The sequence below is a fragment of the Pseudomonas sp. Nvir genome (assembly GCF_963778085.1).
Taxonomy (GTDB): Bacteria; Pseudomonadota; Gammaproteobacteria; order Pseudomonadales; family Pseudomonadaceae; genus Aquipseudomonas; species Aquipseudomonas juntendi.
Window position 1 is genome coordinate 1 of sequence record NZ_OY970405.1, and the last position, 230,686, is coordinate 230,686.

The 230,686-nt window shown below is 59.5% G+C and carries 186 protein-coding genes, 7 rRNA genes and 1 pseudogene (1 of these 194 cut by a window edge); 101 read left to right on the plus strand and 93 right to left on the minus strand.

Annotated features, from left to right (window positions below):
• From dnaA to AACG97_RS00370, 10 genes are all read left to right on the plus strand, one after another.
• Positions 1-1,545, plus strand: a 1,545-nt coding sequence (gene dnaA / locus AACG97_RS00325) for a chromosomal replication initiator protein DnaA (protein WP_445261810.1), incomplete at its 5' end; no start/stop codon positions are given.
• Positions 1,546-1,585: 40 nt separating this feature from the next.
• On the plus strand, positions 1,586-2,689 hold the full coding sequence (gene dnaN / locus AACG97_RS00330; protein WP_029886848.1) for a DNA polymerase III subunit beta: 1,104 nt from the start codon (positions 1,586-1,588) through the stop codon (positions 2,687-2,689).
• A 15-nt stretch (positions 2,690-2,704) separates the two neighbouring features.
• Entirely contained in the window at positions 2,705-3,808 is a 1,104-nt protein-coding gene (gene recF / locus AACG97_RS00335) for a DNA replication/repair protein RecF (protein ID WP_054914199.1), read from the plus strand.
• 4 nt (positions 3,809-3,812) lie between these two features.
• Positions 3,813-6,233 (plus strand): DNA topoisomerase (ATP-hydrolyzing) subunit B, encoded by a 2,421-nt coding sequence (gyrB, locus tag AACG97_RS00340; protein ID WP_338463255.1) that lies wholly within the window; start codon positions 3,813-3,815, stop codon positions 6,231-6,233.
• Positions 6,234-7,069: 836 nt separating this feature from the next.
• Positions 7,070-7,708, plus strand: coding sequence for a TnsA endonuclease N-terminal domain-containing protein (locus tag AACG97_RS00345; protein ID WP_011953077.1), 639 nt, complete (start codon positions 7,070-7,072; stop codon positions 7,706-7,708).
• Positions 7,689-9,647 (plus strand): DDE-type integrase/transposase/recombinase, encoded by a 1,959-nt coding sequence (locus tag AACG97_RS00350; RefSeq protein ID WP_011953078.1) that lies wholly within the window; start codon positions 7,689-7,691, stop codon positions 9,645-9,647. The genes AACG97_RS00345 and AACG97_RS00350 overlap by 20 nt, the downstream gene beginning before the upstream one ends.
• Positions 9,644-10,603, plus strand: a complete 960-nt coding sequence (locus tag AACG97_RS00355) for a TniB family NTP-binding protein (protein WP_010951429.1) — start codon at positions 9,644-9,646, stop codon at positions 10,601-10,603. The genes AACG97_RS00350 and AACG97_RS00355 overlap by 4 nt, the downstream gene beginning before the upstream one ends.
• 75 nt (positions 10,604-10,678) lie before the next feature.
• Entirely contained in the window at positions 10,679-12,595 is a 1,917-nt protein-coding gene (locus AACG97_RS00360; protein WP_010951430.1) for a TniQ family protein, read from the plus strand.
• Positions 12,596-12,651: 56 nt separating this feature from the next.
• Positions 12,652-13,011 (plus strand): histone-like nucleoid-structuring protein, MvaT/MvaU family, encoded by a 360-nt coding sequence (locus AACG97_RS00365; RefSeq protein WP_010951431.1) that lies wholly within the window; start codon positions 12,652-12,654, stop codon positions 13,009-13,011.
• Positions 13,012-13,382: 371 nt separating this feature from the next.
• Positions 13,383-13,715, plus strand: coding sequence for a DUF2790 domain-containing protein (locus tag AACG97_RS00370; protein WP_011953079.1), 333 nt, complete (start codon positions 13,383-13,385; stop codon positions 13,713-13,715).
• A 97-nt stretch (positions 13,716-13,812) separates the two neighbouring features.
• On the opposite strand, the gene AACG97_RS00375 is transcribed toward AACG97_RS00370, so the two are convergent.
• The 6 genes from AACG97_RS00375 to AACG97_RS00400 form a co-directional block, all read right to left on the minus strand.
• Positions 13,813-14,268: a DUF411 domain-containing protein gene (locus tag AACG97_RS00375; protein ID WP_011953080.1), complete on the minus strand. Its 456-nt coding sequence runs from the start codon at positions 14,266-14,268 to the stop codon at positions 13,813-13,815.
• Positions 14,258-15,037, minus strand: a complete 780-nt coding sequence (locus AACG97_RS00380; protein WP_011953081.1) for a c-type cytochrome — start codon at positions 15,035-15,037, stop codon at positions 14,258-14,260. The genes AACG97_RS00375 and AACG97_RS00380 overlap by 11 nt, the downstream gene beginning before the upstream one ends.
• Positions 15,038-15,046: 9 nt before the next feature.
• Positions 15,047-16,162: a copper resistance protein B gene (locus tag AACG97_RS00385; RefSeq protein ID WP_011953082.1), complete on the minus strand. Its 1,116-nt coding sequence runs from the start codon at positions 16,160-16,162 to the stop codon at positions 15,047-15,049.
• On the minus strand, positions 16,152-16,475 hold the full coding sequence (locus AACG97_RS00390) for a hypothetical protein (RefSeq protein WP_012269845.1): 324 nt from the start codon (positions 16,473-16,475) through the stop codon (positions 16,152-16,154). The genes AACG97_RS00385 and AACG97_RS00390 overlap by 11 nt, the downstream gene beginning before the upstream one ends.
• 14 nt (positions 16,476-16,489) lie before the next feature.
• Positions 16,490-18,352, minus strand: coding sequence for a copper resistance system multicopper oxidase (locus AACG97_RS00395; RefSeq protein WP_031314465.1), 1,863 nt, complete (start codon positions 18,350-18,352; stop codon positions 16,490-16,492).
• Positions 18,353-18,534: 182 nt separating this feature from the next.
• A complete protein-coding gene (locus AACG97_RS00400; RefSeq protein ID WP_011953085.1) occupies positions 18,535-18,741 on the minus strand; it encodes a co-regulatory protein PtrA N-terminal domain-containing protein in 207 nt (68 codons plus the stop codon).
• 166 nt (positions 18,742-18,907) lie between these two features.
• Here AACG97_RS00400 and AACG97_RS00405 point away from each other — a divergent pair, with 166 nt between their 5' ends.
• The 6 genes from AACG97_RS00405 (at position 18,908) to AACG97_RS00430 (ending at position 27,677) form a co-directional block, all read left to right on the plus strand.
• Positions 18,908-19,585, plus strand: a complete 678-nt coding sequence (locus tag AACG97_RS00405; RefSeq protein WP_011953086.1) for a heavy metal response regulator transcription factor — start codon at positions 18,908-18,910, stop codon at positions 19,583-19,585.
• The gene (locus tag AACG97_RS00410) at positions 19,585-20,991 is read left to right on the plus strand and encodes a heavy metal sensor histidine kinase (RefSeq protein ID WP_011953087.1); all 1,407 of its coding nucleotides are present in this window, start codon (positions 19,585-19,587) and stop codon (positions 20,989-20,991) included. The genes AACG97_RS00405 and AACG97_RS00410 overlap by 1 nt, the downstream gene beginning before the upstream one ends.
• Before the next feature lie 470 nt (positions 20,992-21,461).
• Positions 21,462-22,715 carry a TolC family protein gene (locus tag AACG97_RS00415; protein WP_011953089.1) on the plus strand — a complete coding sequence of 418 codons (1,254 nt, stop codon included), beginning with the start codon at positions 21,462-21,464 and terminating at the stop codon, positions 22,713-22,715.
• Entirely contained in the window at positions 22,712-24,178 is a 1,467-nt protein-coding gene (locus AACG97_RS00420) for an efflux RND transporter periplasmic adaptor subunit (protein WP_011953090.1), read from the plus strand. The genes AACG97_RS00415 and AACG97_RS00420 overlap by 4 nt, the downstream gene beginning before the upstream one ends.
• Positions 24,175-27,333: an efflux RND transporter permease subunit gene (locus AACG97_RS00425; RefSeq protein ID WP_011953091.1), complete on the plus strand. Its 3,159-nt coding sequence runs from the start codon at positions 24,175-24,177 to the stop codon at positions 27,331-27,333. The genes AACG97_RS00420 and AACG97_RS00425 overlap by 4 nt, the downstream gene beginning before the upstream one ends.
• Entirely contained in the window at positions 27,330-27,677 is a 348-nt protein-coding gene (locus tag AACG97_RS00430; RefSeq protein WP_011953092.1) for a copper-binding protein, read from the plus strand. The genes AACG97_RS00425 and AACG97_RS00430 overlap by 4 nt, the downstream gene beginning before the upstream one ends.
• Positions 27,678-28,091: 414 nt before the next feature.
• Here AACG97_RS00430 and AACG97_RS00440 read toward each other — a convergent pair whose 3' ends face one another.
• From AACG97_RS00440 to AACG97_RS00470, 7 genes are all read right to left on the minus strand, one after another.
• The gene (locus tag AACG97_RS00440) at positions 28,092-28,751 is read right to left on the minus strand and encodes a methyltransferase family protein (protein WP_011953093.1); all 660 of its coding nucleotides are present in this window, start codon (positions 28,749-28,751) and stop codon (positions 28,092-28,094) included.
• On the minus strand, positions 28,748-29,023 hold the full coding sequence (locus AACG97_RS00445; RefSeq protein ID WP_011953094.1) for a DUF2933 domain-containing protein: 276 nt from the start codon (positions 29,021-29,023) through the stop codon (positions 28,748-28,750). The genes AACG97_RS00440 and AACG97_RS00445 overlap by 4 nt, the downstream gene beginning before the upstream one ends.
• 25 nt (positions 29,024-29,048) lie before the next feature.
• Positions 29,049-29,504, minus strand: coding sequence for a hypothetical protein (locus AACG97_RS00450; protein ID WP_011953095.1), 456 nt, complete (start codon positions 29,502-29,504; stop codon positions 29,049-29,051).
• A gap of 138 nt (positions 29,505-29,642) precedes the next feature.
• Entirely contained in the window at positions 29,643-30,665 is a 1,023-nt protein-coding gene (locus AACG97_RS00455; protein WP_011953096.1) for a YVTN family beta-propeller repeat protein, read from the minus strand.
• Positions 30,666-30,930: 265 nt separating this feature from the next.
• A complete protein-coding gene (locus tag AACG97_RS00460) occupies positions 30,931-31,131 on the minus strand; it encodes a heavy-metal-associated domain-containing protein (protein ID WP_004575963.1) in 201 nt (66 codons plus the stop codon).
• Between the two features lie 337 nt (positions 31,132-31,468).
• Positions 31,469-33,985: a heavy metal translocating P-type ATPase gene (locus tag AACG97_RS00465; protein ID WP_012269848.1), complete on the minus strand. Its 2,517-nt coding sequence runs from the start codon at positions 33,983-33,985 to the stop codon at positions 31,469-31,471.
• Positions 33,986-34,028: 43 nt separating this feature from the next.
• Positions 34,029-34,187 carry a hypothetical protein gene (locus AACG97_RS00470; RefSeq protein WP_011953098.1) on the minus strand — a complete coding sequence of 53 codons (159 nt, stop codon included), beginning with the start codon at positions 34,185-34,187 and terminating at the stop codon, positions 34,029-34,031.
• A gap of 47 nt (positions 34,188-34,234) precedes the next feature.
• Here AACG97_RS00470 and AACG97_RS00475 point away from each other — a divergent pair.
• The 8 genes and pseudogenes from AACG97_RS00475 to AACG97_RS00510 form a co-directional block, all read left to right on the plus strand.
• Positions 34,235-34,570 (plus strand): annotated as a pseudogene (locus tag AACG97_RS00475) (helix-turn-helix transcriptional regulator); the annotation flags it as partial.
• Positions 34,571-34,993: 423 nt separating this feature from the next.
• Positions 34,994-36,013: an ATP-binding protein gene (locus AACG97_RS00480; protein WP_015268415.1), complete on the plus strand. Its 1,020-nt coding sequence runs from the start codon at positions 34,994-34,996 to the stop codon at positions 36,011-36,013.
• Positions 36,014-36,187: 174 nt separating this feature from the next.
• Positions 36,188-36,442 (plus strand): STAS-like domain-containing protein, encoded by a 255-nt coding sequence (locus tag AACG97_RS27920; RefSeq protein WP_128337688.1) that lies wholly within the window; start codon positions 36,188-36,190, stop codon positions 36,440-36,442.
• 417 nt (positions 36,443-36,859) lie between these two features.
• Complete coding sequence (locus AACG97_RS00490) at positions 36,860-37,093, plus strand: hypothetical protein (protein WP_156867445.1); 234 nt, start codon at positions 36,860-36,862, stop codon at positions 37,091-37,093.
• Between the two features lie 310 nt (positions 37,094-37,403).
• Positions 37,404-38,291, plus strand: a complete 888-nt coding sequence (locus tag AACG97_RS00495) for a hypothetical protein (protein ID WP_232555023.1) — start codon at positions 37,404-37,406, stop codon at positions 38,289-38,291.
• A 22-nt stretch (positions 38,292-38,313) separates the two neighbouring features.
• A protein-coding gene (locus AACG97_RS00500; RefSeq protein WP_182275479.1) for an IS3 family transposase occupies positions 38,314-39,464 on the plus strand; the annotation gives its coding sequence in 2 pieces (ribosomal slippage) (positions 38,314-38,548 and positions 38,548-39,464; 1,152 coding nt in all).
• Positions 39,465-39,782: 318 nt separating this feature from the next.
• Complete coding sequence (locus AACG97_RS00505; RefSeq protein ID WP_015268418.1) at positions 39,783-39,992, plus strand: hypothetical protein; 210 nt, start codon at positions 39,783-39,785, stop codon at positions 39,990-39,992.
• Positions 39,993-40,006: 14 nt separating this feature from the next.
• Positions 40,007-40,213, plus strand: a complete 207-nt coding sequence (locus AACG97_RS00510; RefSeq protein ID WP_011953104.1) for a hypothetical protein — start codon at positions 40,007-40,009, stop codon at positions 40,211-40,213.
• Positions 40,214-40,356: 143 nt separating this feature from the next.
• Here AACG97_RS00510 and AACG97_RS00515 read toward each other — a convergent pair whose 3' ends face one another.
• Positions 40,357-40,485 carry a hypothetical protein gene (locus AACG97_RS00515; protein WP_003253468.1) on the minus strand — a complete coding sequence of 43 codons (129 nt, stop codon included), beginning with the start codon at positions 40,483-40,485 and terminating at the stop codon, positions 40,357-40,359.
• A gap of 122 nt (positions 40,486-40,607) precedes the next feature.
• Complete coding sequence (locus tag AACG97_RS00520) at positions 40,608-42,305, minus strand: phosphoethanolamine transferase (protein WP_003298414.1); 1,698 nt, start codon at positions 42,303-42,305, stop codon at positions 40,608-40,610.
• A 490-nt stretch (positions 42,306-42,795) separates the two neighbouring features.
• On the opposite strand from AACG97_RS00520, the gene AACG97_RS00525 reads away from it, so the two are divergent.
• From AACG97_RS00525 to AACG97_RS00535, 3 genes are all read left to right on the plus strand, one after another.
• Complete coding sequence (locus AACG97_RS00525) at positions 42,796-43,134, plus strand: zinc ribbon domain-containing protein (protein WP_071890582.1); 339 nt, start codon at positions 42,796-42,798, stop codon at positions 43,132-43,134.
• Between the two features lie 54 nt (positions 43,135-43,188).
• Entirely contained in the window at positions 43,189-44,094 is a 906-nt protein-coding gene (locus tag AACG97_RS00530; RefSeq protein WP_010951438.1) for a cation diffusion facilitator family transporter, read from the plus strand.
• 157 nt (positions 44,095-44,251) lie between these two features.
• The gene (locus AACG97_RS00535; RefSeq protein WP_011953105.1) at positions 44,252-44,602 is read left to right on the plus strand and encodes a DUF3147 family protein; all 351 of its coding nucleotides are present in this window, start codon (positions 44,252-44,254) and stop codon (positions 44,600-44,602) included.
• Positions 44,603-44,634: 32 nt separating this feature from the next.
• Here AACG97_RS00535 and AACG97_RS00540 read toward each other — a convergent pair whose 3' ends face one another.
• Positions 44,635-44,961: a DUF2790 domain-containing protein gene (locus tag AACG97_RS00540; protein WP_011953106.1), complete on the minus strand. Its 327-nt coding sequence runs from the start codon at positions 44,959-44,961 to the stop codon at positions 44,635-44,637.
• Positions 44,962-45,650: 689 nt separating this feature from the next.
• On the opposite strand from AACG97_RS00540, the gene AACG97_RS00545 reads away from it, so the two are divergent.
• Positions 45,651-46,325 (plus strand): heavy metal response regulator transcription factor, encoded by a 675-nt coding sequence (locus AACG97_RS00545; protein WP_003253457.1) that lies wholly within the window; start codon positions 45,651-45,653, stop codon positions 46,323-46,325.
• Complete coding sequence (locus AACG97_RS00550) at positions 46,322-47,740, plus strand: heavy metal sensor histidine kinase (RefSeq protein ID WP_011953107.1); 1,419 nt, start codon at positions 46,322-46,324, stop codon at positions 47,738-47,740. Before AACG97_RS00545 ends, AACG97_RS00550 begins: the two co-directional genes overlap by 4 nt.
• A 57-nt stretch (positions 47,741-47,797) precedes the next feature.
• Here AACG97_RS00550 and AACG97_RS00555 read toward each other — a convergent pair whose 3' ends face one another.
• The gene (locus AACG97_RS00555) at positions 47,798-48,385 is read right to left on the minus strand and encodes a hypothetical protein (protein WP_010951442.1); all 588 of its coding nucleotides are present in this window, start codon (positions 48,383-48,385) and stop codon (positions 47,798-47,800) included.
• A gap of 266 nt (positions 48,386-48,651) precedes the next feature.
• On the opposite strand from AACG97_RS00555, the gene AACG97_RS00560 reads away from it, so the two are divergent.
• The gene (locus AACG97_RS00560) at positions 48,652-48,873 is read left to right on the plus strand and encodes a hypothetical protein (protein ID WP_010951443.1); all 222 of its coding nucleotides are present in this window, start codon (positions 48,652-48,654) and stop codon (positions 48,871-48,873) included.
• An 82-nt stretch (positions 48,874-48,955) separates the two neighbouring features.
• On the opposite strand, the gene AACG97_RS00565 is transcribed toward AACG97_RS00560, so the two are convergent.
• From AACG97_RS00565 to AACG97_RS00575, 3 genes are read right to left on the minus strand one after another with little or no spacing between them, the layout of a single operon-like run.
• Positions 48,956-50,410, minus strand: coding sequence for a phospholipid carrier-dependent glycosyltransferase (locus AACG97_RS00565; RefSeq protein ID WP_010951444.1), 1,455 nt, complete (start codon positions 50,408-50,410; stop codon positions 48,956-48,958).
• On the minus strand, positions 50,404-51,387 hold the full coding sequence (locus AACG97_RS00570) for a glycosyltransferase family 2 protein (protein ID WP_010951445.1): 984 nt from the start codon (positions 51,385-51,387) through the stop codon (positions 50,404-50,406). The genes AACG97_RS00565 and AACG97_RS00570 overlap by 7 nt, the downstream gene beginning before the upstream one ends.
• Positions 51,353-51,772 (minus strand): GtrA family protein, encoded by a 420-nt coding sequence (locus AACG97_RS00575; protein ID WP_010951446.1) that lies wholly within the window; start codon positions 51,770-51,772, stop codon positions 51,353-51,355. The genes AACG97_RS00570 and AACG97_RS00575 overlap by 35 nt, the downstream gene beginning before the upstream one ends.
• Before the next feature lie 257 nt (positions 51,773-52,029).
• Here AACG97_RS00575 and AACG97_RS00580 point away from each other — a divergent pair, with 257 nt between their 5' ends.
• The 4 genes from AACG97_RS00580 (at position 52,030) to AACG97_RS00595 (ending at position 56,192) form a co-directional block, all read left to right on the plus strand.
• Positions 52,030-52,998, plus strand: coding sequence for a LysR family transcriptional regulator (locus AACG97_RS00580; protein ID WP_011953108.1), 969 nt, complete (start codon positions 52,030-52,032; stop codon positions 52,996-52,998).
• A 210-nt stretch (positions 52,999-53,208) separates the two neighbouring features.
• A complete protein-coding gene (locus tag AACG97_RS00585; protein ID WP_197884919.1) occupies positions 53,209-54,516 on the plus strand; it encodes an OprO/OprP family phosphate-selective porin in 1,308 nt (435 codons plus the stop codon).
• Between the two features lie 298 nt (positions 54,517-54,814).
• Complete coding sequence (locus AACG97_RS00590) at positions 54,815-55,840, plus strand: hypothetical protein (RefSeq protein ID WP_011953109.1); 1,026 nt, start codon at positions 54,815-54,817, stop codon at positions 55,838-55,840.
• A gap of 127 nt (positions 55,841-55,967) precedes the next feature.
• Positions 55,968-56,192: a hypothetical protein gene (locus AACG97_RS00595; protein WP_010951451.1), complete on the plus strand. Its 225-nt coding sequence runs from the start codon at positions 55,968-55,970 to the stop codon at positions 56,190-56,192.
• Positions 56,193-56,284: 92 nt separating this feature from the next.
• On the opposite strand, the gene AACG97_RS00600 is transcribed toward AACG97_RS00595, so the two are convergent.
• From AACG97_RS00600 to AACG97_RS00620, 5 genes are all read right to left on the minus strand, one after another.
• A complete protein-coding gene (locus AACG97_RS00600; protein WP_010951452.1) occupies positions 56,285-58,282 on the minus strand; it encodes a heavy metal translocating P-type ATPase in 1,998 nt (665 codons plus the stop codon).
• 202 nt (positions 58,283-58,484) lie between these two features.
• Positions 58,485-58,808, minus strand: a complete 324-nt coding sequence (locus AACG97_RS00605) for a DUF2790 domain-containing protein (RefSeq protein ID WP_003253432.1) — start codon at positions 58,806-58,808, stop codon at positions 58,485-58,487.
• A 162-nt stretch (positions 58,809-58,970) separates the two neighbouring features.
• Positions 58,971-62,132 (minus strand): CusA/CzcA family heavy metal efflux RND transporter, encoded by a 3,162-nt coding sequence (locus AACG97_RS00610; protein ID WP_010951454.1) that lies wholly within the window; start codon positions 62,130-62,132, stop codon positions 58,971-58,973.
• Between the two features lie 24 nt (positions 62,133-62,156).
• Positions 62,157-63,407 (minus strand): efflux RND transporter periplasmic adaptor subunit, encoded by a 1,251-nt coding sequence (locus AACG97_RS00615; RefSeq protein ID WP_012269854.1) that lies wholly within the window; start codon positions 63,405-63,407, stop codon positions 62,157-62,159.
• Positions 63,408-63,475: 68 nt separating this feature from the next.
• On the minus strand, positions 63,476-64,747 hold the full coding sequence (locus AACG97_RS00620) for a TolC family protein (protein ID WP_010951456.1): 1,272 nt from the start codon (positions 64,745-64,747) through the stop codon (positions 63,476-63,478).
• Positions 64,748-65,150: 403 nt separating this feature from the next.
• Between AACG97_RS00620 and AACG97_RS00625 the strand changes: the two genes are divergently transcribed.
• From AACG97_RS00625 to AACG97_RS00635, 3 genes are all read left to right on the plus strand, one after another.
• Positions 65,151-66,494: an OprD family porin gene (locus AACG97_RS00625; protein ID WP_003253422.1), complete on the plus strand. Its 1,344-nt coding sequence runs from the start codon at positions 65,151-65,153 to the stop codon at positions 66,492-66,494.
• A gap of 489 nt (positions 66,495-66,983) precedes the next feature.
• Positions 66,984-67,658 carry a heavy metal response regulator transcription factor gene (locus tag AACG97_RS00630; protein ID WP_003253420.1) on the plus strand — a complete coding sequence of 225 codons (675 nt, stop codon included), beginning with the start codon at positions 66,984-66,986 and terminating at the stop codon, positions 67,656-67,658.
• 117 nt (positions 67,659-67,775) lie between these two features.
• Entirely contained in the window at positions 67,776-68,099 is a 324-nt protein-coding gene (locus AACG97_RS00635; RefSeq protein WP_010951457.1) for a hypothetical protein, read from the plus strand.
• A 101-nt stretch (positions 68,100-68,200) separates the two neighbouring features.
• Here the strand turns inward: AACG97_RS00635 and AACG97_RS00640 are convergent, their stop codons facing one another.
• The 5 genes from AACG97_RS00640 to AACG97_RS00660 form a co-directional block, all read right to left on the minus strand.
• A complete protein-coding gene (locus AACG97_RS00640; RefSeq protein ID WP_012269855.1) occupies positions 68,201-68,728 on the minus strand; it encodes a hypothetical protein in 528 nt (175 codons plus the stop codon).
• A gap of 189 nt (positions 68,729-68,917) precedes the next feature.
• On the minus strand, positions 68,918-70,315 hold the full coding sequence (locus tag AACG97_RS00645) for a hypothetical protein (RefSeq protein ID WP_223296393.1): 1,398 nt from the start codon (positions 70,313-70,315) through the stop codon (positions 68,918-68,920).
• A gap of 81 nt (positions 70,316-70,396) precedes the next feature.
• Positions 70,397-70,798 (minus strand): hypothetical protein, encoded by a 402-nt coding sequence (locus tag AACG97_RS00650; protein WP_012269857.1) that lies wholly within the window; start codon positions 70,796-70,798, stop codon positions 70,397-70,399.
• 1,067 nt (positions 70,799-71,865) lie between these two features.
• Positions 71,866-72,267, minus strand: a complete 402-nt coding sequence (locus AACG97_RS00655; protein WP_064314242.1) for an RcnB family protein — start codon at positions 72,265-72,267, stop codon at positions 71,866-71,868.
• Between the two features lie 141 nt (positions 72,268-72,408).
• Positions 72,409-73,701, minus strand: a complete 1,293-nt coding sequence (locus AACG97_RS00660; RefSeq protein ID WP_009684680.1) for a sigma-54 interaction domain-containing protein — start codon at positions 73,699-73,701, stop codon at positions 72,409-72,411.
• A 221-nt stretch (positions 73,702-73,922) separates the two neighbouring features.
• Between AACG97_RS00660 and AACG97_RS00665 the strand changes: the two genes are divergently transcribed.
• From AACG97_RS00665 to AACG97_RS00675, 3 genes are read left to right on the plus strand one after another with little or no spacing between them, the layout of a single operon-like run.
• A complete protein-coding gene (locus AACG97_RS00665; RefSeq protein WP_197885086.1) occupies positions 73,923-74,807 on the plus strand; it encodes an MBL fold metallo-hydrolase in 885 nt (294 codons plus the stop codon).
• Positions 74,808-74,846: 39 nt separating this feature from the next.
• Positions 74,847-76,118, plus strand: a complete 1,272-nt coding sequence (locus AACG97_RS00670) for an NAD(P)/FAD-dependent oxidoreductase (protein WP_197885085.1) — start codon at positions 74,847-74,849, stop codon at positions 76,116-76,118.
• Positions 76,115-76,933, plus strand: coding sequence for a sulfite exporter TauE/SafE family protein (locus tag AACG97_RS00675; RefSeq protein ID WP_009684683.1), 819 nt, complete (start codon positions 76,115-76,117; stop codon positions 76,931-76,933). Before AACG97_RS00670 ends, AACG97_RS00675 begins: the two co-directional genes overlap by 4 nt.
• Here AACG97_RS00675 and AACG97_RS00680 read toward each other — a convergent pair.
• Positions 76,922-77,809 (minus strand): LysR family transcriptional regulator, encoded by an 888-nt coding sequence (locus tag AACG97_RS00680; RefSeq protein ID WP_029886432.1) that lies wholly within the window; start codon positions 77,807-77,809, stop codon positions 76,922-76,924. The two genes, AACG97_RS00675 and AACG97_RS00680, sit on opposite strands and share 12 nt — an antisense overlap.
• Positions 77,810-77,985: 176 nt before the next feature.
• Here AACG97_RS00680 and AACG97_RS00685 point away from each other — a divergent pair, with 176 nt between their 5' ends.
• Both AACG97_RS00685 and AACG97_RS00690 read left to right on the plus strand, forming a co-directional pair.
• On the plus strand, positions 77,986-79,632 hold the full coding sequence (locus tag AACG97_RS00685) for a GMC family oxidoreductase (RefSeq protein WP_125854597.1): 1,647 nt from the start codon (positions 77,986-77,988) through the stop codon (positions 79,630-79,632).
• Positions 79,633-79,729: 97 nt separating this feature from the next.
• Positions 79,730-81,349 (plus strand): MFS transporter, encoded by a 1,620-nt coding sequence (locus AACG97_RS00690; RefSeq protein WP_115293186.1) that lies wholly within the window; start codon positions 79,730-79,732, stop codon positions 81,347-81,349.
• Between the two features lie 321 nt (positions 81,350-81,670).
• Here the strand turns inward: AACG97_RS00690 and AACG97_RS00695 are convergent, their stop codons facing one another.
• From AACG97_RS00695 to glyQ, 4 genes are read right to left on the minus strand one after another with little or no spacing between them, the layout of a single operon-like run.
• Positions 81,671-82,456, minus strand: a complete 786-nt coding sequence (locus tag AACG97_RS00695; RefSeq protein ID WP_029886430.1) for a lysophospholipid acyltransferase family protein — start codon at positions 82,454-82,456, stop codon at positions 81,671-81,673.
• A gap of 46 nt (positions 82,457-82,502) precedes the next feature.
• A complete protein-coding gene (gmhB, locus tag AACG97_RS00700) occupies positions 82,503-83,030 on the minus strand; it encodes a D-glycero-beta-D-manno-heptose 1,7-bisphosphate 7-phosphatase (protein WP_009684688.1) in 528 nt (175 codons plus the stop codon).
• 3 nt (positions 83,031-83,033) lie between these two features.
• Complete coding sequence (glyS, locus tag AACG97_RS00705; protein ID WP_232555028.1) at positions 83,034-85,085, minus strand: glycine--tRNA ligase subunit beta; 2,052 nt, start codon at positions 85,083-85,085, stop codon at positions 83,034-83,036.
• Positions 85,082-86,029, minus strand: a complete 948-nt coding sequence (gene glyQ, locus AACG97_RS00710) for a glycine--tRNA ligase subunit alpha (RefSeq protein ID WP_003253126.1) — start codon at positions 86,027-86,029, stop codon at positions 85,082-85,084. The genes glyS and glyQ overlap by 4 nt, the downstream gene beginning before the upstream one ends.
• An 83-nt stretch (positions 86,030-86,112) precedes the next feature.
• On the opposite strand from glyQ, the gene AACG97_RS00715 reads away from it, so the two are divergent.
• Both AACG97_RS00715 and AACG97_RS00720 read left to right on the plus strand, forming a co-directional pair.
• Positions 86,113-86,664 carry a DNA-3-methyladenine glycosylase I gene (locus AACG97_RS00715; protein WP_009684690.1) on the plus strand — a complete coding sequence of 184 codons (552 nt, stop codon included), beginning with the start codon at positions 86,113-86,115 and terminating at the stop codon, positions 86,662-86,664.
• A 41-nt stretch (positions 86,665-86,705) separates the two neighbouring features.
• Positions 86,706-87,593 (plus strand): lysophospholipid acyltransferase, encoded by an 888-nt coding sequence (locus tag AACG97_RS00720; protein ID WP_125855735.1) that lies wholly within the window; start codon positions 86,706-86,708, stop codon positions 87,591-87,593.
• A gap of 504 nt (positions 87,594-88,097) precedes the next feature.
• Here the strand turns inward: AACG97_RS00720 and AACG97_RS00725 are convergent.
• From AACG97_RS00725 to def, 5 genes are read right to left on the minus strand one after another with little or no spacing between them, the layout of a single operon-like run.
• Positions 88,098-88,406 (minus strand): tetratricopeptide repeat protein, encoded by a 309-nt coding sequence (locus tag AACG97_RS00725; RefSeq protein WP_009682348.1) that lies wholly within the window; start codon positions 88,404-88,406, stop codon positions 88,098-88,100.
• An 11-nt stretch (positions 88,407-88,417) separates the two neighbouring features.
• Positions 88,418-89,791, minus strand: coding sequence for a Trk system potassium transporter TrkA (trkA, locus tag AACG97_RS00730; RefSeq protein ID WP_009682347.1), 1,374 nt, complete (start codon positions 89,789-89,791; stop codon positions 88,418-88,420).
• A 23-nt stretch (positions 89,792-89,814) separates the two neighbouring features.
• Entirely contained in the window at positions 89,815-91,125 is a 1,311-nt protein-coding gene (gene rsmB, locus AACG97_RS00735; protein WP_125855490.1) for a 16S rRNA (cytosine(967)-C(5))-methyltransferase RsmB, read from the minus strand.
• Entirely contained in the window at positions 91,122-92,054 is a 933-nt protein-coding gene (fmt, locus tag AACG97_RS00740) for a methionyl-tRNA formyltransferase (protein WP_125855491.1), read from the minus strand. The genes rsmB and fmt overlap by 4 nt, the downstream gene beginning before the upstream one ends.
• Before the next feature lie 60 nt (positions 92,055-92,114).
• Positions 92,115-92,621 (minus strand): peptide deformylase, encoded by a 507-nt coding sequence (gene def / locus AACG97_RS00745; protein WP_009682343.1) that lies wholly within the window; start codon positions 92,619-92,621, stop codon positions 92,115-92,117.
• A gap of 208 nt (positions 92,622-92,829) precedes the next feature.
• Between def and dprA the strand changes: the two genes are divergently transcribed.
• The 3 genes from dprA to AACG97_RS00760 all read left to right on the plus strand — a co-directional run bounded on the left by dprA (position 92,830) and on the right by AACG97_RS00760 (position 95,516).
• The gene (gene dprA / locus AACG97_RS00750; RefSeq protein WP_047150050.1) at positions 92,830-93,927 is read left to right on the plus strand and encodes a DNA-processing protein DprA; all 1,098 of its coding nucleotides are present in this window, start codon (positions 92,830-92,832) and stop codon (positions 93,925-93,927) included.
• A gap of 41 nt (positions 93,928-93,968) precedes the next feature.
• Complete coding sequence (locus AACG97_RS00755; protein ID WP_015268440.1) at positions 93,969-94,526, plus strand: L-threonylcarbamoyladenylate synthase; 558 nt, start codon at positions 93,969-93,971, stop codon at positions 94,524-94,526.
• 675 nt (positions 94,527-95,201) lie between these two features.
• Complete coding sequence (locus AACG97_RS00760; RefSeq protein ID WP_144187314.1) at positions 95,202-95,516, plus strand: hypothetical protein; 315 nt, start codon at positions 95,202-95,204, stop codon at positions 95,514-95,516.
• Between the two features lie 127 nt (positions 95,517-95,643).
• Here AACG97_RS00760 and AACG97_RS00765 read toward each other — a convergent pair whose 3' ends face one another.
• Positions 95,644-96,621 (minus strand): NADPH:quinone reductase, encoded by a 978-nt coding sequence (locus AACG97_RS00765; RefSeq protein ID WP_115293192.1) that lies wholly within the window; start codon positions 96,619-96,621, stop codon positions 95,644-95,646.
• Between the two features lie 134 nt (positions 96,622-96,755).
• Here AACG97_RS00765 and hemF point away from each other — a divergent pair, with 134 nt between their 5' ends.
• Positions 96,756-97,667, plus strand: coding sequence for an oxygen-dependent coproporphyrinogen oxidase (gene hemF, locus AACG97_RS00770; protein WP_009682336.1), 912 nt, complete (start codon positions 96,756-96,758; stop codon positions 97,665-97,667).
• Between the two features lie 25 nt (positions 97,668-97,692).
• Complete coding sequence (gene aroE, locus AACG97_RS00775; protein ID WP_009682335.1) at positions 97,693-98,517, plus strand: shikimate dehydrogenase; 825 nt, start codon at positions 97,693-97,695, stop codon at positions 98,515-98,517.
• A gap of 99 nt (positions 98,518-98,616) precedes the next feature.
• Here the strand turns inward: aroE and AACG97_RS00780 are convergent, their stop codons facing one another.
• The 3 genes from AACG97_RS00780 to betC form a co-directional block, all read right to left on the minus strand.
• Entirely contained in the window at positions 98,617-100,182 is a 1,566-nt protein-coding gene (locus AACG97_RS00780; protein ID WP_115293193.1) for a SulP family inorganic anion transporter, read from the minus strand.
• Between the two features lie 144 nt (positions 100,183-100,326).
• A complete protein-coding gene (gene choX / locus AACG97_RS00785) occupies positions 100,327-101,256 on the minus strand; it encodes a choline ABC transporter substrate-binding protein (RefSeq protein ID WP_197886523.1) in 930 nt (309 codons plus the stop codon).
• A gap of 12 nt (positions 101,257-101,268) precedes the next feature.
• Entirely contained in the window at positions 101,269-102,786 is a 1,518-nt protein-coding gene (gene betC / locus AACG97_RS00790) for a choline-sulfatase (RefSeq protein WP_009682332.1), read from the minus strand.
• A 108-nt stretch (positions 102,787-102,894) separates the two neighbouring features.
• On the opposite strand from betC, the gene AACG97_RS00795 reads away from it, so the two are divergent.
• Both AACG97_RS00795 and AACG97_RS00800 read left to right on the plus strand, forming a co-directional pair.
• Positions 102,895-103,794, plus strand: coding sequence for a choline sulfate utilization transcriptional regulator (locus tag AACG97_RS00795; protein ID WP_197886522.1), 900 nt, complete (start codon positions 102,895-102,897; stop codon positions 103,792-103,794).
• Between the two features lie 48 nt (positions 103,795-103,842).
• Positions 103,843-104,175: a DOPA 4,5-dioxygenase family protein gene (locus tag AACG97_RS00800; RefSeq protein ID WP_009682330.1), complete on the plus strand. Its 333-nt coding sequence runs from the start codon at positions 103,843-103,845 to the stop codon at positions 104,173-104,175.
• A gap of 453 nt (positions 104,176-104,628) precedes the next feature.
• Here AACG97_RS00800 and trpA read toward each other — a convergent pair whose 3' ends face one another.
• Both trpA and trpB read right to left on the minus strand, forming a co-directional pair.
• Positions 104,629-105,438: a tryptophan synthase subunit alpha gene (gene trpA / locus AACG97_RS00805; RefSeq protein ID WP_009682176.1), complete on the minus strand. Its 810-nt coding sequence runs from the start codon at positions 105,436-105,438 to the stop codon at positions 104,629-104,631.
• Complete coding sequence (gene trpB / locus AACG97_RS00810) at positions 105,435-106,652, minus strand: tryptophan synthase subunit beta (RefSeq protein ID WP_110680017.1); 1,218 nt, start codon at positions 106,650-106,652, stop codon at positions 105,435-105,437. The genes trpA and trpB overlap by 4 nt, the downstream gene beginning before the upstream one ends.
• Positions 106,653-106,760: 108 nt before the next feature.
• Here trpB and AACG97_RS00815 point away from each other — a divergent pair, with 108 nt between their 5' ends.
• Positions 106,761-107,657: a LysR family transcriptional regulator gene (locus tag AACG97_RS00815; protein ID WP_115293195.1), complete on the plus strand. Its 897-nt coding sequence runs from the start codon at positions 106,761-106,763 to the stop codon at positions 107,655-107,657.
• Here AACG97_RS00815 and AACG97_RS00820 read toward each other — a convergent pair.
• Positions 107,654-107,977: a DUF883 family protein gene (locus AACG97_RS00820; protein ID WP_009682179.1), complete on the minus strand. Its 324-nt coding sequence runs from the start codon at positions 107,975-107,977 to the stop codon at positions 107,654-107,656. The genes AACG97_RS00815 and AACG97_RS00820 overlap by 4 nt on opposite strands.
• 150 nt (positions 107,978-108,127) lie before the next feature.
• Here AACG97_RS00820 and AACG97_RS00825 point away from each other — a divergent pair, with 150 nt between their 5' ends.
• Together AACG97_RS00825 and AACG97_RS00830 are read left to right on the plus strand one after the other, a co-directional pair.
• Positions 108,128-108,343, plus strand: a complete 216-nt coding sequence (locus tag AACG97_RS00825) for a dodecin (RefSeq protein ID WP_009682180.1) — start codon at positions 108,128-108,130, stop codon at positions 108,341-108,343.
• A gap of 101 nt (positions 108,344-108,444) precedes the next feature.
• Positions 108,445-108,666 carry a DUF1161 domain-containing protein gene (locus AACG97_RS00830; protein ID WP_009682181.1) on the plus strand — a complete coding sequence of 74 codons (222 nt, stop codon included), beginning with the start codon at positions 108,445-108,447 and terminating at the stop codon, positions 108,664-108,666.
• Positions 108,667-108,703: 37 nt separating this feature from the next.
• On the opposite strand, the gene AACG97_RS00835 is transcribed toward AACG97_RS00830, so the two are convergent.
• A complete protein-coding gene (locus tag AACG97_RS00835; RefSeq protein WP_009682182.1) occupies positions 108,704-109,708 on the minus strand; it encodes an LLM class flavin-dependent oxidoreductase in 1,005 nt (334 codons plus the stop codon).
• 152 nt (positions 109,709-109,860) lie between these two features.
• On the opposite strand from AACG97_RS00835, the gene AACG97_RS00840 reads away from it, so the two are divergent.
• Positions 109,861-110,286 (plus strand): OsmC family protein, encoded by a 426-nt coding sequence (locus AACG97_RS00840; RefSeq protein WP_009682183.1) that lies wholly within the window; start codon positions 109,861-109,863, stop codon positions 110,284-110,286.
• A 74-nt stretch (positions 110,287-110,360) separates the two neighbouring features.
• Complete coding sequence (locus AACG97_RS00845) at positions 110,361-110,594, plus strand: DUF1161 domain-containing protein (RefSeq protein WP_009682184.1); 234 nt, start codon at positions 110,361-110,363, stop codon at positions 110,592-110,594.
• 158 nt (positions 110,595-110,752) lie between these two features.
• On the opposite strand, the gene AACG97_RS00850 is transcribed toward AACG97_RS00845, so the two are convergent.
• Both AACG97_RS00850 and AACG97_RS00855 read right to left on the minus strand, forming a co-directional pair.
• Positions 110,753-111,166, minus strand: coding sequence for a PA0061/PA0062 family lipoprotein (locus tag AACG97_RS00850; protein ID WP_054906239.1), 414 nt, complete (start codon positions 111,164-111,166; stop codon positions 110,753-110,755).
• Positions 111,167-111,220: 54 nt separating this feature from the next.
• Positions 111,221-111,634 (minus strand): PA0061/PA0062 family lipoprotein, encoded by a 414-nt coding sequence (locus AACG97_RS00855; protein WP_009682186.1) that lies wholly within the window; start codon positions 111,632-111,634, stop codon positions 111,221-111,223.
• Between the two features lie 84 nt (positions 111,635-111,718).
• On the opposite strand from AACG97_RS00855, the gene AACG97_RS00860 reads away from it, so the two are divergent.
• Positions 111,719-112,792, plus strand: a complete 1,074-nt coding sequence (locus AACG97_RS00860) for an aminopeptidase (protein ID WP_033690278.1) — start codon at positions 111,719-111,721, stop codon at positions 112,790-112,792.
• Between the two features lie 417 nt (positions 112,793-113,209).
• Here the strand turns inward: AACG97_RS00860 and AACG97_RS00865 are convergent, their stop codons facing one another.
• Together AACG97_RS00865 and AACG97_RS00870 are read right to left on the minus strand one after the other, a co-directional pair.
• Positions 113,210-113,860: an HAD family hydrolase gene (locus AACG97_RS00865; protein WP_009683618.1), complete on the minus strand. Its 651-nt coding sequence runs from the start codon at positions 113,858-113,860 to the stop codon at positions 113,210-113,212.
• Positions 113,861-113,884: 24 nt separating this feature from the next.
• Positions 113,885-114,433, minus strand: a complete 549-nt coding sequence (locus AACG97_RS00870; RefSeq protein WP_115293197.1) for a gamma carbonic anhydrase family protein — start codon at positions 114,431-114,433, stop codon at positions 113,885-113,887.
• Positions 114,434-114,499: 66 nt separating this feature from the next.
• Here AACG97_RS00870 and prlC point away from each other — a divergent pair, with 66 nt between their 5' ends.
• Both prlC and AACG97_RS00880 read left to right on the plus strand, forming a co-directional pair.
• Positions 114,500-116,587: an oligopeptidase A gene (prlC, locus tag AACG97_RS00875; protein WP_232555168.1), complete on the plus strand. Its 2,088-nt coding sequence runs from the start codon at positions 114,500-114,502 to the stop codon at positions 116,585-116,587.
• A complete protein-coding gene (locus AACG97_RS00880) occupies positions 116,584-116,865 on the plus strand; it encodes a YheV family putative zinc ribbon protein (protein WP_197886086.1) in 282 nt (93 codons plus the stop codon). The genes prlC and AACG97_RS00880 overlap by 4 nt, the downstream gene beginning before the upstream one ends.
• Before the next feature lie 136 nt (positions 116,866-117,001).
• Here AACG97_RS00880 and AACG97_RS00885 read toward each other — a convergent pair whose 3' ends face one another.
• Positions 117,002-117,253: a hypothetical protein gene (locus AACG97_RS00885; RefSeq protein WP_225786169.1), complete on the minus strand. Its 252-nt coding sequence runs from the start codon at positions 117,251-117,253 to the stop codon at positions 117,002-117,004.
• A 6-nt stretch (positions 117,254-117,259) separates the two neighbouring features.
• Positions 117,260-117,391 carry a hypothetical protein gene (locus AACG97_RS00890; protein ID WP_263975069.1) on the minus strand — a complete coding sequence of 44 codons (132 nt, stop codon included), beginning with the start codon at positions 117,389-117,391 and terminating at the stop codon, positions 117,260-117,262.
• 61 nt (positions 117,392-117,452) lie between these two features.
• Between AACG97_RS00890 and AACG97_RS00895 the strand changes: the two genes are divergently transcribed.
• The 4 genes from AACG97_RS00895 (at position 117,453) to AACG97_RS00910 (ending at position 122,149) form a co-directional block, all read left to right on the plus strand.
• A complete protein-coding gene (locus tag AACG97_RS00895) occupies positions 117,453-118,298 on the plus strand; it encodes a M3 family metallopeptidase (RefSeq protein ID WP_232109486.1) in 846 nt (281 codons plus the stop codon).
• Between the two features lie 62 nt (positions 118,299-118,360).
• Positions 118,361-119,410: a PA0069 family radical SAM protein gene (locus AACG97_RS00900; RefSeq protein ID WP_009683613.1), complete on the plus strand. Its 1,050-nt coding sequence runs from the start codon at positions 118,361-118,363 to the stop codon at positions 119,408-119,410.
• A gap of 293 nt (positions 119,411-119,703) precedes the next feature.
• Positions 119,704-120,423: a carbonic anhydrase gene (locus AACG97_RS00905; protein WP_009683612.1), complete on the plus strand. Its 720-nt coding sequence runs from the start codon at positions 119,704-119,706 to the stop codon at positions 120,421-120,423.
• Between the two features lie 190 nt (positions 120,424-120,613).
• Positions 120,614-122,149 (plus strand): SulP family inorganic anion transporter, encoded by a 1,536-nt coding sequence (locus tag AACG97_RS00910; RefSeq protein ID WP_232109487.1) that lies wholly within the window; start codon positions 120,614-120,616, stop codon positions 122,147-122,149.
• A gap of 70 nt (positions 122,150-122,219) precedes the next feature.
• On the opposite strand, the gene AACG97_RS00915 is transcribed toward AACG97_RS00910, so the two are convergent.
• On the minus strand, positions 122,220-122,861 hold the full coding sequence (locus AACG97_RS00915; RefSeq protein ID WP_029886289.1) for a hypothetical protein: 642 nt from the start codon (positions 122,859-122,861) through the stop codon (positions 122,220-122,222).
• Positions 122,862-123,230: 369 nt separating this feature from the next.
• Between AACG97_RS00915 and coxB the strand changes: the two genes are divergently transcribed.
• From coxB to AACG97_RS00935, 4 genes are read left to right on the plus strand one after another with little or no spacing between them, the layout of a single operon-like run.
• A complete protein-coding gene (coxB, locus tag AACG97_RS00920) occupies positions 123,231-124,358 on the plus strand; it encodes a cytochrome c oxidase subunit II (RefSeq protein ID WP_054911457.1) in 1,128 nt (375 codons plus the stop codon).
• 43 nt (positions 124,359-124,401) lie between these two features.
• On the plus strand, positions 124,402-125,991 hold the full coding sequence (ctaD, locus tag AACG97_RS00925) for a cytochrome c oxidase subunit I (RefSeq protein WP_009683607.1): 1,590 nt from the start codon (positions 124,402-124,404) through the stop codon (positions 125,989-125,991).
• Between the two features lie 10 nt (positions 125,992-126,001).
• Positions 126,002-126,568, plus strand: a complete 567-nt coding sequence (locus AACG97_RS00930) for a cytochrome c oxidase assembly protein (protein ID WP_029886291.1) — start codon at positions 126,002-126,004, stop codon at positions 126,566-126,568.
• A gap of 16 nt (positions 126,569-126,584) precedes the next feature.
• Positions 126,585-127,472, plus strand: coding sequence for a cytochrome c oxidase subunit 3 (locus AACG97_RS00935; protein WP_029886292.1), 888 nt, complete (start codon positions 126,585-126,587; stop codon positions 127,470-127,472).
• A 99-nt stretch (positions 127,473-127,571) separates the two neighbouring features.
• Here AACG97_RS00935 and AACG97_RS00940 read toward each other — a convergent pair whose 3' ends face one another.
• Positions 127,572-127,775: a twin transmembrane helix small protein gene (locus AACG97_RS00940; protein ID WP_115293201.1), complete on the minus strand. Its 204-nt coding sequence runs from the start codon at positions 127,773-127,775 to the stop codon at positions 127,572-127,574.
• 52 nt (positions 127,776-127,827) lie between these two features.
• Here AACG97_RS00940 and AACG97_RS00945 point away from each other — a divergent pair, with 52 nt between their 5' ends.
• From AACG97_RS00945 to AACG97_RS00965, 5 genes are read left to right on the plus strand one after another with little or no spacing between them, the layout of a single operon-like run.
• A complete protein-coding gene (locus tag AACG97_RS00945; RefSeq protein ID WP_115293202.1) occupies positions 127,828-128,565 on the plus strand; it encodes an SURF1 family protein in 738 nt (245 codons plus the stop codon).
• On the plus strand, positions 128,534-129,115 hold the full coding sequence (locus tag AACG97_RS00950) for a hypothetical protein (RefSeq protein ID WP_009683603.1): 582 nt from the start codon (positions 128,534-128,536) through the stop codon (positions 129,113-129,115). The genes AACG97_RS00945 and AACG97_RS00950 overlap by 32 nt, the downstream gene beginning before the upstream one ends.
• Positions 129,116-129,124: 9 nt before the next feature.
• Positions 129,125-130,204, plus strand: a complete 1,080-nt coding sequence (locus AACG97_RS00955; RefSeq protein WP_115293203.1) for a COX15/CtaA family protein — start codon at positions 129,125-129,127, stop codon at positions 130,202-130,204.
• Positions 130,189-131,082 (plus strand): heme o synthase, encoded by an 894-nt coding sequence (gene cyoE, locus AACG97_RS00960; RefSeq protein WP_009683601.1) that lies wholly within the window; start codon positions 130,189-130,191, stop codon positions 131,080-131,082. The genes AACG97_RS00955 and cyoE overlap by 16 nt, the downstream gene beginning before the upstream one ends.
• On the plus strand, positions 131,079-131,711 hold the full coding sequence (locus AACG97_RS00965) for an SCO family protein (RefSeq protein WP_054904495.1): 633 nt from the start codon (positions 131,079-131,081) through the stop codon (positions 131,709-131,711). Before cyoE ends, AACG97_RS00965 begins: the two co-directional genes overlap by 4 nt.
• Before the next feature lie 119 nt (positions 131,712-131,830).
• Here AACG97_RS00965 and AACG97_RS00970 read toward each other — a convergent pair whose 3' ends face one another.
• From AACG97_RS00970 to AACG97_RS00980, 3 genes are all read right to left on the minus strand, one after another.
• Positions 131,831-132,604, minus strand: coding sequence for a MetQ/NlpA family ABC transporter substrate-binding protein (locus AACG97_RS00970; RefSeq protein WP_009683599.1), 774 nt, complete (start codon positions 132,602-132,604; stop codon positions 131,831-131,833).
• Between the two features lie 64 nt (positions 132,605-132,668).
• The gene (locus tag AACG97_RS00975) at positions 132,669-133,340 is read right to left on the minus strand and encodes a methionine ABC transporter permease (protein ID WP_009683598.1); all 672 of its coding nucleotides are present in this window, start codon (positions 133,338-133,340) and stop codon (positions 132,669-132,671) included.
• Complete coding sequence (locus AACG97_RS00980; RefSeq protein WP_054911451.1) at positions 133,340-134,347, minus strand: methionine ABC transporter ATP-binding protein; 1,008 nt, start codon at positions 134,345-134,347, stop codon at positions 133,340-133,342. The genes AACG97_RS00975 and AACG97_RS00980 overlap by 1 nt, the downstream gene beginning before the upstream one ends.
• 49 nt (positions 134,348-134,396) lie before the next feature.
• On the opposite strand from AACG97_RS00980, the gene katE reads away from it, so the two are divergent.
• On the plus strand, positions 134,397-136,709 hold the full coding sequence (gene katE, locus AACG97_RS00985; protein WP_225786166.1) for a catalase HPII: 2,313 nt from the start codon (positions 134,397-134,399) through the stop codon (positions 136,707-136,709).
• A 163-nt stretch (positions 136,710-136,872) separates the two neighbouring features.
• Here katE and AACG97_RS00990 read toward each other — a convergent pair whose 3' ends face one another.
• From AACG97_RS00990 to zur, 4 genes are all read right to left on the minus strand, one after another.
• Positions 136,873-137,580 (minus strand): PA5502 family lipoprotein, encoded by a 708-nt coding sequence (locus tag AACG97_RS00990; protein WP_115293205.1) that lies wholly within the window; start codon positions 137,578-137,580, stop codon positions 136,873-136,875.
• A gap of 126 nt (positions 137,581-137,706) precedes the next feature.
• The gene (gene znuB, locus AACG97_RS00995; protein ID WP_009683594.1) at positions 137,707-138,489 is read right to left on the minus strand and encodes a zinc ABC transporter permease subunit ZnuB; all 783 of its coding nucleotides are present in this window, start codon (positions 138,487-138,489) and stop codon (positions 137,707-137,709) included.
• Complete coding sequence (znuC, locus tag AACG97_RS01000; protein ID WP_197885803.1) at positions 138,482-139,255, minus strand: zinc ABC transporter ATP-binding protein ZnuC; 774 nt, start codon at positions 139,253-139,255, stop codon at positions 138,482-138,484. Before znuC ends, znuB begins: the two co-directional genes overlap by 8 nt.
• Positions 139,252-139,737 (minus strand): zinc uptake transcriptional repressor Zur, encoded by a 486-nt coding sequence (gene zur, locus AACG97_RS01005; protein ID WP_115293206.1) that lies wholly within the window; start codon positions 139,735-139,737, stop codon positions 139,252-139,254. Before zur ends, znuC begins: the two co-directional genes overlap by 4 nt.
• A gap of 18 nt (positions 139,738-139,755) precedes the next feature.
• Here zur and AACG97_RS01010 point away from each other — a divergent pair, with 18 nt between their 5' ends.
• Positions 139,756-140,712, plus strand: a complete 957-nt coding sequence (locus AACG97_RS01010) for a zinc ABC transporter substrate-binding protein (protein ID WP_115293207.1) — start codon at positions 139,756-139,758, stop codon at positions 140,710-140,712.
• Positions 140,713-140,777: 65 nt separating this feature from the next.
• On the opposite strand, the gene AACG97_RS01015 is transcribed toward AACG97_RS01010, so the two are convergent.
• Both AACG97_RS01015 and AACG97_RS01020 read right to left on the minus strand, forming a co-directional pair.
• Complete coding sequence (locus AACG97_RS01015) at positions 140,778-141,728, minus strand: homoserine kinase (protein ID WP_009683590.1); 951 nt, start codon at positions 141,726-141,728, stop codon at positions 140,778-140,780.
• Between the two features lie 69 nt (positions 141,729-141,797).
• Positions 141,798-142,085 (minus strand): DUF2782 domain-containing protein, encoded by a 288-nt coding sequence (locus AACG97_RS01020; protein ID WP_009683589.1) that lies wholly within the window; start codon positions 142,083-142,085, stop codon positions 141,798-141,800.
• Positions 142,086-142,160: 75 nt separating this feature from the next.
• Between AACG97_RS01020 and polA the strand changes: the two genes are divergently transcribed.
• A complete protein-coding gene (polA, locus tag AACG97_RS01025; protein ID WP_054911448.1) occupies positions 142,161-144,908 on the plus strand; it encodes a DNA polymerase I in 2,748 nt (915 codons plus the stop codon).
• A gap of 335 nt (positions 144,909-145,243) precedes the next feature.
• On the opposite strand, the gene yihA is transcribed toward polA, so the two are convergent.
• Positions 145,244-145,876, minus strand: coding sequence for a ribosome biogenesis GTP-binding protein YihA/YsxC (gene yihA / locus AACG97_RS01030; RefSeq protein ID WP_009683587.1), 633 nt, complete (start codon positions 145,874-145,876; stop codon positions 145,244-145,246).
• 193 nt (positions 145,877-146,069) lie between these two features.
• On the opposite strand from yihA, the gene AACG97_RS01035 reads away from it, so the two are divergent.
• The 7 genes from AACG97_RS01035 (at position 146,070) to AACG97_RS01065 (ending at position 153,370) form a co-directional block, all read left to right on the plus strand.
• Entirely contained in the window at positions 146,070-146,372 is a 303-nt protein-coding gene (locus tag AACG97_RS01035) for a c-type cytochrome (protein WP_029886304.1), read from the plus strand.
• A 31-nt stretch (positions 146,373-146,403) separates the two neighbouring features.
• Positions 146,404-147,021, plus strand: a complete 618-nt coding sequence (locus AACG97_RS01040) for a c-type cytochrome (RefSeq protein WP_009683585.1) — start codon at positions 146,404-146,406, stop codon at positions 147,019-147,021.
• A gap of 204 nt (positions 147,022-147,225) precedes the next feature.
• On the plus strand, positions 147,226-147,861 hold the full coding sequence (gene dsbA, locus AACG97_RS01045) for a thiol:disulfide interchange protein DsbA (protein ID WP_009683584.1): 636 nt from the start codon (positions 147,226-147,228) through the stop codon (positions 147,859-147,861).
• Between the two features lie 12 nt (positions 147,862-147,873).
• Positions 147,874-148,728 carry an endonuclease/exonuclease/phosphatase family protein gene (locus AACG97_RS01050; RefSeq protein WP_054904504.1) on the plus strand — a complete coding sequence of 285 codons (855 nt, stop codon included), beginning with the start codon at positions 147,874-147,876 and terminating at the stop codon, positions 148,726-148,728.
• Between the two features lie 97 nt (positions 148,729-148,825).
• A complete protein-coding gene (locus tag AACG97_RS01055) occupies positions 148,826-150,763 on the plus strand; it encodes a GGDEF domain-containing protein (protein ID WP_197885805.1) in 1,938 nt (645 codons plus the stop codon).
• 80 nt (positions 150,764-150,843) lie between these two features.
• Positions 150,844-151,632: an N-acetylmuramoyl-L-alanine amidase gene (locus AACG97_RS01060; RefSeq protein WP_029886308.1), complete on the plus strand. Its 789-nt coding sequence runs from the start codon at positions 150,844-150,846 to the stop codon at positions 151,630-151,632.
• A gap of 136 nt (positions 151,633-151,768) precedes the next feature.
• Positions 151,769-153,370, plus strand: a complete 1,602-nt coding sequence (locus AACG97_RS01065; protein WP_054911445.1) for an EAL domain-containing protein — start codon at positions 151,769-151,771, stop codon at positions 153,368-153,370.
• Between the two features lie 18 nt (positions 153,371-153,388).
• Here AACG97_RS01065 and AACG97_RS01070 read toward each other — a convergent pair whose 3' ends face one another.
• Both AACG97_RS01070 and algB read right to left on the minus strand, forming a co-directional pair.
• Positions 153,389-155,170 carry a KinB sensor domain-containing domain gene (locus AACG97_RS01070; protein WP_009683579.1) on the minus strand — a complete coding sequence of 594 codons (1,782 nt, stop codon included), beginning with the start codon at positions 155,168-155,170 and terminating at the stop codon, positions 153,389-153,391.
• The gene (gene algB, locus AACG97_RS01075; RefSeq protein WP_009683578.1) at positions 155,167-156,513 is read right to left on the minus strand and encodes a sigma-54-dependent response regulator transcription factor AlgB; all 1,347 of its coding nucleotides are present in this window, start codon (positions 156,511-156,513) and stop codon (positions 155,167-155,169) included. Before algB ends, AACG97_RS01070 begins: the two co-directional genes overlap by 4 nt.
• Positions 156,514-156,723: 210 nt before the next feature.
• On the opposite strand from algB, the gene AACG97_RS01080 reads away from it, so the two are divergent.
• The 6 genes from AACG97_RS01080 to AACG97_RS01105 all read left to right on the plus strand — a co-directional run bounded on the left by AACG97_RS01080 (position 156,724) and on the right by AACG97_RS01105 (position 162,123).
• The gene (locus tag AACG97_RS01080; protein WP_197885806.1) at positions 156,724-157,545 is read left to right on the plus strand and encodes a BON domain-containing protein; all 822 of its coding nucleotides are present in this window, start codon (positions 156,724-156,726) and stop codon (positions 157,543-157,545) included.
• A gap of 174 nt (positions 157,546-157,719) precedes the next feature.
• A complete protein-coding gene (locus AACG97_RS01085; protein ID WP_029885352.1) occupies positions 157,720-158,010 on the plus strand; it encodes a hypothetical protein in 291 nt (96 codons plus the stop codon).
• Between the two features lie 41 nt (positions 158,011-158,051).
• Positions 158,052-158,213, plus strand: a complete 162-nt coding sequence (locus AACG97_RS01090) for a DUF1328 domain-containing protein (RefSeq protein ID WP_003252966.1) — start codon at positions 158,052-158,054, stop codon at positions 158,211-158,213.
• A 2-nt stretch (positions 158,214-158,215) separates the two neighbouring features.
• Positions 158,216-158,686, plus strand: a complete 471-nt coding sequence (locus AACG97_RS01095; RefSeq protein ID WP_009683575.1) for an inhibitor of vertebrate lysozyme family protein — start codon at positions 158,216-158,218, stop codon at positions 158,684-158,686.
• Positions 158,687-159,432: 746 nt separating this feature from the next.
• Positions 159,433-160,761 (plus strand): glutamate/aspartate:proton symporter GltP, encoded by a 1,329-nt coding sequence (gene gltP, locus AACG97_RS01100; protein ID WP_009683574.1) that lies wholly within the window; start codon positions 159,433-159,435, stop codon positions 160,759-160,761.
• 132 nt (positions 160,762-160,893) lie between these two features.
• On the plus strand, positions 160,894-162,123 hold the full coding sequence (locus tag AACG97_RS01105) for a nucleoside recognition domain-containing protein (protein ID WP_125854552.1): 1,230 nt from the start codon (positions 160,894-160,896) through the stop codon (positions 162,121-162,123).
• Positions 162,124-162,160: 37 nt separating this feature from the next.
• Here the strand turns inward: AACG97_RS01105 and AACG97_RS01110 are convergent, their stop codons facing one another.
• The 9 genes from AACG97_RS01110 to AACG97_RS01150 all read right to left on the minus strand — a co-directional run bounded on the left by AACG97_RS01110 (position 162,161) and on the right by AACG97_RS01150 (position 172,394).
• Positions 162,161-162,778, minus strand: coding sequence for an ABC-type transport auxiliary lipoprotein family protein (locus AACG97_RS01110; RefSeq protein ID WP_125854551.1), 618 nt, complete (start codon positions 162,776-162,778; stop codon positions 162,161-162,163).
• The gene (locus tag AACG97_RS01115) at positions 162,775-163,713 is read right to left on the minus strand and encodes an MlaD family protein (RefSeq protein ID WP_009683571.1); all 939 of its coding nucleotides are present in this window, start codon (positions 163,711-163,713) and stop codon (positions 162,775-162,777) included. Before AACG97_RS01115 ends, AACG97_RS01110 begins: the two co-directional genes overlap by 4 nt.
• A 3-nt stretch (positions 163,714-163,716) precedes the next feature.
• Positions 163,717-164,508, minus strand: coding sequence for an ABC transporter ATP-binding protein (locus AACG97_RS01120; RefSeq protein ID WP_115293211.1), 792 nt, complete (start codon positions 164,506-164,508; stop codon positions 163,717-163,719).
• Positions 164,505-165,638, minus strand: coding sequence for an ABC transporter permease (locus AACG97_RS01125; protein WP_115293212.1), 1,134 nt, complete (start codon positions 165,636-165,638; stop codon positions 164,505-164,507). Before AACG97_RS01125 ends, AACG97_RS01120 begins: the two co-directional genes overlap by 4 nt.
• Positions 165,639-165,731: 93 nt before the next feature.
• Positions 165,732-166,754, minus strand: a complete 1,023-nt coding sequence (locus AACG97_RS01130; protein WP_115293213.1) for a DUF5924 family protein — start codon at positions 166,752-166,754, stop codon at positions 165,732-165,734.
• 155 nt (positions 166,755-166,909) lie between these two features.
• Positions 166,910-168,316 carry a M16 family metallopeptidase gene (locus AACG97_RS01135; RefSeq protein WP_009683567.1) on the minus strand — a complete coding sequence of 469 codons (1,407 nt, stop codon included), beginning with the start codon at positions 168,314-168,316 and terminating at the stop codon, positions 166,910-166,912.
• Between the two features lie 20 nt (positions 168,317-168,336).
• Positions 168,337-170,001, minus strand: a complete 1,665-nt coding sequence (locus AACG97_RS01140; RefSeq protein ID WP_009683566.1) for a Na/Pi cotransporter family protein — start codon at positions 169,999-170,001, stop codon at positions 168,337-168,339.
• A gap of 245 nt (positions 170,002-170,246) precedes the next feature.
• A complete protein-coding gene (locus tag AACG97_RS01145) occupies positions 170,247-171,017 on the minus strand; it encodes a TerC family protein (protein ID WP_029885361.1) in 771 nt (256 codons plus the stop codon).
• Positions 171,018-171,086: 69 nt separating this feature from the next.
• Positions 171,087-172,394 (minus strand): CitMHS family transporter, encoded by a 1,308-nt coding sequence (locus AACG97_RS01150; RefSeq protein WP_009683564.1) that lies wholly within the window; start codon positions 172,392-172,394, stop codon positions 171,087-171,089.
• Between the two features lie 266 nt (positions 172,395-172,660).
• Between AACG97_RS01150 and AACG97_RS01155 the strand changes: the two genes are divergently transcribed.
• Positions 172,661-173,062 carry a GFA family protein gene (locus AACG97_RS01155; protein ID WP_029885362.1) on the plus strand — a complete coding sequence of 134 codons (402 nt, stop codon included), beginning with the start codon at positions 172,661-172,663 and terminating at the stop codon, positions 173,060-173,062.
• 82 nt (positions 173,063-173,144) lie between these two features.
• Here the strand turns inward: AACG97_RS01155 and AACG97_RS01160 are convergent, their stop codons facing one another.
• From AACG97_RS01160 to AACG97_RS01205, 10 genes are all read right to left on the minus strand, one after another.
• The gene (locus AACG97_RS01160; protein WP_009683562.1) at positions 173,145-175,100 is read right to left on the minus strand and encodes a DUF7844 domain-containing protein; all 1,956 of its coding nucleotides are present in this window, start codon (positions 175,098-175,100) and stop codon (positions 173,145-173,147) included.
• Positions 175,097-175,417, minus strand: a complete 321-nt coding sequence (locus AACG97_RS01165) for a DUF2388 domain-containing protein (RefSeq protein ID WP_009683561.1) — start codon at positions 175,415-175,417, stop codon at positions 175,097-175,099. The genes AACG97_RS01160 and AACG97_RS01165 overlap by 4 nt, the downstream gene beginning before the upstream one ends.
• Positions 175,418-175,454: 37 nt before the next feature.
• Positions 175,455-175,748 (minus strand): DUF2388 domain-containing protein, encoded by a 294-nt coding sequence (locus tag AACG97_RS01170; protein WP_009683560.1) that lies wholly within the window; start codon positions 175,746-175,748, stop codon positions 175,455-175,457.
• Positions 175,749-175,834: 86 nt separating this feature from the next.
• Entirely contained in the window at positions 175,835-176,152 is a 318-nt protein-coding gene (locus AACG97_RS01175) for a DUF2388 domain-containing protein (RefSeq protein ID WP_009683559.1), read from the minus strand.
• Positions 176,153-176,453: 301 nt separating this feature from the next.
• The gene (locus tag AACG97_RS01180) at positions 176,454-176,669 is read right to left on the minus strand and encodes a DUF1127 domain-containing protein (protein ID WP_003256968.1); all 216 of its coding nucleotides are present in this window, start codon (positions 176,667-176,669) and stop codon (positions 176,454-176,456) included.
• A 330-nt stretch (positions 176,670-176,999) separates the two neighbouring features.
• On the minus strand, positions 177,000-178,493 hold the full coding sequence (locus AACG97_RS01185; protein WP_029885367.1) for an acetyl-CoA hydrolase/transferase family protein: 1,494 nt from the start codon (positions 178,491-178,493) through the stop codon (positions 177,000-177,002).
• 184 nt (positions 178,494-178,677) lie between these two features.
• Positions 178,678-180,129 (minus strand): NAD(P)(+) transhydrogenase (Re/Si-specific) subunit beta, encoded by a 1,452-nt coding sequence (locus tag AACG97_RS01190; protein ID WP_009683557.1) that lies wholly within the window; start codon positions 180,127-180,129, stop codon positions 178,678-178,680.
• A gap of 2 nt (positions 180,130-180,131) precedes the next feature.
• Positions 180,132-180,446, minus strand: coding sequence for an NAD(P) transhydrogenase subunit alpha (locus AACG97_RS01195; protein ID WP_003256966.1), 315 nt, complete (start codon positions 180,444-180,446; stop codon positions 180,132-180,134).
• Positions 180,447-180,457: 11 nt separating this feature from the next.
• Positions 180,458-181,579: a Re/Si-specific NAD(P)(+) transhydrogenase subunit alpha gene (locus AACG97_RS01200; RefSeq protein WP_009683556.1), complete on the minus strand. Its 1,122-nt coding sequence runs from the start codon at positions 181,577-181,579 to the stop codon at positions 180,458-180,460.
• A 408-nt stretch (positions 181,580-181,987) separates the two neighbouring features.
• Positions 181,988-182,902, minus strand: coding sequence for a LysR family transcriptional regulator (locus AACG97_RS01205; protein ID WP_054904518.1), 915 nt, complete (start codon positions 182,900-182,902; stop codon positions 181,988-181,990).
• Positions 182,903-183,065: 163 nt separating this feature from the next.
• Between AACG97_RS01205 and AACG97_RS01210 the strand changes: the two genes are divergently transcribed.
• From AACG97_RS01210 to rrf (AACG97_RS01250), 9 genes are all read left to right on the plus strand, one after another.
• Positions 183,066-184,247 (plus strand): acyl-CoA dehydrogenase, encoded by a 1,182-nt coding sequence (locus AACG97_RS01210; protein ID WP_054904519.1) that lies wholly within the window; start codon positions 183,066-183,068, stop codon positions 184,245-184,247.
• Positions 184,248-184,261: 14 nt separating this feature from the next.
• The gene (locus tag AACG97_RS01215) at positions 184,262-185,482 is read left to right on the plus strand and encodes a CaiB/BaiF CoA transferase family protein (RefSeq protein WP_197886366.1); all 1,221 of its coding nucleotides are present in this window, start codon (positions 184,262-184,264) and stop codon (positions 185,480-185,482) included.
• 569 nt (positions 185,483-186,051) lie between these two features.
• Positions 186,052-187,588: ribosomal RNA gene (locus AACG97_RS01220) — 16S ribosomal RNA — on the plus strand.
• A gap of 281 nt (positions 187,589-187,869) precedes the next feature.
• Positions 187,870-190,762: ribosomal RNA gene (locus tag AACG97_RS01225) — 23S ribosomal RNA — on the plus strand.
• 134 nt (positions 190,763-190,896) lie between these two features.
• Positions 190,897-191,012: ribosomal RNA gene (gene rrf / locus AACG97_RS01230) — 5S ribosomal RNA — on the plus strand.
• Between the two features lie 445 nt (positions 191,013-191,457).
• A 16S ribosomal RNA gene (locus tag AACG97_RS01235) occupies positions 191,458-192,994 on the plus strand.
• Positions 192,995-193,275: 281 nt separating this feature from the next.
• Positions 193,276-196,168, plus strand: a 23S ribosomal RNA gene (locus AACG97_RS01240).
• A 134-nt stretch (positions 196,169-196,302) separates the two neighbouring features.
• A 5S ribosomal RNA gene (gene rrf / locus AACG97_RS01245) occupies positions 196,303-196,418 on the plus strand.
• Between the two features lie 109 nt (positions 196,419-196,527).
• A 5S ribosomal RNA gene (gene rrf, locus AACG97_RS01250) occupies positions 196,528-196,643 on the plus strand.
• Together the 16S, 23S and 5S rRNA genes form the textbook arrangement of a ribosomal RNA operon.
• A 97-nt stretch (positions 196,644-196,740) precedes the next feature.
• On the opposite strand, the gene AACG97_RS01255 is transcribed toward rrf (AACG97_RS01250), so the two are convergent.
• From AACG97_RS01255 to AACG97_RS01270, 4 genes are all read right to left on the minus strand, one after another.
• Positions 196,741-199,227: a TonB-dependent siderophore receptor gene (locus AACG97_RS01255; protein WP_225786165.1), complete on the minus strand. Its 2,487-nt coding sequence runs from the start codon at positions 199,225-199,227 to the stop codon at positions 196,741-196,743.
• A 122-nt stretch (positions 199,228-199,349) separates the two neighbouring features.
• Entirely contained in the window at positions 199,350-200,318 is a 969-nt protein-coding gene (locus AACG97_RS01260) for a FecR domain-containing protein (RefSeq protein ID WP_115293217.1), read from the minus strand.
• Positions 200,319-200,322: 4 nt separating this feature from the next.
• Positions 200,323-200,826 carry a sigma-70 family RNA polymerase sigma factor gene (locus AACG97_RS01265; protein ID WP_029886245.1) on the minus strand — a complete coding sequence of 168 codons (504 nt, stop codon included), beginning with the start codon at positions 200,824-200,826 and terminating at the stop codon, positions 200,323-200,325.
• 107 nt (positions 200,827-200,933) lie between these two features.
• A complete protein-coding gene (locus AACG97_RS01270) occupies positions 200,934-201,623 on the minus strand; it encodes a GntR family transcriptional regulator (protein WP_338463288.1) in 690 nt (229 codons plus the stop codon).
• Positions 201,624-201,827: 204 nt separating this feature from the next.
• Between AACG97_RS01270 and lapG the strand changes: the two genes are divergently transcribed.
• Together lapG and lapD are read left to right on the plus strand one after the other, a co-directional pair.
• Positions 201,828-202,589: a cysteine protease LapG gene (gene lapG / locus AACG97_RS01275; RefSeq protein ID WP_172828432.1), complete on the plus strand. Its 762-nt coding sequence runs from the start codon at positions 201,828-201,830 to the stop codon at positions 202,587-202,589.
• 10 nt (positions 202,590-202,599) lie between these two features.
• Positions 202,600-204,546, plus strand: a complete 1,947-nt coding sequence (lapD, locus tag AACG97_RS01280; protein ID WP_009685657.1) for a cyclic di-GMP receptor LapD — start codon at positions 202,600-202,602, stop codon at positions 204,544-204,546.
• A 100-nt stretch (positions 204,547-204,646) separates the two neighbouring features.
• Here lapD and AACG97_RS01285 read toward each other — a convergent pair whose 3' ends face one another.
• The gene (locus tag AACG97_RS01285) at positions 204,647-206,023 is read right to left on the minus strand and encodes an HlyD family type I secretion periplasmic adaptor subunit (protein ID WP_009685658.1); all 1,377 of its coding nucleotides are present in this window, start codon (positions 206,021-206,023) and stop codon (positions 204,647-204,649) included.
• The gene (locus tag AACG97_RS01290) at positions 206,013-208,169 is read right to left on the minus strand and encodes a type I secretion system permease/ATPase (protein WP_029886243.1); all 2,157 of its coding nucleotides are present in this window, start codon (positions 208,167-208,169) and stop codon (positions 206,013-206,015) included. The genes AACG97_RS01285 and AACG97_RS01290 overlap by 11 nt, the downstream gene beginning before the upstream one ends.
• 956 nt (positions 208,170-209,125) lie before the next feature.
• Between AACG97_RS01290 and AACG97_RS01295 the strand changes: the two genes are divergently transcribed.
• Positions 209,126-230,686 carry the 5' portion of a retention module-containing protein gene (locus tag AACG97_RS01295; RefSeq protein WP_338463290.1) on the plus strand. 951 nt of this gene lie beyond the right edge of the window, so the window shows 21,561 of its 22,512 coding nt (coding positions 1-21,561); it begins with the start codon at positions 209,126-209,128; its stop codon lies off the right edge, out of view.

Here is a 230,686-nt window from a genome sequence, read left to right on the forward strand (position 1 = left end):
GTGTCAGTGGAACTTTGGCAGCAGTGCGTGGAGCTTCTGCGCGATGAACTGCCTGCCCAGCAATTCAACACCTGGATCCGTCCGCTACAGGTCGAAGCCGAAGGCGACGAGTTGCGCGTCTATGCGCCTAACCGTTTCGTTCTCGATTGGGTCAATGAAAAGTACCTGGGCCGCTTGCTCGAATTGTTGGGCGAGAACGGCAGCGGCATAGCACCTGCCCTTTCCTTATTAATAGGCAGCCGCCGCAGCTCGGCCCCGCGCGCCGCGCCCAACGCGCCGGTCAGTGCTGCGGTCGCCGCTTCACAGGCGCAGACCCAGGCCAAAAGCCAGACCCTCAAGGCTGCGCCTGCTGCGGCCACACTCGAACCTGCAGCAGTAACGGTTACCGAATCTGTGCCGATGGATGAAATGGCCGAGCCGTCTTCGCGCGACAGCTTCGATGCCATGGCTGAGCCGGCCGCTGCGCCAGCCACCGGTGGCAGGGCCGAACAGCGCACCGTACAGGTTGAAGGTGCGCTCAAGCACACCAGCTATCTGAACCGAACCTTCACCTTCGATACCTTTGTCGAGGGTAAGTCGAACCAGCTGGCGCGCGCAGCGGCCTGGCAGGTCGCAGACAACCCCAAGCATGGCTACAACCCGTTGTTCCTTTATGGCGGTGTGGGTCTGGGTAAAACCCACCTTATGCATGCTGTGGGTAACCACCTGCTGAAGAAGAACCCGAACGCCAAGGTTGTGTACCTGCATTCGGAGCGCTTCGTCGCAGACATGGTCAAGGCGCTGCAGCTCAATGCCATCAACGAATTCAAGCGTTTCTACCGTTCGGTAGATGCGCTGCTGATTGACGATATCCAGTTCTTTGCCCGCAAGGAGCGCTCCCAGGAAGAATTCTTCCACACCTTCAACGCGCTGCTTGAGGGTGGCCAGCAGGTGATCCTGACCTCCGACCGCTACCCCAAAGAGATCGAAGGCCTGGAAGAGCGCTTGAAGTCACGCTTTGGCTGGGGCCTCACGGTTGCCGTAGAGCCGCCAGAGCTGGAGACGCGTGTAGCCATCCTCATGAAGAAGGCTGACCAGGCCAAGGTCGAACTGCCGCATGATGCAGCGTTCTTCATCGCCCAGCGTATCCGTTCCAACGTTCGCGAACTGGAAGGTGCGCTGAAGCGGGTGATCGCTCACTCGCATTTCATGGGGCGCGATATCACCATCGAGCTGATCCGCGAATCGCTGAAGGACCTTCTGGCCCTGCAGGACAAGCTGGTCAGTGTGGATAACATTCAGCGTACCGTCGCCGAATACTACAAGATCAAGATCTCCGATTTGCTGTCCAAGCGACGCTCGCGTTCCGTGGCGCGCCCTCGCCAGGTGGCCATGGCGCTGTCCAAAGAGCTGACCAACCATAGCTTGCCGGAAATCGGCGACATGTTTGGCGGGCGCGACCATACGACCGTGCTGCACGCCTGCCGCAAGATCAACGAATTGAAGGAATCCGACGCGGATATCCGCGAGGACTACAAGAACCTGCTGCGAACGCTGACGACCTGATGGCCGTGTGCGCAGCTAATTGAAGGCAAGGGACTAGACCATGCATTTCACCATTCAACGCGAAGCCCTGTTGAAACCCCTGCAACTGGTCGCCGGTGTCGTCGAGCGCCGTCAGACCTTGCCGGTCCTGTCCAACGTGTTGCTGGTCGTGCAAGGCCAGCAACTGTCGTTGACCGGTACCGACCTGGAAGTCGAACTGGTAGGCCGCGTGCAACTGGAAGAGCCGGCTGAGCCTGGCGAGATCACTGTCCCGGCGCGCAAGCTGATGGACATCTGCAAAAGCCTGCCCAATGACGCCCTGATCGATATCAAGGTTGACGAGCAGAAACTGTTGCTCAAGGCCGGCCGTAGCCGTTTCACCTTGTCCACCCTGCCTGCCAACGACTTCCCCACAGTGGAAGAAGGCCCGGGTTCGCTGACCTGCAACCTGGAGCAGAGCAAGCTGCGCCGTTTGATCGAGCGCACCAGCTTCGCCATGGCTCAGCAGGATGTGCGCTACTACCTCAACGGCATGCTGCTTGAGGTTTCCCGCAACACCCTGCGTGCAGTGTCTACCGACGGTCACCGCTTGGCCCTGTGCTCCATGACGGCGCCCATCGAGCAAGACGACCGTCACCAGGTCATCGTGCCCCGCAAAGGTATCCTGGAGTTGGCGCGCTTGCTGACCGACCCAGAAGGCATGGTCAGCATCGTGCTCGGCCAGCACCACATTCGCGCGACCACTGGCGAGTTCACCTTTACCTCCAAGCTGGTAGACGGCAAGTTCCCCGACTATGAGCGCGTATTGCCCAAAGGCGGCGACAAGGTGGTGGTTGGCGATCGTCAGGCGTTGCGTGAGGCATTCAGCCGTACCGCGATTCTTTCCAACGAGAAGTACCGCGGTATTCGCCTGCAGCTGGCTGCTGGCCAATTGAAGATTCAGGCCAATAACCCCGAGCAGGAAGAGGCGGAAGAAGAAATCAGTGTGGACTACGATGGTAGCTCGCTGGAAATCGGCTTCAACGTCAGCTACCTGCTGGATGTGCTGGGCGTGATGACCACTGAGCAAGTTCGTCTGATCCTGTCTGACTCCAACAGCAGTGCGCTGCTGCAGGAAGCCGGGAATGATGATTCTTCCTACGTTGTCATGCCGATGCGCCTGTAACCTGTAGCAGGCGACATGTCCCTTCGACGTATCATGGTCACCGCGGTGCGCAACCTGCACCCGGTGACGCTCTCACCCTCCCCCCGCATCAATATCCTTTACGGCGCCAACGGCAGTGGCAAGACCAGTGTGCTGGAAGCCGTGCACTTGCTTGGATTAGCGCGCTCATTCCGCAGCACCCGCTTGAACCCGGTCATACAGTACGAACAGGCTGCCTGTACCGTGTTTGGTGAGGTGCAATTGACGGAGGGCGGCACCAGTAACCTCGGTGTGTCCCGCGAGCGCCAGGGGGACTTTACCATTCGCATCGATGGGCAGAACGCCCGTAGTGCTGCGCAGTTGGCAGAGCTGCTGCCGTTGCAGCTCATCAACCCGGACAGCTTTCGGCTGCTAGAGGGCGCACCAAAAATTCGTCGCCAGTTCCTGGATTGGGGAGTGTTCCACGTGGAACCTCGCTTCCTACCCGCTTGGCAACGGCTGCAGAAGGCGCTGCGGCAGCGGAACTCATGGTTGCGGCATGGTACACTTGACCCAGCTTCGCAAGCCGCCTGGGACCGGGAACTGTGCCTGGCCAGTGCGGAAATAGATGAATACCGTCGCAACTATATCAAGGCCTTGAAGCCCGTCTTCGAGCGAACCCTGAGCGAACTGGTCGAACTGGACGGGTTGACCCTGAGCTACTATCGAGGCTGGGACAAGGACCGGGAACTGCAAGAAGTACTCGCCTCCTCTCTCCTTCGCGATCAGCAAATGGGCCATACCCAAGCCGGTCCGCAGCGCGCTGATCTGCGTCTTCGTCTGGCTGCCAATAATGCAGCCGACATTTTGTCGCGTGGTCAGCAAAAGCTGGTGGTGTGCGCACTGCGCATTGCCCAAGGCCACCTCGTCAGCCAGGCTCGCCGCGGTCACTGTATTTATCTCGTGGATGACTTGCCGTCCGAACTCGACGACCAGCACCGCCGCGCTCTGTGCCGCTTGCTTGAAGAATTACGCTGCCAGGTGTTCATCACCTGTGTAGATCACGAATTACTGAGGGAAGGCTGGCAGACGGAAACGCCAGTTGCTTTGTTCCACGTGGAACAAGGCCGTATCACCCAGACCCACGACCATCGGGAGTGAAGGCATGAGCGAAAATCAAACGTACGACTCCTCCAGCATCAAGGTGCTGAAAGGTTTGGATGCCGTACGCAAGCGTCCCGGCATGTACATTGGCGACACCGATGATGGTAGCGGCCTGCACCACATGGTCTTCGAAGTGGTCGACAACTCGATCGACGAAGCCCTCGCCGGTCACTGCGATGACATCACTGTCATTATTCACCCGGACGAATCCATCAGTGTCCGCGACAACGGTCGCGGCATTCCGGTCGATGTGCATAAAGAAGAAGGTGTTTCCGCCGCTGAGGTCATCATGACCGTCCTGCACGCCGGCGGTAAGTTTGACGATAACTCCTACAAGGTCTCCGGCGGTTTGCACGGTGTTGGGGTTTCGGTCGTAAACGCCCTCTCCGAGAAGCTGGTATTGACCGTTCGCCGCAGCGGCAAAATCTGGGAACAGACCTACGTTCACGGTGTTCCACAAGCGCCGATGGCGGTTGTGGGTGACAGCGAAACCACGGGCACCCATATCCATTTCAAGCCTTCGGCTGAAACCTTCAAGAACATCCATTTCAGCTGGGACATCCTGGCCAAGCGGATTCGCGAACTGTCGTTCCTCAACTCGGGCGTCGGCATTCTGCTGAAGGATGAGCGCAGTGGTAAGGAAGAGTTCTTCAAATACGAAGGTGGCCTGCGAGCGTTTGTTGAGTACCTGAACACCAACAAGACACCGGTCAACAACCAGGTGTTCCACTTCAATGTGCAGCGCGAGGATGGCGTAGGTGTTGAAGTTGCCCTGCAATGGAACGACAGCTTCAACGAAAACCTGCTGTGCTTCACCAACAACATTCCGCAGCGTGATGGTGGTACCCACCTGGTGGGCTTCCGTTCCTCGCTGACCCGTAGCCTTAACAACTACATCGAGCAGGAAGGTCTGGCGAAGAAGAACAAGGTAGCCACCACTGGCGACGATGCCCGTGAAGGCCTGACCGCGATCATTTCGGTCAAGGTCCCGGACCCTAAGTTCAGCTCACAGACCAAAGACAAGTTGGTTTCCTCGGAGGTGAAAACCGCCGTTGAGCAGGAAATGAACAAGTACTTTGCCGACTTCCTGCTGGAGAACCCCAACGAGGCCAAGGCCGTCGTTGGCAAGATGATCGACGCTGCGCGTGCTCGGGAAGCGGCCCGTAAAGCCCGTGAGATGACCCGTCGCAAGGGCGCGTTGGACATTGCTGGCTTGCCGGGCAAATTGGCGGACTGCCAGGAAAAGGACCCTGCCCTTTCTGAGCTGTACTTGGTGGAGGGTGACTCCGCAGGTGGCTCCGCCAAACAGGGCCGTAACCGCCGTACCCAGGCGATCCTGCCGCTGAAGGGTAAGATCCTCAACGTCGAGAAGGCGCGCTTCGACAAGATGCTCTCGTCCCAGGAAGTGGCGACGCTGATCACGGCGCTGGGGTGTGGCATTGGCCGCGAAGAGTACAACATCGATAAATTGCGTTATCACAACATCATCATCATGACCGATGCTGACGTTGACGGTTCGCACATCCGTACCTTGTTGCTGACCTTCTTCTTCCGCCAGTTGCCGGAGCTTGTCGAGCGCGGCTACATCTACATTGCTCAGCCGCCGCTGTACAAGGTCAAGCGAGGTAAGCAGGAGCAGTACATCAAAGACGACGAGGCCATGGAAGAGTACATGACCCAGTCGGCCCTGGAAGATGCCAGCCTGCACCTGGACGAGTCGGCGCCAGCGGTTGCCGGTGTACAACTGGAAAACCTGGTCAACGAATTCCGCGGCGTGATGAAAACGCTCAAGCGTCTGTCGCGCCTGTACCCAGAAGACATCACCGAGCATTTCATCTACCTGCCGGAAGTGACCGTCGAGCAACTGGGCGATCACGCTGCGATGCAAGCCTGGCTGGTGAAGTTCCAGGCGCGCCTGAGCAACAGCCAGAAGTCCGGTCTTGCTTATCAGGCCAGCCTGCGCGAAGACAAAGAGCGCAATGTGTGGCTGCCGGAAGTGGAAGTGACCTCCCACGGCCTGGCCAGCTACGTCACGTTCAACCGCGACTTCTTTGGCAGCAACGACTACCGTACGGTGGTGAAGCTGGGGGCCAACCTTTCTACCCTGCTGGGCGAAGGTGCTTATGTGCAGCGCGGCGAGCGCCGCAAGGCGGTCAGCGAGTTCAAGGAAGCGCTGGACTGGCTGATGAACGAAAGCACCAAGCGGCATACTATCCAGCGATACAAAGGGCTGGGTGAGATGAACCCTGAGCAGCTGTGGGAAACCACCATGGACCCAACCGTGCGCCGTATGCTCAAGGTCACCATCGAAGATGCAATCGCTGCCGACCAGATCTTCAACACCCTGATGGGTGATGCGGTCGAACCACGCCGTGACTTCATCGAGAGCAATGCCCTGTCGGTTTCTAACCTGGACTTCTGATCGGGTGTAGGTTCACAGAAAAGCTGCACGCTTTCACAAATAGATGACCGGCCGGGCTTCAACCATGGCCCCTGTCGGTCACCATCAAGCCCGCCTTCGCGGGCTTTTTTTTGCCTGGAATTCCTGCCGGGGCGCCCTACTCCGCTCATTGGAAAATGATGCAGATGGGGGGATTTGAGGAAGTGATTTGATGGGGCGCTGGAAGTGCTGAGAGGGTCGGCGGGCGGATCTGAGCAGCAGAGAGATTGAGAGGACTTTAAAACTAATATTTGAACACCTTAATAGTTAATTAAGCGTACGTGTTAAGTATTAATTTGAACAATTTAGTATGGAAATGGAATTTGGTGGAAGTTGCCATTTTGGATTTTTTGTAGATTTCGAAGGGATGTTGGAATAAGATCTATGACCAACTTTTCCGCTTTGCACTGAAGATTTTCAGCCAAATCAGCTGTTTGAAGCGAGAGCTTCAGACCTGATCCAAATTGCTCCAGCGATCACGAAGTGGCCGTTTAGAAATAAAGAGAGCAAGCCGATTGCTTTAGATTCTGATCAGTCATGAGAGTCATGACCAATGAGAGAAAAGGAGACCTGAAAATGTAGAAAAACGCGATCAATCCCGAGAGGACTGACCGCGCTTAGCGAAGCAGACTTGCGTCCTCAGAACCCGCAATGTCTGCTTTTTCGAAGCGACTGTCAATCCTCTCCCATTTTTTCGACCTTAGCGAGGTTACTCGACGGCACAGTGTTGCCTGTCGAAAGGCCTCACTTCGCCCGCCCTGCGCCTTGATTTTTTGGCGCAGCGTCGGCGCTCGTTTCGAGATTTTCGGAGGTGTTTCATGACAGTACGAAAGGTGGTCACGCGGCGGTCCAACCATTACCGCGGCTACTTCCCATCGCTCAAAAATAAAAAGCCTGTGCCCTGGGAGTCCCAGCTCGAAGGCGCTCTTTTTCGGCTTCTTGAGCTGTCTCCTGCGGTCATCGGCTACGTCCCGCAGCCCAGTGAGGAACGTGTTCCATCGCTCCAGGGCTACTTCAAATATTACCCAGACGTACAGGTTTTCCTCGCGGATGGGCGCGAGTGGTGGTTTGAAGTGAAGCCTCACGACCGACTGAAGATTGCCAGCGTCAGGCAGCGACTGGATGCCGCTGAGCGCTACTTCAACGCCACTGCCCGTAACTTTTCGGTGATCACTGAAAAGTTAATTGAAGCTGAACCCCTGGCTACCAATCTTAGAAGGCTGATGTATCACCGGCGCGGTCCAGAGCTTTCGCATCAGGCGTTGGAGGAGGTAATGGCGACCTTCAACGAATGGCCGCCTATGACCGTTGCAGATCTGCTCTACGTGGTTGGTGAGGGGAAAGCCTGGCGCTTGTTAGGCCTTGGGGTGGTGGGCATTGACCTTGATAGGTCAATTGACACTGACTCCCCGGTCTTCCTGCAAGGGGGGCACCGTCATGCAAACCTTTTCCCTTAGGGTGAAATTGGTCGTCATCGTTCGTGGCGTACTGATGGTGCTTGAGAAGAGGCTTATTGACCGGAAGCTGCTCTTTTTCGATGAGCTTGGTGAGCCCACGAAGCTATCCGAGAAGGAGTTCTATGAGGCCTACGAGAAGCGCGAGATCGAGATCTCCGCTGATCAGCCATACCTTGGGAGGGTTCCGTATGTGCGGAACGTCCCTCCAGATATTTCATGCTTCCCCAAAAAACATGGAGATGAGGCATTGCGTCGACGCAAGTATCTGGACGACCTAACTAAGCGCGGTAAATACAAGCTACCGGGTGACGAAGACATGATCAAGAAGCTTAGAGATATCGCCAAAAAGATTGGGGATGCGTGCGCACCCTCGGTTTCCACTATTCGACGTTGGGCAGCCAAATACATTGGCCAGAACGTAGTAAAGCTTATCCCTCAGCATGCCAAAAAGGGTCGGGCTGCCGCGATACAGGGAGAGCTCGAAGTTATTCTTGAAGGGGTGATTAATAAAACCTACCTGCAGGATACGATTCCAGCGGTCAGCGTGGTCGTTTCAGAATTCGAGGATCAGATAAAAGAGAGGAACAAAAGTCGTTTGCCTTCGGATCAGCTCAAGATCCCAAGCGGAATGACTGTCCGAAGGTACATCGCCAAGCTGGATCCGTACCTTGTGGATAAGGAGAGGCTCGGAAAACACGCAGCAGACAAGAAGCACCGTGTTGCGGCGGGTGTCCTACGTGTCCATGAGATTTTGGAACGTTGGGAAATTGATCACACCTTGTTGGACGTCCAGCTTGTGGATGAAACCTCGGGGCTGTGCATTGGGCGCCCCTATCTGACGATCGTCCTCGACCGCTTCTCTCGAATGGTGATGGGATATTTGCTCCACCTGTCGGCGCCAAATACGGAAACCGTGCTTCGTGTGATCGAACGCTCAATCCGTCCAAAAGCCGAATTGCTGAAGCGCTTTCCGAAAGTGAGAAATGAATGGTGGGCACGTGGGCTGCCGGCTCGAATAGTCCCAGACAACGCAGCGGAATTTCACGCGGGCGATCTCATCATGGGATTCAACGAGTTGGGTATCGAGATCATGTATCCCGCTTCAAGGGCCCCTCAAAGGAAAGGTGCCGTCGAACGCTTTTTCAGCACACAGAACCTGGGGCTTATCCACAACCTCCCGGGTACCACCTTCTCGAATATCCAGCAGCGTGGCGATTACGACTCGGAGAAGAATGCATGTTTCACGCTCCCTCAATTGGAGGCGGTGGTAGTGAAATGGATCGTCGATGGTTACCACCAGACTCCTCATCGGGGGCTGGACAACAGAACACCGGCTCAAGTCTGGGGGACTAGCGAGGCGAACCATGTCATCAGCCTTCCCGTCGACCTGGACTCGTTGGAGTGCATTCTGGCCAAGCGGGCCTCGGTGAAGGTTCACCATTACGGCATCGAGGTTGCCAAAGTGGGCTACCACTCTACGGAACTTGCTGAGCTCCGTATGCGTTTGGCAGACGGAGAAAAGGTAAACGTCCGCTATCGAGACGAAGCCGGGCACGTTTGGGTTCACGACCGCTTCAGAAACTTGTTCTTCAAAGTGCCCGCCAAAGATGAGCGAATGGCCGGTAAGAGCAGGGAGGTGTGGAAGGCTGCCGAGAAAGCGCTGCGAGAAAAATATAATGAGCAGCCTAGCTTCGAGGCTACGCACAGGTGCTACCAGGAAATTATGGAAGATGCAGACGAGGCCCGCCGTTCGCAGACGCTCAGAAAACGACGCGCAGCTGCCATAGCGAAAATCGACAAGGAGGGTCGAGTGACCGAAAGCACGCCTCCACCCAAGGTACTCGCTGAAGTGGAATGGACCGGTGACTCTATTCCTAACATTCCGCCAGCAGCCTTCAAGGTCTCGGTTCGTCGCCCTGCTGGGAGTTCTAAGCCATGAACGCCATCAATCTGTACGAATGCTACGAGCATGGTGAATACAGCTTTACGCTCCGCGATCGTTTTATTCACAGCCCTCAAGTCGAGCGAGCGTTGACGCGACTAGGCGATATCCACGGCGATAGTCGGCGTACCAGAGCAAGTAAAGGGTTGCTGATCCAAGGTCCAAGCGGAGTGGGCAAGAGCACATTGGTCAAGGAGTACATTCGGTCATTGGAGGAATTGGAGAGCCATGACCCACAGAAGCGGACAGTTCTGTTCGTCGAGATGCCTTCGTCTCCAACCAAAAAGAACCTGGCAGCAGCCATTTTGGCAGAGCTGAAGGATCCCTTCGCAGAGGCACGAGGACATTCGGCAGAGGTTAAATTTGCGCGAGTAGTCCTGCTGCTGAAGAACCTTGGCGTGGAGATGTTGGTCCTCGATGAGGCGCAGCACCTGGTCGATTATCGTCGTAATGGTGCGTATGAGGCAGCAGACTGGATCAAGAGTCTGATGAATGAAACCAGTATCGCGTTTGTTCTGATTGGGCTGAAGCGCACCGAAAATCTCCTGCTAGCAAACGAGCAACTGCGACGCAGGTTTTCGGCCACGGTGGCATACGATCGCTTCACCTTCTCCGCTAATACGTCTCTTCATTTCGTGATGTTGTTGCAGGCAATCGAGGGCGAACTGCCTGTTCAAACCATCAGCTTTGTAGAGCCAGCGATGATTAAACGCTTCTACCTGGCTTCCTATGGATTGATCGACTACCTCATCAAGATTGTGGACAGGGCTGTTTGGCTGGTTCAAGTCCAGGACCTTGTCGGGATTGAACTTCCTGTGCTGGCCCAGGCTTTTGAAGACGAGGTTTGGAGCTACGCCACCGAGGATCGAAACCCCTTCAGTGCGAGCTTCAATTTCCAGCCTCTGTTCGGGAAGCGGGAGCCGTTTGAGACGTTCGAAGAGAGCAGTACCTGACGGCCAAGGGCCGGGCTTATCGGCCCGGCTCTACTCCCCTGATTTTTATGTCTTCGATTTCATGGATGTGTAGGAATGTTTGGTCTTTTAATCAACCCACGACCACACCAAGACGAAAGTCTTTTGGGGTACCTGCAGCGCCTGGCGAAAGCCAACGGATTACCCAGAAAGGAACTGCTCACCGCCTTTGCACGAGCCGACGAGACCGATGTTGCGGACTGGCTGCAGATGATGGAAGGACCACTGAGCTGGCCTGCGGTATCTGCTGAGTTTCGTGATCCAAGGCCCAAGGGGGTCAAGTTATGGACGACTCATCACGCTCGTTACTGTCCGATCTGTTTGGGCGAAGCCGGTTATTGGAGAGAAAGCTGGGGCTTGACCCTGGTTACGACGTGTTCTGTCCACGGCACTGAACTCCACGGGCGGTGCCCCAACTGTCTGAAGGAAACCGATCCAAGCGCAATGAGTGCGAATAGTTGCCAAGCGTGTGGCACCTCATTGAGTGGGACCAATTTTGAGATCGCGCCGGCGAGTGATACGGCCGCCTGGCTCACCTCTGGCTTTGAAGATAGGTTTTACGCCGACTCGTTGCCAGCTGACGCGGGATTGGCGGCCCTCACCTACGAACAGTTTCACGAGTTGTCATCGCGTCTCGCTGTCAGAAGTTTGCCTACGGAAAGAACCCAGCCGCTGAAGGTTGCTGATTCGGGTTCGCTAGAGATATCGCGGCTTATGGCAAACGCGGCGGGCGTGGTTCTCATGAACTGGCCTCTCGCATTCAGAGAACTGCTGAGTGGCCTCAAGGCAGTCCATTCCGATAACGAACATTGGACGCTCAGCAGATCGTTCGGCCCGATATACCACGACATCCACCGTGATCTGGATGACTCTTGTTTTGACTTTCTTCGTCGAGAGTTCGAATCATTTCTGCAGCATGCGTGGGAAGCACCGTTAGCGAAGCGAAATCGCAATTTGAGTGAGGAGACGATTGAGAGACATCGTTGGGTGTCGTTCGATTCTGCTGCTGAAGCTTGTGGTCTCGGGGTATCAGTCATAAAACGCCTTCATCAGGAGGGACAAATCGCCTATCGGGAGAAGGTCCATGAAGATCGAGTCTTTACGGTCGTGGACCTGGATCATTTGAAGGCAATCTCGCAGCATCTCCAGGGCGTGGCTGATATGAAAGAAACCTCGACTTTGCTAAGCCTCTGTCGCAATCGGGTTAGGCAGCTGCTAGCTGGTGGTACCCTCCAGTTCTTTGGTGGAGAACCGCGCCCAGGCGAAAGGTGGCTGATTGACTGCCGCTCGATCAACGAATTGATTGATGAGAAGCTGCCTACCAGCTCTGACCAGAGCCTGGTGTCGATCAACTACTTGGCCAAGCATTCTCTGCCCAAGGGGGGTGGGTTGGTCGAGTTGGTTCAGGCAATACGTGCAGGTGAACTTCGCGCTTACGGCCCAGCTGAGAATGGCTCGGTTGCGGTAGGGGCGTGGTTACTCAAGCCGCAAGATTTTGCAGCGTGGCAACAAGCCCGAGCTGAGAACAAGAGTCCGGTCTTTCCCGGCCTGTCGGTAGTCAAGGCTGCTGCGCTGTTAGGCGTCAAAGAACAATGCGCATACGCGTTCGTTCGACTGGGTCTGCTATGGAGCACTGCTGTCGAACGAGGCCGGCGTACGCAATTGATGGTTAAGCCTCAAGCCATCGACAGATTCAGGCGTGGCTATATCTTGGGACCGGAGATTGCGGTGTATTTGGGGAAGTCGACCAGGGAGGCGTTCAAGCACCTTTGGGAGGCCAGGTTTCGCCCCGTTGCGGGGCCATCCATTCCAAACGCGGCTTGCCGGCAGTACGTTTGGGTAAGAAGCAAAAAGCTGATCGATTACCTCGCAAGTGAAGCCGCCCAGATCGACGATCCTGAAGCCATCACGTTTTTATCCACACCGATCGCTCAGCCTCGTGATTGCCGATTCAGGCATGTGGGATCAAGATAGTTAGCACGCTTTCTTTCTTGATTGCTAAAATCATCGAACCCATTTTGGAGAATCTTATGTCCCGTCTCGCTGAATTCCGCCTGCTCGAACAACAGCTCGCAGCCCAACTGGCGGAGCTGGAAGCGCTGAAAAATGACTCTGCCCTGAAGCAGGAAATGGAATTTGAAACGAAGCTGCGCAGTTTGCTCAACGAGTATGGCTACGGCCTGCGCCAAGTGGTGCTGATCCTCGATCCGCAAGCGGTGGCTTCCACTGATATGGCCCCAAAAACCTCTCGGAAACCACGCGAAGTGAAGGTCTACAAGAATCCACACAGCGGAGAGGTTGTTGAGACCAAGGGTGGTAATCAGCGTACGCTTAAGGCTTGGAAAAACGAGTATGGCGCTGAGGTAGTCGAGTCTTGGCTCGCCAATTGATTGCACTGCAGGCGGCTTCTGGCACGAGATGAATCGTGGTGCGCCCCGAATGCAAATTCCCATTCTGGGGCGTGACGAAATTTTCTGCGGGTGGTGGATTTAGAGAATTAAAACTGTCGCTAGAGGGTCCCGTCTTTCGCGGCCTGCAGCCATTTGGAGAGGAAACGCAAAACTGTCGCAATCACCCAAAACGCCGGTTCAGACTGATTCGCTAGAGAATTAAAACTGTCGCAGCCTGAAACGACGCGGCTTTCACGTGTATTCAGAGCCATCATTATCGATAGCCTGCTTACAAACATGTAATTCCTGGATCACGTGGATGACAGCTCCCAGTCGGTAAGCTTCACTCATGTCTTCATGGAGTAACAGAAATGAACACCGCTAAAAGCATTGCCGCCCTCATGCTCGTAATCGCCTCCTCATCCGCTTTAGCTGAAGGAGGATCTGATCGCTTACACGGAAAGATGATTCAGGCAAATGAGCAAGCAATGCGTGCCTACGCCGCTGCCAATGGAAAAAAACCACCTGAAGTGATCCATTATCGCTACGGAATGAAACTGGATGTGGCGAGAGTTATCAGTATGACTTCGCTCAAAGGTAGCTGCGACGTGATGCCGACACAGATGAATTACGAGGACTCAACAGGTGAGTTGAAAATCCTCGAATATCGCTCTGCTGGAATTAACTGTAGAGGTCAAAACTGACCGAAGGGACAGGGTAAGTCTTGGAGTAAGCTGACCACGACCAGCGCTGCAGCTGGTCGGCTGGCCGGCAGAAGCCCTTCCCCCGGGGCATCTTGCATTACGTGTCAGGATAACTGGCAACTACTTGATCGTCCCCACTCTTGGTGAGGCCGATGACTTGATAGGCGTGTTTCATGCCATCAACCTCCATACCTGGTGAGCCAGCGGGCATGCCAGGTACCGCGACGCCTGCCAGGTCGTTGCGCTTTATGAGCTCCTGCACCTGGGCTGCGGGGACGTGACCTTCCACAAACTTGCCATCGATAACCGCGGTGTGACACGAAGCCAGCCTCGGAGCTACTCCTAGCTCTTGCTTCACCGCCCTCATGTCCGTTTCAACGTGGTCGACGACCTTGAAGCCGTTTGCCTCCAAGTGCGCTATCCATTTCTTACAGCAACCGCAATTAGCGTCCCGGTGCACATCGATAGTCAGGGGCTCCGCAGCAAAGGCGGCTGAGGCGATTAGAAGTGACGCTGCGGTACTTAAACCGAGGAAGCGGCGCTTACTTGTCATGAGTGTGCTCCTTCCCGTCTTTGTGCACATGGGTTTTGGGAGTAGAACCTGTGTGGTGGTCCGAGTGCGCCTCGCCGGACTCGTGTTCACCGTGGTGCTCCGCTACTGATGAAGACTCCGAATGCGAACTGCCATGATCATGACTTTCCTCAGCCACGCCGTTTGCTGCGGAATCATCATGATTTCCATGACCTGATTTCGCACCACCGTGTTGGCCTTCATGGTTATGCATATCGCTTTCGCCACCGCCATGTTGGTGACCACCACTGGAAGCGACCATCATCTGGTACTGCTCAGCATTGAGTTGCGGTAGCTGGTCCAGGAACGCGACGATTCCCCAGATGTACTGGTCGTCCATGCTCTTACCCCAGGCTGGCATGCCTGTCGCTTTGATACCGTGCTTGATGGTCCAAAACGCAGCAGCAGGGTCACCGCTTACACCTATCTCGGTGAGGTTTGGTGGGGATGGGTATAGGGCTTGGCTGAGTTCAGTTTTCTCCACCCCTGGCGCGAGGTGGCAACCGATACACATGGCGTTGTAGTTGCCTGCCCCTGCTTGGATGAGAGCAGGATCTTTAAGGTTTGGCACCTCAATGTCGCTTGCTCGGACTTCAATCGAGCGATCCCGCGCCATGGCCAAAAACGCATGCACAGCGGGGAAGTGTGGGTCGTCCGCACCAACGTTCACGAGACCGAAGTAAGCAGCACCTAGCACTGCTGCGCTAGTAACAGCACCTGCCGCCACCAGCGTTGTAATTGTTTTTTTCATGTTGAGTTCTCAAAACCACATCCGAATACCGGCCACAAAACGAGCTTCGTCCACGTCCCCGCCTTCATCCCGAATGAAATCGGCGGTTTTGCCGTAGGAACGGCTCCAGGTGACACCTATGTATGGCGCGAACTGGCGAACAATCTCGTACCGTAACCGCAGCCCGACTTCGGTGTTTGCCAGGCCAGAGCCGACGCCGCGTTCCGGGTCGTTCTTGCCATAAAAGTTGGCCTCAGCGGTTGGCTGAAGAATTAAACGATTGGTTAGCAAGATGTCGTACTCGCCCTCCAGACGGGCAGCGGTTTGACCGTTCTCGCCGATAAAGGCGGTGGCTTCAGCTTCGAAGTCATACAGGGCCAGGCCCTGAATACCGAACGCAGCCCAGGTCTGCGGATCCTCCGGTTTGAAATCCTGCCGGACGCCGGCGACAACATCCCACCACGGGCTTACCGAGCGGCCATAGAGGAGCTGCAGCTCAGCATCTTCAGTCACACCATTGGTTCGTTCACCTTCCGAGCGAATCCAGAGCCTATTGATATCGCCGCCCACCCAGCCGGATGCATCCCAAGCAAGCGTGCTACCTTCATCGGCATCTTGGTATTCCAGTTGGTCTAGCAAGAAAAAGCTGTTGAACCCGCTGTCATCCATTTTGTGCCCGTCAAGCGGGGGGAAGGCAGCCTGCCGGTCGGCATCAGTCAGCACCGGGATTGGCGTACGGCTGGTCGGGGTCGGCGAATCAGCGTTCCCGTTTCCCATCGTGGAATGACCCATCGCGCCATGATCCATGCCTTCCATGGACCCGTGATCCATGCCTTTCATGCTTCCATGGTCCATCTTGCTGTGGTCCATCGAGGCGGGTTTCGCTTTGGGCTGGCCATGGCCCATTTTGCTGTGATCAACGGGTGCAGGTTGCGTGGGTTGCTTGCTCGCGCCCATCTGGCTGTGGTCCATGCCCGGCATCGCAGCCTGTGATGAGGCGTGGTCCATCTGCATGGCACCGTGGCCCATTGCCGAGTGGTCCATTCCGGAATGATCCATTTCAGCGGCGAAGCTGGGCGAAACGCCCAGCACACCTAAAGAAACGGCGAATGCCAGCAGCGATGGTCGTGCAACGCTATTGGCCATTTTTCCCTGCCTTAGCTTTGTCGCTGCCATGCGATTCCATCATTTTGCTGTGATCCATTCCTTCCATGGAACCATGATCCATGCCCTCCATAGAGCCATGATCCATGCCTTTCATGGAGCCGTGATCCATGCCTTCATGGTTCATGCCCTGGGCTTGCTTGCTCTTCGAGCCGTTCGATTGCGCCGCGTTGGACGACTTTTGAGAGTGCTGATCATGGTTGTCACTGGACCAGGAAGACGGGGCGTACACCGCGAGCAGGCCAACCATCGCGGCAGAGAGGAAAAAGGCGCTTCGTTTCATTGGTTTGCTCATCTCGTATCTCCAGTTCATTCGTCCACGCGGACTTCTCGGAACATGCCCATCTCCATGTGGTACATGAGGTGACAGTGATAGGCCCAGCGCCCGAGTGCATCTGCGGTTACGCGATAGCTTCGTTTCGAGCCAGGCGGCATATCGATCGTGTGTTTTCGCACCATGAAATTGCCGTCCTCATCCTCCAGGTCACTCCACATGCCGTGCAGATGGATGGGGTGAGTCATCATGGTGTCGTTGACCAAGGTAATACGCAGGCGCTCGCCGTACTTGAGCCGCAGCGGCTCTGCGTCAGAAAACTTGATCCCATCGAAGGACCAAGCGAACTTTTCCATATGCCCGGTAAGGTGCAGTTCGATTGTCCGGCCAGGTTCCCGGCCGTCAGGGTCGATGAAGGTGCTACGCAAATCCGAATACGTGAGAACCCGACGCCCGTTATCGCGAAGCCCGATCCCCGGATCGCTCAGCTTTGGCGTAGGGGTCATGGTCTGCATATCGACCAGAGGGTTGTTTGTTTCGGAGGCGGGATGGTTCTGCATGGCACCGCTGGCGGCCATATTGCTTTGGTCCATACCGGTCATGTTGCCGTGGTCCATGCCAGCCATCTTGCTATGGTCCATACCGGCCATGCTGCCGTGGTCCATGCCAGCCATCTTGCTATGGTCCATACCGGCCATGCTGCCGTGGTCCATGCCAGCCATCTTGCTATGGTCCATACCGGCCATGCTGCCGTGATCCATGCCACCCATGCTGCCGTGGTCCATCCCCATATCACTCATGGAGATGAGAGGCCTTGGATCTACAGCCGGCACCGGTGCCTGCAGGCCCTCACGGACAGCCAAGGTACCCCTTGAATAGCCGGTGCGATCCATGGATTGAGCAAAGATGGTGTAAGCCTGCTCGTTTTCAGGCTCGACAATGACATCGTAGGTTTCAGCAACGGCAATCCGGAATTCATCGATCGACACTGGCTTAACGTACTGACCGTCGGCTGCGACAACCGTCATTTTCAAGCCGGGGATCCGCACGTCGAAATAGGTCATCGCCGAGCCATTGATAAAGCGAAGCCGGATTTTCTCCCCTGGCTTGAAGATTCCCGTCCAGTTCCCATTTGGCGCCTGGCCGTTCATGAGGTAGGTGTAGGTGTGCCCGCTCACGTCAGCGAGATCGGTTGGGCTCATCTTCATCTCGGCCCACATCTTTCGATCGGCCACAGCAGCAGACCAACCTTTCTCGCTCACGTCGTCGACGAAGTCGCCAACGGTGCGCTTGTGGAAGTTGTAATAGTCCGACTGTTTTTTGAGCTTGGACATAACCCGCGCCGGGTCTTCGTCGGTCCAATCACTCAGCATGACGACATAGTCACGATCGTAGGTGAAAGGCTCTGGATCCTTGGCATCAATCACCAGCGCACCGTAAACACCGACCTGCTCCTGGAAGCCCGAATGGCTGTGGTACCAGTAGGTGCCGTTCTGGTGGACCTTGAACTTGTACTCGTACATGCCGTCGGGAGCGATGCCATGGAAGCTTAGACCCGGCACGCCGTCCATATTCGCCGGCAGGATGATGCCGTGCCAGTGGATGGACGTGTCCTGCTTCAAGCGGTTGCGAACCCGTAGCGTGACCGTGTCGCCTTCGCGCCAACGGAGTATTGGTCCTGGCAGCGAACCGTTGATGGCCATCGCCGTTCGAGCTGCCCCGGTAATGTTCACCGGGAGCTCCCCGATGTACAGGTCAAAATCGGTGCCGGTCAGTACGTTAGGCTGGCCAGGGCTGGTTACGGCCCAGACCGGCGCGCGCCACATGCCCAGCCCACCCAGTAGTCCGGTAGCAGCCAGGCCTTTGACGAATGAACGTCTCGTGGTTTTGCTTTGCATGCCGTTGCGTCCAATCAGGTAGATCGCTGATATCCAGACTGCGGGATCCGCAGCCATCTGGTTTCAATTGAGCTCCCCCAAGCCTCGTAGACTTTCGCCAAAGCACAAGGATTGCGGGAGGCAATACCCCGAAAGCTGACATAGTTCAGATTCCGGGGTGATTACATTTCTGTAAGCTAAGCTCAGCAGCTCTCGTGGCCGGGGTGCTTTTGGCTTTGGGCGGTAACAGGAGCCTCTGCTTTTTTCTCCTGAGCAACCTGGTAAGCCTGCATGGAAGATGCACGTGCAGCTTCCATCCTGGCGAAGGTGCGATCCGCGCCGCCTTCAGCCAGGGCGAGGCTCGCCATGCCGAAGGTGACTACCATCACAATCGCTTTGATCATGTTCATTTGCGTTTCCTCTAAGGGTCAGTTTCGCCTGATTGGCGCCGTTCACAGTGCTCAAGCTAGCTACCCGGCACTGTCAGCAAGCTGAGCCCGACATTACTTTTCCGTCAGCTTCTGGTTGGGTGCCTTTTTTGCTGCACACTGAAGGGCATCCAAGGGGGCGCAGCAGATGAAATTACTCGTAGCCGAAGATGAGCCAAAAATCGGGGCCTACCTGCAGCAAGGGCTGACGGAGGCAGGCTTTACCGTCGATCGTGTGGTCACAGGGACCGACGCGCTGCAATACGCTTTGAGCGAGGCGTATGACCTGCTGATTCTTGATGTAATGATGCCGGGGCTAGACGGCTGGGAGGTGCTGCGGATGGTACGTGCGGCAGGGAAAGAGGTCCCAGTCTTGTTTTTGACGGCCCGTGATGGCGTGGACGATCGCGTGAAAGGGTTAGAACTCGGGGCTGACGATTACCTGGTCAAACCCTTTGCATTCTCGGAACTGCTAGCGCGTGTGCGCACTTTGCTGCGAAGAGGCAGCAGTGGCTATGCTCAGACCACTATGAAGATGGCTGACCTGGAGGTAGACCTGCTTAAGCGCCGGGCCACCCGAAATGGCAAGCGGATCGACCTCACAGCCAAGGAGTTCTCCTTACTGGAACTACTCATGCGCCGACGCGGCGAGGTACTGCCGAAGTCCCTGATCGCATCGCAGGTGTGGGATATGAACTTCGACAGCGACACTAACGTGATCGAGGTTGCTGTTCGTAGGTTGCGGGCCAAGATTGATGACGATTTCGCCCCCAAGCTCATACATACAGTTCGTGGCATGGGCTATCTGATGGATGTTCCCGAGTAATGCGCGCCCAATCGTCGCTCGTTAAACGCCTTACCCTCATGTTCATGTTCGCGGTCATCGCCGTATTGGTCGTTGCCGGCGTGAGCTTCTACATGCTCAGTCAGCACCATTTCCAGATGCTGGATGAGCAAGCCCTGGCCGAGAAACTCGAATCCACCCGGCACATCCTTTCACTTTCAGCAGCACGTGATGAACTTGAGGATCAGGAGCCTCAACTGCGTGCTTTGTTGGGGGCTCATCAGGACCTTTCTGCGGAGATTCTTGATGCTGACGGTACTGTCCTGTTCTCGGACTCCAAGGCATCCCGCATCCCTGAGCGCTTTAAGCAGGCCTCTTCTGGCGCCGTTTGGGACTGGCAAATCGACTCGCGGAACTTCCGGGGGATTACCTCTCAACTGGCTATAGCGCAGGCGCAGGCGCCGGTAACAGTCATGTTGATGCTGGATGTCACCAGCCATGCCCACTTTTTCAAGACGCTGCAATGGTGGTTCGGCATTGGCTTGGTCATCAGCGCTCTGGTTAGTGCAGGATTGGGGTGGATCGTGGCCAAGAGCGGTCTTCGGCCGGTTGGGCAGATCACCAAGGTGGCGACATCCATGTCTGCCCGGTCCCTTCGCGAGCGAATTCCATTGGAGCCCGTGCCGCTTGAATTGCAGGAGCTGATCCTCTCCTTCAACGGAATGCTTGCACGCCTGGAAGACGCGTTCGTCCGGCTATCAAACTTCTCAGCCGACATCGCACATGAGCTGCGGACTCCGGTAAGTAATCTTCTGACGCATACCGAAGTCGTTCTGACCAAAAAACGCGACCTCGATGCCTACGAAGACAACCTCTACTCCAATCTTGAAGACCTCAAGCGCATGTCGCGCATGATCGATGACATGCTGTTCCTGGCAAAAGCTGATAACGGCTTGATCATCCCCGAGCAGGTTGATATCGATCTGGTCGGGCTAGTGTCCAGACTGATTGAGTACTACCAGCTTGCAGCCGAAGACCGAAGCATTCGGCTTGCCCTTCAAGGCGAAGGTACGATCCGTGGTGACCGGCTAATGATTGACCGGGCGGTTTCCAACATTCTATCCAACGCTTTGCGCTATACCCCCGAAGGCCACGATATCGCCGTCCGGATTGTCGAGGCGGCTGATCAAGTGAACCTGTCCGTCCAGAACAATGGGGCCACGATTGATCCGGAACATATCAACAAAATCTTCGACCGGTTCTATCGCGCTGACCCTGCAAGGCGGGAAGGAAGCCCAAGCAACGCCGGCTTGGGTCTGGCCATAACGCGTTCGATCATCGAGGCTCATGGTGGGCGAATTTGGTGTACCTCCGCTGACGGCGTGACGAGTTTTCACATCGCTCTGCCGCACGCCAAACAATCCACTTCCAAGCCTCAAACGGCTTAATGCTCATTTCATGCGTGTAACCTATACTCGGCCATCATGAACCGGCTCCTACGACTGTTCACCATCCTGCTTCTAATCGCATCGCTTCCTCTCAACGGCATGGCGGGAGTCGACTCAGCCATTGAACCATGCCCCATGCAAACCATGGGGATGGAGATGATGGCGGGGATGGATCACGATTGTTGCCAGGATACTGATCCAGGATCAGCTGCCGACCACTCCAAAGCCTGCAAAGTGGGCCAGGAGTGTAGAACCGCGAGCACAGTTCAGGTCGAAATAATTAACCCCACGCTCACCTATTCTGCGCCTAGGCCAGTAGATACCTATGCGGTGAGCCTCGTAAACAGGGCGCCTCCTGACCCTTGGCGGCCACCCCGCGCCTGATTACCTCTTAAATTCACCCCATCGTCCTGTTTTGCAGCCGGATGATGGCATGCGCTTGCGCGCTGATTTTTTGAGGAATCATTTCCATGACTCCCCCACGTTACCGATTAGGGATGGCATGTCTGGCCGCTCTGATCAGCCTGTTGTCGACGTTACCGGCTCAGGCTACACCGTTGTCTCTGGAGGAAGCGCTTCAACTTGCCGAACGCAATGCCCCCATCCTCCAGGCCAGGCAAGAGCAAATGACGGCCGCTCGACACGCTGTGATCCCAGCAGGCGAGCTGCCTGATCCACGTCTCAACCTAGGAGTGCAGAACCTTCCTGTTGACGGCAGTGATCGTTGGAGCATGAACCGCGATTTCATGACGATGCAGGTTGTCGGCCTCTCCCAGGAAGTACCAAACCGGGACAAGCGGGAGGCACGAGTTGAGACGGCACGAGCGAGCGTTGAGCGAGCCGATGCAGAGGCGGTGTTCGAGCGCTTAAAAGTGCGTGCTGCCACAGCCCAAGCTTGGGTCGCGGCGTACACCGTTCAACGGAAACTGCAGCAGTTTGAGGACTTCTACAAAGAAAACCGTCTGTTGGCCGCAGCAATCCGCGCACGCCTGGCCGGCGGTACCGGCGCGACGGCCGACGCACTTGCTCCTGACCAGGAAGCTGCGCAACTCGATGAGCAAAAAGATGTTCTGCTCACACAGGCCGCTCAGGCACGGGCTGCACTCAAGCGATGGATTGGAGAGGATGCTGATCCGCAAGCTCAAGCATTTCCGCGCTGGCCAGTGAGCGCGCCGGACTATCTACACGCTATACATGCACATCCAGAATTGGCGACCTACAACGCCCTTACGCGGGAAGCACAAGCTCAAGTGCACCAAGCCTTGGCAGAAAAGAAGTCGGACTGGGGGTGGCAGGTGGATTACCAGCGGCGCGGGCCTGAATTCAGCAATATGGTGAGCCTGCAGGTAAGTTTCCAACTGCCCTTGTTCGCTGGCTCACGGCAGGACCCGATGATCGCGGCACGTCGCGCACAAGTCCGGCAACTGGAGGACGAACAGGAAGCGGCATTGCGTGAGCATAAAGCGCAGCTGGAGACAGATCTTGCGGATTACCAGCGATTGCAGCGAGCAGTGCAGCGCAGCCGTGAAACATTGTTACCGCTAGCGGAGGATCGAGTCCGCCTCGCCCTTGCTGACTATCGAGCCGGTAAATCACCCTTAAGTGAGGTTCTCACCGCTCGACGTCAGCGGGTTGAAACACGACTGCAAGACATCGATCTGCAAGGACAGTTGGCCGCGACAGCTGCACGGCTGCACTTCGCGTATGGAGAGGTGCGCGCATGAGAAATTCAACTATCAGCCTTGTGGTATTGGCCGCGTTGGCTATCGGCGGTGGCGTTGGCTATCAGCTAGCAAAGCGTGGGCAGGTGTCCACTGCCTCCCCTGAAACGCTACAGAAGGTGCTGTATTGGTATGACCCGATGTACCCCCAGCAGCACTTTCCAGCACCGGGCAAGTCGCCCTTCATGGACATGCCACTGGTGCCGAAGTACCAGGAAAGCACCGCTGCTGAGGTGAGCCCCGCAGTTCAAGTTTCACAGGGGCTCCAACAAAACCTGGGGGTCCGTCTGGCTACCGTAGCGAAAGGGCAGCTTGCTCGAACCCTCCAGGTGAGCGGCGTGCTTACCTTCGATGAGCGGGATTTTAGCGTTCTGCAGGCTCGTACCGGTGGCTACGTCGAACGCACCTATGGCCGCGCTACAGGCGACGTGGTTGCCAAGGGCGCCCCATTGGCAGATGTGTTGACGCCTGAATGGGCGGGCTTGCAGGAAGAGTACCTGGCGCTTCAGCGATCTGGGGACAATGAATTGCGCGCTGCAGCTCGGCAACGACTACTGCTGGCGGGTATGCCTGCCGATCTTATCAACCGGATTGACCGTACGGGAAGGGTCCAGAATTCGGTAACGCTCTTGGCCCCAACAGCAGGCGTCCTTCAGGCTCTGGAATTGCGGCCAGGCATGACAATGACACCGGGTGCAACGTTGGCGAAGATCAATGGTATCGCGAACGTCTGGCTTGAGGCCGCAGTACCTGAAGCGCAAGCCCAAGGCCTACAGGAAGGACAGGCAGTGCAGGCGAATCTGGCAGCGTTCCCAGGCGAACCTGTTCCCGGCAAGCTGACCGCATTGCTGGCTGATGCGGATCTGCAAAGCCGCACCTTGCGGCTTCGTATAGAACTGCCCAACCCCGGCGGCCGGTTGCGCCCAGGCATGACCGCGCAGGTTTCCCTCCATCCGTCCGGGCAACAGGATGACAGCCTACTGGTGCCAGCCGAGGCGATCATTCGGACGGGGAAACGCGATCTCGTAATGGTGTCAGAAGACGGAGGTCGATTCCGGCCGGTGGAAGTAGTGCTCGGCCAGGAAAGTGCTGGCCAGGTGGTCGTGCTGCGAGGCCTTCAGGCGGGCCAGCGCGTTGTGGCGTCCGGGCAGTTTCTGCTGGACTCCGAAGCGAGCTTGAAAGGTATCGAGGCCGTTACTGCTGGCGATGCTCCACTTGCGCAACCTGTACAGCCGGCTCTACATCAGGCCAATGGGCGCATCGTTCAAATAGAAGGTAATCAGCTGACCATCGCTCATGGACCGTTCGTGACGCTGGGCATGCCTGGTATGACGATGACTTTCCCTGTGGCAGATCCCCGCTTGATTGCCGGACTCAAGGTTGGCGAACGCATCCGGTTTGGAGTGCGCGAGCGCGATGAAGGCATGGTCATCGAGCAAATAACCCAGCAGGAGAACCAGCCATGATCGCGAACCTGATTCGTTGGTCGGTTGGCAACCGCGTCCTGGTCCTGCTGGCAACACTGTTTGCCGTAGCTTGGGGCGTTTTCTCTCTGCGCAGTTTGCCGATCGACGCGTTGCCTGACCTGTCAGATGTGCAGGTGATTATCCGCACCTCCTACCCAGGGCAGGCACCGCAGATCGTGGAAAATCAGGTGACATATCCCCTGACCACCACAATGCTTTCCGTACCCGGAGCCAAGACAGTGCGGGGCTTTTCAGCATTTGGAGACAGCTTCGTATATGTGTTGTTTGAGGACGGCACAGATCTCTATTGGGCGCGGTCCAGGGTGCTCGAATACCTAAGCCAGGTTCAGTCTCGATTACCGGCGTCCGCTAAGCCAGTGCTCGGACCCGATGCCACTGGTGTAGGCTGGATCTACCAGTATGCGCTGGTGGACCGCAGTGGTACCCATGACCTGGCACAGCTGCGCAGCCTTCAGGACTGGTTCCTGCGCTTCGAGTTGAAAACTCTTCCGGACGTTGCCGAAGTGGCGACGATAGGCGGGATGGTCAAGCAGTACCAGGTAGTGCTCGATCCGCTGCGCATGGCCAGCTTGGGAATCACTCAAGTTGAGGTTTCGGACGCCATCGCCAAGGCCAATCAGGAAACCGGTGGCGGCGTGCTCGAACAAGGCGAAGCTGAGTTCATGGTAAGGGCTTCCGGCTATCTGAAGTCACTCGATGATTTCCGAGCCATTCCCCTGCGCCTGGCTGCGAAGGGTATACCCGTAACACTGGGCGATGTAGCCACTGTACAGCTGGGCCCTGAGGCACGTCGCGGCATCGGCGAGCTTGATGGACAGGGCGAAGCGGTGGGCGGCGTAGTAATTCTGCGCAGTGGCAAGAATGCGAAAGATGCCATCGCTCACGTCAAATCCAAGCTTGAATCGCTGGAAAAAAGCCTGCCTGCCGGGGTCGAGCTGGTCACTACCTACGACCGTAGCCAGTTGATCGATCGTGCTGTGGAAAATCTGAGCCAGAAGCTGATTGAAGAGTTCATCGTGGTCGCACTGGTGTGCGCTGCATTTCTTTGGCATCTGCGCTCATCGTTGGTCGCCATCGTCTCGCTTCCGGTTGGTGTCCTCATTGCCCTGATCGTCATGCGCCACCAGGGCATCAACGCCAACATCATGTCGCTTGGGGGCATAGCCATTGCAATCGGTGCGATGGTGGACGCCGCTGTGGTGATGATTGAGAACGCGCACAAACGGGTTGAGGCTTGGCATACGTGGCACCCTGGAAAGTCGTTGCGTGGCGAAGATCATTGGAAAGTGATGACTGAGGCAGCAGTCGAGGTCGGGCCTGCGCTGTTCTTCAGCCTCATGATCATTACGCTGTCCTTCATACCGGTATTCACCTTGCAGGCTCAGGAGGGAAGGCTGTTTGCGCCCCTCGCATTCACCAAGACTTATGCAATGGCAGCAGCAGCGGGCCTTTCGGTTACCCTGGTACCCGTGCTGATGGGGTACTGGATTCGGGGTCGTTTACCGGCAGAAGAGCGCAACCCACTCAATCGAACCCTGATACGGCTCTATCGCCCAGCATTGGAGATCGTTCTACGCCGGCCAAAGCTCACGTTGGCGGGTGCACTGTTGATTTTGCTCAGCAGTGTCTGGCCCCTGAGCCAGCTCGGCGGCGAATTCTTGCCGCCACTGGATGAAGGCGATTTGCTGTACATGCCGACTGCCCTGCCAGGTCTTTCGGCGCAGAAAGCCTCTGAGCTTTTGCAACGTACGGACCGGCTGATCCGAACGGTACCGGAGGTCGCCAGTGTCTTCGGTAAAGCGGGCCGGGCTGAATCAGCGACCGACCCGGCCCCGCTGGAGATGTTCGAGACGACTGTCCGACTTAAACCGAAGGATCAGTGGCGAGCAGGGATGACCACTGAGAAGCTGATCGAAGAGCTGGACCGTACCGTGCAGGTACCTGGGCTAACCAATATCTGGATCCCACCGATTCGAAACCGTATCGACATGCTCGCAACCGGTATCAAAAGCCCGATCGGCGTAAAGGTTGCCGGCAGCAATTTGAATGAGATCGACCGGGTGACTCTGGCTATCGAGAAGGTGGCCAAAACGGTTCCAGGGGTGACTTCCGCCCTCGCCGAGCGATTAACCGGTGGACGCTACATCGATCTGGATATCGACCGCCAATTCGCAGCGCGTTACGGCCTGAACATTGCTGATGTCCAAGCGATTGTTGCCGGCGCCGTTGGGGGCGAAAACATCGGCGAAACCGTAGAAGGCCTGGCGCGATATCCCATCAGTGTTCGGTACCCACGGGAGTGGCGTGACTCTGTTGATGCCCTGCGGCAGCTACCGATTTACACCAGCCAAGGGGGGCGAATCACACTGGGAACCGTGGCACGGGTGCGTATTGCGGACGGTCCACCCATGCTCAAGAGTGAAAACGCGCGCCCCTCGGGCTGGGTGTATATCGACGTGCGGAGACGGGACCTGTCCTCCGTCGTTGCCGACCTGCGCCGGCTAGTCGATCAGCAGGTGAAGCTCGATCCTGGCATAAGCTTGAGCTATTCCGGGCAGTTCGAATACCTGGAGCGCGCCAATGCGCGCTTAGCATGGGTAGTACCGGCGACGCTGGCCATTATTTTCGTCCTTCTCTACCTCACGTTTGGCCGCCTCGGTGAAGCGCTGCTGATCATGGCTACCTTGCCATTTGCGCTAACCGGCGGCGTATGGCTGCTGTACATGATGGGCTACAACCTGTCGGTGGCCACGGGTGTCGGTTTTATCGCCTTGGCTGGGGTCGCAGCAGAGTTTGGAGTCATCATGCTGATCTACCTCAACAATGCCTGGACTGAACGAAACGGCAACGGTACGCAGGGGCAACCTGCGCTTCTGGATGCTATCCGCGAAGGGGCCGTGCAGCGCATCCGCCCCAAAGCCATGACCGTAGCAGTGATCGTCGCAGGCTTGATGCCAATCCTCTGGAGTAGCGGTACCGGCAGCGAAGTCATGAGCCGGATCGCTGTACCCATGGTCGGCGGCATGCTCACCGCGCCTTTGCTCTCACTATTTGTAATCCCTGCGGCTTACTGGCTCGTCAGGCGCCGCGGACTCGCTGTACACGATAACCCCCAAACAGGAGTAACCCGATGAAGAAGCTACTGATCAGCGCTGGCCTGGTGTTCGCCGTTGCGGCGGCGGTGCAGGCCCAAGACATGTATGGCACGGATATGAAGAATATGCCCATGGAAGGCAACGAGACCCAAGGCAGCCAGGCGGCTCCGACTGCATCGGCTGAGGGAACCATCAAAGCTTTGGAACCAGGTAAAGTTACCTTGGCGCATGGACCAGTATCAGCCCTGAAATGGCCGGCAATGACCATGGGCTTCAGCGCTACCGAGCAGCAACTCAAGGGACTCAAGGTAGGCGACAAGGTCAGCTTCGATTTCCGAATGAATGGGGGCACAGCGACGATCGTAGGCATTCGCAAGCAGTGACGGATTGACTTCTAACCCTGCCTATTAGAGCTGATAGGCAGGGTCATTTAGCCAAACTTTGGAAAAAGTGCTGCCGCAATTCCTGACCGCGCCGCCTTCAGCTCTGTGCCTCGGGACGCTAGTTGGTCTTTGCGCTCTGTAGCCGGGATGCATTCAGATCAGAGTAGTAGCTGACGTTTGAGCAGAGATCTTCGTGCATCACGATCTATATGGGTCGAAAGCGGACAGGGCATCGCAAAGTCATCCAACTGCCTGAGTTATCCGAACGCCAACAAGGATTCCACCGAGCTTGTCGACAAGAAAACCCGCGACAACTCAGAGTGTTATCCGAGCAAACAGACTTTGGATACCCTATTCCCGCTAGAAACACTGCCGCTGAAACCCTCCTGGCATGTAGCTCCTTCGTCCTACGCTTCAGCCTCTATGACCCCCACCCAACCTTTCGCGCAGGTGCGGAACGAACCTAGGCGTAACGCGGGTATAAGCTTCGTAGGCAGCGCCAAACTGCTTGTGCATTTCCCGCTCTTCGGAAACCGCCAAACGCCCGTACATCACCAGCAACACCGGGAACATTGCCAGCGTCAGCAGCGTCGGCCACTGAAGGAGAAAGCCCAGAAGAATCAGCACAAATGCCACGTACTGCGGATGTCTGATCCAGCCATAGGGCCCGACCGTTGCAAGTGAACGGCGGCGTTGCGCGTGATATAGCACGTTCCAGGCGGCAGAAAGCAAATAGAAGCCGAAACCCAGGAATAGGTAACTGGCAATGTGCAAAACACTGAAGTGTGGGTTGCCCTGGTCACCGAGCAACGTCGACCACAGATGGCCGGATTCGTGGGAAAGCAGATCGAGGTTGGGGAACCTGGCCTGCAACCAGCCTGACAACAGATAGATCGTCAGGGGGAAGCCATACATTTCCACAAACAGGGCAACGATGAAGGCCGAGAATGCACCGAAGCTCCTCCAGTCTCTCGCCGTTGCCGGCTTGAAGAAACTGAAGGCAAACATGATGAAGATCGCGGAGTTGATGAAAACCAGCGACCAGAGGCCATACGCGCTTTCACCATGATTCATGATGGATCTCCCGGCTTATGGATATCAGCCTTATCGGAGGGGGCCGGTTTGCTCTGGCCCTGGTGATGGTGTCCCCCATGTCCTCGATGCATGAAGACATGCATCAGCGGACAGGCGAGCAACAACAGATAAGGCAGGGCTCCAACGACATGGGCAAGGTGCTCGGTGAGCAGGAAGTAGACGGCGATCCCACCGATTACCACCAGGCCGATTGCATAGCGTGAACGCCAGAAACTGTGTGGTGAGCCGTTTTCATCGAAGTGAGGGTTCATAGCGACTCCTGGGAAAGGAGATGGGTTACTTCGATGCAGCAGATGGCATGCGGTCCATCATCATCTGCATCATCGACTCCATCATGTCCATGCGCTTTTCCATCATCTGGTGGCGGGCGGCCATATCCCCGCCCATGCCGCCATGCATGCCCCCCATTTCAGGCATGCCACCCTCCATGGACTTCATCATGGCCATGCCATTTTTCATCAGCGCCATATGCTCGGCCATCAACGCCTGACGGGCTTCCGGCGTTTTGGCTGCAGCCATCTTTTCGTGCATGGCTTGCATGGCCTTCATTTGCTGGTCCATCGCCGCCATTTGCCCTTTGTCCATTGGCTGAGAAGGCGTCTTCTCGGTAGCCGCCGCGCTTGGCGCATCGGCCGGGTGATGTGTCGAGTGTTCATCGGTGTTTTGCGCCATGGCGCCCACGGACGCTGCGGCCAAACAAAGTCCGATCAGTAAATTTCGAACGTTGTTCATCATCATCTCCTTAGCACTGTTTTAAAGCCGGATGCCTTGGTCTGGGCGCTAGGCCTCACCTGGCACGACAAGCAAATTACTGCGCCGGCGTGAATGCTCATTTTTCGCGTCGTGCTCGGGTTGTACACCGACGGGCTATTATTGGGCACTCGGCGGCTCGAAGCTGATCCCGTTTGGCCCGGCGCCAACCTTATGGGTAGCAACGACCTTTCGGCTGCTCGTATCGATGACAGATACGGTGCCCGCTTCAATATTGCTGACAAACACATAAGCGCCGTCGCTGCTGATGGCCACACCATGGGCACCCTTGCCGGTGGTCACGGTGCCCAGGCTGCTACGCGTCTGGAGATCTACGATGGAGACTCGGTCGTCCGGATTCTGGCCACTGCCCTGATTCGCGACATAGACCTGGCGACCGTCAACGGTGGCCATCATCTGGATTGGCGTGCGGCCGACATCAACCTTGCTGATCACCTTGCGTCTGGCCGTGTCGATGATGCCAAGCTGATTTGTCGCACTGAGCGAGACGAATGCCAGGCGACCGTCAGGGGCAAAGCCGACCTGGACAGGGCCTTTGCCCACGGGAATCTGCGCGGTTTCTTTGAGTGTGACGACATCGATAAGCGATACGCTGTCGCTCTTCATGTTCGCGATATAGAGTGTCCGGCCATCAGGGCTCAAGCGCAGCCCATGGGGATAACGCCCAGTTGGAATACCGGGCAACTCGATTCGCTGCTCAAGGTCAAATACTCGCACCTGGTTGGCAGCGGAATCGGTCACAAAAGCTCGCAGCCCGGTGACGTCGGTGACCACATGAGCCGGGTGATCGCCTGCCGGGAAGCTGAACGGTGGCCTGTCCAGCGCGCTGGTACTGAACACCAGCAACTGCCCACCGGGCTTTTCACCGCTCGAATGCCCCGCATGTCCAGCCACTCCAACAACCAGAAGCAAGCTGCCGTCGGGCGAAACCTGTAGGTTGTGGGGTGCGATCGGCAAGGCGACCGTGCTCACATCACCTGTCGCAAGATTTACCTGGCTAATGGAAGCGGACCGTTCATTGGCCGTGTAGACGTTACCCGTAGGGTTTGCCATGACCAGCCCCAGAGGGATGAGCAGGGATATCCCCAAGGCCATAGAACTAAACCGCTTGGCAGTCATCATTGTGAATGAGCTCCAACGAGGGGCCGGGGTATGTGAGCCAGGCTGGCCTATACATTTACTCAAGATAAACACCAATCGCGAAGCATTTTCTTGATCAGCGTCAACGTCCACAGCTTGACTCGGCACTGGGTGATCGAAGGCCGTCCATTTCTTGGGGAGTATTGCTGGCTATCCCGACCCGGAGTCAGTCGACATCAGGCTGTATATGAAGAAACCGCGCCATGAAACATGGCACGGCGGCTTGCCATCTGAGCGGTAACGAGACTTAGCGACTGACTTTGGTTGGGTAACCAAGCGCCTGGACCAGTGCACCGACGCGTTCCGCCTCGATGTTGCTTTGGACACTCACTGTACCGGCAGCACGATCAACGATCACCTTCGCGTCGCCATCGGCAGCCTGGATGGCCTTGGTGATCTTGTTGACACAACTGCCACATCCCATACCGGAAACTTCCAAAACGAACATAGCGGGCCTCTCATGCTGGTACGGCTTTTCTCGCCGCATTTACAGCTTCAACCTTGACACGATGACAAGGTCAAGGCCCGGTCAAAGGATTTATCTTCGCCCTGAAATCTTGTCCAACTCCTCTGGCGGCGGCCCCTGCTGCATCACAATTGTCCCTTACGATCTTGGCAGAAGATGGCGGACGTCGCAGTTGCCCGATGTCCTCCATCAGGACCAGATTGGCGCCGAACTCGCGGACATACCCGCTAAGGCCAAAGCCCTAGACAGTCAGTCATATGGATCAGGCGTTGAAACGCTGATGGCGGAACTTCCTCTCATAGGTTGCGGTGTGCCCATTTCAGTCTGTGACTACGCGCTTCAGCCGCAGTGCGTTGAATACCACGGAAGCCGAACTTACGCTCATGGCCAATGCCGCAATCATCGGTGACAATAGATGGCCGGTAAGCGGGTAGAACAAACCTGCCGCCAGCGGTATGCCCATAGCGTTGTAGAAGAATGCGAAGCCCAAGTTTTGACGCATGTTCTTCACCGTGGCCACGGATAGTGTTCTGGCCCGCAGGATGCCCATCAGGTCGCCCTTGACCAGCGTCAACTGGGAGCTGTTCATGGCAACATCGGTGCCAGTTCCCATGGCGATCCCGACATCAGCCCGGGCCAGCGCAGGGGCATCGTTGATCCCATCTCCTGCCATGGCAACCCGGCGCTTATCGCCCTGCAGGAGCGCCACCAGTTGCTCCTTGTCCTCGGGTTTCACTTCTCCGTGGACTTCCTCGATGCCGAGTTGTTTCGCGACCGCACGTGCCGTAGTCAGGCCGTCGCCGGTGGCCATGATGACCTTCACATCTTCTGCCTGTAGCCGGGTTACCGCCTCCTTGGAGGTGGGTTTGACCGGATCGGACACCGCTAGCAGGCCAGCGAGCACGCCATCGACGGCCAAGTACATGATACTCATGCCTTCCAGACGCAGCTGCTCGGCGCGGTCTCGCAACGGACTGGTGTCGAGGCCAGCCTCTTCCATCAAGGTCGTGTTGCCAAGCTGCAGCCGTTTGCCGTTCACCTGGCCACGTACACCGATCCCAGAGCCCGACTCAAACGCCTCTGGCTTGGACAAGCTGTGTCCATGCGCTCGCGCATGATCGACAATCGCATGTGCCAGCGGATGCTCGCTGCCTTGGTCCAGGCTGGCGGCAAGGCGCAAGACTTCGGGTGGCATGAACTGCCCGGTACCGACCACGCTATGAAACACTGGCCGGCCCTCGGTGAGGGTCCCGGTCTTGTCGACGATCAGCGTGTCGATCTTGCAGAGGTTCTCGATAGCACTGGCGTCTCGGAAGAGCACGCCACTGCTGGCAGCCTTCCCGGTAGCGACCATGATCGACATGGGAGTGGCTAGGCCGAGCGCGCAGGGGCAGGCAATGATCAGGACCGCGACCGCATTGATCAGGCCGAAGACCCAGCCAGGCTCCGGTCCGAAAAGCCCCCAGCCGAAGAGCGTGACCAGCGCGACCAGAATCACCCCCATGACGAAATAGCCGGCCACGGTGTCCGCCATCCGCTGCATCGGGGCTTTCGAGCGCTGAGCCCGCGCGACCATCTGCACGATTTGCGAGAGCACTGTCTCGGCGCCGACCTTCTGCGCCGCCATCACAAGGCTGCCGTGGGTATTCAGCGTGGCACCGATGAGTGCATCCCCAGCTTTCTTCATCACTGGCACGGGCTCGCCTGTCAGCATGGATTCATCGATAGCACTTTCGCCTTCCAGGACCACCCCGTCGACCGGCACCTTCTCGCCAGGGCGAACGCGCAGGTGGTCGCCCGTATGCACGTGGGTGAGCGGAATATCTTCCTCCTGACCATCGGCCCCGATGCGACGGGCCGTCTTGGGGGCAAGACCCAGGAGCGACTTGATGGCGGCGGAGGTTTGTGAGCGCGCCTTGAGCTCGAGCATTTGGCCGAGCAACGTTAATGAGATGATGACTGCAGCCGCTTCGAAGTAGACACCGATGCGGCCATCCTGCATGAAAGTCGTCGGGAAAACCTGCGGGAACACTGTGGCCGCAACGCTGTATAGGTACGCCGCAGCCGTTCCCAAACCTATCAGGGTCCACATATTCGGGCTGCGATTACGAATCGATGCGACCCCACGCACGAAAAACGGCCAGCCAGCCCATAGTGTCACGGGAGTGGCCAGAATCAACTCCACCCAATTCTGTGTGGCACCATGCAGCAATTGGAGTTGGTGGGCAGTCATGGCCAACACGGTCACGATGACCGTCAGGGGCAAGGTCCACCAGAAGCGGCGGGAGAAGTCCTTGAGTTCCGGGTTCTCGTCTTCCTCAAGCTCCGGTATTACCGGCTCTAGGGCCATGCCACAGATTGGGCAACTGCCCGGCCCACGCTGGCGGATTTGGGGATGCATCGGGCAAGTGTATTCGGCGTCCGCCGCGTTGCTTGGCTGCGGGGCAGCCGAGTGGAGATGGCCCGCGTGTTCTTGGTCCTGGGGAGGGCTAAGATAATGCACAGGCGCTGCGCGGAATTTCGTCAGGCACTTTTCACTGCAGAAGCGGTATGTCCTTCCCTCGTATAGCTCGAAGTAGCGACTATCCGGTGGCACCGTCATACCGCATACCAAATCGCGCTGACTACCATCCGGTTGCTCATACGGGTGCGAGTGGTCATGGTCATGGTCATGCTGGCACGATTCGGTGTGCATGAAGTAGTTCCCTTTGTTGTCCGGTTTGGACGAGTTTTCACCCTTCTGGTGAGAATACCCGCCATGGTTGTGCCCGAAGAGTTGCGTCAGCGGACAGAGCAACAAAATTAAATAACTGTAGTGCCTGTGACAGGTGGCCATAGTGCACGAGCCACATAAAACAGGCCAAATATGGCCAGCATGATCAGTGCAATACCGCCTTTAGTCCGCCAAAAAGGTATTGCCAGATCTGTACCACGGCGATGGGCTCCATCATGATCAACTCCCAAGCTGGGTGGGAAATATCGGCCGCTGCCGTATTGTCCAGCCTAGACAACATCTCCTTGAACAGCTGTGACGCCAATCAATGCTCCTGTAAGCGTGTCGATTATTGTTGTGGTGTAGCGTCATGGCATAGATCATTTCTGGAGGTTGCTGATCCTGCTGCTGCACCAGTGGTTGCCCTTCGACAATGCGCTGGCTGCCTTGTACCCCGGCGAGGGAGTGCCCAAGCCGCTGGAGGAGTACGACGCCGGCTCCCGGTGGGGAACGCCGTCCATGCTTTCCTGCCTGGACGGCCTATACTTGCTCGACCCCTTCTACCAGGCCTGTCAGGAAGGCCTGCCCAGTGGGCTGTAACGCCTGGAGGAGATCGCTTCTGACCAGTTCCGTCAAAGCGAGTACTTCCTCAGTTACTTCCACGCCAACGCATTGGAAGACGAGGAGCAGTTCGTTCTCCAGTTGCCGGCCAAGGTAGCCTTATGCGATCTAACAGCTCAAGCCCCAGACCTGATACATGCGGTGCGGTACAGCGCTGATCGGGTCACTCTTCGCTGTTCCCCTTCCAGCTTTGCCTTTGCCCACAGCAGACGTCGGAGATGAAACTGCTCGGCGGACTCACAAACCTGCTCCAGTGCTCTCGCACAAGGCTTTGATCTGGCCATCTTTGCTTGAATGGCTGACCCGTGGCAGGGCGTTGGCCGTGTTTTCTTCGTGCGTGTTGAGCCCAAGGCGAGCGCGATCCACCATCCACAGGCCGCTACTGCCGCGCGCCAATTCTATGCCGGCACTACTCGTCAAAAAATAGGTGAGTGCTTACCCGGCAGGCAATGGGCTACTATCGAGCCCTATATCTATCCGAAAGGGTTAGCTCCGTTGCCAGGGAATTGCATGCAGGCCATCGATATTGAAAACGCGATCGTTCTTCCTTGGGGGCTTGGCTCAAGATCGCCCCATGACCTGTTTTCTGTGTGCGCAGAAATCATTAACTGCCCTGGTGACATCGTTTTAGACGCTAGCAACCTCTCGTATATCGATCCGTTAGGGATGGCCACGCTGCGAGCGTTGTTTGAAAACCAGTTGGTCCAGAAGCGAGTTTCGATGCAGTTTTTGAGCAGAGACCTGACCTCCTACCTGGCCAGGATGGATTTTTTCAAGGACATTGATGTAGAGGGTGTAGATCTATCGGGGGTAGGACGTCGAAACGACCGAAGCACCTCGTTGGTGGAAATCACCAAAATCAGCGAACACCATCAAGCAGAGGCTGCAGCCTCTCGCCTCGCTAGAGCTATTACGGGAAGGTTGACTCAATCGGACCCGGATGCCCCAGTCGACGAGCACACGGGACGGAATGAGTTTGACTCCTACCGGGGCCCTCTGGAGTATTCGCTCAAGGAGCTATTGGAAAACTCGCTTACTCACGCCCGCAGAGAGGGACGTGGTGACGCCGCCGTTTGGCTGACCTGTCAGTTTTATCCAAAATTGAACCTTGTACGCATGGCCATCGTCGATAATGGGTGTGGGTTTCTCGCGACACTGAGGAATCACCCTGAGCTTCATGACCGCACGCATTTGCACGCGATCGAGGCGGCACTCAAACCGCGAGTGAGCTGCAACCGGGGTGCGATGGCCCAGATCCTGGGTAGCGAGAACCAAGGTATCGGGTTAACAACTACCGCAAAAATTGCAGACGCGGCGGGCGGTGGTTTGATCATCGTGAGCGGCAATGGCATACATGACACAAAGCGTCGGCAGTCTCAGGAGCTGCATGATGCGCTGTGGAATGGTGTATCGATCGCGTTTAGCTGTACCCGTGAGCTGCTGCCCACCATTTCGATCAGTGACTTGCTGCCGAAGGACGATGCAGGACAGGTTGACGACGATCTCGACCTAGATCTGAATTTCCGCTAGCTCTGGCTTTTTGATAGCTCGAGGGCTAGAGTCGATCATGCAAGGAGCGGTAAATGGGAGATTCAGCGTCAACTGAAACTCTCGGGCTGCAAAAAAGGATTATGCAATACAAGGGGTTACGACATGCAAACTCAAATTCGATTAAGTAGGGATAGTTCTATCCGAACGTACGGAATGCGAGCTTCAGCGATCCCCTACCGTACCGAAATCGAACGCTCGCTCAGCAGTGGTGAGAGCGTTGTCATAGATTTCGCTGGGAACGATGTCACTCAGTCCTTCGTCGACGAGTTGATCGGGGCGCTGATTCTGAAGGAGGGTCGCCAGGTGGTATCGCGCCTTGCCTTTGAAAACTGCACCAACGATGTCAAAGGAATCATTAAATTTGTGGTCCATGATCGAGTTCGACAGCTGCAAAAAATGCCCGCGTGACGGATCCGCATTGAATTTAAGGCCCTCAATATTGAGGGCCTTTTCATTGGTGCCAGGCAAAAGATAGCCGTCTTGAGTGGCCCCCATAGCTCGCCCTGAAAAGCGAATGTCAGGGGACACACCGCAGAAAAGCGTTCTGTAGCGGAGGAATACGTGGAAAACGGAGCTTAGGTTTCCTCATTGAGATGTGTAGAAATCCATCGCGACTCACCTATGCAAAGGCTGCGAAAAGCCTGAATCTACTGGGGTATCGTGGCGTGAGATATGTGCAAAAAAATGTGCACAGCATCTGCGGATTGGAGAGCTGGCTTGGCTCCTTAAGTAAAACCATCAAGCTGCAACGGACCTGCAACTCCTGCGGCTTGAAGCAAAGCGGGTAATACCACCCCTGAGCCCTACGAGGTGGTGTTCCGGTTTTTGACCAAACGAGAGCACGCCAGGCGCGCAAATGAGCTGCACGACCAGCTGAATGAAGTGCTCGGGGTGGCCAGAAATCTCAACGATGGGCTGTACTTCGGTGGAGCAGACGTCACGGTGCTACAAGACTTTACCATGCTCGATGCGGAAGACTTCGTGCGGTACAACCTTCACGACTGGCTCAGTGTTGGGGATACCGATGAAGATGAAGAAGGTGCCGATGATGCTGACTGAGCTGCTATCGGCCTCCCCTTTAGGATCTGGGTTTGACCTTAGCTGACCGGCTGCTCTACAAACCAATTGATTTTCTCCGGAGCCGGTGTCACTGTCGCTCCAAGAATAGCCCCCACGCCTCGGGCAGGTCCCAGACCTGTACTGCGCATCAGGGGGTTAGTTGTTTCTAGGGCCCGCCCAGGTCGATCAGGCATGCTTTGGGCTGGCCTCAAACCAGTGGGTGACCACCAAAAGGGTCAGTTAGGCCTACTGCTGCCTATCCTCGCTCGTTACCATCCAGAAACCCTCTATTGATACGGTTTCAGCAAAGATGGATGTCTATAAGCTCCGCATCGAAGACACAGAAAGCAAGATCATCGACAAGGAAGGTTTCGAGGCCGAGACCTTCCGCAGAGATCCGTGGTACCAGCCTGGAAGTGCGGGCAAGCTAGCTCAGTTTGCTGTATGCCCGGCATGCGACAACCCTGTCCAGCTGGTTGGGCTGTATGAGCTACCGCCTAACGTGAAGAACCCATTCGGGAAACATGCTACTAAGAGCATTCGCGGCATCGCTCCATTTGATAGTGAGGCCCGTAACGATTGCCCGTACTTCAAGCCTCGCCAGCATAAGAAAACAGAACGAAAAACCAGGTTTGACGGCGTCCCGCGGAAGATTCTCAAGCTATTGATCGAACAGTTCGATCGCGTGGTTTACATCCTGGAGAAAGAGACCCAACTGGTCCTTTCCGAGAACGCGTTGAGAGGCATGCTGCAGCGTTACAAGGGAGAGCGTGGCTACCTCTATACCGGCGCGACGCTTCGCAATGTGCCATGGATCTTTGCTTACATGTCGGACGCCACCCGCCTGTTTGGCCAGAAGGTCAGTGGAAATGCTGAGCTGGTGAAAGCTATTGCCGCTGAGGTGCCGGGGGCGGAAATCAGCAGCACTGGTCGGCTGGAATCGAAGAAGGTGCCTGGTTCGAAGGCGGCATATTTTGATCTCAAAATGAGTTTCATCCGCCATCGAATCGTCAAAGACAGTGAAGCGTCTGGCTTGGTTGAAAGCATGGAGTTTGTAGTGTCACAGCCTCGCGGAGGTGAGCTTGAGCACATTCACAAGGAAGTCATCAAATTCGATTCGGCTTGGTTCGAATCTCTTATCCGGATGCCGGTTGATCTGAATCGCCCCTGGTTTCGTAGACACCTCCAAGCCTCATAATGAGGCCCAAATAGGAGGTGCCATGAGTCGTCAGCGTTACCCCGAAGAATTCAAGATCGAAGCGGTCAAGCAAGTGACCGAGAAAGGCAAACCCGTCGCCGATGTCGCCCAGCGCCTGGGCGTGTCCGTGCATAGCCTTTACGCCTGGATCAAGGTCTACAGCAAGCCCCAAGAGCAGCGTCAGCAAGACGACGATCAGCAGGCCGAACTGCGCAAGCTGCGCGCTGAACTCAAGCGCGTGACGGAAGAGCGAGACATCTTAAAAAAGGCCGCCGCGTACTTTGCCAAGGAGTGCGGCTGAAGTACGCCTTCATCAAGAAGCACTCGACTGATTACCCGGTGCGGCGCCTTTGCCAAACCCTCAAGGTGCACCCCAGCGGCTACTACGCCTGGCTGGCCGAGCCTCAATCTGCCCGAGCAAAAGAAGATCAACGTCTGCTTGGCTTGATCAAACACGCTTGGCTAGAAAGCGGAGGTGTATACGGCTACCGCAAAATTCACGATGACCTACGTGAGCTGGGAGAGGAATGCGGACGAAATCGAGTCGGGCGCTTGATGCAGGCGGAGGGGCTGCGTTCGCAAACGGGCTATCGGCGGCGTCCAGGGTTTTACGGTGGAAAACCAACAGTGGCCTCGCCCAACCACCTCGCGCGGCAGTTCAAGGTCAGTGAGCCGAACAAGGTCTGGGTGACAGATATCACTTACATCCGCACCTATGAAGGATGGCTCTATCTGGCGGTAGTGCTGGATCTGTTCTCACGCCAAGTAATTGGTTGGTCAATGAAGCCAAGGATGTGCAGCGACCTGGCTATCGACGCAATGTTGATGGCTGTGTGGCGACGCAAGCCACAGCAGCAAGTGATGATTCACTCAGATCAAGGTAGTCAGTTCAGTAGCTCAGATTGGCAAAGCTTCTTGAAGGCTAACAATGTAATCAGCAGCATGAGCCGGCGGGGAAACTGCCACGACAATGCCGTAGCCGAGAGCTTTTTCCAGCTTTTGAAGCGGGAGCGAATCCGACGAAAGATCTACACAACCCGTGAAGAAGCCCGAAGTGATATTTTCGATTACATCGAAATGTTCTATAACCCTAAACGCCGACACAGCAGTGCTATGCAGCTGTCTCCAATAGAATATGAGAAACGCTATTTCCTGAGCTTGGAGAGTGTCTAGGAAACCAGGGGCGATTCAATCATCCTTATCGCAGAATGGATAGAGTGAAGATGGCCCGGGAGGAACTGGGCGATCTGCTGGAGCTGACTCAGGCCTGAGGAGGCCTGCTGTAAACCACTTTTTTTCACTGTAAACCACAGTGGTTTACAGTGAAAAAAGTGGTTTACAACGTAGCTATGACACGCGCCCTGGCCACTCCCCAGGCCAGCGCGCTCCTCATTGGTTCGTTCAGCCGGACGTCGAACACCTGTGCTGCTCGGGGCCTTGCCACGCCGCGGTGTCCTATAATTCATCTTCAGCTGAGTGGAGCAAAATGTTGTGAAGCGCACATTCATTGGAATGGTCGAGGCTGGTGAGCCACTGATGAGGCAAGCGCTTGAAGCTATCCGACAGGCCCACGAAGCGGAGGCTGCTGGATTGCCAGACCTTGAGGTACAGCGTCTTCACCTATTGGCAGATTCGCTCTATCAGGCGGTCATTGATTTTCAGCTCCTCAAAGCAGGTAAACCACCGTCGACTATCCAGTGAGGACCTGCCGCTACATGACGAAAAAGATACCAGCTCTTCTCCCCGACCACCCCATGTATACCGACGCAGTGGATGCGATGAAGCAATACCACGAGGCGCAGGCTTCTGGCTCATCTGCCGAAGAGGTTGAGCGCCTGCGTCAAATCGCAGAATCACAATTTCGGGCTGTCAGCGAGTATCAGCTCAACGCTCTGGGATATCAGTCTCGTCGTCCGCACTGAAGGGATAACCGATCCGGAGGTAGCTTCAGAATCCATCAAGCCAAGCGGAAGACTCACGACGCGGTCCGATTGATCAGCGAGACGGTCGGGAGGGTTTGCACACAGCCCCAAAAAAAAAGCAGCTCCCGAGAGCTGCTTTTTTCTTACTCCCCCTTTTTGTGCTTGTGGGGTTTCAGGTCCGGATGGTCCTTCTGCTTTTCAGGGGTGACTCGCTGCCTTTTGTCCGGAGTGCCATCTTCATTGGTGCGCTTTGGGCCTGGCTTGATGCTCATGCAAAACTTCCTTTTCCGCTTGGGTTGTTGAATGCAGCTATGTAATTAGTCCAGCTTCTCTCAGCTGTCAAAGCAGGCTGGTGCAGAACCGCCTGGCCGATGATCCGGTCCACATCGAACATTCAGAGGCCAGAATAAGAGCCTCCGACAAAGGGCTTACAAGGGGCAGTGAAATCCAGCGCTGAGCGATACGAAGACGTCTGGACGTTCATCATGCCGAGCACGGTGTGGAACAGGTTGTCGTGGCTCAGCGGTGACGTGGTTTGAGCTTTCAAACAACCCACGTTGACCTTTTCGCTCTTCGCGAGCGAGTCAGACATCCAAAGTACCAACGGCACCTTTGTTTGCTCGTCAGGAGCCATCGCGTAAGGCAGCCCGTGTAGATAGAGCCCACCCTCCCCCAGCGATTCGCCGTGGTCCGAAACGTACATCAGCGCAGTGTCGAACTTGGTGTTGGCCGCCAGGATATCGATGAGATTTGCAGTCACATAATCGGTGTAGAGGATTGAGTTGTCGTAGGCATTGACCACCTCCTCCTGCTTACATTTGTCGAGCTCGTTGGTCTCGCACACCGGTGCGAATTTCTTGAATTGCGAGGGGTAGCGCTTGTAGTAGGCCGGGCCGTGACTGCCTTTGTAGTGGAGCACCAGGACAGCATCGCCTTCCTGGCGCTTGATGAAGTCTTGCATCTCCGTGAGCAGCACCCCGTCCTTACACTCCTCGCTGGTGCACAGTTGGGAATCCGCGTGAGAGGCAGCCTTGTGGTTGGGAACCCTGTCGCAGACCCCTTTGCACCCCGAGTTGTTGTCAGTCCACATGACACTGATGCCAGCGCGTTGAAGCACGTCGAGCAGCCCTTCTCGGCTCTTGGCCAAGCCATCTTTGTACTGGGCCTTACCCACGTCCAGGAACATGCATGGCAGCGAGACCGCGGTAGCGGTACCGCAGGAGCTCACGTTCGTGAAGCTAATGACATTTCGCTTTTCTAGTTCCGGATTCGTTTCACGGGAGTAGCCGTTGAGGGAGAAGTTGGCGGAGCGAGCGGTCTCTCCTACTGCCAGTACCAGCAGCCTGGGTTTACGAGCCGCACCCTGTCGATTAACTACCGCATCAGTACCAATGGCCGTCAGCGTTTTAGGTGAGGCCAGCTGACGCTTCAGGTACCCATGGCCAGCCGCAAACAAGTTGGTAGGTACCAGAATCAGCCGGATCTCCCGATTGTTGCGCAGCAAGGAGGCATACGACTGGTACTGACTCAACGCGATGCCAGATAAGGTCAACAGAGCGAGCGACAGAGCAATGAACCTGCTGACCAAAGCTTTGGCCCAAGGCTTGCGCCGGAGGGGAACCCGGGCAATCAGGTAGACGGGCAACACCCCAACCATTGCGACCCAAAGACCGAGCTTCCAATTCAGCAGCTCGGTTGCCTCAGCGACGTCGGTCTCCACAACGTTGGTGAACATTGTGTAATCGATCACGATGCCGTAGGCATTCATGAAGTAACTCGCAAAAGACGCGCTGATCAGTACCAGGCACAGTATGGGTTTGGCCAGCCGCCCCCATGACAGCAAGCTCAGAACGGTAAACACCCATGCGAATACTATGACTGGGAGGCTAGCCGCTAGCTGCCAGTTCACTTCATCGGTTTTGAATACCAGCTTCCAGAGCACGTTCCAGAGCTCAGCGTTCGCGAATAGCAGTAACCAAAAAGTCACCAGGCCGATTAGCAAATTAGTACTGATGCCTTTCTGCCGCGCATTGCGAATAGCAAAGATCCATTTGCTTAACAGGGTGTGAACAATGGATTTGGAAGGTGTCATTATCAAACTCTGGAAGCTGCTTATCCATGGCGGTAGCTATGGAGTTAGCGGGAGCTACAAGGCAAACCGTCGACAGATGCTGAGCGATTGCGCAATGTGCGGAGCGTCAGAGGCCTTAGGCCCCTAGGCGTTGGGGACGCTTAGTATGTGTGAGGCATAGGGATAAAAAGAGAAATGAATCTCGCTGAGCGCATTATTTCCGGGACCTGATAACGACACGATGACCTCGGGATTACAATGCTGACAGAAATCCAATTACTGCTGTTTTGATTGTCATTGATCACGCTATGATCAAAATTAGGGGGATACTACCCACCAAAAGCAATGCTCCGCTCAGCTAGATAAATTTAATTTCACAAACAAAACGGTTTCGTTTTGTCGTAGGCTAATTTTGAACTTTCAATTCAACTTACAAGTCTTTCTCGCGAGCAGAATATTATTTTCAACTTTTGCTCGTTAATATGTCACCCATCAATGAGGGGCGAATACCATGAGCTTTTTCAAAAACATCCTGGGCGGGCACCATGGCCGTGGAAACCACGGTGGAGGCAAGCACCACAGCGGGGGACATGGGGCCGAGCAATATGATCGCCATGGCCGGCAGCAGGGCTGCGACGGCGGTAATCAGGTGTATGACGGCGGGCGCCCTCCCACTCCTGCCCCCATCAAAGATCTGCAGGGCTGCAGGCAGTGCCGGACGGCCAACGATCCGTCAGCACGCTTTTGTCTAAACTGCGGAACACCGCTATCGAGTGGTTGCACCGCCTGCGGCTCGCTGCTGAGTGCAGGAGCAAGATTTTGCAGTCACTGTGGCCAAGCGACGCTCTAAGGCTAGGTAGACAGGAAGGCCAACGAGACCACAACCCTGCGCAAGGAGAAATACGTGGGTTCAAATCATGACCATGGCAGCGCTGCAGTACGCGAGGGGCATCAGAAGAAGCTAATCATGGCGCTCGGCTTGACTGGCAGCTTCATGATTGCAGAAGTGATCGGTGCGTGGATTACCGGCAGCCTGGCGCTGCTGTCGGACGCATCTCACATGTTCACAGATACTGCCGCCTTGGCGATCTCACTGATTGCACTTCAGATAGCCAAGCGGCCGGCGGATCAGAAAAGAACCTTCGGCTATGCGCGCCTGGAAATTCTGGCTTCGACGTTCAACGCCGTGCTGCTCTTCCTGGTGGCGATGTACATCTTGTATGAGGCCTACCAGCGCTTCTTCATGCCGGCGGAGATCGCTACCGGAGCGATGATGTGGATCGCAATCGCCGGCCTGATCATCAACCTAATTTCGATGCGCCTTCTGGCATCTGCGAGCAACGAAAGCCTCAACGTCAAAGGAGCCTACCTCGAAGTTTGGAGCGACATGCTCGGCTCGCTTGGCGTAATCATCGCGGCACTTATCATCCGCTTCACCGGCTGGACCTGGGTCGACACGATTGTCGCTGTGGCGATCGGCCTTTGGGTTCTGCCGCGGACGTGGCAGTTGCTTCGCGAAAGCCTGGGGATCCTCATGGAGGGTGTCCCGAGGGGGCTCGACGTTACGGCAATCGAGGCCACCATCCTCGGAGTAGATGGCGTGACGGACGTTCATGACTTGCACGTGTGGGCTGTCAGCAGTGGCAGTAACGTGATGACGTCGCACGTAGTGGTTCGGGATTCTGCAGATGGGGATGCTGTGTTGGCGGCCGTCGTGGATGCTGTCAGCGATGCATTCGAAATCCATCACTGCACCATCCAGATCGAGCGGGCAGCTTTCCACGAGAGCGTTCCCTCACCCTCGCACTGACCGATCGGTAAACACCATGCAAACACATCACCCTCCTGGCTGAGGGTGATGTTGCAAAAAAAATGCGGTGAGGGATGCCGTAAACGGCAGGAGCGCTTCAAGGGGGTTGGTGAATGGCTTCGCCTGCCCTCGTCAACAACCTCCAGAAGGCTCAGCGATGGCCTGGATCATCACGAAGTACCTACTCACTGCCGGTATAGTGATTCTCGTGTCAGAGCTGGCGAAACGCAGCGACAAGCTGGGCGGCTTGGTCGCCGCCCTACCCTTGGTCACGGTCGTGACGTTGGTCTGGCTCTATTTAGAGAACCAGAGCATGGAGAAGATCTCCAACCATGCTTGGTACACGTTCTGGTACGTGCTTCCGACCCTACCGATGTTTATTGCTTTTCCATTGCTGCTACCTAAGCTCGGCTTTTGGCCGACACTGATCAGCAGCATCCTCATCACAATGGCCAGCTTCGGAGGCTTCGCCATACTGCTGCGCCGGTTCGGCATTGAGCTTCTATGATCCGGTGGCCGCAGGGATCATCTTGATGAGTCTTAACGGCTATTAACACACTCGCCCTTCACCAGGTAGCGAACCATGTGCAGTTCGCCTTTCGAGTCTTCGTAGGTCATCATGCTTCTTACATTACCGCAGTACCGCACACTGGGTGATACATACACCAACTTACCAACGTCCAGGTCCATGCCATAGGCGTAGTCTTCTAGTTGAGGCATGGGCTTTTTTACGCGTTGAGCATAATCCGCTGTAGCCTCTCTAGCAGTACGCTCGATGCGTTTATTGATCTCCATACCGCTTTGGGCATTGGCTGTTAGTGATGTAAAGAGCAAAAACACGGCGATCGCTGATACAGTAGTGTTCATAAGAAGTCCCTTAATAAAAAAGCGCCCGTAGGGGGGCGCTAAAATTCACCTACCAAAGGAGCGTATGGTTTACAGGTGAATGCACTGGCGCGAACAACTGCTCGGTGCTCTTGCCAAGCTGCTTTGAAATGAGACAATTTCCAAAGCAGCGATGCCTCTTCCGCTGCCCTTAAACTAGCAAAGGAGGCTAACACCAAGATGATCGGGCAATTACAATTTGGACATGTAATAGATTGTAAGATAATTATTCGAGAGAATATCGAGCCGCCACGTGAACTAATTTGCAGAAAGGCGCTGCGGTTTGCGGCCGTGCATGGGGTCTGCCTGCGTGGCGCCCTCGATCCAAGGCCAGTACCAGTCCTTGCAAGCTAACGACCGAAATGCTGCCTGTCCTGGCCGATTCCACCTGCCAGGCGAATCTGTCATACACCGCCGCAGGCCCCAGAATCCGCTATGCTTAGGGGTGGAGCCTGCATGACTGTCAGAAATCTTGCGGCTACATTACAAATTTGTAGGATTTCGCCGCGGCCAGCTTCTTCGCGTTAAGATTCAAGCGTCCTCAGGTGACCCGGCGTATGGACAGAGGTAGCGACTACCACATGCCATACCCTCAGCCAAACTTTCGAACAGCCTGCAACCATAATCTTGGCGGATTAGGCCAACTCCTTCCTCACACCTTGAGATAAGTTATGCGCGTTCTAGTTGTGGAAGACGAAATTAAAACTGCCGAATATCTTCAGCAGGGCCTATCCGAAAGCGGGTATGTCGTAGATATCGTGCACAACGGTGTAGATGCTCTGCACTTGTTCAACACTAATGTCTATTCGTTGGTCCTCCTGGACGTGAACCTCCCGGGTATCGACGGCTGGGACCTGCTGGAAACCATCCGTAAGACCAGCCGGGTCCGCATCATCATGCTGACCGCCCGCGGACGCATCAATGACAAGCTCAAGGGCTTGGACGGCGGCGCGGATGACTACCTTGTGAAGCCATTCGAATTCCCTGAGCTGCTTGCTCGCATCCGTTCGCTGCAACGCCGTGGTGATGAGTTAGTCGAGAAGAGCTCGCTGAAAATTGCCGATCTGGAACTCGACTCCGTCCGCCATCGCGTCTTCCGCGGTGGCACACGCATCGATCTCACCACCAAGGAATTTGCGCTTCTGCACCTGCTCATGAGCCGAACGGGCGAAGCGCTGACTCGCTCTCAGATCATCTCGTTGGTCTGGGATATGAATTTCGATTGCGACACCAATGTCATCGATGTAGCCATCCGGCGCTTGCGCTCGAAGATCGATGACCCGTTTGAAACCAAGCTCATTCACACGCTTCGTGGCGTTGGGTACGTTTTTGAGGAACGCGCATGAGGCCATTCAGCCTGGCTGCAAAGCTGGGGTTAAAAGTTGGGTTGATGAGCGCAGCGTTGCTGCTTCTGTTCGCCACCTTTGGCTATCTGATGGTAGGCAAGGCTCTGGAAAGAAATGCCAGAGCAGACCTGGAAGTAAAGATGGCGGGGATGGCTCACAACCTGTCCACCATCCCGGACATCTCCGGCGTCAACGCGGATGCGCATCAGCTTGTCGATTTGGTCATGGGCCACAACAACCTGTATGTGAGCATATTCGATACCTCACAGAATCAGACTCCCCTGCTCTCGATTGGCTCGAAACAGGTCAATCTGGAGGTGCACAAGTTTCAGCCGGCGGCCCAGCCCAAAGAGCACGAATGGCGTGATACGCAGGACCGTCCTCTGCTGAGTGCTTCTCGAATCATGCGTTTGGGCGATGGAACAGAGGTCAGCGTCTATATGACCATGGACCAGTCATCCAGTGAGGCGCTGCTCGATGCGTTGCTGACCTGGGCCTTGATGATGTCCCCCGTCATCCTCGCACTGATCTTGGCCATTGGCTGGTGGACTGTGCGCAGAGGCCTGCTACCACTGACCAAGTTCCTCAAGATCGCCTCGAAAATCTCAACCGAGAGCCTCGACCATCGCCTTCCAACTGATGGGATGCCGGCAGAACTCAAAATGCTCGCCGACGGCATCAACATCATGCTGGCTCGCCTGGATGATGGGGTTCAGCAGCTCTCGCAGTTTTCTGACGACCTTGCTCACGAACTTCGAGCACCGCTTTCCAACCTGATGGGCAAGGCCCAGGTTGCCTTGACCAGAGAACGATCGCTTTCCGAGTACCGGGAGGTTCTGGAGTCGTGCACAGAAGAGCTGGACCGCATGAGCCGCATGGTTTCCGACATGCTGTTCTTGGCCCAGGTCAGTCATCCAGCATCAATGGTGGAGTTCGAATCCGTCTCCTTGGTCGACGAGGTTCAGCGAGTGTGCGAGCTCTTCAGCATTTCAGCAGAAGAAGGCGAGATTCAGCTGCAGATCTCCGGCAGTGATGACGTGGTGCGCGGGAATCGCCTGATGGTTCAACGTGCCGTCTCGAATCTGGTCTCGAACGCGATCCGTTACTGCCCTCGCGGCCGCACGGTCTACGTTAAGGTGCAGCATAGTGCGAGCGGTACGACGTTGAGTGTCGGCAACCCCGGCCGTGGTATTGCCAAGGAACACCACGCGCACTTGTTTGAGCGGTTCTACCGTGTGGACAAGAGCCGAGCACGGAGCGAAGGCGGTACCGGTCTTGGCTTGGCCATTGTGCAGTCGATCATGAGTCTGCACCAGGGATCGGCGAGCGTGGAGGTGACCGAAGAAAACTTCACCTGGTTCCACCTTCACTTTCCGGAAGCCCAGCAAATGCAGCCGGCAATGACCGCCGCTTAAATTGCGCAGACACGATTAGGCCCGTCAATCGACGGGCCTTTTGTTTGCCTCAATGCATCAGTGCCGAAGGACCACAGGGTCCATGGGCGACCGCAGAATCACCGACTTAATAATCTTCTGTTCGTCAGGATTGGCGTTTTTCCACAGGTGTGAGAAGTACTGAGCATTCACTTTCTCTTGAGCACTTACGCTGCCGGCGGCATCGATCAGGCGCATGGTCGAGTAGACACAGATCAGCGCCAGAATGAAGAACGCCGTGGCGACCACCATCACATAACGCTTGGCCAGCACCGGTGCCCGCTTGAGCTCCTGGATAGAGGCGTCCGCCGCCTTTGTCGCTGCTGTAAGCTCCGAGATCAGTGGCTGGATGGCGGTGTCGACTCCGCGGCATGCAGCTGAATACGCTGATGCAGCGGCGCGCAAGGCAACCTCCTCCGCGTTCGACCAAGCCTTCTCCGCCTTTCGCACCTCCTCCTGAATCTGCCGGCCGACAGCGTCCACCTGCTCCACCAGTTCGTTCGACCTCTCCAGAACAGCGCTGGAGGTGCGCGTCTGCGAGGTCAGCTCATCGAGCTGGACAGTGAGTTTTTCAGTGCAGCGGCGAAAGTCACCGATAGCAACTGCCCAGGGCTCTATGTCATTCATGGCTATCTCCTAGGGCGGCCAACAACGCCGCGCTGAATTAACGCGCTAGATATCAAAATTGTAATTTAAGAGAAAATTCGAAGTCGCCCTCGACAGTGCCGAGATAGACATGATCCTTCCAGATTTGAAGATTTAACGCATCCTATCTGCAGCCAAAATTACGGAATTGTAATTATTGACTCACCTTGTCGTTAGCTTCGCGTTCCTAAACTACAAACCAACAAAGGCCGCTAATCAGGTTGGCCTAGTATGAACCGAGGTTCACAATGAAATTTGTCAAATCTATCGCTATTGGCAGCCTGCTGCTGGGTCTCATGGGTACCGCTTACGCTGAAGGCGGCTTCGAGCGAACGAAACAGTTCAACGAGAACTTCCGAACCGAACAGGCTCGCCTATGGAGCGATGACTCTTCGGACCAGAACAAACAACAAGTCGCTCAAGAGCAAAAGAAAGAAAGCAAGGATGGTAAGGAACAAGCCGACAATTAATCGGCGGTTAAATAGGACTTCAAATGACGAAAGAAATCGACAAAAAAGCCAGGGTAAAACCTGGCTTTTTTGTGCTTGGAATTTAGCCTTCGTTCTTGCGAGGCGTTTCCGCATTGCTTTCTCCGGCCAGACCCTCGGCACCTTGTGCGGGGCGTTTCCAATGGCACAGCAGGAGCTGGCTGGCGTTCGCTTCGGTGATCGATGTGCAAGCTAGATCAGCGGGCAGACCATCCTTGCTGTCTCGCAAGCGCCTGGACAGATAGAACGAGCCATCCCGCGGCCACTTGGCAGGATCCTTGATGTTCTCGGACTTCCCGCTGCTGTAAAACTCCGACGAGTATGAGCGGCGGCCAGGATAGATCAGGGGAGCGGAATGAGCAGACTGCACATTGAGCCAGGCTTGAACCACATCCCGCTGATTCTGAGGGCGCTCCTCTAGTACCCCGGCGTAGATGATGCCCGCACCGATGATTGGCAACACCAATGCGCTCGCAGCGGCAGCCCAGGTGGTCTTCGGGCCAACTTCGCTGACCCGTGCAGACAGCAGCAATGCCCACGCTGGCAGCGCGGGTAGCAGGTAGGTCCACAGAATGTTGCCTGCAAATGTGAAGAAGACCGGTGTCGCCAAGGCCCACAGCCAGAGGTAGGCTTTGAAGCGCTGCATCGATCCACGCTTGCGGATCAACAGTGGTAGAAACAAGGCCCATGGCAGTAGCGACAATCCGAGCTGGATCCAGATGCTGCCGTACGGCTTGGCATGAGCACTACCATAGAGGTCCCCTGCCCAGTTACTGACGACGTAGCGGCTCCAGTGCTCACCAACGAAGAAGTACTCCATGAAGCCGGGCGTTTTCATCTCGGCCGCGACATACCATGGCACGGATATACCGAACATGAGTACAAGGCCGCTAATCCAGGGAAGCCTCAGTACCCGTCCCCATTCCTTGTAGATAACGAACCAGGCGAATGCCGGCGCCCCCATAAGCACCAGGGTCAGCGGCCCTTTGGCAAGCAAGCCCAGCCCGAGACCTGCGAACATCAGGTAGGCATCCGCCTTGCTGGCGCACTTCATCCAACGCCAGAAACCGTAGCTGGCCAGCAGAATCGAGAACGACAAAACAGGGTCAGTCAGCACAACACCGCTGGAGACCAGGCCAAGTGTGGTGCTGGAAAAAATAATGGCAGCCCAGATGCCGGCGTTACGAGAAATCTGCTGCGTGCCGAGTTTGATGATGATGAAACAGCTTGCCAGGTGGAGTAGCCACGCTGGGAAGCGCGCAGCGAACTCGTTAACGCCGAAGACCGTCATGCTCGCGGCCTGGGTCCAGAAGGACAACGGAGGCTTGCCCCAGAACGGTACCCCGTAGTCGAACATGGGCGTGATCCAGTCATTCAACTCGACCATCTTGCGAGCCATTTCAGCGTAACGGGCCTCAGATGTGTCCATCAGCGGGTAGATGCCCAGCCCCACCAAACGCAATAGCAAAATCGAACCCAGGACCCACCACAGCGTCCTCTCGTTCTTCAGGTTCAGCATTTCTTACCCTCGATCGAAGCCATCGAAGGGTGGAGTGACACGGGATCTGCCTTGTTGCTGTGCTTCAGGAAATAGAGAGGCCGGCGCTTCACTTCCGCGAGTGTCACGCCCAGGTACTCCCCCACCATGGCGACACCGACGCACATGAATGAAGCCATTCCGACGATCAGGTGATGGATGTCGAAACTGCCTGCCACAAGCGACGCAAGCATGTAGCAGATGCTGGAGACGAAAAGACCGAAACTGATGAGGCTGAAAATGCGCAGTGGTTTGCGAGAGAAGCTGACGATGCTCTCGATGGCCAGATTGAACAGGCCAGCTGCATTCCATTTGGTGCTCCCGGCATGGCGAACAGTGCGATTGTAGGGGAGTTCGATGGTACGAAAGCCTACCCAGCCGATCATGCCTTTGAGAATCCTGGAGCGTTCATCCAGGGCCCGCAGGGCTGCCAGCGGCGCAGGCCCAATCAATCGGAAATCGCTGACATCGGCCGGCATGTCCACCTTCTCCACCAGGCGCTGCATGACCCAGTAGTAAGCCCGGGCACTCATGCGCTTGAACCACGAATCACCGATTCTCAGGTTGCGCTGCATGTTCACCACGTCGTAGCCGCGTTGCCAGTAGTCCACCATGGCCGCGATGAGCTCTGGTGGATCCTGCAGGTCGACATCAATGAAGATCAGCGCACTGCCACGGGCATGGTCTATCCCGGCGCTCAGTGCAGCCTCTTTGCCGAAGTTGCGACTCAGGGACAGGCAACGTACAGATGACCCATCCTGATAGTGGCGAAGAATGTCGGCCGTCCGGTCATTACTGCCGTCGTCGACATAGAGGATTTCGCAGGAGACGGGTAAGCGCTTCACCACGCGGGTGATTCGCTGGTGGAACTCGGGGATGGTTTCCTCTTCCTGGAAGCAAGGGACCACGATGGTTAACAAGGGATCAGGGCGCTCGGGAAAGCGATGTAATGTCTGCATGATTGAATGTCCAAAAACGATGTGCAATGAATCCAAGTGCAGTGAGGCTTAAGGTCACTACGACTTGGGAGATGAGCGGTGACAGATTCGACTTGATGAGGAACCACATACCCACGCCATTGCCGAAGTTTGTGGTTAACGCGACCAGTGCAAACCTGACAGGCTGAAACTTACGAGAGCCATCTGCCACAAAACAGAGCGCCCTATTTCCAATGAAGCTCGCGATTGCGCCAACCATGCCGCCACAGATACTGGCCAGTAACGGAGTAACGAATTCTGTCGTAACCAGCAATAGGAACACCGCATAATGGACTCCCGTTGCTATGAAGCCGATCCCCAGATAACGAATCAGTAAGGTAGTAAGAGGTGGGGTTTGATTTTCCATGCCCAAAGCCTATGGAGGCAAAGGTGAAAAAATAGTGAACTAAATGTAAATGCGTAATTAGCCGAATCTATATATGGTAAGTAACAAGTCGGCGCACTAGGCTAGCACGCTACAATATCAGAGGGATTGCCTGAAAATTACGCTTTCGAAATAAAAGCCTTCCGATAACGCATGCATGACCCGTGGATTACAATGTTGACAAGATAAGGAAACACCGGGTGGCATTGAGATAGATTCCCCGAATTAAGGGGGACCTAATGGTTACACAAAATGAAACATATACAAGCAGCGTTGTTCCTTACAGCCCTGACATATTGGATGATTTGCCAATTGATGATCAGCTGGCCGTAGAGTTTTTCGCAACAGCACGTTGTGCCAGTTTCAAACAGGCTGCCCGAGGGCTCAATGTGCCAGTGGTAGGCCTGCGGAAACGCTTGGAGAAACTGGAAGAGCACATTGGTGCTCCCGTGTTTGTCTACAAACACAACAAGCTTGCCCTGACCCGCACAGGCGAGAGGGTCAGCCATTACCTGTGCCAGCTCTTCGGCCCAGACGGCCTTGGCAAGTCCGGTGAAAAGGAAGTCCCCAGGCTTACCATCGCGATCACAGAGCCAGTGCTGAACGACATCGTAAACCGCGATCTAGTCGCCTACGTGCGTGATCATGCCGAAATGCAGCTGGAAATCCATTCAGAATGCACAACGCAGATGCTTTCTGAGTGTGAAGTCGATGTGGGTATCGCTTTGGTGAGCCCAGATGATAAAGGCGCGCTTGATCGCCATCCTACGTATAGGTTTGAAAGGCTTGGCCGGATTGGGCACGCCCTGTTCATTTCCAGCCGCTATTCAAGAAGCGTCACCCTTCCAGTGGAGAGCTTGGATTTGCACAACTTCATGCTCGTTGTCCCTTGGGATGAAGAGATCTTGGCGGGCTCACGAAAGTGGGCATCGATAATGGCTGAGCATCAGGGCGGTACCACTCGGGTCAAGAGCTACAACCTATCACGAGGCCTTGTCGTTGGCGGTGCGTGTATTGGAGTGCTGCCCGACTACAGCCGAAAACTGGAGAGAAATATCCTACCCGTGCCGGGTTTCCTGGACGACCTGGAGGAGAAAGATGTCTATCTTGTTATCAAAACGAAGCTTGTCCGCAATCCGCAGGTTTTGGAAATTCGAAGATTGATCAAGAAGAGCTTCTTTGATAAGAAGGACTGGCTTGTTCGGTAACAGTTTTGTTAGGTTTCAAACTCCTCCGTTAACACTACAGAAACACAACTGTCATATTCGCTTGCAACCTAGTCAGAGTGCTTAGAACAAAGGCATCTTGTTACAGCGGGTGACAACCGTGGCCTGCTCCCATCTGCAAGATAAATTTAGGCCGGCGCAGGGCGAAATATAACGTCGGTAGCTAAGCACTTAACATACGAGAGGCAAGCAATGATCCGTTCTTCGAACATGCGGGAAAAGCTGTTGGCTGCCGCAATAATAGGCACATTTTCCTCGCAAGCATTCTCCGGAACAGTAACCACTGACGGAGCTGACATCGTTCTGAAGACCAAGGGCGGTCTTGAAGTATCGACTTCTGACAAGGAATTCAGTTTCAAACTGGGCGGCCGAGTTCAGGCCGACTACGGCCGTTTCGATGGTGTCTTCACCAAGAATGGCGATACCGCTGACGCAGGCTACTTCCGTCGCGCCTACCTTGAGCTCGGTGGCGTGCTGTACCGCGACTGGAAGTATCAGCTCAACTACGACCTTTCCCGCAACACGGGCAACGACTCCGACGGCTACTTCGACGAAGCCAGCCTGACCTACACGGGTTTCAAGCCGGTGCAACTGCGCTTTGGCCGTTTCTACACCGACTTCGGTCTTGAGAAAGCCACCAGTTCGAAGTGGACCACCGCCATGGAGCGGAACCTCTCGTACGACCTGGCGGACTGGATCAACGACAACGCCGGCATGGGTGTTCAAGCCACCAGCACCATCGCTGACATGGCTTATGTTTCCGGTAGCGTTTTCAGCGAAACCAATAACAACTCGGATGGCGACAGCACCAAGCGCTACAACGTACGTGGCGTGTTCGCACCGCTGCACAGTGATGGCAACGTCCTGCACGTCGGTGCTCAGTACGCTTACCGCGACCTCAAAAACAGTGCGGTCGATACCCGGATTCGTTCGCGTCTGGGCGTCCGCGGTGTAGATACCAATGGCGGCGGCGATGCCGGCACCAACGGCAACCGCATGCTGTTTGGCGGTGCTGCTGCACAACATGGCCTGTGGAAGGACGACTCGGTCTGGGGTCTCGAAGGTGCCTGGGCCACCGGCCCGTTCTCGGTTCAAGCGGAATACCTTCGCCGCAAGCTGAAAGCTGACCAGGCCAACAACGACATGAAGGCCTCCGGTTACTACGCCCAGATGGCTTACACCCTGACCGGCGAGCCGCGTATCTACAAGCTCGATGGTGCCAAGTTCGACACTATCAAACCAGAGAACAAGGAACTGGGGGCCTGGGAAGTCTTCTACCGCTTTGACGATATCAAGGTCGAAGACGGCAACCTGGTCACCGCGGCGGACCAATCGAACGAGCGCAAGGCCAAGAGCCACACGGTGGGTGTGAACTGGTACGTCAACGAGGCGGTGAAAGTCAGTGCCAACTACATCAACGTGCGCACCGACAACAACGAGAACACCGTGGGCGACGACAGCGGCAATGCCATCGTGACCCGCCTGCAATACGTCTTCTGATCCCTCTCATCAGTCTGACGTGAGAAAGCCGGAAGCGCTCAACGTGCTTCCGGCTTTCCTGTTTCTGGAGGTGATCAAGCATGGAGCGCCCTCCTCCTACCTGCTTTCGCTTACCGATGACCGCTCTTGCCAAAGCTCGGCGAATCTGATGTGATTGCCGCGTCGGGCTTTGCATGGTGGCCGTGCAAGCAAATCAAACCTGACTCCTATTCATGATTGAACCTGATTCGACGTCCAGCTTCGCGTCTAACGGCCCTACAAGCGCAGCTACCCCAACGTCGCTCATTAGGGGATAGTCATGTCTGCAAAAAAGCTGCTTCAACCTCTCGCTGCTCAGCTGCACGCCTCGTTCTCGGCTTCTGGCCGCCCGTACTCTCATCTGCACCTCCACCAGCTGTTCCACGCGGCCATCGGCTCCGTTGCACCGCAAGTTGCCATCCAAGACAAGCTGCCAATTCAGGTCTGTCGTGACAACGAGACACGGCAGTACAACCTCTACGCGGCGGTCGAGCGGGCGAAAACGTGCTTAGGATTGACCGATCTTCAAGCAGTCGGTGTGGCTGAAGAAGTCATTGAGGTGCTACGAACTGCGGGAATCGGCGTGAACCAGGTTCGCCTGCTCCTTGACCCCTCCTTCAGCTCGAAGACTCGCAAAAAGGCCTTCAAGGCTCTCTGCAAGAACCTGGATCTGAACGAGCTAGGCGATCGCTTCGTCCCCAAGACTGCCACGTTGGCCATCGCTGCTGGTATTGCGCCGCCTCCCAAAATGTCGTGGAAGGATCGCTTCGCCCTGGCTGCAAATTCCCCCATGCGGGGGCCAAGCGAGCTCATCAGCATGGTCAACCGGGATGAGTGTTATCTGTGGGTATTCCCACCGACTGACCATCATGCGACGGCTCCAGCGACGCATGACCGTTTCTTTGGTGAAAAGACCCACCCGAGCGCAGAAATGGGCATGGGGTTCAGCATCATCGATTCCGGCTGGACCCGCCCCAAGTACCCGCTATCCAGGCAGTCACAAGAGACCTTCATCCAGTATTCGCTTTCTGCGCCGATGTGGTCCTGGCGCGCACAAAGTGACACCTGGCGCCTGGGAAACATCCTGCGTTCAAGAATCCTTGACGGGGCTCCTTGGCATAACGAGCCTCTGAGTGACGTGCTTCCGAGCGGCCTTAAATCCCTGCCCCGGATCTATGGGTGCGAAACCTGCCGAACGCTGTTCATTGAGAATCACAGCGACTACCCGGATGTACCCACTCAGTGCCAATGCGGTGAGGCGAGCAGCACGGGTGACCAAAACGAGTCATCTGCTCTCAATAGCTGATTTTCCTTACGGTGGCGGGCTGAGCCCCCCGTTAGGGATTGGCTATGGGAGCGGGATTCGCTCACCCCAAACCTGAAGGCGCCGCCACCTAACCGAGCGATATGAGCTGAATGCTCGCGGAGTAGATATGCAAAAGAGTAAAAACAAACAGGACACCCTGGCGGCGATCAATGCGCTTGTCGAGATTGCGTATGATCAGGGATTTGCGGACGGACACGGAGTCGGCAATCAAGTCGGTTTCGTAGCCGGTGTCATGAGCCTCAAAGCTGCATTGGCCTGCGGCTTACGGCATGGCTCACCTGAGTGCGGAAAGGCCCTTGAAAGCCTCAAGCGCATCGGGATCGACGAGTGAGAGAAAAGTACGGGTCGTGCGCTGATCGCGCACGACCCGTACTTCTACTTCAGGTCATTTCCCTGCTTAGCTTCATGATTGAAGCTCAGGGATCAGGTGCTTCTGCGGTAGGCCAACAGGCGCAAGGCGTTGAAGACGACCAACAGTGTGGAGCCCTCATGGATCGCAACAGCGGCACCAATGCTCAAGCCCATGATGGTGGACGGAACCAGGATGGCCACAATCCCCAAGCTGACGAACAGATTCTGGTGGATGATCGATCGCGTGTGACGGCTCAGCCCCACCGCAAATGGGAGTTGCCTGATGTCGTCAGCCATAAGCGCGATATCAGCCGTTTCCAGGGCAACATCAGATCCAGCAGCCCCCATTGCGATACCAACGCTCGAACTGGCCATGGCAGGGGCATCATTGACGCCGTCACCCACCATGGCCACCTTGGCGCTAAGGCGCAGGTTTTTGATGGCCTTGACCTTGTCTTCCGGCATCAGGTCTCCCCACGCTTCATCTAAGCCAACTTGTTTGGCTACAGCCTCTGCAACGCGGTTGTGGTCTCCAGAAATCATGACCATGCGTTCGATGCCCATCTCTCTAAGCTTCTGGAGTGCCTCTTTGGCCCCCTCCCGGGGTGTGTCCAATAGCCCGATAGCGCCCAGATCCTTGTCAGCACGCCGTACCACCATGGTGGTACGGCCTGACTGACGTAGACGCTCCGCAGCCTCCAGGGCTGCCTTGCTGAGTGCGGGAATACCATTGGTACCGAACATCTCGACCTTGCCAATCCAGACGAACTGCCCATCAAGCTCAGCACGCACGCCGCGGCCAATCATGTTGCTCATGTTCTTGGCTTGGAATCGGCGCCGTGTGCCAATCATCTCTTCACCGTCACGCACAATTGCCGCAGCCAGCGGATGGTCGCTCATCGACTCCACAGCGATGGCGACGTTTAGCAGATCCTCGATCTGCGTGCCGCCTATGGGTATTACATCGGTGATACGTGGGCGCCCTTCGGTCAGGGTACCGGTCTTGTCGAATGCCATGGCATTCAATGATCCAAGCTCTTCAAGTGGCGCACCGCCCTTGATCAGCACGCCACCTCGGGCTGCCCTGGCGATGCCAGAGAGAATGGCGCTTGGTGTAGCGATCGCGAGCGCGCAGGGGCTGGCTGCAACCAGTACGGCCATCGCCCGGTAGAACGAGTCACGGAACGGCTCGTCAAGGAAAATGCCGGCAAATAGCAGCCCGACTACCAGCAGTAAAACCAACGGGACGAATATGCGTTGGAAGCGGTCCGTGAATCGCTGGGTCGGTGACTTCCTGACTTCGGCTTCACTGACCATCTTGATGACCCGCGCCAAGGTACTCTCCGTAGAGCGCCGGGTTACCTCAACCTCGATGAGCGTTTCGCCATTGATGGTACCGGCGAAGACTTTCGAGGCTGCATCCACTGCATCTGGCTTGCTGCGTGCGAGTTCGGCATCAGGAACAGGTTGCTTGTCCACGGGGACGCTCTCACCGGTTACTGGCGCCTGGTTGATACTTGAGGAGCCTACGACTACAAAACCATCGGCCGGCAGGCGGTCATTGGGGCGCACGATGACAACGTCACCGGGAACCAGCAGCTCCACGGGCATCTCCACCGTGCCATTTGCTCTGCGTACGATCGCGGTGGCTGGTGCGAGCTTGGACAGTGCCTCAATCGCTTTCTTGGCCCGCCCCATCGCGTAGCTTTCAAGGGAATGCCCCAGACTGAACAGGAACAGCAGCAGAGCCCCCTCCGCCCAGGCGCCGATGCTCGCGGCACCGACTGCGGCGAGAAGCATCAGCGAGTCGATCTCGAAGCGTTTCTGACGGATGTTGGTAACCGCTTCCTTAGTGGTGAACCATCCACCGAACACGTAGGCCGACACGTACAGAATCAGAGGCAGACGATCAATCAGGCCAAGTTTTCCTGCGAGAGCTCCGGCACCCAGGAGAGCACCACAGATCAGCGCGAAAATCAGCTCTGTGTTCATTCCAAAAATGCCGCCATGCTCATGGCTATGACCTTCATGCCCGGCTTGGTCATCAGGGCGTTCAAGCAAACTCTTCATAACTCGTCCCTTCTGGGGTCAAGGCTTCCAATTGCCCTCTGCAGTTGGGGAGCCGTCTCTGTTGGTTGGCTAAGATCTATTGCACGGTTTGCCCGAGCCCAGGCGTTAACATTTCGAAGCTATGGGGTATCGGGCGTAATAAAAAATGCCAGGCACTGCCTGGCATTTATGAATTCTCTAATTGTTCTGTTCAAATCGTTTACTACTTGTTGTTGATGCATTGCGAATACATCGAGTAACGAACAGTCTTGAGCGTGCCCTGGGAGTCCTCGAAGGTCATCAACCGTGGATAGACCTGGCAGGTACGGGGGTCCTGCGACTGACGTACGAATTTCGCAACGTCTATCTTCATGCCATATTTGTAATCCTGAATCTCTGGCATTGGCTTGCCATTTTTCTCCGCGTACTTGGCCACTGCGGTCTGGTGTTCCTTGGTGTATTGAAGCTGCTTGCTCTCGGAGAAAGTGTTGGCCTGCGAAGCCACCGAGAAAACAACAAGTGCAGCAGCGATAATTAGCTTTTTCATAAAACCCTCTCAATTTCAAAACTTCTCGGGCGTAACCTTAGCAATGCATAGGCATCACCGGCATGACGAGAAACTTACAATTTTGAAAGGTAAGTGCATCTACTTCACTTTAAACAAAAAAGCCCACAACACGTGTTGTGGGCTTCTCTTTAGCGGAGGCTGTTAGCTAACCACTTCGGCCTCGTCGCCGTCTTCATCCTTGCGGTGTGCCCAGTGATACAGGGCAGGCAGTACCAGCAAGGTCAGTGCGGTGGAGGACAGGATCCCGCCAATCACCACCGTCGCCAATGGCCGCTGAACTTCGGCACCGGTGCCGGTGGCCAAAGCCATCGGGATGAAGCCCAGGGACGCTACCAAGGCTGTCATCAGAACAGGTCGCAGACGGGTCAATGCACCTTCATCGACTGCCTGTCTGAGCGTTCGTCCCTCCTCCCTTAGCCCGCGGATGAAGGCAATCATCACCAGGCCGTTCAGTACTGCAACGCCGGACAGTGCAATGAAGCCGACACCTGCCGAGATCGACAGTGGGATGTCCCGCAGCCACAACGCCACAACACCACCGGTGAGTGCGAATGGAATACCGGTGAAGACCAGCATGCCGTCCTTCAGGTTGTTGAACATCAGGAACAACAAGGTCATGACCAGCAGCAAGGCGACTGGAACAACGATCTGCAGGCGTTTGGCAGCCGACTGCAGCTGCTCGAACTGGCCCCCCCAAGTCGTCCAGTAGCCCGCAGGGATTTGCACCTTCTTGTCCAGCGATGCGGTCGCCTCCTCAACGAAGGACCCCAGATCGCGGCCTCGAACGTTGGCGCTGACGATAACCAGACGTTTGCCGTTCTCGCGGCTGATTTGGTTCGGGCCCAGTTGCAGGTCCAGATTGGCGACCTGGGACAGCGGGATGAAGCCGATCTGATTGGCACCCTGTGCCGCATTGGCAGGTACCGGGATCAGCAAGCTGGACATACCCGCTACGTCGGTGCGAACGGTCTCTGGTAGGCGTACTACCATGTCGAACCGACGGTCGCCCTCATACAGCGTGCCGGCCTGACGGCCACCCACGGCGATAGCGATCGAGTTCTGAACATCCGCGATGTTCAGGCCGTAGCGTGCTGCTTTTTCGCGGTCAATGTTGATGGTCAGCACCGGCAGGCCGGATGTCTGCTCAACTTTCACTTCCGATGAGCCCGGGACCGCTTTGAGCGCTGCCGCGATCTTGTTGGCGGTGTTGTTGAGCACGTCCATGTCATCGCCGAAGACTTTCACAGCGACGTCACTACGCACGCCCGAAATCAGCTCGTTGAAACGCAGTTGGATTGGCTGCGACAACTCGTAGTTGCTTCCTGGAACACCCGCTGCGGCCTTCTGCACTTCAGCAATCAGCTCATCACGAGGCTTCTTCGGGTTAGGCCACTGATCCTGAGGCTTGAGCATGATGTAGGCGTCAGAGGCGTTCGGCGGCATCGGGTCAGATGCAATTTCTGCGGTACCCGAGCGTGCGAACATCCGCTCAACTTCAGGCACCTGCGCAATCACCGCTTTCTCCAGACGCTGCTGCATCTCGACAGATTGAGTGAGGCTCGTTCCAGGCACACGCATGGCCTGCATCGCAAAGTCACCCTCACTGAGGCTTGGGATGAACTCGCTACCCATACGACTTGCCAGCAAACCACTGAGCACGACCAAGGCTACTGCGGCCGAGAAAGCGATGTTCCGATGTCCCAGCACCCATTGCAGAACCGGTTCATAGCGCAGTCGAGCTGTGCGCATGACCACGCCTTCCTCTTCCTTCACCTTGCCAGTGACGAACATGGCAATAGCTGCAGGAACAAAGGTAACGGACAGGACCATTGCACCCAGCAGCGCCATCACAACGGTGAAGGCCATCGGGTGGAACATTTTGCCTTCGACGCCGGTGAGGGCGAAGATCGGCAGGTACACCACCATGATGATCAGCTGACCGAAGATCAGCGGCCGGCGAGCTTCTCGCGCCGCGGCAAAGACCTCGTGGAAGCGTTCGGTTTTGGTGAGCATGCGGCCATGCTTATGTTGCGCATGAGCCAGTCGACGGATCGCGTTTTCTACAATAACCACGGCACCGTCGACGATGATGCCGAAGTCGAGTGCCCCCAAACTCATTAAGTTGGCACTGACCTTGTTGTTGAACATGCCTGTGAAGGTGAACAGCATGGACAGCGGAATCACCATCGCGGTGATCAGAGCCGCACGGATGTTGCCGAGGAACAGGAACAGAATGGCGATAACCAGGATCGCGCCTTCCACCAGGTTCTTCTTCACCGTCGCGATGGCTTTTTCAACCAGGTTGGTACGGTCGTAAACAGTCACAGCCACCACGCCCTTTGGCAGGGTGCGGTTGATGTCCGCCAATTTGGCGGCGACAGCTTGAGATACGGTGCGGCTGTTTTCACCAATCAGCATGAACACGGTACCGAGCACGACTTCGCGGCCGTTCTCAGTAGCAGCACCTGTACGGAGCTCTTTACCGATGCTGACGTCAGCAACGCTGCTGATGCGAATCGGTGCACCATCCACACTGGTGATCACGATGTTGGCGATGTCTTCGATATTGCCTACCTGACCCGGTGCACGGATGAGCAACTGTTCACCATTACGCTCGATGTAGCCGGCACCGACGTTGGCGTTGTTACTTTCCAACGCTGCGACCAGGTCATTGAGTGTCAGCTTGTAGGTAGCCAGGCGCTTTGGATCCGGCGCAACCAGGAACTGCTTGGCATAACCGCCGATGGTATTGATCTCGGCCACACCCGGGACGTTACGCAGCTGAGGCTTGATGATCCAGTCCTGGATCACGCGCAGGTCGGTCGGGGTGTACGGCGTACCGTCCTCTTTGACCGCGCCATCTTCGGCTTCAACAGTCCACAGGAAGATCTCGCCGAGGCCGGTAGATACCGGACCCATGACGGCCTCTACACCTTCTGGCAGCTGTTCCTTCGCAACCTGCAGCCGCTCGTTGATCAACTGGCGGGCAAAGAAGATGTCAGTGCCATCCTTGAAGATCACGGTGACCTGAGACAGGCCAGAGCGAGACAGGGAACGGGTCTGCTGAAGGCCCGGGAGACCGGCCATGGCCGTTTCAACTGGAAACGTGATCCGTTGTTCGGTTTCCAAGGGCGAGTAACCAGGCGCTGCAGTGTTGATCTGCACCTGGACGTTGGTGATATCGGGTACCGCATCGATGGGCAGCTTTTGATAGCTGTAGATACCGATACCCGCCATGATCAGAACGGCGATCATTACTACGATGCGCTGCTCGATGGCGAATCTGATGATACGTTCAAACATGAGAAATCATCCTGTCAGTTCGCATCAGTGACCGTGTTCGGCAGAAGCTTTGCCGAGCTCGGACTTGAGTGTGAAGCTGCCACTGGTTGCTACCTGGGCGCCGGCTTCAATACCGTCGATGATTTCCACGTACCCATTGTCGCGGCGACCCAGTTTTACCGGGCGGGTGTCAAAGCCATCTGGGGTGCGTACGAATACCGAAGGTTTGTCTTCAACGGTCTGCACAGCGTGCTCAGGGACCGCTACGGCAACTCGATCGGTCTGGAAGGTGACCGCAATGTTTACGAACAGGCCTGGACGCCAGGCGCCGTTGGGGTTGGTCAAGGTGACGCGGACAGTAGCTGCACGGTTTTGCTCGCCCAGCAGGCTGCCGACATAACCCACCTTCCCTTCGACCTCGACGTTCATGTCAGGCGAAGAGACTTTCACTGCACGGCCAGTCGTGACCTTGCCCAGATCTGTCGGCGGAACTGCGAAGGTCGCCCAGACCTGATTCAGGTCGGAAAGGATGAAGGCGTTGGTCGCCTCGCTGACGACTTCGCCGACGGTCAGGTGTTTCTCCACTACCACGGCGTCGAAGGGAGCGCGGAGCTCGTAACGATTACCGCCAACGGAGTTAACCGAGGCACCGATTGCGCCGACCTTCTGCTTGGCGTTGGCCAAGGAGATCTCCGCTTCTTGCAGCGCTTGGCGTGCTTGGAGGTAGTCTTGCTCTGCAGAGATCTTGTCCTGCCACAGTTGCTTCTCACGTTCGAAGGTCACACGCGCCAGTTCGACGCGACGCTGTGCGGCCTGTTGTTCGCTGCGCAGGTCAGAGATCTGCTGGCTGGCGATTACCGCGAGGACTTGCCCTTTCTTGACCGTCTCGCCCAGGTTGGCCTGGACAGCCTCAACAACGCCAGGAACACGAGGAACCACGTGGGCAGTACGATCTTCGTCGAAGCGAATTTCGCCAGGGAAGCTCACGACGGTACCGAGGTCACGAGGCGCTGCAGCTTCCAGGGCAACACCAGCGGCCTTGATCTGTTCAGCGCTGAGCGTCAGCTTGCCCTCTTCTTCACCGCCCTCTTCGCTGTGGCCTTCTTCACCATGGCCCTCATCACCTTCCTCTTTGGCGGCAGATGCGGCTTTCTTTTCGTCGCCATGGCCATCGTTAGCGCCATGCTCGGCAGTACTGGCGGCCTGCTGTCCGGAACTGTTGTTCCAGGCAAGGCTGCCAAATCCGAGGGCTGCCACAGCGGCTACCGCGAGGGCGATCTTGCGTTTGTTATCCATTGCTACTCCTGCTGATCGTAGGCACCGGCTTGTTCAAGGCTGTGTGCCGAAGAAAATGTTTGGCCCGTTCAGCGAGTGCCGGCGGTTGAGCCGACTTCGCCATAAACCCTTTCCACCTGCGCACGCGCATTGGTCGCCGCTGCCAACGATTCGAGGTATTGGCCACGAGCGACGATCAAGGTGCGCTGGGCATCCAGCACTTCGATGAAACCGAATTTGCCCATCTCGAAGCCGCGGGTTGCGGTCTCTACGGCTTGTTGGGCTGAAGGCAGAATGGTCTTGTCGTAGGACTCGACCTCCTGCATGGCGGTGGACCATTGGTTCAACGCGGTTTGGGTTTCGGTGCGCAGGCGCAGCTCAACAGCATTGCGCTGGTCCCGGGCCTGATCTGCACGACGAGAAGCGGAAAGAATGTTGCCCTGGTTACGATCGAACAGCGGCAAAGGCATAGACAGGCCCACAGTGTTGACCCGCTCGCGCACAGAGCGGTCGTACTGGCTACCTACACTGACAGTAAGGTTCGGGATACGCTGAGCTTTCTCTGAGCCGAGCGAGGCATCGCTCTTGTCTATCTGCACCACGGCCTGACGCATTTCTGCTGTTTGGTCGAGCTTAGCCAGCAGATCTTCAGTGCGAGGTGGCAAGCCCGGGGAGAGGGTTGGCGATTCGAGTCGATCAAACACGGTGACTGAGCTCCCGGTAATTTGAGCGAGCTGTTGGTAAGCGGTCGCTTTTTCCGTTTCTGCACGTCGAACTTGCAGCTGGGCTTCGGCCAGTTGCACTTGAGCGCGGGTCGCCTCCACTGGGGACGACTTACCTGCGCGAACACGGCCATCGACGATGCGAAGACCGCGCTCAGTCAGTTCGAGAGATTGCTTGGCCAGGTCGAGACCTGTCTGGGCCCGCAACGCGGCGTAAAAGGCTTGGACGACATCTGCACGCAGGCCGTTAACGCGACGGTCTAACTCAAGCTGTGCGGCGGTCTGCCCGTATGTGGCGACGTCAACACGAGCCCCCCGCTTACCGCCCAGCTCAAGGGTCTGGCTGAGAGAGACAGTCGTCTGGCTGGTGTTACGACGGGTGTCTTCCACGTCATACGAGATTGTGGGGTTGGGGATAAGCCCGGCCTGCTTGCGAGCACCATCAGCGATCCCAATTTCTTGCCTGGCCGCGGCCAGGTCTGGGTTGGCATCCATGGCCGTCGAAAGCGCCTGGGGCAAGCTGATGCTTTGGGCAAGGGCTGCAGGCGCCATCAACCCAGAGATGACTGCACAGAGTGCAGCGATCTTCCAGGGCGAGACGGGGGTCTTGGGTAAGACATTGCGGTTATACCGGGGCACTTTGATGGTCCTCGTGCACAAACTTCGATAAAGCTTGGCGAGAACGCCGAAACAGCTGCCAAGCCCCACTTGATTAGGTGATGGCACTCTAATGAGCGGTAGCTATCAGAGGGGTGGCTAGAAAATTACAATTCCGTAAGAATGTCCTGTAATGCCCGAAAATACTGGGAAACCAAACCCGACACGATGATTTCGTTACAAGCAACGGAGATGGCAAACACGCGGTGCGAAGGCCCGAACAACAGGTAGATGACGAAATTGTAATTTTCCTATCACCCCCCCGTTATCTTCGGCCTGCAAATATGAGCTCGCGCTACGCTAGGCGCGCCGCCTGGTCAGAACAATTAACGACACCCGCGCCGGTAAACATAATAAAAACTGCCGTGAATCAAAGGAGCATCGGATGAAAATCAAAGTACCACTGTATTTGGCGGCAGTTTCTGCGCTGTCTGGAAGCTATGCTATTTCGGCACAAGCTGAAGACAAGCCAGAAGGCTTCATTGAAGGCAGCAGCCTTACAGTGTTGAACCGTAACTTCTACTTCAACCGTGATAACCGCGACAGCACCGCCCCCACTTACAACAGTGGCAAGGGCAATACGAACGGCTACTCCGAAGCCTGGGCGCACGCGATCATCAGCAAATTCAACTCCGGGTTTACCCAAGGTACCGTTGGCTTTGGCGTTGATGCCTTTGCCATGATCGGCCTCAAGCTCGACACCGGTGATGGGCGCAACGGCGGCCGTAGCTCCTTCGACGTGCTGCCCGTTGATAACAAGGGTGAAGCTCGCGACGAATACACCAAGGTCGGCGGCGCAGCCAAAGTCCGCTTGTTCGATACCATCGTGAAAGTGGGTGATGTCTTCCCATCGACCCCGGTCGTCGCATCGGGTGACTCTCGCCTGCTGCCAGAGAGTTTCCGCGGTGTGACCGTTGAGAACACCAGCATCCAGGGCCTTACCCTCCAGGGTGGTCGTCTGCATGCGATGAGCCAGCCGGTCTCAAGCAACCTGAACGACAACTTCGTGACGTTCTACGGCGGCCCGGTCAACTCGCCATGGATCGGTTACGGTGGCGGTGACTACTCGATCAACGACAACTGGACTGTGAGCGTCTACGCCAGCCAGCTGAAAGACGTCTGGAATCAGTACTACGCCGGCACAAGCGTGGTTTACCCGCTGAGCGACGATCTGGCGCTGATCGGTGGCTTCAACTACTACAAAGCCGTAGATGAAGGTAAGAAGCGCCTGGGTGAATTCGACAACAACATCTGGAGTGCCAAGGTCGGTGTGCGTTACGGTGCCCACACCCTGGCCCTGTCGCATCAGCGCAACAACGGCGACGACGATTTCGACTACCTGCGTCAGTCGGACTCGATTTTCGTCGACAACTCCATCCAGTACAGCGACTTCAACTCGCCGAAAGAGCGTTCCTGGATGCTGCGCTATGACCTGAACTTCACCAGCTACGGCATTCCAGGCCTGACGTTCATGACGCGCTACGCCAGAGGCTCGGGTGCGGATTACTCGAACGCTAACCAGTTCTACATGCGCACCGACGACAACGGCAACCCGCTCGACAATCAGAAGCGTTGGGAGCGTGACGTCGAAGTCAAATACGTTGTCCAAACCGGTCCGGCAAAAGATCTGTCCTTCCGGTTGCGCCAGGCAACCACGCGTGCCACTGCTTTCGAATCGGATCTGGATGAAACTCGTGTAATCATCGAGTACCCGCTTTCGATTCTGTAATTCGCTAACTGGGCCAGTTATCCATTGGCGGGTCCTGTTAGTAAAACGAGCATTACGCATTCACCTTGAGTGGCTTAAGTGCTCCTTTGGTAAAAGGTGGATATTTGGCGCCCATTGGGCGCCTTTTTTTTGCCTAAAATTCAAGTAGGCGTTCGATTGTACGCATCGCATGCCGGTGAAGTTCATGACTACACCAATGACCAGTCTCTTCAATGTGAGCGACCTCGCCGTCATCTGAGCGGAACGAAGCCAGCACAAAGAAGAAAATAACCCAATACTTCATAAGGTCAAATCACCTGCTGGAGAGAGGGCCCGCAACTGTCAAACCCAAACCGCGACAAGATATACCGCCAGACTATCAACTGTATTACCTAGAAATTACAAATCCGTCATTTGAGCCCCGGCACGCTCATTTTGATTTACCATCCCTTTCAATAATGCCGGCGCGCGTGCGCGGTTAATTGCTCAGTGATATCGAGACAAAATCCCATGCGAATTCTGGTAATTGAGGATGAAGTAAAAACTGCGGAGTATGTGCGTCAAGGTCTGACGGAATGTGGCTATGTCGTAGATTGCGTCCACACCGGGTCAGATGGATTATTCTTGGCTAAGCAGCACGAATATGAGCTGATTATCCTGGATATAAATCTGCCAGAGATGGACGGTTGGCAGGTCCTTGAGTTGTTGCGTCGTAAAAACTGCCCTTCCCGTATCATGATGCTGACGGCGAGAAGCCGGCTGGCGGATAAGGTCCGGGGGCTGGAGAACGGAGCAGATGACTACCTGATCAAGCCATTTGAGTTCCCTGAGCTGCTGGCCCGGGTTCGCGCCTTGATGCGCAGGTCAGATCACCCTGCATCCGTAGAGGTCATTCGCGTCGCTGACCTGGAGCTTGATCAGAGCCGGCACAGGGCATTCAGGGACGGTCAGCGCATTGACCTGACCACGAAAGAATTCGCGTTACTGCATTACCTGATGCGTAATACCGGTGTGGTGCTGAGCCGCACCCAAATTATTTCGCAGGTTTGGGATATGAATTTTGACTGCGACACAAACGTTGTAGAGGTGTCGATTCGAAGACTCAGAGCCAAGATAGATGACCCTTTCGAGACCAAACTGATACATACGCTTCGGGGCGTAGGGTATGTGCTTGAAAAACGATAGTTGCCAAGCTCTCTAGTACCGAAAATCCGCTACATGCTCCCGTCGCTTGCGAACTTGAGGTTTCTGTTTACGATCCGCGGCGCTGATTCCTCACTCAACAAATGAGGTAGGCTGTACATGAGGTATAGCATTGATTATCAGCAGGTTTCGCAAGGACAATCCGATGCCAGCATTGATGCCTGTCCAGCTGACATTGTCTTCAACAGCGACCATGGCCTAGCTCTTATCCCGTGCGTTGGCGATGTTATCAACCTCCCCTCTACGGCGGTCAAAGAAGGGGTTTGCGGCATCGTTAGATCAAGGATTTTCAATTATCTCAGAGGTCCTGAAGAGCTGTACTGTCACGTCAATATTCTCGTTGAGGAGGCGGACATCAATTTCGAAAGTCTCATCTCGGAATACATGCGCAATCAGTCACGTGCTCGCTCGCCTTCTTCATAAAGTCGAAGGCGGGCCAGTCCATTAATGGTTGTGTATGGGTGAGGGTTCAGCAGAGCGAGCGCCTACTGAGCACCAGAGATGAATAGTCACAGCCTAGTGGTTTAACGCGGTACTGCTGGTGTACGCAGGGCCGGACTCATTGTTTTTTGAATGGCGCATTGCAGCACATAGAAATATAAAACCCCGGAAGCAAATACGATTGCGGACAGATAAGCAAACTCAGAGTCTAAAACCCCGGAAACCATATACAATTTAATCGTGATAGAACCCATAATAATTCCGGTACAGTACATGACGCCTGTGAACTGATTGCCCAAAAAACTCAGTATGCCGCTGAAGGCATTGTTCGCACTCAACAGCATTGCTTTCAGTATCGTCCAGCCGAGAACTGGCAGAAAAGCCTTGATCATGAAGGCGAATAACATCGACGATGCAAACAGTTTTATCGGGGTTTCTGCCCACGGCTTGATGGTGCCGTCTACTTCAACGCCGGTATACAAGATGATATTCAGAATAATCGCCATAAGGGTGCATATGCCGAGGCGTATCATTTCCCGCTTAAGCGGGGCCATCATTATCACTGCGTGAATCTTGTTTCCAAAGTATCGTTTTAGTCCTTGGATCGACATTTTTCTTCCTATGCTCTCGGGTATGACGCTGTTGTAGCGTTGTATGACGGTCATGCTTTTACCCGAAGAGAGGTGACGCTTCAACGGTCCTGAATTGCGCAGGGGATCTCATGTCCTTCCCCTGGCTGGGTAGCTTGCTGAGAAATTCTCATCTACCTGCGTGGCAACGATGCGGCCACCCCGCCGCCGTCAGAGCTCTGGAGGACTGGCTGCTGTCAGCAACTCATCGAGTGACGGAACCTTAGCGTTTGCACTGAGGACGAGTGTTCTGGATCGGAGTATGGATACATCAAAGAAAGATTCGCACTCGACTCTTCCGTTTACTTCTCTCCAGTGGGTGACTTCTGGTATCAACTCATTAGGCACCGGGTATAGTGCCATAGGGTTATGGAATACCTCCACTTCAGCAGACCACGGCTCGTAGCCATATTGCGGCCAGAGCTGACCGTAGTCGCTGGACGCTACATCCAACAGAAATGGGATACCTCGTGATGCTCCCGGAGAACGGTCGAAAAACTCACCAAACCGCAAGTATCGGTACCCGTCTAGATGAGCTCCACCTGAGATCGGCACTCGGCTGAGCTTTGGCACTGTGCAGGCATTGGTGAAAATGACCGCTGAAAGATGGGCATTTTCCATTAGCGTAAATAGGCCGTTGGGGCGCCCTGATAGCAGAGATGTCTCTTCCTCCACAGTTATCAGGTGCGTACCACGATGCGCAGATGAGTGAACTGCAAAGCCATAGAGATAGCTGATGAGCGACTCCCTGCTCCACAGCATTGAACTGGGCGCATGGAAATCGGCTAAGGCCAGAATGAGCGGCTTACCCTCCACGTGCGGTAGGGATTCGTAACGCTTGTCCAATTTGTTTTGGATGGTCCTCGCAAACCTTTCTGCAGCCGCTCCTAAGAAACGCTCATGTCGGTCAGCGGGTGGGGGGACCGGCGAGGCGCCAAAATGCTCATACCGCTCTTCCGGGTTGGCTGTCACTGCTTCAACCCAGGCCTCATCTCCCAGCCTATTCTCGATGTGAAAATCGGGTGATTCTTTAGGCTGGGTGACCAAGAGTCCCTGTTCACGAAAAATCGCTAATAGGTGGGCTTCCCAGAGGCGGGTGTGAAAATTCTCAGTCTGGCAATCGGGAACCCAATTTCTGTCTGGGGATGGCAGTGCGAGATACAGTTGATTCAGCGCCCACGCCCCAATACGGCGGCTTGGATCAAATAGTGATTTGAACACCACGCTTGGTGTGCGCTTACCCATTCTGCTTAGAGGAGCACGTCGTCGTTCACCTGAAGGGAGTGGAAGCGGATGGGCTTGGGTATAGAGAAAATGGCTGATTGAGGCGCGGGCTTCGGACTCGCCAGTGGTGCACTCACCATGGCTGAGGAGCACCCACACGCTATCGACACGACGCCGCAAGGTGACAATTCCGAAGCTGCCGGAATTGATATTTCGGGTTAGAGCGGCACAAGAAATTCCGTCCTCACTAAGCCATGCCCCTACTGGCGGGCTGTCCCCAAACCCCAACCCTCGTGGAAGCGACAAAGCGATTAGATCGAACATCGGCGCAGCAATTTCTTTCATTCGCTGATCTCGGCAGCCGTCAAAATGCATTCCATCAATGCCTCGGAGCGTGCCCGCCGGCGATGGCATCGGTGGAGGTACCTATTGAAGAAGGGGGCCTTGTTCCACCAGGACATCTCGGTTGGTGAAGATGGTCTCAATGGTTGCAGCCTCGGCAGCCACATGAGTCTTTCGCGTGATCTCTTCAAGGGCCAGTTCGAGCCGGTAGTCTTGGAAATACTCGTACAGCTTTTCAGAGCTCTCGGATATCTCCTCCCCACCATTCTTCGCGAACAAGATGTGGATGATCGCTGCGAGTGGGAGAGAGATGTCGAGATCCTTCTCTTCTGCATCTGAATCCGAGTTCAAACCGTCGAAATACCTCTCCAGATGACTCTGGAGCTCCTCAAGCCAGAACTGAGATAGGTTGCTTGGAAGGGAGCTTTCAGGCCCGGTCAGAAGGACTTCATCTCTGAATAGAGCCAGCAGATTGGGGTTTGCCATGGAGGACCTCACGATTAGATTTGAGAGCAACTGGTCAGCATAGTCCACCTCAAGATGACCACCTCCTTGACGCCCATCCTGGTGCTCCTGAGCATCAGACGAGTGAATCGCCCCGAAACCTGTAGATACAAAATGACCGCTTCTCGCCGTTAGCTGCCTTTCTTGAAGGACAGCTTTGGGTCGATAGCGGCCTTCGTGGAGGTTGGTGTCTACGGGGTCGGTTTAGTCAATCTGAATCTCCGGTTTCACCTCCGTGAGGCCGGCCATCGTCATGCATCAGATCTTGATTGACACGCGTGCCGCTTTGGATAGCCTTGCAATTGAGGGCTGCAACTGCGCATTTGTCGGGCCTGGGTACCAGCATGAGCCCCCCGCAATTTTGGCAGCAGAGGAAGCTGGTTCCTCTGAAGTAGTGACGGCGGGCATTGCCAGTCGGATTCTGAACCCAAGGTCGCCAGACTAGGAGCTAAAGGATCGCTGCGACTACTCCTCATCCCTTACCGAAAAGTCACGCGTCGGTCGTAAACGGCCCTTTCCAGGCCAATCAACTTTTGTGATTGGTGAGTAGGGATTTCTCGGCTTTTCTGTGAAAAGCACCCCTTCATTTCACAAAAAAAATGGCGAAGATTCCAATTTCACGGGGTCTGGCCTATCACCTATTTTGTGAACCTACATCGGGTGTAGGTTCAAGACAGAGCGGCCCGGTGTCGCAAATGTTGACCGGCCGGGTTCAAAGCCTGACCCCTACCGGTCACCGAAAAAAACCGCCACTGCGTAATGCCTGTCAGTTAAGCGTTACTGGGGCTGCTTTGCAGCCCTTCGCGGGCACGCCCGCTCCCACATGTTTGGCGCTGACCTCAAGAAATGCGCGATCCCCTGTGGGAGCGGGCGGGCCCGCGAAGGGTCGCACAGCGGCCCCAAATTACTAAACTGACTGGCATTTCACTACTGCGGTTTTTTTTTGCGAAGCGTTCGAGGCAGGCACCACATGGTGATCGAACACGCCCGAGCACATCCTGGCGCGTAGTTCAGCCCCGATTGCTAACTGAACAGCGTGTTCCTACACATCAGTAGCCGCTGAGAATATTGACGATCACTCCGCTGGCGATGGCGACCAGTACGTAGTCACCGTTCACGTACAACCAGCGGTGATCGCGCGGAGGTGCATACAGGTGACGCGCCTTCCAGTCGGTTACCCAGTAACGGTCACCACGGTAATGCGGGTCGACCACATGGCCGCGGCGCCACTGCTGGTGGGGTACCGGCATACCTTTTTGCGGGTGGAAGTTCGGGTCGCGATAAGCAGGCCCGCGGCCGTTGTCGTGGCGGCCCTGCGGCTGAGCGTGGGGCGGGTTGCCTGGGTGCCCTGGGCCGCCATCATGACGGTCAGGTGGGCCAGGCTGCGCGAAGCTTGCCAGAGGTGCGCTGAGCATCAGCGCCGCGCAGATCATGGTCAGGGTCTTTTTCATCGTTGCGGTCCTCTGTGTATTAACGCCCGGCTGAATCTTTCAGTTACCGGGTACGGTTAACCAATCAGACCATGAACCAGGTCGTTTAATGTCAGGACAGCGGTAAAGGTCCGGTAAAGGTGGCCTGGCAAAAACACGAAGCTAGCGTAGCCCAAGCGCTTTCAAGCGACGGTACAGCGTGCGTTCGCTCATGCCCAAATGACGCGCCAGCTCACTGCGCGAACCTTTGAACTGTTCCAGGGCCTGGGCCAGTTCACCGAGGTCACGGCGCTTTGCGCCACGGCTCACCGGCATTTGCGCGCCGATGTCCTCGGGCAGGTGCTCCGGCCTGATCACCCCATCATCAGCGAACAACCGCGCCCGTTCCAGAACATTGCGCAGCTCGCGGATGTTGCCCGGGAACGGATGCAAGGCAAGGTGCTGCAAGGCATCGTCACTCAAGCTGGGGACCGATGTGCCCGCCATGCGTTGCAGCAGGCTCTGCGCCAGCAAGGGAAGGTCCTCTACCCGCTCACGCAGTGCCGGCAGGCGAATCGGGAAGCCGCTGATGCGGTAGTACAGGTCTTCACGGAAGCTGCCATCGGCAACCATTTGCCTGAGGGGTTTGTGCGTGGCCGACACCAGGCGGAAATCCGAATGCACTGTGCGCAGGCTGCCTACCGGGCGGAAGCTGCCAGACTCGATCAGGCGCAACAGCTTCACCTGCATCGCCAGCGGCACTTCACCAATTTCATCAAGGAACAGCGTGCCGCCATGGGCGGCTTCGGCCAGGCCGATCTTGCGCTGGTTGGCACCGGTGAACGCGCCTTTTTCGTACCCGAACAGTTCGCTCTCGAACAATGACTCGGTCAAGCCGGTGCAGTCCACCACCACCAGTGGGCCGTTTGCCCTGGCGCTACCCATGTGCAGCGCACGGGCGAACAGCTCCTTGCCGGTGCCTGACTCACCTTGCAGCAAGACAGGGATCTGCGCTGGCGCCGCGCGTTGCAGGCTGGCCAGGGCTGCCTTGAAGGCCGGCGCACGGCCGACCAGCCCTTGCTCTTGCGGCTGGGCCGAGGCCAGCGTGATGGTGGTCAAGCGTTCGACAAAGGCTACGACCGTACCCTGTTCGTCCAGGATCGGCCGCAGCTCTACATCCACGTGCTCGGGCCCGCGTGGCGTGTGATGAATGTGCAACACACGCTCCGCGACCTTGCTGTCCCAGGCTTTGCGCATCGGGCAATGCTCGCCAGCCTGGTCGCATGGCACGGCATAGTGGTGCGACACCCTGTGGCACTTTTCCCCTAGGGGTGCTTGTTCGTGCTGGCCGAACTGGCGGCGATACGCAGCATTGGCTGCCAGGATGTTGTAGTCGGTGTCCAGCACGATGGTCGGCAGGGCATCGTGCTCGAGGTAGGAAACCAGCGCCAGGATAAACGGATGGGTTTCAGGCATGACAGCACCGTTCGGATGATGGATGCAGGGTAACAAGGACTGCCAAACACTGCCATTGGCTGACAGTCGACTGCCAATCATGCTGCCAATTCAGCCAGGCGCTGTCAGCACTGCTCCGGTTTCGTTGGGCCCGGCACGATAAAGAGCCTGGCATGCATCTTGATAAACCTCCTGTCACTGCCTACGCCTTGAATAGACGCGTCGGATAACTGGAGAACGTGATGATCATCGGCAACAACCTTCACGTGGACGCCTTTTACGATGAGGCGACCTCGACCATCAGCTACCTGGTCATGGACTGTGAAACCCGGCAGTGCGCGTTGATCGACAGCGTGCTGGATTACGACCCCAAGGCCGGGCGCACCTGTACTGCCTCAGCAGATCGGCTGGTCGAGCGCGTGGCTGAATTGCACGCCAGCGTGCGCTGGATACTTGAAACACATGTGCATGCCGACCACCTATCGGCAGCGGCCTACCTGAAGGAGAAGCTTGGCGGCCATACCGCCATTGGTGCGCACATCACCCAGGTGCAGAAGGTTTTTGGCAGCCTGTTCAACGCCGAGCCTGGCTTTGCCCGTGATGGCAGCCAATTCGATGTGCTGTTCGAAGACGAAGAAGGTTTCTGCATCGGCAACCTGTATGCGCGTGCATTGCACACCCCTGGGCACACGCCTGCATGCATGAGCTTCATGATCGAGGATGCGGGTGAGACCGCGGTGTTCGTCGGCGACACCTTGTTCATGCCTGACTACGGTACTGCCCGTTGCGATTTCCCCGGCGCCGACGCCCGTACGCTGTACCGCTCGATCCGGCGCTTGCTGGCGTTCCCTGACCAGACCCGCCTGTTCATGTGCCACGACTACCTGCCAGGTGGTCGCGAAATGCAGTACGTCACCACCGTTGCCGAGCAGCGCGCCAGCAATATCCACATCCACCAGGGTATCGACGAGGACAGCTTCGTCGCCATGCGCGAGGCCCGCGACAAAACCCTCGACATGCCGGTGCTGATCCTGCCGTCGGTGCAGGTGAACATGCGCAGTGGCCACTTCCCGGAGCCGGAAGCCAACGGCGTCAGGTATTTGAAGATCCCGCTGAACACGCTGTAAGCGCCCTGCCCTATAACCAGATTTCCAGGATTTATTGCCATGCCTGCCTTGTCGTCCACTACCCATACCGACCACCACACAGTGGTCATCGTCGGTGCCGGTGCCGCCGGGATCGCCACTGCATCCAGCCTGATCAGCCGCGACGCGTCTCTGGATGTGGCCTTGATCGACCCAGCCGAGGTGCACTACTACCAACCTGGCTGGACCATGGTCGGCGCTGGTGTTTTCAACGCGGCGAGCACTGCCCGCACCATGGCTTCGACGATTCCGAGCGGGGTGCGCTGGGTAAAGGCGCGCGTCCAGGGTTTCGACCCGGTGCGCCAGTTGGTCATGCTCGAAGATGGCCGGGCCATCGGCTATGAACAACTGGTGGTTTGCCCTGGCCTGAAGCTCGATTGGGGGGCCATTGATGGGCTCAGCGAGACCTTGGGCCGTAACGGGGTCACCTCCAATTACAGCTACGACCTGGCGCCCTATACCTGGGAGCTGGTGCAAAAGCTCAAGCACGGCCGTGCCCTGTTCAGCCAGCCGCCCATGCCGATCAAGTGCGCCGGCGCGCCACAGAAGGCGCTGTACCTGTCGTGCGACCATTGGCTACGCCACGGTCACCTGGGCGCGATCAAAGCCAGCTTCTTCAATGCCGGCGCAGTCTTGTTCGGTGTGGCCGACTACGTGCCTGCCTTGATGCAGTACATCGAAAAATATGCCGTGGACCTCAATTTCAGCCATCGGCTGGTCGCCGTGGACGGCCCCAACCAACGCGCCACCTTCGTACGTAGCCTGCCCGATGGCAGCAGCGAAACCCGCGTCGAGGCCTTCGACATGCTGCATGTGGTTCCGCCGCAAGTCGCGCCGGACTTCATCCGTGAAAGCCCATTGGCCGACAGTGCCGGCTGGGTCGATGTAGACCCGCACACCCTGCGCCATCGCCAGTACAGCACTGTTCACGCCTTGGGCGATGTGGCCAACACCAGCAACGCCAAGACCGCTGCAGCGGCCCGCAAGCAGGCTCCGGTAGTGGCCAATAATGTGCTGGTAGCGCTGGGGCGGTTGCAGACACTGGCCCAGTACGACGGTTACGGCTCATGCCCGCTCACGGTCGAGCGCGGCAAGATCGTGCTGGCCGAGTTCACCTATGGCGGCAAGCTGGCGCCCAGCTTCCCCAATTGGTTGCTGGACGGTCGCAAGCCGACCCGCCTGGCTTGGCTGCTCAAGGCCCAGGCCCTGCCGCCGCTGTACTGGCAAGGCATGCTCAAGGGGCGGGAGTGGCTGGCACGGCCACAACCGTTGGTAGCAGAGGGCGGGCAGTGATCGAAACTCAACTGCTTGGCGCAGCCCTGGGGGCCATCATCGGCGCCGTGCTGGCGTTGACGGGCGCCGGCGGAGGCATTCTTGCCGTGCCCCTGTTGGTGTTCGGCCTTGGCCTGTCGATGGTCGAGGCGGCACCGGTCGGCTTGTTGGCGGTTGGCCTGGCGGCAGCCGTGGGCGCGGTACTGGGTTTGCGTCGCGGCCTGGTGCGCTATCGGGCGGCACTGTTCATCGCCTTGATCGGGGTGGCGGCAGCGCCACTGGGGTTGATGCTGGCGCACCGTTTGCCCAATACGCCGTTGCAACTGGTGTTCGCCGGTGTGCTCACCTACGCCTGCCTGCGTATCTGGCGCAAGGCGGCCAGGGAGCTGCGTGGCGAAGCCAACGATGCGCATCGCTTTATCGAGCCTTGTGTGCTGAACCCGCTGCAGGGCCGCTTGCGCTGGACCCTGCCCTGCGCTCGCGCCCTGGCATTCACCGGTGCGCTGTCCGGCTTGCTGTCTGGCCTGCTCGGTGTGGGGGGCGGGTTCGTGATCATTCCGGCGCTCAACCGCTATACCAACCTGCGCATGGCCACGATCGTCTCCACGTCGCTGGCGGTGATTGCCTTGGTGTCTGCCGGCAGTGTGATCAGTGCCAGCCTTGCAGGTGTCCTGCATTGGCAAGTGGGTGGCCCGTTCGCTGTCGGCGCCGTGCTTGGCTTGCTGCTGGCGCGCCCCCTGGCGGCCAGGTTGGCCGGCCCACGGCTGCAGCAGATGTTTGCCGTGGCAGGTTGCGCCGCTGCCCTGCTGCTGGCCAGCAAGGCATTACTGAGCTAACAGCTCGCCCTGTTGCTCTGCGCACAGCGCCAGCAGGTAATCCCATACGACCCGCAGGCGCACCGACTTGTGCAGCTCGCGGCGGGTACAGATCCAGTAACTGCGCTGGATGGTTTCGCCAGGCAGTACGCGGACCAGGGTCGGGTCGTGCCGGGCCATGTAGTTGGGCAGCACTGCAATGCCCAGCCCAGCACGTGCGGCCACCTGCTGGGCAATCACGCTGGTGCTGCGGAAGACTACATTGGGCGCCCGGCAGAAGCTGTTGAGAAACAGCAGCTCCTGGCTGAACAGCAGGTCGTCGACGTAGCCGATCCAGCTGTGGCGGGCCAGATCTTCGCGGTTGCGCAGGGGTGGTGCGCGGTCGAGGTAGCCCTGGCTGGCATACAGGGCCAGGCGGTAGTCGGTGAGTTTGCGCGTGATCAGCAGGTCGGCGTTGGGCCGCTCCAGGTGGATACTGATCTCGGCTTCGCGGTTGAGGATGCTGACGAACCTCGGCACTGCCACCAGCTCCACTTCCAGCCCGGGGTAGCGCTCGAACAGCGCGTTCATGCGCGGGGTGAAGAACATGATGCCAATGCCTTCGGTGACCCCCAGGCGGATCTTGCCCAGCGGGGTGATGGCCTGGGTGATTTCTTCCTGGGCCAGCAGGGCGACGTTCTCCATGGCTTCGGCGTGCTTGAGCAGGGCCTGGCCCGAAGGGGTCAGCTCATAGCCTTGGGCGTGTTGCACGAACAAGGCCGTGCCCAGGCTTTCCTCGATGCGCTCGATGTGCCGGGCCACGGTGCTATGGGTGGTATTGAGGCGCTTGGCGGCGGTAAGCAGGCGGCCGCTGCGCTGCAACTCGAGGAAAAACCGCAGATCGTTCCAGTCGAACATGCTGATCCTTATGGCTGTTCGTGGGCCCCTTTCGCGGGTGAACCCGCGAAGAGGCCTGTACAGAGTTGCCGCTGTGCTAAAACGCACAACCGCTGCGCGAAATCGCGTGTTTCACCCACGAAATTACGCACTAAGATGGATCGGGACAAGAATAATAATCAGGCCCGAGGTTGCACATGCCGTCAGCCGATTCTGTCTTCGATTACGTGGTGGTAGGCGCCGGCCCCGCCGGGTGCCTGCTGGCCAACCGCTTGTCCGCCGACCCTGGTTGCCGCGTGCTGCTGCTGGAAGCGGGCGGGCGGGACAACTATCCCTGGATTCACATTCCCGTGGGTTACCTCTACTGCATTGGCAACCCACGCACCGACTGGTGCTTCAAGACCCAAGCCCAGCCCGGCCTGGGTGGGCGCGCATTGGGCTACCCGCGCGGCAAGGTGCTGGGCGGCTGCTCTTCCATCAATGGCATGATCTATATGCGTGGCCAGGCTGCCGACTACGACCACTGGGCCGAACAGGGCAACCCCGGCTGGGCCTGGAAGGACGTGCTGCCGCTGTTCAAGGCCAGTGAAAACCACTTTGCTGGCGCCAGCGAGCACCACGGCGGCGGTGGCGAGTGGCGGGTCGAACGCCAGCGCTACAGCTGGCCGATACTGGATGCCTTCCGCGACGCCGCCGAGCAAAGCGGCATCGCCAAGGTGGATGACTTCAACACCGGCGATAACCAGGGGTGTGGTTATTTCCAGGTCAACCAACGCAGTGGCGTGCGCTGGAATGCCTCCAAGGCGTTTCTGCGGCCGGTTCAGCATCGCGCCAACCTCACCGTGCTTACCAGTGTGCAGGTTGACCAGGTGTTGCTCAACAATACTCGCGCACGTGCGGTGAAAGCATTTTGGCAAGGTGCCTGGCACGAGTTTGCAGCTCGCCGCGAGATCGTGCTGTGTGCTGGGGCGGTCGGTTCCCCGGGCATCCTGCAACGCTCCGGCATTGGCCCCCGGCAATTGCTGGAAAGCCTGGGTATTGGCGTGCGCCACCACATGCCTGGCGTGGGTGGCAACCTGCAGGACCACCTGCAATTGCGGCTGATCTACCAGATCCGCAATACCCGCACCTTGAACCAGATGGCCAACAGCCTGTGGGGCAAGATGGGCATGGGCCTGCGCTACCTCTACGACCGCAGCGGCCCGCTGGCCATGGCCCCGAGCCAGTTGGGCGCGTTCGTGCGGTCCAGCCCCGACCAGGCCACCGCCAACTTGCAGTACCACGTGCAGCCGCTGTCGCTGGAGCGCTTCGGCGAGCCGTTGCACCGCTTCCCGGCCTTTACCGCCTCGGTCTGCAACCTGCGCCCGGCCAGCCGTGGGCGTATCGATATTCGCAGCACCGACATGCACAGCACGCCGCTGATCGACCCCAACTACCTGAGCGACCCCCAGGACTTGCAGGTGGCCGCCGATGCCATCCGCCTTACCCGGCGCATCGTTCAGGCCCCTGCCCTGGCCGTATTCGAGCCCGAGGAATATCTGCCTGGCGCGGCCCTGCAAAGCGAACAGGACCTGATCGAGGCAGCCGGCAAGATTGGTACTACCATTTTCCACCCGGTGGGTACCTGCCGTATGGGCAATGGCGCGATGGACGTTGTGGATAACCAGTTGCGCGTGCATGGCATCCCCGGCCTGCGCGTGGCCGATGCCTCGATCATGCCGCAGATCACCTCAGGCAATACCTGTTCCCCCACCCTGATGATCGCCGAAAAGGCGGCACAGCTGATTCTCAAAGGAGCTGCTACCCAGACCTACCTGAACGAAGACGCGTTACCGACGCCCTGACCCGGGTGCGTGCAGTAGCGGCAGCTTGCGGTCGAAGGCTGCCGACAGTGGAACAACAAGAATAATCACTGTGGCCTGCGGGCCGAGGACAGCAACGATGTCGGATTACATTCAAGAGCAGGCTGCGGCGGCCAGCGGTTCCAACCGTCGTGAAGAACGCAAGATCATTTTCGCGTCATCCCTCGGGACGGTGTTCGAGTGGTATGACTTTTTTCTCTATGGCGCGTTGGCAGCGGTCATCAGCAAGCAGTTCTTTGCGGGTGTGAACGACACCACCGCTTTCATCTTCGCCCTCATGGCCTTCGCTGCCGGCTTCCTTGTGCGGCCGTTCGGTGCATTGGTGTTCGGCCGCCTGGGAGACATGATCGGGCGTAAATACACCTTCCTAGTCACCATCGTACTGATGGGGCTGTCCACTTTCGCCGTGGGCTTGCTGCCCACGTATGCCAGCATCGGCATCGCCGCACCGATCATTCTGGTGATACTGCGCATGCTGCAGGGCCTGGCGCTGGGCGGTGAGTACGGTGGTGCGGCCACTTATGTGGCCGAACATGCCCCCCCGGGCAAGCGCGGTTTCCACACCGGCTTCATTCAGTCCACCGCCACCCTGGGCCTGTTATTGTCGTTGCTGGTGGTACTGGGCAGCCGCTATGTCAGTGGCGATCAGTTCGAAACCTGGGGCTGGCGCCTGCCGTTCCTGCTGTCGATCGTGCTGCTGGGCATTTCCACCTGGATCCGCATGAGCATGCATGAGTCGCCAGCCTTTGTGAAAATGAAGGCCCAGGGCAAGGTCAGCAAGTCGCCGATCCGGGAGTCGTTCACCTCGTGGCCGAACCTCAAAGTCGTACTGACCGCACTGTTCAGCATCAATGCCGGGCAAGCGGTGACCTTCTACACCGCGCAGTTCTACGTGCTGTTCTTCATGACCCAGATGCTGAAGGTAGACCCGGCCCAGGCCAATACCCTGCTGATCATCAGCGTGGTGATCGGTGCGCCGTTCTTCGTGTTTTTTGGCTGGCTGTCGGACCGTATCGGGCGCAAACCGATCCTGATGCTGGGCTTGCTGCTGGCCACGGTGCTGTACTTCCCGCTGTTCAAGGCCTTGAGCCACTATGCCAACCCACAAATTGACGCCGCCAGCCGCCAGGCGCCGATCGTGGTCACTGCTGATCCGCAAGGCTGCACGTTCCAGTTCGACCCGGTCGGCAAGGCCCGTTTCGACAGCCCGTGCGACAAGGTCAAGACCTTCCTGGTCAAACAGGGCCTGCCTTACAGCTCGGTCAGCGTAGCCGGCAGCGAGGTAGTGGTGAATGTGGGCGACAAGACCATCAACGGCTTTGACGAAGCCGCGATGCGTGCGGCAGTGGAGCAGGCAGGCTACCCGGCCAAGGCTGACCCCGCGCAGGTCAACCAGGTGATGGTCGTGGTGCTGATCGTGGCGATGATCCTGATCGCGACCATGACCTACGGCCCGTTGGCCGCAGTGATGGTCGAGCTGTTCCCGACCCGCATTCGCTACACCTCGATGTCGCTGCCCTACCACATTGGCAACGGCTGGTTCGGCGGCTTCCTGCCCACCGTGTCGTTTGCACTGGTGGTGTACACCGGGGACATCTTCTACGGGCTTTGGTACCCGATCCTGGTGACCGGCATCAGCTTGGTGGTGGGGATTTTCTGCCTGAAAGAAACCAAGGATGTGGATATCGACAAGATCTGAAAGCGGGCGCGGATCCTTGTAGGAGCGGCCTTGTGTCGCGACGGGCCGCGCAGCGGCCCCAGGATTTCTGCCTTGATGCACACATTGCCGGGGCCGCTTTGCGGCCCATCGCGACACAAGGCCGCTCCTACACAAAGCGATGCGTACTGGAAATGGAGCCCAAAAAAAACCGGCTGTAAAAGCCGGTTTTCTTATGCCCCGAAAAAACTTATGCACGCTTTTCAGAAAAATGTCATAAGCGAAAATAAGCAGCCAATTCAATAACTTATCGCTTACTTCAAGCATTTCAACGAAAAAGTGCTCACAAGTTATCCACAGATATCACGCCATCTGCTCCTGCGGTTCTTCTGCTGCTGGCGGCAGCGAGCCCATGGCCCGCTGGGTCGCTTCGTTCCACGCCTGAGCGCGGTCGTTGAGCTCGGCAATGGCCCGTGGCCCGGTGCCGTTGGCGTACATCGGCTCGCCAATCACCACCTCGATAGTGCCCGAGCGCTTGCCCCAACCGGTTTTCGGCCAGAACTTGCCGGCGTTGTGGGCAATCGGCAGTACCGGCAGCCCGGCATTCACTGCCAGCGCGGTGCCCCCGCGCGAGAACTTGCCGACCGTGCCGAACGGTACACGGGTGCCCTCCGGGAAGATCAGCACCCAGGTCTTCTGCTTGAGCAGCTCATCGCCCTTGCTCGCGACCTGGCGCAGTGCCTCCTTCGGGTTGTCGCGGTTGATCGCGATCGGCCGCAGCATGGCCATGGCCCAGCCGAAGAACGGCACGTACAGCAGTTCGCGCTTGAGCACCTGGCTAAGCGGCGAGAAGTACTGCGACAGGAAGAATGTTTCCCAGGTGCTTTGGTGGTTCGACAGGATCACGCAAGGCTCGGCCGGCACGTTCTCGGCACCGGTGATCTTGTAGTCGATGCCCAGAATCGTCCGCACGAGGAACAAGGCGCAGCGGCACCAGTACACATTGATGAACTTGTAGCGCTTGGGGAACGACAGAAACGGCGCGACGAAAAAGCTCAGCGAGCACCACAGCAACGAACTGGTGCCCAGCAGCAGGTAAAAAAGAAAGATTCTGATCGCCTGCAGGATCGACATAGTGGCTTGTACCATTGCGGGGCATGCCCGCCTGAGAAAAATGCGCCCGCAGGCGCACTGTTTAAATTAGTTCTCTGGCGATAGCTGCCAGATCGTCGAAAATCAGTGTAGTTTCCGGAACACCTTTTGCCAGGGTCCGCTCACCTTTGCCGGTTTTCACCAACACGGGTTGTGCACCGACGGCCAGGGCGGCCTCCAGGTCGCCTTTGCTGTCGCCAACGAACCAGACGCCTTCAAGGCCGACCTGGTAATGCTCGGCGATCGCCCGCAGCATGCCTGGCTTGGGCTTGCGGCAATCGCAGCCTTCATCCGGGCCGTGCGGGCAATACACGATGTGGCCAACCTCGCCGCCCTGCTCGGCCACCAGCGCGCGCAGGCGCGCGTGCATGGCCTCGAGGGTTGCCAGCGGGTAATAGCCACGGGCGATACCGGACTGATTGGTGGCCACGGCCACCGTCCAGCCCGCCTTGCTCAACTGCGCGATCGCTGCGACCGAGCCAGGGATCGGGACCCACTCTTCCAGCGTCTTGATGTAGGCGTCGGAGTCGTAGTTGATCACCCCGTCACGGTCGAGAATCAGCAGTTTCAAGGCTTACCCCAGCAACGAGATGTCGGCCACACCCAGGAACAGGCCGCGCAGGCGGCTGAGCAGGGCGTAGCGGTTGGCACGTACCTTGGCGTCTTCGGCGTTGACCATGACCGCCTCGAAGAAGGCATCAACCGGGTCGCGCAGGGCTGCCAGGCGGGCCAGCGATTCGCTGTACTGCCGTGCAGCAGCCATCGGTTGCACGGCCTGGTCGGCCTGCTGGATGGCCGAGTACAGCGAGAACTCGTTGGCATTGTCGAAGTACTTCGGCTCGACCTGCTCGGCGATGGCGCCTTCTGCCTTGCTCAGCAGGTTCGACACACGCTTGTTGACCGCGGCCAGGGCCTCGGCTTCGGGCAGCTTGCGGAACGCTTGCACCGCCTGTACACGCTGGTCGAAGTCCAGCGCCGAGCCTGGCTGCAGGGCACGTACCGATAGGTAGGTGGCCACATCGATGCCTTCGTCCTCGTAACGCGCACGCAGGCGGTCGAAGATGAACTCCAGCACCTGCTCGGCCAGGCCGGCAGCCTTGACCTTGGCACCGAACTGCTTGACCGCGAATTCCACCGCACCGGTCAGGTTCAGGTCCAGCTGCTTCTCGATCAGGATACGCAGCACACCCAGCGCTGCACGGCGCAGGGCGTACGGGTCTTTGCTGCCGGTTGGCAGCATGCCGATGCCGAAGATGCCCACCAGGGTGTCGAGCTTGTCGGCGATGGCCACGGCGGCACCGGTGAGGGTTTGCGGCAGCTCGGCACCAGCACCGCGTGGCATGTACTGCTCGTTCAGCGCCAGGGTGACGTCTTGCGGCTCACCGTCGTTGAGCGCGTAGTAGTAACCGGCAACACCCTGCATCTCCGGGAATTCGCCGACCATTTCAGTGGCCAGGTCGCATTTCGACAGCAGGCCGGCCCGGCCGGCGCGCTGGGCGTCGCCGCCGATCAGCGGGGCGATGAAGGCAGCCAGTTTGGAAACGCGCTCGGCCTTGTCGTACACAGTGCCCAGCTGAGCCTGGAAGACCACGTTCTTGAGGCGCTCGTTGAAGGTTTCCAGCGGCTGCTTCTTGTCCTGCTTGAAGAAGAATTCGGCGTCAGTCAGGCGTGGGCGCACGACTTTCTCGTTGCCTTGCACGATCTGCTTCGGGTCGCGGCTTTCAACGTTGGCCACGGTGATGAAGCGCGGCAGCAGCTTGCCTTCGCTGTCCAGCAGGCAGAAGTACTTCTGGTTGTCCTGCATGGTGGTGATCAGGGCTTCCTGCGGCACTTCGAGGAAACGCTCCTCGAACGAGCACACCAGCGGCACCGGCCACTCGACCAGCGCGGTCACTTCGTCCAGCAGCGCCGGTGGCACGATGGCCGTACCTTCCTGCTGCATGGCCAGCTCTGCGGTACGCTTGCTGATCAGCTCGCGGCGCTCGGCGAAGTCGGCCAGCACGTAGGCTTTGCGCAGGTCTTCGACGTAGTTGGCGGGGGCAGTGATGAGCACGTTTTCCGGGTGGTGGAAGCGGTGGCCACGGGATTCACGGCCGGCCTTCTGCGACAGGATGGTGCAATCGACCACCTGGTCGCCCAGCAGCATGACCAGCCATTGGGTCGGGCGCACGAACTCTTCACGGCTGGCGGCCCAGCGCATGCGCTTGGGAATGGGCAGATCGTTCAGCGAGTCCTCGACGATGGTCGGCAGCAAGCCGACGGTCGCTTTGCCTGGGATGTGCTGGGAGAAACGCAGCTTGGGGCCGCTCTGGTCGATTTCGGCCAGCTCTACACCGCACTTCTTGGCAAAGCCCAGGGCAGCCTGGGTCGGCTCGCCGTCTTTGAAAGCAGCCTGCAGGGGGGGGCCGTCGATGTTGATGCTGCGGTCAGGCTGCTGCACCTCCAGCTGGCGAATCAGCACGGCCAGGCGACGCGGCGCAGCATAGACCTGCTTGCCGGTGTAGTTCAGGCCAGCGGCCTGCAGGCCCTTTTCGATGCCGGCCAGGAAGGCGTCGCCGAGGCTGGCGAGGGCCTTGGGAGGCAGCTCTTCAGTGCCCAGTTCTACCAGGAAATCTTGAGCACTCATTGTGCAGCCTCCAGCTTAGCCAACACTTCGTCACGCAGTTCGGGGGTGGCCATCGGGAAGCCCAGGCGTGCGCGGGCTTGCAGATAGCTTTGCGCCACGTCCCGGGCCAGGGTACGCACACGCAGGATGTAGCGCTGGCGCTCGGTCACCGAGATGGCGCGGCGGGCGTCCAGCAGGTTGAAGGTATGCGAGGCCTTCAACACCATTTCATAGGTCGGCAGCGGCAGCTCCAGCTTGATCAGGCGGTTGGCTTCGCTTTCGTAGAAGTCGAACAGTTCGAACAGCTTGTCGACGTTGGCGTGTTCGAAGTTGTAGGTCGACTGCTCCACCTCGTTCTGGTGGAACACGTCACCGTAGGTGACCTTGCCGAACGGGCCGTCGGCCCACACCAGGTCATAGACCGAATCGACGCCCTGGATGTACATGGCCAAGCGTTCGAGGCCGTAGGTGATTTCACCGGTGACCGGGTAGCACTCGATGCCACCTACCTGCTGGAAGTAGGTGAACTGGGTGACTTCCATGCCGTTCAGCCAGATTTCCCAGCCCAGGCCCCAGGCGCCGAGGGTCGGCGATTCCCAGTTGTCTTCGACAAAGCGAATGTCGTGCACCAGCGGGTCCAGGCCAATGGCTTTCAGCGAGCCCAGGTACAGCTCCTGGAAGTTGGCCGGGTTCGGCTTGAGCACCACCTGGAACTGGTAGTAGTGCTGCAGGCGGTTGGGGTTTTCGCCATACCGCCCGTCGGCAGGGCGACGGCTAGGCTGCACGTAGGCGGCGTTCCAGGTTTCTGGACCCACGGCGCGCAGGAACGTTGCGGTGTGGAAAGTGCCGGCGCCTACTTCCATATCGTAGGGCTGAAGCACCACACAACCTTGAGCTGCCCAGTAGTTTTGCAGGGCGAGGATCAGGTCTTGGAAGGTACGCACGGCTGGCGTAGGCTGGCTCACGAAATTCACCTGTATCTGGGGATGCGGATGTAAAGAGCGGGAGTATAACCTGATTCGCCTCGCCCTCTACTCATTGGAGCCTTATGCCACGCTGCTTTTGGTGTACCGACGATCCGTTGTACCAGGCCTACCATGACCAGGAATGGGGAACGCCGCAGCGCGATCCGGCGTTGCTGTTCGAGATGCTTTTGCTCGAAGGGTTCCAGGCCGGGCTTTCATGGATCACCGTTTTGCGCAAACGCGAGCGTTACCGCGAGGTGATGCACGGGTTCGACCCGGTCAAACTGGCCACCCTCAGCGACGAACGCATCGAAGCGCTCATGCAGGACCCCGGGATCATCCGCAACCGCCTCAAACTCAAGGCTGCCCGGCGCAATGCGCAGGCCTGGCTGGCTGTGGATAACCCCGCCGAATGGCTGTGGTCGTTCGTGGGCGGTGCGCCGAAGATCAATCACTTCCAGGGCCGCGCTGACGTGCCGGCGGTCACCGATGAGGCCAAGGCCATGAGCAAGGCGCTGCAGAAAGCCGGCTTCACCTTTGTCGGCCCGACCATCTGCTATGCCTTCATGCAAGCCACCGGCATGGTCATGGACCACACCATCGATTGCGATCGTTACGCCGCCCTGGTTCGTTGAAGGGTTACAATGCGCACCTTGCTGAAATAAGGAATTCGCCTGTGGAAAAGTTCAAGGGCGCCCTGATGGTCGGGGTGCTGCGCCTGTTTGCCAAGCTGCCCTGGGGCGCTGTACAGCGCGTGGGCGCCGGCATCGGCTGGCTGATGTGGAAGATCCCCAACGGTTCACGCAACGTGGTGCGCATCAACCTGGCCAAGTGTTTCCCCGAGATGGACCCGGTTGCCCGTGAGCAACTGGTTGGCCAAGCCTTGCGGGACATTGGCAAGTCGTTTGTGGAAAGCGCCTGCGCCTGGATCTGGCCGCCACAGCGCTCGCTGGAACTGGTCAAGGAAGTGCACGGCCTGGAAGTGCTGGAGCAAGCCCTGGCCTCTGGCAAGGGTGTTGTGGGCATCACCAGCCACCTGGGTAACTGGGAGGTGCTCAACCACTTCTATTGCAACCAGTGCAAGCCGATCATTTTCTACCGCCCGCCCAAGCTCAAGGCTGTGGATGACCTGCTGCGTGAGCAGCGCGTACAGATGGGCAACCGCGTTGCGCCTTCGACCAAGGAAGGCATTCTCAGCGTGATCAAGGAGGTGCGCCGGGGCGGCCAGGTGGGCATCCCCGCTGACCCGGAGCCAGCCGAATCGGCAGGCGTGTTCGTGCCATTTCTCGGTACCCAGGCACTGACCAGCAAGTTCGTGCCGAACATGCTGGCGGGCGGCAAGGCGGTGGGGGTGTTCCTGCATGCCTTGCGCCTGCCGGATGGCTCGGGTTTCAAGGTGTTTCTCGAAGCTGCGCCGCAAGCAATGTACAGCACCGACGTGAATGAGTCGGCGGCGGCGATGACCAAGGTGGTCGAGCGTTATGTGCGCGAGTACCCGAGCCAGTACATGTGGAGCATGAAGCGCTTCAAGAAGCGCCCGGCTGGCGAGCCGCGCTGGTATTGAGATCTCTGGGGGCGCTCTGCGCCCCATTCGCTGGCACGCCAGCTCCCACAGGGATCGCATCAGGGCTCACAGGCGCTGCACATCTTGCGGCAAACAGCTGTCAGCCCTGCTGCGGTCCCTGTGGGAGATTCTATGGTTCCTGGCAAGGGTAGCCGGAGCATCTTCAGCGCCTGTGAGATCGAGCGCCGCCCGCGCGGCGCAATCGCGAGCTGCGCTCGCTCCTACGTTTGTTTTGGGCCAGTAACGCCTGTGACAGGCGCGCGCGGCCGCCTTGTTTGTACGGCGCGATATTGAGGCATGCACCAAGGCGTTCGCGCGCGAATCCCACAGGAATAATTGGCCCGAAACAAACGTAGGAGCGAGCGCAGCTCGCGATTGCGCCGCGCGGGCGGCGCTCGCTCCAACAGGCGCTGCCATACCTTGTGGCAAACACCTGTCAGCCCTAAGGCGACCCCTGTGGGAGCTGGCTGGCCTGCGATGGGCTGCAAAGCAGCCCCGGCTATCTCAAGCCTTGTTCAGCTTCTTGAGAAAAACGGTCATCTCTTTCTCGGCCTGCTTGTCCCCGTGGGCCTGTGCCGCCACGATCCCATCCTCCCAGGCCTTGCGCGCCGCCGCCAGGTCACCCTGCAACTGACAGGCCTTGCCCAGCAGCTTCCAGGCTGCCGAGTACTTCGGGTCCTGCTCTACACAGCGCGCCAGGTGCACCGCAGCTTCTGCACCGTTACCTTCATCCAGCCAGGCCTTGCCCAGCCCGAAACGCAGCAACGGGTTATCCACACCCTTGGCCAGCATCTTCTCCAGCGACTCGCGCATGCCCTTTGCTCCTAGAAGAAACTCAAGCCGACGTGGAACAGCTTCTCCACATCGCGAATGTGCTTTTTATCCACAACGAACAGGATCACATGGTCACCCGATTCGATCAGGGTGTTGTCGTGGGCAATCATGACCTCTTCGGCACGGATGATCGCGCCGATCGTGGTACCCGGCGGCAGGTTGATGTCCGCTATCGCCTTGCCAACGACCTTGCTCGACTTGGCATCGCCATGGGCCACCGCCTCGATCGCTTCGGCTGCGCCACGGCGCAGCGAGTGCACGCTGACAATGTCGCCCCGGCGCACGTGGGCCAGCAGGGTGCCGATGGTCGCCAGCTGCGGGCTGATGGCAATGTCGATCTCACCCCCCTGCACCAGGTCGACGTAGGCTGGGTTGTTGATGATGGTCATCACCTTGCCTGCACCCAGGCGCTTGGCCAGCAGCGACGACATGATGTTGGCTTCGTCATCGTTGGTCAGGGCCAGGAAGATATCGGCGTCGGCGATGTTTTCTTCCAGCATCAGGTCCCTGTCCGAGGCGCTGCCCTGCAACACCACGGTGCTGTCTAGCGTATCGGACAGGTGCCGGCAGCGGGCCGGGCTCATCTCGATGATCTTCACCTGATAGCGGCTTTCGATGGCTTCGGCCAGGCGCTCGCCAATTTGGCCACCACCGGCAATGACGATGCGCTTGTTGGTCTGGTCGATGCGACGCAACTCGCCCATCACTGCCCGGATGTCTTTTTTCGCGGCAATGAAGAACACCTCGTCATCGGCTTCGATCACCGTGTCGCCACGCGGGGTGATTGGCCGGTCGCGGCGGAAAATGGCGGCCACACGGGTATCCACGTTAGGCATGTGCGCGCGGATCTGGCGCAGCTGCTGGCCCACCAGCGGCCCGCCGTAGTAAGCCTTCACGGCCACCAGCTGCGCCTTGCCTTCGGCGAAGTCGATCACCTGCAGCGACCCTGGGTGTTCGATCAGGCGCCTGATGTAGTTGGTCACCACCTGCTCGGGGCTGATCAGCACGTCGACCGGGATGTGGTCATTGTCGAACAGCTCTTCACGGGTCAGGTAGGCCGACTCGCGTACCCGGGCAATCTTGGTCGGGGTGTGGAACAGCGAATAGGCCACCTGGCAGGCAACCATATTGGTTTCGTCGCTGTTGGTTACCGCCACCAGCATGTCGGCGTCGTCGGCACCGGCCTGGCGCAGCACCGTCGGCAGCGAGCCGCGGCCTTGCACGGTGCGGATGTCCAGGCGGTCGCCCAGGTCGCGCAGGCGGTCGCCGTCGGTATCGACCACGGTAATGTCGTTGGCCTCGCTGGCCAGGTGCTCTGCCAGCGTCCCGCCCACTTGCCCTGCGCCGAGGATGATGATTTTCATCCGCTACTCCCTACCCTTTGTGCTTACCCGCGCGAGGCGGCGATCTTGATCAGCTTGGCATAGTAGAACCCGTCGTGGCCGCCTTCCTGGGCCAGCAACTGGCGGCCGTGCGGCTGGCGCAGGCCGGCCTCGGTGGCCAGGTCCAGCTCCCGCGCGCCGGGGGTGCGGGCGAGGAAGGCCTCGATCACTTGCGTGTTCTCGGTCGGCAGGCTGGAGCACGTGGCATACAGCAGCATGCCGCCTACTTCCAGTGTGGGCCACAGGGCATCGAGCAGTTCACCTTGCAGCGCGGCCAGGGCCGGAATGTCGTCGGCCTGGCGGGTCAGCTTGATGTCCGGGTGGCGGCGGATCACGCCAGTGGCCGAGCAGGGGGCGTCCAGCAGGATGCGCTGGAACGGTTTGCCGTCCCACCAGCTGGCAGTGTCGCGGGCGTCGCAGGCGATCAGCTCGGCATCGAGCTGCAGGCGGTCGAGGTTCTCGCGCACGCGGGTCAGGCGCTTGCCCTCAAGGTCGATGGCTGTCAGGTGGGCCAGGCCAGGTTCGGCTTCCAGCAGGTGGCAGGTTTTGCCGCCGGGCGCGCAACAGGCGTCGAGCACGCGTTGGCCGGCGGCCAGCTCCAGCAAGTCAGCGGACAGCTGCGCGGCTTCGTCCTGCACACTCACCCAGCCCTCGGCGAAGCCTGGCAGGCCACGTACGTCGCAGGCTTCGGCCAGCACGATGCCATCGCGGCTGTAGGGGCAGGCGCTGGCGGCAACGCCCGCGTCGGCCAGCAGGCCCAGGTAGGCGTCACGGCTGTGATGACGGCGGTTGACCCGCAAGATCATCGGCGGGTGCGCATTGTTGGCGGCGCAAATGGCCTCCCACTGCTCTGGCCAGAAGGCCTTCAGCGCCTTTTGCAGCCAGCGCGGGTGGGCGGTGCGTACCACGGGGTCGCGCTCCATGCCGGCCAGCAGCGCTTCGCCTTCGCGCTGGGCGCGGCGCAGCACGGCATTGAGCAGGCCCTTGGCCCAGGGTTTCTTCAGTTTGTCGGCACAACCCACGGTCTCGCCAATTGCGGCGTGGGCCGGAATACGGGTGTAGAACAGCTGGTACAGGCCGACCAGCAGCAGCGCCTGCACATCGGCGTCTGCGGCTTTGAACGGCTTCTGCAGCAGCTGGGCGGCCAGCAGGTGGAGCCGGGGCTGCCAGCGTGCAGTGCCGAACGCCAGGTCCTGGGTCAGGCCGCGGTCGCGCTCATCGACCTTGTCCAGTTGCGCCGGCAGCGAGCTGTTCAATGAAGCCTTGCCGCTGAGTACAGCGGCAAGGGCACGGGCGGCGGCGAGGCGTGGGTTCATTGGCCAAGTACCTTGCCGGCGGCGAACTTCTCGCGGCGGCTGTTGAACAGGTCGCTGAAGGTCAGCGCCTTGCCACCGGGCAGTTGCAGGCGGGTCAGGCTCAGTGCCTGGTCACCACAGGCAACCACCAGGCCATCTTTACTGGCGGACAGGATCTCGCCCGGCTCACCTTTACCTGCCGCCACGTTGGCCGCCAGCACCTTCACGCTCTCGCCATCGAGGGTGCTGTGGCACACCGGCCAAGGGTTGAAGGCACGGATCAGGCGCTCCAGCTCGACGGCCGGGCGGCGCCAGTCGAGGCGCGCTTCGTCCTTGTTCAGCTTGTGTGCATAAGTGGCCAGGGCATCGTTTTGCACCTCGCCTTGCAGCGACCCGTCGGCCAGGCCGGCGATGGCCTGCACGACGGCGGGCGGGCCCATTTGCGCAAGGCGGTCATGCAGGCTACCGCCGGTGTCCTCGGCGCTGATCGGGGTGGCTACCTTGAGCAGCATCGGGCCGGTATCCAGGCCGGCTTCCATGCGCATCACGGTGACACCGCTTTCGGTATCGCCGGCTTCCACGGCACGCTGGATCGGCGCTGCACCGCGCCAGCGCGGCAGCAAGGAGGCGTGGCTGTTGATGCAGCCCAGACGGGGGATATCCAGCACCGCCTGCGGCAGAATCAGGCCGTAGGCAACCACGACCATCAAGTCTGGCTGCAGTGCGGCAAGTTCCGCTTGCGCCTCGGCGTTGCGCAGGGTTTGCGGCTGCAGTACCGGGATGCCATGGGCCACGGCCAGCGCCTTGACCGCACTGGGCATCAGCTTCTGGCCACGGCCGGCAGGGCGGTCAGGCTGGGTGTAGACGGCCACGATCTCGTAAGGGCTGTCGAGCAGGGCCTTGAGGTGTTCGGCAGCAAACTCTGGGGTGCCTGCAAAGACGATGCGCATGGAGTTCTCGCTTCAAAAAAGAAAAAGGCTTGCCGGAGCAAGCCTTCTGGAAGGTGGGGATCAGGCTTGCTGGCGGTGCTGCTTTTCCAGTTTCTTCTTGATCCGGTCGCGTTTGAGCTGCGACAGATAGTCGACAAACAGCTTGCCGTTGAGGTGATCGAATTCGTGCTGCACGCAGACCGCCAGCAAGCCTTCGCACTCCAGCTCGAACGGCTTGCCGTCGCGGTCCTGGGCTTTTACCCGTACCCGCAGCGGGCGGTCGACGTTCTCGTAGAAGCCCGGCACCGACAGGCAACCTTCCTGATACTGGCCCATGTCGTCGGTCAGCTCTTCGACCGTAGGGTTGATGAAGACCCGCGGTTCGCTGCGGTCTTCGCTGAGGTCCATCACCACGACCTGCTGGTGCACGTTGACCTGGGTCGCGGCCAGGCCGATGCCGGGGGCTTCGTACATGGTTTCAAACATGTCGTCGATCAGCTGACGCAGGGCGTCGTCGAACACCGTCACCGGCTTGGCGATGGTGCGCAGGCGCGGGTCGGGGAATTCGAGAATGTTCAAGATGGCCATAAGGTCAGGCAGTCACTGTGCGTTTGGTTGAAAACTGAGCACACATAATAAAGGCAAACGTGGATTTCAGCACCTGTGAAAGCTCGTCTAGGGTTTTCAGGGCCTGCTTGTCGGCTATTCGATAGACAGGTTGTCAAACCGTTATCAACACAGTTATCCACAGCTTGTGCCACGCCGATGGCCCTTTTTCAGATCAAGGATGATCCCCATGTCGAATCACCATTCGTCGCCTGTTGCGCCGGCTGAACTGGAAGCGCGGCTGCGTCTGCACCGCTTGCCGGACACCGGCCTGCGGCGTTTTTGCACGTTGCTGGAGGCGTTTGGCAGCGCATCTTCTGCCCTGTGCGCACCGGCCGGCGCCTGGCGCGCGTTGGGCATTCCCCAGGCAGCAATCGACGCGCGGCGCAGTGCCGAAGTGCGCGATGGGGCCCTGGCGGCGATGGCCTGGCTAGAGCAGCCGGGCCAGCATTTACTGATGTTTGACGGCCCTGGTTACCCGCCGCTGCTGGGGGAAATCGATGACGCTCCGCCATTGCTGTTTGTCGCCGGCGACACTGCCCTGCTCGAGCGCCCGCAGCTGGCAATTGTGGGAAGCAGGCGCGCTTCACCGCCAGCCCTCGATACCGCCGCGGCGTTTTCCCGTTACCTGGCCCAGGCCGGTTTCACGATTACCAGCGGGTTGGCAGTAGGTATCGACGGCGCCGCTCATCGGGCCGCAATACAGGCCGGTGGGGGTACGATCGCGGTGCTCGGCACAGGGCTGCAAAAACTTTATCCACAGCGGCACACCGCGCTTGCCCAGGCGATTATCGACAGCGGCGGCGCGCTGGTTTCCGAGTACCCGCTGGATGCCGGGCCACAGCCCAGCAACTTCCCCCGGCGTAACCGCATCATCAGTGGCTTGTCGCTGGGTGTGCTGGTGGTTGAGGCCAGCCTGGCCAGTGGTTCGCTGATCACGGCGCGGCTGGCGGCAGAACAAGGCCGCGAGGTGTATGCCATTCCGGGCTCCATCCACCACCCTGGGGCCAAGGGCTGCCACCAGTTGATTCGCGACGGCGCGCTGCTGGTGGAAACCGTGGAGCAGATCATGGAAAGCCTGCAGGGCTGGCAGAACCTGCCACCTGCGGTTGTGGACAAGTTCGACCACCCACTGCTGGCCTTGCTGCACGCGGCGCCACAGACCAGCGAAAGCCTGGCCCATTGCAGCGAGTTGCCACTGGCCGAAGTGCTTGCGCAATTGACCGAGCTGGAACTGGAGGGGCGGGTCAGCAATGAAGCCGGGCGTTGGTTTGCCCGCGCGGGCTAAGTACACTGCGCACAGGCAAGTTCATAGGCGGAGTAACAGCAATGGTAAGCAGTTTTCGTGTGCAACAAGCCGCACGTGAGATCCGGGCGGGCGCAGTAATCGCCTACCCAACGGAAGCGGTCTGGGGCCTGGGCTGCGACCCCTGGAACGAGGACGCGGTGTACCGCCTGCTGGCGCTGAAGTCGCGGCCTGTGGATAAAGGCCTGATCCTGGTCGCCGACAATATCCGCCAGTTCGACTTTTTGTTCGAAGATTTCCCCGAGGACTGGATCGACCGTATGGGCAGCACCTGGCCGGGGCCCAATACCTGGCTGGTGCCGCACCAGGATCTGTTGCCGGAGTGGGTGACCGGGCAGCATGACACCGTAGCGCTGCGGGTCAGTGACCACCCGGTGGTGCGCGAACTGTGCGCGCTGGTGGGGCCGTTGATTTCCACCTCGTGCAACCCCGGCGGGCGCCCGGCGGCCAAGACCCGGTTGCGGGTGGAGCAGTACTTCCATGGCCAGCTGGACCTGGTGCTGGGTGGGGCGCTGGGTGGGCGGAAGAATCCGAGTGTGATTCGCAACCTGGCTACCGGTGAGGTTGTTCGGCCGGGTTGATATCTGTCCACAAGCCTAACCGCAGATTTTTCTGATTTGTTTCGGCTGGCGGGTGATCGTGTGAGGGCTGACGGGTGTCAGCCTTGAAGCTTTTTCGCCTATGAGACCGAGCGCCGCCCGCGCGCGGCGCATCGCGAGCTGCGCTCGCTCCTACGTTTGTTTCGGGCCAGTGAGGTCTGTGAGAGGCGCGCGCGACCGCCTTCTGATTTGTTTCGGCTGGCGGGTGATCGTGTGAGGGCTGACGGGTGTCAGCCTTGAAGCTTTTTCGCCTATGAGACCGAGCGCCGCGCGGGCGGCGCTCGATCTCATAGGCGACGAATCTCTGCCGGCGAGCGCCTTGCAGCACAGATACCATCCGGTCAGGTGCATCAGGGTTTTCTGATTGTTGCCAAAATGGCTGTCCAGCTCGCGGCTTGGGAAATATCCTACGACCCGCGTCCTCTGCCATCACCTTCTCAGTGGGAACCTCTGCCCTTAGGCTTCAACCGTCGCCGAATAACTTGGCGATCGGGTGTGGTAACCCGGATGTGCTTGGGGCGTCACAGCTATGGCAGCTGTGCGCGGGAGGCTTCGTGCCTGCCGGGAGCGCCTCCAGCCCGGTTTACCACCTCGCGTACAGCTGCCGCCTAAACCGTGTGGTAACGGCTTGGCGCCAGCTCATGCCTGGAGCAAACCATGAAAAAAATAGTGCCCGATCCACCCCTACCCTGCACCTCCACCCGCAGGTTCGGCCGCTGCGACGCCGGCCATGACCCGCTCTTCACCGTCAACCCGAACATTTCCGCCGAGGACGCTCTGGTCCATGTAGCCCTGTACCTGCGCAGCGCCTACGAAACCGGCTACAAAGCTCTGGACTACATGCGCGAAGAGGGCCGTGGCATGTTCTGGTCGAACCTGCATGCGATTGAAATGGCAGAGGGGGTGGTCGAGGCAATCCTCGATGGGATCGAGTCGACCCCGCCACCGACGAACCGACCCTCACAGCCATAGCGCAGCTTTCAGAGCCGACGCAGCACCTGTGGGAGCGGGCGCGCCCGCGAATACCGGCAAAGCCGGTGCCATCCACCGCGGTGGCTTCTTCGCGGGCATGCCCGCTCCCACAGGGAACGTGTGTGGCTCAGGGAATGAGTACTGTCGACCCTACAGTCCGCCGCGCCGACAGTTCTGCCTGCGCCTTGGCCGCCTCACTCAGCGGGTACCTTTGCTGGATATCCACAACCAGCTTGCCACTGCCAATCATCGCAAACAGGTCATCGGCCATGGCCTGGGTGTTTTCGGCATTGTTGGCATAGGTCGCCAAGGTCGGCCGGGTCACATACAGCGAGCCCTTCTGCGCCAGAATCCCCAGGTTCACCCCGCTGACCGCACCCGAGGCATTACCGAAGCTCACCATCAGCCCGCGCGGTTGCAGGCAGTCCAGCGAGGTCAGCCAGGTATCGGCGCCAACGCCGTCGTACACCACCGGGCATTTCTTGCCGTCGGTCAGCTCCAGTACCCGCTTGGCCACATCTTCATGGCTGTAGTCGATGGTCGCCCATGCGCCCAGCGCCTTGGCCCGCTCGGCCTTCTTGGCAGAACTCACAGTGCCGATCAGCTTGGCACCCAACGCTTTCGCCCATTGGCACGCCAGCGAACCCACGCCACCGGCGGCCGCATGGAACAGGACCACGTCACCCGCCTTCACCTGGTAGGTTTGCTTCAGCAGGTACTGCACGGTCAACCCCTTGAGCATCACCGCCGCTGCCTGCTCGAAGCTGATGTTGTCGGGCAGCTTGACCAGGTTGGCCTCCGGCAGCGTGTGAACCTCGCTGTATGCGCCCAGCGGGCCGCCGGCATGGGCCACGCGGTCACCCACCTTCAGCCGGGTCACGCCTTCGCCCACGGCCTCGACCACACCGGCCGCTTCGGTGCCCAGCCCCGAAGGCAGTGATGGCGGTGCATACAGCCCGCTGCGGAAATAGGTGTCGATGAAGTTCAGGCCGATCGCATGGTTGCGCACGCGCACCTGCTGGGGCCCCGGCGGAGCGGGTTCGAATTCCACAAACTGCAGCACTTCGGGGCCGCCATGCTGGCTGAACTGGATACGCTTGGCCATCTCGCACTCCTGTAGTCGGGATCGGGAAAGGCCTTCTATCGGACGCCTTTGCTTGATCGCCGTCAACTGCGGCGCGCGCGCTGGCGGTGTTATGCTACGCGGCGAATTCTTCCCTGCCCGTTCCTGGTGACCCGATGACTAGCCGCACCGAGGCCGTGAAAGCCTACCTGCTCGACCTGCAAGACCGCATCTGCTCTGCCCTCGAAAACGAAGACGGCGGTGCCCGCTTCGTCGAGGATGCCTGGGTGCGCGAAGCCGGTGGCGGGGGGCGTACGCGGGTGATCGGCGAGGGCAAGCTGATCGAGAAAGGCGGGGTCAACTTCTCCCACGTGTTCGGCGCCGGCCTGCCGCCGTCGGCCAGCGCCCACCGCCCGGAGCTGGCGGGCCGGGGCTTCGAGGCCTTGGGCGTGTCGCTGGTGATTCACCCGTACAACCCGCATGTGCCCACCTCGCACGCCAATGTGCGGTTCTTCATTGCCGAGAAGGAAGGCGAAGAGGCGGTGTGGTGGTTCGGTGGCGGTTTCGACCTGACCCCATACTACGGCGTCGAGGAAGACTGCATTCACTGGCACCGCGTGGCCGAGCAGGCATGTGCACCCTTCGGTGCCGATGTGTACCCGCGCTACAAGGCCTGGTGCGACCGCTACTTCCACCTCAAGCACCGTGGCGAGCCACGCGGCATTGGCGGGCTGTTCTTCGACGACCTGAACGAGTGGGGCTTCGACACCTGCTTCGCCTTCATCCGTGCCATTGGCGATGCCTATGTCGACGCCTACCTGCCGATCGTCCAGCGCCGCAAGCACACCCCCTATACCCCGCAGCAGCGTGAGTTCCAGGAATACCGCCGCGGCCGCTACGTGGAGTTCAACCTGGTCTACGACCGCGGCACCCTGTTCGGCCTGCAGTCGGGCGGGCGCACCGAGTCCATTCTCATGTCGCTGCCGCCACAGGTGCGCTGGGGCTATGACTGGAAGCCGGCACCGGGCAGCGAAGAAGCGCGCCTGACCGACTACTTCCTGCAAGACCGCGACTGGCTTGGCCAGTAAGCCTGTGGATAACCAAGGAGCCGCCATGGACCAGTACGTCGTTTTTGGTAACCCCATCGGCCACAGCAAGTCGCCGCTGATTCACCGCCTGTTTGCCGAGCAGACCGGCCAGGACCTGGAATACGCCACCCTGCTGGCGCCGCTGGATGAGTTCAGCGACTGCGCACGCGGCTTCTTCAAGCAAGGCAGCGGCGGCAATGTCACCGTGCCGTTCAAGGAAGAGGCCTACCGCCTGTGCGACAGCCTGACCCCGCGTGCCCAGCGCGCTGGCGCGGTGAACACACTGAGCAAGCTGGCTGACGGCACTTTGCAAGGTGACAACACCGATGGCGCCGGCCTGGTGCGTGACCTGACGGTGAATGCCGGGGTCGAGCTGACGGGCAAGCGCATTTTGATTCTCGGTGCCGGTGGTGCAGTGCGTGGCGTGTTGGAGCCGATCCTGGCGCACAGGCCGCAATCGCTGGTGATCGCCAACCGTACCGTGGAAAAGGCCGAGCAGCTGGCGCGTGAGTTCGATGAACTGGGGCCGGTGGTGGCCAGCGGGTTTGCCTGGTTGCAGGAGCCGGTGGATGTGATCATCAACGCCACTTCAGCCAGTTTGGCCGGGGAATTGCCGCCGATTGCCGACAGTTTGGTCGAGGCAGGGCGCACGGTTTGCTACGACATGATGTATGGCAAGGAACCTACGCCGTTTTGCCAGTGGGCGCAGAAGCTGGGCGCGGCCAAAGTGCTGGATGGGTTGGGGATGCTGGCTGAGCAGGCCGCTGAGGCGTTCTTTATCTGGCGTGGGGTACGGCCGGATACCGCTCCGGTGTTGGCTGAGTTGCGCCGGCAATTGGCTCGGGGCTGAAATTGCCGGGGCCGCGTTGGGTCGGCGTACACCCATCCCTTGTGGGAGCGGCCTTGCGTCGCGATGGGCTGCAAAGCAGCCCCAAATCTCAACCCTACCTCATTCCTCAAACCGGATCGGGCACAACTGCGCCCCTTCCAGCTTCTGCAATTCCTCGATCACCTGCGGCCTGGCCCGGTGCAAGGTCAGGCTCCCGCCCAGGCGCCGCAAGCGCCGTGCCTCGCGGTGCAACATGTCTACACCCGAGTAGTCGATGAAATTCACCTGCCGCGCATCAATCACCACATGCGGGCCCTGGCACAGCTGCAAACGTACTTGCAGGTAGTGCGCCGCGCCAAAGAAGATCGAGCCACCTACCCGCAGCACATCCGCTTCACCTTCGCGGCTTTGCTGCACCCGTGGCCGTGATGTGCGTTTGAGGTAGAAGAACAGCGACGCCAGCACCCCGGCATAGATCGCCGTCTGCAACTCCAGCAGCAAGGTTGCCGCCGCCGTCAGCGCCATTACCAGGAACTCCGAACGGCTGACCCGGAACAGCGCGCGGATGGCTTGGCGGTCCACCAGCCCCCAGCAGATCAACAGAATGCTGCCGGCCATGGCGGGGATCGGCAACTGCGCCATCAAGCCAGCACCGGTGATGGCGAACAGCGCCACCCATAGCGCCGAAAACACCCCCGCCATGGGGGAGCGGGCACCTGCTTCGTAGCTCAGGCCCGAACGGGTGAAGGAGCCAGCAGACAGGTAACCCGAGAAAAACGCGCCAGCGATGTTCGACACGCCCTGGGCGCGAATTTCCTGATCAGGGTCGATCAGCTGTTCCGAGCGTGCCGACAATGACCGGGCAATCGACAGGCTGGTGACCAACCCCAGCATACCTACCGCCACGGCACTGGGCAGCAGGCGCAGAATCAGCTCCACGTCCAGCAAGGGCAGCGGGCTCAAGGGTGGAAGCTGGCCGGTGAATGCCGCGACCCTCGGCACATGGCCAAACCAGCCCGGCAGCAGCCAGGCCAGCAGGCTCACCGCGATCAGGCTTATCAACAGGCTGGGCCAGCGCGGGCGCCAGAGTTTGAGCGCCACACCGATAACCACGGTGGCCAGGCCCAACAGCAAGGAAGGCACATTGATTTCGCCGGCATGGCTGGCCAGGTCCTGTACGGTTTTCAGCGCCGTGGCCTGGCTGGGCAGGTCCATGCCCAGCAGGTTGGGCAATTGCCCCAGGGCAATGACGACCGCGGCGCCAAGGGTGAAGCCGAGCACTACGGAATGCGAGACGAAATTGACCAGCGCACCGAAGCGCAGCAGCCCCAGCAGCAGTTGAAAGACCCCGCCGAGGAAGGTGAGCAGCAGCACCAGCGTGATGTAGTCCGAACTCCCAGCCACGGCCAATGGGCTGATGCTGGCGTAGAGCACGATGGAGATGGCCGCGGTCGGGCCGCAGATCAGGTGCCAGGACGAACCCCACAGGCAGGCGATCAATACCGGCACGATGGCGGCGTACAGGCCGTATTCGGCAGGCAGGCCGGCGATCAGGGCATAGGCGATGGACTGCGGCAGCGCGAGGATGGCACCGCCCAGGCCCACCAGCAGGTCCTGGCGCAGGCTGCGGACCGATTGGCGCGGGAGCCAGGCGAGGAAGGGCAGCAGGTGGATGATACGATGCATGGGTTATCCACAATCCTTGATTAAATGCACCTGATCTGTGGGAGCGGGCATGCCCGAGAAGAACCCACCGCTATAGATGGCACCGGCTTTGCCGGTGTTCGCGGGCATGGCCGCTCCCACAGGTTAGGTGTATTGCTGGTGAGTTCATAGTTTGGCTTTGACGGCCTCCAAGGCATCGCCATCGGCTTTGGTGGTGACCCCGGCCAACCACCCTTCCAGTAACTCGGGGTGCGTCTTGACCCAAGCCCTGGCCGCGTCGTCGAAGCTGATCTTCTTGTCCACAACCTGGGCCATGATGCTGTTTTCCATGTCCAGTGTGAGCTTCAGGTTGCCCAGCAGCTTTGCCGCATTCGGGCAGGCCTGTGGATAACCCTTGCGCGTCAGGGTGTACACCTGGCCTTTGCTACCGAACCATTTTTCCCCGCCCGTGAGGTAGTGCATCTTCAGCTTCACATTCATCGGGTGTGGCGTCCAGCCGAGGAAGGTGATGAATTGCTGCTTCTTCACGGCGCGGTCGACTTGCGTCAGCATCGCCTGCTCGCTGGATTCGACCAGTTTCCACTGGCCAAGGTCGAACTCATTGTTGTCGATGATTTGTTTGAGCGACAGGTTGGCCGGTGCGCCGGAACCGATGCCGTACAGCTTCTTGTCGAACTGGTCGGCGTGCTTGTGCAGGTCGGCGAAATCCTTGACCCCGGCATTCCAGACGTAGTCCGGCACGGCCAAGGTGAACTCGGTGCCTTCCAGGTTGCGCGACAACTGCTGCACATCCCCATTGGCGACGAACTTGTCATGAAAGCCCTGGTGCGCCGGCATCCAATTGCCAAGGAAGGCATCCACACGGCCGTCCTTCAGGCCACCGTAGATGATCGGCACGGCCAGGCTGTCGATCTTCACCTGGTAGCCCAGACTTTCCAGTAGCAGCCGGGCCACGGCGTTGGTCGTGGCTATGTCGCTCCAGCCAGGGTCGGCCATTTTTACCGTGCTGCATTGTGCATCGTCGTCGGCGGCGTGGGCCGGGGTGATACCCAGGCCCAAGGCCAGGGTGAGTACGGCGGCGGAAAACGTGTGCATGGCGGCCTCTTCTCAATCCAGGGGGGCGGGCTGTGGGTAACGTGCCTTGCGCTCGAGGTCGTCGAGATCAATGTGGTTACGCATGTACTGTTGGCTGGCATCTACCCATGGTTGATGGTCCCAGCTGTGCAGCTTGCCGGTAGCAAGCGCTTCTGCCACCAGGCGGCGACGGCGCTGGCTGGCCAGTACCTGTTGGCGCAAGCTGGGCATGTCCCAACGCTGTCGGGCTTCCTCGACGAACGCCTGCAGCAGCGCCTGGTGGTCCGGGCTGCTGGCGAGGTTCTCCCGCTCGTGCGGGTCGCGGTCAAGATCATAGAGTAGGCAAGGGTCGTCTTCGCCGTACACGAATTTGTAAGGCCCGCGGCGGATCATCATCAGCGGCCCGACAGTGCCTTCGGCCATGTATTCGCCGATCACTTCGTCGTGGCCGCCCTGCCCTTGCAGGTGGCCAAGCAGTGAGCGGCCATCCAGATGCAGGGTGTTATCCACAGCTCCGCCCGCCAATTCGACCAGGGTCGGTAACAGGTCACAGGTCGATACCGAGGCGCTGACACGGCTGGCGGCAAAGCGCTGCGGTGCATGAACCAATAGTGGCACCCGCGCCGACATTTCGAACCAGTGCATCTTGTACCAAAGGCCACGCTCGCCGAGCATGTCGCCGTGGTCGCCGGAGAACACGATCAGGGTGTCGTCGGCCAGGTCGCACTCTTGCAAGGTCTGCAACAGCTTGCCGATGTTGTCGTCGATGTAGCTGCAGGCGCCGAAATAGGCCCGGCGTGCATCGCGGATCTTGTCCACCGGTAGGGGTTTGTTCCACAGGTCATAGACCTTGAGCAGGCGCTGCGAATGCGGGTCCAGTTCTGCCTGGCTGAATTCGGTGCCGGGCATGGGGATATCCACACCCTCGTAGCGATCCCAGTAGTGCTTGGGAATGGTGTACGGATCGTGGGGGTGGGTCATCGACACGGTCAGGCAAAACGGCCGGCCGTCGTTCTCGCGCACGTGGTCGTAGAGGTACTGGCGCGCCTTGAACACCACCTCCTCGTCGAAATCCAGCTGGTTGGTACGCACGCAGGGGCCTGCCTGCAGTACCGAGGACATGTTGTGGTACCAGCTTGGACGCACATCCGGCTCATCCCAGTTCACTGCCCAGCCATAATCGGCCGGGTAGATGTCGCTGGTCAGGCGTTCCTCGTAACCATGCAGCTGGTCCGGGCCGCAGAAATGCATCTTGCCCGACAGCGCCGTGCGGTAGCCCAGGCGGCGCAGGTAGTGGGCGTAGGTCGGCACGTCGGCGGGGAAATCGGCAGCATTGTCGTAGGCACCGATGCGGCTTGGGAGCTGGCCGCTGACCAGGGTGAAGCGCGACGGCGCACACAGCGGGCTGTTGCAGTAGGCTGAATCGAACACCACGGCCTGCTCGGCCAGGCGGCTGAGGTGCGGCATCTGAATGGGTGAAGGCCCATAAATGGGCAGCAGGGGCGCGGCCATTTGGTCGGCCATGATGAACAGGATATTCGGGCGTGTCATGCTGGCTTCCATCGTTGAAGGTTATGCGAACCGCTTGCCTATCAAGATGCGACTGTGGATAACATGGGTAAAGCCCATGGCGGGCAATGACTGGGATTAGCCAAGCTTATGTTTGAGCGCTTTGCCGAACTGTCGCTGGATACGTTGCGGGTGTTCGAGGCCGCGGCCCGTTTGCGTGGCTTCACAGCGGCGGCTGTGGCGCTGGGCACCACCCAGCCTGCGGTAAGCCAGCAGGTAAAACGGCTGGAGGCGCAGTTGGGCACACGCCTGTTCGATCGGGTGTACCGCGGGATCGAACTCACCGAGGCCGGCCAGCTGTTGTTCGAGCATGTGCACCAAGGGTTGCAGGCCATGGACGAAGGTATTGCCCAGGTCAGTGGGCGCGGCCAGCGTGAAGTGCTGCAGGTGGCCACCGACTTCGCGTTCGCGGCGTTCTGGCTGATGCCGCGCCTGCAGCGCTTTCACGAGGCTTATCCACACGTGGATGTCAGCCTGGTGACCGGTGAGCGCAGCCAGGGCATGTTGCGCCCGGACATCGATGTGGCCGTGCTGTTTGGTGATGGGCGCTTTCATCAGGGCGAAAGCCGCTGGTTGTTCGATGAGGAGGTTTTCCCGGTGTGCAGCCCCCGCCTGATTCATGGCAAACCCATGTCAGCCGTGGCTTTGCAGCGCTTGCCGTTGTTGCACCTCAAAGGTGAGCAGGCCAGCCGCTGGTTTGACTGGGCGGGTGTGTTTCGCGGGTTTGGCGTGGCCAGCCCACCGCCAGCCGGGCAACTGCGGTTCGATAACTACACGCTGCTGATACAGGCGGCGATTGCCGGGCAAGGGGTGGCAATTGGCTGGGGGCACCTGGTGGATGGGCTGGTCGAGCAGGGTTTGCTCTGCCGGCCACTGGAGGGCAGCCTGCGCTCGGAACGCGGTTATTATGCGGTGTTGCCGCCGCGCAAACGCCGGGGCGCTTTGATCGAACGGTTCGTAGGTTGGTTGGAGCACGAGCGAAGCCGGTAAGGGTGAGTTCGGCGCAGAGTCACGCGGGCTTTGGGCCCAGGAGGTACCGTGCAGAGGATCAAGGGTTACCACGCCCACATTTACTATGATGCAGCGACCCTGGAGCAGGCTCGGGCGCTGTGTGAGGAAGCGGCGCGGCTGTTTCCCGTGAGCATGGGGCGCATGCACCAGAAGCCGGTGGGCCCGCACCCGGACTGGAGCTGCCAGCTGGCTTTCGGTCCGGAAGTGGTAGGGGTGGTGTTGCCTTGGTTGGCACTGCATCGCCAGGGTTTGGTGGTGTTCATGCACCCGCTGACCGGTGATGAACTGGCGGACCATCGGGACCATGCGATCTGGATGGGGGCAGTGAGGCCGTTGAACCTGTCGGTTTTCGGGGGCTGAACCTTCAGTGCTCGTGTTGTGCTCATCGCTGGCAAGCCAGCTCCCACGGGGATCGCATCAGGGCTGACAGGTGTTTGCCACAAGGTATGCAGCGCCTGTTAGAGCGAGCGCCGCCCGCGCGGCGCATCGCGAGCTGCGCTCGCTCCTACGTTTGTTTCGGGCCAATTATTCCTGTGGGATTTGCGCGCGAACGCCTTGGCGCATGCCTCAAAATCGCGTCGTGCGAACAAGGCGGCCGCGCGCATCTGGCACAGGGGTTACTGGCCCGAAACAAACGTAGGAGCGAGCGCAGCTCGCGATGCGCCGCGCGGGCGGCGCTCGATCTCACAGGCACTGAAGATGCAGCGGCTACCCTTGCCAGGAACCATAGAATCTCCCACAGGTACAGCGCCACCCTCAGGCCCTGTGAAATCCTTGTGGGATCTGGCTTGCCGGCGATGAAGCCGACGCCGGTCAGCGACGAGCGCCGCGCACCCCTTCCGCCAGTGCCGAGCACAGGCTCAACACATCGCTCACCGCCTGTTCGGCCGTGTTGGCCTGGGCAATCTTGTCGACCAGCGCCGAGCCCACTACCACGCCATCGGCCAGCCGGGCGATGTTCGCCGCCTGCTCTGGGGTGCGAATGCCGAAGCCAACGCTGATCGGCAGGTCGGTATGCCGACGCAGGCGGGCAATGGCTTCGGTCACGTGCTCGGTGGTCGCCGAGCCGGCCCCGGTCACACCGGCCACGGACACGTAGTAGACGAACCCGGAGCTGCGCGCCAGCACACGCGGCAGGCGCGCGTCGTCGGTGGTCGGGGTGGTCAGGCGAATGAAGTCGATACCCGCAGCCTGGGCCGGGGTCGCCAGTTCTGCATCGTGCTCTGGCGGCAGGTCGACGATGATCAGGCCATCGACGCCAGCCTGCTTGGCTTCATTCACGAACGCTTCCACGCCAAAACGGTGGATCGGGTTGTAGTAGCCCATCAGCACGATCGGCGTGGTGTGGTTGTCCACACGGAATTCACGAACCATCTGCAGGGTCTTGGCCAGGTTCTGGCCCGCTTCCAACGCGCGCAGGGTAGCGAGCTGGATGGCTACGCCATCGGCCATCGGGTCGGTGAATGGCATGCCCAGTTCGATCACATCGGCGCCCGCAGCAGGCAGGCCCTTGAGGATCTGCAGCGAGGCGTCATAGCCCGGGTCGCCTGCGGTAACGAAGGTGACCAGTGCCGAGCGGCCTTCGGCTTTCAACTCGGCGAAGCGTTGTTCTAGACGGCTCATGCCTGTTTCTCCTGGGTGGCCATGTGGCTCATGACGGTTTGCATGTCTTTGTCGCCGCGGCCCGACAGGCAGATCACCATCAGGTGGTCCTTGGGCAACTGCGGGGCGCGCTTGATTGCCTCGGCCAGGGCGTGAGCGCTTTCCAGGGCCGGGATGATGCCCTCCAGGCGGCACGTGGCGTGGAACGCATCCAGCGCTTCGTCATCGGTGATGCTGACGTATTCAACGCGCTTCACCTCATGCAGGTAGGCATGCTCGGGGCCGATGCCCGGGTAGTCGAGGCCGGCCGAAATCGAGTGAGCGTCGGTAATCTGGCCGTCATCGTCCTGCAACAGATAGGTGCGGTTGCCGTGCAGTACGCCGGGCACACCGCCGTTCAGGCTGGCAGCATGCTTGTCGGTGTGCACACCGTGGCCGCCGGCTTCAACGCCGATGATCTGTACGCTTGGCTCTTCGAGGAACTCATGGAATAGGCCCATGGCGTTGGAGCCACCCCCCACGCAGGCGACCAGGCTGTCCGGCAGGCGGCCTTCCTTTTCCTGCAACTGGGCGCGGGTTTCCTTGCCGATGATCGACTGGAAGTCGCGGACCATTGCCGGGTATGGGTGCGGGCCCGCCACGGTGCCGATCAGGTAGAACGTGTCGTCGACGTTGGTCACCCAGTCGCGCAGCGCTTCGTTCATGGCGTCCTTGAGGGTGCCGGTGCCCGCGGTAACCGGAACGATCTCGGCGCCCAGCAGCTTCATGCGGAACACGTTGGCCTGCTGGCGTTCGATATCGGTGGCGCCCATGTAGATCACGCAAGGCAGGCCGAAGCGCGCAGCGACGGTGGCGGTCGCCACGCCGTGCATGCCGGCGCCGGTTTCGGCGATCAGGCGTTTCTTGCCCATGCGCTTGGCCAGCAGCACCTGGCCGATGCAGTTGTTCACCTTATGCGCGCCGGTGTGGTTGAGCTCTTCACGCTTGAAGAAGATCTTGGCGCCGCCGCAGTGTTCGGTCAGGCGCTCGGCGAAGTACAGCGGGTTGGGGCGGCCGATGTAGTCGCGCTGGAAATAGGCCAGCTCTTCAAGGAATTGCGGGTCGGCCTTGGCCGCTTCGTATTCCCGGGCCAGGTCCAGCACCAGTGGCATGAGGGTTTCGGCCACATAGCGGCCGCCGAACGAGCCGAACAGGCCATTGGCGTCGGGGCCGGGGCGGTATTGGGACTGGGTCATGGGGCGCTCCAGGGCGTAAGCAATGAATGATGGGCTTTACTCTAACCACGACAGGCCCGGCTGAAAACCGATAAGATTGCGTAAACTTGTCAGGAAAACTCACAGGTAATGGCTCACGACCTCCCTCCCCTCAATGCCCTGCGTGCTTTCGAGGCCACTGCCAGGCTTAACAGTGTCAGCCAGGCGGCCGAGGCGTTGCACGTTACCCATGGTGCCGTGAGCCGGCAGATCAAGGTGCTTGAGGAGCATCTGGGGGTGGCGTTGTTCGTCAAGGACGGGCGTGGCATCAAACTCACAGATGCCGGGCTGCGACTGCGCGATGCCAGTGGCGAGGCGTTCGACCGCTTGCGCAGTGCATGTGCCGAACTGAGCCGCGACACCCGCGAGGCCCCGTTCGTACTGGGTTGCTCAGGCAGCCTGCTGGCGCGCTGGTTCATCCCGCGGTTGGGGCGTTTGCAGGCAGACCTGCCAGAGCTGCGCCTGCACCTTTCAGCCGGTGAGGGTGACCTTGATCCAAGGCGGCCAGGGCTGGATGCGCTATTGGTGTATGCCGAGCCCCCGTGGCCGGCAGACATGCAGGTGCATGTGTTGGCCGAGGAGCGAATCGGCCCGGTGCTGAGCCCGCACTTCTCCGGTTACCAGCGCTTGCAGGGGGCGCCAGCCAAAGCTTTGCTCGAAGAAGCCGTGTTGCACACCACCTCGCGCCCACAGGCTTGGCCGACCTGGGCGGCGCAGCAGGGCCTGGAGCCGGCTGCCATGCACTACGGGCAGGCTTTCGAGCACTTGTATTACCTGTTAGAAGCTGCGGTGGCGGGACTGGGCGTGGCGATCGCGCCGCAACCCCTAGTTGCCGATGACCTGCGGGCGGGCCGCTTGAGTGCGCCGTGGGGCTTTTCACCGACCCCGGCGGCGTTGGCGCTGTGGGTACCTCGGCGCGCCGCTGACGGGCGCGCCGAGCAACTGGCGCAATGGTTGCGGGCAGAACTGCTAGGGCAGACCGCTTAGTTGCGCTTGCACAGCAGGTAAGCTGCCAGCAAGCCCAGGGCGCCGATGGCTACACCGGCAGTGGTGTACGGGTGCTCCTGGGCATAGTCGCGGGTGGCGATGCCGGTCTGGCGGGTACGCTCCTTGACTTCCTCATAGGCATCGCTCAGCAGGCTGCGCGAATGGCGCAGGGCACTCTCGGCGTTGCTGCGCATGGCCTTGACTGATTTCTGGGTTTCTTCGGAGGCATCGTGCTTCAGGCTTTCCAGGCTTTTCAGCAGGCTTTCGATCTCTGCTTCCATGCTTTCCAGGGATGTTTTACGCAGCGAATTGCGGGGCATGTTGACTCTCCTTTGCAGTATGGACTCTATGAACTGCGACCCTTGGGCTGCACGAAAGTGCGATCGAACTTTCGCCCCTGATGACAGCTCGCAGGTAAACCAGGCTCGCACTGCCAGGCTGAATATCACTGTTACCCAAGGAGAGCGCTCATGACCGATCATCACACCTACAAGAAGGTCGAACTGGTGGGGTCTTCGCCTACCAGTATCGAAGATGCGATCAACAATGCCCTGGCCGAAGCCGGCCAGAGCATCAAGCACATGGAGTGGTTCGAGGTGGCCGAGACCCGTGGCCATATTCGCGACAACAAGGTCGCGCACTTCCAGGTGACGTTGAAGGTGGGCTTCCGTATCGCCAATAGCTGAAACACAGCCAAGCTGGAACAGGTTGCACTGATGGGGTATTAGGAACAGGGCGCCCTGGTGGGCGCCCCTTTCTGGTTTCATCTGCACAAGGAATGCAAGTGATGAACAAACTGATACTGGCGCTGGGCCTGATGATGCTGGCCGGTGGCGCGATGGCGGCGGGCAAACCCTGCGAGGAGCTGAAAGCGGAAATTGCCGCCAAGCTCGATGCCAAGGGGGTTGTTGGCTACAAGCTGGAGATCGTCGAAAAGGGCGACCCGGCGGGCAAGGTGATCGGCAGCTGCGAAGGCGGCACCAAGGAAATCGTCTACCGCCGCGGCTGACGCGGTGGCCCCTTCGCGGAGGCACTCGCGAAGGGGTTCACTCGCTCTTCAAAGCCTGCGCCAGCAGCTCATAAGCGCGGATACGGTCTGCATGCTCGTACAGGTCACAGGTGAACATCAGCTCGTCCGCCCCGGTTTGCTCCAGCAACACCTCCACTTTGGCGCGCACTTTCTGCGGGCTGCCGATCATCGCCAACCCCAGGAAGCTGCCTACCGCATCGCGTTCATGGGGCAGCCATAAGCCGTCCATGCTGGGTACCGGGGGTTTCTGCATCAGGCTCTGCCCGCGAATCAGCGCCAGAATGCGCTGGTACACCGAAGTGGCCAGATATTCGGCCTGTTCATCGGTTTCGGCAACCACCATGGGAATGCCCAGCATCACATAGGGTTTGTCCAGCGTGGTGGACGGTTTGAAGTGGTTGCGATACACGCGGATTGCCTCGTGCATGTAACGCGGCGCGAAGTGCGAGGCGAAGGCATAGGGCATGCCGCGCATACCGGCCAGTTGCGCGCTGAACAGGCTGGAGCCCAGCAGCCACATGGGCACATCGGTGTCGTGGCCAGGCACAGCGATCACTTTTTGATCATCGGTTCGGGGGCCAAGGTAGCGTGACAGCTCTTCGACATCGTCCGGGAAATCGTCCGGGCCACCTGCGCGGTCTCGGCGCAAGGCGTATGCAGTCATCTGGTCGGAGCCTGGCGCACGGCCAAGGCCGAGGTCGATGCGCCCCGGGTACAGGCTGGCGAGGGTGCCGAACTGCTCGGCGATCACCAACGGCGCATGGTTGGGCAGCATGACCCCGCCGGAGCCTACGCGAATGCTCGAAGTGCCCCCGGCGAGGTAGCCGATAAGCACCGAGGTTGCCGAGCTGGCGATGCCGTCCATGTTGTGGTGTTCGGCCACCCAGAAGCGGTTGTAGCCCAAGCGTTCGACGTGCTGCGCCAGGTCCAGCGAGTTGCGCAGCGACTGCGCCGGGCCGGCATCGGCGCGAACGGGCACAAGGTCGAGGGTGGAAATCTTCAGGTCACGTAGCTGCGTCATGGGGCCTCCGCAAGAATGATTGGCCAGAGGCCTTTATGACTCTGTATGGGCGTAATCGTTGGATTCAATGGGGGTGCGCAATTGCTCTGAACTTGCCGGGCGTATCTGACCTCTGAACCCATAGGCACGTAACCGAGTGACAAGGAGGCATCATGAAGAAGACAGCATCGGCGATCTGGCAAGGTGGTTTGAAGGACGGCAAAGGCCTGCTTTCAACCGAAAGCGGCGCCCTCAAGCAGAACCCTTATGGCTTCAACACCCGTTTCGAGGACACGCCGGGTACCAACCCAGAGGAACTGATCGGTGCGGCGCACGCGGGCTGCTTCTCGATGGCGCTGTCGATGATGCTCGGCGAGGCCGGGCTCACCCCGGACCGGATCGACACGGCGGCGGAAGTCACCCTCGACAAGCAGCCTGATGGTTTTGCCATTACCGCTGTACACCTGGTGTTGCGAGCCAAGGTGCCAGGCGCCAGCGAGGCGCAGTTCATGGAAATTGCCAACAAGGCCAAAGCAGGCTGCCCGGTGTCGAAGGTGCTCAACGCCAAGATCAGCCTGGATGCGGCGTTGGTGGGCTGAAGCGGCGCAACGATGGCAGTTTGCTGTAGTCTAACCAACGTCGGCAGCAATACTGCCTTTTCAGGAGCCGTTCCATGATTCGCGTAGCAATCGCCGTGTTCGCTTCGCTGGTCGCCACGTCTGCGCTGGCGGCGGTCAAGCCGTGCGAGGAACTGAAAGCCGAGATCGAGGCCAAGATCCAGGCCCAAGGGGTGGCTTCGTACACCCTGGAGATCGTGCCTAACAGTGAGGTCCAGGACCCGAATATGGTGGTCGGGACGTGCGATGGCGGGACCAAGAAGATCATTTACCAGAAGAATGATCGCTAGCGCTCGAGCATGAGTGGCCGCTTCGCGGCCCATTTGCGACAAAAGCCGCTTCCACAGGCCTCTGTAGGAGCGGCCTTGCGTCGCGATGGGCTGCGCAGCAGCCCCTGACTCGCAGCAGCTCCCCCACCGGCAGCACCCCCTACCCGCCGCCCCCCCGCCTACGGAATACAGAACACATCGCTAGGCTCATTCACCAGCACCGTGCGGCTTGCGTCATACAGCAATACCTGCGGCTCCATTACCGGCGCCCGCGCCTCCAGGCGATAACGTTCCCCAGCCTTGAAGTCATCGAAGCGCACAGTCAGGTAACAGGTACGGTCCCTGGGGTCGGTCAGCATCCCGCCAGAGTAGATCTCGTAATCGAAGCGCACGACCAGCTCATGCTTGCCGGGGGTTACCTGAAAGTATCGGCCGTCTTCCAGGCGCTTCCCGTCAAGGCGGTCGGCCATGATCACCCGGCCGGGGGTCATGGTGTACAAGTCGACCCAGGCTTGCTTGGGGTCGACCGGCGGCAAGGGGCTGGCGCAAGCCCCCAGTGCACTGAGGGCGATCAGCATCATGGGCTGGCGCATGGCAAAGCTCTCACTTGCGATTGGCACGTTAACAGCATAGCGCCGTTTGCGTGGTTAGGTGTGCTGGCAGCCCGCTGGCAGGCCCTGGCCCAGCAGTTTTTGTTGCTGGTCATACAACTTCACCCACGGGCGAAAGCCGATGCTCCCGGCCTGCAGCTGATAGCGTTGCCCGGCGTTGAAGTCTTTGAACGCCAGCTTTACCTGGCAATCTCGCCACAGGGGTTGGTCGACCGGGCCGATGTTGCTGGGGTTGACCGGAAACTGGTAGCGCACGGTCAACTCATGGCTGCCGGGTTGGACTTCGAAGTACCGGTTGTCGGCCCAATCGCGCTCATCGACCTGCACCGCGTGCAACGAGGTGTTGTCGTAGGGCGTGAGGTCGATCCAGGCCTGGTTCGGGTCTGGGTCTGGCAGCGTTGAACAGGCAGATAACAGCAACAGTGAACTGGCGACCCACAATGCACGCATGGCGAAACTCCCCCGTGGCGAGATAGTCTTGGAGCGAATCGGCCTTGAGCGAGTCAGACAGTCCCGATGCTTCGACTTTTTCTTATTCAGCGCTCAGGCCCTGGGCCACTCGACCGCGTTTTCACCCGTTTGGTTCCGCTGCTGGCGGTGCTTCTGCTGAGCGGTTGCAGCAGTGCGGCCTATTACGGCCAGCTTGCGCAAGGCCAGTGGCAACTGCTGCGCGCGCGGCAACCGGTGGAACAGGTGGTCGCCGACCCTGCTACCCCTCCCCTGTTACGGGCGCGCCTGCAACGGGCGGAACAGGCGCGGGCGTTTGCCAGCCAGCAGCTGAAGCTGCCGGATAACCGCAGCTACCGGGTATACGCCGACCTTGGGCGCCCCTATGTGGTTTGGAATGTTTTCGCCACGCCAGAGCTCTCACTGCAACCGGTGACCCACTGTTTTCCGATAGCGGGTTGCGTGGCGTATCGCGGCTACTACCAGCAAGGTGCAGCGCGTGGCGCGGCAGCGTTGATGCGTGAGGAAGGGCTGGATGTGTACGTGGGCGGGGTGGAGGCCTATTCCACCTTGGGCTGGTTCGACGACCCTATTCTGTCGTCGATGGTGGGCTGGGGTGACGAACGCCTGGCGACCTTGATCTTTCACGAGCTGGCGCACCAGCGCTTTTACGTGCAGGACGACACCGAGTTCAACGAGTCCTTTGCCTCGTTCGTCGAACAGGAAGGCACCCGGCAATGGCGCGCGGCGCGCGGGCTGGCTGCGGTGGGTGGCGATCAGGGGCAGCAGCGGGAGCAGTTTATCCAACTGGTGCTGGCCAGCCGCGAGCGGTTGCAGGCGATTTACGCCGGGCCGCTGGATGATGCGCACAAGCGCCAGGCCAAGCGGGCGGAGTTCGCGCGGCTCAGGCGTGACTACCAGCAGGTGCGGGACAGCCAGTGGGGCGGCGACAAGCGCTTTGACGCCTGGGTGTACGCGCCCATGAACAATGCCAAGCTGTTGCCGTTCGGGCTGTATGACCAGTGGGTGCCGGCGTTTGCGGCGGTGTTTCGCGCGGTTGACGGGGATTGGGGGCGGTTCTATGAACGGGTTGAGCAGTTGGGGAGGTTGCCCATTGCTGAAAGGAAGGCGGCGTTGCAAAAGTTGATGGCTGGCCGGTGAGACTTTGGGGCGGCGTTGTGGCCCATCGTCGGCAAGCCAACTCCCACGGGGATCGCATCAGGGCAGACAGGTGTTTGCCACAAGGTATGCAGCGCCTGTTAGAGCGAGCGCCGCCCGCGCGGCGCATCGCGAGCTGCGCTCGCTCCTACGTTTGTTTCGGGCCAGTAACCCCTGTGCCAGACGCGCGCGGCCGCCTTGTTCGTACGACGCGATTTTGAGGCATGCGCCAAGGCGTTCGCGCGCAAATCCCACAGGAATAATTGGCCCGAAACAAACGTAGGAGCGAGCGCAGCTCGCGATGCGCCGCGCGGGCGGCGCTCGATCTCACAGGCACTGAAGATGCAGCGGCTACCCTTGCCAGAAACCATAGAATCTCCCACAGTGACCGCATGGGCTGCAAAGCAGCCCTGAAGGCCCTCAGGCCTTGGTAAATGCCTGATGCATCTCGGCCAGCGTGGCGAAGTGGAAAGCCGGTGCTTCGGCCATCAACTCTTCCCGGCTACCAAACCCATAGCCCACCGCCACGGCTTGCAAACCATTGCTGCGCGCGCCGATCAGGTCATGTTTGCGGTCACCGATCATCAGCGTCTGCGCCGGGTCCAGCCCTTCTTCGTCCAGCAAATGGCGAATCAGCTCAACCTTGTTGGTGCGCGTGCCGTCCAGTTCGCTGCCGTAGATCACCTTGAAGTGGTGGTCGAAGGCGAAGTGCCGGGCAATTTCGCGGGCAAATTCCCACGGTTTGGAGGTGGCGATATACAGCGTGCGGCCCTGGCTGTTCAGGGCTTGGAGCAGCTCCGGCACGCCGGCGAACACCAGGTTTTCGTACAGCCCGGTCACGCGGAAGCGCTCGCGGTAGAAATTGACCGCCTCCCACGCCTTGGCTTCGTCGAAACCATAGAACTGCATGAACGCCTGCAACAAAGGTGGGCCGATGAAGTGCTCGAGGCGGGCCAGGTCTGGCTCATCGATGCCCAGCTTTGCCAAGGCATACTGGATAGAGCGGGTGATGCCCAGGCGTGGGTCGGTCAGGGTGCCGTCGAGGTCGAACAGGATGTTTTGCTGGTGCATGTACAAGGTTCCACGCGAATGCGCTCATTCAGGTTGATCGAAGCCTTCGGCCAGGTGCTGGTCCTTGAGCTTCACATAGTTGCTGGCGCTGTAGGCGAAAAACGCCCGCTCCTGGTCATTGAGCAGCCGCGCCTGTTTCACCGGGCTGCCCATGTACAGGTAGCCGCTGACCAGGCGCTTGCCTGGCGGCACCAGGCTGCCGGCGCCAATGATCACTTCATCCTCCACGATCGCACCGTCCATGACCGTGCTGCCCATGCCGACCAGAATGCGGTTACCCAACGTGCAGCCATGCAGCATCACCTTGTGACCGATGGTCACTTCGTCGCCGATGATCAGCGCGAAGCCGTCCGGGTTGAACGGGCCGGCGTGGGTGATATGCAGCACGCTGCCGTCCTGCACGCTGGTGCGCGCACCAATCCGGATGCGGTGCATGTCGCCGCGCACCACGGCCAGTGGCCAGACCGAGCTGTCTTCGCCGATTTCAACGTCGCCCAGCACCACCGCCGAACGGTCGACGAATGCCCTGGGCCCCACTTTCGGAGTGTGTTGCTGGAAGCTGCGAATGGCCATGATAGCGTCTCTCATCTGTGTCGATAGGCAGGCTGCCTGCTGCGGTCGGCGTCGATTGTAATTAAGATGGGGCAGTGTTTCTTCTGCCAAGGTATCCGAACCGTGAGTGCGAACAACCCGCTTCTGCAGTCCTACGATCTGCCGCCCTTCTCGCAAATCCGTGCCGAACACGTGTTGCCGGCGATCGAAGCGATCCTGGCCGACAACCGTAAAGCCATTGCCGAGATCCTCGAAAAGCAGGGCAGCAACCCCACCTGGGCCGGCCTGGTGCTGGCCATGGACGAACTGAACGACCGCCTGGGTGCGGCCTGGAGCCCGGTCAGCCACCTCAACGCGGTGTGCAACAGCGCCGAATTGCGCGAGGCTTACGAGTCGTGCCTGCCAGCGCTCAGCGCCTACTCTACCGAACTGGGCCAGAACCGTGCGTTGTTCGAAGCCTACCAGGCGCTGATCAGCGGCCCGGAGGCCGCCGGTTTCGATGTGGCGCAAAAAACCATACTCGAACATGCCCTGCGTGACTTCCGTCTGTCGGGTATCGACCTGCCAGCGGACAAGCAGCAGCGCTATGCCGATGTGCAAAGCAAGCTCAGTGAGCTGGGCAGCCGCTTCTCCAACCAGTTGCTGGACGCCACCCAGGCCTGGACCAAGCATGTGACCGACGAGGCCGCACTGGCCGGCCTGACCGATTCGGCCAAGGCGCAAATGGCCGCTGCAGCGCAGGCCAAGGGCCTCGACGGCTGGCTGATCACCCTGGAATTCCCCAGCTACTACGCCGTGATGACCTACGCCAGCGACCGCGCCCTGCGCGAAGAGGTGTACGCGGCCTACTGCACCCGCGCCTCGGACCAGGGCCCGAACGCTGGCCAGAACGACAACGGGCCGGTGATGAAGCAAATCCTCGACCTGCGTCAGGAACTGGCCGAGCTGCTGGGCTACAAGAACTACGCCGAGCTGAGCCTGGCGACCAAGATGGCCGAGTCCAGTGACCAGGTACTGAGCTTCCTGCGCGACCTGGCTCAACGCTCCAAGCCGTTTGCCGCGCAGGACCTGCAGCAGCTCAAGGCCTATGCCGCCGAGCAAGGCTGCCCAGAGCTGGCCAGTTGGGACGCCGGATACTATGGCGAGAAGCTGCGCGAACAGCGCTACAGCGTGTCGCAGGAGGCCCTGCGCGCCTACTTCCCGATCGACAAGGTACTTAGCGGCCTGTTCAGCATCGTGCAGCGCCTGTATGGCATCGAAATCGCCGAGTTGAAGGGCTTCGACAGCTGGCACCCGGATGTCCGCCTGTTCGAAATCAAGGAAAACGGCCAGCACGTCGGGCGCTTCTTCTTCGACCTGTATGCCCGTGCCAACAAGCGCGGGGGTGCCTGGATGGACGGCGCCCGTGACCGGCGCCGCACCGCCAGCGGCCAGTTGCAAAGCCCGGTGGCTAACCTGGTGTGCAACTTCACCCCGGCTGCGCCTGGCAAGCCGGCGCTGCTGACCCATGATGAGGTCACCACGCTGTTCCACGAATTTGGCCACGGCCTGCACCACATGCTGACGCGCATCGAGCATGCCGGGGTTTCCGGCATCAATGGCGTGGCTTGGGATGCCGTCGAGCTGCCTAGCCAGTTCATGGAAAACTGGTGCTGGGAGCCGGAAGGCCTGGCGCTTATTTCGGGGCATTATGAAACCGGTGCGGCCCTGCCACAGGACCTGCTGGACAAGATGCTGGCGGCGAAGAACTTCCAGTCGGGCATGATGATGGTGCGCCAACTGGAGTTCTCGCTGTTCGACTTCGAACTGCATGCCAGCCATGGTGACGGGCGTAGCGTGCTGCAGGTGCTCGAAGGCGTACGCGATGAGGTCTCGGTCATGCGCCCGCCGGCGTACAACCGTTTCCCCAACAGCTTTGCGCACATCTTTGCTGGCGGTTACGCAGCGGGTTACTACAGCTACAAGTGGGCTGAAGTGCTGTCGGCCGACGCTTTCTCGCGCTTCGAGGAAGAAGGCGTGCTGAATGCCGAAACCGGCCGCGCCTTCCGCGAAGCGATCCTGGCGCGCGGCGGCTCGCGCGAGCCCATGGAACTGTTCGTCGACTTCCGTGGCCGTGAGCCTTCCATTGATGCATTGCTGCGCCACAGTGGCTTGGCCGAGGCCGCTGCGGCATGAGTGAGGTAGTCGTGAACAAGACCAAGAAGCGCTTTATTGCCGGGGCTGTATGCCCGGCATGCAGCCAGCCCGACAAACTGATGATGTGGAGCGAAGACGACGTACCGCACCGTGAGTGCGTGGCCTGCGGCTTTACCGATACGCTCAACGAACAGGGCTTGTCGGTGCCCAAGGAGTTGGGGACACGGGTCAACCACCTCGAGCCGAAAACCCCTGCGGCCAAGGTACAGACGGTGCAGTTCTTCCCTAATCCGAAGTTGAAGAAACCCGCAGAGTAAGGGTACAGGGCGTTACATAGAGCTTCTGCGGGGTAACAGGGGGCTGGCTACAGTGTCGGCCCCTGACTTGCCCCTGAGGTGCTTCGTGAATCACGGCCTTGCTCGAATTGCCCATGGCTTGCTCGACTACCCGTCGCTACGGCCCGAGCAGCTCCAACCCGTCTTCTTGTCCATTCGCGACGCCAATGTCGCGGCGCTCGAACAGATCATCGAACACTGCGGCCCGGCGCCAGGTTGGGATAGCTTGGTGCTGGCCGTCGAGCAGCTTGACCAGCGGCTGGAAGACCTGCTGCACATGCTCGTGCCGTTGGTGTACGAAAGCCAGGCATGGGCTGTGGAGGTCGATGCTTGTAATCAATTGCTGCTCGACTGGGCGCGATACAAGCACGAGCACTCAAGGTTGTATGAAGCCTACCAGCGCCTCGATCCCGCGCAGCTGGATGACGAGCGCCAGGCTGTGCTCAAACTGATCCTCAGGGCGTTCCGCCACGCCGGCCATGGTTTGGGCGCTGGCGCGCGCGAGCAACTGCACACCACCGAGCAGGCGATCGTCGGGTTGGCACCCCGATGTGCAGGTACTGGAGGTAATGGACGGGCATGCCCGCCTAGGGCATATCTACCTGGATGCCTACCAACGCCCAGGCAAGCTGCCCTGGCCGTACAGTTATCCCATGCGCCAGCGCCATGTGGAGGCCGACGGTGTGGTGACGTTGCCGGCCGTTCTGCTTTCCTGCTGTTTCGAGCTGCAGCCTGGGCAAGTCACGCCCAACTTGGATCACGCAGACCTTTGCAAGCTGTTCCACGAGGCGGGCCATGCCCTGCATCAGTTGCTGGTCACCAACCAGCACCGGCGCCTCAATCGCACCGCCACTTCCGCGCTGGGCGCCGATGCCTGCGAATTCGTCGGCACCTTGCTCGAACAGTGGTGCTGGTCTGCCCCGGCACTGTTGGCGTTGCCGCAGCCGGAAACGGGTGCGCCACCAGTGCCATTGCCCCAGATGCAGCAGTGGCTCGCTGGCAAACGTCGTTTCCAGGCGGTGGCGGAAGCCGAGCAACTGCGGCTGTGCTGGTTCGATCTCGTCGCGCATTGCGACGATCGCGCCCGCCACGACCTTCGCCAACTGGCGATTGCCGCAACCCAGCAGGTCGGCTTGCCGCAAGCCTTCGCCCAGGACAGGTTTGCCGAAGGGTTCGATTACATGGTCACGGGTTATGAAGCGGGTTATTACTGCTACAAGTGGGCGCAGGTCCATGCCATTGACGCGTTCAGCGCATTCGAGGCGGCCGACGCCGATGATCGGGCGCTGGGCCGCCGCCTGCGCGACGAAATCCTGGCCAAGGGCGGAATGCGCCGGATGACGGCGTCGTTCAACGCATTCGCCGGCAGGCCCATGTCGCTGGAGCCGTACGCAAGGCGCCACTTGTCTCCCTGACAACAAGGGTGAAGGCGCTGCTGGTAATATACTGTATGCATAACCAGTAAGGGACTAACAGCATGGATCCTGTTCGCGGTCGTGGTACCCGCCATAACCCACACAATCGTTTTGCACCACGCCAGTCGGTGCTCGAAGACGATGGCTGGTATCAGGAGGTGCCCGTTACCCAAGGCACCGAGGTCAGGGCTGAAACCGCCAAGACCATCATCGCGCGCAATACTTCCCCTGACCTGCCCTTCGACCGCTCGATCAACCCCTACCGCGGTTGCGAGCATGGCTGTATCTACTGCTATGCCCGCCCGTCCCATGCCTACTGGGATCTGTCCCCAGGCCTGGACTTCGAAACCAAGCTGATCGCCAAGACCAACGCCGCCGAGGTACTGGTGCAGCAGTTGAGCAAACCTGGGTATAAGTGTGCACCGATCAACCTGGGCTCCAACACTGACCCTTACCAGCCCATCGAGCGCGAGCAACTGCTGACTCGGCGCCTGCTTGAGGTACTGCTGCGTTTTCGCCACCCGGTGACCATCGTCACCAAAGGGGCCCTGGTGCTGCGCGACCTCGACCTGCTCGCCGACATGGCCCGCCAGCGCCTGGTGCGGGTGATGATCAGCCTGACTACGCTGGACGATGACCTCAAGCGGGTGCTCGAGCCCCGGGCGGCAGCGCCAGGGGCAAGGTTGCGGGCCATTCGTGTGCTGCGCGAAGCAGGCGTGCCGGTGGGCGTGTTGTGCTCGCCGATGATACCGATGATCAACGACAGCGAACTGGAGCGCCTGTTGGAAGCGGCCAAGGCGGCCGGGGCGCAGAGCGCGGCGTACATGCTGCTGCGCCTGCCGCTGGAGGTGGCGCCGCTGTTCGAGCAGTGGTTGCACGACCATTACCCACAGCGAGCTGCGCATGTGCTGAGCCTGATCCGCCAGAGCCGCGATGGCGAGCTGTACGACAGCCGCTTTGGCACACGCATGCGGGGTGAGGGGGTATTTGCCGAGTTGCTGGCGCAGCGTTTCGCCAAGGCGATGAAACGCCTGGCGTTCGAAGGGCGCGAGTCACAGGTGCTGGATTGCTCGGCCTTTTCCCCGCCGGGCGAGCAGATGGCACTGTTCTGACAGCCAAGGTAAACACGCCCTACAGAAAGCCTCACTAATGGCAGCCAATAATTACGCTAATACATATTGGCAGTTGATGTTTTTTTGCTATTATTCAGATCCCGCCTTTTATATCTGGAACGCCCGTTCTAGAGCCCTCGAATTAAGTTTCAGTTAAGTTTTCCCGGTTAGCGTAGGCAACCAATCCACACCGACTGTGATCTATGGGCTGTGCGTGTCATCTAAAACCCTGCATAGCCAGAATCTTTAACCGGTAAAATGGATTTACCTACACACCGTCAAGAGGATGAATCATGCCCGTCAAGGACCCATCCAAGGTCGTACCGCAGGTCCCCGCTGAAAGCGCCGATGCTGCCCTGAAGCACATCGTCGACGGTTTCCTGCGCTTTCACCATGACGTCTTCCCTGAACAGCAAGAGCTGTTCAAGAAGCTCGCCACTGCGCAAACACCGCGCGCCATGTTCATTACCTGCGCCGACTCGCGCATCGTGCCCGAACTGATCACGCAAAGTTCGCCAGGCGACCTGTTCGTGACCCGTAACGTAGGTAACGTAGTACCGCCTTATGGCCAGATGAACGGTGGCGTTTCCAGCGCTATCGAGTACGCGGTGATGGCACTTAAAGTGCACCACATCATCATCTGCGGCCACTCCGACTGTGGCGCGATGCGTGCGGTACTCAACCCGCAATCGCTGACCAAGATGCCAACCGTTGGCGCCTGGCTGCGCCACGCCGAAGTGGCCCGCACCGTGGTCGAGAACAACTGCTCGTGCGGCAGCGAACATGAAAGCATGCAAGTGCTGACCAAAGAGAACGTCATTGCCCAGCTGCACCACTTGCGCACCCACCCTTCGGTGGCTTCGGGGCTTGCAGCGGGTCAGCTGTACATCCATGGCTGGATCTACGACATCGAGACCAGCAGGATCGAAGCCTACGACGCTGCCAGCGACAGCTTCATGCCCCTGGCCGCAGGCCAACCGGTGCCATGCGCCACTCCGAGAGGCCGCTACTAAGCGACCCGTCCGCCGTTAAAACCTTGATAGCCGGCTGCACCCTGTAGGGGTGTGGCGCGGCCTTCGGCTGCCCTGAATACCCTGACTGCCCTGCCGGCGAGCCCGCTGGCGGCCCGCGCCTGCGCGCTTGTCGGGGACCCAACGTGCCCATGGCCAGGGGAATGGCCGTGCGACTAGAGAAAGGAGAAACATGGTGAACATTACACAGCTGAAAGCGGCCCTGCCGCGTGAGTTGCTGGCTTCAGCGGTGGTCTTTCTGGTGGCCCTGCCCTTGTGCATGGGCATTGCCATCGCCTCGGGCATGCCGCCGGCCAAGGGCCTGATTACCGGCATTATCGGCGGGGTCGTGGTCGGCTTCCTCGCCGGTTCGCCGTTGCAAGTCAGTGGTCCGGCGGCGGGCCTTGCGGTGCTGGTCTTCGAGCTGGTACGCCAGCACGGCATGGCCATGCTCGGGCCGATCCTGCTATTGGCCGGTTTGCTGCAATTGCTGGCCGGGCGCCTGCGCCTGGGCTGCTGGTTCCGCGTCACCGCGCCGGCGGTGGTCTACGGCATGCTGGCAGGCATTGGCGTGTTGATCGTGCTGTCGCAGGTGCATGTGATGTTCGACACCGCACCGCAGCCATCGGGTATGCAGAACCTTGTGCAGTTCCCGGCGACCCTCGCTGCGGCCATGCCGCACGAAAGCGCCGGCGCTGGCTGGATAGCCGGTGCGCTGGGCCTGGGCACCATCGCCATCATGTGGGGCTGGGAACGTTTGCGGCCGCAGCGCCTGCGTTTTGTGCCTGGGGCCCTGCTGGGTGTGGCGAGCATGACCATCATCAGCATGTGGTTGGCCTTGCCCGTGAACCGCGTGGAAGTACCGGCTGACTTGTCCGAAGCCATCGACTGGCTCCGCCCCGGTGACTTGATGCAACTGGCCGACCCTGCTCTGCTCGTCGCCGCCTTTGCCCTGGCATTCATTGCCAGTGCCGAAACCTTGCTGTCAGCGGCTGCGGTCGACCGCATGCACAGTGGCCAGCGTTCGGACTTCGACCGTGAGCTGTCCGCACAGGGCATTGGCAACATGCTCTGCGGGGTGCTGGGTGCACTGCCGATGACCGGGGTGATCGTACGTAGCTCGGCCAACGTGCAGGCAGGTGCGCAAACACGCGCTTCGGCCATTTTCCATGGCTTGTGGCTGCTGGCTTTCGTGGTGGCGTTGAGCAGTGTGCTGCAGCAGATACCGGTAGCCAGCCTGGCAGGTGTGCTGGTGTTCACGGGGATCAAGCTGGTCGACTTCAAGGCGTTCCGTGGGTTGGGCCGTTATGGCCGCATGCCGATGTTCACCTATGCGGCGACGGCGCTGGCGATCATCTTTACCGACCTGCTGACCGGCGTGTTGCTCGGCTTTGCCCTGACCTTGCTGAAGCTGGCATTCAGGGCGGCACGGTTGAAGATCAACCTGGTCGATCTGGAAAAGCCTGGGCACATGGAATTGCGGCTCAGTGGCGCCGCGACCTTCCTCAAGGTACCGGCATTGACCCAGGTGCTCGATGGCGTGCCGGCGGGCACCACGTTGCATGTGCCACTGGGTAACCTGAGCTATATCGACCACTCGTGCCTTGAACTGCTGGAGGACTGGGGGCGCAGCAATGCTGCCAATGGCTCGCGGTTGCTGATCGAACAGCGGCGGTTGAAGCGGCGAATCGAGGGACGGTTACGGACTACGGCGGGTGTGGGGGCCTGAGGTTGAAGTTCTGTAGTACCTGAACTGGCCTTTTCGCGGGTGAACCCGCGAAGAGGCCGGCACAGGAGTATCAGGTCGGCTGACCCAGCTCGACACCCAGCTGACGCGACAGGCACGGCCAGCGCTTCCACGCCTCACCGGTTGCCGGGCTAGTCAGCGTCTCGCGGTAGGCTTCCACCGACTCAGCCGCAAAGCTTGCGTCATTGAGCATCTCATCCACCGAGTGGTGCACCACTTCATCCAGCTGGTTGGCAAATTCTTCGCCGATCAACTGGTGGGCAATCAGGTTGGCGACGGTGGTGTCGACGGGGATCAGCGGCTGCTGGAAGTGACGGATGTACAAGTCATTCACCTCCTCCACCAGGCGGTGCGCCAGGTATGCCTCATCTAGCAGGCAGTCCAGCCCCACATGCCCGTTCATGACCTCGGGTGGCTGCAGGAAGTAAGCCTCGGCAATTTTCAATACAGGCTTGATCTGCGACTCGATGCCGGCCTCAAGGGCGACTTCATGGGCCGCCTCCAGCAGTTCCGGAACCTGTTCGATGTAGGCGCTGACGAAGCGCGCCAAAGTACCCTGTGCGTCCTGCTCAGGCAGTTGGATCGAGGGGTGCAGGTGGGGCAGTTGCAGCTCGAGACGCTGTTTCAATTGGCCAGTCTGGCCTTCATGTTGATGGGCTTGGCTTACCTGCTCGCGTACAGCAGCGATGTTCATGACAACTCCAGGGACATTACGTTTCAAACGGAAGACACTAAATTAGCTCGGTATACGGCATACCTAAGACGAATTTGTTATAGATGATTTCAAATTCTGCGTTACCTGGAATATAGCATGGCCACTATTTGGCCATGCCCCCTCAAGCCTGCGGTTTTCAGGGGATATAGCTGTTTCGTGAAGTTCATTTCATTGCCTTCGTTGCGCGGCATTGGTCGCTGTCTATACTCCCGGTGAACGTGATTCGTTGATGAGGCCCGACTGCTTTTAGCAGGGGCTCGGTCGTTGAAGCCAGGCAGTCTTGACCGCCGTTCCCTCTTGCCGCAGGCCACGCCTCCGGGAAAACAAGAACGAGAAGGGGAACCCGCAATGATGCGACATCCACCTGTCTGGATGGGCCTGCTGTTGTGGTCGGTTCTGGGTCAGGCCAACGCTGCCTGGACCGTGAACATGCACCCGGGGGCGACGGAAGTCTCCAACGCCGTCTTCGATCTGCACATGACCATCTTCTGGATCTGCGTGGTCATCGGCATCGTGGTGTTCGGCGCGATGTTCTGGTCCATGGTCATCCACCGCCGCTCCACCGGCCAGCAAGCCGCGCATTTCCACGAGCATACCTGGGTGGAAATCCTCTGGACCGTGGTCCCGTTCCTGATCCTTGTGGCCATGGCCATACCGGCCACCAAGACCCTGATCGACATCTATGACGCCAGCGAGTCGGATATCGACATCCAGGTCACCGGCTACCAGTGGAAGTGGCATTACAAATACCTGGGCCAGGACGTGGAGTTCTTCAGCAACCTGGCCACCCCCGCCGAGCAGATTCACAACCAGGCGCCCAAAGACGAGCACTACCTGCTGGAAGTCGACCAACCGCTGGTGTTGCCGGTGGGTGCCAAGGTGCGCTTCCTGGTGACGGCGGCCGATGTGATTCACTCGTGGTGGGTGCCCGCCTTCGCGGTCAAGCGCGACGCCATTCCCGGCTTCGTCAACGAAGCCTGGACGCGCATCGAGAAGCCAGGCATCTACCGCGGCCAGTGTACCGAGTTGTGCGGCAAGGACCACGGTTTCATGCCCGTGGTGGTCGAGGTCAAGTCCCAGGCCGACTACGACACCTGGCTTGGCGAGCGCAAGGCAGAGGCGGCCAAGCTCAAGGAGCTGACCAGCAAGGAATGGACCCTGGACGAGCTGGTGGCGCGCGGCGACAAGGTCTACCACACCACCTGCGTGGCCTGTCACCAGGCCGAAGGCCAGGGCCTGCCGCCGATGTTCCCGGCGCTGAAAGGCTCGAAGATCGCTACCGGGCCGAAGGAAGGTCACTTGAGCATCGTTTTCCACGGCAAACCCGGTACCGCCATGGCCGCCTTCGGCAAGCAACTGTCGGAGGTCGATATCGCTGCCGTGGTGACCTACGAACGCAACGCCTGGGGCAACAACAAGGGCGACATGGTCACGCCGAAGGACGTGCTGGCGCTGAAGCAGGCAGAAGCCAAGTGAACCGGGTTACTCGCGGCAATCAGTGGATTGCAGGAGACAGGACATGAGTGCAGTGATCGACGACCACGCCCACGGCCATGACCATGCGCACGGCCCGGCCAAGGGCCTGATGCGCTGGGTGCTGACCACCAACCACAAGGATATCGGCACCCTGTACCTGTGGTTCGCCTTCCTCATGTTCCTGTTGGGTGGCTCGTTCGCCATGGTGATCCGCGCCGAGCTGTTCCAGCCGGGGCTGCAGATCGTCGAACCGGCGTTTTTCAACCAGATGACCACCATGCACGGGCTGATCATGGTCTTCGGCGCCGTGATGCCGGCCTTCGTCGGCTTGGCCAACTGGATGATCCCGTTGATGATCGGCGCGCCGGACATGGCCCTGCCGCGCATGAACAACTTCAGCTTCTGGTTGTTGCCGGCGGCGTTCCTGCTGCTGGTTTCAACCTTGTTCAGCCCCGGTGGCGGGCCGAATTTCGGCTGGACCTTCTACGCCCCGCTGTCGACGACCTATGCCCCGGCCAGCGTCACCTTCTTCATTTTCGCCATCCACCTGATGGGTGTCAGCTCGATCATGGGGGCGATCAACGTGATCGCGACCATCCTGAACCTGCGCGCCCCCGGCATGACCTTGATGAAAATGCCACTGTTCGTCTGGACCTGGTTGATCACTGCGTTCCTGCTGATTGCAGTGATGCCGGTGCTGGCAGGGGTGGTGACCATGATGTTGATGGACATCCACTTCGGCACCAGTTTCTTCAGTGCGGCTGGCGGTGGTGACCCGGTGCTGTTCCAGCATGTGTTCTGGTTCTTCGGCCACCCCGAGGTGTACATCATGATCCTGCCCGCCTTTGGCGCGGTCAGCTCGATCATCCCGGCATTCTCGCGCAAGCCCCTGTTTGGCTACACCTCGATGGTGTACGCCACCGGGGCCATCGCCTTCCTGTCGTTCATCGTGTGGGCGCACCACATGTTCGTGGTCGGTATTCCGGTGGTCGGCGAGCTGTTCTTCATGTACGCCACCATGCTGATTGCGGTGCCCACCGGCGTGAAAGTGTTCAACTGGGTCAGCACCATGTGGGAAGGCTCGTTGACCTTCGAAACCCCGATGCTGTTCGCCATCGCCTTCGTCATCCTGTTTACCATCGGCGGCTTCAGTGGGCTGATGCTGGCGATCGCACCGGCGGACTTCCAGTACCACGACACCTACTTCGTGGTGGCGCACTTCCATTATGTGCTGGTGCCTGGGGCCATCTTTGGCATCTTCGCCTCGGCCTACTACTGGCTGCCGAAATGGACCGGCCACATGTATGACGAGACCCTTGGCAGGCTGCATTTCTGGCTGTCGTTCATCGGCATGAACCTGGCCTTCTTCCCCATGCATTTCGTGGGGCTGGCCGGTATGCCGCGGCGCATACCCGACTACAACCTGCAGTTCGCCGATTTCAACATGGTGTCTTCGATCGGCGCGTTCATGTTCGGTGCCACGCAGATCTTCTTCCTGTTCATCGTCATCAAGTGCATCCGTGGCGGCGCCCCTGCGCCGGCCAAACCCTGGGACGGCGCTGAGGGCCTGGAGTGGTCCATCCCCTCGCCTGCGCCCTACCACACCTTCCAGACACCGCCGGAAGTGAAGTAGGAGCGCCGCCATGACCGGCCTTTCGCTGAAGCGCCTGGTAACGCGCCTGCTGATGCTGACGGTGGTGATGTTCGCCTTCGGCTTTGCCCTGGTGCCGATCTACGACGTGATGTGCAAGGCCTTCGGCATCAATGGCAAGACCGGCGGGCAGTACGAGGGCAGCCAGGTCAGTGACCCCTCGCGGTCGGTCCGGGTGCAGTTCATGTCGACCAACGCCAGCGACATGGTCTGGGACTTCTACTCCAGCGCCGATCAGCTGGAGGTCCACCCCGGTGCGGTCAACCAGATGATCTTCATTGCCCATAACCCGACCGACCGGCCGATGAGTGCCCAGGCGATACCCAGCATCACCCCCGCCGAAGCCGCGGCGTACTTCCACAAGACCGAGTGCTTCTGCTTTACGCAGCAGGTGCTGCAACCCGGCCAACGCATCGAAATGCCGGTGCGCTTCATCGTCGACCGCGACCTGCCGGCCAGCGTGAAGCACCTGACGCTGGCCTACACCTTGTTCGACATCACCGCTCGCCACCCGCCGGTCGCTCAAGTTGCGGCCCAGGCCGTCCAGGGCGCCCGTTAAGGGAAGGAGAACAGCAATGGCAAGTCATGAGCATTACTATGTTCCGGCGCAGAGCAAGTGGCCGATCATCGCTACCCTCGGCATGTTCATCAGCGTGTTCGGCCTGGGTACCTGGTTCAACGACATGAAGGCCGGGCACCCGGAGTCGCACGGGCCGTTGATTTTCTTCGTGGGTGCTCTGTTTCTGGCCTACATGTTGTTCGGCTGGTTCGGGGCGGTGGTCAAGGAAAGCCGTGCAGGGCTATACAGCGCGCAGCTGGACCGCTCTTTCCGCTGGGGCATGAGCTGGTTCATCTTCTCGGAAGTGATGTTTTTCCTGGCCTTCTTCGGCGCGCTGTTCTACGTGCGCGTGCTGGCGGGGCCGTGGCTGGGTGGCGAAGGGGCCAAGGGTGTTGCCCATATGCTCTGGCCCGGCTTCGAGTTCACCTGGCCGTTGTTGCACACGCCGGACCCGAAGCTGTTCCCGCCGCCCAAGGAAGTGATCGACCCGTGGCACCTGCCGCTGATCAATACCCTGTTGCTGGTCAGCTCCAGCGTGACCATCACCCTGGCCCACCATGCGTTGCGCCGCGACCACCGCGGGGCGCTGAAAGGCTGGATGGCGCTGACCATCGTGTTGGGCATCAGCTTCATCGCGCTGCAGGCCTTCGAGTACCACGAGGCCTATACCAAGCTGGGGCTGACGCTGGGCTCGGGCATCTATGGCGCTACGTTCTTCATGCTCACGGGTTTCCACGGCGCGCACGTGACCTTGGGCACGATCATCCTCATTGTGATGTTCGTGCGCATCCTGCGTGGCCACTTCAACCCGCAGAAACACTTCGGCTTCGAAGCGGCCAGCTGGTACTGGCACTTCGTGGATGTGGTGTGGGTGGGGCTTTTCATCTTTGTGTATGTGCTGTGACTAGCGAACCCTGTGGGAGCGGGCGCGCCCGCGAATGCGCCGGTGCATTCAACATCGCATTCGCGGGCATGCCCGCTCCCACAGGGCGAGGTGAAAACGTCAGAAAGGGGCGTGAGATACGAGCTGACCACTGGTGAAGCCCCAGGCGACCAGCCCTATGGTCAGCGCCGCGAGGGTCACCCGCACCGTCAGCGCTTTCAGCAGGCGGGTCGAGTTTTCATCATCTTTGACCAGAAACACCAGGCCACTGAACAAACTGGCGATCGTGGCCAACAGCATCAGGACAATCGCGGCCTTGAGCATGGCGCTACTCCGGGGGGGGGGCGGTGATGTGGATAAGTATAGCGAGGCGCCCGTGAGGCCGTTTCGCCCAGGTTGGGTACCCACCTTGGTGGTACTTGCACTGCTACCGGGGCTGATCGCGCTTGGCTGCTGGCAACTCGGCCGGGCCGAGGAAAAGCGCGCATTGCTGGCCAGCTACGCCGAGCGACGTATCGAAGCGCCGCTGGCGACCAGCCAGTTGAATGGCAACGAAGACAACGCCATGCGCCGCGTGCACCTGTATGGCCGCTTCGACGCCGAGCACAGCGTGCTGCTGGACAACCGCATGCGCGACGGTCAGGCCGGTGTCGAATTGCTGCAACCCTTCCACGACCAGGCCAGCGGCCTGTGGCTGCTGGTCAATCGCGGCTGGCTTCCCTGGCCGGACCGCCGCGTACCGGTGCACTTCGATACCCCCGCCCAGGCCTTGGCCCTCGACGCCTCGGTGTATGTGGCACCCGGCAACACGTTCCAGCTGCACCCGGACCCCGTCGGCGGCCAGTGGCCGCACCTGTTGACCGCCATCGACGCGGCGCAACTGTGGGCGCAGCTCGGGCGTGAGGGGTTCGCCCACGAACTGCGCCTGGAACCTGGCCCGGCAAGCTACCGCCTGGGCTGGCCCATCGTGGCCATGGGCCCGGAAAAACACATGGGTTACGCCGTGCAGTGGTTTGCCCTGGCGATCGCCCTGGTGCTGCTCTACCTCTATTTCGGCTGGCGCCAAAACAAGGAGAAAAGCCATGGCCACCGCCACTCCACTGGACGTGCCTGAACGTAGCAAACCCAAAGCCCGCGGGCGTTTGCAGCTGTTGCTGATTCTTCTGGTTGTGCTGGGCCCGATGGTCCTGGCCACCAGCATGTACAAACTCAACTTCTGGGTGCCGGAGGGCCGCAGTTACCACGGCGCCATGATCGGCAACGGTGAGAGCCGTGCCGACCTGGGCGTGGCCGGTGAGGACGGGCGCTGGCAGTTGCTGGTCAGCGCGCCGCAGGCCTGTGCCGAGGAATGCCAGCGGCTGGTGTACCTGGCCCGGCAGATCCAGGTCGGCCTGGGCCGTGATGCCAGCCGGGCCAGCCATGCGCTGGCCGCCGCCCAGCCGCTGAGCGCCGACTACCAGGCCCTGCTCGGGCGCGAATACCCGCAATTGCAACGCTACCCGCTGGATGCGCCGCGCTACCTCAAGCAGGTCGGCGAGGTTGCCCCGCAGCTGTGGATCGTCGATCCGCACGGCAACCTGGTGCTGCGCTACGGCGCCAAGGTCAACGGCAAGCATGTGCTGGATGACCTGCGCCATCTGCTCAAGCTGTCCAATATCGGCTAGGAGCCTGCCATGGCCAGACCCGGATTCCGCCTTGCTGTGTGCGCCACCCTGCTGGCACTGCTGGTCGTCCTGCTCGGTGCCTATACCCGCCTGACCCACGCCGGCCTCGGTTGCCCCGACTGGCCCGGTTGCTACGGTTTCATCAGCGTACCCAAAAGCGAAGCGCAGCTGGCCCATGCCGAACTGCACTTTCCCGAACACCCGGTAGAGGCGGCGAAAGGTTGGGCCGAAATGGTTCATCGTTACTTCGCGGGCAGCCTGGCCGTGGTCATCGCCTTGCTCGCCTTGCAGGCAGTGCGCCGGCACCACAGCGACGGGCAACCCTATCGCCTGCCTGTGCTGTTGCTGGGTGTGGTGCTGGCCCAGGCGGCGTTCGGCATGTGGACGGTCACCCTGAAGCTTTGGCCGCAGGTCGTCACGGCCCACTTGCTGGGGGGCTTCACCACGCTGAGCCTGCTGTTCCTGTTAACCCTGCGGCTTTCGCGGGCCTTTGCGCCGTTGCCCAAATTGCCGCTCAGCCTGCGGCGGGTCGCTGCGCTGGCCTCGCTGGTGGTGATTGGGCAGATCGCCTTGGGTGGCTGGGTCAGTGCCAACTACGCAGCGGTTGCTTGTATTGACCTGCCCACCTGCCATGGCCAGTGGTGGCCGGCGGCGGACTTCAGCAATGGTTTCCACCTGACCCAGCATGTTGGCCCCAACTACCTGGGGGGGCAGCTGGACAGTGATGCGCGCACGGCCATCCATGTCAGCCACCGGCTGGGCGCGCTGGTGGTCACCTGCGTGCTGCTGATGCTCAGCTGGAAACTGCAGCGCTGTGGTTTGGGCGGCCTGGCCCGGCTGGTGTTGCTGGCGTTGGCCGTGCAGGTAGGCCTGGGCATCAGCAATGTGCTGCTGCACCTGCCGCTGGCCATAGCGGTGGCGCACAACGCCGGTGGGGCTTTGCTGTTGCTATGCATGGTGCTGGTGAACTACCGCATTCGGGTGGTCGACAAGGTACGCGTGGGTGTCGGCCAAGGCTGGCGCTTGCGGCCAGTGACCGGCGTTGGCATTTCCCATCACATGAGGAACGAGTCGTGGCGACGCTTCTGAGCACCCAGCGGGCCAGCTGGCGCGATTACCTGGAGTTGACCAAGCCCAAGGTGGTCGTGCTGATGTTGATCACCTCATTGGCGGGCATGTTCCTTGCCACCCGTGCGGGGGTGGGCTGGAGTGTGTTGGTGTTCGGCAACCTGGGTATCGGCCTGTGCGCGGGTGGCGCGGCAGTGGTCAACCATGTGGTCGACCGGCGCATCGATGCGCTGATGGCGCGTACCCGCAAGCGGCCGCTGGCCCAAGGCCGTGTCGAGCCCTTGCCGGCGTTGCTGTTTGCCCTGGCGCTGGCGCTGCTGGGCATGGCCCTTTTGCTGATTTTCACCAATGCCCTCACTGCCTGGCTGACCCTGGCCTCGCTGCTTGGCTATGCGGTGCTCTACACCGGTTTTCTCAAGCGTGCCACGCCGCAGAATATCGTGATTGGCGGCCTGGCCGGCGCTGCCCCACCCCTTCTGGGCTGGGTCGCGGTCAGCGGCCAGGTCAGTGCCGAGCCGTTGCTGTTGGTGCTGATCATCTTCGCCTGGACCCCACCGCACTTCTGGGCCCTGGCCATCCACCGCAAGGAGGAATACGCCAAGGCCGACATTCCGATGCTGCCGGTGACCCACGGTGAGCGCTACACCAAGCTGCACATCCTGCTGTACACCCTGATATTGCTGGCGGTGAGCCTGTTGCCCTACGCCATCCACATGAGCGGCCCGCTGTACCTGGCCTGTGCCCTGGCCCTGGGCCTGCGCTTCCTGCGATGGGCCTGGGTGTTGTACCGTGGCAGCCGGCCGCACGCAGCGATCGGCACCTTCAAGTACTCTATCGTGTACCTGTTCGCGCTGTTCATCGCGTTGCTTCTCGACCACTACCTGTTGCTGAACCTATGACCCGAACCCAGAAAACCGTCTTTGTCCTCGTTGCCCTGGTCGCGCTGATCATGGGCCTTACCGTCAACAAAGTGCTCAAGGGCCGCGACCAGCCCAACCCTGCCGAGCTGATCGATGCCGGTATCATCCTGTTGCCGCAAAGCCGCGCCGTGGCAGATGTAACCATGACCAACCAGGATGGCCAGCCGGTGCAGCTGGATGAACTGAAAGGTAAGTGGTCGCTGCTGTTCTTTGGCTACACCTACTGCCCGGACATCTGCCCGACCACCCTGGCCCAATTGCGCCAGGTGAAGAGCGAGCTGCCCAAGGATGCTGTCGACCGGTTGCAGGTGGTGTTGGTGAGCGTCGACCCGAACCGCGACACGCCGAACCAGCTGAAGCAGTACCTGGCTTATTTCGACAAGGACTTCATTGGGGTGGCGGGGTCGATCGAAGATACCCAGAAGCTGGCCAATGCCCTGAGCATTCCATTCATTCCGGCAGATACCAGCAAGCCGGGCTACACCGTGGACCACAGCGGCAACCTGGCGGTGGTCGGGCCGGACGGGCGTCAGCGTGGGTTCATTCGGGCGCCGTTCAACAACCAGAAGCTGGTGGCGCAGTTGCCTGGGTTGGTCAAACGGGATTGATGGGGCATTGAAAGCTTCGCGGGCACGCCCGCTCCCACAGGGATATCACAAGGCCTGAGGCTAGCGATGTCCCTGTGGGAGCGGGCATGCCCGCGAAGAAGCCAGCGCGATTGCGAGGCTTAAAACGCCGGAACCACAGCGCCTTTGTACTTCTCGGTAATGAACTGCTTCACCTCAGGCGAGTGCAGCGCCGTTGCCAGCTTTTTCATCGCGTCCGAGTCCTTGTTGTCCGGGCGGGCAACCAGGATGTTCACGTAGGGCGAATCGCTGCCTTCGATGGCCAGGGCATCTTTCTCGGGGTTCAGCTTGGCTTCCAGCGCGTAGTTGGTGTTGATCAGCGCCGCGTCCACCTGGGTCAGCACGCGCGGGATGGTGGCGGCTTCCAGTTCACGGAACTTGATGTTCTTCGGGTTCTCGGCAACGTCCTTCACGGTCGACAGGATGTTCTTGTTGTCCTTGAGCTTGATCACGCCGGCCTTGTCCAGCAGCAACAGGGCGCGGCCGCCGTTGGTGGCATCATTCGGGATGACCACGGTAGCCCCGGAAGGCAGTTCGTCCAGCTTCTTGATCTTGGTCGAGTACACGCCCAGCGGCTCGATGTGCACGCCTACCACGCTCACCAGGTCGGTGCCCTTGGCCTTGTTGAATTCATCCAGGTACGGCTGGTGCTGGAAGAAGTTGGCGTCCAGGCGCTTTTCCGCCACCTGCACGTTCGGCTGAATGTAGTCGGTGAACTCCTTGACCTTCAGTTCCACGCCCTCTTTGGCCAGCGCCGGTTTGACGAAGTTGAGGATTTCGGCGTGTGGCACCGGGGTAGCGGCGACGGTCAGGGTTTCGGCAGCATTGGCCGAGAAGGCCGCGACAGCGGCGACAACAGCAAGCAGCTTCTTCATTGATCACTCCTTGTGAGGGCCGCGACGGCCCCCGAACGGGTCGGCCAGGCCGACCCCATTGGGGTTACTTACGGGAAAAATGTACGACCAGTTTGTCGCCCACGCTTTGCAGCACTTGCACCAGTACCAGCAGCAGTACCACGGTGACCACCATCACGTCGGTCTGGAAACGCTGGTAACCGAAGCGGATCGCCAGGTCGCCGAGGCCACCGGCACCGACTACACCGGCCATGGCGGTGTACGAAACCAGGGTGATGGCGGTGACGGTGATGGCCGCGAAGATACCCGGACGGGCCTCAGGCAGCAGCGCGCTGGTGATGATCTGGCGGGTGGTGGCGCCCATCGACTGGGTCGCCTCGATGATGCCGCGGTCCACTTCCCGCAGGGCAGTTTCCACCAGCCGCGCGAAGAACGGCGTGGCACCCACCACCAACGGTGGAATGGCGCCGGCGACACCCAGCGAGGTGCCGGTGATCAGCACCGTGATCGGGATCATCACGATCAGCAGGATGATGAACGGCAGCGAGCGCAGAATGTTCACCACCAGCGACAGCAGCGCATACACGCCCTTCTGTTCGAACATCTGCTTCGGGCCGCAGAGGAACAGCAGCACGCCCAAGGGCAAGCCGAGCAGCACGGTGAAGAACAGCGAGCCGAACAGCATGATCATGGTATCGACGGTGGCCAGCCAGATTTCGGCCCAGTCGACGTTGGCAAAGAAATTCAGGGCGTCCATCAACGCAGTACCTCCATATGTACGTCAGCTGCCTTGAAGTGGGCGAACGCCGCTTCCATGTCACCGCCGATCAGGGCGAGGGTGAGCTGGCCATAGGGGATATCCTTGATGCGGTCGATACGCCCGGCAAGGATGCTGTAGTCCACACCGGTTTCACGGGCCACGGTGCCCAGCAGCGGTGCGTAGGTGGCATCGCCCTGGAAGGTCAGGCGCACGATGCGGCCCGGGACGTGGGCGAAATCGTCGCGTTGCTCGCCTTCGTCGACCTGCTCGTCCTCCTGGACGAAGCGCTTGGTAGTGGCGTGCTGCGGGTGCAGGAATACCTCGGCCACCGAGCCCTGCTCGACGATCTGGCCTGCATCCATCACCGCCACGCGGTCGCAGACCCGGCGGATCACGTCCATTTCGTGGGTAATCAGCACGATGGTCAGCTTCAGCTCACGGTTGATTTCGGCGAGCAATTGCAGGACCGAAGCCGTGGTTTGCGGGTCGAGGGCGCTGGTGGCCTCGTCGCACAGCAGGATCTTGGGGTTGGTAGACAGGGCGCGGGCGATACCGACGCGTTGCTTCTGGCCGCCCGATAACTGCGCCGGGTACTTTTTGGCGTGGTCCGAGAGCCCGACGCGGGCCAGCAGTTCGGTGACGCGCTTGTCGATTTCGCTGCGCGACAGCTCGCCGGCCAGGGTCAGTGGCAGTGCCACGTTGTCGGCGACGGTTTTGGAAGCCAGCAGGTTGAAGTGCTGGAAAATCATCCCGACCTGCTGGCGGAAGCCGCGCAGCTGGCTGGCGTTGAACGCGGTAACGTCTTCGCCATCGACGATGATCTTGCCGCCGGAAGGCTCTTCAAGGCGGTTGATCAAACGCAGCATGGTGCTCTTGCCGGCGCCGGAGTGGCCGATAAGGCCGAACACCTGGCCATCTTCGATGGTCAGGCTGGTCGGATTCAATGCGGGGATTTCCCTACCGGCAACGCGGTAGGTCTTGTGTACCTGTTGGAACTCGATCACGTAGCGAACCTTGTGGGGCGCATGGAATTTGGGTCAGCGGTTAGCTGGGGTGGCGCATTTTAGCCTTTTCCCCTGGCTGTTCTTAGCATTTATTTCGTCAGGCACCAATCCTTCGGGTATATGGCGACAATCGGTAAACCTGATTGAACGCTCGCCGCTCCCCTCCAGTCACTACCAGAACAAGCCCGAACGGGCATGCCTGAAGACTGACGAGGAGAGCCGACCCATGCCCAGCAAGAAAACGGACGCGCCCAAGCACAGTGAGGCCGCCGGCACCCAGACCCCCGACCGGGCCAACACCAATGCCAAGCTGCAGAGCCTGGAGCCGTTCCGTAGCGATGCTACCGGCCAGGCGTTGCGCACCAACCAAGGGGTGAAGATCGCCGATAACCAGAACAGCCTGAAGGCGGGTGCGCGCGGGCCTTCGCTGCTTGAAGACTTCATCATGCGCGAGAAGATCACCCATTTCGACCATGAGCGTATCCCGGAGCGTATCGTGCACGCCCGCGGTACCGGGGCGCACGGGTATTTTCAGAGCTATGGCTGCCATGCCGAACTGACCAAGGCGGGTTTCCTGCAAGACCCGGAAAAGATCACCCCGGTGTTCGTGCGCTTTTCCACTGTACAGGGGCCACGCGGCTCGGGTGACACGGTGCGTGATGTGCGCGGCTTTGCCGTGAAGTTCTACACCGATGAAGGCAATTTCGACCTGGTTGGCAACAACATGCCGGTTTTCTTCATCCAGGACGCGATCAAGTTCCCGGATTTCGTGCATGCCGTGAAGCCTGAGCCGCACAACGAAATGCCGACCGGTGGCTCGGCCCATGACACGTTCTGGGATTTCGTTTCGCTGGTGCCCGAATCGGCGCACATGGTGATCTGGGCGATGTCCGACCGCGCCATTCCCCGTAGCCTGCGCATGGTGGAAGGCTTTGGTGTACACACCTTCCGCCTGATCAACGCCGAAGGCGTGGCCAGCTTCGTCAAGTTCCACTGGAAACCGCGCCAGGGCGTGCATTCGGTGCTGTGGGACGAAGCGCAGAAACTGGCCGGCAAAGACACCGACTACCACCGCCGCGATCTGTGGGAAGCCATCGAGACCGGTGACTACCCAGAGTGGGAATTGGGCGTGCAGATCGTACCCGAGGCAGACGAGCACAAGTTCGACTTCGACCTGCTCGACCCTACCAAGCTCATCCCTGAAGAGTTGGTGCCCGTGACGCTGCTGGGCAAGATGGTGCTCAACCGCAACCCGGACAACTTCTTCGCCGAAACCGAGCAGGTGGCGTTCTGCCCGGGGCATATCGTGCCCGGTATCGACTTCACCAACGATCCGCTGCTGCAGGGCCGGCTGTTCTCTTACACCGATACGCAGATCAGCCGCCTGGGTGGGCCGAATTTCCATGAAATCCCGATCAACCGGCCGGTGGCGCCCAATCACAGTGGCCAGCGCGACGCCATGCACCGCATGACCATCGACAAGGGCCGTGCTTCGTATGAGCCCAACTCCATTGATGGCGGCTGGCCGAAGGAAACCCCACCAGCCGCGCAGGATGGCGGCTTCGAGAGCTACCAGGAGCGCATCGATGCGCACAAGATCCGCCAGCGCAGCGATTCGTTTGGCGACCACTTCTCGCAGGCGCGGCTGTTCTTCCAGAGCATGAGCCCTACCGAGCAACAGCACATCATCAAGGCCTACAGCTTCGAGCTGGGCAAGGTGGAGCGTGAAAGCATTCGCCAGCGGCAAGTGAATGAGATTCTTGCCAATATCGACCTGAAACTCGCGGCGGCTGTCGCGGCGAACCTGGGGCTGCCCGCACCCAAGCAGGGTACGGTCCAGGTGAAAGGCAGCAAGTTGGCGCAGTCCAAGGCGTTGAGCCAAATGAACCACCCTGGTTCGGTAGGCATCAAAGGCCGCAAGATTGCAGTGCTGGTGGCCGACGGCGTGGACGCGGCCAGTGTCGACAAACTGGTGAAAGCGCTGGAGGCCCACAGTGCACGGCCCATGCTGCTGGGGCCGACGTCGGCGCCGGTGAAGGCGGCCGACGGCAAACAGCTACCGGTGGATGCCTCGATGGAAGGAATGCCGTCGGTCATGTTCGACGGGGTTGTGGTGCCGGCGGGCAAGGCCTCTACCGATGCGCTGGCGGCCAGCGGCTTGGCCAAGCACTTCCTGCTGGAAGGCTATAAGCACCTCAAGGCGATGGTGCTTACCAAAGACCTGGTTAGCGGCCTGGGGCTTAAAGAGGACAAGGGCCTGCTGGTGGGGGATGACCAGAAAGTGATGGATGCCTTCGTCAAGGCGGTAGAAGGGCATCGGGTTTGGGAGCGGGAGGCTGCTGCGGAGGCTGTGCCGGCCTAATACCAGGCAATTAAGTAATTTGGGGCCGCTTTGCGGCCCTTCGCGGGCACGCCCGCTCCCACACGTTTGGCGCTGAACTCAAGAAATGCGCGATCCCCTGTGGGAGCGGGCGTGCCCGCGAAGGGCTGCAAAGCAGCCCCAGCGCCCCAGCGCCCCAGCGTTTTCAGCGCTGATGCGGCACCAGAACCACCTGCGCCGGCAGCGAGCGCTGAATTTCATGCTTCTGCTTCAGCTCAAACCCGCTGTCGATCTTACGCACGCGCTTCTTCAGCAAGGTTTTCAGCCAGGGCGCGTCGTGGGTGCGCGGCACCTGGAACACCACTTCACAGTCATAGCTCACCACGTCTGCCGCAATGTCATCCAGTTGGCGGCGCATGGCGCGGCTGTCGGTAGTTTTCAGGGCCACCACGGTGCTGGGTGCGGTCGGGTCGATGATCAGCGCCTTGGGCTTGGCCTCGGCGGCCTTCAGCGCCGCTTCGGCTTTGGCCAGCTCGGCCTTGCGCGCCTGGCTCACGGCGTCGCCCCCGGTCACCGCAGGGGCTTGCGGCATCAGCGCCCGGGCACGGGCCAAGGCCGTTGCAGCGGCATTCACGTCACCTTTTTGCAGCACGATCTGGCTACGCTGCAGGTAGGCTTCGGCCAGTTGGCGCTGGTATTGCTCCAGGCGTGCGTCGTCGGGCGCCTGGGCCTGCAGGGCAGCCAGCTGGTCTTCGGCGGTGGCCAGCTCGTTGCTGGCGATGTTTTGTTGCAACTGCTGCCAGGCATCGGCTTGGGCAGGTGCGGTGGCCTGTTCCACCGGCGCACTGGAACAGGCAGCCAGGAACAGTGAAAACGCGGCAACAAGCAGATAACGGGAGGCGAACGGCTTCATTCCTGCGATTCTCTATTTGCGCAAAAAGCGAGCAAGTCTACACCCAGGTGCGCACGCTCGAAAACAGGTCTTACAGACCCTTTACCCGGGAAAAGGTTGCAAGGCGTGCCTGAGCACGCCTTGTAATCAGCGCTTTGGCAGGGCCAGGCTCAGCAAGAATAGCACCGCTGCACAGACCACGATCGACGGCCCGGCGGGGGTGTCTTTGAACCAGGACATGGCCAGGCCACCGCAGACCGCGGTGATGCCCAGCAGGCTGGCACCCAGCGCCATCTGCTCGGGCGAGCGGGCGTGGCGCTGCGCCGCAGCAGCGGGGATGATCAACAGCGAGGTGATCAGCAGCACGCCGACGATCTTCATGGCCACGGCGATCACCACTGCGATCAGCAGCATCAGCGCCAGGCGCAGGCCGGCTACGGGGAGGCCTTCGACCATGGCCAGTTCCTCATGCACGGTAACCGCCAACAGCGGCCGCCAGAGCACGCCCAGCAACAGCAGCACCAGCGCACTGCCGCCGAGGATCCAGGCCAGGTCGGTGGTGCTGATGGCCAGCAGGTCGCCGAACAGGTAGGCCATCAGGTCGATACGCACATCGTGCATGAAGCTGAGCACCACCAGGCCCAGTGACAAGGTGCTGGGGGCGAGGATGCCGAGCAGGGTGTCGGAGGCCAGCGGCTGGCGTTGCTGCAAGGTCACCAGCAGCACCGCCAGCAACAGGCAGCCAACGGTGACGGCCAGGGCCGGGCTTACATCCAGGGCGAAACCCATGGCCACGCCCAGCAATGCGGCATGGGACAGGGTGTCGCCGAAATACGCCATGCGCCGCCATACCACGAAAGAGCCGAGCGGGCCCGCGACAACGGCCAGGGACAGGCCTGCAAGCAAGGCGTAAAGAAGAAAATCAGCCATGCTTGCAGTGCTCTCCGTGAACGTGGGGGCCGGGGGCGACCACCGAGCCATGTAGGTCGTGGCTGTGGTCGTGATGGTGATGATAAACAGCCAGGCTAGGTGCGTTCTGCCCGAACAGTTCGACAAAGGCTGGGTCGTTGCTGACCTGTTCCGGGTGACCCGAGCAGCAGACATGGCGGTTCAGGCACACCACCTGGTCGGTGGCGCTCATGACCAGGTGCAGGTCGTGCGACACCATCAACACGCCGCAACCATGGCGGTCGCGCAGCCGGGTGATGAGGTTGTACAGCTCGGTCTGGCCGACCACATCCACCCCTTGCACCGGCTCGTCGAGTACCAGCAACTGCGGCGCACGCAACAAGGCACGCGCCAGCAGGACACGCTGCATCTCGCCACCGGAGATGGTCTGAATCGGGCTGTCGATAACCTGTTCGGCGCCCACTTCCTGCATGGCCGATACGGCTGCTGCCCGGTCTACCCCCGGCACCAGGCGCAGGAAACGCAGCACGGAAAGCGGCAGGGTGGCATCGACCTGGATTTTTTGCGGCATGTAGCCGATACGCAGCCTGGGCTTGCGCCATACCGTGCCGCGGTGCGGCTTGAGCAGCCCGAGCACGGCGCGCACCAAGGTGGTCTTGCCCGCGCCATTGGGGCCTATCAGGGTGACGATCTGGCGCGGCGCCACCGACAGGTCGATGCTGTCGAGCACCGCCTCGCCGCCATAGCTGACGCCCACCTGTTCCAGGCGGATCAGGGCATCGCTCATGCCGCGCTCCGGCAATTGCCGCACAGGCCGACCACTTCCACGGTTTGGGTCTCGACCGTGAAGCTCACGCCCTTGGCGCTGTCGATGATGGCCTCGCTGATGCTGTGTTGCTCCAGCTCGATGGCGACGTGGCACGCACGGCAGATCAGGAACTGGCCCTGGTGCACGTGCTCTGGGTGGCTGCAGCCGATGAACGCGTTGAGCGAGGCAATGCGGTGCACCAAGCCGTTTTCCAGCAGGAAGTCCAGTGCGCGGTACACCGTGGGCGGTGCAGCGCGGCGGCCGTCCTGCTCGCTGAGCACGGCAAGGATATCGTAGGCACCCAGCGGCTTGTGGCTTTGCCATACCAGCTCCAGCACCCGGCGGCGCAGCGCGGTCAGGCGCAGGCCCTGGCGGGTGCACAAGGCATCAGCTTCAGCCAGTGCGCTATGCACGCAATGGGAGTGATCATGGGGACGGTTGGCCAGCGGCGTGAAGGACATGGGCAGCGACGATTCTGTATGGAGACGTTATTATGTTACCCGTTTCTCACGACTCGAGTATTCACCGTGTCCCGATTTCTAGTCCTTTTTGTCGCATTCATCGCCTGTTCGGCCCAGGCCGATGTCCGTGTGCTGACCAGCATCAAGCCGCTGCAACAGATTGCCGCTGCCGTGCAGGAGGGTGTTGGCAGCCCTGAGGTATTGCTGCCGCCAGGTGCTTCGCCGCACCACTATGCCCTGCGCCCATCCGACGTACGGCGGGTGGGCGATGCCGACCTGCTGTACTGGATCGGCCCGGACATGGAGAGCTTCCTGCCACGCGTATTGGGCAGTCGCAGCAAGGCAACCGTGGCCGTGCAGTCGCTGCCAGGCATGAAGCTGCGCCACTTTGGCGAAGACAGCCATTCCCATGAGGAAGCGGACCACGATGAGCATGACCATGACCACCGCCCAGGTAGCCTGGATGCGCACCTGTGGCTATCGTCGGTCAACGCGCGGGTAATCGCGGGGAAAATGGCTGCGGACCTGGCCCAGGCCGATCCCACCAACTCGGCGCGCTACCAGCACAACCTGAAGATCTTTTCAGACCGTATGGATGCGCTGGATGAGCGAATCAAAGCGCGGGTGGCGGGTATCGCTGGCAAGCCGTACTTCGTGTTCCACGAGGCGTTCGACTACTTCGAGGCGGAATATGGCCTGAAGCACACTGGCGTGTTCAGCGTGGCGTCCGAGGTGCAGCCGGGGGCTCAGCATGTGGCCGCCATGCGCAAGCGCCTGCAGGAAGTGGGCAAGACCTGCGTGTTCAGCGAGCCGCCACTGCGCCCGCGCCTGGCCGAGACCCTGACTGCTGGGCTGCCGGTGCGTCTGGCCGAGCTGGATGCACTGGGTGGTACTGACCCGGTGGATGGCAAGGGCTATGAGCGCTTGCTGGAGAAGCTGGGTGCCGACTTGGCTGGGTGCCTGGAGCAGTTGTAAGCCTGTTCCGGCCTCTCCGCGGGCACGCCCGCTCCCACAGGTGCCCGCGAAGAGGCTGAAAAGGGCTAGAGGGCAAATGGCAGGTGCAAAGCCACCTGCTGGCGCTGTGCCAAACGCACTTCGAACTCGCTCGGGTCATGGATCATCACATCCATCCCGGCAAACGATTCTGCCGCAATCAGCCGCGACAGCCAGAAGCGCACGCAGCCTACCCGCAACATCTCAGGCCACAGCTCGGCCTCGGCAGCGGTGAACGGCCGCAGTGCGGCATAGGCCGCCAGCAGCGCCTGGGCACGCGGCATGTCGATTGCGCCCTGCTCATCCAGGCACCAATCGTTCACGGTGATGGCGATGTCATACAGCATCGGCCCGGAGCAGGCGTTGTAGAAGTCGATCACGCCAGTCAGGTGGGTGCCCTCGAACATCACGTTGTCGCGGAACAGGTCGGCATGCAGGTTGGCCCGCGGCAGCGCCAGGATCTGCGCCTTGTGCGCGTTGATTTCGTTCAGGGCCGGTTGCAGCAGCGCGGCTTGCTCGGCAGTCAGGCGTGGCAGCAGCTCGGCGCCTGAAGCCAGCATCCAGTCCAGGCCACGGTCGGTGCGGCGCTCGATGATGCGGCCGCGGGTGGCCAGGTGTATATGCGCCAGCAGCTCACCCACCTGGGCGCAGTGCTGCGCGTTGGGCGCCTTGATGTGCTTGCCTGACAGCCTTGGCTGCAGCAGCGCCGGCTTGCCGCACAGCTCGCGCAGGCCGTTGCCGTCGCGGTCACGAACGGCATAGGGCACCGGCATGTCGGCTGCGTGCAGGGTGTCGAGCAGCTCGATGAAGAACGGCATGTCCTCGCTGGGCCCGCGTTCGATCAACGTCAGCACGAACTCCCCCTGTTCGAGGCTGACGAAGAAATTGCTGTTCTCGGTGCCGGCGGCTATGCCCTGGAAGTCGAGCAGGCGGCCCAGCGCGTACGGTGCCAGAAAGGTTTCCAGCTCAGGCCGGGTCACGGGGGTGAAGACTGACATGATGAAAAATTGCCCATACGGGCACTTCCGCCGGGAAGTGCCGGGTTGATGTGAACGGTGCGCGTCAGATTACCACTCGAAGATCTTCCAGGACGGAATCAGCATGTCCGGCTGGTCGGATCGAATGAAATTGGCGTCGGTGCCATCGGCGCGTACCAGGAAATAAGGCTTGCCGTTTTTCGGTGTGATCTTGATCGCATACAGGAAGCCGTTCTGCCGGTATTCCTGGATGGTCTTGTCGCCTTCCGTGCGAATGGTCACCTCGGGATCGGCCGAGGGGGCGTCTTCCGCCGCCAGGGTGACGACCGGCGTGGTTGCCAACAGGCCGAGCAGTAACAGGCGATTGAGTGTACGCATGATAACCTAGTCCCTTTGTCGTCAATGATTCTGGCTATTCTAGCGCCGGACCCGTCGAAAAGGTTGATTCTGCTCATGAGCCAAGCGCCCCTCGTCCTGGTGGACGGTTCCTCCTACCTGTACCGCGCCTTTCACGCGCTGCCGCCGCTGACCACGTCCAAGGGCATGCCGACCGGTGCGGTGAAGGGTGTGCTGAACATGCTCAAGAGCCTGCGCAAGCAATACCCCGACAGCCTCTTTGCCGTGGTGTTCGACGCCAAGGGTGGCACGTTCCGTGACGCCATGTTCGCCGAATACAAGGCCAACCGGCCGAGCATGCCCGACGACCTGCGGGTGCAGATCGAGCCGCTGCACGCCAGCGTCAAGGCCCTTGGCTACCCGCTGCTGTGCGTGGAAGGGGTCGAGGCCGACGACGTGATCGGCACCCTGGCCCGCAGCAGCGCCGCGTTGGGCCGCCCGGTCATCATCTCGACCGGTGATAAGGACATGGCGCAGCTGGTGGATGGCCACATTACCTTGGTCAACACCATGACCGGTAGCGTGCTGGACGTGGCGGGCGTGCATGAGAAGTTTGGCGTCGGCCCGGAGCACATCATCGACTTCCTGGCCCTGATGGGCGACAAGGTCGACAACATCCCCGGTGTGCCCGGTGTGGGCGAGAAAACCGCCGTGGGCCTGCTGACCGGTATTGGTGGCGGCCTCAGCGACCTTTACGCCAACCTCGACAAGGTGCCGGCACTGGCCATTCGCGGTGCCAAGACCCTGCCGGCCAAGCTGGAAGAGCACCGCGACGCGGCCTTCCTGTCGTATGAGCTGGCTACCATCAAGGTCGACGTGCCGCTGGATGTCGAGGTCGAGGCGCTGGTATGCGGCGAGCCTGACCGCGATGCGCTGCTGGCGCTGTACACCGAGATGGAGTTCAAGAGCTGGGTTGCCGACGTGCAGCGGGAGGCTGCCAGGGTGGGTGATGACGTTGCGCCGGTCGCGGAGCCGGTGGCCAAGGTCGAGCCGAAGTACGAAACCATCCTCGACCAGGCACGCTTCGATGCCTGGCTGGAGAAGCTGCGCCAGGCGCCGCTGTTCGCGTTCGACACCGAAACCACCGGCCTGGACGCCCAGAAGGCCCAATTGGTCGGCTTGTCGTTCGCGGTGGCGCCCCATGAAGCGGCCTACGTTCCGCTGGCCCACGACTACGAGGGCGCGCCGGCCCAGCTGGACCGCGACGCCGTGCTGCTGGCCTTGAAGCCCCTGCTGGAAGACCCGGCCAAGGCCAAGGTCGGGCAGAATGCCAAATACGATATCAACATCCTCGCCAACGGCTCGCCCGCCATCGCCATGCGTGGTGTTGCCTATGACACCATGCTCGAGTCCTACGTGCTGAACTCCACGGCCACCCGGCATGACATGGACAGCCTGGCGCAAAGGTACCTGGACCACACTACCATCGCCTTCGAGGATATCGCCGGCAAGGGCGCCAAGCAGCTTACGTTCAACCAGATCGACCTGGACAAGGCGGGCCCCTACGCTGCCGAAGACGCCGACATCACCCTGCGCCTGCACCATGCGTTGCAGGCCCGCCTGGCCCAGACCCCAAGCCTGCAGCCGGTGCTGATGGACATCGAGATGCCGCTGGTGCCGGTACTGGCCAAGATCGAACGCCAGGGCGCACTGGTCGATGCAGCCCTGCTGCACGTCCAGAGCGGTGAGCTGGGTGAGAAAATGGCCGAACTGGAACGGCGCGCCTACGAGCTGGCGGGCGAGGAGTTCAACCTGGGCTCGCCCAAGCAACTGGGGGCGATCCTGTACGACAAGCTGGGCATGCCGGTGCTGAGCAAGACCGCCAAAGGCCAGCCGTCTACCGCCGAAGCGGTGCTCGACGAGCTGGCGGAGCTGGGTTACCCACTGCCTGAAGTACTGATGCAGTACCGCAGCCTGAGCAAGCTCAAGAGCACTTACACCGACAAGCTGCCGGGGCAGATCAACCCGCGTACCGGGCGTATTCACACCTCTTACCAGCAAGCGGTGGCGGCGACTGGCCGGCTGTCGTCCAGCGACCCGAACCTGCAGAACATCCCGATCCGTACCGCCGAGGGCCGCCGAATCCGCCAGGCGTTCATCGCCAGCCCAGGCTACAAGCTGCTGGCGGCCGACTACTCACAGATCGAGTTGCGCATCATGGCCCACCTGGCCAAGGATGAAGGCTTGCTGCACGCCTTCCGCAATGACCTGGACGTGCACCGTGCCACGGCGGCGGAGGTCTTTGGTGTAGCCCTGGAAAACGTCACCGTCGATCAGCGTCGCAAAGCCAAAGCCATCAACTTCGGCCTGATCTACGGCATGAGCGCATTTGGCCTGGCCAAGCAGATCGGCGTCGACCGCAAGCAGTCGCAGGACTATATCGACCGCTACTTCGCCCGCTACCCCGGGGTGCTGGCCTACATGGAGCGCACCCGTACCCAGGCTGCCGAGCAAGGTTTCGTCGAAACCCTGTTTGGCCGCCGCCTCTACCTGCCAGACATCAACGCCAAGAACCCGGCCCTGCGCAAAGGGGCAGAGCGTACCGCCATCAACGCCCCCATGCAGGGTACCGCCGCCGACATCATCAAGCGCGCCATGGTCAACGTGGATAACTGGCTGAGCGAGAGCGGCCTGGACGCGCGGGTGATCCTGCAGGTTCACGACGAACTGGTGCTTGAGGTGCGCGAGGACCTGGTTGAACAGGTCAAAGATGAAATTCGCCAGCACATGAGTAAGGCAGCGCAGCTGGATGTGCCGTTGCTGGTCGAAGCAGGAATTGGTGCGAACTGGGACGAAGCTCACTGATTGAGCCGGAAAAGCTGTGTAGGATCTGCGACGTGGTGACGCGGATCCTGGCAGCGCTGGCGCGCGCGGGGCTGGGCTTTCATGAAACTATCGCAAATAGTTTTCAGGGCTTCGGAACTAAACCAGTGAAGCGGAACTCAGAGTAACTGAATGGCTGGTGAAGCCTTTCGATGCTCCTATGTTGTGTTAAGTGTTGGCAGATATCTGGACCCCGCCCTAGCGGTCCGGACTTGGACCCCGAACTTCCCCCTCCCCATACGAAGTCCGGGGTTTTTTTTGCCCGCAATTTGGCCTGAGCCTGGGCGAAGCCCAGGCCATGCTCCGCGCTGCAGGCCTCAGGCCACTGGCTTGTCTTCCAGCTCCATCCAGCCCGCCAGCACCCGATAGGCCTCTTCCACGCCCAGGCGCTTGGGCGCCGAGAACAGCTGGATGGTGACACCGTCGCCCCAGCCCTTGCGAATTTCCGATTGCACCTTCAACAAGGTGTTCTTGCCCGCGCCGTGGGTCAGCTTGTCGGCCTTGGTCAGCAGGATGTGCATCGGCATGCCGCTGGCCTTGGCCCAGTCGAGCATCATCTTGTCGAAATCGGTCATGGGGTGGCGCACGTCCATCATCAGGATGATGCCGCGCAGGCACTCACGGCTGCCCAAATAAGCTTCCAGGTGCTTCTGCCAGTGCTGCTTGAGCGGAATCGGCACCTTGGCATAACCGTAACCTGGCAGGTCGACCAAACGCCGTTCATCGTCCAGACTGAAGAAATTCAACAGCTGGGTGCGCCCGGGGGTTTTCGAGGTGCGCGCCAGGCTGGCGTGAGTCAGGGTGTTGAGGGCGCTGGATTTGCCGGCGTTGGAACGGCCCGCAAAGGCCACCTCGTAGCCCTGATCGTCCGGGCATTGTTCGACCTTGGCTGCGCTGAGGGCGAATTTGGCTTTCTGGCAGAGGCCGAGGATGGGGTTCTTGACTTGCATGGGATATCCGATGTGGGTGTTGCCAAAGCCTAGGCCGGCAAGCGGTGTCGTTTCCGTTTGGCTGACAGAAGTATATAATGCCCCAGTTTTTGTGTGCCCATTCTCCCAGCGAAGGGGAACGGGCATGGGGTGCCGAACTATAGCTTGCGCATCAGAACGCAGCGCGTCCCCCAACCCTGTCAGGTCGTTTCGCCTGGCGAAATGGCTGCTAGCTGTCGGTATGTTCCTGCCGTATTTCAGCGCACAGGCTACACAGGATGCCGAGGTGTTGTACAACCGCACGTGTGCGGCTTGCCACACCGGGCAATTGCCCCAGGCACCCAGGCAGGGTGACCGGGCAGCCTGGGAGCCAAGGCTGGCGCAAGGTATGGATGTACTCGTCCGGCATGTGACCCAGGGTTTCAAGGCTATGCCGCCGCGTGGATTGTGCATGGACTGCAGTGCCGAGGACTACCGTTTGGTCATCCTTTGGATGAGTGGCAGTCCCGATACATAACATTTCACCCTTAGCCGTGTTGGATTAGCTGATGAACAAACTAGTCGTGAGTCTGCTGTTGACCCTGGGTGTCGCAGGTGCGGCCACTGCTGCGCAACCTATCAAAGGCGATGCCGCTGCCGGCCAGGCCAAGACGGCCGTCTGTGGCGCCTGCCACAACCCCGACGGCAACAGCCTGGCACCCAACTTCCCGAAACTGGCTGGCCAGGGCCAGCGCTACCTGGAAAAACAACTGCACGACATCAAGTCGGGCAAACGTACCGTGCTGGAAATGACCGGCATGCTGGCTGCTTTCAATGACCAGGACCTGGCCGATATCGCCGCCTACTTCGCCAGCCAGAAAGGCAGCGTGGGGGCTGCCGACCCCAAACTGGTCGAGCGCGGCCGCGCGCTGTTCAACGGCGGCGACCTGGAAAAAGGCATGCCCGCCTGCACCGGCTGCCACTCGCCCAATGGCGCGGGTATCGCCCTGGCCGGTTTCCCGCACTTGAGTGGGCAGCATGCCCAGTATGTGACCAAGCAGTTGACCGACTTCCGTGAAGGCAACCGCACCAACGACGGCGATGCCATGACCATGCGCACCATTGCCGGCAAGCTGAGCAACCACGATATCGAGGCATTGGCCAGCTATATCCAGGGCCTGCACTGACTGGCGGCGCAGTCCTGCAGGTGCTGCACGTGCCTTCAGGGGCTTCGCATTAACTTTCAGTTAATGTTGCAGGCCAATGATGAAAGGGTGGCTGGGCTACCCTTTTTTCAGTGCGTAGCCGGTACACTACAGAACTCAAGCCCTTCCCGGCCTGTCTCAAGGCAGGTCGCGTAGTGGCGACCCATGATTGCTCAGGAGTAAAGCATGCGTAAACTGATTCTCAGCGCTGCGCTGGTCGCCGCCAGCGTATTCGGTATGACAGCGGTGCAGGCCGCAGAGCCTGCCACTGCCGGCAAGGAATATATCGAGCTGAGCAACCCTGTTCCGGTTTCCGTGCCTGGCAAGATCGAAGTGGTTGAGCTGTTCTGGTACGGCTGCCCTCACTGCTACCATTTCGAGCCGACGCTCAACCCCTGGGTCGAAAAACTGCCCAAGGATGTCCACTTCAAGCGCGTACCGGCCATGTTCGGTGGCCCATGGGATGCCCACGGCCAGATGTTCCTGACCCTCGAAGCCATGGGCGTTGAGCAGAAGGTGCACGCGGCGGTGTTCGATGCTATCCAGAACCAGCGCAAGCGCCTGACTGACCCGCAAGAAATGGCCGACTTCCTCGCCACACAGGGCGTGGACAAGGACAAGTTCCTCGCCACCTTCAACTCGTTTGCCATCAAGGGCCAGATCAACCAGGCCAAGGAACTGGCCAAGAAGTACGAAATCACTGGCGTACCGAGCATGGTCGTCGACGGCAAGTACCGCTTCGACCTGGGTACCGCAGGTGGGCCCGAAGGCGTGCTGAATGTCGCCGACCAACTGATCGCCAAGGAGCGCGCCGCTAAGTAAGCGGCGTATCCCATGCCCCGCTTCAGAGCTACGCGTGGCATTGGCCTGCACCAGCCGCAGGTCAACGAGCATCACCTGCAGGCACCCGGCCTGCCGGACGATGGTCGCCTGCGGCTGCTCAGCTTCAACATTCAGGTCGGCATCAGCACCGAGCGTTATCGGCATTACCTGACCCGTAGCTGGCAGCACCTGCTGCCGCATAACGGGCGTGCCGGCAACTTGCAGAAGATCGGCAAGCTGTTGAGCGACTTCGACCTGGTGGCCCTGCAGGAGGCCGATGGTGGCAGCCTGCGTTCCGGGTTCGTGAACCAGGTCGAGCATCTGGCGCAGCTGGGTGCCTTCCCCTACTGGTACCAACAGCTCAACCGCAACCTTGGGCGTTTTGCCCAGCACAGCAACGGCGTGCTCAGCCGCCTGAAGCCGCAATTGCTCGAAGACCACCCGTTACCGGGCCCCGCCGGGCGCGGGGCAATTCTGGTGCGGTTCGGCGAAGGCGAGGATGCGCTGATCGTGGTGATGATGCACCTGGCCCTCGGCGCCAAGACCCGCGCCCTGCAGTTGGGCTATATCCGCGAGCTGATTGGCGGCTACCGCCACCAGGTGCTGATGGGCGACATGAACACCCACGCCACCGACCTGCTCGAGCACTCGCCCCTGCGTGACCTGGGCCTGGTGGCCCCGCAGGTCGAAGCTACCTTCCCCAGTTGGCGACCCCAGCGTTGCCTGGACCACATTCTGCTCAGTTCCAGCCTTACACTGGAGCGTGTCGAGGTGTTGGCCCAGCCTATTTCCGACCACCTTCCGGTGGCGGTAGAGATCCGATTGCCTGATGCATTGACTGTGGATACGCTGCCGGCCTTGAGCTGAATCAGCCAAGGCGTCGCACGCCCTCAAGTGTTGGGCGTGCGCGCCGACAGCGTGTAATCAGACAGCCCCAGATGTATCACCCGTCGCGGATCCAGGCATGACCGAAGAAGCCGAGCGCTGGAAAGAAAAATACCTCAAAGCCATCGAGCAGCAAGAAAAGCTCGAACGTCGTTGGGACGCCCGTCTCGACTTGCTGCGCCGTGGCCTGGTGCGCAGTACCCTGGCTGCCGAAGGCAGTGACAAGGTGGTCGACGCGTGCATGAAAGAGATGCGCGAGGTCATTCGCAGCGACAACATGGATGCTGGCCTTGCCGGGCTGATTCCGCGCCTGGAGAAGGCGGTGCTGGATTCTGAACAGCGCCGCGAAAACCGCATGAACCAGGTAGGCGATGCTCTGGCTGCACTGGTGGGCCAATTACAGAACCTGCCGCTGCCTGGTGATATTGCCCGGCCGCTGAAAAAGCTGGCGAAGAAGCTCGATGGGGGCGTTACCCAGTCACGCGACCTGCCGCCATTGCTGGGTGAGCTGAGCGGTTTGCAGGGGCGTGCGCTGGCCGCCCTGGGCAAGCCGGGTGAAGAAACCCGCCCTGGTTTTCTGCAGCGGTTGTTCGGCAGCCGCGATGACGATGCCCAAGGGGAGCCGGCGCTTGTGCCCGAAGCGGTGCCGGGTGCCCAGGCTCCACCGCACGCAGCGCCACCCAGCCCCGACGCCGGCCCGCATGTTGATATCGATGCGTTGCAACCGTTGCCAGCACCTGCTGCACCGGCCGCCGAGCTGCCCGCAGCGCCCGAGCCAGCGCCAGATGCAGCTGGCCCGGCGCTGATCGAAGCGGCCGAAGTACCCGCATCGCCAGTGCCGCAGCCAGGTGAAGGGCCGGCCGCCGAACACGGGGTCAGCCAGCCGCTGCCGGCGCCTGCACCCTTAGCGGAGCTTGAACCAACGTTCGGCGAAGACGGCCCTTATGCCCTCCCCGATGCGGTGGAACCGCCCTACAGTCAGGTCGCTGCACACATCGAGCAAACCTTGCTTGGCCTGCTCGACGACCTCAGCCTGCCCGAGCGGCACAAGGCCCAGGCTTTGGAAATGCGTGCGCGGGTGGCCCGCGGCCTGAACTGGTATGAGCTGATCCCGGTACTGGACGACCTTGCAGTGCTGATGCTGGCGATCACCGACAGTGGGCAGCATGAATTTGAAACCTACTTGCAGCAGCTCAACGAGCGCCTGGAAGGGTTCCAGAGCCATCTGCATGAAGCCAGCGCCGGCCATGCCGACAACAGCAGTGCCGCCCGCGCGCTGGACACCCAGTTGCGCGAGCACGTAGACGGGTTGCAGAGCAGCGTGCAAGGTGCCGCCGATGTCGACAGCCTCAAGCACATCCTGGAGAACCGCCTGGAAGGCTTGTTGGTGACCATGGACGAGCACAAGCACGAGCGTGATCGCCGCGAGCAGGAACTGGCCAACCGCCTGCAGGGGTTGTCGGAGCGTGTGGCAAGCATGGAGCACGAGGCACTCGGTTACCGTGAACACCTGGAAGAGCAGCGGCAAAAGGCGCTGCTCGACCCGCTCACCGGTCTGCCCAACCGGGCGGCCTGGAGCGAGCGGGTGGAACGGGAAATGCTCGAATGGCAGGCCCAGGGCGGCCATCTGGCAATGGCGATCCTCGACCTTGACCATTTCAAGCGCATCAATGACAGCTATGGGCACCTGGCCGGGGACAAAGTGCTGAAGATCGTTGCCGACCAGTTGCGCAAGTGCTTGCGCGGCCGTGACTTCATAGCCCGGTTCGGTGGCGAAGAGTTTGTCCTGTTGCTGCCGCAGACGGCCCCGCCGGCGGCTGCGCAAGCCGCTGAACTGCTGCGGGCGACCATCGAAGCCTGCCCGTTCCACTTCAAGGGTGAACGGGTGGTGATCACCACCTCCATCGGGTTGGCGGCGTTCCGCGCTGGCGAGCGCGCAGACCAGGTGCTCAAGCGCGCCGACACCGCGTTGTACCGGGCCAAGGAACTCGGGCGCAATCGCGTGGAACAAAACTGATGGGCAGCCGCTGACTCGCGGCAAACATTGCTGCTGGCGAGCACGTTATACTGTAGCGCTCTTACGCCGAGGCCTCCGACGTGCTTTCCACGCTGAAAAAAACCCTGATCACCTTTCTGCTGTTCACCGTCGCCGGTTGCTCCACGGGCCTGCGCATCGACCGCAGCCACCCTTCGGCGAACCAGGACAACCGTATCCAGTTCGTTGTTTTGCATTACACCAATGCCTCGCTGGAACGCTCGCTGGCATTGCTCACCCACGGTGAGGTCAGTAGCCATTACCTGATTGGTGATGGCCCGGCGACGGTGTACCAGTTGGTGGACGAGAGCCGTCGCGCCTGGCATGCCGGTGACAGCCAGTGGCAGGGGCGCACATGGCTGAATTCGTCGTCCATCGGCATCGAAATCGTCAACCCAGGCTTTGCCGATACACCCAACGGGCGGGTCTGGTACCCCTACAGCGAGGCGCAGATCCAGGCGCTGATCGCGTTGCTCAAGGACATCGTCAAACGTAACAATATCGAGCCCCGGCATATCATTGGCCACAGCGATATCGCCCCATTGCGCAAGCTTGACCCGGGCCCTTTGTTCCCGTGGAAACGCCTGGCCGATGCTGGGTTGGGGGTCTGGCCAGATGCCAACGCCGTGGCGCAGCAACAAGCGTACTTCAACGTCAACCCGCCCAGCGTTGGCTGGTATCAGCAGGAGCTGGCGCGGTTTGGTTATCAGATCGAGCAAACAGGCGTGCTCGATGTAGCCACCCGGCATGTCATCGCTGCCTTCCAGATGCGCTTCCGCCCGCAACGTTTCGACGGCATGCCCGATGCGCAGACGGCGGCCATGCTGCAGGTGCTGAACCGGACCCGTTGACTGTCACCAGGCCGCGCGCGGTGACAGGGGCGTTGGCCGTGCTGGCCGGGGCCTGGCATGGGCAAGCGAAGCGCTAAACGGCGCAGGTGATTATTGATTCAGTTGCTATACCTTAGTTATCAACTGGATGCCGTCCATGTCGTCTGCCATTGGCTTGCTGCGTCAAATTTTCTACCGTCCCTGGATGCTCGCCACGCTGGCAGCACTGGCCAGCGCCGCCCTGTTGCTTTCTGCCAGCATCGGCATCGCCCTGCAGCAGCTGAAACAGAGCGAAACCGAGCAGATGAATGCCCAGGGCGAGCGTTTTCTCGAGCGCCTGGAGCAGGTGTTCGGCCAGCTGCGCGAGGGCGTCGACCTGTTGCAGGCACAGCCGCTGCGTGGATGCAGCCCGGCCATGTTGGCGGCCTTGCAGCAGGTGGGCTTGAGTTCGCGCTTCATTTACGAAGCGGCCTACGTGGACGGCAATGTCGCCTGCTCGAACCGGGGTAACGAGCGCGCGTTCGTGCCCTTGCGGCCGCCGGACATCAAGGGGCCGGTCTACAGCTACTGGCTCAACACCACCACCGAGCCAAACGAGAACCTTGCCGCGCTGATGCTCGGCCGGGGCAGGTTCCTGGTCTCGACCTCACGTGGGCACCTGACCGATGTGGTCGACCTGCCACCGGGTGGCAGCCTGGTGGTAGTACTCGACAACGGTGCCCGCGCCATTCCGGTGCTGGGCCCGCCACCGGTATGGCCGCCGCCCTCGGCCTGGTCGAATAGCCACAAGTCGCTGCTCGAACTCAGTGACCGCCTGATCTACCGCATGCCAACCAAGTCGCCTGACTACCAACTGGTGCTGATCGCCCCGCGTGTCAGCTTGCCCCTGCGCATGAACGGCATGCTCTGGCTGTTGTTCCCGGGCAGCGTATTGGCCGCCTGCTTCATCGGCTGGCTGGTGTTGCAGCTGATCTTGCAGCGGCGCTCGATGAGCTCAGAGCTGCAGGGTGCGCTGCGCCGTGGCGAGCTGCAGGTGCTCTACCAACCGATCATCGAGCTTGGCAGCCGGCGTTGCGTGGGCGCCGAGGCGCTGGTGCGCTGGCGCCGCCCGGACGGTACCTTGACCAGCCCCGACCTGTTCATACCGCTGGCGGAAGACACCGGGCAGATCCGCCAGATCACGGACTTCGTGCTGCAACGTGTGCTTGAACAACTTGGGCCGTTGCTGCGTTCGCACCCCAACCTTTATATCTCGATCAACCTGGCGGCTTGCGATGTGATGGAGCCGCGCATCGGCCGAGTATCGGCGCGCTTGCTGGCATTGCACCGGGTGGCGCCCAGCCAGATTGCCTTCGAGGTGACCGAGCGAGGTTTGATCGACGTGGTAGTGGCCCGCGAAAATCTGCAGGCACTGCGCGCCGCAGGGCATCAGGTGCTGATCGACGATTTTGGTACTGGCTATTGCAGCCTGGCTTACCTGCAGACGTTGCCGGTGGACTGCCTGAAGATCGACAAGGCGTTCATAGACGCTCTTGGCCATGATGCCGCCAGCAGTGGCGTTGCCCCACACATCATTCGCATGGCCCACGACCTCCACCTGCGGGTGATTGCCGAAGGTATCGAGAGTGAGGACCAAGCGGCGCTGTTGAGCGGTGAAGGGGTCAACTACGGCCAGGGCTGGCTATTTGCCCGGCCGTTGACGGCCAGGCAGTTTGCCCAGATGGTCACACGCGGGCATCAGCCGCGACGACCCGCGTAGGGTGTAGGCACGCGTGCGTCAGACTGGCAATGCCATATAGAACTGCGTGCCCTGCCCCGGCCGCGAAAACACGCCCATGCGCCCGCCATGCAGTTGCACGATCTCCTTGCACAGCGCCAGGCCCAGCCCCGCCCCACCTTTTTTGCGGCCAACCTGCACGAAGGGCTCGAAAATGCGCCCTTGCTGGCCGTAGGCGATACCTTCGCCGTTATCCTCGACACTGATGATCACCCGCTCCGCATGGCGGCGGGCGTGCAAGCGGATGCGCCCGCCCTTGGGGGTATGGCGGATGGCGTTGTGAAGCAGGTTGTCCAGCACCCGATCGAGTTGCGCGGGGTCGGCCTGGATGCGCGGCAGTGGCTGCTCCAGGTCGCTCACCAACTCGATCTGCTTGTGCGCAGCCTGGTCGGCAACCCGCAGTTGTGCCCGCTCCACCAGCTCGTCGATGGCACAGGGAGCCAGCTCCAGTTTCTGTAGCCCGCTTTGATAGCGCGAGAAGTTGAGCAGGTCGTTGATCAGTTGGGTAAGGCGCTGCATTTCTTCGCCGATGGTTTCCAGCAAGTCATTCTCCCGCGCTTCTGGCGGGAACTTGACGCGCTCGCGCAACAGGCCGAAGGCCATGTGCATGCCGGTAACGGGCGTACGCAACTCATGGGAGGCGCGCAGCACGAATTCACTGCGCACACGCTCGAAGGCGCGCTGCTCGGTTACGTCGTGCAGCACCATCACTGCGCCAAGAATCGGCCCCTGCGGGTGGCTGACCGGGGTCAGGCTGTAGGTAAGCAGGCGCGATTCTTCATCCACCTCCATGTTCAGGTCGTCTGGTGGCCGGTCCAGGCTGCCGCCCCGCAGCACTTGGCGCAGCTGCTGTTCCAGCTCTGGCCGTTGCAACGCTTCGGCAAGGCTGCTGCCTACCCGGCTGTCATTCCAGCCCAGCTGGCGCTGGGCTACCGGGTTGAGGTGTTCCAGCCGGCCCTGGCGGTCGATGATCAACAGGCCATCGTCGATGCTGTCCAGCACCGCCTGCAAGCGTTGCTGGCCGGCCAGCAGCTCGTCGACGTTGGTGGCCTGGTGCTTGCGCAAGGCATCGGCCATCAAGCCGAAGCGGCGGGTGAGCTGGTTGAGTTCGGCCGCCTGGGTGACTGGCAGGGTGACATCGAAATTGCCCTTGCCCAACTGGTCGGCGGCCGTGGCCAACGCCTCGATCGGCTGGCCGAAGCGCCGCGCGATGTTGTGCGCACTGATAAAGCCGAGTACCAGCACCACCAGGCCCATCAAGCCCAGCACACCGCTGACCAGCAAGGCGCGGTCACGGCTGCGCTCCTCGCTGCGGGTAATCAGGTCCAGGGCCTGCCTGTGGGAGTCGATCAGGTCGGTGCGGACCTGATTGAATGCGGCGCCCAGCGGCTGGTCCACACCCATGCTGCGGGCAGGGGCCGGGCTGTCGCGGTAAGCCTGGAGGAAGGCTTGATAGTTGCTGTTGGCTTTGCTGAAACCGGTGCGCTCGCCGCCTTGCTCCAGCCCCTTGGCCAGAAGGGACTGGAAGTTGTCCTGCAGCGATCGCAGGTTTTCCGGGGCGGTGTCGTCATCCAGAATCAGGTTCAACTGCTCGCCAAGGTTCTGCCGCAGCTTGAGCCCCACCTCCAATGAGTGGGTGGTGTCGCGCACCAGTTGCTGTTGCATCGTGGCCATCTGCAGAACACTGACCAGGCCCAGCAGCAGACCGAGCAGCGCCACGGTGACCAGTGCCGAGATACTGAGGAAAAGCCGCGTGCGCAGCTTCATGGGTGGCCATTTCATAAGTTGTATTGCTTGCGTTTGCGGTACAGGGTGGAGGCGTCGATGCCCAAGGTCTTCGCGGCCTGGTCCAGGGTGTCGCTGGCGGCCAGTACGGCACCGATGTGCGCACGCTCCAACTCGTCGAGGCTAAGCGCGGCGCCAACGCGTGGGGCGTTGCCAGCCGGCTGCTCACCCATGCCCAGGTGGCTGACTTCTACCCGCTCTTGCGGGCATATGATGCTGGCTCTTTCCACTACGTTGCGCAATTCGCGAATGTTGCCGGGCCAGCGGTAGTTGAGCAGGGCCGCGCGGGCTTCTTCACTGAAGCCGCGTGCTGGCCGGGAATACTCCTTGACGAAACGGGCGAGGAAGCGGTCGGCGAGGGTCAGAATGTCCTCGCTGCGCTCGCGCAGGGGCGGCAGGTGCAGGGTGATGACGTTCAGACGGTAGAGCAGGTCTTCGCGGAATCGGCTTTCGCGCACCATCTCTTCGAGGTTGAGGTTGGTGGCAGCCAGGATGCGCACGTCCGCCCGGCGGGTAACCGGGTCACCTACGCGCTCGTATTCCTTGTCCTGAATGAAACGCAGCAGCTTGGGCTGCAAGGTCAGTGGGAAGTCGCCGATCTCGTCGAGGAACAGCGTGCCGCCGTCAGCCTGGCTCACCCGCCCAAGCGTGCTTTCACTGGCGCCGGTGAAGGCGCCGCGGGTATGGCCGAACAACTCGCTCTCCATCAGCTCCGCATTCAGCGACGGGCAGTTGATGGTCACACAGGCTTTGCGTGCACGCTTGCTCCAGCCATGAATGGCGCGGGCCAGCTCGCCTTTACCGGTGCCGGACTCGCCGAGGATGAGGATGTTGGCGTCAGTGGTCGCGACCTGGCGGGCGGTTTCCAGCACGGCCATCATCGCCGGGCTGTGTGAGTCGAGGCCGTCCTTGGGTTTGCGTACTTCACCTTCCAGCGCTTCGAGGCGGGCCGAGAGTTGCCGCACTTCCAGTTGCTTGGCGGTGGCCAGGCGCAGTTGGTCTGGGCTGCAGGGCTTGACCAGATAGTCGGCGGCACCCGCCTGGATGGCGTCCACTGCCGTGTCGATTGCCGAGTGCGCGGTGACGATCACCACGCGCATCCAGGGCGCCTGAATGCGCATCTGCGCCAGTACATCAAGCCCGTTGTCCTCACCCAGGCGCAAATCCAGGAAGCACAGGTCGAACACCTGGCGCTGCAACAGGCTCTCTGCCTGGGCGGCGCTATTGGCGGTGGCCACGCTGTAGCCCTCGTCCTCCAGGCAATAGCGGAAAGTGCGCAGGATCGCGGACTCGTCATCCACCAGCAGAATGCGGCCTTGGTTGTCCTGGGCTGATTCCATTTCCTGCGCTCCTTAAGGGTAGATCTTTATTTAGTGTGGGAAAAATCGGGCAAGTTGCATGGTCAATTTTGAAGGATTCTGTCCTTTGCATGCTAGCCAATGGCTAAACGACGCCTTCAGGCCCCATTTCCCGGTGCTTTGCTTAGAGGCATAGGGTGGCACATTGGTTGCGATGATTTTCAGCTTTTGCCTACAAAAGGAGGTAACGCCATGACCTTTGCCCTACGCAGCGCTGTGTTAGCAGCCGCTTTGCTTCCCGTGTTCACCCCCGCTCTCGCGGACCCCGTGCATGACGCCCGGCTTGAAGGGGCGCTGCAAACGGCGTTGTCACTGAACCGCATGCTCAACCCGTTCCGTATCAAAGTCGAGGTAGACGGCAAACAGGCGCGGCTTTCCGGCGAGGTAGAAAACGAGGTGGAGCGCCGGTTGGCCGAAGACGTGGCCTTGGCTACCCGAGGTGTCGAGCAGGTCGATAACCAACTGCAGGTCAACGCTGAACTGGTCGAGCGCCCGCTCGAGCTGCGGGCCTATGCCCAGCGCCTGGAGGACGCCACCCTGGCAGCGGTGATCCGTGCGCGGTTGCTGTGGAGCCGTACCACCGAGAAGGCTGCAATCGAAGTGCAAAGCAGCGAGGGCGTGGTGACCTTGCGGGGTAAAGTCGACAGCGCCGAGGCCAAGGAGCTGGCGGGCGTGGTGGCGCGCACAACCGATGGCGTGCACCTGGTGAACAATCTTGTCAGCCTCGACAGCGCTGCCATGGCCAAAGCGCGGGAAACCCCTGTGGGAACACCAAGCGGCCCGCAGCCAAGCGACCCCTGGATCATCGACAAGATCCAGAGTAGCTACCGCTACAGCCGCAACCTTGATGGGCTGAACCTTAAAGTGGCCAGTGAAGAGGGCATGGTGTGGTTGTCCGGCGAAGTGGTCAGTGCGGAGCAAAAAACCATTGCCGTGGAAATGGCCCGGCAGATCATTGGCGTGCGGGGGGTGGATGCCGATCTGCTGAAGGTCGCGACCAAGGTCGAAGGCTGATCGTGCAATTCGCACGACCCCAGCATGGCCATCGTGCAGGATACGTCCTGACACGCCCGCGGCAAAATAGTTAAGTTATTGTTTTTAAAGGATTTTTATTTATTTATAAGGCTGGCATGCAGGCTGCAATTACCTGTTCAGGTTTGAACAAAAATTACAGCAGGAGGAGCCGGCATGAATCGCCAGTCCGTCAACCACTCGCAAGTCGCCACCCTGTCACTGCGCCACCTGGTGTCGGTAGGGATCGCACTGGTTTTGACCTTGGCTGCCGGCCTCTTCTACTACAGCTGGCAAACAGCGCGTCTGGCCGACCAGGTGGCTGCACAGACCGCGCTGCTGAGCCAGATCCAGTCGACCCGGGCCAACAGTTTCGTCAAGGCGGCGGACCCGTTGCCCTCCCAGGGCAAGGCGGCGTCGCCGGCCACTCTGGAACACGTCGTGCCTCAAGACCGCTGGGTGTTCTAAGGCGGACCGTTTGAAGTTCTGAAAAAGAAAGGAGAAACACCATGCTGAGCTGGGCTATCACTTTCCTCATCATCGCCATTGTCGCTGCCGTTCTGGGCTTCGGTGGTATCGCCGGCGCTGCTACAGGTATTGCGAAGATCCTGTTCATTGTCTTCCTGGTCCTGTTTGTAGCCTCCTTCTTCTTTGGACGCGGTCGAGGTTGACAATGAGCAGGAAGCTACACACTGCCCTGGCTGCTGCCCTGCTGATGGGTAGCAGTGCAGCGGCACTGGCTGCCAATGATGGCCAGGTCCGTGCCAACCAGCTGCTGGGTTCGGACCCGGAATACCGGGAAACCTGGCAGGACACGATCAAAGGCGAGGAGCGCCTGCCCGATTGGGTGGTCAACCTCACCGGCAGCTCGGAGCAGCAAATGTCTGCTGTTACGGAAGAGGGCGACAAGTACTTGGTCGGCCCCCTGTGCGAGGCCCAGGACAAGTGCACCTACAAGCGCCTGATCGTTGCGTTCAGCTGGGACAAGGATGATGCCTACGGCATGCTCGTGGAGGTGCCTGAAGGCTTGCCCAAGGACAAGTCGCCAACCCGACATGCGCAGTACCGCTGGCTGGGCAAGCCGGATGACGGCATGAAGACGATGCTGCAGGAGCAGCTCAAGCGTGACCCGAATTGGTACTGAGCCGTGGTTGCCAGTGCTGGTGAGTGGTCACCCACTGACACGAAATAGAAGCTGAACCTTTGTAGCGTTCAGCCTTCTATGATGCGCCGCCCCGAGGAGGGGTTGCACATGACCAAGGGGCCGGGCTGTTCTGGTTGAGACATGATCGGAGTGGCCTAGGGGTACAGGGAGTGCCTCCAGCGTTGGGCCGGGTCAGGAACGGCGGAATCGGAAGCTTCAGGTCGGCGGTATCGCTGGGATACCCAAGCCGACCTGACTTCCGAGGAGCCACGTAGGAAACGCCTCTTTCCTTGCGCGTTTCCTTCCCCGAGACACATTTTGTCTCGACCGTACATCAAATTTTTTCCCTCCGCATCGACTCCCTCACAAGTGGCATTTCGGCCATTCGGATTGTCGAACACGACATATTTGTCGCTTCTTTTGAGAGTGCCAGATCCGCCTGAATATGGCTGTCTCGTCTTGTTCGGGATTCCGAACGTTATAAATCAATGACTTGCAAACCTACCTCGTCGGTCGAAAACGGTATGCATAACCTGCATGGGGTATGCGTTTCCGGCATTAGATTTCCCCCCCTGCCATCGCAATAGTTGCCGCCTTTTTCGCTGGCCAGGGCGCCCTGTCGCTCGCCTGCGGTGTCCTTACATAACGTCGCCGGACGGAAACCGTTATTGCGTGTGACTTGGCCAAGGGCCCTGTCACGCCTGTTTCCACCCGGTGTCATGACCACTAGAACAAAGGGTAAAGACATGAAGAAGGCAAAACTGAGCCTCGCCTGGCAGATCGTCATCGGTCTGGTGCTGGGTGTTGCAATCGGCGCGCTGCTGAACCACTTCAGTGCAGAAAAGGCCTGGTGGATCAGTAACGTCCTCCAGCCCGCCGGTGACATCTTCATTCGCCTGATCAAGATGATCGTCGTCCCGATCGTGATTTCGTCGCTGATCGTGGGTATCGCCGGGGTTGGCGATGCGAAGAAACTGGGCAGCATTGGCCTGAAGACCATCATCTACTTCGAGGTGGTGACCACGATCGCCATCGTCGTCGGCCTGGTGCTGGCAAACCTGTTCCACCCCGGTGCCGGTATCGATATGAGCACGCTGGGTACCGTGGATATCTCCAAGTATCAGGCGACCGCGGCCGAAGTGCAGCATGAGCACGCCTTCATCGAGACCCTGCTCAACCTGATCCCGTCGAACATCTTCGCAGCGCTGATGCGTGGCGAAATGCTGCCGATCATCTTCTTCTCGGTCATGTTCGGGCTGGGGCTGTCGAGCCTGCAGGCAGAGTTGCGTGACCCGCTGGTTCGGACCTTCCAGGCCGTATCGGAAACCATGTTCAAGGTCACCCACATGATCATGAACTACGCGCCGATCGGTGTGTTCGCCCTGATCGCCGTGACTGTCGCCAACTTCGGCTTCAGCTCGCTGCTGCCGCTGGCCAAGCTGGTGCTGCTGGTATACTTCGCCATTGCCTTCTTCGCCTTCATGGTACTGGGCCTGGTGGCTCGCCTGTTTGGCTTCTCGGTGATCAAGATCATGCGCATCATGAAAGATGAGTTGATCCTGGCCTACTCCACTTCCAGTTCGGAAACCGTGCTGCCACGGGTGATCGAGAAAATGGAGAAGTACGGTGCACCGAAGTCGATCTGCTCGTTCGTGGTACCGACCGGCTACTCCTTCAACCTCGACGGTTCGACCCTGTACCAGAGCATTGCGGCGATCTTCATTGCCCAGCTGTACGGTATCGACCTGTCGTGGAGCCAGCAGCTGCTGCTGGTGCTGACCCTGATGGTCACGTCCAAAGGTATTGCTGGTGTGCCAGGCGTTTCGTTCGTGGTACTGCTGGCCACCCTCGGCAGCGTGGGCATTCCGCTGGAAGGCCTGGCCTTCATCGCCGGCGTCGACCGCATCATGGACATGGCCCGCACCGCGCTGAACGTGATCGGCAACGCCCTGGCGGCATTGGTCATCTCGCGTTGGGAAGGCATGTACGATGCGGCCAAGGGCGAGCAGTACTACGCCTCGCTCATGGCTGACAAACAGCAAACTGCGGTGGTTGGCGAAGCGGCCAAGCGCTGAGTTCATACCCCGCTGTACAAAAAGCCCCGACCCGTCGGGGCTTTTTGTTGTCTGTGATGTTGCGCGGCTGCGGTCTGCAGCCTTGCGCCCCGATACGCTATCATTCGGGCACTTTTCTGGGGGAACACACGGATGCTCAATGGCCTTTGGCTCGGCTTTTTCCTGGTGGCGGGAGTGTCCGCCCTTGCCCAATGGCTGATAGGCGGCAACGCGGGCATTTTTGCGGCCATGGTCGAGAGCATCTTTGCCATGGCCAAGCTCTCGGTCGAGGTGATGGTGCTGCTGTTTGGCACTCTGACCCTGTGGCTGGGCTTTCTCAAAATTGCCGAAAAGGCCGGCATCGTCGAATGGCTGGCCAAGGTACTGGGCCCGTTGTTTGCGCGCTTGATGCCGGAAGTACCACCCGGCCACCCGGCACTGGGCCTGATCACCATGAACTTCGCGGCCAACGGCCTGGGGCTGGACAACGCCGCCACACCGATTGGCCTCAAAGCCATGCGCGCGTTGCAGGAGCTGAACCCCAGCAGCACCACGGCGAGCAACGCGCAGATCCTGTTCCTGGTGCTCAACGCCTCTTCGTTGACCCTGCTGCCTGTGACCATCTTCATGTACCGCGCCCAGCAAGGCGCGCCCGACCCGACCATGGTGTTCCTGCCGATCCTACTGGCCACCAGTGTCTCGACCCTGGTCGGGCTGTTGTCGGTGGCCGTCATGCAACGCCTGCGTTTGTGGGACCCGGTCGTACTTGCCTACTTCATCCCCGGTGCGCTGCTGCTGGGTGGCTTCATGGCCTTCCTGGGCACATTGTCGGCAGCGGCACTGGCCAGCTTGTCGTCGATCCTGGGTAACTTGACGCTGTTTGGCGTGATCCTGCTGTTCGTGGTGATCGGTGCGTTGCGGCAGGTGAAGGTATACGAAGCCTTTGTCGAGGGCGCCAAAGAGGGCTTTGACGTCGCCAAGAACCTGCTGCCCTACCTGGTGGCCATGCTGGTGGCTGTGGGCGTGCTGAGAGCCTCGGGCGCGCTGGAATTGGCGTTGGACGGTATTCGCCATGCGGTCAACTGGCTGGGCCTGGACACGCGCTTCGTCGAAGGCCTGCCGACAGCGTTGGTCAAGCCGTTCTCCGGGAGCGCGGCGCGGGCAATGCTGATCGAGACCATGCAGAGCCAAGGGGTGGACAGCTTCCCTGCCCTGGTGGCGGCAACCATCCAGGGCAGTACCGAGACCACTTTCTATGTGCTGGCGGTGTATTTCGGCGCGGTGGGCATCCAGCGTGTGCGGCATGCGGTAGGGTGTGCGCTGCTGGCCGAGTTCTCTGGTGTAGTGGCAGCCATCTGCGTGTGTTACTGGTTCTTTGCCTGAACGATCTGCAGGCCTGCATCGCATCAACGGGTAAACACTAGCGGGTTGTGCTGCTGCCTGCCTGGGCAATCGCCCAGTCGACTACCTGCCCGGTGAGTAGGTCGCACGCTTGGCCAAACCCGGCCACTACCCCGGCTACTTGCTTGTCTGCCAGCGGCTGGCGGACTTCGAAGCGCTTGCTGGCGAGGATACGCTGAGTGCGGCCTTGCACCAGCCGTGCGTCATAGCGGATCACCACTTCCACGGTGCCGTCCGCGCGGTATTCGCTCTGGAACGCCTGCAACTCGCCAGCCAGCTCGTAGTCAGCCTGCAAATTGCTATCGTCGGCGCTCAGGCGCTGCACCTGGCCGTCGCGCTGAAAGCCGTCGAGCAGCCGGTTGCGCAGCAGCATCGGGGCCGGATCGCTCCAGCGCGCGCCCTTGTAGCTGCTGACCACATTGCCCTGCGGCATGACCGCAATCCGTGGCCCGGCCAATACCTCGCTGGCCAGCGGTTTGTTCAGGCGCAATGACCAGTCCAGTGGCGGCGCGCTGCGGCTGACCTGGTTGACCGGCAAGCGATACAGGTCCACAGGCTCGCTCGTGGGCAGGATCGAGCAGGCGCTGGTCAGCCCAATCGTGACCGCCAAAGCCACTAAGCGCAGCGACGATTTCATGGCTGGAACTCCTTGTTGTTGTCGCGGCCGAGCAGGTAGCCGCTGGGGTCTGCTTCCAGTTGCCGGGAAATGCCTTTGAGTGCGTTGAGGGTTTCGCGCAGTTCGCGGATGGCCGGGGTCAGCTGGTTCAGGCCCTGGGCGCCGTCGCCGATGGCTTCGCTGTTGTCCTTCAGCAGGCTATTGATGGTGGCAGTGCTCTGCGCCAACGACTGCATGGCTTGCTCGGCGCTGCCGATGGCCTGCTTGCCCTCGGTGCCCAGCAAGCCATTGGCATTGCGCATCAGCACCTGGGTTTCGGCCAGGGTCGCGCTGGCCTGCTTGCCTACCTGGACCAGTTGCTCGATAGCCTGGCTGATGCTGCCATGCTCCCCGGCGAAGGCGCCGGTGGTCTTGTCGAGGTTGGCCAAGGTATTGCTGAGGTGGTCGATGTTGCCCTCGGAGAACATCTGGTTGGCGTTGTGCAGCAGCAAGTTGATGTTGGTCACCAGGTCGCTGCTGTCATTGAGCAGGCGCGAGATGGGCGATGGCGAGGCGATGATCACCGGCAGCTTGCCGTCTTTGCCTTTCAGCTCGGGGCTCTGTGGGGTACCGCCGCTGAGCTGGATGAACGAGTTGCCGGTCACCCCGGCCAGGGTCAGCTTGGCCTGGGTATCTTCTTTGACTGGGGTGTCGCCGCTAAGGCGCACCCGTGCCAATACCCGACGCGGGTCTTTAGGGTCCAGGCGCAGGGTGGAAACGTCACCCACCTTGATCCCGTTGTACTGCACCGGGCTGCCACGAGACAGGCCGGAGACTGCCTCGTTGAACACGACTTCGTAGTCCTTGAACGCATCGTCGACGCTGGACTTGGTCAGCCACAGGCCGAACAGCATGGCACCGGCTACCACCAGGACGGTGACCAGGCCGATAAGAACGTGATGGGCTCGGGTTTCCATTGCTCAGCGCTCCTGGCCAGTGCGGGTGGCGGCCTGCTCGGCTGCGCGCCCGCGTGGGCCGTGAAAGTATTCTTGGATCCAGGCGTCGTTGGTATGTTCGACCTCGGCCAATGGGCCGGCCACCAGGACCTTTTTCTGCGACAGTACGGCGATGCGGTCGGTGATGGTGTACAGGGTGTCAAGGTCGTGGGTGATCAGGAACACCGACAGGCCGAGCGCATCGCGCAGGGTGAGGATCAACTGGTCGAAGGCCGCAGCGCCGATCGGGTCCAGGCCTGCGGTCGGCTCGTCGAGGAACAGTATGTCCGGGTCCAGGGCCAGGGCCCGGGCCAGCGCTGCGCGCTTGATCATGCCCCCCGACAAAGAAGCAGGGTACTTGTCGGCCGCCGAGATCGGCAGCCCGGCCAATGCCAGTTTTACCCCGGCCAGGTGCTCGGCATCGGCGCGGGATAATCCGGCATGCTCGATCAGTGGCAGGGCAACGTTCTCGGTCACTGTCAGGGAAGAGAACAGCGCGCCCTTCTGGAACAGTACGCCAAAACGCCGTTCGACCAATGAGCGCTGCGTTTCGCGCAGGCCGGCCAGGTCCTGGCCGAACACCTTGATCTGCCCTTCGTTGGGGCGGCGCAGGCCGATGATACTGCGCAGCAGCACGGACTTGCCGCTACCAGACCCGCCCACCACGGCAAGGATCTCGCCGCGGTACAGGTCCAGGTCCAGGTTTTCATGCACCACTTGCCGGCCAAAGCGGTTACAGATGCCGCGGGCTTCGATCACGCTCTCACGTCGGTTCACCAGCCCATCTCCATGAAGAACAGCGCGGCCACCGCGTCGAGCACGATAACCACGAAGATCGACTGCACCACGGCCGAAGTCGTGTGTGCACCGACCGACTCGGCGCTGCCGCTGACCTTGAAGCCTTCCAGGCAGCCAATGGCGGCAATCAGAAAGGCAAAGAACGGCGCCTTGGCCAGGCCGACCAGAAAGTGCTGCACGCCAATATCGCTTTGCAGCAATGACAGGAACATGGCCGGCGAAATGCCCAGCGACAGGGCGCATACCACGGCCCCGCCGACGATGCCGCAAAGCATGGCGACGAACGTGAGCAGCGGCAGGGTAATCAGCAGGGCCAGCACCCGGGGTACCACCAGCAGTTCCATTGGGTTGAGGCCCAGGGTGCGGATCGCGTCTATTTCCTCATTGGCTTTCATCGAGCCGATCTGCGCGGTAAATGCGCTGGCGGTGCGGCCGGCCATGAGGATGGCGGTGAGCAACACGGCGAACTCGCGCAGGAACGAGAACGCCACCAGGTCGACGGTGAACACCGTTGCGCCGAAGTCGGCCAGCACCGTGGCGCCAAGGAAGGCCACCACGGCACCCACCAGAAAGGTCAGCAAGGCCACGATTGGCGCGGCATCCAGCCCTGTCTGTTCGATGTGGGCGACGACCGGGGTGATGCGCCAGCGGTGTGGCTGTAGGGCTCGGCGTAGCAGCGTTTCGAGGATGACGCCGATGAAGCCGAGCAGTTGCATGCTGTCTTGCCACAGGGTGCCGACGGCGCAGCCTATACGCTCCAGCAGCAACAGCAGCACGTTGCGCTCGGGCTTCTTGACCGGGATGCAGTAGTCCTGGACCGATTGGTAGACATTCTTCAGCAGCGCCCGGCTGGCTTCCGGCAGGTCGTGGGTGCAGCGCGACAGAAGCTCGGTGCCGAGCAGTTCGGCCAGCAGCGACGCACCGGCCGTGTCCAGGCGCCCCAGCTGGCTGAGGTCGGCGACGGTGTCGGGGGTGTATTGCGCACGCAGCCGCTCGCTGTCGCGTTTCAGGCTGGCGTAGTGCGCCAAGGTCCAGTCACCTGCAATGCGCAGGCAGGCCGGTTGCCGGCTGGTATCCAGAGTGAGGCTGGGGGTGGTCATAGGCTCCATGCAACTGACTCGGCGCTAAGGCTCAGGGGCTGATCATAGCGCAGCAGGCTGGGGCTGTTTGGTGATTATGTGCTGTGTACCAGCAGGTATTGATTACCCGGCTGGCACATCGTCGACCACCTTGAAGCGCAGTACGCCAATCACTTGGCCATCCTCGGTCAGAACCCGCACCTGCCACCTGCCCACCGGGTTGGGTGGGAAGTTCTGCTTGTGCGTCCAGGCCCGGTAGCCTTCCTTGCGCCCACCGTGGATGTCGAGGGCAATGCGGTCCACCTCCTGGCCGTCCTTCTGCCACACATGGTAGATCCGCTCATTCAGGCCGCGTGGTGCGTTGATGGCGGTATATGCGTACAAGCCGCTGCTGCGAATGCTGCTGGCGGCAATTTCGTGCAGCGACTCGCCTGGCTGGCGGTTCAGCACTTCGGTGCTCACCGCCACCTCGGTCATCCACAGGGTTGCCGGCGGTACCCAGGAGCGCAACAACCAGCCGCCAGCACCCACCGACAGCGTGACCAGCAACAAGGCCACAGCCCGGCGCCAGTTGTTGATCGGAAAACTGCTGGCCAAGCTGGGAAACGACAGCGCCATGGCGATGATCAGCGCCAGCTTGAAGCTTTGGGCGGTGGTCAGGTGGACGATGATCGGCAACGCCGTGAGCAACGCAGCGAACAGGGTCAGGGTATGCAGCGCCAGGAACAGCCAGCGCCGCGGAGCCAGCCATTTGTAGTACAGCGGGTCGATGATCGACACCAGGCCGGCAGCGCCGAGCAGGCCGGTGAACACCAACTGGCCGCTGTTCCAGGTCGTGGTGATGAAGAAGAAGGGCAAAACGAAGAACAGTGTTTCCTGGTGGATCATCTGCGTGGCGTAGCGCAGCAGTGGCTGCGGGATTTCGCGGTTGAACGTGCGCGCGAACAGGCCGGTGAGTGTGTTTTCCAGCATCAGCCACACCCAGCTCACCAGCATCAGCACGGCAACCCAACTGGCCAGGCCGGCCTGGCGGTCGACCAGGATGAAGCTGCCGATGCCGGAAAGAAAACCCCCAAGCGCGATGATGCCGGGATAGCGTTTGAGCAGTTCGATGATGCGCTGGACGATGCGGGGGATCTGGGGCATTGGCTCTACAACAGGAGAGAGTTGGGTGGCTGTGCCGGCCGCTTCGCGGGTAAACCCGCTCCCACAGGATCACCACAGCTTCTGCAACAGTGGGGTCCCTGTAGGAGCGGGTTTACCCGCGAAGAGGCCAGTACTGGCAAAAGAATACCGCTGATTCACCGCCGGCGTGTAGCACCGCTCGGCCGCTGTGGGCCATGCCGCCGCCAGCGCAACAGCCCCGCGGCCACGATCAGCCCTACCAACAGGGCACCCAGCCCATAGAATTCGTCATAACCGAGCAGCGGCTTTTCAATGCGTACGTAGCCGTCTTCCTTGAGCAATTCCCGCAACGCCTGGTTGGCCTGTTCCAGGGTGACCTGGCGCAGTTTGCGCACCGGGTTGGTGAAGCGGCCGTCGGTGTAGTCGTTCAGCGCTCCCCAGTAGTAATCGGCCAAGGCACTGTTGCCTTGGGTGCTCCAGCTTTCCTTGGCGACACTGGCATCCTTGATGCGGGCGAACGTATCCGGGTCCAGCCCCTCTTTGCGCAGGTGCTTGAACAACCGCTGCATGACCGCTACGGCCTTGTCGATGTCATCGCGCTCCAGGTCGGCATTGACGCTGAGCAGGCCGGTGTCACCGAAGCTTTCGCGCTGCACCGAGGGCCCATAGGACAAGCCATTGCGCAGGCGCAGCTGGTCGTAGATGGCCCAGTCCAGGTAGCGTGCCAGCAGGTCGAGGGTGGCCTGGTGGTCGTTGTCCAGTACCGGCTCGATGAAAAGCCAGTGCAGTTTCACGCTGTCACCGAGCCAGCCACGGGTCAGATCGCGACGCTGCTCGGCTTGCTGGGTGATGCTATCCAGGTTGCGGCGCTCTTCTGGCTCGGTGGCCGGCAGCTCGCCAAACGAGCGTTCCAGATAGGCTGGCAACAGGCGGTCCAGGCCACCGACCATGATCAGGGTCATGTTGTTGGCGGCGTACCAGCGATCGCGCAGGGCCTGGACCTGTTCCAGGGTCATGTCGTCGACGTTGGAGCGCTCTGGGCACTTCAGGCCGAGCTCGGTGGCCAGTTGGTCGCTGGCGGGGTGGCCGATGTCCTGGCGGTCGAGCCAGCGCTGCAGGTGGCCGTAGTGGCCGCCATCCTCGCGTTCGATGATGCGTTTGGCGGTGGCCAGGGCCTTGGCATCGATGTGGGTATCGCGGATGACCGCCAGCAACAGGTCGAGTACCTTGCGCTGGTTGCGCGCCGGTGCTTCGATGACGAAAGTGGTATCGGCACTGCTGGTAAAGGCGTTCCATTCCCCGCCCAGCGCCTGCAGGCGCTCTTCCAGGCCGCCTTCGCCGGTTTCATCGATGCCGCTGAACAGCAGGTGCTCAAGCAGGTGCGGCAGCTCTTTCTGCTCGCAATCGAAATCATCCAGCCCAACCCCGACCACCAGGCGTATCGCCACATGGTCACGCTCGTAGCCATTTTTCAGAATCACCTGCAGGCCGTTGGGCAACAGGTAGCCTTCCACCCGCGACCGGTCGAGGGCGAAAGTGGGCAGGCTGCAGATCAGGATGCAAACGAACATCAGGCAACGCATGGGCGAGCTAGGGTCCTCAGCTAGGCAGAATCATGGCTGGCTTCGTCTGGCACACTGTCGAGCATCAACCCGCCGGTGTCCGAGCCGCCCAGTACCACATAGGCACTGCTGCAGAACAAAGAGTTCAAACGCTTCATGTCGGCGATCAGCTCCAAGTGTAGCGAACTGGTCTCGAGGCTTTGCATGACTTTGCGCTGCAGGCGGCTGACGTGGGCGTGGGCCAGGCGCCGCTCCTGGGCCCGGAACCGGCGTTTTTCACGCAGCAGCAAGCGGGCGCTTTCCGGGTCGGCGCTGAGGAACACCGACAAGCCCAGGCGCAGGTTGGCCAGCAATTGTTCCTGCAGGCCGGTCAGCTCTTCCAGGCCGACCTGGGAAAACTCACGGCGCTGGCTGGTCTTCTGCTGCTGGACCTTGCGCAGCATGCGTTCGATGAGGTCGCAGGCCAGCTTGAGGTTGATAGCCACTTCGATGATTTCCGCCCAGCGACGGTTGTCTTGCTCGCTGAGGTCCTCGCGTGTCATCTGCGCCAGGTACAGCTTGATCGCGCTGTACAGGGCGTCGGCATCTTCGCCCAGGGCGCGTACCTGCTGGGGCAGCGCCGTCTGGGTGCCCCGCAGGGCCCCCAGCATGGCTTCGAGCAGGCTGTCGACGATGTCGCCCAGGCGCAGGGTTTCCCGCGCGGCATTGGCCAGGGCCAGGCTGGGGGTCTCCAGTGCGGACGCGTCGAGGTGGCGCGCACGGATCTGGCCGTTGCTGTGTTCCCGCTCGGGCAGCAGCACATTGCACAACCGACCCATGGGGTTGACCGTGGGTAGCATCAGCAAGCAACGGGAGGTGTTGTAGAGCAGGTGGAAGCCGATGACCAGCTCTTGCGGGCTGAAGCTCAGCGAGTCCATCCAGCCTACCAGCGGGTGCAGTACGGGAATGATCAACACCAGGCCGATCAGCTTGTACAGCAGGCTGCCCAAGGCCACCCGGCGGCCGGCGGCGTTCTGCATGCTGGTGCTGATGAACGCCAGCAGGCCACTGCCGATGTTGGCGCCGACTACCAGGCCAATGGCCACCGGCAGGCTGATGACCTCGGCACCGGCCAGGGTCGCCGTGAGCAGAACGGCCGCCAGGCTGGAATAAGAGACCATGGCGAACATCGCCCCGACCAGGGCATCGAGCATGATGTCGCCCGTCAGCGAGGCGAACAGCACCTTCACGCCCTGGGCATGGGTGATGGGCGCGGCGGCTTGTACGATCAGCTCCAGCGCCAGGATGATCAGGCCCAGCCCGATACCCACCCTGCCCAATTGGCCAGCCCGCGTCTGTTTGCGCGAAAGGAAGAAGATGACGCCGAGGAAGATCAACAGCGGCGACAGCCAGGATAGGTCGAACGTGAGTACCCGGGCCATCAGCGCAGTGCCGACATCGGCGCCGAGCATGATTGCCAAGGCGGGGGTCATGGCCATCAGGCCCTGGCCGACAAACGAGGTGACCAGCATGGCCGTGGCGTTGCTGCTTTGCACCATGGCAGTGACCAGAATGCCGGCAATGAATGCCAGCGGGCGCTTGTTCATGTTCTGGCCAATGATGCGCCGCAGATTCGAGCCGAATACCCGAAGGATGCCGGTGCGCACGATATGGGTGCCCCAGACCAGTAGCGTTACGGCCGAGAGCAGGTTGAGCAGGGTCAGCATGGCGAAGGCCCCCTGAAGCACAGGCCCATGGGGCCAAGGGAAGAAACGTGAGCGTTCGAATAGGTTTTCATTGCTCACTCAAAGCTTTAGCTGTTTTGCGCAGTGCTTGCCAGCTTCGCACGGTAGTCATCAATTTGAAACATACCGTGAATGAATCATTGCCGGTCTTGCAGGCGCAACGTAGCAGCCATTCAAAAATGAAAAAGGGGCCCCGTAGGGCCCCCGCTGTCCTGCACGTTCCGCTCTTACTGACCCGGAATGTCCTTGCGCAGTTTCACTGGGTCATGCTCTTTGCCGTCCTTGCGGGCCAGGGCAGTGCGCATGCGAATGTTGATGGCCTCTACCGCCAGCGAGAAGGCCATGGCGAAGTAGACGTAGCCTTTGGGCACGTGCACGTCGAACGCTTCGGCGATCAGTACGGTACCGACCACGATCAGGAACGACAGTGCGAGCATCTTCAGCGATGGGTGCTTGTCGATGAAGTTGCTGATGGCGCCGGCGCACAGCATCATCACCAGTACGGCCACGACGATGGCAGCGATCATCACTGGCACGTGGGACACCATGCCTACTGCGGTGATCACCGAGTCCAGCGAGAACACGATGTCGATGATGGCAATCTGAATGATGGTGTAGAAGAACTTGCCACCTGCGCCTTTGGGCGCTTCATCGTTTTCGTCCTCACCTTCCAGGCCGTGGTAGATCTCTTGCGAGCTTTTCCACAGCAGGAACAGGCCGCCGAAGAACAGGATCAGGTCACGCCCGGAGATGCCCTGGCCGAGCACCACGAACAGGTCGGCGGTAAGGCGCATGACCCAGGTGATCGACAACAGCAGCATGATGCGGGTGACCATGGCCAGGGCCAGGCCGAAGATCCGGGTGCGCGGCTGCATGTGCTTGGGCATGCGGCTGACCAGGATCGAGATCATGATGATGTTGTCGATCCCGAGGACGATCTCAAGCGCGGTGAGGGTAAAAAAGGCAACCCAGATTTCCGGGCTGGTCAGCCATTCCATGTTGTTTCCTTCGAGCGGTAAAGGCGACGCGCCCTGCAGGGCGCGTCGCGGTGGGGTAATACGCGTTTATTAAAGACTACTGAACAGCGGGAAAATGCCCATCAGCAGCGCGGCGAACATTATGCACAGGCACACCAGCACTGCCCACTTGAGCGTGAAGCGCTGGTGATCGCCAAACTCGATACCGGCCAGGGCTACCAGCAGGTAGGTCGAGGGCACCAGTGGGCTGAGCAGATGTACCGGCTGGCCGACGATCGATGCGCGGGCCATTTCAACCGGGCTGATGCCGTAGTGGCTGGCGGCCTCGGCCAACACTGGCAAAACCCCGTAGTAGAACGCGTCGTTGGACATGAAGAAGGTGAACGGCATGCTCACGATTGCGGTGATCACTGCCATGTAGGGGCCCATCGCTTCAGGAATGACTGCCAGCAGGCTCTTGGACATGGCGTCGACCATGCCGGTGCCCGACAGAATGCCCGTGAAGATGCCCGCGGCGAAGATCAGCCCGGTGACTGCCAGCACGCTGCCGGCATGGGCGGCGATGCGGTCTTTCTGCTGTTGCAGGCAGGGGTAGTTGACGATCATGGCAATGCTGAAGGCGATCATGAACAGCACCGGCAGCGGCAGGATACCGGCGATCAGCGCGACCATCAGGGCGGCAGTCAGCGCGCCATTGAAGTACAGCAGCTTGGGGCGGCGGGCCTCAGGGAATTGCGAAACGGTGATATCGCTATGGTCGGTGTCATCGGTTGGCAGGTGCAGTTCACCCAGGCGGGCACGCTCACGCTTGCCGTACAGGTAGGCAATGGCCAGGATGGCCAGTACGCCGAACAACATGGCCGGGATCATCGGCACGAAAATATCCGACGGGTCCACGTGCAGGGCGCTGGCGGCACGTGCGGTCGGGCCGCCCCAAGGGGTCATGTTCATCACGCCGCCGGCGAGAATGGTCAGGCCGGCCATGATTCGCGGGCTCATCCCCAGGCGGCTGTACATCGGCAGCATGGCGGCGCAGCAAATCATGTAAGTGGTGGCGCCATCACCGTCGAGCGAAACCACCAGGGCCAGTACGGCGGTACCCACCGAGACTTTCAGCGGGTCGCCCTTGACCAGCTTGAGGATCTTGCGCACGGCCGGGTCGAACAGGCCGGAGTCGATCATCAGGGCGAAATACAGGATCGCGAACATCAGCATCACGCCGGTAGGCGCGAGCTTGCTGATGCCCTCGAGCATCATCGGGCCGATCTTGGCGGAAAAACCGCCGAACACGGCGAACAGGATCGGTACCAGGATCAGCGCGATCAAGGCCGACAGGCGCTTGGTCATGATCAGGTACATGAAGGTGATGACCATGGCGAAGCCGAGGAAGGTCAGCATGGCAATACTCCAGGCGTGGCGCTACGAAAGGAACGTCGATTCGGGCGGGTCAGCGCGTTTGGCGCTGCACGGGGAGCATGCGGAGGGGGATTGCGCGAAGGCGGGCACAGGAATACATCAGGATCACCATTGTTGTTGTTGATTGGGCCGGGCGCGGTTGTTACCGGGTGCCCTGGCTGACCGGTCTTGTGCCGGTGGTGGCGCTATCCTATGAGCACAAGCTTTCAGCCAGCTTTCGCTGAAGCAAAGGCGACGAGAGGTAGATGATGCAGCATGTGACCGAGGGTGGCTGCCATTGCGGCGCGTTGCGGTATCGGCTGGCGGGTGACCTGACGGACATCGCCCACTGCCACTGCACGATCTGTCGGCGGGTAAGTGGTGGGCTGGTCGTGACCTGGCTCACCCTACCCCGCTCGGATTTCCATTGGTTAACGGGTAAGCCGAACTGCTACGTGGCCCCGCCCAGTTGCAGCCGTTACTTTTGTGGGCGGTGTGGGGCCCATGTGGCGCTGGTGACCACGCACAGTCCCGAGACCATCGATGTGACCGTAGCCACCCTCGACCACCCGGAGGGCGTGCGCGCCAACCGCCATATCTGGGTAGGCAGCCGGTTGCCTTGGCTGCACCTTGATGAGGATTTGCCGGGGGAGCACGGGGAACGCCTTTAAGATGCTGTGCTCGTGCTGCGGGTCCTGCCGCTGGCAAGCCAACTCCACTAGGTGGAAGCCGGCTCGCCGCGGATAGGCGCAATTACAACTGCAGGCCACCTGCAGCCTTGTGCAGTGCCCGCAAATGCTCGCCTATCTGCTTCACATTGGCCTCTACCGCAGAAATTTCCCTGGCCCGCGAAGGCTCCAGCAGCGCCCTCACCTCCTTGTCCAGGTTGGTACTCAGGCGCAGCAACCGGGCCTGCCGTTCCTTGCTCTCCCGTTCCAGGCGTTCGCGTTCTTCGGGCTGCGGCAGTCCATAGCCTTTGCTGTCGAGCAATTCTGCCGGGCGGCTGAGGAAGCCGCTGTTGGCAAGCATTTGCTTGAGGGTGGCATCGGCCTTGTTGACGCTGCCATCTTTCAACGCTGCGGCATTCAGGTAGCGCTGCTTGACCTCGTCCTGGGCCAGCAACAGTTGCCGGCGCAGGCTGGCCTGCTCCAGCAGCAGCAGCGCAGCGCTGGTGCGCAGGTCGGCCTGGGCGAACCAGGGGCGACGTTGCTCGGCGCTCAAGGCCAGCCAGTCTTCTACCAGTTGCTGCTTGATCGGCAATTGCTTGCGCAGCACCTCGAACATGGCCTGGTACCGCTCGCGGTAGGAGTCGAAGCGGTAGCCCAGGCGCAGCGCCTCGCGGGGGTTGTCGAGCACGCTCGTGTCGGCCAGCCCCCTGCCTTTGAGCACGGCCAGCAAACCGTTGGGCATGATACTGTCCAGGTCATTCAATTGCGGGTTGGCGGTGCCGCTGCGCAGCAACTTCAGTGACTCTACAGCACAGTTGTTGGACAGGAACCAGTAGTTGCCGTCGTAGCTCCAGTGCATTTCGGCAGCCTGGCGTACCAGGTTTTCAACCTCTTCGCGGTTCAGCTTCAAGGGCACCGAGGCCAGGCTGCGCAGCTCTGTCTTGGTGTATTCGTCGATGACCTGGCCCAGCGGTAGCACGAACAGGCGCGATGGATAGACGCCGACCAGGCCGTCCCAGCTCGATAGCTGCACATCGTTGACGAACGCGCGGTATGACAGTACCAGGCTCTGGTCCAGGTCGAGGCGGCAGTCTGGCCCGCGGGGGCGGCCAGGTTTGCAGATGACCAGGCGCAGCATGCTGTGGCCCCAGCGGCTGACCAGGTTCTGGTTGGCTTCGGCCAGCAGGTAGTCCACTTCATAAACCCGTTCGGGGTCGATTTCGCCCAGTGGCTGGCGGGCGAAGTCGCTACCGGCATTGATGAATGGCAAGCCTTTGGCGCAAGTGTTCTGTGGCGGTGCCCAGCCGAAATGCTCATGCAGGTACTGGTTGAGCGCTGGGCGGCGGCAACCGTAGCTCGGGTCCAGGAGGAAGTACTCCATGTTCACCGCGAGGTATTCCTTGGGGCTGCTGAGTTCATAGCTGTCGGGACTGCGCACGAACTGGCCGTTGTGCTGCTCACGCTCACCCCGGCGGCCCACGTATTGCGGCCAGCCGGCAAGGTCAAGCAGGCGTGGGTCATCGCTCAGGGTGAAGCGGCGCTCAGCCTGGCCGCGGCATTCCTCAGGCAGGCCGATTTTGCCCACGGTGCCCTGTTGGCGTTTACAGCGGGCAATCAGCGATCTTTCACGGCTGGGCCATAGGCGCGCACGGTCGTAGATATGGCTGAGCTCGTGCAGGACAGTGGCCAGTAGCTCTTGTCGCACGGTGCCATGAGGGCGGTTGGTGCGCTCAATGGCGGCACTGCCATCGGTGAGCCCGGGCAGCAGGCGACGGTTGAGCTGAAGCGTGGACACCAGTGTGGCCTGCCCATAGGCGTCGGCTGGCATGTTGTCGCTCCAGCTGACCTGCACGCGGCGGTCGAGTTGCTGCTTGAAGCGCGGGGGCAGCTTGGCCATGGCCTCGTCAAGCAGGGCCTGGCTGGCTTGGGTCTGCTGTGGGTCGAGGCCGGACGACTGCAGCTCGAGCTGCAGGCCGGCCAGGGCGGGCGTGCCGAGCAGCGTCAGGGCGCAGCCGAACAGCCAGGCACGCACGGGCTTCACAGTGCGAGGATGGCTTCGGCCAATACCTGGTCGCTGGCGCCGCGTGCTTCCGGAACGCGCTCGCGCAGGGTGGTGAGGGCAGCTTCGAGCTGCGCGCCACGGATGTCCCCGTTGCTGGCCACGAAGCTGGCTGCGTCGTCGTGGGCTTCGCGTACCACTTTCGAGTCGCGGATCGAAGTGGTGGTGTCCGAGGTGAAGTCGATCGAGCGGCCAAAGGCACGCACGATGATGTTGCTGGTGGCCACCAGGGTCTGTGCCTGGGCCAGGTCAGCCAGCAGCAGCATGCCGAGGGTAGCGGCAATCAGCGGTTTACGCATGGAGCATCTCCGAAAAATTACAGGGAGTCAGATGTAGTCATTGGACGAGAATTGCTTGCGCCAGTTCCAGATCGCCAACGCCCTGCCGTGCGCAATTATGGCGTAATGATTCCAGGGCAGCTTCCAGCCGAGCACCGCGGATCTGGCCATGGGTGGCGACGAATACCGCGGCATCGTCACGGGCCTCACGCACCAATTTGCGATCAAAGGGTGCAGTGGTGACCTGGCTGGTGGCGTAGGCCGAGATCACCAGGCCTTGGGTAGTGGTGTCCATGGCATGGGCGCTGGCCATGCCGGCAAGGGAAAACAGCAGCGGCAACAGATAACGCATGGGCTCTACGACAACTGGAAGTAAGGGTGGCGAGGGCTGGCCTGGCTGTACGGGGCACCCGGCACAGCCTGGGCGCTTGCCGGCGCTTAGATTGCCAGAATGGCCTGGGCCAGTTCGGCGTCGCTGGCCTGCAGGCTTGGCATTTGTGCGCGGATGTGCCGGAACGCGCTTTCCAGCTTGGCACCGCGGATATCGCCTTGGCTGCCTACGAAGCTGGCAGCGTCGTCACGGGCGGCCTGGACGATTTTATCGTCACGGAACGACGAAGAAACATCCGAGGTGGCGTCGGTGGACGCAGCTACTGCCCCTACTACAGCGTCAGTGGTGACGACGAAACTGGTGGCGTTCGCGGTGCCAGCCAGGCTCAGCATAATAGCGGCGCCAATCAGATATTTACGGGACATTTCGTGCACTCCTGAACTCGGGTCGGGTGGTTCTGCTTATCGGACGCTCGCATTGCTGGTCGCGGTACTTATGACAGTGGTTTCTACCAGACTGCCAAGCCAAGCGTATCACGCGCGGGTGTTTCCAGATGTTAACGAAGAACGGGCCGTGAACTGTATCGGTTTGGATTTGTACTACACAAACTGTACCTGTTCAGCGCTTGGCGCTGACCTCTGCATGCCACAAACAAAAAACCCGTCGCAGTTGCCTGCAACGGGTTTCAGGAATTCGCGGTGCCGGCCGAAGCCGGCAAGCCGGTGCTTAGCGCCAGAAAGGCTTGCTCAGCTCTTCGTAACGCTGCGACTCGCTGATGCCAGCGTCGGCCAGCAGGCGAGCGTCCAGGCGAGCCAGTTGACGGCGGCTTGCCATGCGGCGCTGCCACAGCAGCAGAGTGGACAGTGCGCGCAGCGGCAGCGATGCGTTGGATTGCTGGGCGTTGCTTTCAAAAACCAGACCGGAACTGAGGGTACGTTCCATGATGCTTCATCCTTCCGCTTATGGCGGGATTAGGTAGTGATTTAACTGATGCCAATGATCCTCCTCTCTTGTCCAGAACAGTAGATACAGTTCATGCGAAAGACGATGGCTCAGTTAACTGTGTAACCCTACTGTTGCACTCGAAACAGGCGCAACTGTACTGGTCTGCATCTTTATGGTGCATTTTTTGTATGTGGCGATGTTCTGCAGGCTTGAAAGAAGCCTAGGACAGGTACAGTAGTACAGTTCTGGATATTCTTGTGTCTGGACGTGAAACGCGAATGGGCTGGAACAGCAGAAGCGGGGCTGCTGTTCCATGCCGCCGCTGGATCAGCTCGCTTGCATGCGGCCGGTTTCTTCCAGGTTCTCGTGCCAGCTCAGCGCTTCGCGCAGGATATGTGGCGTATGGCCGCCACGTTGGCAGGCGCGCTCGAAGTAATCGTTCAGTGCCGCGCGGTAGTCTGGGTGCACACAGTTGTCGATGATCACGCGTGCCCGCTCGCGCGGGGCCAGGCCACGCAGGTCGGCCAAACCTTGTTCGGTGACCAGGATGTCCACGTCGTGTTCGGTATGGTCCACATGGCTGACCATTGGCACCACACTGGAAATTGCACCGCCTTTGGCAATCGACTTGGTAACGAATACAGCAAGGTGGGCGTTACGGGCGAAGTCACCCGAGCCACCGATGCCGTTCATCATCCTGGTGCCACACACGTGGGTGGAATTGACGTTGCCGTAGATGTCGAACTCCAGCGCGGTATTGATACCGATGATGCCCAAGCGCCGCACGACCTCCGGATGGTTGGAGATTTCCTGCGGGCGCAGTACGAGCTTGTCCTTGTAGCGTTCAAGGTTACCGAATACATCGGCATTGCGACGGGTCGACAGGGTGATGGAGCTGCCCGATGCAAAACGCAGCTTGCCGGCGTCGATCAGGTCGAAGGTCGAGTCCTGCAGCACTTCGGAGTACATGGTCAGGTCTTCGAAGGGCGACTCGATCAAGCCGCACATCACGGCGTTGGCAATGCTACCGATGCCGGCCTGCAGTGGGCCGAGCTTGTTGGTCATGCGGCCAGCTTCCACTTCCTTCTTCAGGAAGTTGATCAGGTGGTTGGCGATACCCTGGGTTTCGTCATCTGGCGGCAACACGGTAGATGGCGAGTCCGGTTGGTCGCTGATGACGATACCCACGATCTTCGCCGGGTCGATCGGGATGGCGGTGCTGCCGATACGATCGTCGACCTTGACCAGCGGAATGGGCGTGCGGGTCGGGCGATAGGTGGGTATATAGATGTCGTGCAAACCTTCGAGGTTGGTGTTGTGCGAGAGGTTGATCTCGACAATCACCTGCTTGGCGAAGATGGCGAAACTGGCCGAGTTACCCACCGATGTAGTAGGTACGATGTGGCCCTGCTCAGTGATGGCCACGGCTTCGATGACCGCGATGTCCGGCAGCTTCAATTGCTGGTTGCGCAGTTGTTCGACGGTTTCCGACAGGTGCTGGTCGATGAACATCACCTTGCCGTCGTTGATGGCCTTGCGCAGTGTGCTGTCTACCTGGAAAGGCATGCGGCGGGCCAATACACCGGCCTCGGTCAGTTGCTTGTCCAGGTCGTTGCCCAGGCTGGCGCCGGTCATCAGGCTGATCTTCAGTGGCGACTGTTTGGCACGTTCGGCCAGTGCATGCGGGACGGCCTTGGCCTCACCGGCGCGGGTAAAGCCGCTCATGCCGACAGTCATGCCGTCCTCGATCAGACCAGCGGCATCAGCCGCACTCATTACCTTGCTGTGCAGAGAGGACAAGCGGATACGGTCACGGTACATGGATTGTTATCTCGGGCTGCTGAAACTACTGCAGCGCAGTCTAGAGATTTCGCCCATTGCCGTCCCACGACCATGGTCGTATGAGAAGCCTCTCGGTAGAGCCGTTGATCCGGATCAACAAAAAGAAAGCCCCGGTAGATGCTTACCGGGGCTTTCTTCATATCGGCGGGTTTGCTGCCGTGTTCTATTCCACTGCCTTGACCATGTCTTCGATGACCTTCTTGGCGTCACCGAATACCATCATGGTTTTGTCCAGGTAGAACAGTTCGTTATCCAGGCCGGCGTAGCCACTGGCCATCGAGCGCTTGTTGACGATGATGGTCTTGGCCTTGAACGCTTCGAGAATCGGCATGCCGGCAATGGGCGACTTGGGGTCGTTTTTTGCCGCCGGGTTGACCACGTCGTTGGCGCCCAGCACCAGTACCACGTCGGCCTGGCCAAACTCGGCGTTGATGTCTTCCATCTCGAAGACCTGGTCGTAAGGGACTTCGGCTTCGGCCAGCAGCACGTTCATATGCCCAGGCATACGCCCCGCAACCGGGTGAATCGCGTACTTCACGGTCACACCGTTGTGGGTCAGCTTTTCGGTCAGTTCCTTGAGTGCATGCTGGGCACGGGCCACCGCCAGGCCATAGCCCGGAACGATGATCACGCTGTCGGCATTGCTCAACAGGAAGGTGGCATCGTCAGCCGAGCCGGACTTGACCGGGCGCTGCTCTTGCGAGCCTTGCGCCGCCCCCGCGTCGGTATCGCCACCAAAGCCGCCGAGGATGACGTTGAAGAACGAACGGTTCATCGCCTTGCACATGATGTACGACAGGATGGCGCCAGAAGAGCCCACCAACGAGCCCGCGATGATCAGCATCGAGTTGTTCAGCGAGAAGCCGATACCCGCAGCTGCCCAACCCGAGTAGCTGTTGAGCATTGAAACAACCACCGGCATGTCGGCGCCGCCAATCGGAATGATGATCAGCACACCCATGACAAAGGCCAGGGCCAGCATCAGGGTGAAGGCACTGTAATGGCCGGTGAACGTGAACAGCAGGCCCAAGGCGATGGTGGTCAGGCCCAGGATCAGATTGAGCTTGTGCTGACCGGCGAACTGTACGGGTGCGCCCTGGAAGAGGCGGAATTTGTATTTGCCCGACAGCTTGCCGAAAGCGATCACCGAGCCAGAGAAGGTAATGGCACCAATGGCTGCGCCGAGGAACAGTTCCAGGCGGTTACCGGTAGGGATCGGGTCGCTGATGGCTGCAACGATACCCATCGACTGCGGTTCGAGCACTGCGGCGATGGCGATGAACACCGCAGCCAGGCCGATCATGCTGTGCATGAAGGCGACCAGCTCGGGCATCTTGGTCATCTCGACCCGCTTGGCCATGATCGAACCGGCGGTACCACCCACCAGCAGGCCGACCAGTACGTAACCGATGCCGGTCGTAGCCCCACCGTTGCCGATGGAGAGCGCCGCGAGCTTGTAGATGAGGCCAACCGTAGTGAGGATGGCGATGCCCATGCCGATCATGCCGAACAGGTTGCCGCGCCGCGAGGTGGTCGGGTGCGACAGGCCCTTGAGCGCCTGGATGAAGCACACCGAGGCGACGAGGTAGAGGAGCGTTACCAGATTCATGCTCATGCTTACTTCTGCGCCTCGTTCTTGGTTTTCTTCTTGAACATTTCCAGCATGCGGCGGGTGACCAGGAAGCCACCGAACACATTGACTGCGGCCAGGGCCACCGCCAGGGTCCCCATCAGTTTGCCGGCCGGGGTGACGGTCAGTGCGGCGGCCAGCATGGCACCGACGATGACGATCGCCGAGATGGCATTGGTGACCGCCATGAGTGGGGTGTGCAGCGCCGGGGTGACGTTCCACACCACGTGGTAGCCCACATAAATGGCCAGCACGAAGATGATCAGGTTGTAGATGCCGTGGGAAATCAGCATGTCTTCCATTGTCGTGCTCCTTAGCCGTTCTTGCGGACGACCTGGCCATCGCGGCACATCAGGCAGGCCGCGACGATGTCGTCTTCGAGGTTGATGGTCAGTGCGCCGTCCTTGTCGAACAGCAGCTTCATGAAGTCCAGCAGGTTGCGCGCATACAGCGCCGAGGCATCGGCGCCGACCTGGGCCGGCAGGTTGGTAGGGCCGACGATGGTCACGCCATGCGCCTGAACAACCTGGTCCGCCACGGTCAGCGGGCAGTTGCCGCCTTGGGCCGCGGCCAGGTCGATGACGACCGAGCCAGGCTTCATCTGGGCCACTGTTTCGGCACTGAGCAGGGTTGGCGCCTTGCGGCCAGGGATCAATGCGGTGGTGATGACGATATCCGCCTGCTTGGCGCGCTCGTGCACGGCCTGGGCCTGGCGTTGCATCCAACTGGCTGGCATCGGCCGGGCATAGCCGCCGACGCCTTCGGCGCACGCCCGTTCTTCGTCGGTCTCGTAGGGGACGTCGATGAACTTGGCGCCCAGCGACTCGATCTGCTCCTTCACCGCCGGGCGTACGTCGGACGCCTCGATCACTGCGCCCAGGCGCTTGGCCGTGGCGATGGCCTGCAGGCCGGCAACGCCCGCACCCAGGATCAGTACCCGGGCGGCTTTGACCGTACCGGCGGCGGTCATCAGCATGGGCATGAAGCGTGGGTAGTGATGGGCAGCCAGCAGCACGGCCTTGTAACCGGCAATGTTCGCCTGTGACGACAGCACGTCCAGGCTCTGCGCCCTTGACGTGCGGGGCGCGGCCTCCAGCGCGAAGGCGGTGATCCCGCGTTCGGCCATCTTGCCGATCAGTTCGCTGTTGAAGGGGTTGAGCATACCTACCAGCAGGCTGCCGCTGTTGATCAGGGCCAGTTCCTGGTCGTTGGGCGCGACCACCTTCAGGACCAGTTGGGCGCCGTATGCATCGGCTGCGGTCCCCAGGGAAGCACCCACGGCCTCATAGGCACTGTCCGGAATGGCGGCGTTGAGCCCTGCCCCCCGTTGAACGGTGACCTGATGGCCCTGGCCAATCAGTTTCTTGATGGTTTCGGGGGTCGCAGCGACCCTTGTCTCACCGGTCTGCGTCTCGAGAGGAACACCAATGTGCACGACTATTTCTCCTGCGGTGACCTTTGTTTTTGTCAAAGCCAGCGCACTGCGAATGGTGTGCTGGGTGGCTGTGGAGCGCCATCCCGCCGGATCCTGGGCGGGCGAAGCATTTTGCAGACGAACCCATAGGGCTTCAACCGGTTCTGGAGCGAAACGAAGTTAAAACTACAAGTCACCCTGTGACCGCTTGTCGCACGCATAAGGTCGCAGCCCATCAACTACGGGCTTTTGCCAGATTAGGAGGAAAAAACAAAAAAATTTTGGCCAGTTCGCTGATGGCTTGTTCGATGTCGCAAAATAACCCGCAAAGCCCCGTAGTCAGGACGGTTAGCGGGTATTTTTGTGCGTACTTAACAGTTTACGAATATGCGACAAATACATATATCTGTAGGTGTTAAAAATAATTGACTACGGGGTCAGGTTGTCCCGTTCCTGGGCATATGCCTGCGCTTGGCTCACCAGCCAGTCACGGAATGCGCGCAGCGATGCGGACTCCACCTTGCGTTCTGGAATCATCAGATAGTAGGCCTTGTCGCTAGTCAGGACGTGTCTGTTAGCGACTACCAGCCTACCCTCCTGCAACTCGCGCTGGATCAGAAACGGCGGTATCAGCGCGACGCCCATCTCGTGCATGGCCGCTTGGGCAAGCATCGAAAACAGCTCATAGCGTGGGCCGGTCATGTCACGTTCCACATTCATGGCCACGCTTGCGAACCATTGCCGCCACGCGTACGGCCGCGTGCTTTGCTGCAACAGTGGCAGCTCAGCGATATGCCGTGCTTCGAGCGTGCCTTGCCCGCCCAGCAGTGCCGGGCTGCATACGGGTAACGGGTTTTCCCCCATCAGCCGCTGCGACTGTGTGCCAGACCAGTCGCCATCACCAAAATAGATGGCGGCATCGAATGTTGTGTCCGCGAACAGAAATGGCCGGGTGCGGTTGGTGAGGTTCACGGTGACCTCCGGGTGGCGCTGCTGGAAGTCTTTGAGGCGCGGTAGCAGCCATTGGGTACCGAATGTCGGTACTACTGCCAGTTCGATCACGCTGGCGCCCTGCTGTCGCATCACTGACAAGGTGTCGCGCTCCACTGCGTCCAGTTGCGCGGCAACCTGGCGGCTGTACGACAGGCCCGCCTCGGTCAGCTTCACACCGCGGCGCGAACGGCGGAACAACTCTACGTTAAGGAACGTTTCCAGGCTGGCAATCTGTCTGCAGACGGCGCCTTGGGTCAAGGAAAGCTCCTGGGCGGCCTTGGTGAAGCTCTGGTGACGCGCAGCGGCCTCGAAGCAAACCAATGCAGAGGTGCTGGGGATCTTGCGTCGCATGTACGTCAACCTCACTCGTAAGGCCGAAAATGTGGCGGGGTTCTGATTTTCGAAGTGACAAAATATCACTATATGGTGCGCAATCCTCGTTTGTATCAGCGGGCAATCAGTCCTAGGCTCAAAGGCACATAAAAACTCCGCCCCCTTCTCGAGGATTCCGCCCATGGCTGGTAAAGCAAGCTTCAACTGGATCGATCCACTGCTGCTGGATCAGCAGCTCACTGAAGAAGAGCGCATGGTGCGTGACAGCGCTTATCAGTTCGCCCAGGGCAAGCTGGCCCCGCGTGTACTCGAGGCGTTTCGTCATGAGCAGACCGACCCGGCGATTTTTCGCGAAATGGGGGAAGTGGGCCTGCTGGGTGCGACCATCCCCGAGCAATACGGCGGCAGCGGCTTGAACTATGTGTGCTATGGGCTGATTGCCCGCGAAGTGGAGCGCATCGACTCCGGCTATCGCTCGATGATGAGCGTTCAGTCTTCGCTGGTGATGGTGCCGATCAACGAATTCGGTACCGAAGCCCAGAAACAGAAGTACTTGCCCAAGCTGGCGAGTGGGGAATGGATCGGTTGCTTCGGTTTGACCGAGCCTAACCATGGCTCTGACCCGGGCTCGATGATTACCCGGGCCAAGAAGGTCGAGGGCGGTTATCGCCTGAGCGGCAGCAAAATGTGGATCACCAACAGCCCGATCGCTGACGTATTCGTGGTCTGGGCCAAGGATGACGCCGGAGATATCCGTGGCTTCGTCCTGGAAAAGGGCTGGCAGGGCCTGAGTGCGCCTGCAATTCATGGCAAGGTCGGTCTGCGCGCGTCGATTACCGGCGAGATCGTCATGGATAATGTGTTTGTGCCGGAAGAGAACATCTTCCCCGATGTGCGTGGCCTCAAAGGTCCGTTCACTTGCCTGAATTCGGCACGTTACGGCATTTCCTGGGGGGCGCTGGGTGCTGCAGAGGCCTGCTGGCACACCGCCCGCCAATACACGCTGGACCGTCAGCAGTTCGGTCGCCCACTTGCTGCAAACCAGCTGATCCAGAAAAAGCTGGCGGACATGCAGACCGAGATCACGCTGGCGCTGCAAGGCTGCCTGCGCCTTGGGCGCATGAAGGACGAAGGCACCGCGGCGGTGGAAATTACCTCGATCATGAAGCGCAACTCCTGCGGCAAGGCGCTGGATATCGCACGCATGGCGCGCGACATGCTTGGTGGTAACGGGATTTCCGACGAGTTCGGTGTCGCCCGTCATCTGGTCAACCTGGAGGTGGTCAACACCTATGAAGGTACGCACGACGTGCATGCGCTGATCCTGGGCCGCGCGCAAACCGGTATCCAGGCTTTCTATTGATAAGGAGCCAGTCCATGGGCGCGTTATCACATCTGCGGGTGCTGGACCTGTCGCGCGTGTTGGCCGGTCCGTGGTCTGGCCAGATCCTCGCCGACCTGGGGGCTGACGTGATCAAGGTCGAGCGGCCGGGCAGTGGGGACGATACCCGCGCCTGGGGGCCGCCCTTCCTTAAAGGTGCCAATGGCGAGAACACGAGCGAGGCGGCTTATTATCTGTCGGCCAACCGCAATAAGCGGTCGGTGACGATCGATTTCACGCGGCCAGAGGGCCAGCGCCTGGTGCGTGAGCTGGCGGCGAAGTGCGATATCGTCATCGAGAACTTCAAGGTGGGTGGGCTGGCGGCCTATGGGCTGGATTACCAGAGCCTCAAGGCCGACAATCCGCGGCTTATCTATTGCTCCATTACCGGTTTCGGGCAGACCGGGCCTTATGCCCGGCGCGCTGGCTATGACTTCATGATCCAGGGGCTGGGTGGGCTGATGAGCCTGACGGGGCGCCCGGAAGGTGAGGAAGGCGCAGGCCCGGTCAAGGTGGGTGTCGCCCTTACCGACATTCTGACCGGGCTGTACTCAACGGTGGCTATGTTGGCTGCCCTCGCCCACCGTGACCAGACTGGGGTCGGTCAGCACGTCGACATGGCGCTGCTGGATGTGCAGGTGGCTTGCCTGGCGAACCAGGCAATGAACTACCTGACCACGGGCACGGCGCCCCGTCGCCTGGGCAATGCGCACCCCAACATCGTGCCTTATCAGGATTTTCCGACGGCGGATGGCGATTTCATTCTTACCGTGGGCAACGACAGCCAGTTCCGCAAGTTCGCCGAGGTGGCCGGGCAGCCTCAATGGGCGACTGACCCTCGCTTTGCCACCAACAAGCTGCGTGTGGCCAACCGGACTGAGCTGATTCCATTGATTCGCCAGGCCACCGTGTTCAAGACCACGGCCGAATGGGTGAGCCAGTTGGAGGCCGCCGGTGTGCCGTGTGGGCCAATTAATGATCTTGCCCAGGTGTTCCGCGACCCCCAAGTGCTGGCTCGCGGGCTGGCGGTCAGTATCCCGCATGCGTTGGCAGGCAATGTGCCGCAGGTGGCGAGCCCGATACGTTTGTCGGCGACGCCTGTCGAGTATCGGCTGGCGCCGCCTATGTTGGGTGAGCATACCGAGGTGGTGCTTGAGGAGGTGTTAGGGCTAGGAGCGGAAGAAGTGCGCCAGTTGCGCAGCGTTGGCGTGTTGTAGGGAATGCTGGTCTAGCTATATAGCGGGGAGGCCGCCAGGCCTCCCCGCTTTGCTTTTTAAGCGCCCTGAAAGTTTATTTGAATTAAAGGTTGACGCCCTCTCGAATCCCCTTATAATGCGCCCCACTTCCAGCGACAACGGAACGACAAACTCCTTGAAATTCAATGAGTTAACCGATTCGGAAGGCGCTGTGAGGGCTACGATCAAATGATCGAATGCGGTCGAGATGATGGTTGACAGCGCTTTTAAACGCTGTATGATTCGCCTCCCGCTACGAGAGATCGCAGCGAGTCAAGTGTTTGAAGCTAAACGAGTTTCTCGCAAAAAACTTCAAAATAAACGCTTGACAGCGAATGAGGAAAGCGTAGAATGCGCGCCTCGGTTGAGACGAAACGCTCTTAACCAACCGCTCTTTAACAAATTGAATCAAGCAATTCGTGTGGGTGCTTGTGAGTACGGACTGATAGTCAAAAAGATTATCAGCATCACAAGTGGCCATGCGAGAAATCACATAGTCATTTGAGATTGCTGAGCCAAGTTTAGGGTTTCTTAAAAACCCAAGCAGTATTGAACTGAAGAGTTTGATCATGGCTCAGATTGAACGCTGGCGGCAGGCCTAACACATGCAAGTCGAGCGGATGACGGGAGCTTGCTCCTTGATTCAGCGGCGGACGGGTGAGTAATGCCTAGGAATCTGCCTGGTAGTGGGGGACAACGTTTCGAAAGGAACGCTAATACCGCATACGTCCTACGGGAGAAAGCAGGGGACCTTCGGGCCTTGCGCTATCAGATGAGCCTAGGTCGGATTAGCTTGTTGGTGAGGTAATGGCTCACCAAGGCGACGATCCGTAACTGGTCTGAGAGGATGATCAGTCACACTGGAACTGAGACACGGTCCAGACTCCTACGGGAGGCAGCAGTGGGGAATATTGGACAATGGGCGAAAGCCTGATCCAGCCATGCCGCGTGTGTGAAGAAGGTCTTCGGATTGTAAAGCACTTTAAGTTGGGAGGAAGGGCAGTAAGTTAATACCTTGCTGTTTTGACGTTACCGACAGAATAAGCACCGGCTAACTCTGTGCCAGCAGCCGCGGTAATACAGAGGGTGCAAGCGTTAATCGGAATTACTGGGCGTAAAGCGCGCGTAGGTGGTTTGTTAAGTTGGATGTGAAAGCCCCGGGCTCAACCTGGGAACTGCATCCAAAACTGGCAAGCTAGAGTACGGTAGAGGGTGGTGGAATTTCCTGTGTAGCGGTGAAATGCGTAGATATAGGAAGGAACACCAGTGGCGAAGGCGACCACCTGGACTGATACTGACACTGAGGTGCGAAAGCGTGGGGAGCAAACAGGATTAGATACCCTGGTAGTCCACGCCGTAAACGATGTCAACTAGCCGTTGGAATCCTTGAGATTTTAGTGGCGCAGCTAACGCATTAAGTTGACCGCCTGGGGAGTACGGCCGCAAGGTTAAAACTCAAATGAATTGACGGGGGCCCGCACAAGCGGTGGAGCATGTGGTTTAATTCGAAGCAACGCGAAGAACCTTACCAGGCCTTGACATGCAGAGAACTTTCCAGAGATGGATTGGTGCCTTCGGGAACTCTGACACAGGTGCTGCATGGCTGTCGTCAGCTCGTGTCGTGAGATGTTGGGTTAAGTCCCGTAACGAGCGCAACCCTTGTCCTTAGTTACCAGCACGTTATGGTGGGCACTCTAAGGAGACTGCCGGTGACAAACCGGAGGAAGGTGGGGATGACGTCAAGTCATCATGGCCCTTACGGCCTGGGCTACACACGTGCTACAATGGTCGGTACAGAGGGTTGCCAAGCCGCGAGGTGGAGCTAATCTCACAAAACCGATCGTAGTCCGGATCGCAGTCTGCAACTCGACTGCGTGAAGTCGGAATCGCTAGTAATCGCGAATCAGAATGTCGCGGTGAATACGTTCCCGGGCCTTGTACACACCGCCCGTCACACCATGGGAGTGGGTTGCACCAGAAGTAGCTAGTCTAACCTTCGGGAGGACGGTTACCACGGTGTGATTCATGACTGGGGTGAAGTCGTAACAAGGTAGCCGTAGGGGAACCTGCGGCTGGATCACCTCCTTAATCGACGACATCAGCCTGCTGATGAGCTCCCACACGAATTGCTTGATTCATTTGCTGATGAGAACTCAGAAATGAACATTCGTCGATGAATGTTGATTTCTGACTTTTGTCAGATCGTTCTTTAAAAATTCGGATATGTGATAGATATAGACTGACATGCACTTTCACTGGTGTGTGATCAGGCTAAGGTAAAATTTGTGAGTTCTGCTCTTAATTGAGCGAAATGCGAATTTTCGGCGAATGTCGTCTTCACAGTATAACCAGATTGCTTGGGGTTATATGGTCAAGTGAAGAAGCGCATACGGTGGATGCCTTGGCAGTCAGAGGCGATGAAAGACGTGGTAGCCTGCGATAAGCTTTGGGGAGTCGGCAAACAGACTGTGATCCAGAGATCTCTGAATGGGGGAACCCACTCAGCATAAGCTGAGTATCTTGTACTGAATACATAGGTGCAAGAGGCGAACCAGGGGAACTGAAACATCTAAGTACCCTGAGGAAAAGAAATCAACCGAGATTCCCTTAGTAGTGGCGAGCGAACGGGGACCAGCCCTTAAGTTGATTTGAGATTAGTGGAACGCTCTGGAAAGTGCGGCCATAGTGGGTGATAGCCCCGTACACGAAAATCTCTTATCAATGAAATCGAGTAGGACGGAGCACGAGAAACTTTGTCTGAATATGGGGGGACCATCCTCCAAGGCTAAATACTACTGACTGACCGATAGTGAACCAGTACCGTGAGGGAAAGGCGAAAAGAACCCCGGAGAGGGGAGTGAAATAGAACCTGAAACCGTATGCGTACAAGCAGTGGGAGCCTACTTTGTTAGGTGACTGCGTACCTTTTGTATAATGGGTCAGCGACTTATATTCAGTGGCGAGCTTAACCGAATAGGGGAGGCGTAGCGAAAGCGAGTCTTAATAGGGCGTTTAGTCGCTGGGTATAGACCCGAAACCGGGCGATCTATCCATGGGCAGGTTGAAGGTTAGGTAACACTGACTGGAGGACCGAACCGACTACCGTTGAAAAGTTAGCGGATGACCTGTGGATCGGAGTGAAAGGCTAATCAAGCTCGGAGATAGCTGGTTCTCCTCGAAAGCTATTTAGGTAGCGCCTCATGTATCACTGTAGGGGGTAGAGCACTGTTTCGGCTAGGGGGTCATCCCGACTTACCAAACCGATGCAAACTCCGAATACCTACAAGTGCCGAGCATGGGAGACACACGGCGGGTGCTAACGTCCGTCGTGAAAAGGGAAACAACCCAGACCGTCAGCTAAGGTCCCAAAGTCATGGTTAAGTGGGAAACGATGTGGGAAGGCTTAGACAGCTAGGAGGTTGGCTTAGAAGCAGCCACCCTTTAAAGAAAGCGTAATAGCTCACTAGTCGAGTCGGCCTGCGCGGAAGATGTAACGGGGCTCAAACCATGCACCGAAGCTACGGGTATCACCTTTTGGTGATGCGGTAGAGGAGCGTTCTGTAAGCCTGTGAAGGTGAGTTGAGAAGCTTGCTGGAGGTATCAGAAGTGCGAATGCTGACATGAGTAACGACAATGCGAGTGAAAAACTCGCACGCCGAAAGACCAAGGTTTCCTGCGCAACGTTAATCGACGCAGGGTTAGTCGGTCCCTAAGGCGAGGCTGAAAAGCGTAGTCGATGGAAAACAGGTTAATATTCCTGTACTTCCAGTTATTGCGATGGAGGGACGGAGAAGGTTAGGCCAGCCTGGCGTTGGTTGTCCAGGTTTAAGGTGGTAGGCTGAAATCTTAGGCAAATCCGGGATTTCAAGGCCGAGAGCTGATGACGAGTTGCCTTTAGGCGACGAAGTGGTTGATACCATGCTTCCAAGAAAAGCTCCTAAGCTTCAGATAACTGGGAACCGTACCCCAAACCGACACAGGTGGTTAGGTAGAGAATACCAAGGCGCTTGAGAGAACTCGGGTGAAGGAACTAGGCAAAATGGCACCGTAACTTCGGGAGAAGGTGCGCCGGCGAGGGTGAAGGACTTGCTCCGTAAGCTCATGCCGGTCGAAGATACCAGGCCGCTGCGACTGTTTATTAAAAACACAGCACTCTGCAAACACGAAAGTGGACGTATAGGGTGTGACGCCTGCCCGGTGCCGGAAGGTTAATTGATGGGGTTAGCGCAAGCGAAGCTCTTGATCGAAGCCCCGGTAAACGGCGGCCGTAACTATAACGGTCCTAAGGTAGCGAAATTCCTTGTCGGGTAAGTTCCGACCTGCACGAATGGCGTAACGATGGCGGCGCTGTCTCCACCCGAGACTCAGTGAAATTGAAATCGCTGTGAAGATGCAGTGTATCCGCGGCTAGACGGAAAGACCCCGTGAACCTTTACTATAGCTTTGCACTGGACTTTGAATTTGCTTGTGTAGGATAGGTGGGAGGCTTTGAAGTGGGGACGCCAGTTCTCATGGAGCCATCCTTGAAATACCACCCTGGCAACTTTGAGGTTCTAACTCAGGTCCGTTATCCGGATCGAGGACAGTGTATGGTGGGTAGTTTGACTGGGGCGGTCTCCTCCCAAAGAGTAACGGAGGAGTACGAAGGTGCGCTCAGACCGGTCGGAAATCGGTCGTAGAGTATAAAGGCAAAAGCGCGCTTGACTGCGAGACAAACACGTCGAGCAGGTACGAAAGTAGGTCTTAGTGATCCGGTGGTTCTGTATGGAAGGGCCATCGCTCAACGGATAAAAGGTACTCCGGGGATAACAGGCTGATACCGCCCAAGAGTTCATATCGACGGCGGTGTTTGGCACCTCGATGTCGGCTCATCACATCCTGGGGCTGAAGCCGGTCCCAAGGGTATGGCTGTTCGCCATTTAAAGTGGTACGCGAGCTGGGTTTAGAACGTCGTGAGACAGTTCGGTCCCTATCTGCCGTGGACGTTTGAGATTTGAGAGGGGCTGCTCCTAGTACGAGAGGACCGGAGTGGACGAACCTCTGGTGTTCCGGTTGTCACGCCAGTGGCATTGCCGGGTAGCTATGTTCGGAAGAGATAACCGCTGAAAGCATCTAAGCGGGAAACTTGCCTCAAGATGAGATCTCACTGGGATCTTGAATCCCCTAAAGGGCCGTCGAAGACTACGACGTTGATAGGTTGGGTGTGTAAGCGCTGTGAGGCGTTGAGCTAACCAATACTAATTGCCCGTGAGGCTTGACCATATAACACCCAAGCAATTTGCTGACGCAGATTACGGTGGTGAAGATGACATGAACCGAAAGTTCGCAAGGCATCACAAACATCACATATCCGAATTCGCTGGGCTGTCCATCTGGACATTCTGGCTACAGAATTTCTTGACGACCATAGAGCATTGGAACCACCTGATCCCATCCCGAACTCAGTAGTGAAACGATGCATCGCCGATGGTAGTGTGGGGTTTCCCCATGTGAGAGTAGGTCATCGTCAAGATTCATTTCGCAAAACCCCTATCTGCACATGCAGGTAGGGGTTTTGTCTTTAAGTAGAAGCTGTCGCTTCTCCTGGTTGGCTCACGAGCCCTCCAGTGGTGGTAAAAGGTGGTTGACAGTGTTTTTGAATACTGTATTATTCACCTCCCGCGACGAGAGATCGAAGCGAGTCAAGTGTCTGAAGTTAAACGAGTTTCTCGAAAATCTTCAAAATTAACGCTTGACAGGCTCTGAGGAAAGCGTAGAATGCGCGCCTCGGTTGAGACGAAACGCTCTTAACCAACCGCTCTTTAACAAATTGAATCAAGCAATTCGTGTGGGTGCTTGTGAGTACGGACTGATAGTCAAAAAGATTATCAGCATCACAAGTGGCCATGCGAGAAATCACATAGTCATTTGAGATTGCTGAGCCAAGTTTAGGGTTTCTTAAAAACCCAAGCAGTATTGAACTGAAGAGTTTGATCATGGCTCAGATTGAACGCTGGCGGCAGGCCTAACACATGCAAGTCGAGCGGATGACGGGAGCTTGCTCCTTGATTCAGCGGCGGACGGGTGAGTAATGCCTAGGAATCTGCCTGGTAGTGGGGGACAACGTTTCGAAAGGAACGCTAATACCGCATACGTCCTACGGGAGAAAGCAGGGGACCTTCGGGCCTTGCGCTATCAGATGAGCCTAGGTCGGATTAGCTTGTTGGTGAGGTAATGGCTCACCAAGGCGACGATCCGTAACTGGTCTGAGAGGATGATCAGTCACACTGGAACTGAGACACGGTCCAGACTCCTACGGGAGGCAGCAGTGGGGAATATTGGACAATGGGCGAAAGCCTGATCCAGCCATGCCGCGTGTGTGAAGAAGGTCTTCGGATTGTAAAGCACTTTAAGTTGGGAGGAAGGGCAGTAAGTTAATACCTTGCTGTTTTGACGTTACCGACAGAATAAGCACCGGCTAACTCTGTGCCAGCAGCCGCGGTAATACAGAGGGTGCAAGCGTTAATCGGAATTACTGGGCGTAAAGCGCGCGTAGGTGGTTTGTTAAGTTGGATGTGAAAGCCCCGGGCTCAACCTGGGAACTGCATCCAAAACTGGCAAGCTAGAGTACGGTAGAGGGTGGTGGAATTTCCTGTGTAGCGGTGAAATGCGTAGATATAGGAAGGAACACCAGTGGCGAAGGCGACCACCTGGACTGATACTGACACTGAGGTGCGAAAGCGTGGGGAGCAAACAGGATTAGATACCCTGGTAGTCCACGCCGTAAACGATGTCAACTAGCCGTTGGAATCCTTGAGATTTTAGTGGCGCAGCTAACGCATTAAGTTGACCGCCTGGGGAGTACGGCCGCAAGGTTAAAACTCAAATGAATTGACGGGGGCCCGCACAAGCGGTGGAGCATGTGGTTTAATTCGAAGCAACGCGAAGAACCTTACCAGGCCTTGACATGCAGAGAACTTTCCAGAGATGGATTGGTGCCTTCGGGAACTCTGACACAGGTGCTGCATGGCTGTCGTCAGCTCGTGTCGTGAGATGTTGGGTTAAGTCCCGTAACGAGCGCAACCCTTGTCCTTAGTTACCAGCACGTTATGGTGGGCACTCTAAGGAGACTGCCGGTGACAAACCGGAGGAAGGTGGGGATGACGTCAAGTCATCATGGCCCTTACGGCCTGGGCTACACACGTGCTACAATGGTCGGTACAGAGGGTTGCCAAGCCGCGAGGTGGAGCTAATCTCACAAAACCGATCGTAGTCCGGATCGCAGTCTGCAACTCGACTGCGTGAAGTCGGAATCGCTAGTAATCGCGAATCAGAATGTCGCGGTGAATACGTTCCCGGGCCTTGTACACACCGCCCGTCACACCATGGGAGTGGGTTGCACCAGAAGTAGCTAGTCTAACCTTCGGGAGGACGGTTACCACGGTGTGATTCATGACTGGGGTGAAGTCGTAACAAGGTAGCCGTAGGGGAACCTGCGGCTGGATCACCTCCTTAATCGACGACATCAGCCTGCTGATGAGCTCCCACACGAATTGCTTGATTCATTTGCTGATGAGAACTCAGAAATGAACATTCGTCGATGAATGTTGATTTCTGACTTTTGTCAGATCGTTCTTTAAAAATTCGGATATGTGATAGATATAGACTGACATGCACTTTCACTGGTGTGTGATCAGGCTAAGGTAAAATTTGTGAGTTCTGCTCTTAATTGAGCGAAATGCGAATTTTCGGCGAATGTCGTCTTCACAGTATAACCAGATTGCTTGGGGTTATATGGTCAAGTGAAGAAGCGCATACGGTGGATGCCTTGGCAGTCAGAGGCGATGAAAGACGTGGTAGCCTGCGATAAGCTTTGGGGAGTCGGCAAACAGACTGTGATCCAGAGATCTCTGAATGGGGGAACCCACTCAGCATAAGCTGAGTATCTTGTACTGAATACATAGGTGCAAGAGGCGAACCAGGGGAACTGAAACATCTAAGTACCCTGAGGAAAAGAAATCAACCGAGATTCCCTTAGTAGTGGCGAGCGAACGGGGACCAGCCCTTAAGTTGATTTGAGATTAGTGGAACGCTCTGGAAAGTGCGGCCATAGTGGGTGATAGCCCCGTACACGAAAATCTCTTATCAATGAAATCGAGTAGGACGGAGCACGAGAAACTTTGTCTGAATATGGGGGGACCATCCTCCAAGGCTAAATACTACTGACTGACCGATAGTGAACCAGTACCGTGAGGGAAAGGCGAAAAGAACCCCGGAGAGGGGAGTGAAATAGAACCTGAAACCGTATGCGTACAAGCAGTGGGAGCCTACTTTGTTAGGTGACTGCGTACCTTTTGTATAATGGGTCAGCGACTTATATTCAGTGGCGAGCTTAACCGAATAGGGGAGGCGTAGCGAAAGCGAGTCTTAATAGGGCGTTTAGTCGCTGGGTATAGACCCGAAACCGGGCGATCTATCCATGGGCAGGTTGAAGGTTAGGTAACACTGACTGGAGGACCGAACCGACTACCGTTGAAAAGTTAGCGGATGACCTGTGGATCGGAGTGAAAGGCTAATCAAGCTCGGAGATAGCTGGTTCTCCTCGAAAGCTATTTAGGTAGCGCCTCATGTATCACTGTAGGGGGTAGAGCACTGTTTCGGCTAGGGGGTCATCCCGACTTACCAAACCGATGCAAACTCCGAATACCTACAAGTGCCGAGCATGGGAGACACACGGCGGGTGCTAACGTCCGTCGTGAAAAGGGAAACAACCCAGACCGTCAGCTAAGGTCCCAAAGTCATGGTTAAGTGGGAAACGATGTGGGAAGGCTTAGACAGCTAGGAGGTTGGCTTAGAAGCAGCCACCCTTTAAAGAAAGCGTAATAGCTCACTAGTCGAGTCGGCCTGCGCGGAAGATGTAACGGGGCTCAAACCATGCACCGAAGCTACGGGTATCACCTTTTGGTGATGCGGTAGAGGAGCGTTCTGTAAGCCTGTGAAGGTGAGTTGAGAAGCTTGCTGGAGGTATCAGAAGTGCGAATGCTGACATGAGTAACGACAATGCGAGTGAAAAACTCGCACGCCGAAAGACCAAGGTTTCCTGCGCAACGTTAATCGACGCAGGGTTAGTCGGTCCCTAAGGCGAGGCTGAAAAGCGTAGTCGATGGAAAACAGGTTAATATTCCTGTACTTCCAGTTATTGCGATGGAGGGACGGAGAAGGTTAGGCCAGCCTGGCGTTGGTTGTCCAGGTTTAAGGTGGTAGGCTGAAATCTTAGGCAAATCCGGGATTTCAAGGCCGAGAGCTGATGACGAGTTGCCTTTAGGCGACGAAGTGGTTGATACCATGCTTCCAAGAAAAGCTCCTAAGCTTCAGATAACTGGGAACCGTACCCCAAACCGACACAGGTGGTTAGGTAGAGAATACCAAGGCGCTTGAGAGAACTCGGGTGAAGGAACTAGGCAAAATGGCACCGTAACTTCGGGAGAAGGTGCGCCGGCGAGGGTGAAGGACTTGCTCCGTAAGCTCATGCCGGTCGAAGATACCAGGCCGCTGCGACTGTTTATTAAAAACACAGCACTCTGCAAACACGAAAGTGGACGTATAGGGTGTGACGCCTGCCCGGTGCCGGAAGGTTAATTGATGGGGTTAGCGCAAGCGAAGCTCTTGATCGAAGCCCCGGTAAACGGCGGCCGTAACTATAACGGTCCTAAGGTAGCGAAATTCCTTGTCGGGTAAGTTCCGACCTGCACGAATGGCGTAACGATGGCGGCGCTGTCTCCACCCGAGACTCAGTGAAATTGAAATCGCTGTGAAGATGCAGTGTATCCGCGGCTAGACGGAAAGACCCCGTGAACCTTTACTATAGCTTTGCACTGGACTTTGAATTTGCTTGTGTAGGATAGGTGGGAGGCTTTGAAGTGGGGACGCCAGTTCTCATGGAGCCATCCTTGAAATACCACCCTGGCAACTTTGAGGTTCTAACTCAGGTCCGTTATCCGGATCGAGGACAGTGTATGGTGGGTAGTTTGACTGGGGCGGTCTCCTCCCAAAGAGTAACGGAGGAGTACGAAGGTGCGCTCAGACCGGTCGGAAATCGGTCGTAGAGTATAAAGGCAAAAGCGCGCTTGACTGCGAGACAAACACGTCGAGCAGGTACGAAAGTAGGTCTTAGTGATCCGGTGGTTCTGTATGGAAGGGCCATCGCTCAACGGATAAAAGGTACTCCGGGGATAACAGGCTGATACCGCCCAAGAGTTCATATCGACGGCGGTGTTTGGCACCTCGATGTCGGCTCATCACATCCTGGGGCTGAAGCCGGTCCCAAGGGTATGGCTGTTCGCCATTTAAAGTGGTACGCGAGCTGGGTTTAGAACGTCGTGAGACAGTTCGGTCCCTATCTGCCGTGGACGTTTGAGATTTGAGAGGGGCTGCTCCTAGTACGAGAGGACCGGAGTGGACGAACCTCTGGTGTTCCGGTTGTCACGCCAGTGGCATTGCCGGGTAGCTATGTTCGGAAGAGATAACCGCTGAAAGCATCTAAGCGGGAAACTTGCCTCAAGATGAGATCTCACTGGGATCTTGAATCCCCTAAAGGGCCGTCGAAGACTACGACGTTGATAGGTTGGGTGTGTAAGCGCTGTGAGGCGTTGAGCTAACCAATACTAATTGCCCGTGAGGCTTGACCATATAACACCCAAGCAATTTGCTGACGCAGATTGCGGTGGTGAAGATGACATGAACCGAAAGTTCGCAAGGCATCACAAACATCACATATCCGAATTCGCTGGGCTGTCCATCTGGACATTCTGGCTACAGAATTTCTTGACGACCATAGAGCATTGGAACCACCTGATCCCATCCCGAACTCAGTAGTGAAACGATGCATCGCCGATGGTAGTGTGGGGTTTCCCCATGTGAGAGTAGGTCATCGTCAAGATTCATTTCGCAAAACCCCTATCTGCACATGCAGGTAGGGGTTTTGTCTTTAAGTAGGAACTACAGAGATTCGCAGGCACGTTCGAGTGACGGGCCAGCACACAGAATTTCTTGACGACCATAGAGCATTGGAACCACCTGATCCCATCCCGAACTCAGCAGTGAAACGATGCATCGCCGATGGTAGTGTGGGGTTTCCCCATGTGAGAGTAGGTCATCGTCAAGATTCAAACCCAAAGCCCCTGTCTGCAATGCAGACAGGGGCTTTGTCTTTTCAGGTACAGGGGCTGTGGTGAAAGTGCCAAACAGCCCTGGCCATCTGCCTAGAACTGATAACTCACGGTTGCACTCACATTGCGCTCTTCACCCATGTAGCAGTAGTTCAGGCTGGCACATGAAGTGATGTAGCTTTCATTGGTGAGGTTATTGGCATTCAGGCGCACATCTAAACCGGTCAGGCCGACCTTGCCCAGGTCATAGCCCACGGAAGCATCGAACAGCGTGTAGGAGGGCACCTTCATGCTGTTTTCCGCATCCACCCAGCTGTAGCCCACATAACGCACGCCGCCGCCCAGCCGCAGGCCATCCAGGGCCCCTTGGTGGAAGTTGTAGTCAGCCCATAGCGATAGCATCTGCTTTGGCGCCTGAGTCGGCGAGTTGCCCTTGTTGTCCAGGTTACCCGACACCAGGCTCGGCATCGACTTGGAATACTCGATATCAGTAAAGGTGTAGCCACCCAGCAGCTTCAGGCTGTCGCTGAGCTGCACATGTGCCTCCAGCTCCAGGCCCTGCGAGCGCACTTGACCTACAGCGCGATAGAAGTCTTCGTTCGGTTGTTTCGACGCCAGGTTCTCTTGCTCGATGCGGAATACCGACGCGGTGAACAAATTGTCGCTGCCGCCGGGTTGATACTTGATGCCCGCCTCCCACTGCGTACCCTCGGTAGGTGCCAGAGGCCGGCCATCCTGATCGGAGACGGTATTCGGGTTGAATGACTCCGAGTAACTGACATAGGGCGCAATGCCATTTTCGAACAGGTAAAGCACGCCGGCACGCGTTGTGAACTTCGAGCGCTGGTCATTCACCTTGGGATCACTGTCACGGTTCTGTTCGGACACCTTCACCCAGTCCTGACGCAGCCCCAGGGAAAAGCGCCACTGATCAAGCTCCACCAGATCCTGCAGGTATACCCCCGTTTGCTGCAAACGGCGCTGATAGCGGTTTTCTCCCAGCAGCTGCAGGTTGCCATTACCGTACTGCGGGTTGCCGGCGTCCAACGGGTTTACGGTACCGTAACGCCATTCAACGTCAGCTTTGCGCCGCTGGTAGTCCGTGCCCATTAGCAGGGTGTGCTTGGCGGCGCCGGTGAAGAATTCTGCCTGCAGCATGTTATCGATGATGTACGAGTGCAGCCGCTCGTCGCCGCCGGTGTAGGCGCGGTTAAGGATATTGCTTTCGGCATCTGCCCAACCGGCGGAATAAACCTGGTCCATCGACACATCGGAATCCTGGTAACGGAAGTTCTGCCGAGCGGTGAAGATGTCATTGAAGCGGTGCTCGAACTGATAGCTGAACGACTGTTGCGTGCGTTCGTAGCTGTCGATACCCGTTTCGCCTTCAAAGAAGTGATCGGAAAGGCGCAAGCCATTACGCGGGTGCAGCATGCCGTCTGCCGGGTTACCGCCGTGGTAGCCGCCGTTGGGGTCGTGCTGCAGATAGGCCTGCAAGGTCAGCGAAGTATCTTCGCTGAAGTCCACGCTGATCGCGGGAGCAATGGCGTAGCGTTCTTCCTTGTTGTGGTCGAACTGCGTATCAGAGGCATCCGCCAGGCCCGTCAGGCGATAGGCGATACGCTGGTCTTCATCCACCGGGCCGCTGAAATCGAAGCCCATGCCGCGCTGGCCCTGGGTGCCGACCGTAGCTTGTACCTGATGGTAGGCGGAAAACAGCGGTTTCTTGGTGGTCAACGCGACCAGCCCACCTGGTGAGCTGCGGCCGTACAGAACCGAGGACGGCCCCTTGAGGATGTCGATGCGCTCCAGGAAATACGGGTCCACCTGCATGGTGCTGTAGGTGCCGTTGTCGCCCATGGATTTGAGCCCGTCGACGTAGATGTTGTCTACCGAGCCGTCGTTGAAGCCGCGCATCGCCACATAGTCATAGCGGTGCGTGGCACCGTAGGGGTTGGTTAGCACCCCGGGTGTATATCGCATGGCCTGGGCGACGGTCTGTGACCCTTGGTCGTCGATCTGCTGGCGGGTCACCACAGACACCGATTGCGATGTTTCCACAAGCGGCATGCTGGTCTTGGTCGCCACTTGGCTGTGGGTCGCGTTATAGCCCTCGGTGCTACCCAGCGCATTACCCAGGCTGAAACCGCGGACGTCGGTGTCTGGTAACGACAACGCTGCGTCCAGCGGCTGCGCTTGCAACACGTAGCTGTGCCCCCCTTGGCTGACAGCTCGCAAACCACTGCCATTGAGGAGTTGGCGCAGAGCCTGTTCGGTGGCGTATTGCCCATTGAGGCCACTGGACTGCAAACCGTTGGTGAGCTGCGGCGTGCTCGACAGTGTGATGCCGGCTTGGCGGGCGAACTGGCTGAGCACATCGTCCAGCTGGCCTGCAGGTATGGAATAGTGCTGGCTGACCTGGGCTGTTTCCGCCGCCATGGCGGCCAGTGGAATAGTACTCAGGCCCAGGGCCGTGCCAAGTACAGCTGCCCGCACTGCATTGCGTAACAATGCTGAGTGCAAGACAGGTCGAAAATCATTCGCGTTGAGTGTGCATACGTGCACGGTGTCGTTAGACATGTTCAAGTCCGTAGGGCTGTTGAGGGCGGAAGGTGTTGCTTACTGTCCTAGCCGGACTTCCATTCAAAACCCGCCAAAATACCTGGCACCGCCCTACGGCCACACCTGCATGTGCCGCCTGCTCAAGCCAGGCTTTCCACGCGGACCCACCAGCGTGTGCGTTGGCGCAGCCTCACTGGCAGCGTCTGGGGGAGTAGCTGCAGCAAAAGCTCCGGGTCTTCAAGGCGGAAGACCCCTGAGAGGCGCAAGCCGGCAACCGCTTCGCTGCAACCCAGGTAACCACGGCGATAGCGGCTGACCTGCGCGAGGAAGTCCGCCAGGCGCATGTCCCGGGTAACGATCAGTCCCTCGCTCCAGGCCATTGCGTCCATGTCCACGTGCTGCAGACGCTGCGCACCCTGTGCGTCCAGGCGCCAGTTCTGGCCGCTTTCGATCCACTGCAGCGGGCCGGTACCAGGCTGGTGGATCGCTACCCTGCCAGTGCCGACGCTGACGTGCGTACAGTCGCTGTCCTGGCGTACCACGAAGTGCCCGGCAAACCCTTCAAGCAAGGCATCGCGGCTTTGTACCAGCAGAGGGCGCTGCGCCGTGGTTGCCTGGCCGCAGGTAATCATCATTTCCCCCTGCTTCAGGCGAACCAGTCGCTGCTGTTCGTCGAAGGCCAGGTCTACGGCGCTGTCTGTATTGAGTTGCATCAGAGTGCCATCTGGCAGCGTGAAGCTGCGGCGTTCACCCATGCTCGTGGCGTAGTCGGCGGTCCAGTAGCTGAGCCCATCCAGGTCTCGGGCCAGCCATGCCGCTGCGCCGACCATGGCCGTGCCACCCAGCAGTTTCAGCGCCTGGCGACGGTGCAGCCGACGCTGGCTGGTTTCAAGGGTCTGCAAGGCCAAACCGGCACCGGGAATGCCGCGCAGGTCGAGATCCTGGTGCACCTGCATCACCCGTTGCCAGGCTTGCTCATGCTCTTGGCGAGCCGCGCGCCACTGCACGCATTGCTGTTGCAGGGCGGCATCGTGCCCGTTCTCGCGCAGCCTCAACATCCAGTGAATGGCCTGCTTGACCGCTTGTGTTCCGGGTTGTGCAGCAGCCATGGCGTCAGCATTCATCCTGATAGCGCAGCACGTAGCAGTGGTAGAGCGCATCGGCGATGTAGCGCTCCACGGTACGCACGGAGATACCCATCTGGTCAGCGATGACCTGGTGCTTCAGCCCCTCGCACTGGGCGAGCAGGAAAGCCCGGCGCACCTTGGGTTTCAGGCCATCGAGCATGCGCGCGATGCGCTCCAGCAACTCCAGCAACAGTTCGCGGGTTTCAGCCGCAGGCGCCAATGCTTCTGGCAGATGGGACAAGGCCTCGAGGTACGCCTTGTGTAGCTCCTCGCGACGCCAATGATCGATCACCAGCCCGCGTGCAACTTTGCGCAGAAACGCACGTGGCGTGTTCAAGTGCAGTTGCTCACGGCGCTGTAACAGGCGAACGAAGGTGTCCTGGGCCAGGTCGGCAGCATCAGCGGCGTTGCCCAGCTGGCTGCGCAGCCAGGCATGCAGCCAGCCGTGGTGGTCACTGTAAAGCGTTTGCACGGAGTCGTCGCTGGGCATGGGCGAGGTATCAACAATGGGCATTAATGATAATTAGTCTCATTGTTGGCGGCGGCGCCATAATTTGCAACCTGTGCGTTTTCCAGCGGCCCATTGGCGGACGCACACTAGTGTCGCGGTTGGCCATCCAGGTATTTGCGGATCACCCTTGCGCCGCTGTTCAGGTGTCGCTCCAGCACGGCAATGGCTTCTTCGACGTGCTTGTCACTGGCTGCGTTGACCAATGCGTTGTGATCATCCTGGGTGAGCTTGCCCAGCCCCATGGAGGAGAGGTGGAAGCGCAAAAAGCGTTCCTCCTCGTTGAGCTCGTCTTCGATCAGGCGTAGCAACTTCTTGTTTTTTGCCTTGCTGTACAAGGCCATGTGCAACAAACGGTTTAGCCGGCCGATTTCAGCGTGGCGGGTTTCATTCTCCAACTGCTGGATGTAGCCGCGTGCCTGGGCGATGTCGCTGGGCTCCAGCAACGGGATGGACTGGCGTAGCGCCTCGCTCTCAAGCAGTATGCGCAGCGCGTAGGTGTCTACCGCGTCCTCGCCGATCAAGGACGCAACCACGGCGCCCTTGTGCATTTCCACTTTCAGCAGTGATTGCGCTTCCAGCTGGCGCAAGGCTTCGCGTACAGGCATGCGGCTCACCCCGAACAAGCTGGCCAGCTCTTGCTGGCGCACGGCGGTGCCAGGGGGCAAGCGACCGTCGAGAATGGCACTGCGCAGGCGTTCTTCGATCACGCCACGAGCCTGGTGCGGCAACAGTTGCTCGCTGGCCAACACATTGCTCAGTTTGAGTTTCTCGGCCACGTAAAGCCTGCCTTAACGATGACTAAAGTTGGATCCAATTACACTAGTAACTGCCTGTCAGGGTGTCAAACTCGGTCGATAGCGCCAGTAGCACCCCACAAGGCGCGGCTATGGTGGATGAAGTCGCCTGCCAAAGGAAGCAGCCTATAAAAGGATATAGTCATAAAGAGGGTGCAAGCTGACCAGCGGGTGGATGATTGCAGGGTGCCATTGTCTTTTGCCTTGGCAAGCCCCACCATCGCTGCTTTCGACTGGCCTGAACAGGGCTTCGCAGTGGCGATATCCTGGATGCTCAAACGCCTTGTGCGACCTGCCTTCCTTGCCGTGCTGCTGGGCGGTCTGCTGCTGGGCGGCTTGCACGCGGATTGGGACTTTTCCCAGATCAGCCGCAAGTCCCAGGCTTTGTATGGCCCGCTGGGCGCGGGGCAGGGTCGTATCGACGCCTGGCAGCGCCTGATGGCAACGCAGGCCCAAGGCAGCGAGCTGGAACGGTTGCAGGTGGTGAACCGCTTTTTCAACCAGCAACTGCGTTATGTCGAGGACATCGACCTGTGGCAGGAGGTCGATTACTGGGCCACACCGGTGCAGGCACTCATCAAAGGGGCCGGTGACTGCGAGGACTACGCCATAGCCAAGTATTTCAGCTTGCGGCGCATGGGTATTGCCAGCGAAAAGCTGCGTATCACCTACGTCAAGGCGTTGCGGCAGAACCGAGCGCACATGGTCCTGACCTATTATTCAAGCCCACAGGCCCAGCCATTGGTCCTCGATAGCCTGATGGACGCCATCAAACCTGCCAGCCAACGAACCGACCTGTTGCCGGTCTATGCCTTCAATGGCGAGGGGTTGTGGCTGACGGGGGCCGCAGGCAACAAAAAGGTCGGTGATACCAAGCGGCTTTCCCGCTGGCAGGATTTGCTGAAGAAAATGCAGGCCGAAGGCTTCCCGGCCGAACCGGTCTATTGAAGGAGCACAGATGTCACTGTTCAAACAATTGCTGTTGGCCATTTGCCTGTTCCTGGTGGTCGCCTTCAGTGGCAGTTTCATGGTCAGCCTGGAAAGCTCACGCAGCCAGTATGTCAACCAGCTGCGCTCGCATGCCCAGGATGCGGCGACCGCGCTGGCGCTGTCGCTGACGCCGAACATCGACGACCCGGCGATGGTCGAGCTGATGGTCAGCTCAATCTTCGACAGTGGTTACTACGCAAGCATCAAAGTTGTCGACTTGGGCTCAAATGCGGTACTGGTGGAGCGCCACGCCGAGCCGGACCCCGGCGGCGTGCCACAGTGGTTCGTGCGCTTGATTGGCCTTGAGGCCGCAGGTGGCGATGCCATCGTCAGCCGCGGCTGGCAGCAGGCCGCGCGCGTCGAAGTGGTCAGCCATCCGATGTTCGCCATCGCCAAACTTTGGCAGAGCGCTCTGGGCAGCTTGGGTTGGCTGCTGTTGTGTGGTGCCGCCAGTGCCGTGCTCGGTGCCTTGTTATTGCGCCGCCAGCTGCGCCCGCTGGACTATATGGTCGAGCAGTCCCATGCCATTGCCCGCCGCGAATTCCTGAGCCTGCCAGAGCTGCCGCGTACCCCGGAGCTGCGCCGGGTCGTGCAGGCCATGAACCAGATGGTTGAAAAGCTCAAGGCGCTGTTTACCGAACAGGCCGAGCGCAGTGAGCGGCTGCGGGCAGAGTCCTACCAGGACAGCCTCACCGGGCTGTCCAACCGCCGTTATTTCGAGATGCAGCTGAACACCCGGGTCAGTAATCTGGAAGAGGCCCGCGCCGGCTACTTGCTGCTCTTGCGGGTACAAGGCCTGGCCGGTTTGAACGCCCGCCTGGGCGGTCAGCGCACCGACCAGTTGCTACAGGCGGTGGGGGAGCAGTTGCGCCGTACCTGTGCCAGTTTCCCGGAAACCAAAGACCTGATTTCCCGCAGCCGCGGCGGCGAGTTCGCCGTATTGGCGCCGAGCATGGTGCATGAAGAGGCGGTACAGCTTGCCCAGGCGCTGGAAGCGACCCTGCTCAGCCTGCATGAAACCGGCGCCAGTGATGTTCACCCGGTGGCCTGCATCGGCCTTGCACCCTATAGCCCTGGTGACGCGCCACAGGCGCTGCTCAAGCTCGCCGACGAAGCCCTGGCCCGCGCCGAGAACCAGCCAACCCCTGGGTGGGTGTGCCTTGAACAAGGCGTTGCCGCCGTAGCAGCGGACAGCCAGCATGCGTGGCACGAGCGCCTGGACCAGGCTTTCAACAATGGCCGCTTCGAGTTGTTCTTCCAACCGGTGGTGGACACCGCCACAGCGCAACGGGTACTGCACCACAAGGTGATTTCGCGGTTGCAGGACGGGCAGGGCGAGGCCTTGCCCGCAGGGCGCTTCCTGCCTTGGCTGGAACGCTTTGGCTGGATGCCGCGGCTGGACGTACTGGTACTGGAGAAAGTACTGGCCCACCTGCGCGGGCACGATCAGGTGGTGGCGCTCAACCTCTCCGCAGCCACCCTTGGCGACGCCAAGGCGCTGCAGCGGGTCTTCGAGCTGCTAGGCCAGAACGCAGCATTGGGCCCGCGCCTGGTGTTTGAAATCGGCGAAGAGCAACTGCCTGACCAGGCCGCCCTGGAACAGCTCACCCGGCGGCTGCACGGGCTAGGCTTCGGCCTGGCGCTGCAGCGTTTCGGCGGGCGCTTCAGCATGATTGGCAACTTGGCCCATCTGGGCTTGGCCTACCTCAAGATCGACGGCAGCTACATCCGTAACATCGACCACGAGCAGCACAAGCGGCTGTTCATCGAAGCGATCCAGCGGGCCGCGCACAGCATTGATTTGCCATTGATCGCAGAACGGGTCGAGACCGAAGGGGAGCGCAAGGTACTGCAGGAGATGGGCGTAGGCGGAATACAGGGGCAGCTGGTTGGCGAGCCTGCGCCCTGGCGCTGATCGCATCAGGGAGGGAGCAGCCTGGTGTTGTGAAAGGGCCGCAGTGCGGCCCCTGTCGCGACGCAAGGCCGCTCTTGCTGTTAGCCCTCACAGCCCTTGATCAGCGCTCGCGCAGTGCTTCCGAACGTGCCTTCATGATCGGCTTGAGCAGGTAGCTCATGATGGTCTTCTTGCCGGTCATGATATCCACCGTTGCCACCATGCCTGGGATGATCAGCAGGGGCTTCTCATCGGTGCCCAGGTGGCTGCGATCAGTGCGCAGCTTGATCAGGTAGTACGTGGTCTTCTTGTCTTCATCTGTGATGGTGTCGGCACCGATCTGCTCCAGCTTGGCCTTGAGCCCGCCATAGATGGTGTAGTCATAGGCTGTGAATTTGACTGTGGCTTCCTGGCCAGGGTGCAGGAATGCGATGTCCTTGGGCAGGATCTTCGCCTCGATCACCAGCGTGTCGTCCAGCGGTACCACTTCGATGATGTCGCTACCTGGCTGGATAACCCCGCCAATGGTGTTCACCAGCAGCTGCTTGACGATACCTCGCACGGGCGAGGTCACCAGCGTGCGGTTTACCCGGTCGTCCAGCGCTTTGCTGGTTGCGGTGGCCTTGTTCAGCTCGGTGCGCGCTTCGTTCAACTGGGTCAGCGCTTCACTGCGGAACTTGCCGCGGGTCTCTTCGATCTTGCTCTGCACCTCGCGGATGGCCGCCTCTGCGCGAGGAATGGCCAGTGCCGTGGAGTCCAGCTGACCACGGTTTTCCACTTCGGCACGGCGCAGGCGCAGCACCTCGACCTGGGAAATCGCGCCGGTGGCCACCAGCGGTTCAGACATGCTGATTTCCTTGCGCAGCAACTCCAGGCTGTTGGCGTACTGGGCGCGCTTGGAGCTGTATTCGCGCAGTTCCTGCTGGCGCTGGACCAACTGCTGCTGCAAGCCGCCAATCTCGTCCTGCAGCTGCTGGCGCCGGCTCTGGTACAGCGACTCTTCGCTGGCAGCCTGGCTGGGTGCCGCCTTGCGCAAGGCTTCGTCGATTTTCAGTGGGCTGTCCTGCACCTCTGCACTCAGGCGCTCGACACGCAGGGCCATGGCCAGTCGGTCGGCCTCGGTTTCACCCACGTTGGAGGCGAAGCGGGTTTCATCCAGACGCAATAGCGGCTGGCCCACTTCGACAATCTGCCCTTCCTTGGCGAAGATCTCGGCGACGATGCCACCCTCCAGGTTCTGGATTTTCTGCACCTTGGACGACGGAATGGCCTTGCCTTCACCCCGGGTGACCTCGTCAATGGGGGCCACGCTGGCCCACACGATCAGGAACACGAAAAACAGGATGACGCCCCAGATAGTCAGCCGCACCACCCGTGGGGCATCCTCGATCAGGGCCTTGTTGACCTCTGGCAGCGGTTGGCCGCCCAGTGACTCGGAGCCTTTGAAATAGCGCCGCAAGCTATCCTTGAACTGCCCGATATCCAGCTTATGCAACACTGATCTGCCCCTTCTTCAGCGCGTCCATGACCGCGGCTTTCGGGCCGTCGGCGACAATCTGCCCGCGATCGATCACGATCAAGCGGTCTACCAGCGACAGCAGCGAGGCACGGTGGGTGACGAGCAGTACTGTCTTGCCTTCCACCACCGCCTGCAAACGTTGCTTGAGGCGCTCTTCACCGGTGTTGTCCATGGCACTGGTGGGTTCGTCCAGCAGCAGGATCTGCGGGTTGAGCAGCAGCGCACGGCCCAGGGCAACGTTCTGCCGCTGACCGCCGGACAAGTTCTGCCCGCGTTCGCCTACCTGCAGCTCATAGCCGTCCGGGTGCAGCCGGGCGAATTCATGTACGCCAGCCAGTTCAGCGGCCTGCAGGATCAGTTCGTCCTCGATGTAACGCGCACCGCTGACCAAGTTGTCACGCAGGGTGCCCGCCAGCAGTTGGATATCCTGCGGGACGTAGCCGACGTTATGGCGCAATTCGCTGACGTCGATCTGGCGGATGTCCACACCGTCCACCAGCAGCGACCCGCCGTCGGCCTCGTACAGGCCGACGATGAGCTTGGCCAGTGAGCTCTTGCCCGAACCACTGCGGCCGATGATGCCGACCTTCTCGCCGGGGCGTATGGTCAGGTTGATGTTCTTCAGCGCCATGTTCTGCTGGTTCGGGTAGGTGAAGTCGACCCCACGAAACTCCACGCTGCCCTGCAGTACCTTGCGGCTCAGTGGGCGCTCTTCGAAATTGCGCTCCTGCGGCAGCTCCATCATGTGGTCCGTGGAGACCATGGTCACCTTGGCTTGCTGGTATCGCGCGAGCAGGCCGTTGAGCTGGCCCAGCGGGCCCAGGGCACGGCCGCTGAGCATGTAGCACGCTACCAGGCCACCCATGCTGAGGTTGCCGTCGATGATCAGGTACACGCCGACGCAGATCATTGCCACGCCTGCCAACTGCTGTATCAGCAGGGTGATGTTCATCGCCAGGCTCGACAGCACCTTCACACGCAGCTCCAGACGGCTGAGGGTGCCAAGGGTCTGCTCCCACATGTATTGGCGTTCGCTTTCGGCATTGTTGACCTTGACCGCATCCAGGCCGGCCAATGTCTCGATCAGGCTGGACTGGCGCTCAGAGGCTAGCGCCATGGTTCGCTCCATGGTTGCCATCAACGGCCGCTGCAGGGCATAGCCGATACCCAGGGCCAGGGGGAAGGCGATGATCGGAATCCATACGAGGTGCCCGCCAATGATGGCGATCACGATCAGGATCAGGATCGTGAAGGGCAGGTCGATCAGGCTGGTCAGGGTCAGCGAGGCAAGGAAGTCGCGTAGGCCCTGGAACTCGTGAATGTTCTGGGCAAAGCTGCCGACCCTCGCCGGCCGGTATTTCATCGACATGCCGACAATACGTTCAAACAGCGTTGCCGAGATGATCAGGTCGGTTTTCTTGCCGGCCAGGTCCAGGCACAGGCCGCGCAGGCCTTTGAGAATCAAATCGAAGATATAGGCGCCGGCGATACCGATGGCCAATACCCAGAGCGTCGAAGTAGCTTGGTTGGGTACCACCCTGTCATACACGTTCATCACGAACAGCGGGGCGGCAAGGGCAATCAGGTTGATCACCAGGCTGGCGGCGATGGCATCGATGTACAGCCACTTGCTGCGCAACAGCGTGTCGCGGAACCACGACTTCGCCCGCGGGATCAGGTTGCCGTGGTTGACGTCGAACTTGTGCTGCGGCTGTGCGAAGAACACACGGCCGCTGTAGTCGCCGAGCAGGGCTTCGCGGCTGACGTGCACCTCGCCGCCGTCGCTTTCGCTAAGCAACAGGCGGGCGGTATCTTCGTTCTCCCAGCCCAGCAGAACGGCGCTGCGGCCCTCCTTGAGCAGCAGCATGGCCGGCATGGCTATAGTCGGGATCTGCTCAAGTTTGCGCTGCAGCAGGCGCCCTTGCAGGCCGGCGCGGGCGGCGGCGCGGGGCAGCAGCTCGGGGCTCAGGCGCTGGGCGGGCAGCGGCAGGCCTGTGGTCAGCATCACCCGGCTGGCGGGTTTCTGGTGCAGGACACACAGGCTCAGCAGACTATCCAGCAACGGATCGTCATGCTGACTGCGTGGATCGTGGCTGAGTTGGACTCGACTGACTTCGGATTCCACGCGGCGCTCTCTTCATCCTTGTGGTGGGTGGGATAGGTGGGCTGCCGTTCAAGCTCGGCCGGCTCACCTTGGCATTCTAGGGTGCTGCCAGGCAGTACTGATGGCGGTGTGATACCGCAGGGCTCGGGCAGATGGCCATGGTCGCCTTGAATCGTTACTGAGTAAACAGTTCTGCGTGCTTCATTTCGACCAGAGGGTGCCGTGCAGTGAATGTTTCATATTCTGACTTGGCCCGTCGTGGTTTTGACGCCTGAATTCAGCATAGCTTGCCCTTTTTTCATGGCATGTGGTCTTGGAAAACCAGTGTAGACATGGTCAGTAAGCAGGCGCTGTTTTATTGGCGTTTTCTCGTCGGTTGTTAGTCAAAATTCATCTATAAAAAGCAGCCTGCCAAAGCATCCGCGATCAATAATCGCAGCTGGGTTTCAATCCCTCCTGGCGCAGCACTTCGCGCCGATCGTTATCTCTTTGATTTGCACCAAGGAATGGCCCCTGACGGCGTGGCGCCAGCAGGTTGCGTGGTGGTCTGGCGACTCGGTTTTGCGAGGTTCGCGGCGTAGTTCGGCAAGGTTTATGCTTGCAAAGCGATAGCGTTGTCGAGTGATTGCAGGCGATTAGAATAATGGCGCCAGGTTGCTGCCTATCCAGTGGAAACCGGCCGTTGTGGCGCGGAAATAGTTAACCGTACTGCGCGCGAAACACCGGTTCGCTGACGTACGACATTTGTCCTGCGGATAGGCTTGGCTAAGGTACGAATATCAATGTGACATTACATTGCCGATTGTTTAGGATGGCCTGTATAAGGTCAATAGTTTGGCAGTTAAGTAATTCCAAACAGTTATAGACGGAATATTGACGTCAAAAAACGTCAAAGATCATCGACATAGTTCCGCCTGAAGTGGCCTGCTAGTGCCGCTCTGGCACGGAAGTACCCACTGGGTCACACGGAGAGTCCAATGAGCAGCGTTGTAGCCATCGTCAAAAGTATTGTCGGCCAGGTTATCGCGGTATCCCCAGAGGGCATCCGGCGTGTACTCATTGAAGGTGACCGTCTGTTGGCCGGTGAGGAAGTGCTCACTGGCCCTGGTGGCGCAGTTACCCTGGAACTGGCTGATGGCCGCCTGCTCGACCTTGGCCGTGACAGCCAGTGGAGCGCCGATACACCCGACAGCAGCACCGACCTTGCCCAGGCCACTGCCCAGGCAGCGCCTTCGGTAGAAGAGCTGCAGCAGGCGATTGCTGCGGGTGTCGACCCGACTACCGAGCTTGAAGCTACCGCTGCTGGTCCGTCGGCAGCGGGTGGTGGTGGCGCGGCGGGCGGCGGCCATAGCTTCGTAATGCTGGAAGAGACTGCGGGCCGGGTTGATCCGACCGTCGGTTTCCCCACCGAGGGTTTAAGCTCTGCAGCCGCGCTCAACAGCGTGCAGGTCGGTCAGCTGGGCACCAACAACAATCTGGTGACCCCACCGACCACCGACGCCAACGTTGCTACCGACCTTGTCCTCGGCGCCACCCCTTCCATCAGTGAAGCGGGTGGCGTCATCGTCTATACCGCCACCGTGGGTCAGGCGCCAACTACCAACCTGGTGATTACCCTGTCCAATGGTGCCGTGATCACCATACCGGCGGGGCAGACAAGCGGCAGTGTCAATGTCCAGGTACCGGCAAACGATACGCCTTACATTGATGGCGGGCAGATCTCGACGACCGTCACCGGGAGTACTGGCGGTGGCGGCCTGACCGTCACATTGCCGCAAACGCCGGCGGTCACCCAGGTGACTGATACCATCGACACCACCACCGCAACGCTTACGGCTTCGCCGAGTGTGACCGAGGGCGGCGTGATCACCTATACCGTGACCCTGAGCAACCCTGCTCAGACCCCGGTAACCGTGACCCTGTCCAACGGCCAGACTGTGACCGTTGAAGCGGGTAAGACTCAGGGCAGTGTCGATTTCCAGACCCTGGCCAACGACGTCTACAACAACGGCTCGACTGTCAGCGTCACCATCGAGAACGCCACCGGCGGTAACTTCGAGCAACTGACCCCGAATCCGACTCCGGCCCAGACCACGATCAATGATTCGGTCGACACCACCACCGCAACTCTCACTGCATCGCCGAGCGTGACCGAAGGCGGCGTGATCACCTATACCGTGACCCTGAGCAACCCTGCTCAGACCCCGGTAACCGTGACCCTGTCCAACGGCCAGACTGTGACCGTTGAAGCGGGTAAGACTCAGGGCAGTGTCGATTTCCAGACCCCGGCCAACGACGTTTACAACAACGGCTCGACCGTTAGCGTCACCATCGAAAACGCCACTGGCGGCAACTTCGAACAACTGACGCCGAACCCGACTCCGGCCCAGACCACGATCAATGACTCGGTCGACACCACCACCGCGACCCTCACTGCATCGCCGAGCGTGACCGAAGGCGGCGTGATCACCTATACCGTGACGTTGAGCAACCCTGCTCAGACGCCGGTTACTGTGACCCTGTCCAACGGCCAGACCGTGACCGTTGAAGCGGGTAAGACTCAGGGCAGTGTCGATTTCCAGACGCCGGCCAACGACGTCTACAACAACGGTTCGACTGTCAGCGTCACCATCGAGAACGCCACCGGCGGTAACTTCGAACAACTGACCCCGAACCCGACCCCAGCTCAAACCACGATCAATGATTCGGTGGACACCACCACTGCAACGTTGACCGCGAGCCCGTCGGTGACCGAAGGCGGCGTGATCACCTACACCGTCACCCTGAGCAATCCTGCCCAGACCCCGGTAACCGTGACCCTGTCCAACGGCCAGACCGTAACCGTTGAAGCCGGCAAGACTCAGGGCAGTGTCGATTTCCAGACCCCGGCCAACGACGTTTACAACAACGGCTCGACCGTTAGCGTCACCATCGAAAACGCCACTGGCGGTAACTTCGAACAACTGACTCCGAACCCGACTCCGGCTCAAACCACGATCAATGACTCGGTCGACACCACCACCGCGACCCTCACTGCATCGCCGAGCGTGACCGAAGGCGGCGTGATCACCTATACCGTGACTCTGAGCAACCCTGCTCAGACCCCGGTAACCGTGACCCTGTCCAACGGCCAGACTGTGACCGTTGAAGCGGGTAAGACTCAGGGCAGTGTCGATTTCCAGACCCCGGCCAACGACGTTTACAACAATGGCTCCACCGTTAGCGTCACCATCGAAAACGCCACTGGCGGTAACTTCGAACAACTGACGCCGAACCCGACCCCAGCTCAAACCACGATCAATGACTCGGTCGACACCACCACTGCAACTTTGACCGCGAGCCCGTCGGTGACCGAAGGCGGTGTGATCACCTACACCGTCACCCTGAGCAATCCTGCCCAGACGCCGGTAACCGTGACCCTGTCCAACGGCCAGACTGTGACCGTTGAAGCGGGTAAGACCCAGGGCAGTGTCGATTTCCAGACCCCGGCCAACGACGTCTACAACAACGGCTCGACCATCAGCGTCACCATCGAAAACGCTACCGGCGGTAACTTCGAGCAACTGACCCCGAACCCGACTCCGGCTCAGACCACGATCAATGATTCGGTCGACACCACCACTGCAACTTTGACCGCGAGCCCGTCGGTGACCGAAGGCGGTGTGATCACCTACACCGTCACCCTGAGCAATCCTGCCCAGACGCCGGTAACCGTGACCCTGTCCAACGGCCAGACTGTGACCGTTGAAGCGGGTAAGACCCAGGGCAGTGTCGATTTCCAGACCCCGGCCAACGACGTCTACAACAACGGCTCGACCATCAGCGTCACCATCGAAAACGCTACCGGCGGTAACTTCGAGCAACTGACCCCGAACCCGACTCCGGCTCAGACCACGATCAATGATTCGGTCGACACCACCACCGCAACCCTCACTGCATCGCCGAGCGTGACCGAAGGCGGCGTGATCACCTATACCGTGACCCTGAGCAACCCTGCTCAGACCCCGGTAACCGTGACCCTGTCCAACGGCCAGACTGTGACCGTTGAAGCGGGTAAGACTCAGGGCAGTGTCGATTTCCAGACGCCGGCTAACGACGTTTACAACAATGGCTCGACCGTTAGCGTCACCATCGAAAACGCCACTGGCGGTAACTTCGAACAGCTGACCCCGAACCCGACTCCGGCCCAGACCACGATCAACGACTCGGTCGACACCACCACTGCAACGTTGACCGCGAGCCCGTCGGTGACCGAAGGCGGTGTGATCACCTACACCGTGACCCTGAGCAATCCTGCCCAGACGCCGGTAACCGTGACCCTGTCCAACGGCCAGACCGTAACCGTTGAAGCCGGCAAGACTCAGGGCAGTGTCGATTTCCAGACGCCGGCCAACGACGTTTACAACAATGGCTCGACTGTCAGCGTCACCATCGAGAAAGCCACCGGCGGTAACTTCGAACAACTGACCCCGAACCCGACTCCGGCCCAGACCACGATCAATGATTCGGTCGACACCACCACCGCGACCCTCACTGCATCGCCGAGCGTGACCGAAGGCGGCGTGATCACCTACACCGTCACCCTGAGCAACCCTGCTCAGACGCCGGTAACCGTGACCCTGTCCAACGGCCAGACCGTGACCGTTGAAGCTGGCAAGACCCAGGGCAGTGTCGACTTCCAGACCCCGGCCAACGACGTTTACAACAACGGCTCGACCGTCAATGTCACCATCGACAAAGCTACCGGTGGCAACTTCGAGCAACTGACGCCGGACCCAACACCTGCATCGACTGTCATCCAGGACAGCATTGACCCTGTAACTGTGAGCATCGTCAGCAATGGCAATGTGACTGAAGATCAGCAGCCTGTCTTTACTGTAAAAGTCAGTCAGGCGCTGGATAGGCCACTGACCGTTACCCTGTCCAATGGCGACAAGGTCACCATTGAAGCCGGTAAAACAGAGGTGGAGTACAAGGCGGCAGCCCAAGGTGATGATGTCTTCAAAGATCCCGGCTCTCTCACTCTTGGCGTTACTGACGCAAGCGTCCCAGGTGCCACCTTTGAGAAGCTGGAGTTCGGTAGCCCCGCGACTGTTGAAATCTCAGACACCATCAGTGAGGTTGTAGCCACGCTGACCGCGAGCCCTTCGGTAACCGAAGGCGGCGAGATTACCTACACCATCACGCTGACCAACAAAGATGGTCTGCCGATCAACAACCCTTCGGACCTGTACTTCAAGCTGACCGACGGCACCAACATTGTCGTGGCGGCCAACAGCACCACCGGTTCGGCCACTGTTATCGCGCCGGACAACGTCTACGTCGGCACCAACGCGCCAGTGGTCAACGCCATTGACTCGGTCAGCGGCCAGGATGCGTGGAAGTTCGAGCAGCTGACCCTGGACAAGACCGAGGTCAGCACCCAGGTCACCGACGAGCCTGGCACTCCGGGCAACGAAGGTGACATCGTCAAGGTCACCATCACGGCCGACCAGACCTCGGTCGCCGAGAACGTTAAACCGACGTTCACCGTGCATATCAATCAGCCTTTGGCTCACGACCTGGTCGTGACCCTGAGCAACGATGCCAAGGTCACCATCAAGGCTGGCGAAACCACCGCGGCTTACGAGCACGCAGCACAGGGCGATGACGTCTACCAAGATGCCGGCGAAATCACCTTGGGCATCAAGTCGGCAGCCGACGCTACCGGTGCAGCGTTCGAGAACCTGCAACTGGGCGGCGACGCTTCGGTAAAAGTCACCGACACCATCGATGAAGTGGTCGCCAAACTGACCGCTACCCCATCGGTAACCGAAGGCGGCGAGATTACCTACACCATCACGCTTACCAACAAAGATGGCCTGCCGATCAACAACCACGCGGAGCTGTACTTCAAGCTGAGCGACGGCACCAATATCGTCGTGGCGGCCAACAGCACCACCGGTTCGGCCACGGTTATCGCGCCGGACAACGTCTACGTCGGCGCCAACGCGCCAGTGGTCAACGCCATTGACTCGGTCAGCGGCCAGGATGCGTGGAAGTTCGAGCAGCTGACCCTGGACAAGGCCGAGGTCAGCACTCAGGTCACCGACGAGCCTGGCACTCCGGGCAACGAAGGTGACATCGTCAAGGTCACCATCACAGCTGACCAGACCTCGGTCGCCGAGAACGTCAAACCGACGTTCACCGTGCATATCAATCAGCCTTTGGCCCACGACCTGGTCGTGACCCTGAGCAACGATGCCAAGGTCACCATCAAGGCTGGCGAAACCACCGCGGCTTACGAGCACGCAGCACAGGGCGATGACGTCTACCAAGATGCCGGCGAAATCACCTTGGGCATCAAGTCGGCAGCCGACGCTACCGGTGCAGCGTTCGAGAACCTGCAACTGGGCGGCGACGCTTCGGTAAAAGTCACCGACACCATCGATGAAGTGGTCGCCAAACTGACCGCTACCCCATCGGTAACCGAAGGCGGCGAGATTACCTACACCATCACGCTTACCAACAAAGATGGCCTGCCGATCAACAACCACGCGGAGCTGTACTTCAAGCTGAGCGACGGCACCAATATCGTCGTGGCGGCCAACAGCACCACCGGTTCGGCCACGGTTATCGCGCCGGACAACGTCTACGTCGGCGCCAACGCGCCAGTGGTCAACGCCATTGACTCGGTCAGCGGCCAGGATGCGTGGAAGTTCGAGCAGCTGACCCTGGACAAGGCCGAGGTCAGCACTCAGGTCACCGACGAGCCTGGCACTCCGGGCAACGAAGGTGACATCGTCAAGGTCACCATCACAGCTGACCAGACCTCGGTCGCCGAGAACGTCAAACCGACGTTCACCGTGCATATCAATCAGCCTTTGGCCCACGACCTGGTCGTGACCCTGAGCAACGATGCCAAGGTCACCATCAAGGCTGGCGAAACCACCGCGGCTTACGAGCACGCAGCACAGGGCGATGACGTCTACCAAGATGCCGGCGAAATCACCTTGGGCATCAAGTCGGCAGCCGACGCTACCGGTGCAGCGTTCGAGAACCTGCAACTGGGCGGCGACGCTTCGGTAAAAGTCACCGACACCATCGATGAAGTGGTCGCCAAACTGACCGCTACCCCATCGGTAACCGAAGGCGGCGAGATTACCTACACCATCACGCTTACCAACAAAGATGGCCTGCCGATCAACAACCACGCGGAGCTGTACTTCAAGCTGAGCGACGGCACCAATATCGTCGTGGCGGCCAACAGCACCACCGGTTCGGCCACGGTTATCGCGCCGGACAACGTCTACGTCGGCGCCAACGCGCCAGTGGTCAACGCTATTGACTCGGTCAGCGGCCAGGATGCGTGGAAGTTCGAGCAGCTGACCCTGGACAAGGCCGAGGTCAGCACCCAGGTCACCGACGAGCCTGGTACCCCGGGCAACGAAGGCGACATCGTCAAGGTCACCATCACAGCTGACCAGGTTTCGGTCGCCGAGAACGTCAAACCGACCTTTACCGTGCACATAAACACGGTGCTGGCGCATGACCTGACTGTGACCCTGAGCAATAACGCAGTCGTGACAATCAAGGCCGGTCAAACTTCGAGCGAGCCGTACACTCACGACGCACAGGGCGATGACGTCTACCAAGACGCCGGCGAAATCACCTTGGGCATCAAGTCGGCGGCCGATGCTACCGGTGCAGCGTTCGAGAACCTGCAACTGGGCGGCGACGCTTCGGTAAAAGTCACCGACACCATCGATGAAGTGGTCGCCAAACTGACCGCTACCCCATCGGTGGCCGAAGGCGGCGAGATTACCTACACCATCACGCTGACCAACAAAGATGGTCTGCCGATCAACAACCACGCGGAGCTGTTCTTCAAGCTGACCGACGGCACCAACATTGTCGTGGCGGCCAACAGCACCACCGGTTCGGCCACTGTTATCGCGCCGGACAACGTCTACGTCGGCACCAACGCACCAGTGGTCAACGCCATTGATTCGGTCAGCGGCCAGGATGCGTGGAAGTTCGAGCAACTGACTCTGGACAAGACCGAGGTACAAACTCAGGTTACTGACGAGCCGTCTGGCCAAGGCGACTTGGTCAAGGTCAGCATCGCTGCCGATCAGCTGTCCGTGAATGAAGCCACCGAGCCGACCTTCACCGTCACCCTGAACAAGGCGCTCGACAAGCCATTCACCGTAACCCTGAGCACCGGTGCCACCCTGACCTTCGCAGCAGGCGAGACCACCAAGTCCTATGCCGCTCCGGCGCAGGGCGATGACGTGTTCAAGGACGAAGGCAAGATCACCGTCAGCATCACCAAGGCGGAAGTGGTCGGCGAGCAGCTGGAAAATCTGCAGATCGGCCAGCCTGCTACCGTTGCGGTCACCGATACGCAGAGCCCGGTTACTGCCCAGCTCACTGTGGATAACACTACCGTCGCTGAAGGCGGCAAGATCACCTACACCGTGACTCTGGTCAGCGCTGATCCGAGCCTGCCAGTAACCAACCACAAGGGTCTGACCTTCACGCTGACAGACGGCACCACTGTGACCGTTAAAGCAGGTGAGGCCACCGGTTCGGTTACCGTTACTGCACCAGACAACGTCTACGTCAATGATCCAGTCACCATCACCCAAGGCCTGACCAAGGTCGAAGGCGCTGGCGCCGATCAGTTCGAACAACTGAACCTGGGCAAAGATACCGTCAGCACCTCCGTGACTGACGAGCCGGGTACTCCGGGTAACCCAGGCGGCAACAACGAAGGTGACTTGGTCAAAGTCAGCATCGTGGCCGATCAAGTCTCGGTCAACGAAGCAACCGAACCAACCTTCACCGTTACCTTGAATAAGGCGCTCGACAAGCCGTTCACCGTAACCCTGAGCACCGGTGCGACCCTGACCTTCGCGGCAGGTGAAACCACCAAGTCCTATGCCGCTCCGGCGCAGGGCGATGACGTGTTCAAGGACGAAGGCAAAATCACCGTCAGCATCACCAAGGCGGAAGTCGTCGGCGAGCAACTGGAAAACCTGCAGATCGGCCAGCCTGCGTCCGTAGCTGTGACCGATACGCAGAGCCCGGTTACTGCTCAGCTCACTGTGGATAACACCACTGTGGCCGAAGGTGGCAAGATCACTTACACCGTGACCCTGGTCAGCGCCGATCCGAGCCTGCCAGTGACCAACCACAAGGGCCTGACCTTCACCCTGACCGACGGCACAATCGTCACGGTCAAAGCCGGTGAATCGGTCGGCACCACCACTGTCACTGCGCCAGACAACGTCTACGTCAACGATCCGGTGACCATTACCCAAGGCCTGACCAAGGTCGAAGGCGCCGGCGCCGATCAGTTCGAACAACTGAACCTGGGCAAAGATACCGTCAGCACAGTAGTCACCGATGAACCGGGTACTCCGGGTAACCCAGGCGGCAACAACGAAGGTGACTTGGTCAAAGTCAGCATCGTGGCCGATCAAGTCTCGGTCAACGAAGCCACTGAACCAACCTTCACCGTTACCTTGAACAAGGCGCTCGACAAGCCGTTCACCGTAACCCTGAGCACTGGTGCCACCCTGACCTTCGCGGCAGGTGAGACCACCAAGTCCTACGCCGCACCGGCGCAGGGCGATGACGTGTTCAAGGATGAAGGCAAGATCACTGTCAGCATCACCAAGGCCGAAGTGGTCGGTGAGCAACTGGAAAACCTGCAGATCGGCCAGCCTGCGTCCGTAGCTGTGACCGATACGCAGAGCCCGGTTACTGCCCAGCTCACTGTGGATAACACCACTGTGTCCGAAGGCGGCAAGATCACCTACACCGTGACCCTGATCAGCGCCGATCCGAGCCTGCCGGTAACCAACCACAAAGGTCTGACCTTCACGCTGACTGACGGCACTACTGTGACTGTCAAGGCAGGCGAGGCTACCGGTTCGGTTACCGTCACCGCTCCAGACAACGTCTACGTCAACGATCCGGTGACTATTACCCAAGGCCTGACCAAAGTCGAAGGCGCCGGCGCCGATCAATTCGAACAACTGAACCTGGGCAAAGATACTGTCAGCACAGTAGTTACCGATGAGCCGGGCACTCCAGGTAACCCAGGTGGCAATAACGAAGGCGACCTGGTCAAGGTCACCATCGCTGCGGATCAGCTGTCCGTGAATGAGGCGACTGAGCCAACCTTCACCGTCACTCTGAACAAGGCGCTCGATAAGCCATTCACCGTAACCCTGAGCACTGGTGCCACCCTGACCTTCGCGGCAGGCGAGACCACTAAGTCCTACGCCGCTCCGGCGCAGGGCGATGACGTGTTCAAGGACGAAGGCAAAATCACCGTCAGCATCACCAAGGCGGAAGTCGTCGGCGAGCAACTGGAAAACCTGCAGATCGGCCAGCCTGCGTCCGTAGCTGTGACCGATACGCAGAGCCCGGTTACTGCTCAGCTCACTGTGGATAACACCACTGTGGCCGAAGGTGGCAAGATCACTTACACCGTGACCCTGGTCAGCGCCGATCCGAGCCTGCCAGTGACCAACCACAAGGGCCTGACCTTCACCCTGACCGACGGCACAATCGTCACGGTCAAAGCCGGTGAATCGGTCGGCACCACCACTGTCACTGCGCCAGACAACGTCTACGTCAACGATCCGGTGACCATTACCCAAGGCCTGACCAAGGTCGAAGGCGCCGGCGCCGATCAGTTCGAACAACTGAACCTGGGCAAAGATACCGTCAGCACAGTAGTCACCGATGAACCGGGTACTCCGGGTAACCCAGGCGGCAACAACGAAGGTGACTTGGTCAAAGTCAGCATCGTGGCCGATCAAGTCTCGGTCAACGAAGCCACTGAACCAACCTTCACCGTTACCTTGAACAAGGCGCTCGACAAGCCGTTCACCGTAACCCTGAGCACTGGTGCCACCCTGACCTTCGCGGCAGGTGAGACCACCAAGTCCTACGCCGCACCGGCGCAGGGCGATGACGTGTTCAAGGATGAAGGCAAGATCACTGTCAGCATCACCAAGGCCGAAGTGGTCGGTGAGCAACTGGAAAACCTGCAGATCGGCCAGCCTGCGTCCGTAGCTGTGACCGATACGCAGAGCCCGGTTACTGCCCAGCTCACTGTGGATAACACCACTGTGTCCGAAGGCGGCAAGATCACCTACACCGTGACCCTGATCAGCGCCGATCCGAGCCTGCCGGTAACCAACCACAAAGGTCTGACCTTCACGCTGACTGACGGCACTACTGTGACTGTCAAGGCAGGCGAGGCTACCGGTTCGGTTACCGTCACCGCTCCAGACAACGTCTACGTCAACGATCCGGTGACTATTACCCAAGGCCTGACCAAAGTCGAAGGCGCCGGCGCCGATCAATTCGAACAACTGAACCTGGGCAAAGATACTGTCAGCACAGTAGTTACCGATGAGCCGGGCACTCCAGGCAACCCGGGTGGCAACAACGAAGGCGACCTGGTCAAGGTCACCATCGCTGCGGATCAGCTGTCCGTGAATGAGGCGACTGAGCCAACCTTCACCGTTACCTTGAACAAGGCGCTCGACAAGCCGTTCACCGTGACCTTGAGCACTGGTGCGACCCTGACCTTCGCGGCAGGTGAGACCACCAAGTCCTACGCCGCACCGGCGCAGGGCGATGACGTGTTCAAGGATGAAGGCAAGATCACTGTCAGCATCACCAAGGCCGAAGTGGTCGGTGAGCAACTGGAAAACCTGCAGATCGGCCAGCCTGCTACCGTTGCGGTCACCGATACGCAGAGCCCGGTGACTGCCCAGCTCACTGTGGATAACACCACTGTGGCCGAAGGTGGGAAGATCACTTACACCGTGACCCTGGTCAGCGCCGATCCGAGCCTGCCAGTGACCAACCACAAGGGCCTGACCTTCACCCTGACCGACGGTACCATCGTCACGGTCAAAGCCGGTGAATCGGTCGGCACCACCACTGTCACTGCGCCAGACAACGTCTACGTCAACGATCCGGTGACCATTACCCAAGGCCTGACCAAAGTCGAAGGCGCCGGCGCCGATCAGTTCGAACAACTGAACCTGGGCAAAGATACCGTCAGCACAGTAGTCACCGATGAACCGGGTACTCCAGGTAACCCAGGTGGCAATAACGAAGGCGATCTGGTCAAGGTCAGCATCGTGGCCGATCAAGTTTCGGTCAACGAAGCAACCGAACCAACCTTCACCGTCACCCTGAACAAGGCTTTGGACAAGCCGTTCACCGTAACCCTGAGCACCGGTGCCACCCTGACCTTCGCGGCAGGCGAGACCACCAAGTCCTATGCCGCACCGGCGCAGGGCGATGACGTGTTCAAGGATGAAGGCAAGATCACTGTCAGCATCACCAAGGCCGAAGTGGTCGGTGAGCAACTGGAAAACCTGCAGATCGGCCAGCCTGCGTCCGTAGCTGTGACCGATACGCAGAGCCCGGTTACTGCTGAACTGTCGGTAGACAACACTACCGTCGCTGAAGGCGGCAAGATCACCTACACCGTGACTCTGGTCAGCGCCGATCCGAGCCTGCCAGTGACTAATCATAAAGGCCTGACTTTCACCCTGACTGACGGCACCACCGTGACCGTCAAGGCAGGCGAGGCCACTGGTTCGGTTACCGTCACCGCGCCAGACAACGTCTACGTCAATGATCCAATCACCATCACCCAAGGCCTGACCAAGGTTGAAGGCGCTGGCGCCGATCAGTTCGAACAACTGAACCTGGGCAAAGATACTGTCAGCACCTCCGTGACTGACGAGCCGGGTACTCCGGGTAACCCAGGCGGCAACAACGAAGGCGACTTGGTCAAGGTCACCATCGCTGCCGATCAGCTGTCCGTGAATGAAGCCACTGAGCCGACCTTCACCGTCACCCTGAACAAGGCGCTCGACAAGCCATTCACCGTAACCCTGAGCACCGGTGCCACCCTGACCTTCGCAGCAGGCGAGACCACCAAGTCCTACGCCGCTCCGGCGCAGGGCGATGACGTGTTCAAGGACGAAGGCAAAATCACCGTCAGCATCACCAAGGCGGAAGTCGTCGGCGAGCAACTGGAAAACCTGCAGATCGGTCAGCCTGCGTCCGTAGCTGTGACCGATACGCAGAGCCCGGTGACTGCCCAGCTCACTGTGGATAACACCACTGTGTCCGAAGGCGGCAAGATCACCTACACCGTGACCCTGATCAGCGCCGATCCGAGCCTGCCGGTAACCAACCACAAAGGTCTGACCTTCACGCTGACTGACGGCACTACTGTGACTGTCAAGGCAGGCGAGGCTACCGGTTCGGTTACCGTCACCGCTCCAGACAACGTCTACGTCAACGATCCGGTGACTATTACCCAAGGCCTGACCAAAGTCGAAGGCGCCGGCGCTGATCAGTTCGAACAACTGAATCTGGGCAAAGATACCGTCAGCACCTCCGTGACTGACGAGCCAGGCACACCGGGCAACCCAGGCGGCAACAACGAAGGCGACTTGGTCAAAGTCACGATCGTGGCCGATCAAGTTTCGGTTAACGAAGCCACTGAACCAACCTTCACCGTCACCCTGAACAAGGCTTTGGACAAGCCATTCACCGTAACCCTGAGCACCGGTGCGACCCTGACCTTCGCGGCAGGCGAGACCACCAAGTCCTACGCCGCACCGGCGCAGGGCGATGACGTGTTCAAGGACGAAGGCAAGATCACTGTCAGCATCACTAAGGCCGAAGTGGTCGGTGAGCAGCTGGAAAACCTGCAGATCGGTCAGCCTGCAACTGTGGCGGTCACCGATACGCAGAGCCCGGTTACTGCTGAACTGTCGGTAGACAACACTACCGTCGCTGAAGGCGGCAAGATCACCTACACCGTGACCCTGGTCAGCGCCGATCCGAGCCTGCCAGTGACCAACCACAAGGGTCTGACCTTCACCCTGACCGACGGTACCATCGTCACGGTCAAAGCCGGTGAATCGGTCGGCACCACCACTGTCACTGCGCCAGACAACGTCTACGTCAACGATCCGGTGACCGTTACCCAAGGCCTGACCAAGGTCGAGGGCGCCGGCGCCGATCAGTTCGAACAACTGAACCTGGGCAAAGATACCGTCAGCACAGTAGTCACCGATGAGCCAGGCACTCCGGGTAACCCGGGCGGCAACAACGAAGGTGACTTGGTCAAAGTCAGCATCGTGGCCGATCAAGTCTCGGTCAACGAAGCCACTGAGCCAACCTTCACTGTCACCCTGAACAAGGCTTTGGACAAGCCATTCACCGTAACCCTGAGCACTGGTGCCACCCTGACCTTCGCAGCAGGCGAGACCACCAAGTCCTATGCCGCACCGGCGCAGGGCGATGACGTGTTCAAGGACGAAGGCAAAATCACCGTCAGCATCACCAAGGCGGAAGTCGTCGGCGAGCAACTGGAAAACCTGCAGATCGGTCAGCCTGCGTCCGTAGCTGTGACCGATACGCAGAGCCCGGTGACTGCCCAGCTCACTGTGGATAACACCACTGTGTCCGAAGGCGGCAAGATCACCTACACCGTGACCCTGATCAGCGCCGATCCGAGCCTGCCGGTAACCAACCACAAAGGTCTGACCTTCACGCTGACTGACGGCACTACTGTGACTGTCAAGGCAGGCGAGGCTACCGGTTCGGTTACCGTCACCGCTCCAGACAACGTCTACGTCAACGATCCGGTGACTATTACCCAAGGCCTGACCAAAGTCGAAGGCGCCGGCGCTGATCAGTTCGAACAACTGAATCTGGGCAAAGATACCGTCAGCACCTCCGTGACTGACGAGCCAGGCACACCGGGCAACCCAGGCGGCAACAACGAAGGCGACTTGGTCAAAGTCACGATCGTGGCCGATCAAGTCTCGGTCAATGAAGCCACTGAGCCAACCTTCACCGTCACCCTGAATAAGGCTTTGGACAAGCCGTTCACCGTGACCCTGAGCACCGGTGCCACCCTGACCTTTGCGGCAGGTGAGACCACCAAGTCCTACGCCGCACCGGCGCAGGGCGATGACGTGTTCAAGGACGAAGGCAAGATCACTGTCAGCATCACTAAGGCCGAAGTGGTCGGTGAGCAGCTGGAAAACCTGCAGATCGGTCAGCCTGCAACTGTGGCGGTCACCGATACGCAGAGCCCGGTGACTGCCCAGCTCACTGTGGATAACACCACTGTGGCCGAAGGTGGGAAGATCACCTACACCGTGACCCTGGTCAGCGCCGATCCGAGCCTGCCAGTGACCAACCACAAGGGTCTGACCTTCACCCTGACCGACGGTACCATCGTCACGGTCAAAGCCGGTGAATCGGTCGGCACCACCACTGTCACTGCGCCAGACAACGTCTACGTCAACGATCCGGTGACCGTTACCCAAGGCCTGACCAAGGTCGAGGGCGCCGGCGCCGATCAGTTCGAACAACTGAACCTGGGCAAAGATACCGTCAGCACAGTAGTCACCGATGAGCCAGGCACTCCGGGTAACCCGGGCGGCAACAACGAAGGTGACTTGGTCAAAGTCAGCATCGTGGCCGATCAAGTCTCGGTCAACGAAGCCACTGAGCCAACCTTCACTGTCACCCTGAACAAGGCTTTGGACAAGCCATTCACCGTAACCCTGAGCACTGGTGCCACCCTGACCTTCGCAGCAGGCGAGACCACCAAGTCCTACGCCGCACCGGCGCAGGGCGATGACGTGTTCAAGGACGAAGGCAAGATCACTGTCAGCATCACTAAGGCCGAAGTGGTCGGTGAGCAGCTGGAAAACCTGCAGATCGGTCAGCCTGCAACTGTGGCGGTCACCGATACGCAGAGCCCGGTTACTGCCCAGCTCACTGTGGATAACACCACTGTGGCCGAAGGTGGGAAGATCACCTACACCGTGACCCTGGTCAGCGCCGATCCGAGCCTGCCAGTGACCAACCACAAGGGTCTGACCTTCACCCTGACCGACGGTACCATCGTCACGGTCAAAGCCGGTGAATCGGTCGGCACCACCACTGTCACTGCGCCAGACAACGTCTACGTCAACGATCCGGTGACCGTTACCCAAGGCCTGACCAAGGTCGAGGGCGCCGGCGCCGATCAGTTCGAACAACTGAACCTGGGCAAAGATACCGTCAGCACAGTAGTCACCGATGAGCCAGGCACTCCGGGTAACCCGGGCGGCAACAACGAAGGTGACTTGGTCAAAGTCAGCATCGTGGCCGATCAAGTCTCGGTCAACGAAGCCACTGAGCCAACCTTCACTGTCACCCTGAACAAGGCTTTGGACAAGCCATTCACCGTAACCCTGAGCACTGGTGCCACCCTGACCTTCGCAGCAGGCGAGACCACCAAGTCCTACGCCGCACCGGCGCAGGGCGATGACGTGTTCAAGGACGAAGGCAAGATCACTGTCAGCATCACTAAGGCCGAAGTGGTCGGTGAGCAGCTGGAAAACCTGCAGATCGGTCAGCCTGCAACTGTGGCGGTCACCGATACGCAGAGCCCGGTTACTGCTGAACTGTCGGTAGACAACACTACCGTCGCTGAAGGCGGCAAGATCACCTACACCGTGACCCTGGTCAGCGCCGATCCGAGCCTGCCAGTGACCAACCACAAGGGTCTGACCTTCACCCTGACCGACGGTACCATCGTCACGGTCAAAGCCGGTGAATCGGTCGGCACCACCACTGTCACTGCGCCAGACAACGTCTACGTCAACGATCCGGTGACCATTACCCAAGGCCTGACCAAAGTCGAAGGCGCCGGCGCCGATCAGTTCGAACAACTGAACCTGGGCAAAGATACTGTCAGCACAGTAGTTACCGATGAGCCAGGCACTCCAGGTAACCCAGGTGGCAATAACGAAGGCGATCTGGTCAAGGTCAGCATCGTGGCCGATCAAGTTTCGGTCAACGAAGCAACCGAACCAACCTTCACCGTCACCCTGAACAAGGCTTTGGACAAGCCGTTCACCGTAACCCTGAGCACCGGTGCCACCCTGACCTTCGCGGCAGGCGAGACCACCAAGTCCTATGCCGCACCGGCGCAGGGCGATGACGTGTTCAAGGACGAAGGCAAGATCACCGTCAGCATCACCAAGGCGGAAGTGGTCGGCGAGCAACTGGAAAACCTGCAGATCGGTCAGCCTGCGTCCGTAGCTGTGACCGATACGCAGAGCCCCGTGACTGCTGAACTGTCGGTAGACAACACCACCGTCGCTGAAGGCGGCAAGATCACCTACACCGTGACTCTGGTCAGCGCTGATCCAAGCTTGCCAGTAACCAACCACAAAGGTCTGACCTTCACGCTGACTGATGGCACTACTGTGACCGTCAAGGCAGGTGAGGCCACCGGTTCGGTTACCGTCACTGCGCCAGACAACGTCTACGTCAACGACCCGGTCACCATCACCCAAGGCCTGACCAAGGTCGAAGGCGCCGGCGCCGATCAGTTCGAACAACTGAACCTGGGCAAAGATACCGTCAGCACAGTAGTCACCGATGAACCGGGTACTCCGGGTAACCCAGGCGGCAACAACGAAGGTGACTTGGTCAAAGTCAGCATCGTGGCCGATCAAGTCTCGGTCAACGAAGCCACTGAACCAACCTTCACCGTTACCTTGAACAAGGCGCTCGACAAGCCGTTCACCGTAACCCTGAGCACTGGTGCCACCCTGACCTTCGCGGCAGGTGAGACCACCAAGTCCTACGCCGCACCGGCGCAGGGCGATGACGTGTTCAAGGATGAAGGCAAGATCACTGTCAGCATCACCAAGGCCGAAGTGGTCGGTGAGCAACTGGAAAACCTGCAGATCGGCCAGCCTGCGTCCGTAGCTGTGACCGATACGCAGAGCCCGGTTACTGCCCAGCTCACTGTGGATAACACCACTGTGTCCGAAGGCGGCAAGATCACCTACACCGTGACCCTGATCAGCGCCGATCCGAGCCTGCCGGTAACCAACCACAAAGGTCTGACCTTCACGCTGACTGACGGCACTACTGTGACTGTCAAGGCAGGCGAGGCTACCGGTTCGGTTACCGTCACCGCTCCAGACAACGTCTACGTCAACGATCCGGTGACTATTACCCAAGGCCTGACCAAAGTCGAAGGCGCCGGCGCCGATCAATTCGAACAACTGAACCTGGGCAAAGATACTGTCAGCACAGTAGTTACCGATGAGCCGGGCACTCCAGGTAACCCAGGTGGCAACAACGAAGGCGATCTGGTCAAGGTCAGCATCGTGGCCGATCAAGTTTCGGTCAACGAAGCCACTGAACCAACCTTCACCGTCACCCTGAACAAGGCTTTGGACAAGCCGTTCACCGTAACCCTGAGCACCGGTGCCACCCTGACCTTCGCGGCAGGCGAGACCACCAAGTCCTACGCCGCACCGGCGCAGGGCGATGACGTGTTCAAGGATGAAGGCAAGATCACCGTCAGCATCACCAAGGCAGAAGTGGTCGGCGAGCAGCTGGAAAACCTGCAGATCGGCCAGCCTGCGTCCGTAGCTGTGACCGATACGCAGAGCCCGGTGACTGCTGAACTGTCGGTAGACAACACCACCGTCGCTGAAGGCGGCAAGATCACCTACACCGTGACTCTGGTCAGCGCTGATCCAAGCTTGCCAGTAACCAACCACAAAGGTCTGACCTTCACGCTGACTGATGGCACTACTGTGACCGTCAAGGCAGGTGAGGCCACCGGTTCGGTTACCGTCACTGCGCCAGACAACGTCTACGTCAACGACCCGGTCACCATCACCCAAGGCCTGACCAAAGTCGAAGGTGCTGGCGCCGATCAGTTCGAGCAACTGAATCTGGGCAGCACCAAAGTCAGCACATCGGTAACCGACGAACCGTCTGGCCAAGGCGACCTGGTCAAGGTCAGCATCGTTGCCAACCAGTCTTCGGTCAACGAAGCCACTGCACCAACCTTCACCGTCAGCCTGAACAAGCCGCTAGACAAGGACCTGACCGTTACCCTGAGCAATAACGACACCGTGCTCTTCAAGGCGGGTGAGACCAGCAAGGTCTACACCGCACCGGCGCAAGGTGACGACGTGTTCAAGGACCCGGGCACCGTCACGGTGGGTATCAGCAAGGCCGAAGTGCCGAACGCCACCTTCGAGAAGCTGGAGTTCAGCAACCCGGCCTCGGTCAGCGTGACCGATACCGAAAGCAAGGTCACTGCAGTGCTGTCGGTGGACAAGTCCACCGTGGCCGAAGGTGGCGCGATCACGTACACCGTGACCCTGGTGGGCGATAACAGCAACCTGCCGGTTACCGGCCATGGCGGTGTGACCGTCACCCTGAGCGGTGGCACCCAGGTCACCATCAATGCGGGTTCGGCCACCGGCAGCGTGACCATCAATGCGCCGGACGACGTATACGTAGGCGGCCAGCCGACGATCACCAAGTCGATCACCGACATCACCGTGAGCGGCGACAAGGTGTTCGAGAAACTGGTGCCGAGCACTACCAGCGTCAGCACATCGGTAACCGACGAACCGTCTGGCCAAGGCGACCTGGTCAAGGTCAGCATCGTTGCCAACCAGTCTTCGGTCAACGAAGCCACTGCACCGACCTTCACCGTCAGCCTGAACAAGCCGCTGGACAAGGACCTGACCGTCACCCTGAGCAACAACGACACCGTGCTCTTCAAGGCGGGTGAGACCAGCAAGGTCTACACCGCACCGGCGCAAGGTGACGACGTGTTCAAGGACCCGGGCACCGTCACGGTGGGTATCAGCAAGGCCGAAGTGCCGAACGCCACCTTCGAGAAGCTGGAGTTCAGCAACCCGGCCTCGGTCAGCGTGACCGATACCGAAAGCAAGGTCACTGCAGTGCTGTCGGTGGACAAGTCCACCGTGGCCGAAGGTGGCGCGATCACGTACACCGTGACCCTGGTGGGCGATAACAGCAACCTGCCGGTTACCGGCCATGGCGGTGTGACCGTCACCCTGAGCGGTGGCACCCAGGTCACCATCAATGCGGGTTCGGCCACCGGCAGCGTGACCATCAATGCGCCGGACGACGTATACGTAGGCGGCCAGCCGACGATCACCAAGTCGATCACCGACATCACCGTGAGCGGCGACAAGGTGTTCGAGAAACTGGTGCCGAGCACTACCAGCGTCAGCACATCGGTAACCGATGAACCGTCTGGCCAAGGTGACGTTGCCAAAGTCAGCATCAACGGCACGACGTCTCTGAACGAAGGCGAGACGGGTACTTACACCCTGAACCTCACCCACGAGGCCAAGGACGAAGTCACCGTCACGCTCAGCTACAGCGGCACCGCCAAGAACGGCGAGGACTTCATCGGTGTGACCACTGTGAAGATTCCGGCCAATAGCAGCGGTACCACGTTCACCATCGGCACCATCGACGACAAGCTGGTCGAAGGTACCGAAAACTTTGTGGTAACGATCGTAGGCGTGTCGGGTGGCAAGTTCGAGAACCTGCAGGTGGATACCAGCAAGTCGAGCGTTACCACGGCCATCGTGGACAACGACCACGTGCCGGTTTCGCGCGACGGTGCAGTGTTTGGTGTGGAAGACACCGACTATGTGTTTGCCTGGAGCGACTTCAATGTTTCCGACCCCGATGGCAACACTGGTCTGTCGGTAACCATCAGCTCGATCCCGGGTTCCGGCACGTTGCAGTTCTTCAACGGTACGGCCTGGACCAATGTGGGCGTTGGCCAGGTTGTCAGCCAGGCCAGCATCGAGGCCGGCAACCTGAAGTTCGTTCCGCTGCGCAACGAGTCGGGTACCGATAATTATGGCGGCACCGGCGTGGGCAACCAGCAAGCCGACTACGCGCAATTCAAGTTCAAGCCGAATGACGGCACCAACGTAGGCACTGACTCGACCATGAAGGTCGACATTCGCCCGGTTGCCGACAAGCCGACGCTGAGTTTCGGCAGCGCCGACATTGATTCCAAAGGCCTCACCAAGGAAGTCTGGAACAGCCTCAAAGGTCTGGGCACGGGGGGTAACGGCATTACCGGCGATGACCTGAAGGCGGTCTTTGCCAACTCGGGCAGTGCCAGCTCCAGCAGCACCACGACCAATGTTCAGTCCGATGGCAGCGTTGCAGGTGGCACCGGCTCGAAAACCTCTGGCCTGATCTACCTCGAAGCCGGCAAGACCTACACCTTCAGCGGCACTGCAGACGACAGCTTCGTGGTCACCATCGGCGGCAAGACTGTGGTCACTGCCACCTGGGGTGCTGGTGGCCAGGTGTCGGGGACCTTTATCCCGAACACCAGCGGCTACTACCCGATCGAGGTCTACCATGCCAACCAGGCCGGCCCAGGCAGCTATGACCTGAACATCAAGGTCGGCACCGGTGCTGTCACCGACCTGAGCAGCTCGAACATCAAGATGTACCAGAACGTGACCGAGATGGCCAAGGCTGGCCTGGGCGTGTCCGATCTGCACACTGTGAACGGGCAGAGCTACTACGACGGCTACAAGCTCAACGAAGGGCCGGAAGGCGGCTCGGTCAAACTGGTGGCTATCTCCACCGCCCTGACCGACACTGACGGTTCGGAAACCCTGAGCGTAAGCCTCAGTGGTATCCCCAAAGGGACCGTACTCAGCGACGGTGCAGGCCATACCGTCACGGTAGGCAGCACGCCGGTGGATGTAACGGGCTGGAAACTCAGCAGCCTTACGCTCACGCCACCGACCTACTACAAAGGTTCGTTCGACGTCACGGTCATCTCGACTGCCACTGAAAGCGTGGGTGGTTCGGCTATTACCACCGGCAATATCCCGGTAACCGTGTATCCCGCGACCTACAAGGCCAGCGTAGGCACATCGGGCAACGACGCCATGACTGGCAGCGAAGGTAACGACATCATTGTTGCAGATGTTTCCGGGCTGAACGTTGTAGCGGGCAAGAACTACAACATCGCGTTTATCGTGGACAGTTCCGGCAGTATGACTGACGACTCGATTGCTGCTGCCAAGTCGCAGCTGGCTTCGGTGTTCTCCACGCTCAAAGCAAGCTTGGGTTCCGACACGTCGGGTACGGTAAACATTTTCCTGGTGGACTTCGATTCGCAGGTCAACATGAACGTCGCAGTGAACCTTGCCGACCCGAATGCCCTCAGCCAATTGCAGGCTGTTTTGAAGTCGATGCAAGGTGGGACAGAGGGTGGCGGTACTAACTACGAAGACGCCTTCAAGACTACTGCAAACTTCTTCAAGAGCACGATGGCTACCGGAAACGCCGGTGCGGACAACCTGACGTACTTCATCACGGACGGCAAACCGACGTTCTATCAACGCAATGAAGTTACCGACAAACGGCTGTGGACGGGTGGCAAGACCCTCGACGATGTTGTCAATGTCAACAACTACAAAGTGGGGGGCACCTTCAGCGAATGGGCTGATGCGACGCACAAAGTTGATATCAGCAGTACTGGCGTGGTCAAAGTCTCGACCTATGGCTATAACATATGGGGTAATTTCGTTCTTTACTCCAGCGACACGCTGGGTACGATTCATGCTCAAGGCGATGGTACTTACGAGTTTTCC

What these genes read in the sequence shown, in the direction of transcription:
- dnaN (WP_029886848.1), top strand. Translation starts at nt 1,586, where the DNA reads ATGCATTTCACCATTCAACGCGAAGCCCTGTTGAAACCCCTGCAACTG.
- recF (WP_054914199.1), top strand. Translation starts at nt 2,705, where the DNA reads ATGTCCCTTCGACGTATCATGGTCACCGCGGTGCGCAACCTGCACCCG.
- gyrB (WP_338463255.1), top strand. Translation starts at nt 3,813, where the DNA reads ATGAGCGAAAATCAAACGTACGACTCCTCCAGCATCAAGGTGCTGAAA.
- AACG97_RS00345 (WP_011953077.1), top strand. Translation starts at nt 7,070, where the DNA reads ATGACAGTACGAAAGGTGGTCACGCGGCGGTCCAACCATTACCGCGGC.
- AACG97_RS00350 (WP_011953078.1), top strand. Translation starts at nt 7,689, where the DNA reads ATGCAAACCTTTTCCCTTAGGGTGAAATTGGTCGTCATCGTTCGTGGC.
- AACG97_RS00355 (WP_010951429.1), top strand. Translation starts at nt 9,644, where the DNA reads ATGAACGCCATCAATCTGTACGAATGCTACGAGCATGGTGAATACAGC.
- AACG97_RS00360 (WP_010951430.1), top strand. Translation starts at nt 10,679, where the DNA reads ATGTTTGGTCTTTTAATCAACCCACGACCACACCAAGACGAAAGTCTT.
- AACG97_RS00365 (WP_010951431.1), top strand. Translation starts at nt 12,652, where the DNA reads ATGTCCCGTCTCGCTGAATTCCGCCTGCTCGAACAACAGCTCGCAGCC.
- AACG97_RS00370 (WP_011953079.1), top strand. Translation starts at nt 13,383, where the DNA reads ATGAACACCGCTAAAAGCATTGCCGCCCTCATGCTCGTAATCGCCTCC.
- AACG97_RS00375 (WP_011953080.1), bottom strand. Translation starts at nt 14,268, where the DNA reads ATGACAAGTAAGCGCCGCTTCCTCGGTTTAAGTACCGCAGCGTCACTT.
- AACG97_RS00380 (WP_011953081.1), bottom strand. Translation starts at nt 15,037, where the DNA reads ATGAAAAAAACAATTACAACGCTGGTGGCGGCAGGTGCTGTTACTAGC.
- AACG97_RS00385 (WP_011953082.1), bottom strand. Translation starts at nt 16,162, where the DNA reads ATGGCCAATAGCGTTGCACGACCATCGCTGCTGGCATTCGCCGTTTCT.
- AACG97_RS00390 (WP_012269845.1), bottom strand. Translation starts at nt 16,475, where the DNA reads ATGAGCAAACCAATGAAACGAAGCGCCTTTTTCCTCTCTGCCGCGATG.
- AACG97_RS00395 (WP_031314465.1), bottom strand. Translation starts at nt 18,352, where the DNA reads ATGCAAAGCAAAACCACGAGACGTTCATTCGTCAAAGGCCTGGCTGCT.
- AACG97_RS00400 (WP_011953085.1), bottom strand. Translation starts at nt 18,741, where the DNA reads ATGAACATGATCAAAGCGATTGTGATGGTAGTCACCTTCGGCATGGCG.
- AACG97_RS00405 (WP_011953086.1), top strand. Translation starts at nt 18,908, where the DNA reads ATGAAATTACTCGTAGCCGAAGATGAGCCAAAAATCGGGGCCTACCTG.
- AACG97_RS00410 (WP_011953087.1), top strand. Translation starts at nt 19,585, where the DNA reads ATGCGCGCCCAATCGTCGCTCGTTAAACGCCTTACCCTCATGTTCATG.
- AACG97_RS00415 (WP_011953089.1), top strand. Translation starts at nt 21,462, where the DNA reads ATGACTCCCCCACGTTACCGATTAGGGATGGCATGTCTGGCCGCTCTG.
- AACG97_RS00420 (WP_011953090.1), top strand. Translation starts at nt 22,712, where the DNA reads ATGAGAAATTCAACTATCAGCCTTGTGGTATTGGCCGCGTTGGCTATC.
- AACG97_RS00425 (WP_011953091.1), top strand. Translation starts at nt 24,175, where the DNA reads ATGATCGCGAACCTGATTCGTTGGTCGGTTGGCAACCGCGTCCTGGTC.
- AACG97_RS00430 (WP_011953092.1), top strand. Translation starts at nt 27,330, where the DNA reads ATGAAGAAGCTACTGATCAGCGCTGGCCTGGTGTTCGCCGTTGCGGCG.
- AACG97_RS00440 (WP_011953093.1), bottom strand. Translation starts at nt 28,751, where the DNA reads ATGAATCATGGTGAAAGCGCGTATGGCCTCTGGTCGCTGGTTTTCATC.
- AACG97_RS00445 (WP_011953094.1), bottom strand. Translation starts at nt 29,023, where the DNA reads ATGAACCCTCACTTCGATGAAAACGGCTCACCACACAGTTTCTGGCGT.
- AACG97_RS00450 (WP_011953095.1), bottom strand. Translation starts at nt 29,504, where the DNA reads ATGAACAACGTTCGAAATTTACTGATCGGACTTTGTTTGGCCGCAGCG.
- AACG97_RS00455 (WP_011953096.1), bottom strand. Translation starts at nt 30,665, where the DNA reads ATGATGACTGCCAAGCGGTTTAGTTCTATGGCCTTGGGGATATCCCTG.
- AACG97_RS00460 (WP_004575963.1), bottom strand. Translation starts at nt 31,131, where the DNA reads ATGTTCGTTTTGGAAGTTTCCGGTATGGGATGTGGCAGTTGTGTCAAC.
- AACG97_RS00465 (WP_012269848.1), bottom strand. Translation starts at nt 33,985, where the DNA reads ATGGCCACCTGTCACAGGCACTACAGTTATTTAATTTTGTTGCTCTGT.
- AACG97_RS00480 (WP_015268415.1), top strand. Translation starts at nt 34,994, where the DNA reads ATGCAGGCCATCGATATTGAAAACGCGATCGTTCTTCCTTGGGGGCTT.
- AACG97_RS27920 (WP_128337688.1), top strand. Translation starts at nt 36,188, where the DNA reads ATGCGAGCTTCAGCGATCCCCTACCGTACCGAAATCGAACGCTCGCTC.
- AACG97_RS00495 (WP_232555023.1), top strand. Translation starts at nt 37,404, where the DNA reads ATGGATGTCTATAAGCTCCGCATCGAAGACACAGAAAGCAAGATCATC.
- AACG97_RS00510 (WP_011953104.1), top strand. Translation starts at nt 40,007, where the DNA reads ATGACGAAAAAGATACCAGCTCTTCTCCCCGACCACCCCATGTATACC.
- AACG97_RS00515 (WP_003253468.1), bottom strand. Translation starts at nt 40,485, where the DNA reads ATGAGCATCAAGCCAGGCCCAAAGCGCACCAATGAAGATGGCACTCCG.
- AACG97_RS00520 (WP_003298414.1), bottom strand. Translation starts at nt 42,305, where the DNA reads ATGACACCTTCCAAATCCATTGTTCACACCCTGTTAAGCAAATGGATC.
- AACG97_RS00525 (WP_071890582.1), top strand. Translation starts at nt 42,796, where the DNA reads ATGAGCTTTTTCAAAAACATCCTGGGCGGGCACCATGGCCGTGGAAAC.
- AACG97_RS00535 (WP_011953105.1), top strand. Translation starts at nt 44,252, where the DNA reads ATGGCCTGGATCATCACGAAGTACCTACTCACTGCCGGTATAGTGATT.
- AACG97_RS00540 (WP_011953106.1), bottom strand. Translation starts at nt 44,961, where the DNA reads ATGAACACTACTGTATCAGCGATCGCCGTGTTTTTGCTCTTTACATCA.
- AACG97_RS00545 (WP_003253457.1), top strand. Translation starts at nt 45,651, where the DNA reads ATGCGCGTTCTAGTTGTGGAAGACGAAATTAAAACTGCCGAATATCTT.
- AACG97_RS00550 (WP_011953107.1), top strand. Translation starts at nt 46,322, where the DNA reads ATGAGGCCATTCAGCCTGGCTGCAAAGCTGGGGTTAAAAGTTGGGTTG.
- AACG97_RS00555 (WP_010951442.1), bottom strand. Translation starts at nt 48,385, where the DNA reads ATGAATGACATAGAGCCCTGGGCAGTTGCTATCGGTGACTTTCGCCGC.
- AACG97_RS00560 (WP_010951443.1), top strand. Translation starts at nt 48,652, where the DNA reads ATGAAATTTGTCAAATCTATCGCTATTGGCAGCCTGCTGCTGGGTCTC.
- AACG97_RS00565 (WP_010951444.1), bottom strand. Translation starts at nt 50,410, where the DNA reads ATGCTGAACCTGAAGAACGAGAGGACGCTGTGGTGGGTCCTGGGTTCG.
- AACG97_RS00570 (WP_010951445.1), bottom strand. Translation starts at nt 51,387, where the DNA reads ATGCAGACATTACATCGCTTTCCCGAGCGCCCTGATCCCTTGTTAACC.
- AACG97_RS00575 (WP_010951446.1), bottom strand. Translation starts at nt 51,772, where the DNA reads ATGGAAAATCAAACCCCACCTCTTACTACCTTACTGATTCGTTATCTG.
- AACG97_RS00580 (WP_011953108.1), top strand. Translation starts at nt 52,030, where the DNA reads ATGGTTACACAAAATGAAACATATACAAGCAGCGTTGTTCCTTACAGC.
- AACG97_RS00585 (WP_197884919.1), top strand. Translation starts at nt 53,209, where the DNA reads ATGATCCGTTCTTCGAACATGCGGGAAAAGCTGTTGGCTGCCGCAATA.
- AACG97_RS00590 (WP_011953109.1), top strand. Translation starts at nt 54,815, where the DNA reads ATGTCTGCAAAAAAGCTGCTTCAACCTCTCGCTGCTCAGCTGCACGCC.
- AACG97_RS00595 (WP_010951451.1), top strand. Translation starts at nt 55,968, where the DNA reads ATGCAAAAGAGTAAAAACAAACAGGACACCCTGGCGGCGATCAATGCG.
- AACG97_RS00600 (WP_010951452.1), bottom strand. Translation starts at nt 58,282, where the DNA reads ATGAAGAGTTTGCTTGAACGCCCTGATGACCAAGCCGGGCATGAAGGT.
- AACG97_RS00605 (WP_003253432.1), bottom strand. Translation starts at nt 58,808, where the DNA reads ATGAAAAAGCTAATTATCGCTGCTGCACTTGTTGTTTTCTCGGTGGCT.
- AACG97_RS00610 (WP_010951454.1), bottom strand. Translation starts at nt 62,132, where the DNA reads ATGTTTGAACGTATCATCAGATTCGCCATCGAGCAGCGCATCGTAGTA.
- AACG97_RS00615 (WP_012269854.1), bottom strand. Translation starts at nt 63,407, where the DNA reads ATGGATAACAAACGCAAGATCGCCCTCGCGGTAGCCGCTGTGGCAGCC.
- AACG97_RS00625 (WP_003253422.1), top strand. Translation starts at nt 65,151, where the DNA reads ATGAAAATCAAAGTACCACTGTATTTGGCGGCAGTTTCTGCGCTGTCT.
- AACG97_RS00630 (WP_003253420.1), top strand. Translation starts at nt 66,984, where the DNA reads ATGCGAATTCTGGTAATTGAGGATGAAGTAAAAACTGCGGAGTATGTG.
- AACG97_RS00635 (WP_010951457.1), top strand. Translation starts at nt 67,776, where the DNA reads ATGAGGTATAGCATTGATTATCAGCAGGTTTCGCAAGGACAATCCGAT.
- AACG97_RS00640 (WP_012269855.1), bottom strand. Translation starts at nt 68,728, where the DNA reads ATGTCGATCCAAGGACTAAAACGATACTTTGGAAACAAGATTCACGCA.
- AACG97_RS00645 (WP_223296393.1), bottom strand. Translation starts at nt 70,315, where the DNA reads ATGAAAGAAATTGCTGCGCCGATGTTCGATCTAATCGCTTTGTCGCTT.
- AACG97_RS00650 (WP_012269857.1), bottom strand. Translation starts at nt 70,798, where the DNA reads ATGGCAAACCCCAATCTGCTGGCTCTATTCAGAGATGAAGTCCTTCTG.
- AACG97_RS00655 (WP_064314242.1), bottom strand. Translation starts at nt 72,267, where the DNA reads ATGAAAAAGACCCTGACCATGATCTGCGCGGCGCTGATGCTCAGCGCA.
- AACG97_RS00660 (WP_009684680.1), bottom strand. Translation starts at nt 73,701, where the DNA reads ATGCCTGAAACCCATCCGTTTATCCTGGCGCTGGTTTCCTACCTCGAG.
- AACG97_RS00665 (WP_197885086.1), top strand. Translation starts at nt 73,923, where the DNA reads ATGATCATCGGCAACAACCTTCACGTGGACGCCTTTTACGATGAGGCG.
- AACG97_RS00670 (WP_197885085.1), top strand. Translation starts at nt 74,847, where the DNA reads ATGCCTGCCTTGTCGTCCACTACCCATACCGACCACCACACAGTGGTC.
- AACG97_RS00680 (WP_029886432.1), bottom strand. Translation starts at nt 77,809, where the DNA reads ATGTTCGACTGGAACGATCTGCGGTTTTTCCTCGAGTTGCAGCGCAGC.
- AACG97_RS00685 (WP_125854597.1), top strand. Translation starts at nt 77,986, where the DNA reads ATGCCGTCAGCCGATTCTGTCTTCGATTACGTGGTGGTAGGCGCCGGC.
- AACG97_RS00690 (WP_115293186.1), top strand. Translation starts at nt 79,730, where the DNA reads ATGTCGGATTACATTCAAGAGCAGGCTGCGGCGGCCAGCGGTTCCAAC.
- AACG97_RS00695 (WP_029886430.1), bottom strand. Translation starts at nt 82,456, where the DNA reads ATGGTACAAGCCACTATGTCGATCCTGCAGGCGATCAGAATCTTTCTT.
- glyS (WP_232555028.1), bottom strand. Translation starts at nt 85,085, where the DNA reads ATGAGTGCTCAAGATTTCCTGGTAGAACTGGGCACTGAAGAGCTGCCT.
- AACG97_RS00715 (WP_009684690.1), top strand. Translation starts at nt 86,113, where the DNA reads ATGCCACGCTGCTTTTGGTGTACCGACGATCCGTTGTACCAGGCCTAC.
- AACG97_RS00725 (WP_009682348.1), bottom strand. Translation starts at nt 88,406, where the DNA reads ATGCGCGAGTCGCTGGAGAAGATGCTGGCCAAGGGTGTGGATAACCCG.
- trkA (WP_009682347.1), bottom strand. Translation starts at nt 89,791, where the DNA reads ATGAAAATCATCATCCTCGGCGCAGGGCAAGTGGGCGGGACGCTGGCA.
- rsmB (WP_125855490.1), bottom strand. Translation starts at nt 91,125, where the DNA reads ATGAACCCACGCCTCGCCGCCGCCCGTGCCCTTGCCGCTGTACTCAGC.
- fmt (WP_125855491.1), bottom strand. Translation starts at nt 92,054, where the DNA reads ATGCGCATCGTCTTTGCAGGCACCCCAGAGTTTGCTGCCGAACACCTC.
- def (WP_009682343.1), bottom strand. Translation starts at nt 92,621, where the DNA reads ATGGCCATCTTGAACATTCTCGAATTCCCCGACCCGCGCCTGCGCACC.
- dprA (WP_047150050.1), top strand. Translation starts at nt 92,830, where the DNA reads ATGTCGAATCACCATTCGTCGCCTGTTGCGCCGGCTGAACTGGAAGCG.
- AACG97_RS00755 (WP_015268440.1), top strand. Translation starts at nt 93,969, where the DNA reads ATGGTAAGCAGTTTTCGTGTGCAACAAGCCGCACGTGAGATCCGGGCG.
- AACG97_RS00760 (WP_144187314.1), top strand. Translation starts at nt 95,202, where the DNA reads ATGAAAAAAATAGTGCCCGATCCACCCCTACCCTGCACCTCCACCCGC.
- AACG97_RS00765 (WP_115293192.1), bottom strand. Translation starts at nt 96,621, where the DNA reads ATGGCCAAGCGTATCCAGTTCAGCCAGCATGGCGGCCCCGAAGTGCTG.
- hemF (WP_009682336.1), top strand. Translation starts at nt 96,756, where the DNA reads ATGACTAGCCGCACCGAGGCCGTGAAAGCCTACCTGCTCGACCTGCAA.
- aroE (WP_009682335.1), top strand. Translation starts at nt 97,693, where the DNA reads ATGGACCAGTACGTCGTTTTTGGTAACCCCATCGGCCACAGCAAGTCG.
- AACG97_RS00780 (WP_115293193.1), bottom strand. Translation starts at nt 100,182, where the DNA reads ATGCATCGTATCATCCACCTGCTGCCCTTCCTCGCCTGGCTCCCGCGC.
- choX (WP_197886523.1), bottom strand. Translation starts at nt 101,256, where the DNA reads ATGCACACGTTTTCCGCCGCCGTACTCACCCTGGCCTTGGGCCTGGGT.
- betC (WP_009682332.1), bottom strand. Translation starts at nt 102,786, where the DNA reads ATGACACGCCCGAATATCCTGTTCATCATGGCCGACCAAATGGCCGCG.
- AACG97_RS00795 (WP_197886522.1), top strand. Translation starts at nt 102,895, where the DNA reads ATGTTTGAGCGCTTTGCCGAACTGTCGCTGGATACGTTGCGGGTGTTC.
- trpA (WP_009682176.1), bottom strand. Translation starts at nt 105,438, where the DNA reads ATGAGCCGTCTAGAACAACGCTTCGCCGAGTTGAAAGCCGAAGGCCGC.
- trpB (WP_110680017.1), bottom strand. Translation starts at nt 106,652, where the DNA reads ATGACCCAGTCCCAATACCGCCCCGGCCCCGACGCCAATGGCCTGTTC.
- AACG97_RS00815 (WP_115293195.1), top strand. Translation starts at nt 106,761, where the DNA reads ATGGCTCACGACCTCCCTCCCCTCAATGCCCTGCGTGCTTTCGAGGCC.
- AACG97_RS00820 (WP_009682179.1), bottom strand. Translation starts at nt 107,977, where the DNA reads ATGCCCCGCAATTCGCTGCGTAAAACATCCCTGGAAAGCATGGAAGCA.
- AACG97_RS00825 (WP_009682180.1), top strand. Translation starts at nt 108,128, where the DNA reads ATGACCGATCATCACACCTACAAGAAGGTCGAACTGGTGGGGTCTTCG.
- AACG97_RS00830 (WP_009682181.1), top strand. Translation starts at nt 108,445, where the DNA reads ATGAACAAACTGATACTGGCGCTGGGCCTGATGATGCTGGCCGGTGGC.
- AACG97_RS00835 (WP_009682182.1), bottom strand. Translation starts at nt 109,708, where the DNA reads ATGACGCAGCTACGTGACCTGAAGATTTCCACCCTCGACCTTGTGCCC.
- AACG97_RS00840 (WP_009682183.1), top strand. Translation starts at nt 109,861, where the DNA reads ATGAAGAAGACAGCATCGGCGATCTGGCAAGGTGGTTTGAAGGACGGC.
- AACG97_RS00845 (WP_009682184.1), top strand. Translation starts at nt 110,361, where the DNA reads ATGATTCGCGTAGCAATCGCCGTGTTCGCTTCGCTGGTCGCCACGTCT.
- AACG97_RS00850 (WP_054906239.1), bottom strand. Translation starts at nt 111,166, where the DNA reads ATGCGCCAGCCCATGATGCTGATCGCCCTCAGTGCACTGGGGGCTTGC.
- AACG97_RS00855 (WP_009682186.1), bottom strand. Translation starts at nt 111,634, where the DNA reads ATGCGTGCATTGTGGGTCGCCAGTTCACTGTTGCTGTTATCTGCCTGT.
- AACG97_RS00865 (WP_009683618.1), bottom strand. Translation starts at nt 113,860, where the DNA reads ATGCACCAGCAAAACATCCTGTTCGACCTCGACGGCACCCTGACCGAC.
- AACG97_RS00870 (WP_115293197.1), bottom strand. Translation starts at nt 114,433, where the DNA reads ATGGCCATTCGCAGCTTCCAGCAACACACTCCGAAAGTGGGGCCCAGG.
- prlC (WP_232555168.1), top strand. Translation starts at nt 114,500, where the DNA reads ATGGGGCAGTGTTTCTTCTGCCAAGGTATCCGAACCGTGAGTGCGAAC.
- AACG97_RS00880 (WP_197886086.1), top strand. Translation starts at nt 116,584, where the DNA reads ATGAGTGAGGTAGTCGTGAACAAGACCAAGAAGCGCTTTATTGCCGGG.
- AACG97_RS00895 (WP_232109486.1), top strand. Translation starts at nt 117,453, where the DNA reads ATGGACGGGCATGCCCGCCTAGGGCATATCTACCTGGATGCCTACCAA.
- AACG97_RS00900 (WP_009683613.1), top strand. Translation starts at nt 118,361, where the DNA reads ATGGATCCTGTTCGCGGTCGTGGTACCCGCCATAACCCACACAATCGT.
- AACG97_RS00905 (WP_009683612.1), top strand. Translation starts at nt 119,704, where the DNA reads ATGCCCGTCAAGGACCCATCCAAGGTCGTACCGCAGGTCCCCGCTGAA.
- AACG97_RS00910 (WP_232109487.1), top strand. Translation starts at nt 120,614, where the DNA reads ATGGTGAACATTACACAGCTGAAAGCGGCCCTGCCGCGTGAGTTGCTG.
- AACG97_RS00915 (WP_029886289.1), bottom strand. Translation starts at nt 122,861, where the DNA reads ATGAACATCGCTGCTGTACGCGAGCAGGTAAGCCAAGCCCATCAACAT.
- coxB (WP_054911457.1), top strand. Translation starts at nt 123,231, where the DNA reads ATGATGCGACATCCACCTGTCTGGATGGGCCTGCTGTTGTGGTCGGTT.
- ctaD (WP_009683607.1), top strand. Translation starts at nt 124,402, where the DNA reads ATGAGTGCAGTGATCGACGACCACGCCCACGGCCATGACCATGCGCAC.
- AACG97_RS00930 (WP_029886291.1), top strand. Translation starts at nt 126,002, where the DNA reads ATGACCGGCCTTTCGCTGAAGCGCCTGGTAACGCGCCTGCTGATGCTG.
- AACG97_RS00935 (WP_029886292.1), top strand. Translation starts at nt 126,585, where the DNA reads ATGGCAAGTCATGAGCATTACTATGTTCCGGCGCAGAGCAAGTGGCCG.
- AACG97_RS00940 (WP_115293201.1), bottom strand. Translation starts at nt 127,775, where the DNA reads ATGCTCAAGGCCGCGATTGTCCTGATGCTGTTGGCCACGATCGCCAGT.
- AACG97_RS00950 (WP_009683603.1), top strand. Translation starts at nt 128,534, where the DNA reads ATGGCCACCGCCACTCCACTGGACGTGCCTGAACGTAGCAAACCCAAA.
- AACG97_RS00955 (WP_115293203.1), top strand. Translation starts at nt 129,125, where the DNA reads ATGGCCAGACCCGGATTCCGCCTTGCTGTGTGCGCCACCCTGCTGGCA.
- AACG97_RS00965 (WP_054904495.1), top strand. Translation starts at nt 131,079, where the DNA reads ATGACCCGAACCCAGAAAACCGTCTTTGTCCTCGTTGCCCTGGTCGCG.
- AACG97_RS00970 (WP_009683599.1), bottom strand. Translation starts at nt 132,604, where the DNA reads ATGAAGAAGCTGCTTGCTGTTGTCGCCGCTGTCGCGGCCTTCTCGGCC.
- AACG97_RS00975 (WP_009683598.1), bottom strand. Translation starts at nt 133,340, where the DNA reads ATGGACGCCCTGAATTTCTTTGCCAACGTCGACTGGGCCGAAATCTGG.
- AACG97_RS00990 (WP_115293205.1), bottom strand. Translation starts at nt 137,580, where the DNA reads ATGAAGCCGTTCGCCTCCCGTTATCTGCTTGTTGCCGCGTTTTCACTG.
- znuB (WP_009683594.1), bottom strand. Translation starts at nt 138,489, where the DNA reads ATGGCTGATTTTCTTCTTTACGCCTTGCTTGCAGGCCTGTCCCTGGCC.
- znuC (WP_197885803.1), bottom strand. Translation starts at nt 139,255, where the DNA reads ATGAGCGATGCCCTGATCCGCCTGGAACAGGTGGGCGTCAGCTATGGC.
- zur (WP_115293206.1), bottom strand. Translation starts at nt 139,737, where the DNA reads ATGTCCTTCACGCCGCTGGCCAACCGTCCCCATGATCACTCCCATTGC.
- AACG97_RS01010 (WP_115293207.1), top strand. Translation starts at nt 139,756, where the DNA reads ATGGAGACGTTATTATGTTACCCGTTTCTCACGACTCGAGTATTCACC.
- AACG97_RS01015 (WP_009683590.1), bottom strand. Translation starts at nt 141,728, where the DNA reads ATGTCAGTCTTCACCCCCGTGACCCGGCCTGAGCTGGAAACCTTTCTG.
- AACG97_RS01020 (WP_009683589.1), bottom strand. Translation starts at nt 142,085, where the DNA reads ATGCGTACACTCAATCGCCTGTTACTGCTCGGCCTGTTGGCAACCACG.
- polA (WP_054911448.1), top strand. Translation starts at nt 142,161, where the DNA reads ATGAGCCAAGCGCCCCTCGTCCTGGTGGACGGTTCCTCCTACCTGTAC.
- yihA (WP_009683587.1), bottom strand. Translation starts at nt 145,876, where the DNA reads ATGCAAGTCAAGAACCCCATCCTCGGCCTCTGCCAGAAAGCCAAATTC.
- AACG97_RS01040 (WP_009683585.1), top strand. Translation starts at nt 146,404, where the DNA reads ATGAACAAACTAGTCGTGAGTCTGCTGTTGACCCTGGGTGTCGCAGGT.
- dsbA (WP_009683584.1), top strand. Translation starts at nt 147,226, where the DNA reads ATGCGTAAACTGATTCTCAGCGCTGCGCTGGTCGCCGCCAGCGTATTC.
- AACG97_RS01050 (WP_054904504.1), top strand. Translation starts at nt 147,874, where the DNA reads ATGCCCCGCTTCAGAGCTACGCGTGGCATTGGCCTGCACCAGCCGCAG.
- AACG97_RS01055 (WP_197885805.1), top strand. Translation starts at nt 148,826, where the DNA reads ATGACCGAAGAAGCCGAGCGCTGGAAAGAAAAATACCTCAAAGCCATC.
- AACG97_RS01065 (WP_054911445.1), top strand. Translation starts at nt 151,769, where the DNA reads ATGTCGTCTGCCATTGGCTTGCTGCGTCAAATTTTCTACCGTCCCTGG.
- AACG97_RS01070 (WP_009683579.1), bottom strand. Translation starts at nt 155,170, where the DNA reads ATGAAATGGCCACCCATGAAGCTGCGCACGCGGCTTTTCCTCAGTATC.
- algB (WP_009683578.1), bottom strand. Translation starts at nt 156,513, where the DNA reads ATGGAATCAGCCCAGGACAACCAAGGCCGCATTCTGCTGGTGGATGAC.
- AACG97_RS01080 (WP_197885806.1), top strand. Translation starts at nt 156,724, where the DNA reads ATGACCTTTGCCCTACGCAGCGCTGTGTTAGCAGCCGCTTTGCTTCCC.
- AACG97_RS01085 (WP_029885352.1), top strand. Translation starts at nt 157,720, where the DNA reads ATGAATCGCCAGTCCGTCAACCACTCGCAAGTCGCCACCCTGTCACTG.
- AACG97_RS01090 (WP_003252966.1), top strand. Translation starts at nt 158,052, where the DNA reads ATGCTGAGCTGGGCTATCACTTTCCTCATCATCGCCATTGTCGCTGCC.
- AACG97_RS01095 (WP_009683575.1), top strand. Translation starts at nt 158,216, where the DNA reads ATGAGCAGGAAGCTACACACTGCCCTGGCTGCTGCCCTGCTGATGGGT.
- gltP (WP_009683574.1), top strand. Translation starts at nt 159,433, where the DNA reads ATGAAGAAGGCAAAACTGAGCCTCGCCTGGCAGATCGTCATCGGTCTG.
- AACG97_RS01105 (WP_125854552.1), top strand. Translation starts at nt 160,894, where the DNA reads ATGCTCAATGGCCTTTGGCTCGGCTTTTTCCTGGTGGCGGGAGTGTCC.
- AACG97_RS01110 (WP_125854551.1), bottom strand. Translation starts at nt 162,778, where the DNA reads ATGAAATCGTCGCTGCGCTTAGTGGCTTTGGCGGTCACGATTGGGCTG.
- AACG97_RS01115 (WP_009683571.1), bottom strand. Translation starts at nt 163,713, where the DNA reads ATGGAAACCCGAGCCCATCACGTTCTTATCGGCCTGGTCACCGTCCTG.
- AACG97_RS01125 (WP_115293212.1), bottom strand. Translation starts at nt 165,638, where the DNA reads ATGGAGCCTATGACCACCCCCAGCCTCACTCTGGATACCAGCCGGCAA.
- AACG97_RS01130 (WP_115293213.1), bottom strand. Translation starts at nt 166,754, where the DNA reads ATGCCCCAGATCCCCCGCATCGTCCAGCGCATCATCGAACTGCTCAAA.
- AACG97_RS01135 (WP_009683567.1), bottom strand. Translation starts at nt 168,316, where the DNA reads ATGCGTTGCCTGATGTTCGTTTGCATCCTGATCTGCAGCCTGCCCACT.
- AACG97_RS01140 (WP_009683566.1), bottom strand. Translation starts at nt 170,001, where the DNA reads ATGCTGACCCTGCTCAACCTGCTCTCGGCCGTAACGCTACTGGTCTGG.
- AACG97_RS01145 (WP_029885361.1), bottom strand. Translation starts at nt 171,017, where the DNA reads ATGGAATGGCTGACCAGCCCGGAAATCTGGGTTGCCTTTTTTACCCTC.
- AACG97_RS01150 (WP_009683564.1), bottom strand. Translation starts at nt 172,394, where the DNA reads ATGCTGACCTTCCTCGGCTTCGCCATGGTCATCACCTTCATGTACCTG.
- AACG97_RS01155 (WP_029885362.1), top strand. Translation starts at nt 172,661, where the DNA reads ATGCAGCATGTGACCGAGGGTGGCTGCCATTGCGGCGCGTTGCGGTAT.
- AACG97_RS01165 (WP_009683561.1), bottom strand. Translation starts at nt 175,417, where the DNA reads ATGCGTAAACCGCTGATTGCCGCTACCCTCGGCATGCTGCTGCTGGCT.
- AACG97_RS01170 (WP_009683560.1), bottom strand. Translation starts at nt 175,748, where the DNA reads ATGCGTTATCTGTTGCCGCTGCTGTTTTCCCTTGCCGGCATGGCCAGC.
- AACG97_RS01175 (WP_009683559.1), bottom strand. Translation starts at nt 176,152, where the DNA reads ATGTCCCGTAAATATCTGATTGGCGCCGCTATTATGCTGAGCCTGGCT.
- AACG97_RS01180 (WP_003256968.1), bottom strand. Translation starts at nt 176,669, where the DNA reads ATGGAACGTACCCTCAGTTCCGGTCTGGTTTTTGAAAGCAACGCCCAG.
- AACG97_RS01185 (WP_029885367.1), bottom strand. Translation starts at nt 178,493, where the DNA reads ATGTACCGTGACCGTATCCGCTTGTCCTCTCTGCACAGCAAGGTAATG.
- AACG97_RS01190 (WP_009683557.1), bottom strand. Translation starts at nt 180,129, where the DNA reads ATGAGCATGAATCTGGTAACGCTCCTCTACCTCGTCGCCTCGGTGTGC.
- AACG97_RS01195 (WP_003256966.1), bottom strand. Translation starts at nt 180,446, where the DNA reads ATGGAAGACATGCTGATTTCCCACGGCATCTACAACCTGATCATCTTC.
- AACG97_RS01205 (WP_054904518.1), bottom strand. Translation starts at nt 182,902, where the DNA reads ATGCGACGCAAGATCCCCAGCACCTCTGCATTGGTTTGCTTCGAGGCC.
- AACG97_RS01210 (WP_054904519.1), top strand. Translation starts at nt 183,066, where the DNA reads ATGGCTGGTAAAGCAAGCTTCAACTGGATCGATCCACTGCTGCTGGAT.
- AACG97_RS01215 (WP_197886366.1), top strand. Translation starts at nt 184,262, where the DNA reads ATGGGCGCGTTATCACATCTGCGGGTGCTGGACCTGTCGCGCGTGTTG.
- AACG97_RS01255 (WP_225786165.1), bottom strand. Translation starts at nt 199,227, where the DNA reads ATGTCTAACGACACCGTGCACGTATGCACACTCAACGCGAATGATTTT.
- AACG97_RS01260 (WP_115293217.1), bottom strand. Translation starts at nt 200,318, where the DNA reads ATGGCTGCTGCACAACCCGGAACACAAGCGGTCAAGCAGGCCATTCAC.
- AACG97_RS01265 (WP_029886245.1), bottom strand. Translation starts at nt 200,826, where the DNA reads ATGCCCAGCGACGACTCCGTGCAAACGCTTTACAGTGACCACCACGGC.
- lapD (WP_009685657.1), top strand. Translation starts at nt 202,600, where the DNA reads ATGTCACTGTTCAAACAATTGCTGTTGGCCATTTGCCTGTTCCTGGTG.